The sequence below is a fragment of the Spartinivicinus poritis genome (assembly GCF_028858535.1).
GTDB classification, from domain to species: Bacteria; Pseudomonadota; Gammaproteobacteria; order Pseudomonadales; family Zooshikellaceae; genus Spartinivicinus; species Spartinivicinus poritis.
Genome location: NZ_JAPMOU010000002.1, coordinates 57,672 through 288,357, shown reverse-complemented (window position 1 = coordinate 288,357; position 230,686 = coordinate 57,672). Strand labels below are relative to the sequence as shown.

General features: G+C 41.4%; 179 protein-coding genes and 1 pseudogene (2 of these 180 only partly in view). 92 read left to right on the top strand and 88 right to left on the bottom strand.

Annotation, left to right across the window (positions count from 1 at the left end; all coding sequences use genetic code 11):
* The 6 genes from ORQ98_RS02755 to ORQ98_RS02730 form a co-directional block, all read left to right on the top strand.
* Positions 1-264: the 3' portion of a hypothetical protein gene (locus ORQ98_RS02755; protein ID WP_274687250.1), read on the top strand. 159 nt of this gene lie to the left of the window's left edge; 264 of the gene's 423 nt are visible here — the last part of the coding sequence; its start codon lies off the left edge, out of view; its stop codon occupies positions 262-264.
* 266 nt (positions 265-530) lie between these two features.
* Positions 531-1,787 (top strand): TolC family protein, encoded by a 1,257-nt coding sequence (locus ORQ98_RS02750; RefSeq protein WP_274687249.1) that lies wholly within the window; start codon positions 531-533, stop codon positions 1,785-1,787.
* 146 nt (positions 1,788-1,933) lie between these two features.
* Positions 1,934-3,244 carry an efflux RND transporter periplasmic adaptor subunit gene (locus tag ORQ98_RS02745; RefSeq protein ID WP_274687248.1) on the top strand — a complete coding sequence of 437 codons (1,311 nt, stop codon included), beginning with the start codon at positions 1,934-1,936 and terminating at the stop codon, positions 3,242-3,244.
* A gap of 18 nt (positions 3,245-3,262) precedes the next feature.
* A complete protein-coding gene (locus ORQ98_RS02740; RefSeq protein WP_274687247.1) occupies positions 3,263-6,388 on the top strand; it encodes an efflux RND transporter permease subunit in 3,126 nt (1,041 codons plus the stop codon).
* Between the two features lie 204 nt (positions 6,389-6,592).
* Positions 6,593-7,153 carry a cupredoxin domain-containing protein gene (locus ORQ98_RS02735; protein ID WP_274687246.1) on the top strand — a complete coding sequence of 187 codons (561 nt, stop codon included), beginning with the start codon at positions 6,593-6,595 and terminating at the stop codon, positions 7,151-7,153.
* 127 nt (positions 7,154-7,280) lie between these two features.
* Entirely contained in the window at positions 7,281-8,651 is a 1,371-nt protein-coding gene (locus ORQ98_RS02730; protein ID WP_274687245.1) for an MFS transporter, read from the top strand.
* A gap of 68 nt (positions 8,652-8,719) precedes the next feature.
* Here ORQ98_RS02730 and ORQ98_RS02725 read toward each other — a convergent pair whose 3' ends face one another.
* The 4 genes from ORQ98_RS02725 to ORQ98_RS02710 all read right to left on the bottom strand — a co-directional run bounded on the left by ORQ98_RS02725 (position 8,720) and on the right by ORQ98_RS02710 (position 10,853).
* The gene (locus tag ORQ98_RS02725; RefSeq protein ID WP_274687244.1) at positions 8,720-9,061 is read right to left on the bottom strand and encodes a DUF6488 family protein; all 342 of its coding nucleotides are present in this window, start codon (positions 9,059-9,061) and stop codon (positions 8,720-8,722) included.
* A 46-nt stretch (positions 9,062-9,107) separates the two neighbouring features.
* On the bottom strand, positions 9,108-9,698 hold the full coding sequence (locus tag ORQ98_RS02720; RefSeq protein WP_274687243.1) for a hypothetical protein: 591 nt from the start codon (positions 9,696-9,698) through the stop codon (positions 9,108-9,110).
* Between the two features lie 10 nt (positions 9,699-9,708).
* Entirely contained in the window at positions 9,709-10,356 is a 648-nt protein-coding gene (locus ORQ98_RS02715) for a HupE/UreJ family protein (RefSeq protein ID WP_274687296.1), read from the bottom strand.
* A gap of 161 nt (positions 10,357-10,517) precedes the next feature.
* Positions 10,518-10,853 carry a hypothetical protein gene (locus ORQ98_RS02710; RefSeq protein ID WP_274687242.1) on the bottom strand — a complete coding sequence of 112 codons (336 nt, stop codon included), beginning with the start codon at positions 10,851-10,853 and terminating at the stop codon, positions 10,518-10,520.
* A gap of 396 nt (positions 10,854-11,249) precedes the next feature.
* Here ORQ98_RS02710 and chrA point away from each other — a divergent pair, with 396 nt between their 5' ends.
* A complete protein-coding gene (gene chrA / locus ORQ98_RS02705) occupies positions 11,250-12,455 on the top strand; it encodes a chromate efflux transporter (RefSeq protein WP_274687241.1) in 1,206 nt (401 codons plus the stop codon).
* Between the two features lie 71 nt (positions 12,456-12,526).
* Here chrA and ORQ98_RS02700 read toward each other — a convergent pair whose 3' ends face one another.
* Complete coding sequence (locus ORQ98_RS02700; RefSeq protein ID WP_274687240.1) at positions 12,527-13,048, bottom strand: ankyrin repeat domain-containing protein; 522 nt, start codon at positions 13,046-13,048, stop codon at positions 12,527-12,529.
* Positions 13,049-13,356: 308 nt separating this feature from the next.
* Complete coding sequence (locus ORQ98_RS02695; protein ID WP_274687239.1) at positions 13,357-14,853, bottom strand: catalase; 1,497 nt, start codon at positions 14,851-14,853, stop codon at positions 13,357-13,359.
* Positions 14,854-15,593: 740 nt separating this feature from the next.
* Here ORQ98_RS02695 and ORQ98_RS02690 point away from each other — a divergent pair.
* Positions 15,594-16,199, top strand: coding sequence for an acyl carrier protein phosphodiesterase (locus tag ORQ98_RS02690; RefSeq protein WP_425347660.1), 606 nt, complete (start codon positions 15,594-15,596; stop codon positions 16,197-16,199).
* Positions 16,200-16,331: 132 nt separating this feature from the next.
* Positions 16,332-16,853: a GNAT family N-acetyltransferase gene (locus ORQ98_RS02685; RefSeq protein ID WP_274687237.1), complete on the top strand. Its 522-nt coding sequence runs from the start codon at positions 16,332-16,334 to the stop codon at positions 16,851-16,853.
* An 87-nt stretch (positions 16,854-16,940) separates the two neighbouring features.
* Here ORQ98_RS02685 and ORQ98_RS02680 read toward each other — a convergent pair whose 3' ends face one another.
* Together ORQ98_RS02680 and ORQ98_RS02675 are read right to left on the bottom strand one after the other, a co-directional pair.
* On the bottom strand, positions 16,941-18,260 hold the full coding sequence (locus tag ORQ98_RS02680; RefSeq protein WP_274687236.1) for a diguanylate cyclase domain-containing protein: 1,320 nt from the start codon (positions 18,258-18,260) through the stop codon (positions 16,941-16,943).
* Positions 18,253-20,460, bottom strand: coding sequence for an ATP-binding protein (locus ORQ98_RS02675; RefSeq protein WP_274687235.1), 2,208 nt, complete (start codon positions 20,458-20,460; stop codon positions 18,253-18,255). The genes ORQ98_RS02680 and ORQ98_RS02675 overlap by 8 nt, the downstream gene beginning before the upstream one ends.
* A gap of 272 nt (positions 20,461-20,732) precedes the next feature.
* Between ORQ98_RS02675 and ORQ98_RS02670 the strand changes: the two genes are divergently transcribed.
* From ORQ98_RS02670 to ORQ98_RS02620, 11 genes are all read left to right on the top strand, one after another.
* Complete coding sequence (locus ORQ98_RS02670; RefSeq protein ID WP_274687234.1) at positions 20,733-22,172, top strand: aldehyde dehydrogenase; 1,440 nt, start codon at positions 20,733-20,735, stop codon at positions 22,170-22,172.
* Positions 22,173-22,293: 121 nt separating this feature from the next.
* On the top strand, positions 22,294-22,710 hold the full coding sequence (locus tag ORQ98_RS02665) for a RidA family protein (RefSeq protein ID WP_274687233.1): 417 nt from the start codon (positions 22,294-22,296) through the stop codon (positions 22,708-22,710).
* Positions 22,711-22,744: 34 nt separating this feature from the next.
* Positions 22,745-23,263 carry a 3-hydroxyanthranilate 3,4-dioxygenase gene (locus ORQ98_RS02660; protein ID WP_274687232.1) on the top strand — a complete coding sequence of 173 codons (519 nt, stop codon included), beginning with the start codon at positions 22,745-22,747 and terminating at the stop codon, positions 23,261-23,263.
* A 12-nt stretch (positions 23,264-23,275) separates the two neighbouring features.
* Positions 23,276-24,289, top strand: coding sequence for an amidohydrolase family protein (locus tag ORQ98_RS02655; protein WP_274687231.1), 1,014 nt, complete (start codon positions 23,276-23,278; stop codon positions 24,287-24,289).
* Positions 24,286-25,113 carry a cyclase family protein gene (locus ORQ98_RS02650; RefSeq protein ID WP_274687230.1) on the top strand — a complete coding sequence of 276 codons (828 nt, stop codon included), beginning with the start codon at positions 24,286-24,288 and terminating at the stop codon, positions 25,111-25,113. Before ORQ98_RS02655 ends, ORQ98_RS02650 begins: the two co-directional genes overlap by 4 nt.
* Before the next feature lie 183 nt (positions 25,114-25,296).
* Positions 25,297-26,655 carry a kynureninase gene (gene kynU / locus ORQ98_RS02645; protein ID WP_274687229.1) on the top strand — a complete coding sequence of 453 codons (1,359 nt, stop codon included), beginning with the start codon at positions 25,297-25,299 and terminating at the stop codon, positions 26,653-26,655.
* A gap of 69 nt (positions 26,656-26,724) precedes the next feature.
* The gene (locus tag ORQ98_RS02640; RefSeq protein WP_274687228.1) at positions 26,725-28,110 is read left to right on the top strand and encodes an FAD-dependent oxidoreductase; all 1,386 of its coding nucleotides are present in this window, start codon (positions 26,725-26,727) and stop codon (positions 28,108-28,110) included.
* Between the two features lie 214 nt (positions 28,111-28,324).
* Positions 28,325-29,500 (top strand): response regulator, encoded by a 1,176-nt coding sequence (locus tag ORQ98_RS02635; RefSeq protein ID WP_274687227.1) that lies wholly within the window; start codon positions 28,325-28,327, stop codon positions 29,498-29,500.
* A 291-nt stretch (positions 29,501-29,791) separates the two neighbouring features.
* Positions 29,792-30,742: a DMT family transporter gene (locus tag ORQ98_RS02630; protein WP_274687226.1), complete on the top strand. Its 951-nt coding sequence runs from the start codon at positions 29,792-29,794 to the stop codon at positions 30,740-30,742.
* Between the two features lie 211 nt (positions 30,743-30,953).
* Positions 30,954-31,712: a c-type heme family protein gene (locus ORQ98_RS02625; RefSeq protein ID WP_274687225.1), complete on the top strand. Its 759-nt coding sequence runs from the start codon at positions 30,954-30,956 to the stop codon at positions 31,710-31,712.
* A gap of 43 nt (positions 31,713-31,755) precedes the next feature.
* Positions 31,756-33,477: a methyl-accepting chemotaxis protein gene (locus ORQ98_RS02620; RefSeq protein ID WP_274687224.1), complete on the top strand. Its 1,722-nt coding sequence runs from the start codon at positions 31,756-31,758 to the stop codon at positions 33,475-33,477.
* A gap of 99 nt (positions 33,478-33,576) precedes the next feature.
* On the opposite strand, the gene aceA is transcribed toward ORQ98_RS02620, so the two are convergent.
* On the bottom strand, positions 33,577-34,884 hold the full coding sequence (aceA, locus tag ORQ98_RS02615; protein WP_274687223.1) for an isocitrate lyase: 1,308 nt from the start codon (positions 34,882-34,884) through the stop codon (positions 33,577-33,579).
* A 233-nt stretch (positions 34,885-35,117) separates the two neighbouring features.
* Here aceA and ORQ98_RS02610 point away from each other — a divergent pair, with 233 nt between their 5' ends.
* Positions 35,118-36,056 carry a LysR family transcriptional regulator gene (locus tag ORQ98_RS02610; RefSeq protein ID WP_274687222.1) on the top strand — a complete coding sequence of 313 codons (939 nt, stop codon included), beginning with the start codon at positions 35,118-35,120 and terminating at the stop codon, positions 36,054-36,056.
* A 91-nt stretch (positions 36,057-36,147) separates the two neighbouring features.
* Here ORQ98_RS02610 and aceB read toward each other — a convergent pair whose 3' ends face one another.
* Complete coding sequence (aceB, locus tag ORQ98_RS02605) at positions 36,148-37,752, bottom strand: malate synthase A (protein WP_274687221.1); 1,605 nt, start codon at positions 37,750-37,752, stop codon at positions 36,148-36,150.
* A gap of 406 nt (positions 37,753-38,158) precedes the next feature.
* On the opposite strand from aceB, the gene ORQ98_RS02600 reads away from it, so the two are divergent.
* Positions 38,159-38,446 (top strand): hypothetical protein, encoded by a 288-nt coding sequence (locus ORQ98_RS02600; protein WP_274687220.1) that lies wholly within the window; start codon positions 38,159-38,161, stop codon positions 38,444-38,446.
* A 160-nt stretch (positions 38,447-38,606) separates the two neighbouring features.
* Here ORQ98_RS02600 and ORQ98_RS02595 read toward each other — a convergent pair whose 3' ends face one another.
* Positions 38,607-39,299, bottom strand: coding sequence for a substrate-binding periplasmic protein (locus ORQ98_RS02595; RefSeq protein WP_274687219.1), 693 nt, complete (start codon positions 39,297-39,299; stop codon positions 38,607-38,609).
* Between the two features lie 205 nt (positions 39,300-39,504).
* Between ORQ98_RS02595 and ORQ98_RS02590 the strand changes: the two genes are divergently transcribed.
* Positions 39,505-40,374 (top strand): hypothetical protein, encoded by an 870-nt coding sequence (locus tag ORQ98_RS02590; protein ID WP_274687218.1) that lies wholly within the window; start codon positions 39,505-39,507, stop codon positions 40,372-40,374.
* 88 nt (positions 40,375-40,462) lie between these two features.
* Here the strand turns inward: ORQ98_RS02590 and ORQ98_RS02585 are convergent, their stop codons facing one another.
* The 3 genes from ORQ98_RS02585 to ORQ98_RS02575 all read right to left on the bottom strand — a co-directional run bounded on the left by ORQ98_RS02585 (position 40,463) and on the right by ORQ98_RS02575 (position 46,406).
* A complete protein-coding gene (locus ORQ98_RS02585) occupies positions 40,463-41,458 on the bottom strand; it encodes a porin (RefSeq protein ID WP_274687217.1) in 996 nt (331 codons plus the stop codon).
* A gap of 473 nt (positions 41,459-41,931) precedes the next feature.
* Positions 41,932-45,078 carry an efflux RND transporter permease subunit gene (locus ORQ98_RS02580; protein ID WP_274687216.1) on the bottom strand — a complete coding sequence of 1,049 codons (3,147 nt, stop codon included), beginning with the start codon at positions 45,076-45,078 and terminating at the stop codon, positions 41,932-41,934.
* 2 nt (positions 45,079-45,080) lie between these two features.
* Complete coding sequence (locus ORQ98_RS02575) at positions 45,081-46,406, bottom strand: efflux RND transporter periplasmic adaptor subunit (protein ID WP_274687215.1); 1,326 nt, start codon at positions 46,404-46,406, stop codon at positions 45,081-45,083.
* A gap of 367 nt (positions 46,407-46,773) precedes the next feature.
* On the opposite strand from ORQ98_RS02575, the gene ORQ98_RS02570 reads away from it, so the two are divergent.
* The 5 genes from ORQ98_RS02570 (at position 46,774) to ORQ98_RS02550 (ending at position 55,329) form a co-directional block, all read left to right on the top strand.
* A complete protein-coding gene (locus ORQ98_RS02570; RefSeq protein WP_274687214.1) occupies positions 46,774-48,018 on the top strand; it encodes a hypothetical protein in 1,245 nt (414 codons plus the stop codon).
* A 93-nt stretch (positions 48,019-48,111) separates the two neighbouring features.
* A complete protein-coding gene (locus ORQ98_RS02565; protein ID WP_274687213.1) occupies positions 48,112-48,441 on the top strand; it encodes an STAS domain-containing protein in 330 nt (109 codons plus the stop codon).
* 102 nt (positions 48,442-48,543) lie between these two features.
* Positions 48,544-50,094, top strand: a complete 1,551-nt coding sequence (locus tag ORQ98_RS02560; protein ID WP_274687212.1) for a hypothetical protein — start codon at positions 48,544-48,546, stop codon at positions 50,092-50,094.
* Positions 50,095-50,111: 17 nt separating this feature from the next.
* Positions 50,112-50,942 carry a hypothetical protein gene (locus ORQ98_RS02555; protein WP_274687211.1) on the top strand — a complete coding sequence of 277 codons (831 nt, stop codon included), beginning with the start codon at positions 50,112-50,114 and terminating at the stop codon, positions 50,940-50,942.
* Between the two features lies 1 nt (position 50,943).
* Positions 50,944-55,329 carry a coiled-coil domain-containing protein gene (locus tag ORQ98_RS02550; RefSeq protein ID WP_274687210.1) on the top strand — a complete coding sequence of 1,462 codons (4,386 nt, stop codon included), beginning with the start codon at positions 50,944-50,946 and terminating at the stop codon, positions 55,327-55,329.
* Here ORQ98_RS02550 and ORQ98_RS02545 read toward each other — a convergent pair.
* The gene (locus tag ORQ98_RS02545; RefSeq protein WP_274687209.1) at positions 55,326-55,469 is read right to left on the bottom strand and encodes a hypothetical protein; all 144 of its coding nucleotides are present in this window, start codon (positions 55,467-55,469) and stop codon (positions 55,326-55,328) included. The two genes, ORQ98_RS02550 and ORQ98_RS02545, sit on opposite strands and share 4 nt — an antisense overlap.
* A gap of 246 nt (positions 55,470-55,715) precedes the next feature.
* Here ORQ98_RS02545 and ORQ98_RS02540 point away from each other — a divergent pair, with 246 nt between their 5' ends.
* From ORQ98_RS02540 to ORQ98_RS02520, 5 genes are all read left to right on the top strand, one after another.
* Positions 55,716-56,090 carry a hypothetical protein gene (locus ORQ98_RS02540; protein WP_274687208.1) on the top strand — a complete coding sequence of 125 codons (375 nt, stop codon included), beginning with the start codon at positions 55,716-55,718 and terminating at the stop codon, positions 56,088-56,090.
* A gap of 605 nt (positions 56,091-56,695) precedes the next feature.
* Positions 56,696-58,384, top strand: a complete 1,689-nt coding sequence (locus ORQ98_RS02535; protein WP_274687207.1) for a pyridoxal-dependent decarboxylase — start codon at positions 56,696-56,698, stop codon at positions 58,382-58,384.
* Positions 58,385-58,436: 52 nt separating this feature from the next.
* Positions 58,437-59,816: a nucleotidyltransferase domain-containing protein gene (locus tag ORQ98_RS02530; RefSeq protein WP_274687206.1), complete on the top strand. Its 1,380-nt coding sequence runs from the start codon at positions 58,437-58,439 to the stop codon at positions 59,814-59,816.
* Positions 59,817-60,067: 251 nt separating this feature from the next.
* Positions 60,068-62,020 carry a LodA/GoxA family CTQ-dependent oxidase gene (locus ORQ98_RS02525; RefSeq protein WP_274687205.1) on the top strand — a complete coding sequence of 651 codons (1,953 nt, stop codon included), beginning with the start codon at positions 60,068-60,070 and terminating at the stop codon, positions 62,018-62,020.
* Positions 62,010-63,143, top strand: a complete 1,134-nt coding sequence (locus tag ORQ98_RS02520; RefSeq protein ID WP_274687295.1) for an NAD(P)/FAD-dependent oxidoreductase — start codon at positions 62,010-62,012, stop codon at positions 63,141-63,143. The genes ORQ98_RS02525 and ORQ98_RS02520 overlap by 11 nt, the downstream gene beginning before the upstream one ends.
* 96 nt (positions 63,144-63,239) lie before the next feature.
* Here ORQ98_RS02520 and ORQ98_RS02515 read toward each other — a convergent pair whose 3' ends face one another.
* From ORQ98_RS02515 to ORQ98_RS02485, 7 genes are all read right to left on the bottom strand, one after another.
* A complete protein-coding gene (locus ORQ98_RS02515) occupies positions 63,240-64,136 on the bottom strand; it encodes a DMT family transporter (RefSeq protein WP_274687204.1) in 897 nt (298 codons plus the stop codon).
* A gap of 148 nt (positions 64,137-64,284) precedes the next feature.
* Complete coding sequence (locus tag ORQ98_RS02510; RefSeq protein ID WP_274687203.1) at positions 64,285-66,489, bottom strand: TOMM precursor leader peptide-binding protein; 2,205 nt, start codon at positions 66,487-66,489, stop codon at positions 64,285-64,287.
* A 36-nt stretch (positions 66,490-66,525) separates the two neighbouring features.
* Positions 66,526-67,383, bottom strand: coding sequence for a hypothetical protein (locus tag ORQ98_RS02505; RefSeq protein WP_274687202.1), 858 nt, complete (start codon positions 67,381-67,383; stop codon positions 66,526-66,528).
* Complete coding sequence (locus ORQ98_RS02500; protein WP_274687201.1) at positions 67,361-71,569, bottom strand: TOMM system kinase/cyclase fusion protein; 4,209 nt, start codon at positions 71,567-71,569, stop codon at positions 67,361-67,363. The genes ORQ98_RS02505 and ORQ98_RS02500 overlap by 23 nt, the downstream gene beginning before the upstream one ends.
* A 115-nt stretch (positions 71,570-71,684) precedes the next feature.
* A complete protein-coding gene (locus ORQ98_RS02495; RefSeq protein WP_274687200.1) occupies positions 71,685-72,638 on the bottom strand; it encodes an FHA domain-containing protein in 954 nt (317 codons plus the stop codon).
* Positions 72,639-72,745: 107 nt separating this feature from the next.
* A complete protein-coding gene (locus ORQ98_RS02490) occupies positions 72,746-72,964 on the bottom strand; it encodes a hypothetical protein (RefSeq protein WP_274687199.1) in 219 nt (72 codons plus the stop codon).
* A gap of 116 nt (positions 72,965-73,080) precedes the next feature.
* A complete protein-coding gene (locus tag ORQ98_RS02485; RefSeq protein ID WP_274687198.1) occupies positions 73,081-73,419 on the bottom strand; it encodes a chorismate mutase in 339 nt (112 codons plus the stop codon).
* 339 nt (positions 73,420-73,758) lie between these two features.
* Here ORQ98_RS02485 and ORQ98_RS02480 point away from each other — a divergent pair, with 339 nt between their 5' ends.
* A complete protein-coding gene (locus ORQ98_RS02480; protein WP_274687197.1) occupies positions 73,759-74,514 on the top strand; it encodes a GGDEF domain-containing protein in 756 nt (251 codons plus the stop codon).
* Positions 74,515-74,594: 80 nt separating this feature from the next.
* On the opposite strand, the gene ORQ98_RS02475 is transcribed toward ORQ98_RS02480, so the two are convergent.
* Positions 74,595-75,281 (bottom strand): hypothetical protein, encoded by a 687-nt coding sequence (locus tag ORQ98_RS02475; RefSeq protein ID WP_274687196.1) that lies wholly within the window; start codon positions 75,279-75,281, stop codon positions 74,595-74,597.
* Between the two features lie 841 nt (positions 75,282-76,122).
* Positions 76,123-77,163, bottom strand: coding sequence for a LysM peptidoglycan-binding domain-containing protein (locus ORQ98_RS02470; RefSeq protein WP_274687195.1), 1,041 nt, complete (start codon positions 77,161-77,163; stop codon positions 76,123-76,125).
* 205 nt (positions 77,164-77,368) lie between these two features.
* On the opposite strand from ORQ98_RS02470, the gene ORQ98_RS02465 reads away from it, so the two are divergent.
* The 6 genes from ORQ98_RS02465 (at position 77,369) to hypD (ending at position 83,620) form a co-directional block, all read left to right on the top strand.
* Complete coding sequence (locus ORQ98_RS02465) at positions 77,369-77,857, top strand: hydrogenase maturation protease (protein ID WP_274687194.1); 489 nt, start codon at positions 77,369-77,371, stop codon at positions 77,855-77,857.
* Positions 77,854-80,289, top strand: a complete 2,436-nt coding sequence (gene hypF / locus ORQ98_RS02460) for a carbamoyltransferase HypF (RefSeq protein WP_274687193.1) — start codon at positions 77,854-77,856, stop codon at positions 80,287-80,289. The genes ORQ98_RS02465 and hypF overlap by 4 nt, the downstream gene beginning before the upstream one ends.
* A gap of 46 nt (positions 80,290-80,335) precedes the next feature.
* The gene (locus tag ORQ98_RS02455; RefSeq protein WP_274687192.1) at positions 80,336-80,764 is read left to right on the top strand and encodes a universal stress protein; all 429 of its coding nucleotides are present in this window, start codon (positions 80,336-80,338) and stop codon (positions 80,762-80,764) included.
* 2 nt (positions 80,765-80,766) lie between these two features.
* Complete coding sequence (locus tag ORQ98_RS02450; RefSeq protein WP_274687191.1) at positions 80,767-82,128, top strand: MBL fold metallo-hydrolase RNA specificity domain-containing protein; 1,362 nt, start codon at positions 80,767-80,769, stop codon at positions 82,126-82,128.
* Between the two features lie 125 nt (positions 82,129-82,253).
* The gene (locus ORQ98_RS02445; protein WP_274687190.1) at positions 82,254-82,502 is read left to right on the top strand and encodes a HypC/HybG/HupF family hydrogenase formation chaperone; all 249 of its coding nucleotides are present in this window, start codon (positions 82,254-82,256) and stop codon (positions 82,500-82,502) included.
* The gene (hypD, locus tag ORQ98_RS02440; protein WP_274687189.1) at positions 82,499-83,620 is read left to right on the top strand and encodes a hydrogenase formation protein HypD; all 1,122 of its coding nucleotides are present in this window, start codon (positions 82,499-82,501) and stop codon (positions 83,618-83,620) included. Before ORQ98_RS02445 ends, hypD begins: the two co-directional genes overlap by 4 nt.
* Before the next feature lie 114 nt (positions 83,621-83,734).
* Here the strand turns inward: hypD and ORQ98_RS02435 are convergent, their stop codons facing one another.
* Positions 83,735-83,962 (bottom strand): hypothetical protein, encoded by a 228-nt coding sequence (locus ORQ98_RS02435; RefSeq protein WP_274687188.1) that lies wholly within the window; start codon positions 83,960-83,962, stop codon positions 83,735-83,737.
* 277 nt (positions 83,963-84,239) lie between these two features.
* On the opposite strand from ORQ98_RS02435, the gene hypE reads away from it, so the two are divergent.
* The 7 genes from hypE to ORQ98_RS02400 are packed head-to-tail and all read left to right on the top strand — an operon-like array spanning position 84,240 to position 90,460.
* A complete protein-coding gene (gene hypE, locus ORQ98_RS02430) occupies positions 84,240-85,280 on the top strand; it encodes a hydrogenase expression/formation protein HypE (RefSeq protein WP_274687187.1) in 1,041 nt (346 codons plus the stop codon).
* 23 nt (positions 85,281-85,303) lie between these two features.
* Entirely contained in the window at positions 85,304-85,630 is a 327-nt protein-coding gene (locus ORQ98_RS02425; RefSeq protein ID WP_274687186.1) for a hydrogenase maturation nickel metallochaperone HypA/HybF, read from the top strand.
* Positions 85,631-85,683: 53 nt separating this feature from the next.
* Complete coding sequence (hypB, locus tag ORQ98_RS02420; RefSeq protein ID WP_274687185.1) at positions 85,684-86,409, top strand: hydrogenase nickel incorporation protein HypB; 726 nt, start codon at positions 85,684-85,686, stop codon at positions 86,407-86,409.
* Positions 86,402-87,505, top strand: coding sequence for a 4Fe-4S dicluster domain-containing protein (locus ORQ98_RS02415; RefSeq protein WP_274687184.1), 1,104 nt, complete (start codon positions 86,402-86,404; stop codon positions 87,503-87,505). Before hypB ends, ORQ98_RS02415 begins: the two co-directional genes overlap by 8 nt.
* The gene (locus ORQ98_RS02410; RefSeq protein ID WP_274687183.1) at positions 87,495-88,349 is read left to right on the top strand and encodes an FAD/NAD(P)-binding protein; all 855 of its coding nucleotides are present in this window, start codon (positions 87,495-87,497) and stop codon (positions 88,347-88,349) included. Before ORQ98_RS02415 ends, ORQ98_RS02410 begins: the two co-directional genes overlap by 11 nt.
* A gap of 3 nt (positions 88,350-88,352) precedes the next feature.
* Entirely contained in the window at positions 88,353-89,162 is an 810-nt protein-coding gene (locus tag ORQ98_RS02405) for an NADH-quinone oxidoreductase subunit B family protein (protein ID WP_274687182.1), read from the top strand.
* Entirely contained in the window at positions 89,162-90,460 is a 1,299-nt protein-coding gene (locus tag ORQ98_RS02400; RefSeq protein WP_274687181.1) for a Ni/Fe hydrogenase subunit alpha, read from the top strand. Before ORQ98_RS02405 ends, ORQ98_RS02400 begins: the two co-directional genes overlap by 1 nt.
* Positions 90,461-90,479: 19 nt before the next feature.
* Here ORQ98_RS02400 and ORQ98_RS02395 read toward each other — a convergent pair whose 3' ends face one another.
* Both ORQ98_RS02395 and ORQ98_RS02390 read right to left on the bottom strand, forming a co-directional pair.
* Positions 90,480-93,107 (bottom strand): ATP-binding protein, encoded by a 2,628-nt coding sequence (locus ORQ98_RS02395; protein ID WP_274687180.1) that lies wholly within the window; start codon positions 93,105-93,107, stop codon positions 90,480-90,482.
* A 114-nt stretch (positions 93,108-93,221) separates the two neighbouring features.
* Entirely contained in the window at positions 93,222-93,827 is a 606-nt protein-coding gene (locus tag ORQ98_RS02390; RefSeq protein WP_274687179.1) for a biliverdin-producing heme oxygenase, read from the bottom strand.
* A gap of 234 nt (positions 93,828-94,061) precedes the next feature.
* Here ORQ98_RS02390 and ORQ98_RS02385 point away from each other — a divergent pair, with 234 nt between their 5' ends.
* The gene (locus ORQ98_RS02385; RefSeq protein ID WP_274687178.1) at positions 94,062-95,030 is read left to right on the top strand and encodes a calcium/sodium antiporter; all 969 of its coding nucleotides are present in this window, start codon (positions 94,062-94,064) and stop codon (positions 95,028-95,030) included.
* Here ORQ98_RS02385 and ORQ98_RS02380 read toward each other — a convergent pair.
* The 5 genes from ORQ98_RS02380 to ORQ98_RS02360 form a co-directional block, all read right to left on the bottom strand.
* A complete protein-coding gene (locus tag ORQ98_RS02380) occupies positions 94,977-95,477 on the bottom strand; it encodes a phosphate-starvation-inducible PsiE family protein (RefSeq protein WP_274687177.1) in 501 nt (166 codons plus the stop codon). The two genes, ORQ98_RS02385 and ORQ98_RS02380, sit on opposite strands and share 54 nt — an antisense overlap.
* A 40-nt stretch (positions 95,478-95,517) precedes the next feature.
* Positions 95,518-96,471 (bottom strand): universal stress protein, encoded by a 954-nt coding sequence (locus ORQ98_RS02375; protein ID WP_274687176.1) that lies wholly within the window; start codon positions 96,469-96,471, stop codon positions 95,518-95,520.
* A gap of 400 nt (positions 96,472-96,871) precedes the next feature.
* Positions 96,872-97,228, bottom strand: a complete 357-nt coding sequence (locus ORQ98_RS02370) for a DUF7352 domain-containing protein (protein WP_274687175.1) — start codon at positions 97,226-97,228, stop codon at positions 96,872-96,874.
* A gap of 78 nt (positions 97,229-97,306) precedes the next feature.
* Positions 97,307-98,209, bottom strand: coding sequence for a transcriptional activator NhaR (gene nhaR / locus ORQ98_RS02365; protein WP_274687174.1), 903 nt, complete (start codon positions 98,207-98,209; stop codon positions 97,307-97,309).
* 206 nt (positions 98,210-98,415) lie between these two features.
* The gene (locus tag ORQ98_RS02360; RefSeq protein ID WP_274687173.1) at positions 98,416-99,351 is read right to left on the bottom strand and encodes a LysR family transcriptional regulator; all 936 of its coding nucleotides are present in this window, start codon (positions 99,349-99,351) and stop codon (positions 98,416-98,418) included.
* Positions 99,352-99,541: 190 nt separating this feature from the next.
* Here ORQ98_RS02360 and ORQ98_RS02355 point away from each other — a divergent pair, with 190 nt between their 5' ends.
* Genes ORQ98_RS02355 through ORQ98_RS02340 form a run of 4 tightly spaced genes read left to right on the top strand, consistent with a single transcriptional unit; the run spans position 99,542 to position 102,308 of the window.
* On the top strand, positions 99,542-99,784 hold the full coding sequence (locus ORQ98_RS02355) for a hypothetical protein (RefSeq protein ID WP_274687172.1): 243 nt from the start codon (positions 99,542-99,544) through the stop codon (positions 99,782-99,784).
* Between the two features lie 3 nt (positions 99,785-99,787).
* Positions 99,788-100,747, top strand: a complete 960-nt coding sequence (locus ORQ98_RS02350) for a sodium-dependent bicarbonate transport family permease (protein WP_274687171.1) — start codon at positions 99,788-99,790, stop codon at positions 100,745-100,747.
* Positions 100,748-100,752: 5 nt separating this feature from the next.
* Positions 100,753-101,232: a 5-(carboxyamino)imidazole ribonucleotide mutase gene (purE, locus tag ORQ98_RS02345; protein ID WP_274687170.1), complete on the top strand. Its 480-nt coding sequence runs from the start codon at positions 100,753-100,755 to the stop codon at positions 101,230-101,232.
* The gene (locus tag ORQ98_RS02340; protein ID WP_274687169.1) at positions 101,232-102,308 is read left to right on the top strand and encodes a 5-(carboxyamino)imidazole ribonucleotide synthase; all 1,077 of its coding nucleotides are present in this window, start codon (positions 101,232-101,234) and stop codon (positions 102,306-102,308) included. Before purE ends, ORQ98_RS02340 begins: the two co-directional genes overlap by 1 nt.
* A 72-nt stretch (positions 102,309-102,380) precedes the next feature.
* Here ORQ98_RS02340 and ORQ98_RS02335 read toward each other — a convergent pair whose 3' ends face one another.
* Together ORQ98_RS02335 and ORQ98_RS02330 are read right to left on the bottom strand one after the other, a co-directional pair.
* On the bottom strand, positions 102,381-103,043 hold the full coding sequence (locus ORQ98_RS02335) for a Bax inhibitor-1/YccA family protein (protein ID WP_274687168.1): 663 nt from the start codon (positions 103,041-103,043) through the stop codon (positions 102,381-102,383).
* Between the two features lie 53 nt (positions 103,044-103,096).
* Positions 103,097-103,456 carry an HPF/RaiA family ribosome-associated protein gene (locus tag ORQ98_RS02330; protein WP_274687167.1) on the bottom strand — a complete coding sequence of 120 codons (360 nt, stop codon included), beginning with the start codon at positions 103,454-103,456 and terminating at the stop codon, positions 103,097-103,099.
* A 232-nt stretch (positions 103,457-103,688) separates the two neighbouring features.
* Between ORQ98_RS02330 and nhaR (ORQ98_RS02325) the strand changes: the two genes are divergently transcribed.
* On the top strand, positions 103,689-104,600 hold the full coding sequence (nhaR, locus tag ORQ98_RS02325) for a transcriptional activator NhaR (protein ID WP_274687166.1): 912 nt from the start codon (positions 103,689-103,691) through the stop codon (positions 104,598-104,600).
* Positions 104,601-104,700: 100 nt separating this feature from the next.
* Here the strand turns inward: nhaR (ORQ98_RS02325) and arsJ are convergent, their stop codons facing one another.
* From arsJ to ORQ98_RS02305, 4 genes are all read right to left on the bottom strand, one after another.
* Positions 104,701-105,936: an organoarsenical effux MFS transporter ArsJ gene (gene arsJ / locus ORQ98_RS02320; protein WP_274687165.1), complete on the bottom strand. Its 1,236-nt coding sequence runs from the start codon at positions 105,934-105,936 to the stop codon at positions 104,701-104,703.
* A 7-nt stretch (positions 105,937-105,943) separates the two neighbouring features.
* A complete protein-coding gene (locus ORQ98_RS02315) occupies positions 105,944-106,945 on the bottom strand; it encodes an ArsJ-associated glyceraldehyde-3-phosphate dehydrogenase (protein WP_274687164.1) in 1,002 nt (333 codons plus the stop codon).
* A gap of 118 nt (positions 106,946-107,063) precedes the next feature.
* The gene (locus tag ORQ98_RS02310) at positions 107,064-107,408 is read right to left on the bottom strand and encodes a metalloregulator ArsR/SmtB family transcription factor (protein WP_274687163.1); all 345 of its coding nucleotides are present in this window, start codon (positions 107,406-107,408) and stop codon (positions 107,064-107,066) included.
* A gap of 156 nt (positions 107,409-107,564) precedes the next feature.
* On the bottom strand, positions 107,565-108,269 hold the full coding sequence (locus ORQ98_RS02305; RefSeq protein WP_274687162.1) for a type 2 periplasmic-binding domain-containing protein: 705 nt from the start codon (positions 108,267-108,269) through the stop codon (positions 107,565-107,567).
* A 659-nt stretch (positions 108,270-108,928) separates the two neighbouring features.
* Here ORQ98_RS02305 and ORQ98_RS02300 point away from each other — a divergent pair.
* The gene (locus tag ORQ98_RS02300) at positions 108,929-109,933 is read left to right on the top strand and encodes a DNA-binding protein (protein ID WP_274687161.1); all 1,005 of its coding nucleotides are present in this window, start codon (positions 108,929-108,931) and stop codon (positions 109,931-109,933) included.
* Between the two features lie 18 nt (positions 109,934-109,951).
* Here the strand turns inward: ORQ98_RS02300 and ORQ98_RS02295 are convergent, their stop codons facing one another.
* Positions 109,952-110,866 carry a cation diffusion facilitator family transporter gene (locus ORQ98_RS02295; protein ID WP_274687160.1) on the bottom strand — a complete coding sequence of 305 codons (915 nt, stop codon included), beginning with the start codon at positions 110,864-110,866 and terminating at the stop codon, positions 109,952-109,954.
* A gap of 129 nt (positions 110,867-110,995) precedes the next feature.
* Between ORQ98_RS02295 and ORQ98_RS02290 the strand changes: the two genes are divergently transcribed.
* The gene (locus ORQ98_RS02290; protein ID WP_274687159.1) at positions 110,996-112,327 is read left to right on the top strand and encodes an ArsB/NhaD family transporter; all 1,332 of its coding nucleotides are present in this window, start codon (positions 110,996-110,998) and stop codon (positions 112,325-112,327) included.
* 88 nt (positions 112,328-112,415) lie between these two features.
* Positions 112,416-114,887 carry a DUF1631 family protein gene (locus tag ORQ98_RS02285; protein ID WP_274687158.1) on the top strand — a complete coding sequence of 824 codons (2,472 nt, stop codon included), beginning with the start codon at positions 112,416-112,418 and terminating at the stop codon, positions 114,885-114,887.
* A 168-nt stretch (positions 114,888-115,055) separates the two neighbouring features.
* Here ORQ98_RS02285 and ORQ98_RS02280 read toward each other — a convergent pair whose 3' ends face one another.
* The 4 genes from ORQ98_RS02280 to metH all read right to left on the bottom strand — a co-directional run bounded on the left by ORQ98_RS02280 (position 115,056) and on the right by metH (position 122,094).
* Positions 115,056-115,817, bottom strand: coding sequence for a substrate-binding periplasmic protein (locus ORQ98_RS02280; protein WP_274687157.1), 762 nt, complete (start codon positions 115,815-115,817; stop codon positions 115,056-115,058).
* Between the two features lie 153 nt (positions 115,818-115,970).
* Positions 115,971-117,107 (bottom strand): aminopeptidase, encoded by a 1,137-nt coding sequence (locus tag ORQ98_RS02275; RefSeq protein ID WP_274687156.1) that lies wholly within the window; start codon positions 117,105-117,107, stop codon positions 115,971-115,973.
* Positions 117,061-118,383 (bottom strand): MATE family efflux transporter, encoded by a 1,323-nt coding sequence (locus ORQ98_RS02270; protein ID WP_274687155.1) that lies wholly within the window; start codon positions 118,381-118,383, stop codon positions 117,061-117,063. Before ORQ98_RS02270 ends, ORQ98_RS02275 begins: the two co-directional genes overlap by 47 nt.
* A 12-nt stretch (positions 118,384-118,395) precedes the next feature.
* Entirely contained in the window at positions 118,396-122,094 is a 3,699-nt protein-coding gene (metH, locus tag ORQ98_RS02265) for a methionine synthase (RefSeq protein WP_274687154.1), read from the bottom strand.
* A gap of 251 nt (positions 122,095-122,345) precedes the next feature.
* On the opposite strand from metH, the gene nfuA reads away from it, so the two are divergent.
* Positions 122,346-122,930 (top strand): Fe-S biogenesis protein NfuA, encoded by a 585-nt coding sequence (gene nfuA, locus ORQ98_RS02260; RefSeq protein WP_274687153.1) that lies wholly within the window; start codon positions 122,346-122,348, stop codon positions 122,928-122,930.
* Positions 122,931-123,074: 144 nt separating this feature from the next.
* Here nfuA and ORQ98_RS02255 read toward each other — a convergent pair whose 3' ends face one another.
* The 3 genes from ORQ98_RS02255 to ORQ98_RS02245 all read right to left on the bottom strand — a co-directional run bounded on the left by ORQ98_RS02255 (position 123,075) and on the right by ORQ98_RS02245 (position 126,334).
* A complete protein-coding gene (locus ORQ98_RS02255) occupies positions 123,075-123,425 on the bottom strand; it encodes an ArsR/SmtB family transcription factor (protein ID WP_425347659.1) in 351 nt (116 codons plus the stop codon).
* A 372-nt stretch (positions 123,426-123,797) separates the two neighbouring features.
* Positions 123,798-124,748: an esterase/lipase family protein gene (locus ORQ98_RS02250; RefSeq protein ID WP_274687152.1), complete on the bottom strand. Its 951-nt coding sequence runs from the start codon at positions 124,746-124,748 to the stop codon at positions 123,798-123,800.
* Positions 124,749-125,254: 506 nt separating this feature from the next.
* Positions 125,255-126,334, bottom strand: coding sequence for a lipase secretion chaperone (locus ORQ98_RS02245; RefSeq protein ID WP_274687151.1), 1,080 nt, complete (start codon positions 126,332-126,334; stop codon positions 125,255-125,257).
* A gap of 262 nt (positions 126,335-126,596) precedes the next feature.
* On the opposite strand from ORQ98_RS02245, the gene ORQ98_RS02240 reads away from it, so the two are divergent.
* Complete coding sequence (locus ORQ98_RS02240) at positions 126,597-126,908, top strand: hypothetical protein (RefSeq protein WP_274687150.1); 312 nt, start codon at positions 126,597-126,599, stop codon at positions 126,906-126,908.
* Positions 126,909-126,950: 42 nt separating this feature from the next.
* On the opposite strand, the gene ORQ98_RS02235 is transcribed toward ORQ98_RS02240, so the two are convergent.
* The 3 genes from ORQ98_RS02235 to ORQ98_RS02225 all read right to left on the bottom strand — a co-directional run bounded on the left by ORQ98_RS02235 (position 126,951) and on the right by ORQ98_RS02225 (position 133,481).
* Complete coding sequence (locus ORQ98_RS02235; RefSeq protein ID WP_274687149.1) at positions 126,951-128,072, bottom strand: HD domain-containing phosphohydrolase; 1,122 nt, start codon at positions 128,070-128,072, stop codon at positions 126,951-126,953.
* Between the two features lie 214 nt (positions 128,073-128,286).
* Entirely contained in the window at positions 128,287-130,638 is a 2,352-nt protein-coding gene (locus ORQ98_RS02230; RefSeq protein WP_274687148.1) for an immune inhibitor A domain-containing protein, read from the bottom strand.
* 512 nt (positions 130,639-131,150) lie between these two features.
* On the bottom strand, positions 131,151-133,481 hold the full coding sequence (locus tag ORQ98_RS02225; protein WP_274687147.1) for an immune inhibitor A domain-containing protein: 2,331 nt from the start codon (positions 133,479-133,481) through the stop codon (positions 131,151-131,153).
* 370 nt (positions 133,482-133,851) lie between these two features.
* On the opposite strand from ORQ98_RS02225, the pseudogene ORQ98_RS29535 reads away from it, so the two are divergent.
* The 4 genes and pseudogenes from ORQ98_RS29535 to ORQ98_RS02210 all read left to right on the top strand — a co-directional run.
* A pseudogene (locus tag ORQ98_RS29535) lies at positions 133,852-134,016 on the top strand (IS982 family transposase); the annotation flags it as partial.
* Between the two features lie 335 nt (positions 134,017-134,351).
* The gene (locus ORQ98_RS02220; RefSeq protein WP_274687146.1) at positions 134,352-134,846 is read left to right on the top strand and encodes an RICIN domain-containing protein; all 495 of its coding nucleotides are present in this window, start codon (positions 134,352-134,354) and stop codon (positions 134,844-134,846) included.
* A gap of 274 nt (positions 134,847-135,120) precedes the next feature.
* Positions 135,121-135,432, top strand: a complete 312-nt coding sequence (locus ORQ98_RS02215) for a hypothetical protein (protein WP_274687145.1) — start codon at positions 135,121-135,123, stop codon at positions 135,430-135,432.
* 481 nt (positions 135,433-135,913) lie between these two features.
* The gene (locus ORQ98_RS02210) at positions 135,914-136,690 is read left to right on the top strand and encodes a substrate-binding periplasmic protein (protein WP_274687144.1); all 777 of its coding nucleotides are present in this window, start codon (positions 135,914-135,916) and stop codon (positions 136,688-136,690) included.
* Positions 136,691-136,747: 57 nt separating this feature from the next.
* Here ORQ98_RS02210 and ORQ98_RS02205 read toward each other — a convergent pair whose 3' ends face one another.
* The 3 genes from ORQ98_RS02205 to ORQ98_RS02195 form a co-directional block, all read right to left on the bottom strand.
* Entirely contained in the window at positions 136,748-137,494 is a 747-nt protein-coding gene (locus ORQ98_RS02205) for a substrate-binding periplasmic protein (RefSeq protein WP_274687143.1), read from the bottom strand.
* A gap of 139 nt (positions 137,495-137,633) precedes the next feature.
* A complete protein-coding gene (locus ORQ98_RS02200) occupies positions 137,634-138,332 on the bottom strand; it encodes a substrate-binding periplasmic protein (RefSeq protein WP_274687142.1) in 699 nt (232 codons plus the stop codon).
* 224 nt (positions 138,333-138,556) lie between these two features.
* On the bottom strand, positions 138,557-139,237 hold the full coding sequence (locus tag ORQ98_RS02195; RefSeq protein ID WP_274687141.1) for a tail fiber domain-containing protein: 681 nt from the start codon (positions 139,235-139,237) through the stop codon (positions 138,557-138,559).
* Between the two features lie 182 nt (positions 139,238-139,419).
* On the opposite strand from ORQ98_RS02195, the gene ORQ98_RS02190 reads away from it, so the two are divergent.
* The gene (locus tag ORQ98_RS02190) at positions 139,420-139,614 is read left to right on the top strand and encodes a hypothetical protein (protein WP_274687140.1); all 195 of its coding nucleotides are present in this window, start codon (positions 139,420-139,422) and stop codon (positions 139,612-139,614) included.
* A 179-nt stretch (positions 139,615-139,793) separates the two neighbouring features.
* Here the strand turns inward: ORQ98_RS02190 and ORQ98_RS02185 are convergent, their stop codons facing one another.
* Positions 139,794-140,072 carry a hypothetical protein gene (locus ORQ98_RS02185; RefSeq protein WP_274687139.1) on the bottom strand — a complete coding sequence of 93 codons (279 nt, stop codon included), beginning with the start codon at positions 140,070-140,072 and terminating at the stop codon, positions 139,794-139,796.
* 202 nt (positions 140,073-140,274) lie between these two features.
* Positions 140,275-140,781, bottom strand: coding sequence for a transcription elongation factor GreB (gene greB, locus ORQ98_RS02180; protein WP_274687138.1), 507 nt, complete (start codon positions 140,779-140,781; stop codon positions 140,275-140,277).
* Positions 140,782-140,999: 218 nt separating this feature from the next.
* On the opposite strand from greB, the gene ORQ98_RS02175 reads away from it, so the two are divergent.
* On the top strand, positions 141,000-141,311 hold the full coding sequence (locus ORQ98_RS02175; protein WP_274687137.1) for a hypothetical protein: 312 nt from the start codon (positions 141,000-141,002) through the stop codon (positions 141,309-141,311).
* A gap of 110 nt (positions 141,312-141,421) precedes the next feature.
* On the opposite strand, the gene ORQ98_RS02170 is transcribed toward ORQ98_RS02175, so the two are convergent.
* On the bottom strand, positions 141,422-142,504 hold the full coding sequence (locus ORQ98_RS02170; protein WP_274687136.1) for a 3-deoxy-7-phosphoheptulonate synthase: 1,083 nt from the start codon (positions 142,502-142,504) through the stop codon (positions 141,422-141,424).
* 469 nt (positions 142,505-142,973) lie between these two features.
* Between ORQ98_RS02170 and ORQ98_RS02165 the strand changes: the two genes are divergently transcribed.
* Positions 142,974-144,341: a DegQ family serine endoprotease gene (locus ORQ98_RS02165; RefSeq protein WP_274687135.1), complete on the top strand. Its 1,368-nt coding sequence runs from the start codon at positions 142,974-142,976 to the stop codon at positions 144,339-144,341.
* A gap of 13 nt (positions 144,342-144,354) precedes the next feature.
* Here ORQ98_RS02165 and ORQ98_RS02160 read toward each other — a convergent pair whose 3' ends face one another.
* Complete coding sequence (locus ORQ98_RS02160) at positions 144,355-147,774, bottom strand: UvrD-helicase domain-containing protein (RefSeq protein ID WP_274687134.1); 3,420 nt, start codon at positions 147,772-147,774, stop codon at positions 144,355-144,357.
* Positions 147,767-150,493: a PD-(D/E)XK nuclease family protein gene (locus ORQ98_RS02155; protein WP_274687133.1), complete on the bottom strand. Its 2,727-nt coding sequence runs from the start codon at positions 150,491-150,493 to the stop codon at positions 147,767-147,769. Before ORQ98_RS02155 ends, ORQ98_RS02160 begins: the two co-directional genes overlap by 8 nt.
* 151 nt (positions 150,494-150,644) lie before the next feature.
* On the opposite strand from ORQ98_RS02155, the gene ORQ98_RS02150 reads away from it, so the two are divergent.
* Positions 150,645-151,169, top strand: a complete 525-nt coding sequence (locus ORQ98_RS02150; protein ID WP_274687132.1) for a metal-dependent hydrolase — start codon at positions 150,645-150,647, stop codon at positions 151,167-151,169.
* A 567-nt stretch (positions 151,170-151,736) separates the two neighbouring features.
* Positions 151,737-152,657 (top strand): 5'-nucleotidase, encoded by a 921-nt coding sequence (locus tag ORQ98_RS02145; protein WP_274687131.1) that lies wholly within the window; start codon positions 151,737-151,739, stop codon positions 152,655-152,657.
* On the opposite strand, the gene ORQ98_RS02140 is transcribed toward ORQ98_RS02145, so the two are convergent.
* On the bottom strand, positions 152,654-153,433 hold the full coding sequence (locus ORQ98_RS02140; RefSeq protein WP_274687130.1) for a sulfite exporter TauE/SafE family protein: 780 nt from the start codon (positions 153,431-153,433) through the stop codon (positions 152,654-152,656). The genes ORQ98_RS02145 and ORQ98_RS02140 overlap by 4 nt on opposite strands.
* Positions 153,434-153,589: 156 nt before the next feature.
* Between ORQ98_RS02140 and cysB the strand changes: the two genes are divergently transcribed.
* The gene (gene cysB / locus ORQ98_RS02135; protein ID WP_274687129.1) at positions 153,590-154,564 is read left to right on the top strand and encodes an HTH-type transcriptional regulator CysB; all 975 of its coding nucleotides are present in this window, start codon (positions 153,590-153,592) and stop codon (positions 154,562-154,564) included.
* A 108-nt stretch (positions 154,565-154,672) separates the two neighbouring features.
* Here the strand turns inward: cysB and ORQ98_RS02130 are convergent, their stop codons facing one another.
* The gene (locus ORQ98_RS02130) at positions 154,673-154,957 is read right to left on the bottom strand and encodes a hypothetical protein (protein WP_274687128.1); all 285 of its coding nucleotides are present in this window, start codon (positions 154,955-154,957) and stop codon (positions 154,673-154,675) included.
* A gap of 55 nt (positions 154,958-155,012) precedes the next feature.
* Positions 155,013-155,735 carry a phosphoadenylyl-sulfate reductase gene (locus tag ORQ98_RS02125; RefSeq protein WP_342455175.1) on the bottom strand — a complete coding sequence of 241 codons (723 nt, stop codon included), beginning with the start codon at positions 155,733-155,735 and terminating at the stop codon, positions 155,013-155,015.
* 299 nt (positions 155,736-156,034) lie between these two features.
* On the opposite strand from ORQ98_RS02125, the gene ORQ98_RS02120 reads away from it, so the two are divergent.
* The gene (locus ORQ98_RS02120; protein ID WP_274687127.1) at positions 156,035-156,778 is read left to right on the top strand and encodes a substrate-binding periplasmic protein; all 744 of its coding nucleotides are present in this window, start codon (positions 156,035-156,037) and stop codon (positions 156,776-156,778) included.
* 62 nt (positions 156,779-156,840) lie between these two features.
* Here ORQ98_RS02120 and pabB read toward each other — a convergent pair whose 3' ends face one another.
* Positions 156,841-158,205, bottom strand: coding sequence for an aminodeoxychorismate synthase component I (gene pabB, locus ORQ98_RS02115; RefSeq protein WP_274687126.1), 1,365 nt, complete (start codon positions 158,203-158,205; stop codon positions 156,841-156,843).
* A gap of 421 nt (positions 158,206-158,626) precedes the next feature.
* Here pabB and ORQ98_RS02110 point away from each other — a divergent pair, with 421 nt between their 5' ends.
* The 4 genes from ORQ98_RS02110 (at position 158,627) to ORQ98_RS02095 (ending at position 163,196) form a co-directional block, all read left to right on the top strand.
* Positions 158,627-159,070, top strand: a complete 444-nt coding sequence (locus tag ORQ98_RS02110; RefSeq protein WP_274687125.1) for a hypothetical protein — start codon at positions 158,627-158,629, stop codon at positions 159,068-159,070.
* A gap of 169 nt (positions 159,071-159,239) precedes the next feature.
* Entirely contained in the window at positions 159,240-159,887 is a 648-nt protein-coding gene (locus ORQ98_RS02105; protein ID WP_274687124.1) for a DUF2589 domain-containing protein, read from the top strand.
* 130 nt (positions 159,888-160,017) lie between these two features.
* The gene (locus ORQ98_RS02100; RefSeq protein ID WP_274687123.1) at positions 160,018-160,587 is read left to right on the top strand and encodes a DUF2589 domain-containing protein; all 570 of its coding nucleotides are present in this window, start codon (positions 160,018-160,020) and stop codon (positions 160,585-160,587) included.
* A gap of 674 nt (positions 160,588-161,261) precedes the next feature.
* The gene (locus ORQ98_RS02095; RefSeq protein ID WP_274687122.1) at positions 161,262-163,196 is read left to right on the top strand and encodes a carbohydrate binding domain-containing protein; all 1,935 of its coding nucleotides are present in this window, start codon (positions 161,262-161,264) and stop codon (positions 163,194-163,196) included.
* A gap of 119 nt (positions 163,197-163,315) precedes the next feature.
* Here the strand turns inward: ORQ98_RS02095 and ORQ98_RS02090 are convergent, their stop codons facing one another.
* Positions 163,316-163,777 (bottom strand): 3TM-type holin, encoded by a 462-nt coding sequence (locus tag ORQ98_RS02090; RefSeq protein WP_274687121.1) that lies wholly within the window; start codon positions 163,775-163,777, stop codon positions 163,316-163,318.
* Positions 163,778-164,272: 495 nt separating this feature from the next.
* Between ORQ98_RS02090 and ORQ98_RS02085 the strand changes: the two genes are divergently transcribed.
* From ORQ98_RS02085 to ORQ98_RS02070, 4 genes are all read left to right on the top strand, one after another.
* Positions 164,273-165,112 carry a hypothetical protein gene (locus ORQ98_RS02085; RefSeq protein WP_274687120.1) on the top strand — a complete coding sequence of 280 codons (840 nt, stop codon included), beginning with the start codon at positions 164,273-164,275 and terminating at the stop codon, positions 165,110-165,112.
* 149 nt (positions 165,113-165,261) lie between these two features.
* Complete coding sequence (locus tag ORQ98_RS02080; RefSeq protein ID WP_274687119.1) at positions 165,262-166,137, top strand: extracellular medium-chain-length polyhydroxyalkanoate depolymerase; 876 nt, start codon at positions 165,262-165,264, stop codon at positions 166,135-166,137.
* A 320-nt stretch (positions 166,138-166,457) separates the two neighbouring features.
* Positions 166,458-167,672 carry an acetyl-CoA C-acetyltransferase gene (locus ORQ98_RS02075; protein WP_274687118.1) on the top strand — a complete coding sequence of 405 codons (1,215 nt, stop codon included), beginning with the start codon at positions 166,458-166,460 and terminating at the stop codon, positions 167,670-167,672.
* Between the two features lie 7 nt (positions 167,673-167,679).
* The gene (locus ORQ98_RS02070; RefSeq protein WP_274687117.1) at positions 167,680-169,818 is read left to right on the top strand and encodes a 3-hydroxyacyl-CoA dehydrogenase NAD-binding domain-containing protein; all 2,139 of its coding nucleotides are present in this window, start codon (positions 167,680-167,682) and stop codon (positions 169,816-169,818) included.
* Between the two features lie 129 nt (positions 169,819-169,947).
* Here the strand turns inward: ORQ98_RS02070 and ORQ98_RS02065 are convergent, their stop codons facing one another.
* Positions 169,948-171,012 (bottom strand): SGNH/GDSL hydrolase family protein, encoded by a 1,065-nt coding sequence (locus tag ORQ98_RS02065; RefSeq protein WP_274687116.1) that lies wholly within the window; start codon positions 171,010-171,012, stop codon positions 169,948-169,950.
* Positions 171,013-171,228: 216 nt separating this feature from the next.
* Between ORQ98_RS02065 and ORQ98_RS02060 the strand changes: the two genes are divergently transcribed.
* On the top strand, positions 171,229-172,389 hold the full coding sequence (locus ORQ98_RS02060; RefSeq protein WP_274687115.1) for a CaiB/BaiF CoA transferase family protein: 1,161 nt from the start codon (positions 171,229-171,231) through the stop codon (positions 172,387-172,389).
* A gap of 8 nt (positions 172,390-172,397) precedes the next feature.
* Here the strand turns inward: ORQ98_RS02060 and ORQ98_RS02055 are convergent, their stop codons facing one another.
* Entirely contained in the window at positions 172,398-172,619 is a 222-nt protein-coding gene (locus ORQ98_RS02055) for an acetyltransferase (protein ID WP_274687114.1), read from the bottom strand.
* A gap of 179 nt (positions 172,620-172,798) precedes the next feature.
* Between ORQ98_RS02055 and ORQ98_RS02050 the strand changes: the two genes are divergently transcribed.
* Positions 172,799-173,014 carry a hypothetical protein gene (locus tag ORQ98_RS02050; RefSeq protein ID WP_274687113.1) on the top strand — a complete coding sequence of 72 codons (216 nt, stop codon included), beginning with the start codon at positions 172,799-172,801 and terminating at the stop codon, positions 173,012-173,014.
* Between the two features lie 287 nt (positions 173,015-173,301).
* On the top strand, positions 173,302-174,543 hold the full coding sequence (locus ORQ98_RS02045; protein WP_274687112.1) for a chitinase: 1,242 nt from the start codon (positions 173,302-173,304) through the stop codon (positions 174,541-174,543).
* Between the two features lie 2 nt (positions 174,544-174,545).
* Here the strand turns inward: ORQ98_RS02045 and ORQ98_RS02040 are convergent, their stop codons facing one another.
* Together ORQ98_RS02040 and ORQ98_RS02035 are read right to left on the bottom strand one after the other, a co-directional pair.
* On the bottom strand, positions 174,546-176,222 hold the full coding sequence (locus ORQ98_RS02040; protein WP_274687111.1) for a sensor domain-containing protein: 1,677 nt from the start codon (positions 176,220-176,222) through the stop codon (positions 174,546-174,548).
* A 151-nt stretch (positions 176,223-176,373) separates the two neighbouring features.
* A complete protein-coding gene (locus ORQ98_RS02035; RefSeq protein WP_274687110.1) occupies positions 176,374-177,468 on the bottom strand; it encodes a TerC/Alx family metal homeostasis membrane protein in 1,095 nt (364 codons plus the stop codon).
* Between the two features lie 410 nt (positions 177,469-177,878).
* Here ORQ98_RS02035 and ORQ98_RS02030 point away from each other — a divergent pair, with 410 nt between their 5' ends.
* Together ORQ98_RS02030 and ORQ98_RS02025 are read left to right on the top strand one after the other, a co-directional pair.
* Positions 177,879-179,906: an alkyl/aryl-sulfatase gene (locus tag ORQ98_RS02030; RefSeq protein WP_274687109.1), complete on the top strand. Its 2,028-nt coding sequence runs from the start codon at positions 177,879-177,881 to the stop codon at positions 179,904-179,906.
* 403 nt (positions 179,907-180,309) lie between these two features.
* The gene (locus ORQ98_RS02025; protein WP_274687108.1) at positions 180,310-180,780 is read left to right on the top strand and encodes a hypothetical protein; all 471 of its coding nucleotides are present in this window, start codon (positions 180,310-180,312) and stop codon (positions 180,778-180,780) included.
* A 16-nt stretch (positions 180,781-180,796) separates the two neighbouring features.
* Here the strand turns inward: ORQ98_RS02025 and ORQ98_RS02020 are convergent, their stop codons facing one another.
* Positions 180,797-182,863, bottom strand: a complete 2,067-nt coding sequence (locus ORQ98_RS02020) for a flagellin N-terminal helical domain-containing protein (protein ID WP_274687107.1) — start codon at positions 182,861-182,863, stop codon at positions 180,797-180,799.
* Positions 182,864-183,185: 322 nt separating this feature from the next.
* Between ORQ98_RS02020 and ORQ98_RS02015 the strand changes: the two genes are divergently transcribed.
* The 4 genes from ORQ98_RS02015 to ORQ98_RS02000 all read left to right on the top strand — a co-directional run bounded on the left by ORQ98_RS02015 (position 183,186) and on the right by ORQ98_RS02000 (position 188,886).
* Positions 183,186-183,989 (top strand): substrate-binding periplasmic protein, encoded by an 804-nt coding sequence (locus ORQ98_RS02015; protein ID WP_274687106.1) that lies wholly within the window; start codon positions 183,186-183,188, stop codon positions 183,987-183,989.
* Between the two features lie 30 nt (positions 183,990-184,019).
* Entirely contained in the window at positions 184,020-184,805 is a 786-nt protein-coding gene (locus tag ORQ98_RS02010; RefSeq protein WP_274687105.1) for a hypothetical protein, read from the top strand.
* Positions 184,806-185,267: 462 nt separating this feature from the next.
* Positions 185,268-187,760 (top strand): carbohydrate binding domain-containing protein, encoded by a 2,493-nt coding sequence (locus ORQ98_RS02005; protein ID WP_274687104.1) that lies wholly within the window; start codon positions 185,268-185,270, stop codon positions 187,758-187,760.
* Positions 187,761-188,049: 289 nt separating this feature from the next.
* On the top strand, positions 188,050-188,886 hold the full coding sequence (locus ORQ98_RS02000; RefSeq protein WP_274687103.1) for a substrate-binding periplasmic protein: 837 nt from the start codon (positions 188,050-188,052) through the stop codon (positions 188,884-188,886).
* A gap of 260 nt (positions 188,887-189,146) precedes the next feature.
* Here the strand turns inward: ORQ98_RS02000 and ORQ98_RS01995 are convergent, their stop codons facing one another.
* From ORQ98_RS01995 to ORQ98_RS01960, 8 genes are all read right to left on the bottom strand, one after another.
* Positions 189,147-190,472, bottom strand: a complete 1,326-nt coding sequence (locus ORQ98_RS01995) for a cytochrome-c peroxidase (protein ID WP_274687102.1) — start codon at positions 190,470-190,472, stop codon at positions 189,147-189,149.
* Entirely contained in the window at positions 190,459-191,412 is a 954-nt protein-coding gene (locus ORQ98_RS01990; RefSeq protein ID WP_274687101.1) for a FixH family protein, read from the bottom strand. Before ORQ98_RS01990 ends, ORQ98_RS01995 begins: the two co-directional genes overlap by 14 nt.
* A gap of 214 nt (positions 191,413-191,626) precedes the next feature.
* Positions 191,627-193,492 (bottom strand): choice-of-anchor B family protein, encoded by a 1,866-nt coding sequence (locus ORQ98_RS01985; protein WP_274687100.1) that lies wholly within the window; start codon positions 193,490-193,492, stop codon positions 191,627-191,629.
* A gap of 774 nt (positions 193,493-194,266) precedes the next feature.
* Entirely contained in the window at positions 194,267-196,189 is a 1,923-nt protein-coding gene (locus tag ORQ98_RS01980) for an EAL domain-containing protein (protein ID WP_274687099.1), read from the bottom strand.
* Between the two features lie 27 nt (positions 196,190-196,216).
* Positions 196,217-199,459, bottom strand: a complete 3,243-nt coding sequence (locus tag ORQ98_RS01975; protein WP_274687098.1) for a CHASE domain-containing protein — start codon at positions 199,457-199,459, stop codon at positions 196,217-196,219.
* Positions 199,460-200,002: 543 nt separating this feature from the next.
* Positions 200,003-201,007: a cytochrome-c peroxidase gene (locus ORQ98_RS01970; RefSeq protein WP_274687097.1), complete on the bottom strand. Its 1,005-nt coding sequence runs from the start codon at positions 201,005-201,007 to the stop codon at positions 200,003-200,005.
* 96 nt (positions 201,008-201,103) lie between these two features.
* Positions 201,104-202,843, bottom strand: a complete 1,740-nt coding sequence (locus ORQ98_RS01965; RefSeq protein WP_274687096.1) for a sodium:solute symporter family protein — start codon at positions 202,841-202,843, stop codon at positions 201,104-201,106.
* 8 nt (positions 202,844-202,851) lie between these two features.
* A complete protein-coding gene (locus ORQ98_RS01960; protein WP_274687095.1) occupies positions 202,852-203,118 on the bottom strand; it encodes a DUF4212 domain-containing protein in 267 nt (88 codons plus the stop codon).
* A gap of 148 nt (positions 203,119-203,266) precedes the next feature.
* Between ORQ98_RS01960 and ORQ98_RS01955 the strand changes: the two genes are divergently transcribed.
* Both ORQ98_RS01955 and ORQ98_RS01950 read left to right on the top strand, forming a co-directional pair.
* The gene (locus tag ORQ98_RS01955; RefSeq protein ID WP_274687094.1) at positions 203,267-204,244 is read left to right on the top strand and encodes a cytochrome P450; all 978 of its coding nucleotides are present in this window, start codon (positions 203,267-203,269) and stop codon (positions 204,242-204,244) included.
* On the top strand, positions 204,241-204,801 hold the full coding sequence (locus ORQ98_RS01950; RefSeq protein WP_274687093.1) for a cytochrome P450: 561 nt from the start codon (positions 204,241-204,243) through the stop codon (positions 204,799-204,801). Before ORQ98_RS01955 ends, ORQ98_RS01950 begins: the two co-directional genes overlap by 4 nt.
* 3 nt (positions 204,802-204,804) lie before the next feature.
* On the opposite strand, the gene ORQ98_RS01945 is transcribed toward ORQ98_RS01950, so the two are convergent.
* The 4 genes from ORQ98_RS01945 to ORQ98_RS01930 all read right to left on the bottom strand — a co-directional run bounded on the left by ORQ98_RS01945 (position 204,805) and on the right by ORQ98_RS01930 (position 212,024).
* Positions 204,805-206,928, bottom strand: coding sequence for a di-heme-cytochrome C peroxidase (locus ORQ98_RS01945; protein ID WP_274687092.1), 2,124 nt, complete (start codon positions 206,926-206,928; stop codon positions 204,805-204,807).
* 651 nt (positions 206,929-207,579) lie between these two features.
* Positions 207,580-208,662 carry a ribosome small subunit-dependent GTPase A gene (gene rsgA / locus ORQ98_RS01940; protein WP_274687091.1) on the bottom strand — a complete coding sequence of 361 codons (1,083 nt, stop codon included), beginning with the start codon at positions 208,660-208,662 and terminating at the stop codon, positions 207,580-207,582.
* 370 nt (positions 208,663-209,032) lie between these two features.
* Positions 209,033-211,105, bottom strand: coding sequence for a bifunctional diguanylate cyclase/phosphodiesterase (locus ORQ98_RS01935; RefSeq protein WP_274687090.1), 2,073 nt, complete (start codon positions 211,103-211,105; stop codon positions 209,033-209,035).
* A 49-nt stretch (positions 211,106-211,154) separates the two neighbouring features.
* Positions 211,155-212,024: a hypothetical protein gene (locus ORQ98_RS01930; protein WP_274687089.1), complete on the bottom strand. Its 870-nt coding sequence runs from the start codon at positions 212,022-212,024 to the stop codon at positions 211,155-211,157.
* Between the two features lie 826 nt (positions 212,025-212,850).
* Between ORQ98_RS01930 and ORQ98_RS01925 the strand changes: the two genes are divergently transcribed.
* Entirely contained in the window at positions 212,851-214,422 is a 1,572-nt protein-coding gene (locus tag ORQ98_RS01925; protein ID WP_274687088.1) for a BCCT family transporter, read from the top strand.
* Positions 214,423-214,494: 72 nt separating this feature from the next.
* On the opposite strand, the gene ORQ98_RS01920 is transcribed toward ORQ98_RS01925, so the two are convergent.
* The 3 genes from ORQ98_RS01920 to ORQ98_RS01910 form a co-directional block, all read right to left on the bottom strand.
* Positions 214,495-215,196, bottom strand: a complete 702-nt coding sequence (locus ORQ98_RS01920; protein ID WP_274687087.1) for a 3'-5' exonuclease — start codon at positions 215,194-215,196, stop codon at positions 214,495-214,497.
* Positions 215,197-215,208: 12 nt separating this feature from the next.
* Positions 215,209-217,098, bottom strand: coding sequence for a DUF294 nucleotidyltransferase-like domain-containing protein (locus ORQ98_RS01915; protein ID WP_274687086.1), 1,890 nt, complete (start codon positions 217,096-217,098; stop codon positions 215,209-215,211).
* Positions 217,099-217,220: 122 nt separating this feature from the next.
* The gene (locus ORQ98_RS01910; protein ID WP_274687085.1) at positions 217,221-220,502 is read right to left on the bottom strand and encodes a putative bifunctional diguanylate cyclase/phosphodiesterase; all 3,282 of its coding nucleotides are present in this window, start codon (positions 220,500-220,502) and stop codon (positions 217,221-217,223) included.
* Positions 220,503-220,633: 131 nt separating this feature from the next.
* Between ORQ98_RS01910 and ORQ98_RS01905 the strand changes: the two genes are divergently transcribed.
* Positions 220,634-220,774 (top strand): hypothetical protein, encoded by a 141-nt coding sequence (locus ORQ98_RS01905; RefSeq protein ID WP_274687084.1) that lies wholly within the window; start codon positions 220,634-220,636, stop codon positions 220,772-220,774.
* Positions 220,775-220,921: 147 nt separating this feature from the next.
* Here the strand turns inward: ORQ98_RS01905 and ORQ98_RS01900 are convergent, their stop codons facing one another.
* From ORQ98_RS01900 to ORQ98_RS01885, 4 genes are all read right to left on the bottom strand, one after another.
* Positions 220,922-222,226: a hypothetical protein gene (locus ORQ98_RS01900; RefSeq protein WP_274687083.1), complete on the bottom strand. Its 1,305-nt coding sequence runs from the start codon at positions 222,224-222,226 to the stop codon at positions 220,922-220,924.
* Positions 222,213-223,322, bottom strand: a complete 1,110-nt coding sequence (locus ORQ98_RS01895) for a cysteine synthase family protein (RefSeq protein ID WP_274687082.1) — start codon at positions 223,320-223,322, stop codon at positions 222,213-222,215. Before ORQ98_RS01895 ends, ORQ98_RS01900 begins: the two co-directional genes overlap by 14 nt.
* Positions 223,323-223,373: 51 nt before the next feature.
* A complete protein-coding gene (locus ORQ98_RS01890; RefSeq protein WP_274687081.1) occupies positions 223,374-224,384 on the bottom strand; it encodes a DUF1015 family protein in 1,011 nt (336 codons plus the stop codon).
* A gap of 223 nt (positions 224,385-224,607) precedes the next feature.
* Positions 224,608-225,012 (bottom strand): hypothetical protein, encoded by a 405-nt coding sequence (locus tag ORQ98_RS01885; protein ID WP_274687080.1) that lies wholly within the window; start codon positions 225,010-225,012, stop codon positions 224,608-224,610.
* Between the two features lie 358 nt (positions 225,013-225,370).
* On the opposite strand from ORQ98_RS01885, the gene ORQ98_RS01880 reads away from it, so the two are divergent.
* Complete coding sequence (locus tag ORQ98_RS01880) at positions 225,371-226,585, top strand: PilT/PilU family type 4a pilus ATPase (protein WP_274687079.1); 1,215 nt, start codon at positions 225,371-225,373, stop codon at positions 226,583-226,585.
* Between the two features lie 9 nt (positions 226,586-226,594).
* Here the strand turns inward: ORQ98_RS01880 and ORQ98_RS01875 are convergent, their stop codons facing one another.
* On the bottom strand, positions 226,595-228,928 hold the full coding sequence (locus ORQ98_RS01875; RefSeq protein ID WP_274687078.1) for a CHASE domain-containing protein: 2,334 nt from the start codon (positions 228,926-228,928) through the stop codon (positions 226,595-226,597).
* A gap of 53 nt (positions 228,929-228,981) precedes the next feature.
* Positions 228,982-229,434, bottom strand: a complete 453-nt coding sequence (locus ORQ98_RS01870; RefSeq protein ID WP_274687077.1) for a response regulator — start codon at positions 229,432-229,434, stop codon at positions 228,982-228,984.
* 388 nt (positions 229,435-229,822) lie between these two features.
* On the opposite strand from ORQ98_RS01870, the gene ORQ98_RS01865 reads away from it, so the two are divergent.
* Positions 229,823-230,686, top strand: partial view of a tetratricopeptide repeat-containing response regulator gene (locus ORQ98_RS01865; protein WP_274687076.1) — the 5' portion only. It continues 816 nt past the right edge of the window; only the first 864 of its 1,680 coding nucleotides appear in the window; it begins with the start codon at positions 229,823-229,825; its stop codon lies off the right edge, out of view.

Genomic DNA, 230,686 nt, shown 5'->3' with positions numbered 1-230,686 from the left:
ATGGCATTAGCAGTAAGTGGAGATGATATATCCTATACCGCTGATATGGCTTGCAGTGATACGAGTGACACCTGCCAGTCTATGAATAAATGGCAGTCGTTACTGCAATTACCCTTAGAGCCTTTGTTTGCACTTCTCCTTATTATTCCTTGTCTTCAACTGTTGATTGGCCCTCCCATTGGCTTAGCCATACGTCAACAACAGTTGCGGTATGTTCAAGCTAGCCCACCCATTAACCTTCGCCATTGCTGTTGGCTGAAATAGCCTTTCCCTAAAAGCGGTTTCATTACTGTTGCATCCGGTAAAACTGTATTTGCGAGTTATGAAGCCGCGTCCAAGTAATATCTCATTTTCTTTTAAATTTTTATTTAACCTATTACTAATTTATTTCGTTATAGCCAAAGTGAAAGGGTTTTAGGCAAGGCCATCGAGTGCCGAAGCCCCATGAGCCCATAAATAATAGGTGATTGGGGTGAGACACGAAGATAACAAAGCCTAAAAGGCATTCACGAAGGGTATAGGAGGGAATTATGCCTACGCGGTTATTGTGGTGCATTATATTTACCGTTTATGTACCCATGTTGCAGGCTCACTCAGGTCTACTGCTTGATCAGGCAGTTAAAGCAGCGTTAACCAATGAACCAGGGCTTGTAAGTCATCAACTAGAAGCCAATGCACTAAAAGAAGAGCAAGTGGCAGCGAATACATTACCTGATCCAATGGTGAGTATTGGCGCAATCAATGTACCCGATGATACCTTTGACTTTGATCAGGAAAATATGACGCAACTACGCTTTGGGGTGCGTCAGCAATTTCCACGAGGCAATACACTTGCCTTGCAAGGTGATGGTTTAGGGATTCAATCGGCAAATCAACAAGTGAGTGCTGCGCTACGGAAACTGGAAATTAAACGAGCAGTCCGGCTCGCCTGGTTTAGCAGTTGGGGAAGTCAACAAGCCGTTCAATTACTGAAAAATGACCGCTATTTGTTTAGTCAATTAATTGAGTTATCTGAGTCGCTTTACTCGGTTGGTAGAAAAACCCAACAGGATATTTACCAAGCAAAACTCGTCCTAAGTCGGCATGATAATCGGATTATTGAGCTAAAAAAACAGCAACAATCCTCATTGGCGATGCTTGCACGCTGGTTACCCAATCAAACGGTTCGCCGAGTTGCCAACAAACTACCTCACTGGTCTGCTGTAACAAGATCAATCGACCCCCTATTACTCAAACATCCCATGGTTGAAATGAGCAATAAGCAAATTGATTTAGCTGACAATAAAATTGCTTTAGCAAAAGAAGCTTACAAACCGCAATGGGGCGTTGAGTTGGGTTATGGCTTAAGACAAGGTGACGATGCTACGGGCAATGATAGAGCCAACTTTGTTTCCGCCATGGTGACGTTTGATTTACCATTATTTAATGAAAATAAACAGGATAAAACCCTGGCTGCTAATCAAATACGGCGTGAATCGGCTACTTATCAACGAGAAATGTTAATACGCAAGATGCGTTCTCGATACTTGTTGCTCCAATCACAGATAACAGGCATTAATGACAGTATTGCATTGTATCAACATCGATTAATTCCTGAGGCTAATTTACAAGCAAAAGCGGCGTTGGAGTCTTATCAAGCAGATCGCATTGATTTTGCCACGGTGATTCAAGCGTATATCAGTCGGCTTAATGTCAAATTAGAGATGCTGAAATTAAAAGAAAATAGGTTTAAGACATTAGCTCAATTACGATTTTTTACAGAAATACCCTTCGCGAATGGCTCTTAGGCTTTGTTATCTTCGTGCCTTACCTCAGTCACTTATTTTAATAAGCTCCTGGGGCTTCAGCACTCGATGGCCTCGCCTAAAATCCCTTCACTTTGGGTATTAGTACCAAAGAATACATCTTATGAAATATTACTGGTAAATAAATAATGAAAAAAACTTTTTTAGTTATTGTGCTGGTAGGCTTGGGCTTTACTGGTGGTTATTTTGCTCAACAATGGTTGCCCCACTTAATGGGTGATGGTGGGATGACTGATGATGGTATGAGTGAGCCATCAGCTGAGCGTAAGCCTTTATACTGGGTGGCACCAATGGACCCCAATTATAAACGGGATAAGCCTGGCTTGTCGCCAATGGGCATGGACTTAGTGCCTGTTTATCCTGAAGACGCCGCAGGTAAGGATGAGCCTGGGTTGGTTAAAATTGATGCGACGGTAGAAAATAACTTAGGGGTTAAGACCGCTAAAGTAATGAGACAAAAGGTGGCTAGTAACATCAATACCGTCGGCTATATCAGTCACAATGAAGACAAGCTGCATCATATTCATACCCGAGTCGAGGGCTGGATTGAAAAATTAAATCGTAAAGCCGTTGGTGACCCAGTAGAACAAGGTGACATTGTTTTCGAACTTTACTCTCCCACTTTAGTTAATGCCCAATATGAATTTTTAAGCTTATTAAAAACCAATAATAAAGGGTTAATCCAAGCCTCTAAAGAGCGGTTAATGGCATTAGGGTTAGATGGCCAAGCGATTAAACAACTCGTTAATACTCAACAAGTGAGTCAACGTATTCAAATTCGGGCCCCCATGTCCGGTTATGTGACCAAGTTGGGTGTGAGAGAAGGTATGTACGTTAAACCGATGACCCAAATTATGGAAATAGGCGATTTATCAGAGGTTTGGGTAATTGCGGAAGTATTCGCTCGTCAAGCCAGTTTAATTCAGCCGGGGCAACCTGCCACAATGAGTACTGATTTTTTACCCGGAAGAAGCTGGCAAGGTAAAGTGGATTATATTTACCCAGATTTAGACAGCACCACCCGTACGTTTAAAGTCCGGCTACGTTTCCCCAATCAAGCATTATCACTAAAACCGAATATGTTTGTTCATTTGGCTATTGATGCCAAAAGTACAAAGCCCACATTACTGATACCTAACGCTGCATTAATTCGCAGTGGCACCATGAACCGAGTGGTGAAAGCGTTAGGCGATGGTAAGTATCAATCTATAACTGTCACCACAGGAAAAGAAACCGGTCAACAGGTGGAAATTCTGTCTGGGTTAAAAGAAGGTGATCGCATAGTGACTTCAGCACAATTTTTAATTGATTCGGAGTCAAGTATTACCGCTGATTTTAATCGAATGGAAACAGCAGAAAAAATGCCTAAGACTGAAAGTGAAAAACCTGTAGACCATTCAACGATGGACCATTCCAACATGAATCACACCAATCAATGATGTAGAAGGCCTCTGAATATGATTAATAAAATAATTTATTGGTCGCTACATAATCGGTTTTTGATTCTCATTGCGACGTTATTTTTAATTGCTGCTGGGCTTTGGTCGGTGCGGCAAACTCCCATTGATGCAATACCTGACTTGTCGGATGTTCAGGTGATTATTAAAACCAGCTATCCAGGCCAAGCCCCCCAAGTGGTAGAGGATCAAATTACTTACCCATTAACAACAGCTATGTTAGCTGTGCCGGGGGCTGAAACTGTAAGGGGATATTCTTTTTTTGGTGATTCCTATGTCTATGTGATTTTTGACGACGATACCGATTTATATTGGGCACGCTCTAGAGTATTGGAATATTTAAATCAGGTAACCGCCAGTTTGCCTGAAGGCGCAAAACCTTCACTAGGGCCAGATGCCACAGGGGTTGGTTGGACCTATATGTATGCCTTGGTTGATAAAACCGGTAACCATGATTTAGCAGAGCTGACTAGCTTACAAAACTGGTTTTTAAAATATGAATTACAAACTGTACCTGGGGTGTCTGAAATAGCGACGATTGGCGGCATGATCAAGCAATATCAGGTGGTGGTTGACCCCAATAAATTAAGAGCCTATCAAATTCCATTGCACTTAATTCGAGTCGCCATTCAGCAAGCCAATCAGGAAACTGGTGCCTCGGTTGTTGAGTTAGCGGAAGCCGAATATATGGTGCGTTCAAATGGCTATTTAAGTAATCAACAGGATTTAGCCAGTGTTCCATTAGGGTTAAATGTTAATGGTACCCCTTTATTGCTTAAGGATGTGGCGGATATTCGCTTAGGCCCACAAATGCGCCGTGGTATTGGTGAGCTTAATGGTGAAGGTGAAGCGGTTGGCGGTGTAGTAGTCATGCGGTTTGGTGAGAATGCTAAATCAGTCATTGAAGGGGTGAAGCAAAAGCTTAAAGAGTTAGCAATTAGCCTGCCAGAGGGAGTGGAAGTGGTAACCACCTATGATCGTTCCCTATTAATTGATCGTGCGGTGGATAATTTATATGAAAAACTCATTGAAGAATTTTTAGTGGTGACAATTATTTGTGCCATTTTTCTATTTCATTTCCGCTCGGCATTAGTCGTTGTGATTAGTTTACCAGTGGGGATTTTAGGGGCTTATGTGATCATGCATATACAGGGACTGAATGCCAATATTATGTCCCTGGGTGGTATTGCGATTGCGATTGGGGCCATGGTGGATGGTGCCATTGTCATGATTGAAAATGTTCATAAGCACATGGAAAAAACACCACTGACGGATGAGAATCGCTGGGATGTTATTTATCAAGCGTCAAAGGAAGTGGGGGCACCATTATTTTTCTCATTATTAATTATTACCTTAAGCTTCTTACCCGTTTTTACCTTGGAAGCCCAGGAAGGTAAGTTATTTTCGCCACTGGCTTATACCAAAACCTATGCCATGGCGGTGGCTGCGGGTTTAGCTATTACCTTAGTGCCGGTATTAATGGGTTATTTTATTCGCGGTAAAGTGATTGCTGAGCATAAAAACCCGATAAACAGAGGCTTAATCGCCATTTACCAACCTTTGTTACAAGGTGTTTTGCAATTTCCTAAAACCACTTTATTGATGACAGTTGTGGTATTAGTGGCCGGTTTATGGCCTGCCACTAAGTTAGGCAGCGAGTTTATGCCCCCACTAGATGAAGGGGATTTAATGTATATGCCGACGACCTACCCAGGCGTATCCATTGGTAAAGCCAGGGAGTTATTGCAACAAACGGATAAACTCATTCGCACCATTCCTGAAGTAAAAACCGTTTACGGTAAAATTGGTCGAGCTGATACAGCCACTGACCCTGCACCATTAACCATGATCGAAACGGTCATCCAGCTTAAACCCCGTTCAGAATGGCGGCCTGGTATGACCACCGATACGCTGAAAAAAGAAATGGATGCTTTAGTACAGTTTCCCGGTTTAACCAATGCCTGGGTAATGCCGATTAAAACCCGTATCGATATGTTAGCCACCGGGATAAAAACCCCTGTGGGGATAAAAGTAGCTGGGCCACAACTGACGGAAATTGAAAAAATTGGTAAACAACTAGAACAAGTACTTAAAGACGTTAAGGGTACAGCTTCGGTTTATTCAGAGCGAGTGGCAGGTGGTCGCTATATTAAAGTGGATATTAACCGGTTAAAAGCGGCCCGCTATGGCTTAAATATCAGTGATATCCAAATGGTGATTCGTACCGCGATAGGGGGGATGAATATTACCCAAACCATTGAAGGTTTAGAGCGTTACCCGGTTAATATTCGTTACCCACAGGATTATCGTAATTCGCTGGAGCAGCTTAAACAGCTCGCTATTGTTACCCCTCGTAAAGAGCGGTTAGCGCTATCGGATGTAGCGAATGTGTTTATTGACGATGGGCCACCTGCGATTAAAAGTGAAAATGCCAGAATTAATGGCTGGACTTTTGTGGATATTGAAGGGCGTGACTTAGGCACTTATGTGGCTGAGGCACAACAAGTGGTTGCTGATCAATTAACTTTGCCAGCGGGTTATTCCCTTACCTGGTCAGGTCAATATGAATATATGGAGCGGGCTAAACAACGATTAATGGTCGTGGTGCCATTAACCTTGGTGATTATTGCACTACTGTTATATTTAAATTTCCGCAATTTAATTGAAGTGCTGATTATTATGGGCACCGTCCCCTTTGCGTTGATTGGTGGCTTATGGTTGATGTATTTAAGTGGCTATGTCATGTCAGTCGCCGTGGGTGTTGGGTTTATTGCTTTAGCGGGGGTTACTGTAGAAATTGGGGTGTTAATGCTGGTTTATTTGAACCAAGCCTGGCAACAACGACTGGCAGAAAATAATCAAACCTTAACTTTATCGGAATTACAGCAAGTGGTTATGGAAGGTGCTGCACAACGGGTGCGGCCTATTACTATGACGGTTGCAGCCATTATCGCTGGCCTTGTGCCTATTATGGTCGGCTCAGGTACTGGCTCGGAAGTGATGCAACGAATAGCAGGCCCAATGATTGGCGGGATGGTGAGTTCTGTCATATTAACCCTACTAGTGATACCCGTTATCTATTTTATATGGAAGTCGCGAGGACTATCGGAAGCAAAAAAAGTGTAAAAAATAAGTTTAGTGTCTGATATAGGATAACAGCGCATTCTTTCTCCGCTCTTGAAGGGCTTTCCCTAGCCCATCAAGCGCTAAAGCGACATCCCTGTCGCAGCTACAGAATACCCTGTTACCCCATATTCGCTAGCTTTTGCAACACTCTCAAAGGGAGTGGTAAGCAGCATTTACGACAATTTCTATAATGAGGAGAAAAACATGAAAAAATGTAATCAATTAGCAATTGGTGTGATGGTGAGTGCCTTGGGTTTTAGTACCTGGGTGAATGCAGGTAAAGGTGAGCCTGGGCATGGCCACAATGAACATAAAGCGCAAAAAGCAGGTCATCATGGCAAAGATCACCACGGTGATGGACACCATGGAAAAGGTATGCATCATGGGTCAGTCACAGGTAGTCCAGGTAAAGCGGATCAAGTGAATCAAACGGTTAAGGTGATTGCTGGTGATGATATGCGGTTTGTTTTTTCACCTAATCGATTTAAGTCAGGTGAAACAGTAAAATTTTTAATTACCAATACCGGCAAATTAGCCCATGAATTTTCAATTGGCACCCAGAAAGAGCATAAAGCTCATGGCAAAATGATGCGAGAAAACCCTGGTATGGTGCATGCGGGTGGTGGTAATTCCATTACCGTTGAACCTGGAAAAACTGGGGAATTAATCTGGCAGTTTTCTAAAGCAGATAATATTCAGGCCGCTTGTAATATTCCTGGTCATTATGAAGCAGGTATGCATAAGCCGATAGAAATCTCTCCGTAAAATGAAAGTAAGATGAAAATTTTTAAACAAGTTTATTGGCGCCAGTGGTTGTATACCTACTTATTTGGAGCAGTTTTACACTGCAATTGAGGTAACAGGTTAAATACGAATTTGGTTGAAGACATTTATGTTAATATCCCCACTGACTGATCGACGTTATCGACATCTCTTTTCTGCACAGGTTATTGCCCTGTTCGGTTCAGGCTTAACTACCGTTGCGTTGGCATTATTAGCTCATCAATTGGCTGGTGGAGAGGCTGGAAAAGTGCTGGGTTTCGCGCTGGCACTTAAAATGGTTGCTTATGTCGTCATCTCCCCTTTGATAAGCGCTTTCATTCAACACTTTCCTCGCCGTGCGATTTTGGTCACGTTAGATTTACTTCGAGCTGCTGTAGTGCTTGTGTTGCCATGGGTTACAGAAGTTTGGCAAATATATCTCTTAGTGTTTTTGCTCAATGTTTTTTCTGCTGGATTTACCCCCGTTTTTCAGGCAACCATTCCAGACATCATTAAAAATAAAGCCCAATACACGAAGGCTTTGTCACTCTCTCGCCTCGCTTATGACCTGGAAAACCTGCTTAGTCCTATGGCGGCGGCAGCACTAATTACATTGATGAGTTTTAATATGCTGTTTCTGCTAAACACAGTCGCATTTTTAATATCAGCAGCATTGGTCGTGACCATCAGCATACCGGACAAAGTACAACACAACGGAGACTTAAGCTTCTGGTCCCGAGCCAACCAAGGCATGAAAATATATTTTAAAACACCTCGGCTCAGAGGCTTACTTGCTTTATTTATGGCTGTCGCTGCTGCAGGCGCAATGCAAATAGTGAATACTGTCGTCTATGTTCGTACTGAGTTAGACCTCGGGGAATCTTGGGTAGCGCTAGCCTTTGCAGCAGTGGGTGGTGGCTCAATGCTGGCGGCATTTTCAATACCGTTTATTTTAAAGAAACTAAGTGAACGTCAAACGATGTTGATTGGTGGCAGCTTGATGGGTGTCAGTATGTTATTAGGGCTGACATTACCTGAAATCAACGTACTTTTGGTGCTTTGGTGGCTTATTGGTGTCGGAACCTCCATGATTTTAACGCCAGTGGGGCAACTATTAACCCTCTCCTGTCAAGAGTCTGATCGTCCTGCCGTCTTTGCTGCCCAGTTCTCTCTATCCCATGCTTGCTGGTTAATCGCTTATCCATTAGCTGGCTGGTTAGGGGCTCAATTTGGAATGACTGTCGCCTTTGGTGTACTTGGTCTTACAGCGCTGATTTCAGTGGGTGTGGCTGCTGGTATTTGGCCTAAGCATGATCAGTATGAACTTGAGCATACTCATGAAGCTAATGAGCACAATCATTGGCATGTTCACGATGAACATCATCAACATGATCATGAAGGTTGGGAGGGGCCTGAGTCTCATAGTCATCCACACCGGCATACAGCAGTCAAACACATTCATCCTTTTGTTATCGATGATCACCACTCAAGATGGCCTTAAAAAAACGGTGCATAACCTACCAGGCATGCACCGCTAAAATAATTTTTATTAATTATTTAAAAGTGTATTTACAGTTTGCCAGTGTAATTAGCAGTAATAATATTCCCAAGCTCATCAATGAAAACATACAATGATTTATTGGCAGGATCAGTTGCTTGAGGATTGTCATATTTAACAACCCATAACTTACCACCCTGTGCATCTTGCTGAGAAATAGAGCCATTTTTTACATTTTTCCACGACTCAGCTACTTGTTTGCTGCTAATAAGTTGCTGTTTAACGGCTTCGGCACGTTCAGATACTTGGGTTTCTGATATAGGTGCTGCAACGCCATGATTTGAGTGGGCATTGACAGGGCCAGCTAATACAACAGACAAAAGCGCTACACTCATTAAACGCACTATAAACATAAAATTTCTCCAAAGTGTTTCGTTAAAAAATTAATTGCTAAATGGTTTATTCAGGCTGATATAAGGTTTCGTAGAAGCCGCTGGTTTTCACAACAACAGTGACGGGCTCAGAGCCTTTATTTTGCCAATACCAGCCATGGGTACCATCAAACGGTGCTTCAAAAGCGCCACTGGCACTGGATTGATTTCGCCCAACCCAATAACTGGTGAATTCATCCCCAGCATTCAGGCGTTCACCATGCATATCAAAGCTGACTTCGCCGCCTTGTACTTCCCAATTGAAAACAAAGCGTTCGCCTGCAACCATTTTGGCTTTGATCTCAGCACCCTCATTAGGGCCTAGCGTAAGTGACATTGTGTCGTTGCGCAGAGCTTCTTTCCCCTTCCAGACAGAGCTAACAGTTGCTAGTAAGGTGGGAGCAGAAGAAGCAGGTTGACTATGGGAGTCATGGTCAGAACTTAATACAGTCAGTCCTAATTGCTTGCCAATACCTGTTGGGTCTAAGCCGTACTCTGCTGGCAGTATGGTGGTAACAAGTAGTAGAGCACCCACTAAAAAGGCAACGACTGTTGCTTTTAACAAGCTTTTATTAGAAGGCAATCCTTCTCGATTCATATTGGATATATCTTGTTGCACATGGAGCTCCTTAAGAAACAGTGAAAAAACCAGTCATTTGGTAACCCATCAACATAAAACCCGCTGCCATCAAAACAACGTTGGCTGCGAAAGCTTGTTTAAAAAAAGCATCCGTACGCCGCCAAAAATTCATGATGATGAGGATTGCGCTCAATGCGACAAGCTGGCCAATTTCAACACCTACATTAAATGCAAGAATGTTTGAAACCAATCCATCTTCAGACAGAGTAAAGTCCTGCAATTTTGTCGCTAGGCCAAAGCCATGGAAAAAACCAAAGATTAAAACAGCGGCTTTTGTATTCGGTTGGAAACCAAACCAACGACGAAATGCCCCTAGGTTATCCAAGGCTTTATAAACCACTGATAAACCAATAATGGCATCCACAATATAGGGATTGACATGGGTCTCACTGAGCACGCCATAAAGCAAAGTAACACTATGCCCAATAGCAAATAATGTTACGTAAATACCAACATCTTTCATTCGGTATAGGAAGAAAATGACCCCAACCAGAAACAAAAGGTGGTCATAACCCGTCACCATATGCTTGGCACCGAGATAAATAAACGGCAAGAGTTGAGCACCGGAAGCTTGCTCAATAAACATCGCATCGCCTTCCTCAACGCCATGGGCTGATGCTTGAGAAACAATACCCATGGTTAATATCAGTAAGGCAAGCAGCTTCCAATGAGAACCCACGCCTGAGCCCCATCGTAAAAAAGATGAAAACAAAGACATTCGGTCTTTCTCCAAAAACTGAAATATTAATAAGGGGTGTTAAACACCAACGTTAAGTGGTAACACCCAATCTTTTTGTGTCAGGCAGCAAGTAATGCTTTTGGTGGGCGATATAAGTAGAACGGATCACTTGGCAAGGGTGATGGCGGTTCACTCCAAATAGATGCTTCAGGCAATTCATCAACTAACAGCAAAGCGATCGGCAGTGAAGAGGGGTTATCGATGGAGTCCAATAAATGCAGTACAAGGTGGTTAGCATCAGAGATTTCAGCCGATCCATCATGATGCAGGTGATCAAGAATGGGGGTATGAGTGTGGTCATGACTATGGGTAAGCGAAAGCTTGAAGGGAGTTATACTTTTAGAGGTTTCATGAAAGCATTGGTCAGCAACCCATAAGCCACGACAAAAAATCATAACCACTACTGTGACTATGAGAAGCACCGAGCAACAACGTGATTGATGAAATGCATTAAGCGTCAACTAACAAACCTCTTTAAGCAAAGCCAGTTTAAAAGCTCCAGCCTCAAGTCATAAAGTCGTGCACATATTAACCAAGGTGTTGAGTAAACTCAATCATCAACTTCCATCCTTGATTTCATTATACATAGCAATTCTAACTTTTATTCGGTTAACTAAGAGAATGGATTATTGTGAATCTGTGATGGGGCATCAGCTTATGCCTCAAAAGAAGTATATTCGTTTAAGTATATAGCTTACTGATATCTTGATGAGTAGGTTTATGGAAAAAACGATAATGCTTACACTCTGTAACGGTAGCATACAACCTGATAGGTAAGACTAGGTCGAATAATGGAGCATAAAAAAACGACTAATCAATCGGCGTGGTCAGTTTTTCTGATATTTTTACGTTTGGGGTTAACTTCATTTGGTGGGCCAGTGGCACACCTTGGTTACTTTCGTGATGAGTTTGTAATACGCCGGCAATGGTTAACAGAAAAAAACTATGCTGATTTGGTTGCGCTTTGCCAGTTTTTACCCGGCCCTGCCAGTAGTCAAGTTGGTCTAGCGCTGGGCATTTCACAGGCAGGTTATTTAGGGGCTTTTGCTGCTTGGTTGGGGTTTACCCTACCGTCGGCTTTCATGTTAGTTGGGTTTGCTTTGGGTATTGCACACCATGGCGATATGATGCCGTTGGGTGTATTGCATGGTTTAAAAGTCGTGGCTGTTGCTGTGGTGGCTCAGGCAGTTTGGGGGATGGCTTGTAATCTTTGCCCTGATAGGCAACGAGTGTCTTTAATGGCATGTTCTGCTTGTGGCATGTTGTTTTTTACATCAGTTTGGGCACAGGTGGGGGTTATCATTTGTGCAGGCTTAGTGGGTATGTTAATGGTTAGACCAACGACCTGTGTTGTACATAACCCAATGTCTATCTCAATCAGCCGTCGTACCGGGGGGATTTGGATACTGCTGTTTATAGTGCTATTAGTTGTGCTTCCTACTTTGACCCAGTTATTATCTGAGCAGTGGCTGGCAATGGTTGATTCTTTTTATCGGGCGGGTGCTTTGGTGTTTGGTGGTGGCCATGTCGTATTACCATTATTGCAGGCAGAGGTTGTGCCATCCGGTTGGGTGACAAATGAAGCTTTTTTAGCAGGGTATGGGGCAGCTCAAGCAGTACCTGGGCCTTTATTTACATTTGCTGCTTATTTAGGTGCTTCAATGACTCAATCGCCAACGGGGTGGTTGGGGGGCATCCTCTGTTTGATAGCGATTTTTATCCCTTCATTTTTATTGGTTGCTGGCGCCTTGCCTTTTTGGGAGCAATTACGTGCAAATGCAAAAGTGCAAGCAGCGCTCACTGGTATTAATGCCAGTGTCGTAGGGTTACTACTAGCAGCCTTATATCAGCCAGTGTGGTCAAGTGCCATCCAGCAGCCACAAGATTTTGCTGTAGCACTAGTCGCTTTTATAGCTCTGATGTTTTGGAAATTACCTCCTTGGTTGGTGGTGTTGAGTTGTGGTTTAATTGGTTGGCTGTTAAATATAGCATTATAAAAATAAGTAAAATGAATAATGGTATTTTTTGCTGGGTTATCATCCGGCTCAATTGTTACCTGGGCCGTCATTTACTTTTCTTGCCGCTGTTTTAATAAGGTTGCAATTTCTTGTTGGCCAAATTGATTAGCAAACGTCAGGCTTCGGTTATCCAAATGCTGGTCATCACAATCGATCGTAAATAGTTTACGAGATATACTAAGCTCCCCTGATACTATAGCTGCCATAAGGGCAGTATTACCCCGTTCATCCACTAAACAGGCAGAAGCATCAGCCGCTAAAAGTTGATCGACAATTTCGGGCTGTCCACGAAAAGCGGCTACCATCAAACCGGTATAACCTTGATTGTTTTGGAAGTTTACATTAACACCAGAATCGATAAATAATTTCATTAACTCAGTATCGCCTGTGCGAGCAGCATGAAAGAAAGCCAGCTCGACCTCTTGCGCAGCTGAAAGGGGTTGTCCATTTTCTGGTGTTGTTTCTTGCTTAGCTTGTACAGTCGTATTATTTGGTTGATTTGGGTTAGGTTGCGTACATGAGGCTAATAGGGTAAATAACAATATAAGAAAATATCCAATATATTTTTGCATCTGTAAATTCCTATTGGTTTTTGAATAACAACTATTCACTGACAGGTTGTCTTAAAAGTGCTTGAAGCAGTCTTTGGGAGGGTGTTGCGAAAGCTAGCGGGTATGGAGTGACAGGGTGTTCTGTAGCTAAGGCATGGATGCCTTTTTAGCGCTTGATGGGCCAGGGACGGCACTTCAAGCGCGGCGGATGAATATCCTGTTATTCCATATCGAACACTAAATTTACTTCCTCCTTTTTTTGCGACCCTTTCAAAAGAATAGAGAGTCTAAAGTCTCCTTTCGCAACAGCTGTTAAGTGATTAATTAGGTTATTTATATTGATTAGGCTTTAGGCCTAATTTGTCGCCTAAACGCTGACCATACTCATGATCTGCCTTGTAAAAGTAGCTGACCATCTTGGTTTGAATGCCTTTATCTGTCACTTGGGCAAGGGCGCCAGACAAGTTACTAATCAAGTTAGTTCTTTCCTGAGGGCTAAACTTGCGATAAAGAATGCCTGCTTGGTAAAAGTTTTTGGGCTTGCTGATTTCTTCTCTCACCATATAACCCTGTAATATTGCAGAGTTGTCTTTTTCTGGGGTCACCTGGTCATTGACATGATGACTGGGGTAGTAGTTAACATCCCCTTGTTGATCAGAAAAGTTCATTGCTCCATCAATATTATAATTAGTGACTTTAATCAGTGGGCGGTTTGCCGGTAATAACTGATAGTTGGTGCCTAACCGATAAATTTGTGCGTCAGCATAGGAGAATAACCGACCTTGCAGCATTTTATCCGGCGAAGGTGCAATCCCAGGAATCATCCGAGAAGGGGCGTAAGCAGCCATTTCGGTAAACTGGAAGAAGTTGGGTGGTATTTTATCTAATACCAAGGTGCCGACTTTCACTTCAGGCACATCGAACCACTGCTTAGTATCATCGAAAATATTAAAGTTAAACTTATCCAGGTCTTTTGGATCAATGAGTTTTACCATTAAATCCCATTTTGGATAATTACCTTTTTTAATATTGTCGTAAAGATCACGGGTCATATGACTAAAGTCTTTGCCTTGAATTTTTTCTGCTTCTGCACTGGTTAAGTTTTTAATCCCTTGGTGTGATTTCCAGTGAAATTTAGCCCATTTAATATCACCCTTTTTATTAATCAACTTAAAGGCGTGAACCCCAAAACCATCCATTGTACGGTAAGAAGCGGGTATTCCATGGTCGGAGAATAACCAGGTGAGGGTTTGGGTAGCTTCTGGCGTTTTAGCAAAGAAATCAAAAAAGCGGTTTGGATCTTGTAAATTGGTGACTGGAGAAGGTTTATTGGCATGAGTAAAATCGGGGAATTTAATCGCATCACGAATAAAAAATGTTGGCAGATGATTGCCCACTAAATCCCAGTTGCCGGTTTTAGTATAAAATTTAACCGCAAACCCCCTTGGGTCGCGAGCTGTTTCGGGGGATCCTTTAGAATGAATAACGCTGGAAAAACGAACTAATACAGGCGTTTTTTGGCCTTTTTTAAATAATGAGGCCGTTGTATATTTTGAAAAGTCTTTCGATGCTAGGAAATAACCTTGAGCACCGGTACCGCGAGGATGCATCACGCGTTCAGGTATTCGTTCGCGACTAAAACGTTGGAGTTTTTCAATTAAATGAACATCTTGTAATAGCACAGAACCATTATTACCAACAGTTAATGAGTTTTTAGTATCAGTAATGGGGGCGCCGTTATCATCAGTCAGTACTTGGGCATTGACCATAGAGGCCAATACGACACTGACTGCTGTCGTGATTAATTTGGTTGGAAAATTTTTCATTGAGTAGCTCCTAAGTGACTAATCACACCTTCTGGTCTGAGTTTTTGATCATAAGAGCTGTTATTTAGGGAATAAAATGGAATGAATATATGACAGTTATAGACTATTTCTATTTATCCCCTTCGTGAATGACTTTTATGGCTTTAATTTTAATATTAGCCGACAATTAATTGATGATAAATGACACTATAAATATATAGAAGAGCAGGCTATATGTAAGATGATGGGTCACTATTTTTTATTCTGCTAACTTTGTTTTTCATTCTAGCAAATGAATATATTTTCCACGAATAATGTTATTTGGGTTTGATTTTTTCAAGTTATAAATACCTTCATCCAATTTGTAACTACTCTAACGACATTGATCGGTTAAAAATTAATCTGGAATTGGTCAGACTAAGTTCAAACAAAGATTCATAACGGGCTAGGAAAGCAGTACAACGACCTTTTTAATCAGCTAGCGGTAGATGTTTACCCATAGGCTTATTTAATCAGGTTTAAAACCAGCGTTTAGATAGTGATAAGTAATTCTTTATCACAGTGTTGCATTAATGGCTTTTTTACTCTCAAGCAAACAGCCTTGCTTGGCTGTTGGTGTTTGTGTAGCGAAAACGAGCATGGGTTGAACAGAATAGTAGGTAGTTGCGAGTAAATAGCTCTGTCCCGTTGGGTGTTGGGTTGTTTATTAATTGGAAGATCGAGTAAACTGTCACTAGTGATAGTAGCATGATTGTAAACACGTGAATTATCTGGCCCATTTATACTTATCTCAGCATGACCAAGGGTTGTCCTTATTGGGTAATCTGATGGGGGACTTTTGTAAGGGAGTTGATCTGAACCGATTACCAGAAGCTGTCAAGCTCGGTATTTATAATCATCGTGCTGTAGATCGATTTACTGATAATCATGTTGTTGTACAAGGGCTAAAACCCCTATTTGATCGGCGTTTCCGACGTTTTTCAGGTATTATTACCGATGTTATATTTGACCACTTTTTAATAAAGCACTGGTCAACATTTTCTGACACTCCACTGCACAGATTTATTGAGCACTCCTATAATGCTCTTTGGCTACATCGTCAGTGGATGCCTGCACCAATGACTGATACTGTAGGACGTATTATTGAGCACAATGGGTTAATGGCTTATGGATCGTTGGAAGGGGTGAGAATGACTTTGCTGCGTCTGTCACAGCGAATCCGTTTTGATAATCCGCTGGCTGAATCGCAAACAGAAATTCTGAAAAACTATACGAAACTTGATGACGGCTTTTTGCAATTTTTTCCAGAATTAATAGAGTATATTGATCACCTAGCCATTGAAGTTGAAAATGCCCAGTTGAACTAAAGAGTAGCTCTAGTCATTGTTATTGGCCTCTGTGTAATCGGAAGGGTTCTTCTATCAGATAGCTTGCGAAAGGTAAGTGCAGAGACAGCAAACAATTAGTTGAGAAACCCTAAAGAGTAGATGTAGATAATAATGCTAAAAACACCAAGGATAACCTTCTGTCCCATTACTGCAGCAGACTTTGATTTTTTGTTTGAACACCTTTCTGATGAAGAGCAGACACGTTATTTACCATTAGGTAAGCCTTATCCAAAAAACAAGGTAAAAGCCTACCTGAGTAACCGATTAAGCCATTGGCAACAGCATGGATTTGGTACCTTTGTCTTGAATTCGGCAGCAACAGGCAAGCCAATTGGTTACTGTGGCCTGGAATACGTACTGGAAACTGATTTTATCGATATCCGCTATGGCCTAATTAAACAGGTGTGGGGACAAGGTTTAGCATTTGAAGCGGCATCTGCTTGTGTCGCTTATGGTTTTGAGTTATTGCAACTCGATGAAATTTATGGAGCTGCTGTACCAGAAAATAAAGCCTCCATTGCAGTGTTAACAAAGCTGGGAATGACTCCTGCACCTCATTTTGACGCCTATGGAGGCGTCGTGGATAGCTTTTCAGTGAGTAAAGCGACTTTTCTTGAAATTAGACCATCCTAACATTACAAGTAAAACGATCTGCTAACTTGAATAAGACTTAGCAGATCGTAGTAAAAGCCAATATGGATTCTTGAAAGGGGATAGTGGTTATTCAAAGGGTTGAAACTGGATACTATTTCTGCCTGCATGTTTAGCCGAATAAAGTGCCAAATCTGCTGCTTTGATTAGCTGATCAGCCACCATAAGTTCAGTAGGAGTGGTTGAGGCAATCCCCATACTTACCGTAATCTGATCACTACAGAGAGAATCAGGGTGTTTAATGGCCAGTCGTTTAATGTTTTGGTTAATATGATTGGCAACTGATGTTGCCCCTTTGTCGTTGGTATTTGCCAGTATCACAATAAACTCTTCGCCACCATAGCGAGCGGCAAGATCGCTGGGGCGAGTAACAGACTGTTCTATGGCCCTCGCGACTTCTTGCAAACAGCTATCACCTGCTTGATGCCCTTGGTTATCGTTGTATCGTTTAAAATAGTCAATATCAATCATGATTAATGAAATAGGCGACTGTTCATGTTTGGCTTGCAACCACTCCCGCTGATAAACCACATCGAACCGCCGTCGATTAGCAATGTTGGTTAAACGGTCTAAGTTTGATACCCGTTGTAATTCATTAATAATATTTTTTTGCATCGATAAGTCATGCATCAGGCAAACATACAGTGATTGGGTAATACTTAAGCGCTTTATGGAAAGGTCTAGGGGAATGGTTGATTTATCATGTCGTATACCGATGACTTCAACTTGTAAACTGGTCTGGGTACTAGTATGGGTTAAGAACTGGTTGATTAAATAGGTACATTCTGGCAATAAAAAATCAGTTAACGGGCGGCCAATCAACTCACTGATGGTGTAATGAAATAAGTGTAAAGCAGCGGGGTTTACTGATTCAACCAAACCATTCTGAAAGATAGTAATAATAGGATCAGACACTTCGTTAATAATGCAGCGATTTCGGCTTTCATAATCATGCAGCATGGTGAGCATTTCTCTTCGCTGTTTTGCCAATAGCTGATTGGTAACGTGGGTTTTTATCCGTGCGCATACTTCCTCTCTTTGAATTGGCTTACTAATATAATCAATAGCACCCACATGAAAGCCTCGAACAATATCCGCCGTTTCATTTTTAGCTGTGATAAAAATAACGGGAATATCTTTCGTTGGTTGCAATTCCTTAAGCTTTTGGCAAGTGGTGAAGCCATCAATATCTGGCATCATTACATCCAATAAAATCAAATCTGGCTGAATCTGCGGAGCAATATTTAGCGCAACCACTCCGCTTGGGGCGGCGGCAACTTGATAGCCTTCATGAGTTAAAATATTGTAGAGTAAATCAAGATTGGCTGGTGTGTCGTCAACAATTAAAATTTCTGCCAGTGAAAGGTCTATTTCTGCACGATCAATCATGATGGACTCCCTGTAGTAATTGTACAAGGCCTTTCATATCGTATTGGCTGATGTAGTTATTGATCGCTGTAATTAGGGGCTGATATGTGTCATCTTGATTGGCAATTTCTTCTACACATAATTTAACTTCTGAAATGCGGTATAACTCTGCCGCTTTTATTAAACGTTGGTACAGGTGGGTAGGTAATGTTATATGTGATAGGTCTGAATGAATAGGTTTGTTAGTGACGTTATCCTGCTGAGGTTGATCATTTGTACTGTATTCAAATTCTACGCCCAGCAATTCATGTAAGGATTGATAGATTTCTGATACATGGAATGGTTTGGCAATGTATCGGTGAAATCCTTTGCCAAGGTAAAAATTTGGATCATGAGCTAAGCTTGCAGCAGAGACAGCAACCACTTTAATATGTTGGTAAGCTTCCGTTGTTTGAATACGATTAAGAGCTTCAATACCATTCATTACAGGCATATTAATATCTAAAAAAATAATATCAGGATGATATTGTTGCAGTTTATCCAGTGCCTCTAAGCCATTGGTTGCTTCCAAGGTTTGGGCGCCAATTTTAGTCAGTAATTTGACCAGCAGCATCCGGTTATCTGCAACATCATCTACCACTAAAGCATTAACAGTGTAGTTTGATTTCAAACATATCACTTGTTTTATAGGGAGTGGAGAGTCTTTTTGCTGAGTTGCTTTAGGCAATGGTAGCGTAAAAAAGAATCGTGTTGACAAGTGGGGAGTTGATGTAAATGTTAGATGTCCTCCCATAATTTCCACTTGTTTTTTCGCGAGGGTAAGTCCCAAGCCTGTACCACCTTTTTCAAGACCAGCGTTTCCTTGCTGAAAGATCTCAAAAATAGCTTCTTTAGAGTCATCTGCTATGCCAGGCCCTGTATCATTCACTTCGAAATAAACCAAGTTATTGTCCTGACAAACCACTTTAAGGGATACTTCTCCTTGATCAGTGAATTTGACTGCATTACCAATTAAATTAATTAATACCTGACGTATTTTCCCTTCATCTCCCATAACAACAAGACTGTTATCACCTTGAAAATCTAATCGCCAGTAAAGTCCTTTATTTTGGCACCTCAGTTTAAACATCATGGCTATGGTATTGATCAGATTATGTAATGAAAAAGAATCTATATTCAATTCTATGGCATTAGCTTCAATTTTAGATAAATCTAAAATGTCATTTATAATTTCCATTAAGTGATTGCCTGCTTTTAAAATACAAGCAATGGCTTCATGATGAGCATTGGTAAGTTGGTCATCTTGATCCAGAATTTGTGCATAACCCAGTACCGCATTCATTGGTGTTCTGATCTCATGAGACATATTAGCGACAAATAAGCTTTTTGCCCGACTGGCATCCAGTGCTTGATCTCTAGCGGTTGCTAATTCTGCGGTTCTTTCTTCGACTAATTGTTTTAAGTGGAGAGAGTTTGTTCTCAGTTTATTAATGACAAAACCAATAGCTAAAATACCTAAGATGCCAATGACTGTTAATAATAGGGTGATGCCTTTTAGGTTCTGAATAGAGGTTTCAATGGCTTTATCCACGGGTAAGGTAATTTCAAGAACACCTCTGACATCACCTAATTTCCAATCCTTTTTCGGTGAGTCGGGGTGAGTATTATGACAGTTGACGCAGCCTGCATGCATCACATCAGCTGTAGCATAGCGTAAAACTTCTCGGCTGTTTACTTGTTCAAAACGGTAAAATGGTTGCTCAGGGTTTTGAGTTAAAAACTGCCAGGCGAATTGGCTAAAACGACTGGATGTTTGTATATTGTTTTTTCGCCATGGAAAGGGGATGGGGCTATATAAACTCACTTTAGCACCATTTTCATGCCTGCCAATACGTTGGCCAAGTAAGATACTTAAGGTTGCTGGTAATGGAATTGCGTTTTTTTCCTCTTTATAGTTATGTGTGATTTTTAAGCCACTTTGGTGGGCAATGGTAACCACTTCTGAAGTATAGAGAGAGCGGAACTCTCTTAGTGCTTGCGAGTATAAAGATGCACTGTTAATAGCTGATGATTTTACCAGTTGGGACTGTAAGCTGGAGATATACCATGTAATAAGAATAACAGTAGTGATAAAAGCAATAATGAGCACAAAAACAAATTGCCAGTTTTTTAACTGAGACCACGCATAATAGTAAGGTGACTCATTCGCAGAGTTAAGCATGCCAGACTTGCAATACAACGGATGACAGGCATAGGTGCCACTAGCTTACATATTAGCTTATTGTAGCACCTGTGTAAGGGGGAAGCGGAATCGGCTAATCGTGTAGGGAAACGTATTTAGACCATCCTAACATTAAAAAATGATGCAGTTTTTACTCGTAAAACCACTGACATTACTATGTACTTGTGCTAAAACTGTTGTGCTTACTAGCAGAGGGAAACAATCAATAGCAGTTTAGCTAGCATGGAGTAACACTAAGGAAAGGTTTACCAATGGATACATTTGCTAATTACATTAATGGTCAGATAACCAATGAAAATACGGATAGTTATTTAAATAATATTAATCCTGCAACCGGTGAAGTCTATAGTTTATTACCAAATAGTAACCTCACCCAGTTAAATACGGCTATTACAGCTGCAACGGATGCTCAGCCAACTTGGGAGGATCTAGGTATTGAAGGCCGAAGTCACTATTTATACCGACTTGCGGATAAAATTGAAGCTAATCTAGACCAATTAGCCGCTGCCGAAACAGAAGACACTGGAAAGCCAATTGCGCTAGCAAAGTCATTGGATATTCCCCGCGCAGCCAGTAATTTTCGTTTTTTTGCTCAAGCCATTTCCCAGTTTGCTTCCGAAGCCCATAGCATGGGCAGCCAAGCTATTAACTACACATTACGAGACCCCATTGGTGTAGTAGGGTGTATTTCACCCTGGAATCTTCCACTTTATTTATTAACTTGGAAAATAGCACCAGCATTGGCTGCAGGTAACTGCGTTATTGCTAAACCATCAGAGTTAGCCCCTAAAACAGCTTATTTGCTCAGTCAATTATGTATTGAAATTGATTTGCCTAGTGGGGTCTTAAATATACTTCATGGTCAGGGTAATAAAATAGGTCAGGCTATAACAGAGCACTCTCAAATTAAAGCCATTTCATTTACTGGTGGTACCAAAACAGGCAGTATGATAGCTGCTTCAGCAGCACCACAATTTAAAAAACTTTCCTTAGAATTGGGGGGTAAAAACCCAGCATTAGTGTTTGCTGATTGTGATTTTGACAAGACCATAGACGGCATCATTCGTGCTAGCTTTGCCAATCAAGGTCAAGTGTGTATGTGTAGCTCCAGAATTTATATTGAGCAATCCATTTATCCATCATTTAAACAATCCCTGGTTGAAAAAATCCAAGCGTTGACAGTAGGTGATCCACTCACTGAAGTAAACCTTGGTGCATTAATTTCTAAGGAGCATCAAGAAAAAGTGCTTGCATATATCCAGTTAGCCCAACAGGAAGGGGGAACCATACTATGTGGTGGTACTCAGTATGTACCGGCTGGACGTTGTGAAGGAGGCTGTTTTATTCAACCTACGGTAATTGAGGGGTTATCTATTGGCGCGCGGGTTAATCAAGAAGAGATTTTTGGCCCGGTTATCACGCTTCAACCATTTAATTCTGAAGCAGAGGCGCTCGCTTTAGCAAATGGCACCGAATATGGTTTAGCTGCCACAATTTGGACTGAAAATTTAACCCGGTTGCATCGGCTAGCCAAACAGTTAGATGTGGGTATTGTTTGGGCGAATAGCTGGATGCTGAGAGATTTAAGAACACCACTAGGCGGTGTGAAAAACTCTGGATTAGGAAGAGAAGGGGGTTGGGAAGCACTCCGCTTTTTTACCGAGCCTAAAAATATTTGTATTCCATATTAGAGGTGTCCTTAAGTAACGGACTTTTTCAGTTTCCGTATGCATACTTATACCTGCCTCAATTCATTATTTTTAGGTAATCGTCAACATTCTCACAGCCAAGGGGTAAAAGAAAGGGAGTTTTATGTCAGTGATTATTCAAGCGGAACAAGCACCAGAACCTGTTGGGCTTTATCCTCACGCACGACGAGTGGGGAGTTTATTATTCTTATCTGGTGTAGGCCCTCGTCAAAAAGGTAGCCAAACGATCCCAGGTGTGACGTTGGATGAATACCAGAATGTGGTGCGTTATGATATAGCAAAGCAATGTCATAGTGTGTTTGCAAATGTGCGGACTATTTTAGAAGTAGCGGGTTCATCTTGGGAAAAACTGGTTGATGTAACTGTTTTTCTAACCAACATGAAAAGTGACTTTCCAATATTTAATCGTATTTATGGTGACTATTTTAAAACTAACCAACCTTGCCGTACTACCTGTGAAGTTAACTGTTTACCCACACCCATTGCTATTGAATTAAAATGCATTGCTACCCTTGATTAAAACCGTTAAATAATACGAAAAAAGGAATTATATCGTGAGCCTGCTAACCCCTCCAATTAACTTACAACAATGGATTGATGAACATCGAATATATTTGAAACCACCTGTCTGTAATAAATTAGTATTCGAAGAGCAAGGCTTTTTTATTATGGTGGTGGGAGGACCTAATAGTCGAAAAGATTATCATGTTGATGAGGGGCCTGAGTTTTTTTATCAGGTTGAGGGTGATATGTTATTGAAAACCATTCAGAAAGGAAAGGTGGTTGATATTCCTATCAAACAAGGTGAAGTTTTTTTGCTACCGCCTAAAGTACCCCATTCACCCCATCGATTTGCTGATACGGTTGGCCTGGTTATTGAGCGACGACGCACCCAAGAAGAAAAAGACGGCTTGCAGTGGTATTGTGATCATTGTAATCATTTGTTGTATGAAGAATTTTTTATTCTAAAAAACATAGAAGAAGATTTTCCCCCTGTTTTTGATCGATTCTTTGGTTCTAAACAGCACCGGACCTGTAGTCAATGTGGTGAAGTCATGCCAGCGCCAGCGTAAAAGGACATTCTAATGCTCACGATTGATATCCACACGCACATTTTGCCGAAAAACTGGCCTGATTTAAAAGAGCGCTATGGATATGGCGGCTTTATCCATTTAGACCACTATAAATGTGGTTGTGCGCGGATGATGCAAGAGGATAAATTTTTTCGGGAAATCACCAGTAATTGCTGGGATCCAGCCATACGACAAGACGAGTGTGGTCAATATGGAGTCCATGTCCAGGTGTTATCGACGGTGCCTGTTATGTTCAGCTATTGGGCAAAACCGCAAGACACATTAGACTTATCCATGCTACTTAATGATCACTTAGCTGCGGTAGTGGCGGATTACCCCCTGCGTTTTACTGGTTTAGCCACAGTACCTATGCAAGCGCCACACTTAGCAGTAAAAGAACTTGAACGGGCGACTAAACAGTTAGGCTTGGTGGGTATTCAAATTGGCTCTCACATTAATGACTGGAATTTAAATGCACGACAACTTGATCCTATTTGGGAAGCGGCCGAGGCGTTAGGTGCTGCTATTTTTGTTCACCCTTGGGATATGCTGGGCAAAGAAAAAATGCCTGATTATTGGCTACCCTGGCTGGTGGGAATGCCTGCAGAAACGTCCTTAGCTATTTGCTCTATGTTAATGGGGGGAGTATTTGAGCGTTATCCTGGGTTACGTGTAGCATTTGCCCATGGTGGTGGTGCTTTTCCTGCTACGATTGGCCGGATTGAACATGGCTTTAAGGTTCGACCAGATTTATGTGCTGTAGACAACCCTGCTAATCCACGACAATACCTGGATAAAATTTATGTCGACTCACTGGTGCATGATCCTTTGATGCTGGATTATTTGCTCAAGCTAATGGGGCCAGAACAAATCGCATTGGGATCTGATTATCCATTTCCCCTAGGGGAGTTAGAGCCAGGCCAATTAATTAGGCAAATGGATTTACCTGAAGAAACCCGAGCAAGACTGCTGCATGGTACCGCTTTAGAGTGGTTGAATATTCCGGCAGCGAGGTTTATTGGATGAAGCTCAATTTAACGCTGTCCAATAAAACCTATCAGGTGTTGTATGATCAAGCGGTGAGTATTGCTATTCCTTTAGATTTTACTGGCCCTCAGCCTAATCATTTTAATGCACCTTTGGCGAGCAGTCAGGCAGTTGAAGCTGCAGGATTTATCGGCGACACCCGGCGTGGTGGTAGTTGCAATGTTGAGCAGCTAAAGCTCAACCCCCACTGTAATGGCACTCATACGGAATGTATTGGCCATATTCTGGATGAGCGAGTGTCAGTGACCAATACACTGAAAGCATGCTTTATTCCCACTGTGGTTATTTCACTAACCCCAAAAAAAGCTGACCAGTGCCCTGACCGTTATCAGCCACCGCTGGATAATTCTGATTATATTATTGATCAGACTAGCCTGGCTGACAGGTTAGTGGGTATTCCTGATGAACAGTTAGCTGCCTTAGTTATTCGAACGTTACCTAATTCACTCGAAAAACAAACACGAGTGTATGGGCACAATGATCAGCCTCCTTTTTTTTCTATTGATGCGATGGCATATTTGCTGAAACGACAGGTACAGCACTTGCTGGTTGACTTTCCCAGTGTTGACAAAATGTATGATGAAGGCAAACTCACTTGTCATCATCTGTTTTGGCAAGTGCCAGAAGGTAAACATGTTGCTAATTCGCTTAGTCATTTTTACGACACTATCAGTGAGTTAGTGTTTGTACCTGACGAGGTGGTGGATGGATTTTATTTATTGAATTTACAATTACCAGCTTTTATCTCTGATGCAGCACCAAGCCGACCGATATTAATACCATTGGAGTCAGTAGGGGAATAGATAAGTCTAGTGTCCGATATGGAGTAACAAGATATTCTTCCGCCGCTCTTGAAGTGCCATCCTTGGCCCATCAAGAGATAAAAAAGGCATCTATGCCTTAGCTACAGAACACCCTGTTACCTCATATCCGCTAACTTTATTGCGACAGCCTGCAAAGAGCTGATATGAAGGATAAAATAAACAATGATTACGGAGGATCATGTGGGTGAAGTTCAGCAGCAACAATACCAACCAGGTGAAGCATTTGCTCACCAATTAGATCGTCAGGACCCTTTGCGGGAGTTGCGCCATCAGTTCAATATTCCCACCACCGTAGAGGGTAAGGAAGAATACTACTTCTGTGGTAACTCACTTGGCCTACAACCCAAACTTACCCAGCAATACTTGGATGATGTCTTAACTAATTGGGCGCAGCTAGGCGTGAAAGGGCACTTTCAAGGGAATTATCCGTGGCTGCCTTATCATGAATTTCTGACTGAGCAAATGGCTTCGTTAGTAGGTGCTAAGCCCTGTGAAGTGGTAATGATGAATTCACTGACAGTGAATTTACACTTAATGATGGTAAGTTTTTTTAACCCCACGGCACAGCGGTTTAAAATAGTAATCGAAGAACATGCATTTCCCTCTGACCATTATGCCGTTATCAGTCAGTTAGCGCATCATGGTATTTCAGAGGCAGAAGGTGTACAACTGCTGTCACCAAAACCAGGAGAGGAATTGCTTGATGAGGTGGATATACTCAACTTAATTGAAACAGAAGGTGACAGTATTGCGCTCATGTTGCTACCTGGAGTGCAATATTATACTGGGCAAGTGCTTGATATAAAGGTAATTACTCAACATGCCCATCGTAAAGGGATTATAGTGGGCGTTGATTTAGCCCATGCGGCAGGCAACATTGAATTACAACTGCATGATTGGAATGTGGATTTCGCCTGTTGGTGTTCCTATAAGTATCTAAATAGTGGACCAGGCTCTGTCGGTGGCTGTTTTATCCATCAACAACATGTGACAAATACTGAGTTAAAGCGATTCGCTGGCTGGTGGGGGCATGATAAAACCAGTCGATTTGAGATGACGAATCAGTTTAACCCCATTCCAACAGCTGAAGGCTGGCAATTGTCGAATCCTCCTATTTTATCGTTAGCAGCTATTCGTGCTTCTCTAGATACATTTACCATGGCAGGGGGTATCAAACCATTACGGGAAAAATCGATAAAATTAACGGGTTATTTAGCTTTTTTACTAGCAAGTGAACTAGCAGATGCTATTAGTATCATTACACCCAAACACCCCATAAGAAGAGGCTGTCAGTTATCACTAAAGTGTCATGTTAAGCAATTAACAGGAAAACAGCTTTTAGAGCAGCTTGAAGCAAAAGGGGTCACAACGGATTGGCGTGAGCCTGATGTTATTAGAGTGGCACCTGTGCCTTTATACAACAGTTTTGCTGATGTTTATCAGTTTGTTCAAATATTAAAAGCTATTGTGCAAGGTAGCACCAATACACATACCAGTCAGGACTTGCTTGTAGAAAGATAGCTTGTAGAAAAATAGGTGAGTAAAAGGTAATAGAAAGCAGGGTATAGGCCATTTTAAGGAAAGCAGGCCATGATGAATAACGATCAGGAAACAGTTGTTGTGATAGGTGGCGGGCCAGTTGGAGCCATGATGGCCACGTTTTTAGCTAACCAAGGTTTTACGGTGACACTTTATGAAAAACGAGCTGACTTACGTAAACATAACCTATCAGCTGGTCGCTCGATAAACCTGGCACTTGCCAACCGAGGTATTGATGCCTTAGCTAAGCTAGGCCTGATGAATCAGGTAAAGCAATTGATGATTCCAATGGCGGGCCGGATGGTTCACCACCCAAATGGTAACACCCAGTTTCAAGCTTATGGCCAACAACCCCATGAAGTGATTTATTCTATTTCTCGGGCTGAATTAAACCGGCTGCTATTAAATACAGCAGAAGCAACGGGCAAGGTTAGTTTGCATTTTAATTACCAATGCCAACAGGTAGACTGGGATAGCAATCAAATCGTTATCCGTTCTATGCAAACTAAAGCCGACCAGTGTATTAGGTTTGACCGTTTAATTGGGGCGGATGGAGCTGGCTCTGTTATACGACAAGCGTTGATTGATCGTTGTACGGGGCATGATGAATATCAACCGTTAGGACATAGTTACAAAGAGCTAACCATTCCAGCAGGCCCTGGTGGTCAGTTTCGATTGACAGCAGAGGCACTTCACATCTGGCCTAGAGGCGGTTATATGATGATTGCCTTACCTAACCAAGATGGTAGCTTTACTGTTACGTTGTTTTTACCAAATGAAGGGCCTAATAGCTTTGCTACATTAAATAGCTCAGAAAAAGTGCAGTGTTTTTTTGCTGAGCAATTTCCTGATGCGTTGCCTCTGTTACCTGCTCTATGTGAAGACTTTTTTTCTAACCCAACAGGACACTTAGGTACTGTTCGTTGTGCACCATGGCATTTTCAAGATAAAGGCGTACTCATTGGCGATGCTGCACATGCTATTGTGCCTTTTCATGGGCAGGGGATGAACTGTGGCTTTGAAGATTGTGCCGCACTGGCTAGTTGTGTTAACCAATTCAATAATTGGTCAGACTGTTTAATAGAATACAACGCTCGACGTTTTTTAAATGGTAATGCAATTGCTGACATGGCAATTGAAAACTATGTTGAAATGCGTGATTCCGTATTAGATCCACATTTTCTACTAAAGAAAGCCATTGGGTTTCGGTTGGAACAGGAGTATCCCAATCATTTCATCCCGCGTTATTCTATGGTGATGTTTCATCGAATACCCTATGTGAATGCTCAGCGGCGAGGAAGAATTAACGAAGCAATTCTTGATCAGTTGGCGCAAGGTATCAGTCATATTGATGAACTGGATTGGGTATTAGCGGATCACTTGGTGCGTAGTCAGCTTAATAAGATAGGCGATATAAATAGGACAACTGATGGATAAATTAGTTAGCAGTGGTTAACAAAATAGAATTTTTAATGACACTTTTCTGCCTATTATATATCTTAATGGCCCAATCAATGCCGATAAACTAGAATTACCGTTTTAAGGGTACCGCTAAAGTGGAGCTGTTTTATACTAATTGATGGTATTCACAGGATTGCTGCTTTGGTTAATCAGCACTTAAAGCGGAGGCCTCAACACCAGGGGGAAATACATGGCCATATCAAGTGCTCTTGTCGTTGATGATTCCAAGTCTGCTCGCTATTCGCTGCGCAAAATGCTAGAAAAAATGGATGTCTCCGTTGCATTTGCTGAATCTGGTGAGCAAGCCCTTGAGTCATTAGGTGACAGTCAACCCGATGTCATCTTTATGGACCACATGATGCCAGGCATGGATGGCTTAGAAGCAACTCAGGCAATTAAAAATAACCCAGAATGGGCTGGTATACCTGTCGTGATGTGTACTTCAAAAGATGGTGATGAGTATGCAGCAGAAGCTAAGTCTTATGGCGCTGTTGGGGTACTGCCCAAACCAGCAACACTGAAGCAAATTGCCGAAATTCTGGACTCGTTAGAGCAGTTAGTTGCATTAATGCCTGAGCCCTCGGCTGCAGAGGCTGAACCAGCTGCGGCTCCGTCGGGTGAGCCAACGCCAGTGGGAGTCGGGCAGATTGAAGCACTGGTACAAAATGCTGTGGAAGCTGCTGTAGCAAAAGCGATCCAAGCGACTATGACACCTTTGGTTCAAGAGCACGTTCAGTCACAATTACAAGCTCAGCTAACCACTCAATTAACAACTCAACTAGAAAAACAGTTGCCTGATTACATAAGCCGTGCAGGTTCAGAACTATTAAGCACGGCATTGGCAGAAACCAAAGTGGCCTGCCAACAATTAATAGATGAAGCGCTTGTAACAGAGCGATCCAACATTATGGCTGAGGTGCAGAGCTCTGTGGAGGCCCAGTTAGAACGCTTTTCTGGCCAGGAAGCGGAGGCTGAAGCTGAAGCCAAATTTCAACAACTACTTGCCCCCCTTTCTGCAGACATCACCCAGCTACAGGAAAAACTGGCAACAACTACTCCTGCGACACTAACCCCTGAACAATTAAACGAAATTAAACAAGCTGCTAAAGTGGAAGCCACTCAAGAATCAAGCAGAATCGCCCAGGAAGCTACTAACTCCGCTCAGCAATTAGCCAAAGAACAAGCTACTCAAGTGACTCAACAGCTATTGGATACCCGCTCAGCTTCTCAGGAGACCCAACGGGAACAAGTCACAGATGAAATCAATGCCAGTATGCAATCCCTTTCCAGCCGCCTGAATTTATTGTTTGGGTTAGCAGCAGGGATTGGCATTGCTGCCGCCGCAATTGTGTTTGTTATTAAATAAATAGTGGCAATAAGAGACAGTTGCTGATAACTCATTGCTTTTTAGTTTTGGCCTCGTTATATTGGCAATCATGTTTTAAGCAATAATCATTTTTTTCATATGTCTTTTGTTATTATTGATCAACAGGTACTCTGGCGACTCGGTTTCTACTAGCAGCCGAGTGCGACTTCAGTTAAAAACTAGTAAATTTTTCTCGGCTGCGGTTCATCGCGGCCTTGTTATTAAGCTCATTTTAATCGACTTTTAGCCCGATACACCGCAGCCAAAACTAATCTGAGTAAGGAGAAGTAAGTGGGTGTAGTAAAACGGGTGCAACCAAAAAAATCAGACAATCGTTTAGTTGCCAGTCATCAATTTATGGGTTTTGGCTTGGCCATTTTGGCTACCGTACTCTTTTCTATTAAGCCTATTTTTGTCAAGCTGGCTTATCAATATGGTGTTGATAGTGTTGTTTTAATGACATTAAGGATGTTGTTTTCCCTCCCTTTTTATTTAGTGATTGGCTGCTGGCTGCTAATGGCTAAACAAGTTCCGTTATCACCATTAAAAGCAGAACTATGGCCTTGTATCTTAGTGGGTTTACTAGGATATTATCTGGCCAGCTATTTAGATTTAGTGGGTTTAACGATGGTTTCAGCGCAATTGGAGCGGATCATTTTATTTATTTTTCCAACTATCGTTGTTATTTTGAGTCGAATTATTTATAAAAAGCCGATTAATAGTAAAACTATAGGGGTATTTATAGTTACCTATTTAGGCGTACTATTGATATTCAGTCATGACTTTAAGGTTTCCAAGCATGACACTTTAGCTGGGGGGATTTACATTTTTGCCAGTGCAATCGCATTTGCGTGTTACATATTGTTTAGCAGGCAGCGAGTATTGAATATAGGTAGCAGGATGTTTACCTGTATTGCCATGGGGGCTGCGAGCTTGGCAATAGTTATTCATTTTTTATTAACCCACCAATTATCTGATTTTTTGGTCAGTATGCCAGTGCTTAGTATTGCTGCGATGATTGCTTTCATTAGCACTGTATTGCCTTCATTTTTCGTTAGCGAAGCAATTGCACGTCTAGGTGCTGAGCAAACATCATTAGTTTCCACCTTGGGACCTGTTATTACAGCTTTTTTAGCAATAGTGATATTAAACGAATCTTTTACTTTTTATCATGCTATCGGTATGGCATTAGTGATGAGTGGCATCGCCTGGTTAGGCTTACAAAAAAGCGAAAATTCATGAGTTAGTTTGGTTGGTCAGAATGCTTTATCAGAAAATCGAAAAATAGAATTAGGCAGCTAATTATAACAGCTAAAAAATTTTAAATACCACAGATTTTAATAGGCTATATAGAGGTTTTCTGTGGTTTGATGAGATATTCAGGCTAGAATATAAAGTAGAATTAGCATTAGTGTCATTAGCTATTATCACTGTTGTCGTGAGGGTTTCCTGAATGAAATATTCAATTTCCGTGAGTTTAACTCATAATTTTTACTATTTACTTTGCTTGGCTATATTAGCCTCCACAGTTAGTACTAATATTCAAGCAAGTGAAGAAGAGGTCATGGTCAGTGGCGAATTAACTACCTTATTTCGTTCTGCTCGGAAAGTGATTTCTGTTAATCAAGCTTTAATTAATGATGCAGAAAAAGGTGATAAAGGATTATCTGGTACGGTGGTGATTGAAAAAGCCAAAGAAAACTACCAAGCAGCAGCTGGAAATGAACTTGATTTAAACCAAGATAAAAATGGTGCCAAACAAGCAATGTTGGATGCGGTCAATGAGGTAATGACAGAGTCTCAAGATTGGATTAATGAGAAAGGTGTTGGTTTTAAAGGATTTTTGCCTGCTATTTTTGCTCGTCAGGTTGCTGAAAAATTCAGTCATAAGATGGAAGGGAAATTAAAGATAAAGCTCACCGCACCAAAAAACTACGTACGTAATCGTGCTAATCGTCCTGATAAATGGGAACATCAGGTCATAGAGAAAAAGTTTCGTAGTACTGACTATGAAAAAGGTAAACCTTTTTTTGAAAAAGCATCAGTAAAAGGTAAATCTGCTTTTCGTTATATCTTACCTGAGTATTATTCAGAATCTTGCTTAGGCTGCCATGGTGAGCCTAAAGGTGAAAAAGACATTACTGGCGGGAAAAAAGAAGGAGGTAAGCTTGGAGAACTTGGTGGAGCAATCAGTTTAATTATTTATGAGTAAATGAAATGATGAGTAGCGACAAAAAAGCTAAATGGCTTTAACGATGAGAGGGTTCACTTTAACTATTGCCACTAAGATTATGCTGACCAGCGTTATCTTTGCAGTAACGGTGGCATTTGCTATCGCTTATCTATCGATAGTGATTGGCCATGATGCAGAAATTATCTCAAAACAAAGCGAAAGTGTTGATCAACAATTTCAATTTGTTGCAGAACAAAATAATCTGCTGGCTCAGCAAAAAACAAATATTGATGAGCTTAAGCTGGTGAATGGGGCAATGAAAAGTTTTGCTGATATGCGTTTTTGGCTTTATGACTTATCAGTGAGTTGGTTGAATGAGTCAGAGAGTAATGCTGAAGAGGCAAAGGAAAAATTGGCTGGACAGCTTCAACAAATAGGGGTTAAACACCCTGATGTCGTTAAAAATATTAACGCAGAAGTGGATAAACTTTATGAACAGATGATTGAGGCAGTGGATGCTTATGTTGATAACAACCGGGTATTGGGTAATTCCTTTGTTACTAAGGTACGAGAAAGCAGCGGCAAAGTAGATCAAATTCTGATTGGCTTACGACAGCAGGTTCAGCAAGAAACCAATGTAATTGGTGAAAAAGTTGAACAAGCGGGCGCTGCGGTCACCCAGTCGGGTGAAAGCGTAAGAGAAGCTGCAAATGAGGTAGTGAGTAGTAATGAGCAGCTGCAGAAGGTGTCAATAGGGATACTCGTGGGTGTCGTAATACTCTGTGCTATTTTTAGTGTGACTTTACGCCGCGCAATTTGTGCGCCTATAGAATCATTGCGTGGTGCAGTTGAGCATGTAGAAAGCGAGTCTGATCTGACTCATCGAGTGAATGTTAGCAGCAAAGATGAGCTGGGGTTAACAGGTCAGGCATTTAATAAAATGATGGCCCAATTTCAAAGTATTGTTTCAAAAGTCAGCACTGCTTGCCTGGATTTAAATAAAGCAATAGAAAAAACCACTACAATAATGCAGGAAACCAATACCAGTGTGTCCCAACAACAGTTAGCCACTGATCAGGTCGCTACGGCAATTAATCAAATGTCGATTACTGTGCAACAGGTTGCCTCTAATGCAGCCCATGCTGCAGATGCGGCATCTAATGCCAGTGATGCGGCTGCCAGTGGCCATGATGTAGTGGAGCAAACAATAAAAGTCATTGAATCCCTGTCAGAAAAAGTTGATAACGCGGGTGAGGCAATTAATCATGTGTCAAAAGAAAGCGCTAGCATTGGCACAGTGTTAGACGTTATTCGTGGTGTATCGGAACAAACCAATTTATTGGCATTAAATGCTGCTATTGAAGCAGCCCGTGCAGGTGAAGCAGGTCGGGGGTTTGCTGTCGTAGCAGACGAAGTAAGAACCTTGGCGCAGCGTACTCAAGAGTCCACCCAGGAAATTAGAACGACGATTGAGCGATTACAAGACGGTATTGAAAAAACCGTTCTTGTCATGCAAGAAGGAAAAGATAGAGCCACTGATGGAGTCGCTCAGGCTATGAAGGCAGGTGATTCGCTAGAAGTCATTACCCAGGCGGTGGAACAAATTAATAACCTTAACTCACAAATTGCAACAGCAGCTGAAGAACAAGCGGCCGTAACAGACGAAATTAACAAAAATATTACGAATATTCGTGACGTTTCAGCACAAACCTCACAAAATGCTCAACAGACAACGGATGCTTGTAATAAGCAACAAACACTGTCTAATCAACTGGCAAAATTAGTGAACCAGTTTCAGGTATGAGCCTAGTGGTTATGCACCACTAGGCGTTTTTTTATACCCATCACGAATCATTTTTACTCGTCAAAGTGGTATAAAAATCATTCGCGAGGAGTATTAGAATTAAAACTGTGCTTCTTCAGTAGACCCAGTTAATGCGGTAACGGAAGATTCCCCGCCTTGGATAACATTCGTCATGTCATCAAAATAGCCAGTACCGACTTCTTGCTGGTGGGCAACAAAGCTGTAACCCCGTTCAGCATCAGCAAATTCTTTTTCCTGTAATTTTACATAAGCGGCCATATCATTACGGGCATAATCATGGGCTAAATCAAACATACCATGCCACATCGAGTGGATACCCGCTAAGGTGATAAATTGGAATTTATAGCCCATGGCTGATAATTCCCGTTGGAATTTTGCAATAGTGGCGTCATCTAAATGTTTTTTCCAATTAAAACTGGGTGAGCAATTATAAGCCAGTAGTTGATCAGGATATTTATCGCGGATCGCTTCAGCAAATTGTTTGGCTTCTTTTAAGTCTGGCGTGGCCGTTTCACACCATAATAAGTCTGCATAAGGAGCGTAAGCTTGCCCTCTGGCAATGGCTTGATCAATACCGGCTTTGGTTTGATAGAAGCCTTCTTTAGTGCGCTCATTAATAATAAATGGCGCGTCATATTCATCTATATTGGAGGTGATAAGGTCAGCTGCGTTTGCATCTGTACGAGCAATAATTAAGGTGGGGGTACCAGCTACATCTGCTGCTAATCGAGCTGCCGTCAACTTTTGAATGGCTTCACGAGTGGGTACTAATACTTTCCCACCCATATGACCACATTTTTTAACAGCGGCTAACTGGTCCTCAAAATGTACACCAGACGCACCCGCTTTAATCATCGCCATTGTCAGTTCATAGGCATTTAATACACCACCAAACCCCGCTTCGGCATCAGCAACAATCGGCGCAAAATAATCAATATAAGCAGGGTCATCAGGAGAGATATTTTTTTGCCACTGAATTTGATCGGCCCGTAAAAAAGCGTTATTAATTCGCTCAATAACATGAGGAACAGAATTAACCGGATAAAGGGATTGATCTGGATACATGGTCAGTGCGGTATTATTATCAGCTGCCACTTGCCAGCCGGATAAATAAATCGCTCTGACTCCAGCCTTTACCTGCTGGACCGCCTGACCACCAGTTAAAGCCCCTAAACTGTTGACAAAACCTTTACCTGATTGATCATGAATTAGTTGCCATAATTTTTCAGCCCCTTGTTTAGCAAAGGTGTAATCTATTTTTAGTGAACCTCTTAAACGCACCACATCCGCTGCGGTATATTCTCGTTTTACCTGTTGCCAACGGGGATTATGCTGCCAATCTTGCTCGATATGGGCGATTGCTTCAGTACGGTTGTAGCTAGTCATTACCTTGACTCCTGTGGACTGGTTAGGATGTAGTTGCTACGCCAAGTTTATTTTTCAATCTTGTATTTATTGGGCTGGATTAGCCAAGTGTAGTGCATGCACAAGCGATAGCTTGAATATTTCACTGGATATCAAAGACGATGTAATCTGATGAAATATTTAGGCTAGAACAGATACTAGGAATTGTGAGATGATTTAGGAAGTTTATAGTTTTTATCTTCGGTATTTTTAAAATGAATATAGCGAGAGTGGATTTAAACTTATTAGTTTATCTCGATGTACTACTCAGAGAGCGTAATGTCACTAAAGCAGCAGCGCATTTGGGGATTACCCAGCCAGCGATGAGTAACGGCTTAAGACGGTTACGGGAGTTGTTTGATGACCCACTGCTGATTCGCACCAGCGAGGGTATGACTGCCACTGAAAGGGCTCAGGACTTACAGCCTATCGTACGGGATGTGTTGGCTAAAATAGAACAGGCTCTACAGCCACAAAAAGCCTTTGATGCTCAGCACAGTGATCGGGTTTTCCGAATTATGGCCAGTGACTATGCGGAGTCTACACTTATCCCTGCTGTATTAAAACGCTTGCGACATGAAGCACCCACGGTCATTTTAGATGTACTCACCCCCAGTGATGTGAGCTTTTTAGATGTAGAGCAGGGGCGAGTGGATATGGCAATCAATCGGTTTGATGACATGCCCCAATCTTTTCATCAAACCACGATTTGGCGAGATACCTTCTCTTGCTTGATCAGTGTCGAAAACCCTATCTTAGCAGACTTTACTTTAGCCAACTATTTACAGGCACAACATATCTGGGTGAGTAAAACGGGTATGGGGGTTGGGGTTGGTATTACCCCACAAGATGTACAACGATTGGGCTGGGTCGATGAAGCATTGGCTAAACTGGGTAAAAAACGCAATATCAGTGTGTTTACCCGGCACTATCAAGTTGCCACCTTATTAGCTCAGGAAAAAGATTTAGTGGCAACCTTACCGACACGAGCTGCATTGTTGCAGCAAAAAAATAATCAACTTGTCATTAAGCAGCCACCCTTTGATATTGCGCCCTTTGAACTAAAAATGGCTTGGAGTCCTTTATTACAACATAACTCGGCGCACCAGTGGTTACGGCGGTTAATTGTCGAAGTGGCGGGCAGGGTGAAGTAAAAGGTTTCTCAAATTTTATTTTATTCAGAACTGCGCCAAGCAATAGGGCTACATAAACGATATCGATTATGTAGCCCTTAAGCCTCAATAATTAAGGTAAATACCCATAAGCAGGTAATGTTAGAAACTCGACCAGCTCATCACTGGTGGTAATTTGATCCAAAATCGTTTTGGCTTCTTCAAACCGACCTTGTTGCCAGCGCACTTCACCCACCTCCTGTTGTACAACAGTGGCCTCCTGATCAAGCATTTCCCTAAATAACGCTTTAGTGACTATTTGGCCATTATCCAAGGCTTTTTCATGTTTAATCCATTGCCAAATCGAGGTTCGAGAAATTTCAGCGGTGGCAGCATCTTCCATTAGCCCATAAATAGGGACACAACCGTTACCGTTAATCCAGGCTTCAATATATTGTAATGACACTCGAATATTACTTCGCATGCCTTGTTCAGTACGCTCGCCAGGGCAGGGGGCCAGTAAGTCTGTTGCAGTTATTGGTGTATCTTCTTCTCGCATGACATGGAGCTGATTGGGTTTATCTGCTGGTATATGCTGACCAAAGACAGCCAGAGCCGTATCAGCAAGGCCAGGATGAGCTACCCAAGTGCCATCATGACCATTGCTGGCTTCCAGGGTTTTATCCGCAGTTACTTTTTCCATCACCTGTTCATTGGTTGCGGGGTCTTTGCTGGGTATAAAGGCCGCCATACCACCCATGGCCATTGCGCCACGTTTATGACAAGTTTTAATTAATAATCGCGAGTAAGCACTTAAGAAAGGTTGATTCATGGTGACTTGCTGGCGATCAGGTAATACCCGGTCTGAGTGGTTTTTCAGGGTCTTAATATAACTAAAAATATAATCCCAGCGACCACAGTTTAAGCCCACAATATGTTCTTTCAAGGCAAATAAAATTTCGTCCATTTCAAAGACGGCAGGTAAGGTTTCAATTAATACTGTGGCTTTGATCGTGCCTGAGTCAAGTTTGAATTTTTGTTCTGTAAACTTAAAGACTTGAGACCACCAAGCAGCTTCCTGATGACTTTGCAGTTTGGGAATATAGTAATAAACGCCAGAGCCTTTAGCTAAACGCGTCTTATAGTTATGATAAAAATACAAGCCAAAATCTAATAAACAGCCAGGAATGGGCGTATTTTGGTAAGTGATATGTTTTTCAGGTAAATGCAAGCCACGTACCCGGCAAATTAAAACAGCAGGGTTATCATTGAGTCGATATTCTTTACCTGTGGTAGGATGGGTGTATTCTATAGTACCAATATTGGCGTCACGCAGGTTAACCTGGCCTTGAGCAATCCCCTCCCAACTAGGAGACTGAGAATCTTCAAAGTCTGCCATAAACACTTTAACATTGGCATTCAGTGCATTGATAATCATTTTACGATCAACCGGCCCAGTGATTTCAACCCGGCGGTCTTGTAAATCAGCAGGTATGCCAGCAATTTTCCAGTCGCTGTTACGAATCTCAGCCGTATCCACTAAAAAATTGGGAAGTACCCCTTTATCAAAGCTCGATTGGTGTTGTTCCCGTTCAGCTAATAAATTATTGAGCTGAGGTTGAAACTCTTTAACCAGCTCAGTAATAAATGCCATGGCTTCATCAGTAAAAATCGTTTTATAAGCCGATGTCAGCTCAGCGTGAATAGACAATTCGGCAATTGAAGTGGGGGTTGTCATGAGTTACACCTTAACCTTTATTAAGCTTCCAATGCTGATTACATAGACACTACTAGATAATAAATAGATAGTAGGCTTTTTTGCTGTTATTTGATGCCAAAAAGTGTGCGGTCAACCAACAGTAAAGTCAATGAAAGGTTGGTTAAATCGAAGACTAAAAACAATATATTCGGTATTTTTCTGACTTATGAGTCGGTTATAGTAGACCAATGATCCCCCTTTGCGCTATTTAGCCTATCCAAAACCACTAATGATTTGACTGATTAAACAATATAGGAGTAAATCTGGAAATGATGGTTGAAAATATAATGATAAGCGAACAAACTGACCAAAGGGCCTGAACACTGTACTCTATCTATAGTATAAAAGTCCTTCAACTCAGTTTGGTCAATCAATAGCGAATTCTATGAAAAATAAGTCAGTTGTTGCCATTATTTTACTCATATCAGTCTTTCTTGCCAGTTGTTCTGCACGGCATAATGACCGTCAACAATGTGCCTCATTAGTTAACACTACTTGGGAACGAATGGATATAGCTAAAGCGGAGGGATTTGCAGGTACCTTAAGCTATTCTAAAGCAGTAGGGCTGCTTTCTTTAGCAAAAACGGCTCAGGCAGTTGAAAAGTTTCAGTCATGTATCAAGCATGCTAATAAAGCGCTGTATTATGTGGATCAGTCCAGGCAAGGACAGTAGTCGTAGAAAGTGTGGCTTGTCAGGCTATACGGTAGATTATGGTTAGTCTGATGGGCTTTGATTCATCAGGAGAAGGGAGGGCAGCTGGTCATTCCTGCTTACCATCCCATTGTTAATCCCGGTCTGGTGGTAAAAATGACTACTTTAGTTTTGAGTGTACTTACTGGGTTGCTTCTACAAAAAACTGATTAATCAATTTTTTGATTATCCCTTCCTGTTCCATTGCTTGTAACACCTGATTCAGTTTTGGCACGAGTGTATGATGCTTTTTATGTAGATAGTGATATAACGGCGTAACAGCAACAGGAGGCTCCAGTATTTTCAGCTTGCTTCGCTGCATCCGCTTCATTTCCATTAAGATATTAATGCGTGGTAATATGCCAATGTCTACTCGGTTTAAGTTAACTAACTGCATTAGCTGCTCATAAGAAGTGGCTCCAATAGTAGTCATGCCTTTGGTTCCATCCTCTACTATTTTCATCCCGATTAGAATGCCAATATTGTAAGGACGTAGGCTATTCCAGCCTTGAACAGGAAAGTCTTGTTGCTTACTAAAAACCATTTGCTCAATATAGTAAACAGGCGTAGGTACCATCAGTAAGTTAGGATACCGTGCTTGAATATTAGCGATTCTTATTAAATCGCCATCCACTATGCCTTGATTGGCTATCCACAATGCTCGTTCACCAGCGGGCATGAGTTCTATTGTGATACTCAAATTAAGCCGGCGATAGGCTTCCTGAAGCACATACTTAGGGCCTTCACCTAATGCAACAAATACTAATGTTTGATTTGAGTAGGCTGGGTGGCTTTTTAAAATGAGTAATAAAAATAAACCAGCGACATAACGCAAGAGCAGGCAGGCCTTTAGTCTTTTAATGTTAAATGTTTGAATGCAGGATGAATAAAATAAGTATAGCAGGTTAAAGGGTTAGTTATTTCCTCTCACACTATTTGGCAATTTAGTCTGGAATTTGGAATTTTTTGTCGTCTTGCACTAGGCTTAGTATGAAATTTTAGTGACCTTTCATCAAGCAGTAACAAGAAGAGAAGTAAAAATGAAACTCAAGTCTATTTTTATCCTTGCTCTGGCGTATCTGGTAGGCTCTTCCAGCGTATTTGCTGCAATTGATATTGTCCACCCGATATTACGAAAAGGCTCTGACTTAGATGCCTATGCCAGCCGGTTAATCGTCTTTTTAGTAGAAAAGTCTGGTGAAACTGCCAATATGAAACCCTATCGGTCAGTAGTGAATGCCCAGGACCGAAAAGTTGATTTACTTAAAAAAGGTGAGTTGAGTGTCGACTGGTTAGGTGCCAGTAAAGAAATAGAAGATAAACTGGTTCCCATTCGCTTTCCAGTCTTTCGTGGTTTACTCGGTCACCGTATATTTATTACGAATAAAACGACTGCAGCTACACTGGGTGATATCAAAACCAAGGCAGATTTAGATAAACTGACGATGGTTCAGGGTCAAGGTTGGGCTGATGTGGACGTGCTCAGGTCAGGTGGTTTTAAAGTAAAAGAGATCTCCAGCTTTGAAAGTATTTTTAAGCAAGTTAATGGTGGTCGTGCCCCATTATTTCCCCGTGCGGTTATTGAGCCATATAGCGAAGTAGCCAGTCGAGTAAATAAATTACCTGAGTTGATGGTAGACGATAAATTAATGGTGGTTTATAAGTTCCCTATGTTTTTCTTTGTGTCTCCTACAGATAAGCATAAACCATTAGTTGATGCTTTAAATAATGGCTTTAAAAAAGCGTATGATGACGGTTCATTTATTAAATACTTTGAGAGTGACCCACTTGTTAAAAGTACCTTTGAAAAAGTAAAAATGGATCAGCGCACGGTGTTTACTATTGATAACCCCCATTTAAGTGATGAAACTCGTGCTATAGATGACAAATACTGGATGAAAGCTAAATAAATATGACAATATAAAACGCTTTATTGGCAGCACTTAATCAACATACATTATGAGTGCTGCCAATGTTTAAGTAAGGGTTGTCAATACCTTACATTAAGGTTCTACTAATCTCTGCTGCAATCCCCACAGAGAAAACACTTCCACCAAAGCCTTCATCTTCAGCATCTTCATCATAATAGACATACTGAGCAAAAGTAGAAATGCCATGACCTAGTGCATAGTCGGCAAGGAAGAATAATGCTCTGCCTTCATCATCGCTGCCATCCGCTGCGCCAAAACGACCATCATCGTCAGAGTCGAAGCCATAGAGGGCGGTTTTAAAGGTCCAATCGTTCATAGTCAAGCCAATACCTACCCCATAGACCAGTGTATTGGTATGGTCTTCATCTTGCAGCGTGCCAAATACACTAAAATCACCAAATGAAGCTTTAGCCCCTAACGAAGTAACGTCTCTTTCTGCACCTATATAGTCATCATCTTCATCATAACGGGAAATACCAAAATAGAAGGTATCATCAGAGTAGTTGGCCCCCCATACAGTCGCATCTACATCATTTTCTTCTGGGTCAGCATCAGTAGCAACTTGTACATAACCATGAAACCCTCCCATATTAGGAGTTACATAAGTCATAGCATTCCCTAGCCGATCAGGGGCAAATAAAAATACACCTGAATCATTTTTAAAGGTATCTATAACTTTTGTATCGGCAAGAATATTATTTTGTCGGCCAAAAATAACTTCACCAAAGTCTCCTTGTAGCCCCACATTTGCTTTCCGTAACCCAACGTCACCGTCATCAGTAGAGTCATTCGCTGGATCATTATCAGATGGTAAATTGAATTCTATTTGCCACCGGCCTTTTACCCCGCTCATATTAAGTTTATGAGCACCTTTAAAGCCTATCCGGGCTTTATCGACAATAGTGTCAAGGTCTGTGGTTTCACGGTCGAGTGAACGAATTTCTATCTCGCCATAAAGCTCGATATCGTCATCTTTACCATGGCTGGCTGCAAAAATTGAGTTGGAAGCAACGCTTGCGACAACGGCAAAAGATACAAGCGATACTAGCTTGGTGGATTTCATCGATCCCTCCTGATGGTCTAATTCCCTTTATTTATACCCTTCGCGAATTATTTTTATGGTTTGTTGTCTTCACCCTAATCATTTATAAGTACATAAACTCATAGGGGTAAGTCTGCTACTGCAAGACTTACGACAGCATCCTTAATTAACAAAAGAATGCTGGCTGGATCTTATCACTCGACGGCATCCCCTAAAAACCCTACGCTTTGGCTATATTATTGATTGGACTAACCTATTCTGCGGTACTGCCTGACAGGATGTCACTCTATAGAATAGCAATGAAAAGCACAATCATAGTCAGTAAAAATTAAATTCCTGTTTCACCGACAGTTGCAGTCATTATAGATTTGGTAATTGAAAGGGTAAAGTACACTTTATCTTGGCTATCATAATTTTTATAAATTCGATGATAAACTACTGCTCCTCGTCATTAAATATGATTTAACTGATGAGGAGCATTTTTTTGGGCGTCGTTAAGTTATTGAGGGTTTTTGGTTAAGTAAGTCGTTACTTTTTTTGCTGAATTTGCTCAGCAGTTGTTGAATATCAATAAAAATGCCATATAAAGCAGGAATTAAAAATAAGGTGATTACCGTTGCAAACAAAATTCCAAAGCCCAGGGCCACTGCCATGGGTATCACAATTTGGGCTTGTAAACTTTGCTCTAAGATAATAGGCGCTAACCCTAAAAAGGTTGTAACTGAAGTCAACATAATCGCCCTGAAGCGAGATTTACCTGATTTTAAAATGGCCTCGGATACGGTTTCTCCCTGCTTGAGCGACTGGTTAATAAAGTCCACCAAAATTAAACTGTCGTTAACCAATACACCTGCTAACGCAATTAACCCATAAATTGACATCATGCTTAGGGATAAATCAAATAACCAGTGGCCAGCGACTGCGCCAATTAGACCAAATGGAATTATGGCCATTATTAACAGCGGCTGGCTATACGACTTAAGCGGTATGGCAATTAAGGCATAAATTAACAGCAAAGCAAATAAAGCTGCTGTAACCATCTTTTGCTTGGTTTGCTGTTCTTCCAGACTGGCTCCCTCTAGCTCAGTTGATAGCGAAGGGTAACGGGTTTTTAGTTGGGGAATATAACTTTCTTCCAGCGTCTTAATGACCGTTTGCGGTTCAATTTTGCCAGGGTCAATATCAGCACTAATTGTCACCACATTTTTACCATTTAAGCGCCGAATAGATGCAGGAGCTGCTTGCTCCGTCCAGTTAACCGCCTGATTAAGTGGCATGCTGTTGCTGCCATCAACCCGGGCCTTAAAGTTAGCCAAATCACCTAAATGAGAACGCTCTGCTTTAGGATAACGTAATACCACAGTGACTTCTGATGTACCACGCTGGAATTTTTGCACTTCTTCCCCATGCACCCCCTGTCGAAGCTGGCCACCAATATCCGCTAATTTCAACTGATAGGCTCTGGCCTCTGGTAGCAGATTTAACACATAATCAGGCTGCGGAGAGCTATAGCTGCTTTCAATATCAAATACACCATCATAATTGGTTAAATGCGCTTTAAATTCATTGACCGCACTGGTTAATTCAGTCTCATTTCGGCTGGCGAGTTGATAAAAAACAGGCGCACCACCACCGGCATTAGTGCTGGAATCAAAATTCAGCTGTTTGACGCCAGGTAATGTGCCAACCGCTTGTCGCCACTGTTCAGTGATGGCATTTGCATCTAACTGTCGTGTTTCTGATTTAGTCAGCTCTACAACGACATCGCCTTGCTGCTCATCGTCAGTATAGGTGAGCATGTGTTTGACCAGGTGCTGGCTTGAATTCGCTTGAGCATAGTCTTGATCAATGGTAGCTAGAGCCTGCTCAATCTGTTGTAGTGTTTTATTGCGCGCTTCATTGGAGGTGCCTTCGTTCATGGTTAAGGCTACTTCAATAAAATCGGAAGGAACATTGGGGAAAAATATAAAGCGAACAATCCCCCCTTGCAGCATACCCACAGTAATAATGAGCATGCCGATAAAAATGGCAATTGTTGTATATCGATGCGCTAAGGCTTTAGTTAACCAGGGCTGATAATAACGCTGGATAAACCCTTGTAGTTTGCCATCAAACCAGTCTTGTAAGCGAGTCAGCCACGTTTGATGACTAGGCGCATATTTCATATGCACTAAATGGGCAGGCAAAATCAGCTTAGATTCAACTAGCGAGAAAAATAAACAAAGCATTACAACGACGGCAATGGACTCAAAAAAAGGCGCAGCTGTACCACCTACGGTTAAAATGGGGGCAAAGGCTGCCATGGTAGTCAGTACTCCAAATGTGGCTGGTACCACTACCCGGTGAACACCTGCCACCACACTTTGATGGCTATGACCACTGTTGACTATTTCGCTATAAGCACTTTCGCCAATAATAATCGCATCATCAACTACCACTCCTAGCACTAGGATAAATGCAAACAAGCTAACAATATTAATAAAAACGGGAAATGGACCAATGGGCATCAGCCAGATTGCACCTAAAAAGCTGATAGGAATACCCAGCACGACCCAAAAGGCAACACGAATACGTAAAAACAGGGTGAGCACGAGAAAGACCAGCAGTGCACCAACGCCCATATTTTCCAGCATCATATTGAGGCGCCCTTGTAGATAGAATGAAGTATCTCCCCAGTAATCAATACGCAAGGTGTCGGGTAAAGATGCTTGTTTTTGGGTTATGTATTCTTTTACCGCAGCAGAAGAGGCGATTTCATTGTCGCCAGCCGCTTCTACAGATAGTCCAATCGACATCTTTTGGTTAAACCGAGAAAAAATCCCAGTATCTTCATAGTCATCAGTGACAGTCGCAATATCCCCTAAACGAAGTAGTGAGCCATCTTGGTTAGCACGAATGATAATGTTTCGAAATTCCACTTCAGTTTGTGCCTGGCCTTCAGCACGTAACTGAATTTTGCCATTTTTGGTTTTGATCGCACCGCCAGCAATATCCACTGAACTATTGCGAATGGCATCCGCTACTTCAGCAAAGGTTAAACCATAGGTTTGCAACTGGGTTTCAGTGATTTCAATCGCAATTTCAGCACTGCGAGCTCCAAAAATATTCGCTTTGCTCACTTCCGGTAACGCTTGAATTTCGTCTCTGACATCGAGGCTGATTTGATGCAAAGTGGAATAGCTAACATCACCATAGAGGGCCACCCAAATTACCCTATTTTTTGGGGTAACTTTACGAATAGCCGGTTTTTCAACGGCTTTGGGAAAACTGGTAATACTGTCTACTGCTGTCCGTACCTCATCAAGTTTTTCATTAATATCAAAGCCTTTTTCAATATCCAAAGTAACAACGGTATAACCTTGTTCGACCCGAGCGTCCATTTTTTTGATACCTGCAATGGTTCGAACAGCAGACTCCACTCTCAGGGTAACACTCTGGGCAACCTCGCTTGGAGATGCACCAGGGTAATTAATCGACACCACAACAGTGTCCAGCTTGATGTCAGGAAACATCTGCTTTTTGATAGTAAAGGCTGAGCCAATTCCCAATGCAATGAGAAATAACATTAACAAATTAGCTGCTACCGAATTCGCAGCAAACCAACCGATGATGCCTTTCTTATGGGGTGTATTTGACAGCATAATCACCCCTCACTTGGCGTATCATTAGCAGGTGGTGTTTGAGAGTCGGGTGATTTATCCGCACGAGAGGGTTGTTCATGAGAGGGTTGTTTAGCACTGGCTTGGATATTGTTTTTTTCATTGTATTGGGCAACGGCTTGTTTTTTAGCGGCTGACGACTCAACATTATTTTGTACAACAACTGCTGCGCCGTTTATAGGTGAGGGGATTGCTGTTAGACAAAGTTGATCACCGGTTTTTAAACCAGTTTGCAAGTACGCTAATGTCTCACCTTCTCTTACTACGGTTACCTTACGAAGTTGTAGTGTATTGTCCTTATCAACAACTAGTAGCTGCTGGTTTTTACGTAGCAAGTGTCGTGGTATTGGAGTTAGATTATTCATCGTCACTCCAGTAATTGCGGCTTTAACAAAGGTACCTAAATGCAACGGTGTTTGTTTACTGGTTTCACTATTTTTCTGTAGTCCATAGGGGTCTGCAATGCGAGCAACTAAGTAATGCATCCGGGTTTTTTCATCGATCACGCCTTCCTGGCGGGTGATTCGGGCTTGCCAGGTTGCGGGTGAGGGGGCATTCCAGACACTTAAAGTCACGGCTGGGCCAGTATCTTGAGAGTGACCAAACGCTGGCAATTGCAAAAAAGCTAAATCACTGCGCTTAATGGGTAAGCGAACTTCAGCATAATCAGTGGCAAAAATAACCCCTAAAGGATTGCTGGCGCTGACAAACTGTCCAACATCGACTTGCTTGGTTTTCACCATGCCATCATAGGGGGCATGAATAGTGGTTTGTGTCAGATAATGCTTCGCTTTTGTTAAGTCTGCTTGGGCTGCTTTAACCGCAGCCTGTGCTTCTATTATATAAGGCTTACGCAGTACTAAATCACTGGCTTGCTTTAAGTGCCTTCCTTCTCTTAACCAATCTTTTTTAGCGGTGGTAGCTTTGCCTTGTTCTTCTATTAATTTAGCTTTGGCTTGGGCTAATTGAGCTTTGGCCTGTTCAACAGCAACCTGGTAGTCAAGAGGATCAATTTTTAACAAGGTGTCACCAGCCTTGAAAGTACCACCACTGACAAATGCAGGGGCAATAGCAATCACTTTACCTGAGACCTGGGAAACTAAAGTGGTTTCTGTACGAGGTTGAACCGCTCCTTGACTGGTAATGGTAAATTGGATTTGGGTCGGGTTAACCGACTGGGTTTCTACTGGGAGCTTAGCAGTGGGTTTAGCCGCGCTCTTAGGTGCTTGCTCAGTGTTGCTGAGTTGCCAGTTGAGAATCAGGGCACCAGTTAATATGCCAATTGGGGTGAGGACCTTCAGCCAATTCATAACAAAATACTCCTAGTTGAAATTGCTGGCTGAAATGACTTGATTCAAATCCAAGTAGTATATTGAAAGAGCCTTTCTGCAAATGAGGTAAAGACACCGCTACTACTAATTGTCCTACAGCAATCTCGCTGGATAAATAGATGAATAAAAATGGGGACTACAATAACAGGAAATTGATAAGGTCGGCAAAACCTATTACAAACCCTATCCAACTGAATTATTAGCGTGGATGTCATTATTTGACGAACGTCCATAAAAATCATCCATCTTGGCTATATAACAGCGCACTTTTAAGTAAACGCTCACAGAGCTGAAAACACCAGCTATGCTTAATATGATGCATCTCTGTGAATAAATGGTTGATGTTATGTTGGAAGTAAGATGGAGGAAAAGACTGATATTAGTTGCACTTGGATTAATGGTCAGTAGTAGCAATAGTGCTCGTGATAGGGTTCAAGTGGAACTGCGCACCCATATTGCTCCTCCTTATCAGGTTAAAGTAGATAAGGTATTAACTGGTGAGGCAGTTGAATCTGTTAAGTGTGTCTTTAATTCACTCGATAAACGTTACAATATTAAGCTTATGCCTTGGAATCGTGCGATTAAAGAGGTTGAAACAGAGCAAGCTCATGGCTATTTTGCGGTTGCTGAAGACAGTAATATTAATTTATTTGCGACCTTATCAGCGCCATTAATTCTAGAAAAATGGTCGTGGTTTTTTCACCGGAAATTACACCCTAAACAACAACGAAATAGTTTTCGACATGCTTTAATTGGTGTGCTAAGTGATTCCAATGAGGCTATTTGGCTGGAGAGGCGCGGTTATAAAATTGCTTCAAAAGCACGCTCATTAGACCTGCTTATTAGTCAGCTAGAGCGGGGGAGAGTAGAGGTCGTGCTAGCGAATAGTCAAATTTTTCATCGAGAATTGATTAAATCAGGCATAGAAAGTAACTACCAATCAATTTTTACCAAATTTACGCCTTTAGGCATGTATTTTTCCAATGCATTCATTAAGAGAACCCCCGGTTTTCTCAAACGATTTAATCAAGCTGTAGGGCCGTGTACACTTCAACAAATTAAATTAACCAACCAAGATCGCTTATTATTATTGCAGCTAGCCAATAGCCGCTTAAGGGCTATTGCTAACCAATCAGTCGTATTAACGGCTTTAGCAGAGCAAAATGCTAAGCATCGAATGTTAACGTTGCAGCAGGAACTTACTTTAGACCAGCAGTGGCTTGATGAGCTGAAACAGAAAGAGCAGCCGCTTATAAACTCTGTGCTGGCTAATAAATTATCGCTTTATTTACAAGAGGTAAAAAAAACATCCAATGGCTTATTTGCTGAAATTTTTGTAATGGATATTAAAGGTCTTAACGTAGGGCAAAGTGATATTACCTCAGACTATTGGCAAGGCGATGAAAATAAATATAAAAATACGGTATTGATTGGTAAAGATGCTATTTTTATTGATGAAATCCAATTTGATGAGTCTAGTCAGCATTTTCAATCTCAAGTGAGTTTGTCGGTTGCAGACCCTAAGACTGGCCGGGTGAGTGGAGCCATTACGTTTGGTATTGATGTTGAAAAAGCATTACAGCAATACTAAATAGTATTAACATACTTAATTAACATCAGCCGCTGTACATTCTTCTATAATTTAATACAAGAGGAAAGTTATGGCAAAAGGATGGTCACTATCATGCCCTTACTGACTTATAACCATTTAAATGCACGGATTTTTAAAGCGCCCTCCAGTATTGACAATAGTACGATTCGTCTTTTAGGCCAAGATATAGCAGACAGCGCAGCTGATGTAGTATTAGATTGTCATTTAACGGACTATATTGATGTAACAGGTTTCCGCTGGCTAATGAATCTACAAGAAAAACAGCGGCAGAAAGGAAAAGATATGGCGTTGGTTAATGTAACTGGTGATTTTTTAAGGTTATTGTCAGTGCTTCATGCCAATCACTTATTACAAATCTATGATGATATTGAGTCATATATTACCCACCAACAGTGCTCATAAAGCACCTCTTATTAACTACCTGCCTATAAAAAAGTTGCCATTAGCCAGCAGCACACTAGAATAGACGACCCTGGTTGATTGAAAGGTTAAGGGCGTCGTAGTGTGACAGCATTTGAAACAATTCTTGAGGAAGGCACAAGCAGCCGTACCTTGGCAACGGATGTGACCAAAGCGGTTCGTTCCAGCCTGATAATGCGACCGATCTATGAGCTACCCGCCCGTATTTATCGGCAAGTAGGGCTGGATAATGAGCCCAACTTACTGGAGCATGTCGATTTAATGTGGCTTGCTTTTGCCACCCTAGACATCATTGCAGAGTTAACCGAGTATCAGGTGGGGGCCAGCCGCACTGAAATTTTACAGCACTTGTTTCCTTTAGCTGAAGCTCAACTCCAGGCACAACAGATTCAGGCGCAACCCCATGCACTGGAACACCTGCTAGGAAAAGTGTTTGACCACTTAGTTAATCGAGATAATCGCTATCTGCCGTTTTCTTATCGCTTTTATGATGGTGCACAACATCAGTTCCATACCCGCAAATTCTGGCTGATTAAAGCGGTTTATACGGGGCAGGGCAAGGAGTCGTTTTTTGCCCTCACTGATGAAGGCTATGTAGCTTACTTTGGGCTTCATGAAAGCAGTGCTTTAGATGCTGCAGCCATCGGCAACTTACGTATTAAGCTACTTATTGAACGGGGTAAGGTGGATGATGCCCTTACAGCGACGGAGCAAAACCGTAAGCAGTGTTTACGTAAGGCGAATGAAGTACGTGATGTTCGTCGGAGTATTGAGCGCAATATTCAAGCCGTGGATTTTCGGCATATTCATCAGCTCGCTGATGAAGGCGCTGATCAAGCTACTCAGATTCAGCAGGAAAGTGGCCGGTTACATCACTTAGTGTTGGATAACCTGGATAAAAACAGCGATGAGGAGGAGCTTCGTTATAAGCTTCAACAACTGGCAGAAAATCTGGAGCAATTAAATATCCAGCAAATGAAGCTGGTCAATCAACTACAAAAATTGCCAGATGACTTTAGTGATCATAGCCATAAACTGTTCCGGCGCCGTTCCATCGGAATCATGCCTGCTATGGATACTATTACCCGACGGCTGTTTGCTACTCCGGAAGCACAGGCAGCAGCTGTTGGGGTCGAGTTTATTGCCCGATTTGATCCTCCTCTACGTCAACCTTTATTTGATCCTGGGTCAATGATTGATGCTATTGATCGGGCGCTGGAGCGGCAAAATGCATCAGGTGACATCTATCAGCAAGTGGAAGAAGCAGCAGCTGAGCTAATTGAGTATTTCCAGCCAGAGCTGAACGATGCGCTAATGGGCGAAGCACTCAAGCTATTATTTAATACTGTGGCCGGTGAGCCAGTGTTATTAAGCCAACTACTCACCCAAGCCGCGGCACCACCTACTCCTTTAACAGATGAACTCCAGTCATTACTGCCAATTGCTATGGCTATGCAGGTTTTTCAATGTGTCGTCGATCACCGGCTGGCAGAAAAATACCACCTGCAAATAGAGCCTCAAGCTGATCAGCATGTAAGGCTGCTGTTGCCTGATGGTCGTTTATATCGTGGTCATGAGCTGTTGTTGAGCAGCACCCATCCTAGCTCTCTTGCAATCGCTACTGACCAGGCTTAAGTTTTTAGGACAGTTCCATGACATACTTTGACGAAGAAAGCTTTCATCAAGCCAACCGACTGATTTATTTAAGCCTGATTTACAGCAATGGCAATAGACGAGCATTGAGTCAATATATGGAAGAAATGACTGAATTGCTGCAGAAATTTCGCTCCAGTGAACCTTTTCAACAGTTGGTGGAAGCTGGCTTAAAAGCGATGGAATTGCAAATTTTAACCATTACCAATGATGGTTTACGCTTGTCAGCCCGCCATGCCAATAGTTTTTTTGCTACGACATTAACCGACTACGGCAAAATGCTAGCTCGTAGTGATAATAAAGCCGCTGATTTATTATGTGTGCACTGCGCCATTGCCACCGCGCTATTTCCTAACGAAACCGACCTGGATGCCCCTGTTGAAGATTTAGGGGTCGTGATGGTGGACGACATTATTCAAGTGCTCCGCCGGTTTGCTGACCAGGAACAAAAGCTACCTGCTGAAGATGATATTCTCGATCCGCAAGTGCGGACCGCTGCCCAGCGGATACGTGAATTACCTGAAGAAAACCCCGACAGTAAGCGTGCAGGGGCAGGGGCCAGCTGGCTGGCTTTGATTAATCGTGTGTTAGAACATTTGGTCAGTACCGATTATTTGCTGGCATTTGAGGATCATCAGGAAGAAGCCATTGAATATCGGCCCACCCCAGCTTATCAAGCGGCATTACGCCAAGCGGCTGTTTATGCATTTCATAGTTTTCGAAATGTAGCAACTGGGCAAGACCCACAGCTGAAAACATCAGCAACAGCGCCCGACGAAGAGCCTGAATCTCCACAATTAACTGAACAACCAGAGACAGAGGTGAACTAAGGTGTATCGGCTGTGTAAATTCTTTGTCAGTGATATTGTGGCAGGCAGTAATATTTTAAAAAATGGTTATTTCCCTATTTTTAAGGAAGGTGAGCGGCCTGACCACGGTGTGTTATTTGCCGCCAATGGTACCTGTAAAACGACGTTATTATCCTTTTTATTAGGGGTTTTTTGCCCGGAAAAACGTCGCTTTGTTCAGTATCTGCAATCCAGTGGTGATAAAACCATGGAGCAGTATTTAATTCCTGGTCGCCCTGCGGTGGTGGCAGTTGATTTGGTGACAACAGGTGAAAGTAATTTATTTGAAGCAGAGCCTGAAGAACACATTGTATTAGGGCAATTGTTATTTCGCCATAAAAGTGCGACAGATCGTGTCGATCGTTATTTTTTTATTGCCAATCAGCCAGATTTATTTGATCAACTTAAGCAACAATGGGATGAACTGCTGGCGCAAGATCAGCCTTATACAGCCGTACGGGAATTTTTAAGCCCACGGGTGCAACAAACCCAGTCACAAAAAGAGTGGGAAGAAAAATTAGAAAACCTGGGGCTAGACCCTTGGTTAATGAACCGTCAGGTGGATTTTGCCCGTAGTGAAGGGGGCATAAAGGATGCCTTTAAGTTTAAAACTGAAGCGGAATTTATCAGCTTTTTCTTGGGTTGTGTGGCAGATATGGAAGCAGCACAAGAGTTGCGAGCCAATACAGAGCAATCCATTACCAAAATGCAAGATCGCCCGGTTAAACAACGGCAATTAACTGCGGTTAGAAAAATTCAGCAACAGTTGCAGGATTTTGATCAAAAAGCGGCTGAGTGGCGTCAGGCTAAAAATGAAGCTGATACTAATCAGGCACAATTAGCGGAGGCGGCCTTTTTACTGAATAAAGCCTATGCAAAAAATGATGAAAAATGTCAACAAGCCTCTGAGCAGCTGAATACGCTCAAGCAAGAACAACAACAGGCATTGCATAAATCTGAAGTAGCAAGCGTAAATAAGCTGGTTGTTCAAGAGGCGCAGTTGCAGCAGAAATATGATGCGATTACCCAACAGTTGAAGGCTAAAGAACAGCAAAAAGCAACAGTGATTGGAGAAAGGGAAGCAATTAATGCAGCGGATTATATTGCCTCAATTCAGGCATTAACCAGTAAAGAGCAAACCAAACTCCAAGCATTGCGGCAAGCGGATAATCAGCTTTCACCGGTGAGGGAGGAAATCAACCGACGGGCTTGTCAATATCATTTGCGCATAACCCATGAGCGGGAGCAGCTGCAAACCGATTTACAAAACCTGAATAGCCGACAGCAGCAGTATAGTCAGCAGCTTGATAAGCAAAAACAACAGCAACACAGCACTCGCCAACAGCAGGATCAAAACAATGCAGCCATTACTCGGTTGATAACTCAACTGGAAAGTGCTCAAAATAGCCAGCAAACCTTACCACTTGAAAATAATGAAACACCTGCACAGGCGCAAGATCGCCTGGCAGAACTGGTCGCACAAACAGAAGAACAATTAGAAAATTATCGTTTAAAAATAGATCAGCTAGAGCAAACCCGACGCAAGCAGGATAACGAGCAGCTGCCGTTACAACAAAAACTGGCCGCAGCCGAGCAATTGCTTGCTCAATTAGAGCAGCAACAGCAGCAAGCAGAACAATTGCGAGAACAATTGTTAGCTAATGAGCAGCTTATTACGTTAACGGGTAACCATCACTTTGAACCGACTAGTGCTGAACTGACGGGCAAAGTGGAAGAGGTGATTAATCGACGTCACCAGTCTATAGATGAATTAAAGGAAGCGCGCTGGCGATTGGAAAGTGAGCTCAAACAATGGGAACAGTTAAAGTCGTTAGCGGTTGATTCACAAACGCAACAGCTTTTGCAGTATTTTTATGATGAACATGGATTTACGCCTGTTCAGTTAAAAGCATATCCAGACTATTTAACCAGTTATTACAAGGATGATCCAGACCAGGTAGCGGCGTTTTTACAGCGAGATCCTGGCCGGTTTACGGGTATTTTTGCAGCTAACCAGGACATTATCGATAAAATAAAACAGTTGGAAATTCCCGATTGGTTAAACCGCCCCATTATTATTTCACTACCTTGTACAGGGTTGTCAGAGGTTAAGGCGACAGAACACTATGTGGTTACCCCTAATGACCCGAATATTTACAGCGAACAATACATTAATCAGTTAAAAAGCCGACTAAATGAGCAACTGCAAACCAATATATCGGAAGCAGCCACAATTAATCAGCAATTAGTCCATTGGCAAGCCGCCCTGCAACAACTCAACCACTATCGTAGTCTATTTCCAGATACAGTAGCAGTAGCGGCAGCGCATGAGCGAGTGATAAGTCAAACCCAAACCGTTGAGCACTTACAGCAACAGTTAGAAGTGTTGAAGGAACAACGAGAAAAAACGATTACTGATCAAGAATCAACTGCCCAGCAAGCACAACAGTATCAACAACAGTTACATAAATACCAACAGTATTTGACCACCATTACTCAGTGGTTAACTCAATACAAAAATTTAGCTCAATGGCAACAGGCTTTACAGCAACATCAAGAACAGCAAATTGTTTTAAATAAAGAGTGGGATAAGCTGGGTGAAACCATTGAAACCATGCAACAGCAAGTGGTTGAATTAACCGGGCAGCAGTCGGTTAAGCAAACAGAGTTAAAGCGCCTGGATCAACTAGCAAATGATGTACCTATCAGTGAAGAACTCGCTTTATCCAAGCCAGATCAGCAAGAAGCATTACAACATGACATCAGTGTATTACGCCAATTGCATGATCAAGCTCAGGAAACTCAACGACAGTTAGTTACTGAGCTAGGTATTACGGCGTTAAATAACGAATTAAATGAATTAACTAAGGCGAAACAGGAAGCGAAAACAGACTTCGCAAACTATCAAGATAAGCATCAGTTTGATCAGCAATTAGCAGAGCAATGGGCGGCACAAAGTAAACTCAATCGTCATGACCAGTTAGAGCAGTTGGCAAAACAATTAGAAACATTGATTGAACAGGCAGCAGAACAAAAAGCGAATAAAGAGAAAAAAGAGGAAGACCTGAAACGTTGCCAAAAACAGTTAAGAGCTAAGGCAAAAAATAAAATAACCCCGAGTATTACTTCAGAAGAAATTTTGGCCGAAGATCTGGATGTATTGTTACATCGGTTCCGCCATGAAGAAGAAAGTAATCGAGAAAATTACGACATTTTAGGTGAACAAATACCACCGTTTGAAAAACGTTTGGCTGAAATACAACAGTTATCCAATACCTTATCTGTCGCTAAAGCGACGGTGAGTGCCTATGAGCCGTTATGGGATGAAGAGTCTCCTAGAGCGGAATGGCCAGATTTGATTTATGCAGAATCAGCTGCAGCTAATGCAGAAACCATGGCTGAGCTGGTTAAACAATTGGCTAAAAATCAAAAAAATCGTGAAGACTATGTCAAGCATTGTCGTGATAAGCTGGGTAATGCATTTGAGCAATTACAGACAAAATTACAGGATGAAAAGCTCAAACAACAGTTGCCGGCCATTGTTGATGAGTTAGCCCGTCATGACGCCAATTCTCTAGGCAATCAATGCGAAGAGCTGTTAGATAAAGCTGAGCAAATTGCCTTGAATATTGAAGGGGATTTATCTCGCTCAGAACAATTTGTTAAAGCGTTAGTGGGCACCTTGCTACAACATACTAAGGAATATCACCAAAAGTTACAGGCTGCGGCCAAGGTGATTATTCCTGAAGATGTGTATATTTATGGGGGTAAACCCATATTGAAAGCAGGTTCACGATTAGATTTCAACAAAAATTATGATGTATTCCATAGTAGTATTGAGCGGTGGTTTGAAGAGTTAATTGAACATGGCCGCCTACCTGAAGTCAATCCTACGGCGGGTAATGTATTAGGCGCTGAGTTACTTTATCGATTATTGCGTGCTTCTATGGCTAAAGATAAATTCGGTATCCATCTATTGAAATGTGATGATACTGGGCGCCATTATGAGCCGGTAGGTAAAGACTTAGGGTCAGGTGGTGAGGCTTTAACTACAGCGGTACTGTTGTATTCTTTATTAACAGCAATGCGGCAAAAGCGGCGTCATCGTGCTGATGAACGAATCCCTGCTTTCTTAATCGCTGATAATCCGCTAGGGGTATGTAACCGCTCAGATTTTTTGGATGCTCAGTTGAAAGTAGCACGCTCAATGGGGATTCAATGTGTGTATTTAACGGGAATTAATGACCGGGAGTCGTTAAGTATTTTCGAACACCGGGTTGCAATTAGAAAAACTGCCCGGCAGTTGCAGGTTGATAACACGCCTTATGTGTTGTTGGAAGTGATAGAGCAACATGTGGAAACAGCTTAAATATAAGGAAAAAGGAGCTGCATAAACGATACAGAACACGCAGGCAGTTGAATGCTCCTTGCATAAACTGCATTCCCATCATCCTTGATGGTCACTGCTCTAATCGGCATCCATGCCTCATAAGGTTCTGGATCGTTCATCCAACCCCAGCTGAACAGCGTAGGTGGAGAGGAATCCAACTTCCCCCTTTGAAAAAGGGGGATTGAGGGGGATTTTTGGAAACCTACTCAAAGTTAATATCTCCCCTTGAAAGGGTTGTGTAAATAAACCCAGTATCTGATATGGGAAACAGAAGATAGATCACCCTGTTACCCCATATCCACGAACTTTTACGACAACCTGAGAGCGAATTAAAAGATAATTTTTAAAAAGGAATGCGGTAACCAATGGATCAATCCGTCGAGCAGGCCATTAAACAACAAATACTGGCCATTTTCGCTGAATCGAAAAATAAAACTATTTACGTTGAAAAAGCACTCTACCAGCCTATTAAACAGTCCCGACAAAATCTAGGTGTATTTGGTGATGATATAAAATTAGCCAAGCAACTTTTTAATGTTTTAGCCTGTTTGGTTGAGGAAGAAAAATTAAAGCCACTACATAAACAGGGAAGTAAAAACTGGGACCCTACGTTAGGGTTGCCTAAGAAAGTGTATCTCATTCGAGATGATAGCAAACCGGCTAACCCAGAGTTGGAGCGCATTAAAAATGAAACTATCTTGAACATGCAGCAGCAAAACGTTGGCCGCAAGAGGCATTAACCGCAGCAGATATTATTTTTTTATTATCATGACTTTGAGTTTCGTATAGCCTTTGCTGTGAGTATGTACCTTTTATAATTTATGTCTTATTGATGCTATGAATTACATTTGAAATCAGTTCTTGCAAGTTAATACCAGAAAAATTACATACTCATAGTTAGGCATAATTTTTGGAAAACTGTTCTTCTCTCTCGAAAATTTAAATACACATTTGATTTTGATGTACTATAAATCACAAAGTGTATAAGTCATAGTTTGCACAAAGTAACCGTGCAAACCCATTGTAAGACCAATGATAAAGTTAAAAAAAATAGCCCGTATACAACAAATACTGGAATAACTTTTCTGATAGCATCAAGTGTGTAAGACATTACTAAGAGATGCTTAAGTTAATTCTTAAGTACTCCTAATTGTAGAATAAATGAAAATCATCTATTAGCCTGAAGCAAGGTAAATCAGCGTTCATATGCTTAAAAAGCAACTGTTTCATTAGTGTCATTGACCAGTCGTTCAGCTTATTTACTAAAAATTTACACATAACTATTTTGCTGATGAAATGTCATGACTAAACTGGTATACCCTTGCGAGTGAGTATTAGGTAAATCATGAATGTTAATTTAGAAGAAGTAACACTTGATAGTAATAAAAACCTGCCCAATAGTTTACAGAGCTCAGACCAACTGCTTCCTAAATCTGAGTTTTTCCACAATAGCGGCCGTTATGTTGATAATTTTTTTGAAAAATTAAAATACGGCTACCAGTGTATTCAAGCAAAGGAAGCTCAAGGACCGAAATTTCCAGTTAAAGCATTTTGTTATGAAGAGAAAATAGAAAAAAACTTGATTAGTGAGACAGGTAAAAATAGTGCACAGGTGCTGGAAAATTTAGCAAATATTGTTGATGGTAGTATCAGACCACAATCCCCCCATGCAGTATTTAATATGGTACCTAACCCCATGTTAGATAGCATTGTCGCTGCATCCCTGATGCAACTTTATAATGTGAATGCCATTATGGACACTTACGGTGGCAAAGCATTACTTTACGAGCAACAAGTAGCACGCAGTATTGGGAAATTGGTAGGGTGGGATCAGGCTACGGGCATATCTTGTAATGGGGGGAAAATTACCTTGTTCTATGCTATTAAGTCTGCTATCACTCGAATAGCGCCTGACGCTGACCAAAAGGGTATACCAAATGACTTAGTCATTTTAACTGCAGATGGGGCACACTATTCATTAGAACACACGTGCAGTCTAGTAGGGCTGGGAAGCCAACAATGTATTCGGGTTCCCATTCATTCATCTGATGGCATGCAGGCAAATGAATTGAAAGCGGCATTTGAGTCACAAATTGCTCAAGGGAAACGAGTGGCTGCGATAATAGCTTGTGGAGGTACTACATTGGATTTTCTTTGTGATAACACACAAGTGATCCATAATACAGTAACGGAAGTCGTTGATAGCCATCAACTGGATTATTTTCCTTATTTGCATCTGGATAGTGTCATTGGCTGGTTGTGGTTCAGTTTTATGCAAGCACCGACGAGTATCTATCAGGAGATGAATATTCATCTAGACATTCAGTTAAAAATTCAGTCGGTATTAGATAAATTACAAGGCATGCATAGGTTTGACTCGTTTGGAGTCGACTTTCATAAAAATGCGCTTTGTCCTTATGCTTCAAGTTTTTTTATTAGTAAAGCATTGGCTATAACGACCCGTACAGAAAATGATGGTTCTGTAACAGAACGACAGTATGGTGAACTCAGAGCATTTGATAATACACTTGAAAATTCTCGGCCTGCATCAGGAATAGCAAGTGCTTGGACTGCTTTACAGCGGTTAGGAAAACAAGGGCTTAGAGCTTATTTGGCACAGTTATTGGCGTCAGCAGAACAAATTAAAGCGAGTATACGGCGTTATCAACATGCTAAAGTATTAAACGACAATTCTTTAGGCTGGGAAGTGATTTTTAGCCTTAAGCCCTCAACTACACTTGTTCAACAGTATGAGCCACACCAGCTTCACGAAGATTTTTACCGCTATATCACTGAGCGAACTAACGCGGGTGATGATGTACCAAGCATTAGTATTATTAAAGACTTTCGAATGAATTATGGTGAAAATTTAGGTCATGGTTTTATTTGCTATAATATGAGACCTGGTTTAACAGCGTTACAAGCAGAGAAATTAACGGGAAAAATAATGACTGCTTTTGCACAATATGAACAGGCAGTTGAGACAGGTGTTCGTTGTATTTCTGGTCAAGAGTTAATAGCCCCTATTCGTTAATATAGTGATCGTCTATATAGTCACTCGCAAAATAATTAGAAAGGAAAATATTATGCCACTAGGTATTAACCGACAGGCCAGTTTTTCTTCGTTGCCTCAGCAAACAGAGATACAGATAACGAATAAAACCAAACAAATTCATCCACAACGGCAAATTAGTACTGAAAATATCAATCAATTAGTAAAACCTAACAACCCGTTAGAAAAACAACTGGGAGTAATGATGACTGGGTTAAGTCATTTGGTTGAAAAGCAGGGCAATTCGTTGATGGGCTCAACGAAGGAAGTTGAAGTGAAACAGGGGGATGAGCTGATAATTGATACGGCAGTTGCCTTACACTCAAGACGAGGCCCTAATCATGAACTATATGACCAAGTTGACAAAAAAAGCCAGCCTGATTACTTATGGTTTAAAGTATTAACATTAAACAAAGATGAGGTTGCATCAAAAGAGTTATTTGTTCGAGAACATACATTTTTAACCCAAGACCAAGAAATAGTCGATAGTCCTTCGGTTAAAAAAAGTGATGATTATCGACTTCGTGGAATGAAGCAGGAGACATATGATTACCCTTGTACGCTAGCCCATTTAGAGCATGCACCAGAAGCATTGCAAACAATAAAAAATACTATAGCTGAGATCAAAGCACGAGATACGGGTGAAACCCCTGATGTTAAAGGATTAATACAAGAATTTCGTGAAGCACTATCGACCCATTTAGGGGGGACATTTATTTCATGTTTATATGGGTCATATGCAACAGGAAGCCAAAAAAAAGGTTCCGATATTGATGTGATGTTCTCATGTGATAACCAAACGTATAAAGTGTATCGAAATGCGCTAGTCCCGATACTGACAGACTTCCTAAAAGTATTACACGATAAAGTAGGTGCCCGAGAAGATGATGAAGTGCCGCCAGAATCCAAACATCTAATCAGTGCCCAAGAGTTGATGGAAGCGGCCAGTGGTAGAATTTACTATCCTCAAGGGGAAACACAGCGGCCTAAAATCCACACATTATCTTATTTTTTGGATAAAGATGTCGCACTAGGAGAGATGAAGAAGTCAGAGAGTGGCCGATTTGGGGAAGATTTTTTAGCCAGTAAATACCTTAGATTACGTTTAATTTTTAATATTCTTACCACCCCTAATGATATATCAAGCAATAACACAGAAGCTGTCGCCCATATTCAACAGGTGATGCGTACTAACCTAATTAAGTTAAGTGATGACCTTCGAACGATGCAGGAAACGGCTAACCCTCAAAGCGTCGACCATTTATTACACGATAGTCAAGGCAATGCTGGTGAAATGTTTTTAGGCTACAAAGCAGATCGAAAAGGGGTAATTGAGCATTTGCAGCGGCTTATTCAACAAACAGAATCAAGTGACTCGCTCAAGATAAACCAATTATATGACAAGCTTGTTTGATACTCACTGCTAAATTTAACTCTCAGGGCTATCCTACAGACCTATAAATCTAACTCTTTTAGTGGCTTTCAAGTGACCATCAACTGTTGTAGGTCTTATTCTATTTTATACGCAAGGGTATTTCCGTCTATTCTGTGTATTTGTGGCTATGGATTTATAGATGCCTACCTTTTGCAGTGGTCGTTATTAGAGTAGCGCTACAAAGCCAGTAGCGAGCAAGCAATACATTCAGTCAATAAAAGGAACTTACTATGTCAGACAAGGAAGTTTGTTCGTATGCAGTTTATCCCGCTATTGGCATTGCGCGGGTAGGGAATTCACCGGATGAATACTTCATCGGTCCTGAAGCGCCAGGCGAAACTATCAATAAAAATAAATCATTTAAAGACGACAAAGGGCGAGTTAAGCGACAAGTGGCTCGGTTTCGGGTTTATGGTTTAAATGCTAAAGGAAAAGTGGTTCGTGAGATTGTAAATGAGGGGGATACCCAAATTGCCTGGCGAGTGGAGTTGGCCAACCGTAAAGCAATTGGTTATCAGTTTAACAATGCCATGGACCTGGGTGATATTGCCTTAGAAAGTCAGTTGCGTAATGCTTCTATTACTAATTGGGATGAAAGAAGGCAGGATTTGTTAATTGCACCTGGGCAACGGCATATAAAAGGTTGTAACAAAGGTAATCAAGCTGAATACCGTTTTGATAATGGTAAGTTCTTTGGTAAGAAAGTCTATTTAGGTGAGCTACGTACTGACAAGAAAGGTCGTTTATTAGTGTTGGGAGGGCGAGGGGAGTCAGCCAGCTATGATGGAGCTGAAGCAACGACTTTTGCTAATAATGATGGTTGGCACGATGATGTGAGTGATGGACCAGTGCGGGCTACTGTTACAATCAAGGGTAAAGAATTTGAAGCAAAACCCGCTATGGTCGCAGTGACACCGCCGAATTTTGGCCCTGGGCTACGGGGCGTAGTAACCATGTACGATGTGGTAGCTGATTTATTTTATCGTGAAAATGTATTGGAACTACCGAAACAGGTCGAATTTTGGCGGGATATTTATCCGATATTTCAGCGCCTGGTAGAAAATCAAGCGGTTAATGAGGGTATTTACTTTATGTTTGGCCAGAATTCACCGGGTGATTTTAATAACCCTCAATTGTTAGACAAGTTAATTAGCCCTGATCGGGAACAAGGTCCATTGCGGGAGTATATTTTTAAACAATTCCGTGACCCAAATAAAGATAAACGACAAGATGCCAAGCAACCGCCATTTTATGGTGACGCCTTTGGTGACTTTGATAGTGCGCCTGATGTAAATCTTTCTGTAACAAAAACTCAGTATCAGCAATTAAAGGAATGGGCTAAAGGTAATTTTAAGGTCGGTAATAAACAGGATGATCCAGAAAAACTACAGGATATTCCAATAGAAAAACAAGGCGCTGCATTAACAGCCACTAATTTACTAGAGTGTCTAGGTGGACCATTTCATCCCGGAATTGAATTAACCTGGTTTTTACGACGTCTTTCAATGTGGGATCTATCAAATAAACATGACCCATTTCGCCTGAATATCATGAAAGAAGGTGAAACAGTCAGAGATGATTATGGACCTATTTTACGACCGAAACATGCTTTAAAAGACATGTTTAATGAAAGCGGGCCAGGTACCTTAACGCGCTTTATGGGCATTCCCTGGCAAACAGATGAAGCCAGTTGTCGATCAGGTTATGATACGGCGACCTATTTACCCACACCCAGTTTCTGGTCAGCTCGTGTGCCTAACCAGGTACTGAGTACCAGGTCACTTGAGCGTATAGAAGATAAGCAATTACCTATCGGGCAGCGAATTAAGCATATGGATCACCGTCAAGATTGGCTGCGTTTTTTCCAGGGAGGCTATCAGCCTCAAATTAATGCGATGGTGCAACATTGGAGTGAAATAGGCATCATTCGTCGTCGCCAAGTAGAAAATACTGACCAGGATGCAGGTATACCCAATGTGTTGTGGGTAGAGTCTGAAGTGGCTAAGCGATTTACTGAAGATGATCCTAGCTATAAGCAGTTATTAATGATAGAGAACTTGGCAGGGGTTGAGCCCAAAGCGGAAGATATTATTAACGAACAATGCGGTATTGATAAACAGTTAGCAGATAAATCCGATCAAAATCCTCCCAGGCGTCGTGTTTACCGTCGTGATGAGATTTAACCGGTTTAGTCATACTGCACCCGATGTATTAGTGGTGGGTGCAGGTCCTGCGGGTTGCTGTACGGCCTTGGTGCTTTCTTTACAAGGCTATCAAGTCATTGTGATTGATCGAGCTAAGGATGAAAGCGTCAAAGCAAAAATAGGCGAGTGTTTACCACCTAGAGGTTTGGCATGCTTAAAAAAGCTGGGTTTGGCCCAACGTTTTCATAGTGATGACCATCTTAAAATGGTTGGCTATCGTGTCTCATGGGATGCGAAAGGTGGTTATGATCGAGATTTTTTAGCTAACCCCTCTGGTGGAGGCTGGATAGTTAATCGAGCACGATTTGATCATATGTTGGTGTCGGCTGCTGAGCAGCAGGGTGTTCAGTTTTATTGGAATACAAAATTAACTGCTTTATGTACAACCAGTGATGAATATCAAAGGCTGGGCTACTGGAAGGCATATTGTGAAATAAATGGTTGTGAACAGGAAATATTACCTAAAATATTGGTTGATGCCAGTGGACGCTCACGTGCTATTGCAAAACGTTTAGATAGGAAAACGCGAAGACTGGATGGATTAGTCGCCAGTATTATGCGAATAAAGCATACGAATAAATCCACTTTACCACCCCATACTGTATTAATAGAAAATACCTCGCAGGGCTGGTGGTATACGGCACCTGTTTCAGATAAATGTTCAGTACTGTGTTATTTCACTGATGGAGATTTACCCTTACCAAAAAGCACAGAGAAAATGCTGGCACTGGCTAAGCAAAACCCAGAATTATGTCAGCGTTTAAGCCATTGTGTAATAGATAGCAATCATACCCTGCAGCGGACAGCAGCGTATTCGTCGGCACTTGATCAATGTGCAGGTGAAGGCTGGCTTGCAGTCGGAGATGCCGCTTGTAGTTATGACCCATTATCATCGTTTGGTATTCTATCAGGCATTGGCAGTGGCTATTATGGTGCCTGTGCAATCAGTGCTGAAAGCAAGGGAAAAACAGGTCAGCTAGCGGCTTATCAGCAATTAATGCAGGAAAATTTTCTGTGTTTTATTGATATACACCAGGCGGAGTATAAAAAAGTGACTCAATTTCAATCAGATTTCTGGTTGAGACGACAGAATAGCGATTAAAGGATGGCTAGTAGGTAGCGCCACTGACACATGCCATTAAACAATTGAGTCTATTAAAATAGGTTTTTACCAGTCTATTCAGACTTAGAAAGCATTTTATACTTTTACTGCCACTTGCTGCTCGCGGTTTTCCCAGTGGGTAATAAATGCCACGGCTAAAATGATCATGGCAGCACCCAGCCATAAGCGCCCTGGTGGCATCCAGCCGAAAACCAAATAACCCGCTAAGACATTCACGGGTAGTTTAAGGTGATCCCACGGTTGCACAAATGCCGCATCAGCAACAGCATAAGCCCTTGCAATCGCCCACTGAGCAAAGGCAGTGAGTAATCCAATACACACTAAAAACAGCCAAGTGTTAAGGCTTGCTGGTTGAGTAAAGTCTGAAAAAGTCAGTAGGGCATTAAAAGGGGTCATGAGAAGCAATAAGTACATCACCATTGTACTGGATGTGTCGTCTCGACTTAAACGCTTAACCATTAAGGAGTAGCTTGCCCAAAAAAACGCGGCACCCAGTGGTAGCAATGCGGCCCAATTAAAGGATTCTGACCAAGGCTCTAAAATTAACATTGCTCCACAAAAGCCAACGAGTGTCGCCAACCAGCGGTATAAACCCACTTGTTCTTTCAGAAACAGGCCTGCACCTAACGTTGCCATTAAAGGGGAAGTCATTAATAACGCGATGCCTTGCCAAATGGGAATAGGGTAAGCTAACGCCCAAATCCAAAGCTGTATACCAACAACAGCCAGTACTACCCGCAATACATGAAGAGAAGGATAGGATGTACTTAAAGTGGCTTTAATGCCTGTTTTATATACCCAAGGGATAAACACAATTAATGCAATGGCGTATTGAATGAATGCCACTGAGGTTGAGTTCATTCCCATATGAATACTCAACACTTGAGTTAAGGTATTAATTAACGCAAAGGCCAACCCAGCACTGAGCATCCAGGTGGCACCTTTCAAAGGGTGGTGTGTCACTTCCATCATTATGCTTATAGTGTCTTTTGCTAGAATCAACGGTTGTTTAGGTGAGCTAGTATGCCATGTTGTATAGGAATAGCTAGGGACAGTTCATTATAGCCCCAGAAGAAAGTGAAGTGGGGCATGACCAAATATTTTCCTTAATAAAATAAAGCTAAATGACAATACTATATGGGTTTAGCTCATCTTCATTGTAAGCACTATCAAGCCACCCCATTTTAACTGGGACAGTATATAACCTGCCTGGTCCAGTTCTTCGCCAAAAATGCCTTAAGCCTGGTGCAATCGTTTTCACAACCGGCATACCAATATCAGGTTGAGTTAAATCTAACATGAATAAATCAATCTCAGCTTTTGCAAAGTGGTCAGTTATTTTGTTAACAGCTGATGAAATAGTTGTAGGGTGATCATCAGGGTAGTGGTTGAGAGGATTTATTTTATTAGAATTACTAGGGAGTAAATAAGGGTGATCATCAATACTTTGTAAGGTTAACCAGTCTTTTAGTTGGTGGTCCAATTGATCAAGCTTTTGATCCAGCAGTATAGGAAGTAGTTGGTTTAGCTCAATAATACTGCGCTCGACTGCAATTAAAGTGTTTAAATGACAACCAAAGCCATATATGATTTCTTTGTTATTGGATAGGTTGTATGAAACAGCAACAAAAGCTGGTATACCTAAGTCAGTGGTAATATCGAGAACAAATAAGCTCCGCTCTTTTGAGCGATAAAAATCAAGAAGAGTTGCAATGTAATCATTGCCTATATTATGTAAGTCAACTTCTGGTCTGAGTATTTTATTATACCACCAGATTGCAGCAGCATCACGTTCGATGAGTTCTAGTGAGCCTTGTAAGATAGCCTCAGCATAGGTATTTCCGGCAGCACAGCCGTTAGAATCTGGATAGGCGATCAATGCTGATTCATCTTCATGTGGATATTGAGCATAACAGTAGGCAGAGGGTAAGTATTTTATTTCTTTGTTGATTAGAGAGTAAACTGAAGCCCAATCAAGCTGCTGATGAGAATCAAATTTTATAGGAACTAATGAGTAAAATGATGAGGACTGTTGGTTAATCGATTCTCTGTTTGCAAACTGCTGTTCACTAAAATTCATACAGCTATTGGGATGTATAGCGCTATTGCCTAGTTCAACCAAACTGGCAACCTTACAAGGCTGTTGTCCATGGTACATCATTGAATAACGCTCTATAGCTTCGCATAATGCACCAGCTTTGGCTTGTTGAGCACTTTTTCCTTTTCCACCACTACAGGATCGAAGATGATTATTTAACCAAAATAAGTTTTTACTTTGTAAGGCTAAGTTGCGTCCTGATGAATAGTTAAAAAGAGGAGCAGTATTTGCATTGCTATAATTTCTAAGGGCTGGAATAATACCTGTGATTGGGTCAATTAAATATTGATACTTGTTGTATGTCAACTCTGGAGAAGTGCTGCGATAACCTCCGGAACAGTCGCTAATTGTGCTTTCATTATTTATTTGTAGATTGCTATAGTCAATCTTATAAGGCATTCCACATTCTGGGCATTGAGGACGTTTATAAGCATTATGACTCTCTAGTTTTCCTTCTACCAGGTTAAGGCACAATATTGATGATAAATGACTACCATCTTTTAAGTCTATTTCTGCTAGTACTTTTTTAAGTTGTCTGACAGCTATAGTTAATGACTCTTCTGTTGCTAAAGGTTTAGCTCGTTTTATAACCTTACTTGCATTATCAACTAAGTAAGCAAAAGGTTGGTGCATTTTTAGTCGATAAGCAAGGCATTGCCAGCATAGGGTATTATTACCTGGTACAAATAATGGACCTATCCTGACCTGGTTTCCAAAGGGTTTAAATAACAACCAAGGCGATTGATTTTTCAATTGGGTTTGGTTGATTTGAACCAGCTTTGGGTCAAGGTAATCATTAACTACTACAATCGAAAAATCAGTATTATTAGAAAGCTTAAAACCATGTTGTATCAGTAAAGGGTGGATAGTGCAGTTTTTCTCAAGCTCAATTAGTTTCACCTTATCTTTGAGGCTGGTTGGTGTATGATTCACTAAAAAAGTTATATCAGTATGAATAGGAATATTATGCTCCCTATTTAAGGATATAACTAGGCTTGAAGATACAAGTTTATTAAATGCACGTAGTATGAGAGCGGGTGGGTGTATATTTGACAATCGACTTACAATTTCTTCGATATTAAAGCTTACGTTAGCAAATTCAGTAAGTATGTCACAGAAAATTTCTCTCTCTAGTAGAAAACTATCTGACTCTGATAAAGCAATTAACTTGTTTGATGTTAGTTTAGCATAGAGGTAGCTAGTGTTGATTTTATATAAATTTGGCATAATCCTCTTTAAGGGGCAGCAGCCCCCACTTGTTCCCTAGGTAGTTGTTAAAACTATATCATTAGTCCCATCGAAATTAATTTCTGTTAGAATATCAAATGCAGGGCATGTATAGGGTAATACCAATAAAGCAGTATCTTTTTGAAACTCGTATTCATTTGCTTTGAATTTTACCTTTACTTTTGTTGCTCCTTGTTGAAGTTGATAAGAAACTTCATCAAATCTTTCCAAACAATTATTGTCTATACAATCTTTTGTTTGCCCTGAAATAAAAATCTCATCTTTTTGGGTTAATTTTGTAACTATATCAATTTCTTCATAGCTCCAGTTAATTTGATTTGTTGAGTTGCCAATTTTTATTTTATAAAGCTTGTCAGATGATTTTTGCTTAATTTGAGCTTCAAAAATTGGCCACACAATATCTGGATTAAGTCTAATACGTACTTTTTCAGGTAGAGCCATTCCACACCCAGGCCACTTTTCTACATTTTCAATATAAAGCCCATCTTTAAACTGGTACTGTTTTAGTTTATCTAATTTAGATTCTAAATCCTTATCTTTTACTAGAATTACCCGATCTACTGGCATAGTTTCTTGGTATTTATACTTATCTAGTATATTTGGTTTCTGGTTATATATATCAAAAATAGCAATCCCTGTTGTTAAAAAATACCTTGTATATTCGGTTGATTTTATCTGCCAAACTTTATTTTTTGCGTCATTTGGATCATCAATTAAGCTGTCTTCTGAGAAAAAGTTTGCTAATCTGCGAGACTCATTCAGCTTTACCATTAATGAAAACCATTGTCGAGAGATTTTAGAAATATCTATAAAGCCATTGTATGAGAATGTTTTTTTATGTGTAAAAAAATCACTGGATAGCACCTCTTTCATCTTTAAATCTCCTTAAAACTAAACTGTTTGCTTGAATAAAGTGGGCATTGTTATTTAGGTGTTTCTCATCATTCGTCTCTTTAAGCAATAGAATGATTTCTTTTAGTCGTAGATATAAACCTCTTCTATCGCTTGTTACCTCAGAGTATTTTAAATATTCATAAACTGCCATAAACTCTTGCCATATACTATGGCGCTGCTGTGCTTCACTAATAGCTTTTTGAAAACAGTCCTCACTTTTTTTATTAAGGTAGCCTGCTTGACAATAATAAGCAATTGCAAGGTGGCGATAAAGAATAGATAAAATGCAAATATCGCCAAAACCTTGTGATCTTTTTAATGAACTTTCAAGTATATTAACTGCTTCATTAAACATTCTATGCTCTATATAAGTTCTTGCCAATAATGGATCGTACCAATGTAAAAAGCCAACTTGACCGGATTCAATACAATCTTTAACTGTCTTTGCTGCCCGCTCATATTGATTTTGAGTCCAATCATAGTTCATATAAAAGTGATCAAGAATCCAGTTGTTTTGAAATTTTTTACCGTAACTTTTTATACCTTCTTCACACCACTGTCTCATACCTTCTCGATCATACATAATAAAATAATAAATAGTGCCCCAGGTGTAACCAGTGGCGATCGTTGATATATTATTGGTTTTAATCGCCTGTGCCAAACAGTTGTCTCGATACTGTAGGGCTTTTGTTATATTACCAGTAAGAGCCTCAATGGCCATGATATTTCCAGAAGAAAAGTGATAGGGATCAAATCCATATTCAATATTTAAGTTGATGTCTTTTTCATGATCATAGTTTTCTATTACCCATGCTAGAGTTTCTTTAGCTAATGAAAAGTCGCAATCAAAAAAATAAGCCTGGCCTAAAGTCGTCCTAACAATCAGCTCTTGTATTCTGTCTTTTTTTTGACGAGCTTTCTTCAGAAGCTCTTCACCTAGTTTTCTGGCTATTTTTCTATTACCTTGATAGTGATGATATATCAGCAGTACCCACTCTGCTTTATATTTTAGCTGACTTAATTCCTTATTAGACAAATTACTTTTATTTGAATCTTTGATATGATTAATTAGCTGAATATTCTCTTCAGCAAGCTGTTTGATACCTTTTGCCCCCCAACCTTGAATCTTTGTTCTAACAGGTAAAAGTGCTGAGTTTAATTGGAGTTGCAACTCATTTGTTATTCTTTTTTCTACAGATTGATTAGAATTAATTAAGGCAATCCATTGATTGACTTGTTTACTACGTTGTTCAGCTTCTTGATCTAAAGATCTTTGTGACAAGTTACTGACATCTTTAATGCCATATTGACTTGCAAGAATGAAATCATTGGCTTTATGATAGTGATCAGCAACTACACCAGGGTTGTTTTTGATAAAACCCTCGAAATGACTAACCAGTGTATCTGCTACATACTTATGAAAACCTTCAAGCTTGTCAGAGGGGATGCTTTCATAAGCTGCATCCCTAACCAAAGCATGCTTAAAGATATAAGTATCATCACCAATTTTGCGTTGTAAATATACCAGGTCTGCTTCTATTAACTCATTCAGGTCTATTTGAACTTGCTCTTCACTGCGGCTAGAAGCTGATACTAACAACTTATAATTAAACTCACGGCCAATGGTCGCAGCTAATTGAGCGGTTTCCTTGCCATAAACTAAACTATCCAGTTTTTGTTGGAGAGACTCCCTTAAGCTGGAAGGGACTTCATTGATTTTATCAGGACTACTAAAGTCAATAATGCCATTTAAATACTGGACTAATTGCTTTTGCTTAAGCATATTGACCATTTCTTCGATAAATAAGGGGATCCCATCAGTTCGAGTGGCAACAATATCCAACACTTGATCAGAAACATTTTGATGTTCAAAGCGGCTAATAATAAACTCGGCAGTATTATTATAATCTAGCTTTGATAACTCAACGATAGTAAAGGGATGTGCTGATAGGTGCTGGGGTATTATTTCACGTGAGGTGCTGACAAAAATTGCCTGATTTTTAGCAAACGCTTCACTAGCTAGCCAATAAGCAATAAACTCTAAGGTAGTTGGGTCTGCCCAGTGAATATCTTCGAAAATATACAAGTTATGTTGGTTGGAAGTTAAATTACTTTGCTGATTAAGTAGGCAGCTTAACGTGATAAATAAGATTTGTTTCTGGGAATCTGGTGAAAAAGCAACATCCGATAAATAATCTGGTAATGGTAAGCCTAACCAAGAACAAAGTATTGGAATAGATTGTTTTTCGTCTAATTGACCAGACTTATTAACTTGACTTTTTAGTACTTGAATTGCTTTTTCAGGTGATATTGAATCCAAAGCATACTGATATTTTAATAGGTTAAGTACTGGATATAGTGCATTATTTTTATGCTCTGGTAAACATTGGGCAATATAGTGGTTAAAGCTTGTAGCTTTCCTTCGAAATTCAAAGATAAGTCGGGATTTGCCAATTCCTGCTTCACCCCACACATGTGCAAATTGGGTATGATTCTGATCAGTGGAGTTTTTTATTTGATTGTTATTTAACAACTTAATAAGTTGATTTAGCTCATGCTGACGGGCAATAAAGCTTTGATTGGAGTGATTGGCTCGTAAAAAGCCAAAGGCTTCAACGGCACGCTCAGCCTTTAAGCTGTATAAAAGCAACTTACGTTGCTGATAACTAGTCACCTTAGCACTGGTTGGTTCAAATTCAATGTAACGTTCTAATTGATTTTTAGTGAACTCAGAGCAAAGTACTTGCATTGGCATAGCAAGGCGGGCTAGCTCCATGGCGAGATTGGGGGTTTCACCTTCTGGTGTAGCATCTGAATAGATAGTGACAGCACCCGTATGAATACCTATTTTAGGGTGTATTTCAACCCCTTGGGTTTTCTTTAACAAGGCATTGGTTTTGGTTAAGTTACTGAAAATTTCTAAGGCCGTACGGGCAGATAATCGGCAATCATTTTCACTGACTTTAGGATAACCAAAATAAAACAGTAGGGTGTCACCAAGTGTACCCACATGATAAGCACCAAAGCGTATGGCAGTATCAATACATTGTGCTTTCTGATCACGGTGCAGCGTATCCAGGATTTCAATATTCGGTGTTACTTCAACAACAGCTTTAATGTGTAAAGTCAGACATAAAACCGTCAGCTGTTTAACTTCCGTCAGGCTTGTGTAAAAGAACTGGGTATCATCTACTAATGTTTTGTCGTATGAAGCAGTGACAGCTTGGGTAGTTGTTGGCGGAGTAGATAAGCTGTTCTGTTCACTTAAGTCGCCTACAATGGTTGCTAAGTTAATTTGGCTAAATTCATGATACAGTTCAGCGGCATTGGCAGCCCGTTCATTCACTTTTTTATTCAACACCCGCCTCAGCAAAACCGTAACAGGATGGCCTGCAATGGCTGGTGGTATTGGAATATTGGAATGACTTAATTGCTTGTGAAAAATAGACGCCAGGTTTGAGCCTGATACTGCTGGTTTACCTGTTAAGCACTCTAAAAAAACTAATCCCCATACATAAATATCCGTTTGTGGGGTAGGGGGCTCGCCGCGTAATTGTTCTGGTGCACTGTAGGATGGGGTGCCCAGGGTTTCCTGGGTTAAGGTAATGGTTTTATAATCGAGTTGCCGTGCTTCATTCACCAAAGAGCCAATACCAAAATCTAAAATTTTAACATGGGTGGTTGCTCCAACCTGACTGAGCATAATATTGGCTGGTTTGATATCTCGGTGAATAACGCCTTGTTTGTGAGCGTGTGCTAGCGAATCCAACACCTGTGCCATAATTTGTCCTGTTTCCGCAGGCAATAATGGGCCTGATTGGGCTAAGCGCTCTTTGAGGGATAGACCTTCCACATATTCAAATACAGCATACAACAGATTGTTCTTTTCACGCCCTTTATCTAAAAGCCGGACAATATGAGGGTGATGTAAACGGCTGCATAAGAGGGTTTCACGCTCAAATCGTTCGATATAGCGTCTTTTTTTGTCAGCATCAAATGCTGGATTGAGAGTTAAAAACTTGATGGCAACCAGTTGCCCAGTGTTGGTCTGCTTGGCTTTGTATACCTGGCCAAAACCTCCTTCACCTATTTTTTCAATTAAGCTGTATTTATCTGAATGTAAGAGGACATCTTTATTTATTAGCAGTAGTTCGGGCGATTCCATTGCCTGCTTTTCCTAACAGTTTTCCCTAAGGATAGCTATACAACAGGTGACGTTATGGAATGTAAGGTTAGATCATAATTGTATAGTTGTATGCATAATAACCTGGATTGAACGACTAACCGACAACGGTGAGATTGTCAGTGGATGCCATCGTACCACCTTGGATATCAATATCTTCATAGCCAAAGCGAATTTCTCGTCTTCTTCGTTCTATCACTTGAGGAAAAGAGGTTGGTTTCGATGATATAGCACTGAGGAGTTGCTTTCGAAAGCGGTAAATTTGGATATTGATATGGTTTTCACTGAGTTTAAGCATATCACTAAGCAGCTCTTTATCGATCCAGCCTTGTTCTTTGGTTTGTAGTCCCGCTGCTTTATCTTCCTGTCGTTTGCGAGCCAACAAGAGTAATAAATAATGGTGGGTTCTTTGCCCTAGGTCGATTTCCTCGTGTGCAAGCTGAATTTTCAAGAAAACATGCTCTTCATTTTGACTGACATTAAAGTAAAATCTTGGTGAAGTCGGCTGATTTTCTACGACCATTTGGGTTTGAACACAAAGTGCTGCCTCAATAAACTGCCAGACTTTATCGACTACCCCTACACGGTCACCTGATTTAAGCAGTGTCGTACCTGATTGGCTTTCACATACCCAAGCGCCTTGAGCAGTCATATAAATGACAACATCAGGGTTTTGTTCTGAGGGCAGGGCGACTATATCTTCTAAAATAACATCTAAAAGGCCTGGACTTATTGCTTTTAGCATACTTTGTGGAGATACAGTATCCAGTAGTTGCCATTGATGTGTCGTATTTTTACCAAAAACGATTTGATCGCTAGTTTTTAAACAGACTTTCCCGCCAGGCTGCATTTGAGTATTGTTAATAATTGTGCCATTTGAACTGGAGTCCTGTAGCCACCAAAACTCACCATCCCATGTAATCACCGCATGAATGCGTGAGGCATCAGGATTAGGCAAAACGGTATGAGTTGAAGTGGGATGGCGTCCAAAAATATGTTGGGATTGAAGGTTAACGATCTTTCCTGAATGTTGATCTAATATCCTTGCCATGACTCGCTCCAGCTAAACTTGATGTATGAAATACTAGTACTGCTAGTGTTGTGTTGATAGCTATACAGTCAGTCTCTGTTATTCATGGTTTTGATTGTGAAAAACAATTAGGCCATTGATTGTTCATATACTGGTAGCTTGCTAGTACAGGGAGCACTATTGGCATATCGGTAGCTGTTGGCCTTGTTAGCTAACGTAGCAGGTGCTACTTTTTCTGTGTGTCCACAGGTTTGGCAACCAATCACTGCGTAAATTTTCTTCTTAATCACTGACTGACATTTTGGACAAACAGCTTCTAGATATTGATCGATCAGCTCAGTATTCATGGCCCTGTCCTTAGGTGTTGATAGTACTACTTGTCAGCTTAACCTTCTTCGCTTGGTTTGTTACTACACCTTATTACAACATTATTCTCAATGTTCCAATTATTTAACGAGAGTTGTTAAAAAGTAATGTCAATATTAATCGGATTTTTTCTTTTGAATATCAAAACATTGTCTTTATGACAATCCTGCTGTGTATTATAGGAGTCATTGATAATGTTTCTAAAAATACTTTCTACTAGGTCTCTAGGGATTCTTTTTTGATCACTTTGTTGATATAAACGCTTGAATAATTCAGTTTCACGGTTGGCAGTAAAGATTGGCATATCAACTTTCTTTTTTATTTTACCAATCTGATAAGTGATTTTTCTTCTTTGTTCAATAACGTATAGCAGAATAGAGTCTAACTCATCTACTAGGTCCCGTAGTTCTGCTATTTTCCATCTATTATATTCCATAATAATCACCTTATACTGTTAACCATAGGTGTTTTTTAACTTCTTTTTACCTAAACATGAATATTGGTAAATAAAAAACGTAGTTGAGATGATCAATATAAGCCTTGATTTTGGTTTGTTAACTTGCCTTTTTATTATAATTTTTGTTTGCTACATGCTCAATTACACTAAATTACGCCTTACTTTTTTACTGTATAAAAAGGCAACGTTATTAAGGGTATGCCAATATTTTAGTTGCTGGTTGGGGAGGGCTCTTGCTGTTGTTCTAACCATTACAGAATGACAGCTATATCTTATACTTTGGTATATCAATATGGTTAAAGCTATGAGTAGGGTAAGGTGGATGTCAAGTTAATAAGCTACAAACAGATTATAAGATCAGTACAAGGTTTGTTTCTTGCGTTAGCACCACCCGCTGGTTGGCTATTGATTCGATGGCTGCAAGGGCAAAATGTATGGTTTGAGGTTTACCAGAACCTTGGTTTGTACCTTTATATGTTAATTGGCTCAATGGTCGTATTTGGTTGTATTGGCTGGTATATTGGATATAACGAAACGGTTGTTGGGCAACTATCTGTAAAAGACTCGACCACAGGACTGTTTAATATACGTTACTTTCGTAGCCGCTTAGTTGAAGAGGTTTCAACGGCAAAACGTCATGAAATCTCATTTGCCTTAATTATGTTGGATGTTGATAGTTTTAAACTCATAAACCAACAGTATGGCCATACGATAGGTGATGAGTTTCTAGTAGCTATTGCTGAAACAGTTACCAAGACATTACGAAGTAATGAAGTGATTGCCAGGGTAGGAGGGGAAGAGTTTGCAATAATATTACCTTATTGCTCTATAGAAGGAGCAAAAGAAATCGCCGAGCGGCTACGGCAAGCGGTTAGCTTGATAAAGCTACCTGTAGATGAGCATACTTTTATTAGTAGAACCATATCACAGGGTGTTGCAGTATATAATAAGCTGGAGACCAGCGATTTGCTTTATCTGCGAGCTGAAAGGGCATTATTAGCGGCTAAACAACAAGGACAGGGTAAAATCGTATTAGATGAACAAGGTGAACAAGATAATATGAGTAATATATAAGTTATGTCAGTAGCCTGATTATCCTCAAAAAATGGTAGTAGATCATACTAACAACCCACTACCAGCATATCAGAGATAAGTCATTTTCTATTGGTTTTTTTACGATTGAGAGTAAGTCCTGCAAGACCTAATGCAAGCGATAAAATAGAAATGGGCGCTGGTATAGGTGTGGGCTCCTCATCGATGAAAAACTCATCCATCCCAAACCCTACTGCACTGGCCTCATAGGTAATAGAAAATGCAGAAATATTGTCAAACTCTGTACCCAGGTAGATTTCTGCATTAGGTCCATTAAAGCCCCAATCATCTGAAGGAAGCAACATAGAAAAAGAAATATTGACCCCATCTGCAAGCGCATTTAAGTAAACTTTCTCATTACCACTGGCAGGCCCTCCACCATTGCTGGTATTAGTGGTAATTTTAAAATAGTTTAAATCAAAAGCACTTCCATCAAGCATATTGACAACAATGGATTCCATATCACCATAAGGTCCTGCACTCCAATGCCCATGAATGACATCATTTTCAACACCATAATAGTTGCCTATATTGTAGCTAGAGGCTGTTCCTGAAGGACCAATAAAGTCAAACTTAACACCATCCTCTACATAATAATCAACTTCTTGATAGTTGGTTGATTTATCTGTGACAGCCGCTCCCCCATTAAAAAGATGCACAGTGCCACCTGTAAAATCAATAAGAGATGCATGAGAAAGGCTAGTGATACTACAAAACGCTACACAAGCAGACGCTTTAATTAGATTCATTCAATATCTTCCCTGATTTGATGTTATTTTCACGAGAAGATACGCAAGGTTTATACCTTAACTATAAAAAAATAATATAAATTAATAAGCTAAAGATCTTGTTTTATTTTGTATTTGCTATTTGTAAAATAGTTAGACATTGCTTATATATAGGATTTTTTATCTCATCTGACTGTAATGATAAATAGAGTCAGATAGGTTACATCTGATGCTATTTTATTAGCAGTTTATCAACTATATGACGACTTTTTGATGTTTTTACCGGTTTTAAGTGAATTAAATTTTTCAGGGAGGTCTCGTGCTTTTAGTTTTTATTTGGAGTGTTTAATTATTATTCAGGCTGCATTGCTAAAAAAATTGACAGATTATATCATTCATCAATGACGTATACCCAATGCGAAGGTTTTTTAGGTGAGGCCATCAAGTGACGAAGCCTCACGAGTCTATTGAAATAGGTGATTGAGGTGACAGTTAAATGCTCCTCGGCCATTGCTCCTGCATTGCCCTAATATGACATCCATGTCATAATGCATTCACTGCGTTCACACCATCCTTGGTGATTAGGAACGATGATATACCCAATACGAATGGTTTTTAGGTGCGGCCATCAAATGACGAGACCCCATGAGCCTATAAATAATAGGTGATTGGGGCGAGGAATGAAGATAACAAAACCTAGAAATCATTCGTGAAGGGTATAACAAAAACTAAAAATGATTCGCGACGGGTATACTTTAAGATGGAAAATATTTATGAATACTCTGTAAAGTGGCACTTCAAACAGCAGCCACTTTATATCAACGTTATTGTAATATTTTTATATAGTCAAAACGAATGAACTTTAGCTGCTTTTAGCCCAAACAAGATAGCCTTTTAAATTGACGTTAACTTTTGAGAAGTACTCTACAGCACTTTGGTACATATCAGCTTTCACAATACTGACAACAATTTCAGGTTTTGCCTCGGCGTATTGGCTCCACTGTACACCTTGACTAATAGCATAATCATTCTCTGTTTCATTACCTGTGGTATACAGCTGTGGGGAAAGTATATCAATATTATTACTATTAAAAAAACGCTGCATCAGTGTAGATGCATCTGAAATGCCATAGGGTGCGGAGTGACTGACAGTGACTAGCACTGAGAGGTTTTTCTTTTTAGCTGCTTGAAACGACTGCTCAAATGATGTTGCCAACCCTGAATCGCCAACTTCAATATCGTAAACAATACCATCATACTGGCTGAAGTCTGAATGATTGATTGCGCTGGTTACTTCACTCAGTGATGAACTTGTCCAGCTACCATTATCATTTCCCCCGCCTAAACTGATGTATTTTTTGCCAGCAAGATCACTATAAACATTGTTGCTGTCACTAAGCGCTTGCTGTGGATCAACCCAACCACTGAATGCTATACCCAAATTAGCATCAGCAGTAGCTGAGGTAGGTGACCAGGTCCAGTCATAATAACCAATCGTTGATGCCTTTGTTGTGGTGCTGGTTGATTGTTGTGTACTTGAAATCGTAGAAGCATCTGTGTTTGTCGCAGGAATATTAATGACTTGACCGACTCGAAGATCGGTAGCTGTAACTCCTGGATTGGCTTGTTCAAGATCTTTGACTGTTATGTTGGCTGTTTCAGCCAGCCTTTGCGCAATATTGTAATAAGTGTCACCACTTAAAATGGTATAGTGCAAAACGATTTTGTCACTTGTTGTTGCTGGTATGCTAATGACTTGCCCTGGTGTTAAATACTTAGGTGAAATGCCAGGGTTCGCTTGCTCTATTTTTTGCCAGGATACACCTGCACACTCATTGAAACTTTTTGCTAAGCGGTTGTAAGTGTTATTGGGTAAAATGGTATATTTCAATGCAATATTCATTTTCCATCTCCTTTGGATATTCAATCCAGCTCATGATTTTGCAACAACTGATTAATATGCTGCTTGGGTTGGCTAAAATATAACCCATTAAAGATAGATGATATGCAGGACCTTGTCTCAGCTAATCATTGTTTATTTCTAAAGCGGGGTATTTATTAGAGGTGCCCTATAATATTGATAATAAAATACAACAACGATAGTGATCTTGATTAGCATACGTATCATTGGAGCAGGTAATCCATTGCATGGTGATGATGCGATTGGTTACCATGCAGTCACAATGCTGAAACAGTTTCGTTGGCCAGACAGTGTCGAGTTAGTTGATGGCAACACTGGTGGCTTAACACTCATACCGAAATTTCGTCATTGCAAAAAAGTTATCTTAATTGACTGTTTTAACAGTCCAAGTCAGGTTGGACAAGATACTTATTTTTCTAGTGTTGAACTAAAGGCTGATCAAGGGGCTGATTTTTTACAAGAAGCCCAAAGTATTGAACATGGCGGGGGGATTAAAGAGTTATTGTCGTTAGTACCTTTATTAATTCATCCATTACCTGTCATTGATATAGTGGCTATAGGTGGTGCTAATTTTACTCCTTTTAGTGGCAAATTAAGTGAGCAAGTTGAGCAAACGTTATCTGATGTCTGTTATCGGTTACATCAAAAAATAATAAAAGAGTTATCGCAGGGGTGAGCTGGAAAATTCAAAAGCGTGCTTCATTACGGTTGGGTATTCTTTTATTGGTTAGCGGCTGTGTTCAGGGCATTGGGTTTCGTCCTTTTGTATACCAATTAGCCCAGAATATGGGGCTATCAGGCAGTGTTAAAAACACCTGCTGTGGTGTTGAAATCAAACTTTTTACCACCATTGAAATCGCTGAGCACTTTTGTCACCGGTTGAAAACAGAATGTCCTGCGTTAGCGTATATCGATCAAATTCAGTGGCAATCTTGTACTTTCCAAGAAAAAACTGGCCGTTTTCAAATACTGGTCAGTGATAACGATGAAAAAGCAATCAATAGAGTGACAAGCGCACAATGGCAAATAAGACAGGCTATTGCTATTCCTGCTGATTTAGCGCTTTGTCAAGCTTGCTTAGCCGAATTAACTGATTCTAACAACCGGCGTGGCGGTTATCCTTTTATCAACTGTACCCAGTGTGGCCCGCGCTTTTCAATTATTATGGCGATGCCTTACGGCAGAAGCCGTACCACTATGACCAACTTTCTTTTGTGTCAGCAATGCCAAGCAGAATATAAAAACCCAACTAACCGGCGTTTTCATGCAGAACCCATTGCTTGTGCGAAATGTGGCCCTAGTATTTGGCTAAAAGATAATAAAAATAATGTAATAACTGGCCAAACAAAGGCGTTAATCAACCAGTGTTGTAAGTGGTTAGCCGCAGGAAAAATACTGGCAGTCAAGGGAATCGGGGGCTTTCAACTAACCTGTGATGCCACCAATAGCAACGCTATTAATCGGTTAAGACAACGTAAACACCGGCCAGTTAAACCCCTGGCAATTATGATGCGCGACCTTAATCAAGCTACACAGTTCTTTAACCTGACTTTAGTGGAACAGCAGCATTTATCCGGCTCTTCTGCACCTATTGTATTATTAGCAAAAAAACAGTTAGTTTCTAAACAACCACTATTAGCTGATGAGTTAGCACCTGATCAAGCGTTTATTGGGGTAATGTTAGCTTATTCTCCTTTACACTGGCTGTTATTAAAGCAGTTTGGTCAGCCTTTAGTCATGACATCCGGTAATGTAAGCGGGGCGCCTATTTGCACTGATAATGATCAGGCTGAGAACGTATTATCCAATTTAGTTGATGGCTGGTTATTGCATAATCGGGCTATTGTGCATCGTTGCGATGACTCCGTGGTGAAGATCATTGTAGGTAAGCCTCGGTTAATCCGCCGGGCCAGGGGTTATGTGCCTAACATGATTAAACTACCCAGCACTTTGGGTACTCATAATGATGTAGTGTTAGCGTTAGGTGCTGATTTAAAAAATACTTTTTGCCTGACCACAGCAGGCAAAGCAGTACTGTCTACCCATAATGGCGACTTATCTCATCCTGATTGTTTTCACGCATTACATGCAGATATTGCCAATTTGCAAACATTGCTAGGGGTAAAACCCAAGGCAGTTGCTGTTGACTTACATCCAGATTATTTTTCCAGCCGGTTAGGCATACAAATAGCCAAAACAACACAACTGCCGTTGATTAAAATACAACACCATCATGGGCATTTAGCAGCATGTCTGGCTGAAAATAAAGTGATACCAAAGCAACCCATATTAGGCATTATTTTAGATGGGCTTGGCTATGGTGATGATGGCTCATTTTGGGGTGGGGAGCTGTTATTAGGGGATTATCATCAATATCAGCGAGTCGCCCACTTAAAACCTTTTCCATTATTAGGCGGCGATAAAGCTAACAGCCAGCCCTGGCGCAACTTGATTGCGCTGTTGGCCCAAGCAGGCTGTTGGCGAACGTTATCTAAAAGCGATTCAGCACTTTATGTATTAAAACAACTGAATACCGCTGAAACTCAATTGTTATTACAAATGACAGATATATTCCCCCAAACCAGTTCTGTGGGCCGGTTACTGGATGCAGTCGCTGCATTATTAGCAATCGCCCCTGGGCAATTGAGTTATGAGGGAGAGGCGGCTATGAAGCTGGAAGCCATGGCCTTGTCACATCATTCCCGTATTAATGATTACTACCCGTTTACTGTCTATCGTAATCAGGAATACTGGTTACTGGATACCACCACTATCTGGCCAAAAATGATGACAGAATTAAGCCAGGGTATCAGTAAGCCTGAGTTAGCGGCTAAGTTTCAGCTAAGCTTGGTGAAAGGGCTAAAGGCACTGGTGATCAAGCTATTAGAACAGGATCAGTTAAGATTTACAGAAGTGGCGCTAAGTGGCGGAGTATTCCAAAACCAACTGATCCTGAGTGAGCTAATAGCAGAGCTTAGCGCTTTAGGACTAATGGTTTATTCCCATAGCCAGGTACCCAGTAATGATGGTGGTATTGCTTTAGGACAAGCGGCTATCGCGTTAGCAAAAATTAGGGAAAAACCCTATAAAAGCGACTTCAATAAATAAAGGACTATTTAATGATTTTGAAGGTTAATCAGCAGAGGTACTCTGTATGAACTTACTACAAATCAACACAATTATTGTGCCTGTTGATTTCTCTGAAGAGTGCACAGATGCCGTTAAGTCAGCGTTAGAACTGGCAGAGTCTCCACAGAAAGTGACAGTAGTACATGTAAAATACCCTGTAAACTATGTTACGGCTGGTACAGCTTTTGTGCAAATGGATGAAGAAAGACACCAAAAAGAAGTAGAAGCTTATTTGCAACAATATATTCAAAAGCATAACTGGCAGGGAATTAACAGCGTTGTCTTATCGGGAGACCCTGGTAGTGAAATTGCTGAATATGCAAGAAACGTCAATGCCAGTTTAGTTGTTATCTCTTCTCATGGTTACCATGGTTTTAAAAGATTTATGCTAGGCTCAGTGGCTGAACGGGTTATTAGATTTACTACTTGCCCTACTTTAGTATTGAAACGATAACAATGAAATTACAATTTTTAGGAGGCACAGGAACAGTAACAGGCTCAAAGTATCTAATTACTTATCAAGATAAAAAGATACTTGTTGATTGTGGGCTTTATCAGGGGGTTAAAAATGTCAGATTACGTAACTGGCAGCAGTTCCCTGTTAATCCTGCTGCTATAACAGCCATTATATTAACCCATGCCCACTTAGACCATAGTGGCTATATTCCCGCCTTAATTAAGCATGGCTTTAGTGGCCCAATATATTGTACTAAAGCAACACTTGCGTTGTGTAATATTTTGCTACCAGATTCAGGCTTTCTCCAAGAAGAAGATGCTCGTTACGCCAATAAATTTAAGTTTTCAAAACATCATCCTGCTTTACCTTTATATACAGAAGCAGAGGCTAGAGATTCTCTCAAGTCATTCGTTACAAAACACTACCATACAACTTTCGAGTTAGTAACAGGCTTGCAGGTTAGTTTTAATCCCGTTGGACACATTTTGGGTTCTTCGGCACTGTTAATCAAAACAAAAAATTGCAAAATTCTATTTAGTGGGGATGTTGGCAGAAGTAATGATATTATTATGCAAGCACCAGAGCCAATCAAAGAACAGCCGGATTATGTAGTAGTAGAATCCACTTATGGTGATCGCCGCCATGAAAATTCTGATCCTTATCAGTTGTTAGAGGCTGTGATTAATAAAACGATCAAACGTGGTGGTATTGTTCTTATACCAGCTTTTGCTGTAGGGCGTACTCAAACAGTGTTGTATATTATTCAACAGCTAAAAGCCAAAAAAGCGATTCCAGATATTCCTGTTTATTTAAACAGCCCAATGGCAATCAGTGCTACCGAAGTATTCTGCCAGCATTATAAAGAGCATAAATTATCCAAAGAAGAGTGCCACCTTATTGATAAAGGTACTCATTTTATTCGTACCGCAGAAGAGTCTATTGCCTTAAATGAAAAGAAGTTTCCTGCCATCATTATTTCCGCAAGTGGGATGGCAAGCGGTGGCAGAGTATTACACCACTTAAAAACGTTAGTTTCTCATCATAAAAACAGTGTTGTATTTGTTGGTTTTCAAGCACCAGGCACCCGAGGTGATGCTATGACCCACGGGGCAACCCAGATTAAAATTCATGGGCAATACTACCCGATAAAAGCTTCTGTTTATCATCTCGATAGTTTATCAGCCCATGGAGACTATTACGAAATTCTTCATTGGTTAAATCAGCTTACCCAACCGCCCAAAATGACCTTTGTCACCCATGGTGAGCCGGTTGCAGCAGATGCTATGCGATTACATATTCAAGATGACCTTGGGTGGCCTGTTCGAGTACCTGATTATTTAGAATGTGTCAGCTTAAAATAAAGAAGGGGCTTTCAGGCATGTACCTGAAGCTTGCTGCTGTGACTAAAAAATTCCCAATCAAAATCAAAGTGCAAGGAGTGCAGTTTGATTATTCCCAATTTCCTGAGTGATCTATTTTACTCACCATGTGTTTAGGCATACCGGCAAAAATTGTTGCTATTACGGACTTGGCAAACAGCTTGGCTCTGGCAGAAACAGCTGGAGTGCAGCGACAGGTGAGTGTGGCGATGTTGACTTTACAGGGAAAAACGATTGAGTCGTTAGTGGGAGAGTGGGTATTACTTCATGTCGGTTTTGCCATGGCATTAATTGACCAGGAAGAAGCAGATCGAGCTTTGGGTTTATTGGCGCAAATGGACCCAGATAGCCAATGATGATGCTGACGAGTGCCTTCCGTGACAGTAGCCAGGTAACCAAACTGATTACGCTGATTCAGACTGTCGCGGACCCACTGGCTGATAAATGGGGGCGCCCATTACAGATTATGGAGGTTTGCGGTGGGCATACCCATGCTATTTTTAAATTTGGCTTAGATCAGTTAATTCCCAAATCTGTTGAATTTATCCATGGCCCCGGCTGCCCTGTTTGTGTTTTACCCATTGAAGCCATTGATCAAGCAGTGATTATTGCTGAACAACCAGAAGTGATTTTTACTAGTTTTGGCGACCCATTGCGGGTACCGGGTTCGAAAAAAAGTTTGTTGCAGGCCAAAGCGCAAGGTGCGGATATACGAGTGTTGTATTCTCCGTTAGATGCCATTGCCTTAGCGAAAAATAATCCAGAAAAACAGGTGGTTTTTTTCGCCATTGGCTTTGACACCACTATGCCTGGCATCGCTTTTTCTTTGCTTACAGCCGCTCAGCAAGGCATTAATAATTTACGTTTTTTGTGTCATCACATCCGGCTGATGCCAACCCTAATAGCATTATTAGCAGGGGAAAAAGTGCAGTTAGATGGCTTCGTTGGGCCTGGCCATGTCAGCATGGTTATTGGGGCCAATGCCTACCAGCCTATTACGGAACGTTACCGAAAGCCACTGGTGATTGCCGGATTTGAGCCAGTAGATTTTCTCCAGGCGCTCTATCAACTCATTTTGCAATTAGCGCAGGATCGTTGCGAAATCGAAAATGCTTATGCACGAGTGGTCACCGCTGAGGGAAATTTATCAGCGCAACGGGCTATTTCAACTGTGTTTGATGATGGTGTAGATAGTCAGTGGCGAGGACTAGAAATGGTCCTCGGTTCTGGCGTCAAAATTAAAGAGTGTTATCAGGCGTTTGACGCTAGGCAGCTGCTGAACAGCACAGTCTTGCCTCAATCTTCTGCTGAAATAAAAGACCCTGATTACTGTAATGCAGTGTTAATGGGAAAGCTTAAGCCTGACCAGTGCCCCTTATTTCGCAAACAATGTACACCAGAGAATCCTCGGGGAGCACTGATGGTGTCGGGAGAGGGAGCATGTGCAGCCTATTATTACTACAAAGGTACATAACAAAACTATTGCGCTTGCAAATACTGCGTTAAAAATCGACTCAAAGTGCTCATTTATTCAAATATAAACTCCGCCTTTTACTCGGAGCAAACTCCTCGCCCTACGGGCCAGCTTTCAGCTGTTCTTTTCGCTTTGCTTCAAGTCGTCGATTTTTGCCTTGTCTTTGCTTCGCTCATAACGTTTTGTAAGCACCTCAAGTATCAGAGGAATACTGAGTTTTGTGTCTGATATGGGATAGCAGGCTGTTGGAGAATAAATATGGAGCAACAGGGTATTTTTCCACCGCTCTACAAGGCCATCCATGGCCTTTAGAGCTTTAGCTGTTCCCGACAGCTGCTCCAAAACACCCTATCACTCCATATTTCTCAGCATTTGCAGTAGCCTATCCCATCCAGGAGGGTTCTCGCAAAAGCTAGCAGATATGGGGTAACAGAGTATTCTATCGCTGCGACATGGATGTCGCTTTAACTCTTGATGGGCCAAGGATGGCCCTTCAAGAGTGGCAGAAGAATAGTCTGTTATTCCATATTGGACACTAGACTTATTTTCACCCCCTTTCGAGACAGTCTTCAAAGGGAGAAGGAGCTAAATTGGGTGTCTGATAAGGAGAACTTGGATTTTGGTTAAAGCAGAGTCCCCCATTATTACTCTGGCTCACGGTGCGGGTGGCAGAGCTATGCAGCAGTTGATTGATGAGATTTTCCTCAGTGTCTTTGATGACATTCCCTTGCAAGGCCTGCCTAAAGAAGATCAAGCGCAACTGCCGTTAGCTGACTTCACAACCCATGGGGATCGACTGGCGTTTACCACCGATAGCTTTGTGGTGACACCATTGATTTTCCCCGGCGGTGACATTGGCAAACTAGCGGTCTGTGGCACTGTTAATGACCTCGCTGTTGGGGGCGCTAAGCCTTTGTATCTCAGTGCTGGGTTTATTATTGAAGAAGGGGTTGAGTTCAAACTGCTGGAATCCATTGCCAGCTCTATGGCCAAAACCGCTCAACAAGCTGGGGTGAGGATAGTCACTGGGGATACCAAGGTGGTACAACGAGGGATGGCTGATCAGCTGTTTATTAATACCTCTGGGGTGGGGGTTATACCCAGTGAAATTCAGGTAAAGGTTAGTGCAGCACAACCGGGGGACAAAATCCTGGTCAATGGCTTTATAGGCGACCATGGTGCCGCGGTGATGTTAGCCAGAGAAAACCTGGGGCTGTACAGTGACCTTCGCAGCGATTGCGCCCTGTTATCTTTATTGATTCAGCCCCTATTAGCCCAATGTCCACAAATTCGCTGTATCCGTGATGCCACCCGTGGTGGCTTGGGCGTGGTACTGAATGAAATTGCCAAAGCCTCCCAAGTGACCATTGAGCTGTCTGAGCCTGAACTACCCATTCGCCCCCAAACCCAAGCTATCTGTGAAATCCTTGGTTTAGAGCCTTTGTTTCTTGCCAATGAGGGGATGGCTGCCTTTATAGTGCCAGCTCAGCAGGCGGAGCAAGCCCTCCAGCTCATGCAGTCCCATTCCCTAGGACAACAAGCCAAAGTGGTTGGCCAAGTTACCGAGGCATCTCAAGGGATGGTTTATTTATCGACAGCCTATGGCGGAAAACGAATGTTGGAAACACCCCATGGCGTGCAGCTACCACGAATTTGTTAATCATTCGAGAAGCATAAGGAACTATGCACGAACTCTCCATTATCCAAGCACTACTCCAGCAAGTCAGACCCTATACCGATAAAAACATCCGCAGAATCTGTATTGAGGTAGGTGGGCTTAGTTGCGTGGACCCTGATCGGTTGCAGTTCTGTTTTGAGATGGTGAAAGAAGAAGCCGCTTTGTCCAAGGCTGAATTGGTCATCGACAACCCTTGTGGTCAGGCCAGGTGTAATAATTGCCAGAAATTGTTTGAACTAGTCAGGCTGGGCTTACCGTGCCCCTGTGGTAGTTATAACTATACTTTGATCTCAGGACAGCAATTAACTCTCACTGAAATCGAGTTCACCTAATGTGTAATCACTGTGGATGCTCAAGCGAAAAAGCCCTGTTAACAGAGCCGGGCATGGATAGCCAACACCATCACCTGCATTTTGATGCTCATAGCCTTCAATTACAGCAATCCTTGTTGGCAGGAAACGAAGCAATTGCTGAGCAAAACCGGCAGTGGTTAGCTAACCAAAATATCACCTGTATTAATCTGATGGGGACACCAGGCGCTGGCAAAACTCAATTACTAGAAGCCACCTTAGCTGACTTGGCTGAGGGATTACCTGAAGTTGCGGTGTTGGAAGGGGATCAGCAAACCCTCAATGATGCCAGACGTATCCAAGCGATGGGAGGCAAGGCTCTGCAAATTAACACGGGTACTGGCTGCCACCTAGATGCGGAAATGATCAAAGTGGGGTTAGCAGCCCTGTCACCAGTAGCAGGCAGTCTGGTGTTTATTGAGAATGTCGGTAACTTGGTCTGTCCAGCGTTGTTTGACCTGGGTGAGCAGCGCCGAGTAGCGATGATGGCTGTCACTGATGGTGATGATAAGCCGGAAAAATACCCTCATCTGTTTAGCAGTTGTGAGTTGGTCATTATCAATAAAGCGGATTTACTGCCTTACCTGGAGTTTGACCTGACCAAAGTCAAACAAGCAATTAGCCAGTTAAATCCCCAGGCAGAAATCTTTTTACTATCAGCGAAAACTGGAGAGGGATTCGTTGACTGGCAACACTGGTTAACCACCAGTAAACCGATTATCAAAACCTTATCGCTGCATACCCACCAGCCCCATGGATAAAGGCTTTTTATCAAGGCAGCAATTTCCAGCACTGTATCAGGTACTTAGCAAAGCGGGCTATGAAGTAATTGGGCCAACGGTAAAGGACGGTGCCATTGTGTTTGTGCCATTAGCGGGTTTTGAGCAGCTTCCAACGGGCTGGCAGGAGCAAGTATCGCCAGGGCACTATCAACTGGAACAGACCGCTGGCCAGCGTTGTTTTTACTGGAACACAGGCCCTCAAGCACTCAAACCCTGGCTGTTTAAGCCAGAGCAGCACCTATGGCAAGCAGAACAAACAGCAGCTGGTTTATGCTTTCGCCAAACGCCCGAGCAAGCTCAGCCAAGGGCATTTATTGGCCTACGAGGTTGTGATCTGGCAGCGCTGAACATTCATGATCAGCATTTTCTCAACGGGGTATTACCTGACCCATATTATCAAGCACAGCGACAGCAACTATTCATCGTTGCTGTCAATTGCGCCCGCAGTGCCGATACCTGTTTTTGTGTCTCCACCAGTGATGGCCCTGCTGCTACCGTTGGTTTTGATATTTTGCTGGATGAGCTGGAAACTGGCTTTTTGGTGGCGAGTGGCAGTGATCAAGGCGAGGTCATCATTCAGCAGTTACCGCTGGCCAAAGCCCAAACAAAGCAGCTATCCGAGGCAAAACAACAGCTTCAAGCGGCCACCTACCAGCAACGAGTCATGCCAGACGAACAGCAATTACTGAAACTGGTGGACAGGCTGGATCACCCTCAATGGCAGGATGTGGCTGAACGCTGCCTGGCTTGTGGCAATTGCACATTGGTCTGTCCCACTTGTTTTTGCTCCAAGCAGGAGTCACACAGTGATGTTAAAGGGCAGCAGGCTGAGCAAGTGCGGCTATGGGACTCCTGTTTCAGTGAGCAGCATAGTTATATTGTAGGGAAAGTTTTTCGCCCAGAAATCAGCCAGCGTTACCGCCAGTGGTTAACCCACAAGCTGGCTACCTGGCAACAGCAGTTTGAACGCAGTGGCTGCGTGGGGTGTGGTCGCTGTATTAGCTGGTGCCCAGTGGGAATTGATCTGATTGAGGAAGCTCAGGCTTTGTTACAGGGCGAGGCTGATGATGACTGATCTACTCTCTAAGTTACAAACACCGACTAAATTACAAACACCAATAGTGGCAACGCTGGCAGAAAAACAGCAGGAGTCACCGGGTATTTACACCTTGCACCTGGCACTGGAGACGAACTCATCGTTTGATTTTGCCTTTGGCCAGTTCAATATGCTGTATTTGTTTGGGTTAGGGGAAGTGCCTATCTCCATTATGGGCTGGCAGCACGATTTATTGCTGCACACTATCCGAGCTGTTGGTCGGGTTACTCAGCCACTGGTGGCTTTGGATATTGGTGCCCAACTAGGCTTGCGGGGACCATTTGGTCAAGGCTGGCCATTACGCCAGCTGGAAGGCCTGGATTTGGTGTTCATTACCGCTGGACTAGGTTGTGCGCCAGTGGTTGCAGCAATTCATTATGCGGTAGAAAACCGCAGCAAGTATGGCCGGATCGTGATACTGCAAGGGGTGAAGCACCATAACGATTTGTTGTGGCAGCCCCAGTATGAACGCTGGCGTGACTTAGGTGATTGCCAGGTATTACTGGCAGCCAGTGAAGAGAAAAAACGCAAATATCACTGGCGGCTGGGCATGGTGACTGAATTATTGGCATTGGCTCAGTTTGACTCTAGTCATTGTGCAGTGCTGATGTGCGGCCCGGAGATTATGATGCTAGCGGCCTTGAAGCAATTAGCTAAACATCAAGTCTCCGATAAATCTGTCTATTTAAGCCTAGAGCGGAATTTTCAGTGTGGTCATGGTTCCTGTGGCCACTGTCAGTTAGGGCCTTATTTTGTCTGCAAAGATGGCCCCGTGTTTCACTATCCGCAAATTAAGTCTTGGTTTGGCCTGGCAGGAGTTTAGGGAGTGAGCCAGCAAGTGAACCCAACCAAACTGACCGTGGCCCTTCATAAACTGACATCTTGTTCAGGCTGTCAGCTGGCTTTTCTGAACCAAGGGGCCACTTTGCTGGAACTAGTGGAGCTGGTTGATTTTAAGCACTTTATTGAAGCAGGCCTGAACCACCCTGATGAAAAAGTAGACCTGGCATTTGTGGAAGGCAGTGTCTCTACTCCCGAAGATTTAAAGCGTGCCCAACAGATTCGCCAAAACAGCAAACTAGTGGTCAGTATTGGTGCCTGTGCTACCAGTGGCGGGGTGCAGGCATTACGGAATATGGCTGATGGCAATGCCTGGATGCAAGCGGTGTATACTCGCCCTGATTTTATCGCCACCTTAGCGACCTCAACTGGGGTGGCTGAGCATATTAAAGTGGATTTTGAACTGTGGGGTTGCCCCATTACTGTCAGGCAGGTCAATCACTTTATTCGTCAGCTGTTATTTGGCGCAAGACCCCGGCCGGAGGCTGAAAAGCTCTGTATGGAATGTAAGCGTCGCCAGCTGGTTTGTGTCATGGTCACCCAGCAGGCGCCTTGTTTAGGGCCGGTGGTGCGCACAGGGTGTGGGGCGTTATGTCCGGCTTTTGGGCGAGCCTGTTATGGTTGTTTTGGTCCTTCAGAGCAGCCCAATTGCCATAGCCTGGCCAATCGATTTGCTGGGCTAGGCCTAGTCCCACGGGAAATTGCCCAGCGCTTTGCCTCAATCCACAGCCATAGCAAACCCTTTCGGAAAGAAAGCCACCATTGGCAGGCGATTGAGGTTAAGGAAATCGAATAATGGCTAAGCAGCGTAAGATTGCTTTAAAAGTCCCTTTTGTCACCCGCCTGGAGGGGGAGGGGGCATTAGAGTTATCCGCCAAGGGTGACACAATTGATAAGCTATACTTGAAAATTTTTGAGCCCCCCCGGTTATTTGAAAAGTTTCTGGAAGGTAAGTCCTATCAGGATGTGCCTGACCTGAATGCTCGCATCTGTGGGATTTGCCCTATGGCTTATCAGCTCACTTCAGTTCAAGCCATTGAAGACTTATTTAGTATTCAATTGCCTGATCATTTAATCCAGCTCAGACGACTAATGAATCTGGGAGAATGGATTCAAAGCCACTCTTTGCATATTCACTTTTTAGCTATTCCTGATTTTTTAGGGTTTGAGAGCGCCTTAAGCATGGCTAAGCAGCATCCGCAGGTCTTGCAACGGGGTATGCAAATCCAGGAAACCGGTAATGCCTTGATGACTTTGTTAGGGGGCCGTTCAGTACACCCAGTAGGTTTACAAGTGGGGGGCTTTGGTCGGTTGCCTGAGCTGGCAAACTGGGATGCAGCCAGACAACAAGTGGATCAAGCCTTACCAGCTGCAGTAGAGCTATTACGTTGGACAGCCAGTTTGCAATTACCGGACTACAGCCATGATTTTATTTGGGTCAGCCTGAAACACTCAGAGATTTATCCCATTAATGGTGGAGATATTACTACCAGTAATGGTTTAACGTTACATTACTGGCAATATCCTGATCATTTTAAAGAACATCAGGTGCGGCATTCGACCGCTTTTTATTCATTGCTGGACGGTAAGGATTATTTAGTTGGCCCATTAGCCCGATTAAATAATAATGTTGCTATTTTGCCTGATTCCATCAAACAGCTAGTTAATGATAATGGTCTGGTGTTTCCCAACCAAAATATGTTTACCAGCATTCAGGCCCGGGCAGTAGAGATTATTTTAGCGTTAACTGAAGCACAACAACTGCTGGCTGAGCCTTGCCCAACAGGAGATGCCCATCTGCCAGTGACACCACAAGCAGGGGAGTGCTGCTACTGTACAGAAGCCCCAAGAGGGATGATCTACCATCACTACCAGCTAGACGACGAGGGGCGAGTAATTAATTGTACAATTATCCCGCCCACCAGTCAGAACCAAGCCCGGATAGAGCAGGATTTAAAATATTCTGTCAAAAAATTTGGTTTAAATAACAGTGATGACGCGCTGAAGTTTTTCTGTGAAAGAGTCATCCGCAATTATGATCCCTGTATTTCCTGCTCGACCCATTTTTTGGAATTTAAAATAGTTAGAAAATAATCGATGCAGGCTATAAATTTCACATTTCTTTTTTAGGGATCGTAAAGTAAAAACAACTTCCTTTTCCGTACTCTGACTCGACCCATATTTTCCCATTATAACGCTCAAGAATACGAGAAACTAATGCTAACCCTATACCGGTACCATCATATTCACTCTTATTATAGAGGCGCTGAAAGAGCAAAAATATTTTATCAAAATACTCCTTTTCGATACCAATTCCATTATCTGAAACAGCAAACAGCCAATCAGTTTTGCTCTCTTGACAGCTGATGTTAATTACAGGTCGATTCTGTTTATCCTTGAACTTTAAAGCATTGCTGATTAAATTTTGCATTACACAAGAGAAATGTTCTAACTTCATGTATATATCAGGGATATTACCTTCAATAGTAATGGACGCATCCTGATTTGTATCGAGAATCTTAAACTGTTCTATCAGTCTAACAATCTCTCCTCGAGCATCAATAATTTCTGGTTCATATTCTTCATGCCCCATTCGAGAAAATTCTAATAAATCATTAATTAAAAAGCGCATTCGCTCAGCAGCATTTAAAGTAAAGTCTATATAGACTTTAGCATTATCATCCAGAATATCTTTGTATTCCTGCCCCAGTAGCCCGGTAAAATTAGATATAATACGGATAGGCTCTTGTAAATCATGCGACGCTATAAAGGCTAGCCTTTCAAGCTCTTTATTTGAACGACGTAACTCTTCTTGAGTATTGTGTAACATAGATACATCAGTTGAAATACTACATAGTGCATAAATATCATCATTAGTGTCGTATAAAGGAAACTTAACGGTAATTAAATGAAACTCCTTTTCATTTAAGAAGAAGTCAGCGTTAAATGTTGCTGATTTTTGTGAGGAAATTAGTGTTTCCTGTTGTTTATCCTCAAGCTCGACAAATTCGCCAGAAAACACTTCCCGATAATGGTAGCCGACAATATTTTCGCTATTTAGGCCAAAAGCTTCGATTGCACTTTCATTAATTCTAATAATGTTACCTGAAGTATCAGTGATATAAATAAAAGCGCTGGAATTATCAAGGATGGATTGCAGGTCATAGTTGGCCTGTCTCAATTTATCTTCATATTTTTTATTCAGCAATAGTTTAGTAATATGCTCAGCTGCCTCGATATTATCAGCTTCCCAGGCTTTGGCATAACCACGAAGGCCTTCTTTCCAGCGTGCGAATGATGCCCTCGGTGTTAGATGATAACCAACTTTATCTTTAGTTACTCTCTTTTCAGGCCGTCCAGCCCAGTCTATTTCTTCTACTAACTCTTGCCGAAACCACATGACATAGTCTGTCATCGATGAACTCACTGGAATGGCTAAAACCCCACTTGCCATTGATTGACCTCGAACCAACAGATTTGTATCCCTCGCAATTGAGTTGCTCGCAAATACTTTACCATCGCCGTTCATCTCTAACCAATCTATAAGATCGTTGGCAAACGACATTTCAGGTATTAGACCAAAAGCAAAGTTTTTATCATTCACATGCACTATCACACCATCGGCATCGACGGCTTGTAATAATAAAGCATGTTTTCTTTTCAACGTTTCCAGCATGCTTTTATCTGGCCTAAGTGAAATATTGAGTTCGCGAATATAACTTTGCTTTTTTTGTATTTCACTTTCCTGGTCTGCTTGCATAAAGTTTGATAAGAAAGCAGAAAAGGTATGAGTCATTAACTCTGCTGCCATTCGTACCGAAATGGGGGGATGTAAAGGACTATTATGATGACAGGCAATAAGCCCCCATAGCCGTTCATTCTGCATCACTGAAATCGACATGGATGCGCCAACCCCCATATTATTTAAGTACTCCATATGGACAGGTGAAACACTTCTTAGGCATGCATAACTTAAATCGATGGGCAGACCCTTCTCACAAAGGTCGTCGGGTACAATCTGAACTGACTCATAAGAGGTATCAGCAATGAGTCGTATGAAGTTCTGAGAATATAGCTTTCTAGCCTGCTTTGGGATATCTGACGCAGGAAAATGCAGCCCAAGATAAGAGGGCATAGGTATCTGCATATCTCGACTTTCGGCTACTACCTCACCATTCCAGTTCTGATCAAAGCGATACAACTTAACTCGCCCAAAGCCCGTTAACTGACGCATCTCATACACAACATAGTCATAGAGTGCTGTTTGTGTTGGTACTTGCTGTAACTGAATGGAAAATTGCATAACTTTTTGATAAAAATCATGCTCTTGAAATTCTATTTTTCCTGACTTATGGATTTCCAACTCTAATATTAGATAGTCTTTAGACTGGTGAAGCACCGCATCAAATTGCGGTAAGTCTTCTTTCTCTATGAATGAAAGTGTCGTATAACGAGTATGACAAAGCGCACCAACAGATAGCATGTCTTTCAGCGCTTTAATGATGTCTTCACCAAAATAGACTTTTAAATCTTGGCCAATAATAGCTTGTAACGGCTGATCAATTAAACTGCAAAAATTACGACTTACTTTAACTATTTCAAACTCTTGACTAAGCACTAACATATAGCCGTGAGGTTGAATTGAGCCGGGTATATGAATCTGCTCACTATCACAACCATCAATAGCCTTTTTTAATTCATCATCATTTAATGATTTTCTGGAAACTCCTCGTCTATTCATATAAAAGTGTTACTCCATCACACTTAATCAGTTTATAACCTATAAATAATAGCTCACGAGGGACAATTTTAAATAGAAACTAATATCAATATACTCTTTGTTAACAGTATTAAATTAAATGTATCGTTTGTAAACAAGCCATAACCACTGTTCAAGTATTTCAAATATTTGACAGGCACTGTTTATACAGTCGCTGTGATGTGTACAACGTGAATCCAACAACAGGAGAAACCGATGCCATTGCTCACCTGTTTGTTTACCATTTCCATAAAAAAAAGCAGTACCATTTTTTTCTGTATAGCCTAAGGTGTTTTTAATATTCTGAGCGATGAGTTGCCCCCCCAGTTTCGAACCTTCTAACACATAAAGCATACCTAATATTGCACTTTCTGACTTTTCAATAACAATGACTGGTTGTTCGTTAATGGGGTTAATTTGCGCACCTAAAGTAATAAGGTCATGGGTTATAGTATTACTATTAGGTTGAAAGTCGTCATATAAAGTGTTACTTGATGTACGCTTTTCGACTGACTGATAGAACCTTTCAAATGCTTGTAGTAATAAGATATAGTGCTGCTTTGTTAATGATTGCTGTACTAATGGTTGAAGTAAAGGGTGTTTATGTAATCGTTGATGTATATCATGAGTGGCTTGCCGGAGCAGTATCAGTATGGTTGGTTCTACATACGCGTTTTTAATCAATTCAGACTTAGCACTCATTTAACTTAATCTCCCTTATCCTTCTACTTCATATAGAAGCTATCCTGTTTGCAGTGCCGTTTAGTGTCCGTTTTATTAATTATTTATAACGTTTCATGTTGTTTAGTGGACTATGTTCAAAGCTGGCTTTGTTTAGCACAATGATTTTCTGGAGCGTACCACACACAAGAATGGTAATTACAAATAACTAATAGTAAACAACCTATGTCGTTTCATTGATAAGAAAATAACCTTATGACTGGTAATCTCCTTAGTAATACTCCTATCTGGCTCAATGCGTTAATTGTGTTGGTAACCATGTTGTTGATTGCCAAAGGTGCACAATGGGTGGTGGTTTCTGCCTCACAATTAGCAAAGTTACTGGGTCTATCAGAGCTGGTGATTGGTTTAACTGTAGTGGCTATGGGCACTTCTGCACCAGAATTTGCTGTGACCCTGATTGCTGGTCTGAAAGGCCATGGCAATATTTCCGTGGGCAATATTGTTGGCTCCAATATTTTTAATTTGGGTTTTATTTTGGGCGGTTGTGCACTGGTTAAAGCCATTCCTACCAGTAGCAAACTGGTGTGGCGGGATGGCATGGTGTTATTCGCCGCAACGGTATTTCTGACCATTGTCGTGGGGCTTGATCTACACTTGGGGCGCCTTGAAGGGGCTATAATGTTTACCGGGTTGGTTCTCTATATCATTTATTTGTTGTATCAGCGTGATGACTCCTTATCATCAGAGGCGGTGTTGTCAGTTGCTAATCATCCTCTTTTTAAACAATGCTTGATGCTGGGAGGAGGGTTGATATTGATTCTGGCTAGCTCTCATTTAATGGTGGATGCAGCTGCTTCCATTGCGGCTGATTTTGGTGTTAGCGAATGGGTCATTGCTGTCACCATTGTAGCAGCCGGCACCTCTGCACCGGAAATTGCTACTAGCCTGACTGGGGTTATCAAAGGGCATTATTCACTCAGTGCAGGCAACATTATTGGCAGTGACCTGTTCAATCTGCTTGGCGTGCTGGGTTTAGCGGGGATGTTACAACCCGTCACAACCGATCCAATGGCACGTATTTCACTATTAGCCGTTACAGCCATGGTGCTTGTGACTGTATTCTTTATGCGCACTGGCTGGCGCATATCCCGTTTAGAAGGTGCTTTACTAGTGTTTTTCGGTTTGATGCGCTGGGGATTCGACTTCACCGCCCGAGTGTAAAGCATTTTCCTCCAGGTGATTTTTTCTCGGTAGTGTATGGATTAACCAGTACCCTATGCTCATTGCCAAAACAACCACGCCCACTGCCAAAATATAATAGGGGTCGGATGATTCATGATCCATAATAATCACTTTTCGAGCAATCGCCATTAGTGCAGTTGCCATGACGATTTTAACATGAATAACATCTTCCCTTAGGTAAATAGTAATATTAATAAATATTTCGATCGCAATCAGAACGGCGAGAAATGCGCCAAATGTCGCCAGCATATCTGATATCGTCAGTATATAAAGCGGTGGTGTTACTAACTTCTGATATAGCGTCCAGCCTACATCAATAACACCCATCACAATGACGAACACCATTAATATGGCTAGTAACCTAACAGACCAATGAATAACAAAGTACAGTTTCTCAATCAGCTTTTCGTTAGCCTCATTCTTCACTACCTGCCTCCAAATAATACAATACTCTACAATGGTCTCTTTACTTTGTCTGCATAACAGGAGAGTTGAATGTTTTTGGTTTCAAAGTAATGACGGGACAGGTGAGTGAATCCAGAATACTTTCAGCTCTATTGCCGATTATAAAGCCGGCTATACCCGTACGGCATAGCGTACCCATGACTAATAAATCAATTGCATTATTTGTTATATAAGCAGGCAGTTGGGTTTCAGGTTCACCTTCAACTAATGCTATTTCTGGTGATAAATCTTGAACGGCCAGTCGATTGATCAGTGTTTGCATTGCTGCTTCTCTGTCTTTTAACTCAATATCCGCATATTTGTGGATGTCATTTTCTTGAAACCGCCCCCAACTGCGAAAATAAGATTCACCGGGCAGTTGCCAAGCATGAAAAATATGCAGCTTTGCATCGAGTGAACGCGCAAGAAAGGCAGCAAAACTTAGCACTAGGCTATTCAATTCAGTGCCTTCAGGGGTTGGGGCAGCTAAATCAACCGCAGCTACTATATGCCTTGCTTGTGGCTCAGCATTTCGTGCAGTTGTCCAAACCGGTACTGGTGATTTACGCATTAAATGTCTGGTTGTGCTGCCAGACTGGGCAGCATATTGTTTATGTCCACGATTAGCATCAATGGCAATTAAGTCATACTGATACTTAACCGAGAAGAGGATAATTTCTAGAAAGGCAGTACCTGATTTTACTTTAGCATCGAAGTTAATTTTGGGATAACGCGTTTCTAAGTTAGCCACATAGGATAATAGTTGTTGCTCTTGTTTTTCTAAAATACCATCCATTAATTCTTTGGCTAGCTCTAACGGTACATATTTAGCCATTCGGGTAGCGGTTATATCTTCCACAACTGAAAATAAAGTCACAGAAGCACTATTTTGGTTCGCTACTAGTAATATTTGGTGAAACTGCTCATTTAGCACTTGACTAGGCGCTAACGGTATTAATATTTTACTGATCTTCATAGCTAAGACCTCTTAATTTGCTTTTTCATACTGATTGATGTGCTTGGTATAACCATAGTAAACAGCTACCGTAACCCACCACTAAAAAGCATCCTGCAAAACGACCTAAACTATTTTTTGTTTAAAAAAACCTTGAATGACAAACAAAAATAATGGTGCTGAGTAATAAGACCAAGACAACCGTTGTATACTCTTTGCGAATGATTTTTATGCCCCGGCCTTGTTACCACCGTTGAATACCATCGATGGTGTGAATGCAGCTTATGAGGGAACATTCAACTGCTTTCACCCCAGTCATTTAGTTGACCTAAACGCCTGGGGCTTCATCGCTTGGTGACCTCGTCTAAAAAGTACACTATTCGTTAACTGCCTGATGACCTATTTATTAAGTAAAAAGCAATTAATACTGCCGTAACAAGGCTAATGCAGCCTGATTGATTTTTCGAGGTGGTTGAAACACTTCACTTAGTTGATATTGTTTTTCTTGAGCCGGGAGTTTGTAAACATGATACGCTTCTGGCCCTAAGGTATCTAATGCCGTATCAAGGTATTCATAAAGTTCAGGGATAGGCTCCCCAGTTTTGACGACTTTAAACTGGCAGCTACATTCAGGCGTCGCAACAGCTAACGGCTCTTCAATCCATAAATAAACGGCTTTTTCAATTAACAGGTATTCTGATCGGACAATGCGAAAACCTTGCTTCAGGCTTAGGGTGTTAATACCTTCTTGCAATGGATATTTATGTATCGTTTTCATTACTCGATCCTCCTATTGATGATGCTTAAGTTGAGTTTGGTTCAGTATTAGGATCGAGAAAAGCAGATTAAGTCGTCTTTATTGTTCGGTTTTTTCGATGTATTGCTTGCAAATGGCTTCTACTGCTGGGTGGCTGGAAAATCGGTTGCGGGTAATGGCGAATAATTTTTCTTGGATTGCGTCGATATTAGCCACCAGTTCAACTTGGTATTGCCGACAAACTTCATCAGTAATCACCGTTGGGGCAGCAAAAGCGCCCAAGCCGTGGGCACCAAATACTTTAATTAACGCACTATCATCCACCTCGGCTCGAATGATGGGGGTAACCCCTTGCTGTCCGAGCCATTGCATCAACTGTTGAAAATAAGGGGAGTTAAAGGTTGCCGCTAAAATGGGTTGTTTATCCAGGCTAAAAGGGAAGTTATCGCGTAACGTTTCAGCCAGTACTGACGCAGCAAAGATACTGATGGTTGACTGACCTAGCTCATACCAGTGCATTAACCTGTCTGATTTAGCTGGCGGTAATTGATCTCCTAGCACAACATCAAGATGATGACTTTCAAGTTGTTGCATCAAATAGTCCAGCGAGCCACTCTTACACGTCAGGGCTACTTCTTGGTCAAGCGATAGGGCAGGCTTCAGTAGTTGATAAGCCACCAGCTTATGAATAGAGGTGCATATCCCTACCGAAAGCTGAATTGAGCGCCGACTGGTAACCATTGCAGCGACTTGTTTAAGCTCTTCTGCTACCTGAAACATTTGGTCGGCATAACGTAAGACTGCTTTACCCAAATAGGTCAGCGTTAGTTGCCGGCCTTGTCGATTAAACAGTAACCCTCCTAGTGACTCTTCCAAGGTTGCCAATTGACCACTCAAGGTTTGGGGAGCGAGATTAAGCGTCTTGCTAGCGCTAGCCAGGGAACCCTCACGAGCAATCACCCAAAAATAATACAAATGTTTATAGTTAAGCGTGTTTGGCATTGACGGGGCACAACGTGTTTGTGATTCAAACTGACGACAAAACCGCCAATTCCCAGATAAAAAATGACTAAGGTCTTACTAACGTTAATGGCTGCAATAAATATTTTTCAATTTCACTAACGCTAAAAAATAGCAAGGTACTACTACTAATAATATGCTGCTAACTAATTAATGTTAGCCCATTGGAGGAAAAGATTGACTATTAGTTAGTTTCTAGAAAGTTCAGTGTGTAATATATTCCTACCTTCTTTTTCTACATACTGAAGAAACTTTTGGGCAATCAGCGTTTGACGTTTCGATTTAGACCAAACAAAAAACCAGTGAGAGTCAATGGGTAATTCATGCACTGGTAGCTTTATTAAACCTGATTGCCCACCGTAGGTTAGTGTATGAGCAGAAAGTATCGAAATACCTAGTTTCGACATAACCAAGTGTTTTATTGCTTCATTACTTTCAATCGTCATTTTAATGTTCAGCTGCATATTATGCTTTCGTAAAAATGCTTCGACGGCATGACGAGTCCCCGACCCCTGTTCGCGAATTAAAAATGCCTCGTCGCGGAAATCTTTTAGGGTTAAATGCTTCTTGTTCGCTAAAGGGTGGCCCTCATAAGCAATCGCAACCAACGGATTATCTAAAAACTCGATGCTTTCAGTATCAGTATCCTGAGGTGGGTGACTAAACACGTAGAAATCGTCAACCCCCCGCTTGAGACGCTCCATCGTTTGCTCTCGATTACCCACTTTGAGTTGTATTTCTACCCCTGGGTAATGCTCGCAAAAAGGACCTAGTAAGTGGGGAATAAAATACTGGGAAGTATTAACAACTGATAGGCGCAACGTGCCAGATTTAAGCTCGCGCATATTGCTCAACGACATATCTAACCGTGCAAAACTATCCAGTACTTCAACAGCCGTCTTAACCAGGGCGAGTCCTTCATCAGTGAACACCACTTTCCGATGCGAAATATTATAGAGCGGCACTCCAATGGCCTCCGACAGCTTTTTCATCTGCATCGAAACCGTCGGCTGAGTCAGATAAAGTGCCTTAGCTGCATCACTAATGCCGCCATGATCGTGCACAGCCAACAGAATTTCTAATTGTCGTAAAGTGCCCACGTGGACGTGAAGGCGCGATTTCATAGCACTTCCCCAATAGCGTTGTGCGCATAATGATGGCAGCAGAATGGTATGTTAGGCTGAATTATATAGATAAAAATCTATATTTAAATTAGATAATATCTATTTTTACCTATAAATCAACTGCGTCATAATTAGCCCAATCATCAACACAACTGAGTGAATTTAATCAACTATCTGTGGGGGTATAGTGATGACAAGTAAGCAATACCGTTTTAGTTTGGTTGTAGGCATCGCACTGTTAGTACTTGGTGTGGCTATTACAGGCCAAGCGGCTACTGGTATCAGCCTGATCGGACTGGGCCTGACGATTGTCACGCTGAGTTTTCTGACTAAGCATCGCAGACATAGGAGTCATCAGTCTGTACTGCTACCCATTGCTGCTACAAGCGCACGACAATCAAGTATTCCAACCGCAGCTCAACAGGTGAGATAAACCATGCAACTTGATGTCGGCATCGCATTTTTTATCCTCGGTGTATTTGCCACACTGGTTCGGTCAAATATCCAGTTCCCTAAAGGGCTATATCAATCACTGATTCTGTTTCTGATGATTGCAATTGGCCTGAAAGGCGGTGTTGCCTTGGCAGAGCATGCATCATGGCAATTGGTCAGTCAGTCGATTAGTGTGATTCTCTTTGGCTTATTACTACCCCTGATTGCCTTCCCGATACTCTATTACATTGGTGAACTCAAGCGTTATGACGCCGCCTCGATTGCTGCCCACTATGGTTCAGTCAGTGTTGGTACTTACGCCGTGGCTGTCGCCTTTTTGGAAGCACAGAACGTTGCTTATGAACCCTACTTACCCTTGTTTGTAGTGCTGCTGGAAATGCCCGCGATCGCGGTGGGGATTGTCCTCGCAAGACACAAAAAATCAGCAGCTGGCGGTGCCAATGACAGCGAATCACCAAGCACTCGGGTGCTGTTGCACGAGATGCTGTTTAACCAAGGCATGCTACTAATGGTGGGTGGTTTACTGATTGGCTTTATGGCCGGAGAGCGAGTTGAGCGAGTAACCCCTTTCTTCTTTGAGCTGTTTAACGGTGTGCTAGCCCTGTTTCTATTGCAAATGGGGATGACCGCTGCTAGCCGACTCGGCGAAATTAAGCGCCTTGGCAATTTTATGTTGGCCTTCGGTGTGGCAATGCCACTGGTTGGCGGGGTGCTTGGCTGTCTACTGGGGTTAGCTATTGGCTTGTCGACCGGTGGTACGGTTTTGTTAGCGGTGTTAGGTGCTAGTGCCTCATACATTGCCGTACCTGCTGCGATGCACGTGGCGCTGCCACAGGCAAACCAGAGTTTATCGATCAGTGCGTCGCTTGGGATTACCTTTCCATTCAATGTGCTAATCGGCATTCCCACTTTTATGGTCATTACCCAATGGATCACAGGATAAGCTGAATGAAACAGAAAAAAGTCGCCATTATCATGGGCTCGCAATCGGACTGGCCCGTAATGCAACATGCAACAACTCTGTTGAATGCATTTGATATTAACTACGACACCGCTGTGGTGTCAGCTCACCGAACCCCCAGTCGCCTCTATGCGTTTGCCAGTCAGGCAACCGAACACTATAGCGTGATCATTGCTGGCGCGGGTGGTGCAGCACATTTACCCGGTATGACTGCAGCCCTGACCTGCTTGCCAGTCATCGCTGTGCCTGTTACCAGTAAGGCTTTAAATGGTATCGACAGCTTATTATCCATTGTCCAGATGCCAAAAGGTGTTGCGGTGTCAACCCAGGCTATTGGTGAACCAGGTGCCTATAACGCTGGCTTAATGGCAGTTCAGATTCTGGCAACCAGTGATGCTGAGCTGCAGTCACGCCTCGAGGCCTGGCGTCAACAACAAACAGATACTGTACCTAACGAGGTCGAATAATGCATATTGCAATAGTCGGTTGTGGTCAGTTGTCACGGATGTTGGCGTTGGCTGGCATACCGATGGGACTTAAATTCAGCTTTATTGCCGATGCCGGGGAGGATAGTCGTTGTGTCGAGGGGCTTGGGACTATTGTCCGCTGGCAGCCCAGCGAGCCTGTGAGTGCCATTTATGATGGGCTGGGACAGCCTGACAGGATTACGGTTGAGAAAGAACAAGTTGATGTTTCCCTATTGAGTGCCCTGCAAGCATATTGCCCTGTGCACCCGAACCCACAAGCCTTTGCTACCTGTCAGCATCGTTATCAGGAAAAGCAGTTGCTCGATAAGCTAGGCATTGGCTGCGCAGCCTACCTATATGGTCAGCCAACCGAAGCCTCTGCAGCCAAAATACCATTACCGGTGGTAGTTAAATCCTGTCGCGAAGGCTATGACGGAAAAAATCAATGGGTGTTAAAGCATCAACAGGAGGTTGATGCCTTCAGCCAGCAGGCCAAAGAACAAAACTACATTGTTGAGCAGTGGATTCCTTTTGATAAAGAAATTTCACAAGTCTCAGTGCGTGGAGCCAATGGAGAGATGCGCCATTATCCGCTGGCCGAAAATCGTCATGAGCAGGGTATTCTAAAACAGTCTGTGGCACCTGCTGAGGCAATTTCTGAACAACTTTGCTTAGCAGCACAAGATTACATGTGCCGGATTATGCGTGCGTTGGACTATGTGGGTGTAATGGCGATGGAGTGCTTTGTGGTAAAAGATCAGTTATTGGTCAATGAGCTAGCACCACGGGTACATAACAGTGGCCACTGGACCCAGTCCGGTAGTAAGACCTGCCAGTTTACCAATCATTTACGCGCTATTGCGGGTTTACCACTCGGTAGTACGGATCCTCACGGAGTGACAGGTATGGTGAATCTGATTGGCACGATCAAGCCGCCACTGGCATCATTACCACCGAATGCTGCATTGCATTGGTATAATAAAGCGGTGCGACCGGGTCGCAAACTAGGTCATATCAATTTTACTGGTGCTAACCGTGAGAGTTTAATTCGCCAAATGGAAATGGTACTGCGCTAGCCTAAGCGCAGTATCCAATTTAGTGAAGTCTCTTATTGTGCAGCTTGAGAGAAATGATAGCCCCTCTGTGTATTACTCCGATTGGGCAAACCCCAGTAGGTGCATCAAGCTCATAAATAAGTTGAATATGGCGACGTATAGCGATACCGTCGCCATGATATAGTTGGTCTCACCACCTCGAACAATCTGGTTAGTCTCATACAAAATCATCCCTGACATCAGCAAAACAAACATCGCTGATACCGCGAGCGACAAAGCCGGTATTTCAAAAAGCAGTGCGCCAAGACCAGCCAGAAAAGCCACCAACACACCAATGAGCAGCGACTTGCCTAAAAAACTAAAGTCGCGCTTGGTATTTAATGCCAGTGCCGACAAACTGAAAAATACCACAGCTGTACCACCTAGGGCCTGCATTACGACCATCGGTGCCATTGACCAATAGGCTGCAATGATTGGCCCCAGGGTGTATCCCATAAAACCAGTCAGTGCAAATACACAATACAGACCGTAGAGGCTATTACGAAATTTAGTGGTCAAGAACAGTAAGCCAAAGTAGCCAGCTAAGGTTAATATCAGCCCCGGATGTGGCAGTTGCAAGGTGGCACTGAACATCGCGGTAATTGCGCTAAAACACAGGGTGGCCGACAACAGCAAGTAAGTGTTTTTTAGAACGCGATTGGTTGATTTACTCCTTACAATCGACTGGGGTTGTAACGTATGTTTTGTGGTTTCCATAGCTATTATCGCCTCGCTAGAAAGGTTGACGGTTTTGATCAGCAGAATAACGGTTAGGAGACCAATGATACGCTGTGCAGAGTCGCTTTTTGCTGCTGTTTTCTAAACAGTACTTGCTTGCGCTTCACCTTTCGATTGAGGCACTGGCTGGCTCTATGTAAACATTGATCGATCGCTTGACGCAGGCTTTCCTGCTTTTCAGAAACCACAATTTTCCGCATACCAATTGGCTTAAGAATGATCTGGCATTGTTTATCGATGCCACCCTTGGGCCCGTTGATGTTAGAGAGAGTAATTGAAGCATGTGCAATCTTGTCGAAAGTGCGGGCGAAGGCAAATGAAAGCCGGTGATCAATGTAGTTGATTATCTCGCCATTGTCGCTCAAGTTTCTAAGGGAAATATTAATGTTCATCAAGCATTCTCCTGTTAGAGATGAATAATACCAATCGCTCCTATTTATCATCGCTCTGCACATCGATAAGACAGGTAAATTTGGATGATGTGCTGAGCTAGCAGTCCAGTTGTTATTTGCTTTAACACTCAATATAGGAGTAGCCTTTAATCAATAAAAGTCGTATTTATTTGATATATTGTTCGAAAAAAACGTACTATTGAGTGTATTGTTTGGATGAGGGATACGACAGATGGCCCAGCAGCTGAATTACAACCATTTACGTTATTTTTACACAGTCGCCAATAAAGGTAGCATCGCAAAAGCGTCGGAACTATTACATATCTCTCCACAAACGATCAGTGGCCAGCTCACTGTTTTTGAGAACTATCTGGGTGTTAAATTATTTGACCGTAAGGGAAAACGCCTGGTGATGAATGATATGGGTAAACTGGTATACAGTTATGCAGAGGATATTTTTGCCCTGGGTAACGAACTGCAGCAAAGTCTAAAAGCTCAGGATGCTAGTCAGCAGGTTGTCTTTAATATTGGCGTCATTGACGTTATTCCAAAAATTCTGGCGGTCAATATTCTTGAAAACAGTTTTCAACTGGAGGACCCTACCAAATTGATTTGTCGCGAAGGCGACTTTAGCGCACTGTTATCTGAACTGGCGTTGAACAAGCTAGACCTTATTTTATCGGACCGTCCACTAACACCGGGTGTGCCAATACGTGCTTATAATCATTTCTTGGGTGAGTGCGGCTTAAGCTTTTATGCCAGTAATAAAGTGGCTAAAACACTAAAGAAAACATTTCCACAGTCATTACACCAACATCCTTTTCTTATTTGTGGTGACAAATCAAACCAAAAAATCAATTTGCAGTCGTGGTTCGATCAGGAGCAAATTTATCCCACGACAGTTGCTGAATTTGATGACAGTGCTATGATGAAGTATTTCGGGCAATCGGGTTATGGAGTATTTTGTACGCCCAGCATTATTGAGGCACATGTAACCCAGCAATATGGGGTATCAGTAATAGGCCGAACAACCCAGGTTACCGAGCGCTTTTACGCAATTTCCCCAGAACGTAAAGTCAAACATCCTGGGGTTAAGTTATTAGTCGAGGCCGCTCAGGAAATATTCACAAATGTGATGGACTAGAGTCCATTAATATGGATTCAAATTTTACACTAAAATTCAAACAGTGGCTGTTACCAAATTATTTTTCAGTAAATTAATTTATTGTTGATATTATTTTCTATTAATTAGTTGCTCTAGTTTTCCTGGGTGCATGGGTAGGCAGTGCAATCGAAATAGCGGCAGTCATACCAATAAACAGTGCTGATAACCATAAACAAGCTGTTAGTCCGGCGGTTTGGTAAATCCAGCCTGATAGTACAGTGCCAATAAGCCGTCCCATTGCATTTGCCATGTAATAGAAACCCACATCAAGGGATACGCCATCTTCACTGGCATAACTCACAATCAAATAACTGTGCAGAGATGAGTTAATGGCAAATAATCCTCCAAAGAGCAGTAGCCCTCCCAATAACCCTGCTAAAGGGTAAATGTTGAAGGTAAGCGACAGTGCGATCAATACAGGAGTAGTCGATAATATAGCAGCCCATAGCAACGCGGTTTTACCATCGGGCACATGCTGGGAATCTTTACCCGTCAGCTTGGGAGCAATAGACTGAACCACCCCATAGCCAATGATCCATAACGCCAAAAAGCCGCCCACATGCCAATGATCCCAGCCAAAAGTAACGGCTAAGTACACCGGTAGTGCAACGACAAACCAAACATCACGGGCACCAAATAAAAATAATCGTGCTGCTGACAGTGCATTAACCGCCCGGCTTTTTGAGAAAATATCGCTGAATTTAGGTTTGCTAGAAGCTTTCCCTAAGTCCTTCTTCAGCATGACCAGGCTAAACAACCAAACCAGCGCTAACAAGATAGCCATAACTAAAATAGCCTGTTGAAAACCCAGCAGGGTGAGTAAAGCGCCCCCTAAAAAGAAGCCTGCACCTTTGAGTGTGTTTTTAGAGCCGGTCAGAAGAGCGACCCATTTATAAAGCGTGCTTTGCGCATTGTTTGGTACTAACAGTTTAATGGCGCTTTTGGCGCTCATTTTGTTCAGGTCTTTTGCAATACCTGATAACGCTTGTGCAGCCATAACCCAAGGAACAGTCAGCCAACTGGTTGGCACCAGCAGCATACTTAAAGCAACGACTTGCATGGCCAAGCCAATATTCATGGTTTTATTTAAGCCAAGAAAGGCACCCAACCAGCCACCCACTAAATTGGTGACCACGCCAAAAAACTCGTAAAACAAAAACAGCAAGGCTATTTCAAGTGGGGTGTAACCTAGCCCATGAAAGTGGAGCACAACCAGCATTCGTAGTGCGCCATCGGTCAGGGTAAAAGCCCAGTAGTTGCTCGTAACCAGGAGATACTGGCGAACAGTAGGGGATAAGCTGGCTAATCCTCCCATTTGCGATCTACTCCTGGCCTACCATCTGCACCAGCTCTACTGTGCGGTTAACATAACCCCACTCGTTGTCATACCAGGCATAGATTTTCACTTGAGTATTATTTATGACCATTGTTGAGAGCGCATCAACAATGCTTGAACGAGGATCAGTTTTATAGTCAATTGAAACCAAGGGCCTCTCTTCAAACCCTAAAATTCCCTGTAACTCATTTTCAGCGGCTGACTTGAGTAACTGATTGACTTCGACTATGTCTGTCGCTTGCTCAACTTCGAAGACACAGTCCGTTAACGAGGCATTAGCCAAAGGAACACGCACAGCATGGCCGTTCAGCTTACCTGTTAATTCCGGAAAAATATGGGTGATTGCCGTGGCTGAGCCAGTTGTGGTTGGAATTAAACTCATACCGCAGGCTCGGGCACGCCGTAAGTCTTTATGGGGCGCATCGAGAATGGTTTGGGTATTGGTTAGGTCATGAATAGTGGTCATTGAGCCATGCTTGATACCTAGCTTTTCATGGATCACTTTAACCACTGGGGCTAAGCAGTTGGTGGTGCAGGAAGCTGCAGTCACAATTTGGTGCTGATTAGGATCGTATCGGTGGTGGTTAACCCCCATCACGATGTTTAAGACACCCGGCTCTTTAACTGGGGCTGTTACCACTACTCGTTTAACGCCTTGAGCTAAGAACGCTTCTAATTGGGCGGTTTGCTTCATTTTACCAGAAGCTTCAATGACCACATCACAGCCAGACCAGTCGGTATCACTGATAGCCTGGTTTTGAGTACAGGGGATACGCTGGTTACCCACTATAAGATCATTCCCTTCACTGGTTGCTTCATCATGCCAGCGGCCATGAACAGAATCGAAGTTCAGTAGGTGCGCTAACGTTGCTGCATCACCAGCAGGGTCATTGATATGCACAAACTCAATATCTTCCCTGTCAAACGCTGCTCTAAAAGACAGACGACCCATGCGGCCAAAGCCATTAATCCCCACTTTAATTGGCATACGTAACCTCTCTGTAATTAATAAGTAGCAGAAAACTGTTGTTTGGTACGGTTAGCGAAGCAGTAGATGAGCACAGCTATATATGAATTTTCATATATAGCTAGGTAAAATTTTTTAGTTAGCAACAGGCGCTAACACGCTCTGGTCGGCTCCCCATCTTACGTAAGTTCTGTAAGTTTGCTTTTAAGAAGCCCTGGTTAGCTTCAGTGGTTTGCTGCAGCACAACCTTTGCCCAACTAGGCAAGTCAGGGTTAATCCGATAAAACACCCAAAGCCCTTGGCGGCGATCAAGCAACAGGTTGCACTGGCGGAGTTGCGCCAGGTGACGAGATACCTTTGGCTGAATTTCCTGTAAGGCTTCTGTCAGCTCACAGACGCATAGTTCGCCTTCTTGCGCAATGAGCATTAAGCAGCGAAGGCGTGTTTCATCTGACAAACACTTATAAAACTGAACAGGATTCATAACACAGTGCTTTATTGGTTAACTTATGGCTGCAATAGTAAGGCTAAAACTATATACGGTAAATAGTATATATGAAAAATCATATATCAATGTTGTTGAGTTGAAGAAGTTTGCTGGTCTGGTGTAGGAAGGGCAGTAGCAAGAAGAACAAGTTACCTAATTTATATTAGATATTACTACATTGGCATCTTTGATGAGTTCAACTGTGCTATTATTTTTTTTGCATAGAATGCTGTCCTCGTGTACAGAAACGGGGTTAGTAATATCGTGAGGAAAAGGGCTCAACTCTAATTGGTCAAATATTTTATAGGCATCTGGTACATAGGCGATAAAAGCATCTAGCCTATTATTTAAAACCATTATAATACTGTTTTTAATTGTTGGTAAAAACGTAAAATTAATACCTGAATTTGCTATTTTTTTTCCATAGGGCATACCGCTTCTGGCGCCAACGCGTAATGTTTGTAATTCACTGAGTGTGCTTATGACGTTGGTATTTGGCTTAGTAAAAATATATATTTTAGCTATATTCATTGGCTGGCTCTGCAAATAATTGTCTCCTGTGTATTGATAAAAATCGGTATTTTTATTGACTGGAGAAACACAGCAAATTAAGCATTTATCAAATAGACTATAAACTCTTTTAGGTGGGTATACTTTCATCTCAAAAGGGATTTCAGTCTTTATTAGCGAAATAATCTTATCATATCGCCCATTCCCATCAGCCTGATGCAAACCATCAATCTGAACAGCAAAAATGTCTACTTTTTCAGCACCTAAGGCACTATAAGATAATACACAGTAAAGGAGTATCGTTAAGTAAATCTGTTTAGTGTTGTTGGCTATCATGAGCGTATTCATTAACCCGTATTCATCCAGCCCAGCTTGTACTTAACAGAGTAGATGACCAAGGGCTACTAAAGCCATTCAATCCTAATGACATGGATACCTGTCCTTTTCGCCATAACTTGGCAAAAACGGCCCCTATCGCCTGAAAAAATAAAAAAATGCTGTTCGTTATATCTATGGCTGATAGGCACTATCCAGCTTTAAGCGTGAAGTCATTCAGCTATTACCTGCTGCTCCCCAGCTCATTTAACCCATAACCCAATCCAAATATCTCCGATAACTAATGTTATCGGAGATATTTGGATTTCCTTCGTATTATAATATCAATTATAGTATTACGTATTATGGTATTTGATATTATCGTATTCTGTACAAAACACAAAAAATGATAGATAATTCACAAAATTTGGTGGCTATCGCTGTTCTAAGGCTCATCTACCAGCAATAACAAAGCACTTAGAAGGAAAGTAAATGAGGACTGAACAACAGCTGATGAATGACAGCTACCTGGATAGCTGCAAAAGATAGAGAGAGTTAAAAGTCATCTAAGCGGTGAAGAAGCCTCTGCAGCAGGCCTCAAGACTAGCGGCAGACAAGTGCTCAATAGACTTTAGGCATAACGTACTGAGATATTCAGGCTAAACTGACTTAAGAAATAAAGGTAAATATAAGTGGCCAGTGTTGTAACAAAAGAAGCGGTCTTTGCCGCCTGTCGTCAGCTACAGACTGAACAAGGTCAAGTGAGGCAAGCAGATGTTCAAGCCATCACCGGGGGCTCTTTCTCAAAAATAGGTCCGTGGATTCAGGAATGGCGAGTGCTCGATGGACGGCTCTCGGGTCTTGAGCATTTAGACCACGAACTCTTGGCGGGTCTCAATAACTGGTGTCAGCAGCTAAAGCATAAATATCAGCAAGCTGCTGAAAAGAAAGTTGATGATTATCAAGAAGAAATTGAGTCTCTAAAAAGCCAATTGCAAAGCATCGCTGATGAAAAAGATACATTACAACAACAGGTAGAAAAATTAACCAATCAACTCAGTGATTTACGTGATACGGTCGCTGAGCGGGAGCGACACATTGATCGCAAACGCACCGAACTAAGCCAGTTGCGCACAGAACGACTGGAACTTAAGCAGCAACTGGAACAAGAGCAAGACAAGCGCAATGTGTTGCGAGAAGAAGTCGGGCAGCTGGTTGAAAAACATGAAGGAGACTTAAAAGCCCAGGAAGAACGACTGAAGGGCGAAGTTACTCGAATCAGTCAGATTTATGAAGGCAACGAGAATAAGCTTTACCAGCAGCTGGATGATCAGCGCCTGGCTTATAAGCAACTAGAGAAAAAGTCGGGTGATGAGCAGACCAAACTGCGCACTGAAGTAGGGGAGTTAGCAAAACAACTTCAAGAAATGGGTAACCAATTAGTTCGAGCTCAAGCAGAGCTGGTGGTAGCTAAAGAAACCCTCGAAGCCTCACAACACCGTGAAGACCACTTATTTAATCAGCAGGAAAAGCTCAGCCAACAGGTGGCTAATGAAAGGGCAAAAGCCCAACAAGCCGAAATTGCTTATGCCCAAGTTAAAGGTCAGCTTCACTTTTTAGAAGAGCGATGCGAACACCTAGAGCAACGACTTGAAGAAAATATGCTAAAGCAGATGGCCAAGGGGCATGCGGACTAGGGCCTGCTAACAGGCCCCCTAGTGCGAGTGGCTTGGGTGAGGCTCACAATCAAACTGCTCGCACTGATCGTACTCCAGCTGAACGGTAGCATGTTGAATGCCAAACTGCTGGTAAAGCCAGCGATGGATCGAGGCAAGTAACTTATCATGAGACTGGCTGCCATCAGCATGCACATGTAAGGTCACAACTATTTGCTGGCTGCCCAGCTGCCAAGCATGAATATGATGAACATTAATGACCCCAGTGAGCTCCTTGGGCATTTGCTGAGCAATTTGCTCTGTATCTACACTATTGGGTACTCCCTCTAGTAGCTCATGGCTGGTTTCTTTTAATAGTGACCAAGCACCACGCAATACAAGCAAGGAGACAACAACAGATAAGATTGGATCAATGGGAGTCCAGTCGGTGAGAATGATAATAATGGCAGCAACAATGGCAGCTGCAGAGCCCAATAAGTCGCCAAGCACATGTAAAGTAGCAGCACGAATATTGATATTATCTTGCTGACCGCGGTGTAATAGCCAAAAGGCAAAGAGGTTGACAGCAAACCCTACAATAGCGATAACCAGCATAGTGGGGCCCATGACAGGCTCTGGCTCAATAAATCGTTGCACAGCTTCAATGAAAATCCAGCCCACAATCAGTAACAGGCTGGCTGCATTAATAAAAGCGGCTAACGTTGTAAAACGTTGATAACCAAAGCTCCGTTTATTATCAGGTGTTCGCTTCGCCAGGCGAATGGCAGCTAATGCCAGGGCTAAAGCAAAACTATCTGTTAGCATATGGCCCGCATCAGCAATCAACGCCAATGAGCCAGAAATTAAACCCCCAATGACCTCAACAACCATAAAGCTGGTGGTAATTAAAAACGCAACAAGCAATACCCGAAAACCTGACCCGCTGGCATGGTCGTGATGACAGTGATGACTCATTTCAATACCTACAAACACATTCACTCATTACTTTAACTGATATATTCAGTGTAAACCCTGGAGTGAACTCTAGAGTCAATGGTAAAATAATAAAAACAATGGAAGTCACTTAAGCGATGGATAGCTCTTATGATTGATCACTTGACTGAACCAATGCTGGTTTCAGGGTTTATTTTAATACTGACTTTTTTTGGGATTTTCACTGAAAACTTTCATGGTATTGAGCGAGCCAAGTTTGCGATGGCGGGCGCGGGGAGCATTATTATTGCTGGGCAATTTTATGGCTTTTACTCACCACAACTAGCCGTTCAAGCCATTGATTGGAATGTGGTGTTTTTGTTAGCCATCATGATGATTATTGTGGCAATCATGATCAGTACTGGCGGCTTTGAATATTTAGCACACTACTTGGCGCAACAAAGTAAAGGCTCCCAGTTTCGATTGGTAATTATGCTGGGTACCGCCGTTACCGTAATTTCACTATTATTGGATAATGTAACCACCGTTATTATTTTTGGCCCACTGATTATTCTTATCTCTCGTACAATGGATGTTTCTCCCATTCCGTACTTATTAGCCGCCGCCTTGTTATCCGATACCGGTGGTGTGGCTACACTTGTCGGTGATCCTCCTAATTTAATGATTGGCTCCGCTGCGGGGATTAGCTTTAACACCTTTATTATCCATATGGGGCCTCCTGTGTTATTGGCATGGGTGGGCATTTTAATCGCACTTCGCTATTTATTTGCCAAAGAGCTTTCGGCTAACGTTAAGCATCAGTTCGATCATGCAGTGAAATATAAAAATCAAGCTCTTTGGCAAAAATGTATTTTTGTCATGGGCGTGATGGTGGTGTTATTTATTCTTCACCACACCATCGGCTGGGAGCCTTGGTTGGTAGCCGCTGCCTGCTTAACACTGCTCTTGTTTTTAGCCAAACACATTGAGCTGGAGCAAGTAACCAATTATTTAGAAACCCCGTTACTGATCTTTTTTATTTCCCTTTTTATAGTGATTGGTGGCGTTGAAAAAAGTGGCTTACTGGAAGTGGTTGGACAAACCTTTAAGCCATTAATAATCGAATCTCCATTAGTGGCTGCCTTAATATTACTGTGGGTAGCGGCTATTTTGTCAGCATTAATCGATAACATTCCTTTTACGGCCGCAATGATTCCTGTCTTAGCTGGGTTACAAACCGAAGGAGTGAATGTCAGCGTTATGTGGTGGGCATTAGCCATGGGTGTTGGAATGGGGGGGAATGGCTCTCATATAGGCTCAACGGCTAATGTTTACATTGTCACTATTTCGGAACGACTGGCTCGGGAGACAGGCAATCCTGAGCTGGCTATCACGCCAGGATTATGGGTTCGTAAAGGCACCCCAGCCATGATTATCACTCTGTTATTGTGCAGTCTATTTTTAGTAGGTGGTTATGACTTTTTATATATTGACTTAACCTAAATACGTAAAATCCAACAAATAAACGATGTTAGCCCTGACAATCGACGGTCTATAATAAGGTATTAGTTAAATTAATTGTAAATCACCCATGAAGCATCCTTCTGAGGGCAGTACAGTACCTGCGTTGATTACAAAACTACTGAGTGCTGCCAAAAAAGAAATTTTCCGCCAATATAATACCGTATTGGATGCTGTGCAGGAGCAACTTGATCAGCTGGGGCAAGACTCCGACGACTATTTGCAACTAGCGGATGAACTCTGTAAAAAACGCCCGACGATGGTTAGTGCCTTTTCAGCCCGCTGGCAAGTCTTTGAAAAAGAGCTAATTCAACCAACGCAAGCGTACAGCCAGCCATTAAAAGGGAATAGCTTCAGTTTAGTCAGTGATGATGACCTAGAAGAGAAGCTGGTTGTGCAACGGCTGATTGCAAACAGCTTAAGTGCATTCAATTTTGTCATGATACCCATTACCAGTGGCTTTTCCCAAGCCATGCCTGATGCGGATATTACCCAAGCCCAAATCCCATTTTTCCCTCAATGTGTTGGAGAGTGTTTGCAAGAAAGCCTGACAAAAGCCAAATTAAGTAGCACTCTCGATCAAATCTTACGAAAACAGTTTCGTGATAAGCTATTACCTAACTTTAAGCATTTGTATATTGGTATTAGAAAACAGTTAGAAAATAGTGGTTTCATCCTTGAAGAAGCGCCTGCTCGAGAGCGCGAAGAATCACTATCAGGAGAGCAGGGGGCATCAACTGGAAGTCGACTGATAGAAGTACCAGAAGACTTTGACTTGAACATACTAGAACTACTCCAATCAACGGACATTACTTCATTGCTGGGGAGCGATAATTTTGAAAAGCCCAGTTTATCCAATGTACCGGCTGGCATAGGTGACGATAAATCAATTATTACCATCTCAAATAAAGACGTAGATAATATGCTGGAGGTGATTCAAAACACAACAAAACTCAAAGACAGTGCTGACATGCCAGATATCCATCAAACCTTGGCGGAAAATCTTCAACGTAGTTCATCTGACACCCAGTATAGTGTTATGAGTCACTCGGGTGAAAATATTATTAATCTGGCAGCATTAATGTTTGATTTTATTCAAAATGATCAAGGTATTCCTGCCATTGTGTCAGCACTGCTCATGCAGTTGCAAATTCCCTATATGCGTTTGGCTTTGTCAGATGCAGACTTATTTATTGATCAAGAGCATCCTGCTAAAACCTTGCTGAATAATTTAACTGAAATCAGTTATCGAGTAACATCCCCTGACTCAGAGGCATTCAATATTATCAATGATTGTGTTAATGAGCTCACTCATAATTTTACTACCAATAAAGAACAGATGACATCATTAGCCAGTAAAACATCTGACTTTCTTACACATTTGGTTGAATCAGCAAGCGCTCAGGAATTATCCCTTACTGAGCAAGCGCGTATAGAGACTGAGCAAGAAGAGCGCGTCAGAGAAGCAGAAGCAGCGGTTAAGGAGCTTGTTGCTACCCCTATCAGTAAAATGAAAAAGCCAATGTTTTTTCACTTATTGCTAGAAAAAGTATGGTCGAAAGTTTTATATACCTCTTTTATAAAATACTTACCGTTGAGTGATGAAAGAGCAGAAGTTGTTGAGATCTTTAATAAAATTCTTTGGTCAACGGGAGCAGGTGAAAGCACGCTACAAAAAAGTGAACTAATGCGTGCGTTGCCAAAGATTGTTAAGGGGATTGAAAAAGTCTTCACTGACTGCCAAATTGATGAGCTGATTCAAAGCCATTTTATGGAGCAACTTAAAGATATTCACTTATCATTTATTAAAAAAGCAGATGGGCAGTTTATTAGCTCATCGAATAAAACAACAGAAGAAACGGATGTTTCTGAAAGTAATGTGCAAGCAAAAGAAATTATTACTCAACTTGCTGAAGAGCAAGCCGCTCAGGAAAAGCTGAAGCAGCAGCAAAAACGAGCAAAACTAGCAGAGAAAATACAACAAGCCGTTGGACATGATTATCAACAACTCAATCAAGCTACAAATGTAGTACAAACAAGCAATGAAGCCTTAGAGGCTATAGAGGAGAGCCTTTCTTCCATTGAGGCAGAATCAGTTGTTGCTACTGAAGAACCTAAAGTTGATGAAGAAGAGAAAACAACAGAAACAAGTTCTGATGAGCCTCTTGAGTTTTCATTTACCCCAACCCAGTCAGTAAACAGCCAAAAGCCTGACGTTGCCGCATCGCCTGTCACTGAAGAAACGCCTGATCGTTTGTCAATGGCAGAAAGCATTAGTCTGGTTAATAAAGTGCGTACGGGCACTCGGATGAATTACATGATCAAAGGGGAGTTTACTCGCTGTAAGGTCGCTTTCCATTCAGCCAGTCTTGAAAAATATATTTTTACTGATAATCATGGCTTTAAATTATTTGAGCGGTCTAGGGCTGATTTATTGGTGGACATTCAAAATGGGTTTGCCAAAATACTGGATAATCAACCAACGTTTGATCGTGCTTTAGAGTCAGTTGTTGCTAATATTCGACAACATCGCAGCAGCTGAAAAAAGAGATAGACACCATTAAGGAAGTGCGTCGCTCACAGAAGTATTTAACCAAGGCTTTCAAAAAACAAAAGAAAATGGCAGATATCAAGAAATTATTGCTGCTTATAACTTAAACGATCAATAGTTGTTACGCTACCAGCTTTCACCTTAACTCAATAGCCATTGTTATAGAGGAATATTATATTTTTGTAATATTTCTGTGTAGCGAGGAGTTTGTTTAAACTCTGACAGAGCTTGATTAAAATCATCCAGCATTTCTTTACCGCGATGATCATTTTTATTGATTAATAAATGAAGTTTGCGAGAGGATAAAGGTTTCTTCAACGATGCAAATTTATCAACATCGCTGGGAAATTCACTTTTAATCAGATCCCATGTCACCAGCTCCGCTAACGGGAGGAAATCATAATTGCCTTTTTTTATTTCACGAACAGCCTCTTTTTCATCTTTTGCTAGTTTGACATTTAAGCCTGCATTACGCAGGGTTTTTTCATCCGCATAGCCATTGGGGATAATAAATGTATATTGACTTAAGTCAGATAGCTTTTGCCACTGGTGAGGGGGTTGCTTCTGCTTACTCCTAAGGTAAAAGAAAACATTTTTAGATTCTGCGACAGGATCAGAATAGGTATAGTATCGATCACGCTTTTTAGTATGCCCATAGGGAAAAATCGCTTTAACTTTACTATAGCGCAACAGAGCCTCACAACGACGCCAGGGCATAAATTTATATATGGGCCTAATGCCAATTTTAGATAAGGTTTCTGTAATGATTTCAGTAACGTAGCCTTTACCTTCGACAGTGTTTGTTACATAGGGCTTCCATTCACCGGTCGCTATAGTGATGGCATTACGGTCAATTGCGAAGCTGAAGCAGGAAAACAGAATACAGCTTAGGTAGAGAACGTGCTTCAGAGGTGATGGCATTATAATTATCCTCTATCGCTCTTAAATTATGTTTATGTGATAAGTTTTATTGATTTATTAATGAAATTAATAGTTATTGTTTTATCATCATAAAAGTAGAGCTTTTAAATGACCAGTAATCCTTTAGAAAGATTTAGCATAATAAAAGTGTAATTATTCGATTGGGTTGTTTGATGATGAAGCAGAAGGGGCTAAAGCCAGTAGTTTATTTTGCCGCTGCTGGTAGGATTGTTGGGCCAGTTGCTGACAGGCTGACATAAATGCCCCAAGATCACGTTGGTGCTGTTCATACAATGAGAGTAAAGCAGGCACCCAACGGTAATAGGTGGCAACTGTTGCCAGTTTGGCATTATTTAACTGACTGCTTATCCAATGGTCATAATAAGGTTGGTTATGCCATTGTTGTTGCCTTTTTTGCTGATAATCTGCTTTTAACTTAGCCAACAGTTGCTGCTTTTTATTTGTCATTACCGAAGCAGACAACGGCTGTTGATACAATTGCTCAAGTTGGTCACGGTATTTCAATAACCAGCGGCTAAACTCAAGATCAAACCGATAACGTTGTCTTAAGCGGTCTACAGCTTGCGGCTGACGATCCATAAACCACCGCTCAACACCGACAATAGCCATGGTGGTTGCTAGGCTTTCATTAAAATCCACATCATCCTTAACATACAACCAGCGATGGGTAAGCTCATGGAAAATCAAGTTAGCCAGCTCTAGCTCTGGATAATAAATGAAAGTATTGAGTAAAGGATCATCAAACAAGCCTAACGTAGAATAGGCTTTAATCCCTGCGACATACGTATCATAGCCTTCTGTATCAAGCTGCTTGGCTTCTTGTTGGGCGGCTTGCTCAGAAAAATAGCCGCGATAACTCAGACAACCTAACCAGGGATAACACCATTGATAAGGTTGCGTAGAAAATGATGGGGCAGCAAATACATTCCACACCACAAAAGGACGCTGAGTATCGGTATATGTTTGAAAATTACCATTAACTGGGAGCTTCAGGTTATTTTTGGCAAATGAGGTTAACTGTTGTGCTAACTGCAACTGTCGTTTGAGCACTAGGGGCGTCTGTTCATTATCAACCAGCTCAGCCACTGGCTCACGGTGGTTAATCAGTTGCCACTGGCCTTGCCAGGCCTGTTGGTAATAGCGAAACTCGCTACATCCGGTCAGCAATAACAATAAAGGTAACGATAGGCCAGTGATTGCACTTAATAGCCAGCGTTGCTTGCTAAAGCCTGATTTTTTGCCACTTCCGCTGATACCAAATCCAGCCATAAATTGATGAGTTCATTAACCGTTGGAACGCTTGTAAACACCAAATACCCACTAAACCATAGCCAAGAAAAGGGCCTATGATGGCCGCCAGGGGTAGAAATATTAACCACTGACTGGACAGGTTAACCGCCATGACTGTTTTGTTGGCGCCCGCTCCAATTAATGCCTGGGATAAAACCAAGGCAGCGGCATCAACAACCATCATGATTCCGGTAATTTGTAATGGGGTTACTCCCATTGCAATAACTTCAGGGGCTTTAAGAAAAATACGTAAAATAAGCTCAGGCCAAATAATAAAGGGGGCACCTAATAAAATTAAGATGCCAGCTGATACTTTGACCACATCCCACCCCCATTGATAGGCATCCTCTTTTGCTTTGCGACCAATGGCCTGGCTGACCAATGAAGTAGCCGCCATTCCCAAGCCTACTCCCGGTAAAATTAAAAACAGCGCCAGACTGATTAATACATGGGCTACAGCAAGCTGATGGGTACCCACCAAACTAATAATCCAAAATAAGACCGTTACACCTAAAGCAAACAACACTTGTTGTAGTGAGTGGGGCCAAGATAAGCTAATTATTTGGCGAATGGCGACTGGATCAGGCCAGCGCAGTTGCCAGTGGTAACCTTGTCGGCCTCGCCAACACAGCCAGGCATAAATAGCACTGCCAATATAGAGGGATAGCGTAGTGCCAAGCCCAGCACCAGTCACCCCCATAGCGGGTAAGCCTGCTACCCCAAAAATCAGGCAATAGCTAATGACAACATTCAGTACATGCATCACCAGTAAGGCTTGCAAATACACCATGGACTGACTGATGCCATTCCAAAAGCCTCGAAAGCAGAAATTTAAGGCAACCCCAAACATCCCCAATACCCTGGCTTGAAAATAGGGGGTAGCTGCTTCGGCTACAGTGGTATCTGCATTTAACCAGTGAATAAAAAATGGGCCTAATAGAAATAGCAGCAAGCTCACTGGAAGAGCTACCAGCAGTGACAACCATAAGCCTGCCATTACAGGGCTTGGGGTGCTTTTTACCGCGCCTTCTCCAACCCGACGCGCTACCAGGGTTTGCACCCCTGAAGATAAGCCGATTAAGCAAGCGACACAGATAAAGTTGACATAACTGCCAAAGCCAACACCAGCCAGGGCAACCTCACCCAGTGAGCCCACCATGGCAGCATCCACTAGGTTCAGAAGGCTTTGTGACATCATTGCCCCCATAATGGGTAGGCCCAGCGCCAGCAATGCCTTCAATCGAGATGGACTCATAGGCTAAAACCCTTATTTAGGGTCATAGCTCAGATTGGGGGCTAACCAGCGTTCCACTTCAGAAATGGTCATGCCTTTACGTTCGGCGTAACTGGCCACTTGGTCCTGGTCAATTTTACCCACCGCAAAATATTTTGAGTCTGGATGGGAGAAATACCAGCCACTGACGGCAGCAGCAGGGAACATGGCATAATGCTCTGTTAACCTCACATCAATGTTGGCTTCTGCGTCTAACAGCTTGAATAGCGTAGCTTTTTCAGTGTGGTCAGGGCAGGCAGGATAGCCAGGGGCAGGGCGAATACCTTGATAGCGTTCTTTTATCAGCTCTTCATTAGAAAAACGTTCGGCTGAGCTATAGCCCCAAAATTCCTCCCGAACCCGTTGGTGCATATGCTCAGCAAAGGCTTCTGCCAGCCGGTCAGCGAGGATTTTCACCATAATACTGTTGTAGTCGTCATGCTTTTCTTCATAGGACTTGGCTAGCTCTTCTGCACCAATCCCTGCCGTAACCACAAAACCACCCACATAATCAGTGACTCCACTGTCTGCTGGGGCAACGTAATCCGCTAAACACATGTTGGGCTTGCCAGGGATTTTATCTACCTGCTGACGTAAGTGGTGGAGGGAAGCCAACTGATCTTGCTTATTGATATCCGTGTAGAGTGCAACATCATCATGATTAACCTGATTAGCTGGCCAAAAGCCTATAACGGCCCTAGCTTTAATTAATTTTTGCTCAATGATTTGCTTAAGCATTTTCTGTGCATCATTAAATAAATTGGTTGCTGCTTCGCCCACTACTTCGTCACTGAGGATTTTTGGGTATTTACCTGCGAGATCCCAACCAATAAAAAATGGGGTCCAATCAATAAAGTCCACCAGCTTTTCCAGCGGATAATCATCAAAGATTTTAGCGCCCGTAAAACTAGGGGTAGGGGGCGTATAGTTTTGCCAGTCTAATGTTAACTTTCGTTCTGGTAATTGCGCATAGGGAACCGGGCCTGCTTTTGGCTTGCGATTAGCATTACGCTCTCTAATGGTGGTGTATTCTTCGCGCCGTGCTTGGACAAAGGCTGGATTTAACTCATTGCTCAGTAGATGAGTGGCTACATTGACACAACGGGAAGCATCCGGCACATACACCGTTGCCCCTTCATATTGAGGTTCAATTTTAACAGCGGTATGAGCTTTGGAAGTAGTAGCACCACCAATCAATAATGGAATGGTAAAGCCTTGGCGCTGCATTTCCTTGGCAACATGGACCATTTCATCCAAGGAAGGGGTAATCAGACCACTTAACCCAATCATGTCTACTTGTTCTTGTTGAGCTGTTTGGAGGATTTTTTCACAGGGCACCATTACTCCTAAGTCGATGACATCGTAGTTATTACACTGCAGCACTACACCGACAATATTTTTGCCGATATCATGAACATCGCCTTTAACCGTAGCCATTAACACTTTGCCTTTAGACTTGGCTGTATCGCCTTTTTCCGCTTCAATAAATGGCACTAGGTGGGCAACCGCTTGCTTCATGACACGAGCACTTTTTACTACTTGAGGCAGGAACATTTTTCCTTCACCAAACAGGTCTCCCACCACGCCCATACCATCCATTAAGGGGCCTTCAATCACTTCAATGGGGCGACTAGCTGCTTGGCGGGCTTCTTCAGTGTCTTCAACAATAAACTGGTTGATGCCTTTTACCAGAGCATGTTCTAACCGTTTAGCCACTGGCCAACTGCGCCAGGCTAAATTTTCTTCTTGCTTAGCAGCTCCATCGCCCTTGAATTGCTCAGCAACAGTTAATAAGGCTTCTGTCGCATCAGGGTGCTTATTAAGTACCACATCTTCTACTTTTGCTTTTAGCTCAGTAGGAATATCTTCATAAATCGCCAGCTGACCTGCATTTACAATCCCCATGGTTAAGCCGGCTTTAATCGCATGGTAAAGAAAGACTGCATGGATAGCTTCCCGCACCGGATTGTTACCCCGGAATGAGAATGACACATTACTAACACCACCAGAAATCATGGCATGGGGCAGGTTCTGTTTGATGTATTGAGTGGCTTCAAAAAAGTCGACGGCGTAGTTATTGTGTTCTTCTATGCCAGTCGCGATGGCAAAAATATTCGGGTCAAAAATAATATCCTGGGGAGGGAAGCCCACTTTATCCACCAGCACATCGTATGAGCGCTTACAGATTTCTTTTTTTCGCTCAGCGGTATCTGCCTGGCCAGTTTCATCAAAAGCCATCACGACCACGGCGGCACCATAGCGCCGACAGAGAGTGGCTTTTTCGATAAAGTCAGCTTCGCCTTCTTTTAAACTGATCGAGTTAACCACGGGTTTGCCCTGAATACATTTCAGGCCTGCTTCAATGACTTCCCACTTAGAGGAATCCACCATGATCGGCACCCGGCTGATATCTGGCTCAGAGGCAATTAAATTCATGAAGGTAATCATCGCCTGCTTAGAATCCAGCATCCCTTCATCCATGTTGACATCAATGATTTGCGCACCATTTTCAACCTGCTGACGAGCCACTTCTAATGCCGTTTCATAGTCTTCTTCGCGAATTAACCGGGCAAACCGGGCTGAGCCGGTAATATTGGTTCGCTCTCCCACATTCACAAACAGTGACTCAGAGCTGATGGTTAATGGTTCCAAACCACTTAATCGGCAGGCCACAGGTAGGTCGGGAATACGGCGAGGAGGGTACTTGGCCATGGTATCAGCAATGGCCTTGATGTGAGCCGGTGTGGTGCCACAGCAACCACCGATAATATTCAGAAAACCACTTTGCGCAAACTCCTCAACAATCTGGCTCATATCTTCAGGAGTTTCATCATATTCGCCAAACTCGTTAGGCAGCCCTGCATTGGGATGAGCACTAACATAGGTATTGGCTTTATTGGCTAGCTCTTCGACATAGGGGCGTAACTCTTTGGCACCTAACGCACAGTTTAAGCCGACGCTGATTGGATTGGCATGGGCGATGGAGTTCCAGAATGCCTCGGTGGTTTGGCCAGATAAGGTTCTTCCTGAAGCGTCGGTGATGGTGCCTGAAATCATAATAGGCAGCTCAAGACCCAGCTGATCAAAGGTCTGCTGCACTGCAAAGATAGCTGCTTTACAGTTGAGGGTATCAAATACAGTTTCGATCAAAATGATATCAGCTCCACCTCTGATCAAGGCTTCGGTGGCTTCACAATAATTTTCGACTAACTGATCAAAGGTGACATTACGAAAGCCTGGGTTGTTAACATCAGGGGAAATTGTCGCTGTCCGGCTGGTTGGGCCTAAGACGCCAGCAACAAATCGTGGTTTATCCGGTGTTTTGGTCGTCATTTCATCGGCCGCTTGGCGGGCCAACCTGGCAGAGCTTTCATTAATTTCTTGGACTAACGGCTCCAGCTGGTAATCAGCTTGGGAAACCTGAGTAGCATTAAAGGTGTTGGTTTCTATGATATCAGCACCAGCTTCCAAATAAGCGAGGTGAATAGACTTGATAATTTCAGGCTGGGTGATGGATAACAGGTCGTTATTACCTTTTACTTCCTGAGTTAAGTCAGCAAACCTGTCTCCACGATAATCAGCTTCTTCCAGTTGGTGAGACTGAATCATCGTGCCCATTGCACCATCAAGAATTAAAATTCGATCAGCCAGGGCTTGTTTGAGTTGTGCTATACGTGGATTTTCCAAAGCCATGCAGGTTTCCTGAAGCGATTAGTCATTACGAAAATAAGTTGCTGGGCAATCATAGCAGAAATAAGTTGTTGATTGATAACAGCTTAAGATATTAGTCCTGGCTTGAAGAGGGGCAGCTACTTTATAAATGACAGCCAATACTTGATTATTTTGGTAGGGATTTATATCAAGCGAGACTTGGCGTACAATCAAAACAGTTAATGTAACCTAGGTTCGCTCAGCAGAACCTCATAACAAGGTGATAGCCTACCATGAGTTTAACGGTAACTGATGAAGCACAAGTTTACTTAGCCGATCTGTTGGCTAAGCAAAATGTGGATGGAATTGGCATTCGCATTTTTATTACTCAACCAGGTACTCCTTATGCGGAAACCTGTATTGCTTATTGCAAACCAGGTGAGTCACAAGACGACGATATTGAGATGCCTTTGAATGGTTTTTCTGCTTATATCGAAGCAGTCAGTGAAAGTTATTTAGAAAATGCGTTAGTCGATTACGCCAAAGACCAAATGGGTGGTCAACTCACCATCAAAGCCCCCAATGCGAAAGTACCGCAGATTGGTGAAGACAGCCCATTAGATGCCAAGATTAATTATTATCTGCAAGCAGAAATTAACCCAGGTCTAGCATCACATGGAGGACAGGTTTCGTTAGTTGAAATTACTGAAAACAATATCGCAATACTACAATTTGGTGGCGGTTGCCAAGGCTGTGGCATGGTAGATGTAACATTAAAAGATGGAATTGAGCGAACACTGATGGAAAAAATCCCTGAGCTTAGCGGGGTAAAAGACGTCACTGACCATAGTTTCAGAGATAATGCTTATTACCGCTAGCATGGTTTGAAAATAATTACGTTCATACCATGTTATTGGGTTAACTATTCATGGCCTTTTGCCCAGCTTTGTTAGGCAGCCTCCTTACAATAAGGCCATGAATAATTATTGAGAGTGCTTGTTTTCTACAAAAAAACGTCGTTATTAATGAGCAGGCTGCTGTTGATCTCCATATAATTCGTGAAGCAAACTTAACACCTGCCGGGTATTATCGCAGGTGAGAGAATAGTAAACAGTTTGTGCCTGCTTGCGGGTTTTTACCAGGCCATCTTTGCGTAATACCGCCAGATGTTGGGAAAGGGCAGACTGGCTTAAATCCAGGACATCATTTAACGCCCCTACAGACATTTCGCCATCTGTTACTAAGTGGTACAGAATCAGCAACCGATTTTCATTACTGATTGCTTTGAGTAGCGTTGCTGCTTGGCATACTTTCAGCTTCATTGTTTGTATATTCATAGGAAAGGATTGTAGTTCTGGTGTTATAGACTGCATATTACATTTTCTTATTATTGATATGCGCTTATCGTAATCTAAATGAACACCAAATGACAAATAGTAAACAAAACTTTTTTAAAGAATATCTCAAACAGCTGTTTTAAGCTGCACTGACTTACCAACAGAAAAACCATTAAACCCGCGATGTCTAGGCCCCTGCACGGATAGGCTTTCCTGTAAGAACTTGCTTGAGTTGATAAGTAATGTCTCAAGACGAAAAAGGCCAAACCCAAGCTGTCATAGATGTAAAAACAATGTAAGCTTTATTACTGAACAGTGTATAAAATTTTGAGTACCCCATACGCAAAATAAGATAATAACTTTGCGCATAGCAGGGGCCTAGACCTGGAAGAATATTCAGGTTAAATATTATAAGCCCTCATTTTTTAAGCGGTTAGCGTGTTGACGGAATAGGGTAATAGGGTCAGTTTCCAGCAAATGATGTAAACCAAATAAGTGGTTTATCTGGTCAACATGGTTCATTTGATAATTATCGCGAATAACTTGCCCAAAATGGGAGCTGCAACGACCAACTAAGCCATCATTTTTTTCCTTAAATGCTTTTGCTAATAATGAAAGTCCCCAATCGGTTGGGTCTAAAACATTAGTAGTAACCTGTGTACCTGACCAAGAGTAAAACCGCACACCATCAACAGTATATTGACCTTCGCCACAGCCTGAGCTTGGCAGACCCGCTGGATAATATTGATTAAATTGCCGCATTTTAGGTGTACTGGAAGCACTTATACTCCGGGTGAAACTTTGTATATGCTGCTGCGGGTTACTGGAAAACTTATCAATAATGCTTGCCAAACCATTCATGACACTCGTAAACACCTTGTGTGCGGTATCGCCAACAGGTTTACTGAGAATAACATCCGCTACTGGGCTGCCTTTATGAGGGGAGCCAATGGTCGTTACTGATTTAATTAATGGCTGTTTACGATCATAATTAAGATGGTACATAGCATAACGGCTGGTAGGGCCGCCTTGTGAATGGGCAATTAAATTAAATCCCTTTGCGTTGTATAATGCTTGCCAATATTCCAGCTGTTCAATTAACTGTTCACCTCTTGCCTCATTACTATCCAAGGCCGTTAGTTTGGCGACATGCACTCTAGCTCCATCTTTACGCAGTGCTTCTGCAACCCCATACCAATAATCGATGCCCAACGTTTTATCAAAACCTAACATGCCGTGTACTAATACAATGGGATAGTGTGTTGCTGTATAACCCGTATTTTTTTTTGCCATCACGTTGCTGGTAGGGGCAAGTGACAAAATAGCAGCGCAACTCAACAGAGGAATTATTTTTTTCATTATCATTCCTTATTATTTTTTTCTTATAATTTTTAACCCAAAAATACCAATAACTTTTCTGCAAAACAGGCTGCAAAAAAATAACCAGTACCGGGTTTTAGTGCACTAAATAAACCAAGCACTTTGTAGGTGTAACACTTAACCCACAAATATTAACTTGTTAGTCTTTGTCAATTGTTTAACCAAAAACAATTAATAGTCTATTCAGTTTGACAGTGATAAATGGCACGCCGAAATAAGCAGGAGGTCAAATACAAGAGGTGAGAAAAGCAGCCGTGAGTATCAATATTATTCATAGTTATTATTATATATTTTTTATGTATCACCAAAGATTTTATTTTTTAGTGGTGACAGTATTGTTAGTGTTATAATAGCAACTTGATACTAGTCCATCATAAGCTAGTTGACTAGCTAAATTTTTAATACTTTTGGATAAATCGAATATTTCACTATTTAGTGAATAAATATAGTCAACAATTTATTTTATATAAAAACGGTGACTAATTTTAATCACTTAACGGATTTCTTGAGTTAGTTGGTGTAGTAAATAGTGTATCAGGTAGTTTCTCAAGGGTTTTTATGCGTAGCTGTTCTTGAGGTGAGAACTGTTGATTTAATAAATTTTTAACAGCGAGTTGAATGTCTGCCTGAGAATGTTGCTGGGTTGCAATCGTTTGGTAAGCTTGTCGAAATTGCTGTAGTCGTTGTTGCCAGTGCATTTTTGTTTGATCCAGTCTAGCTAACCGAGCAGCAGCGGCTTCGCCCATTATTTCGGCTCTTGCGGTATAAATTATATCAGCAGTCGCTCCTTGCTGGCGTAATTCGTCAGTTATTGACTGTAGCTGGGTTTCTTGTAAATCTGGGGTAAATATCACCTGAGAGTCTGTTGCAAGTGATGTATTCAGCTGTTCCAACGCCACTGCTTTTTCTCGTGTTGACAGCGTGGTATCACTATTAATGGATAGCCGTTGATAAACCCAATCACTGTATTGCTGGTCAAAACCAAAAAATGCATCAACTGTTGCAGGTGAAAAAAATTGCTGTCTAAGGGAGTTGAGCATTGCTTGATGCTCTTGAAACAGTTGCAGTATTGGCCGTTGGTCTACCAAATTACTGGTTAATAACTGCTCATAATCTGCTAGAGCCGTTTTATAATCCAGGTAACGACTCAGTAAATGCAAAGCCTCTTCCTTAGCAGGTGATACCAACTGTTGAGTTATATCAGCTTTAATCCTATTGATTACTTGATCAAATCCTTCCTCCCCAAGTATTGATAAAAAATAATCAAACCGCTCTTTCACTGCTTGAGTAGCGATTAAATGCCCCTTTTCATCCACAGGGAAATAGCCATCAATAGCAGTATGCTGCAAAGAGCGGGGAAGATTCGCTTCAGCAAACAAAGTCAGAGTAGATGGATGCTTGAAAGCTGCTGCTTTAGTGTGAGGAATAGTGTCTGAAGGATCAGGTACTACTGCCTGTGGAGCACGAGATGGTTGTTGAGAAATTAGGAGTTGCCAAATGGCAGCAAGCGCAATAATAAGCACTCCCCAGCCATAACCACGGTTAAGTAGATAAAGTCTTTTCATTGGTTATTATTTTTATTGAAGACGATGGTTTAGCCTAGCCAATACAGAGGCTGTTTTTATTGTTCAGAGAATATAGCATCAGCCTTGCCAATAAAACAATATGTAATAACTAACAGGCCCTAGTCACTTATATTTCACAAACGCAATCTGACTATATGGACAACTTTCGGGGCATCTGTTATATAATGGTCGCTGCTTGTGAATAGTTAAAAACACGATAACAACATAGTTGTATCAATTTTGTCAGTTACAGAGGTTGAGAATGCCATCATTTATCTTAGAAATAGCTGGATGGTTACCCGCAATAGTTTTCCCGGTCGCGACTTTTTTACAGCTTTGGGTTGTGTTGAAAAACCGTAGTGGGGAAGGGGTAAGCAAGACCACCTGGCTACTATTTGGCATTGCTAATATTGGACTTTACATTTACGCAGAGAAATACGACTCGATACAAAGTATTATTGGCATGTTGTTAACCGCAGGGCTTGACTTCTTAATTGTTCTATTCGCCTGGCTGTTTGGTAAACAATCAACCGTAGAAGAGCAACAAGAGCTGACACCTGAACTCGGCCGCTAATCCAATTGACCTATTTCCACGCTGGCAACAATGATAAATTGTTTAAGCGACATAACGCTGTCTAACGACCACATTAAAGGCTTCGACAACTTTAGGATCAAATAACGAGCCGCTGTTGCTATTTATTTCTGTCACGGCTCGCAATAAAGTACGCCTGAAGCTTTTATCGTCACGATGCTCATTAATGACGGTTTCGTAAGTATCTACAACAAATATAATTCGAGCACCAGGGCAAATATCTTCCCCTGATAAGCCTACTGGGTGTCCCGTACCATCAAAGTGGCAGTGATGTTGCTCTACCATATTAGCCGCTTGCTCCCAGTTAGGCACTCGGCTTAGCACTTCTGCACCAATTCTCACATGATCAAGAAATTGTGCTTGTTCCACTTTAGTATATACGCCTTGTTTGTGAAGAATTTGTTTAGGCACAAAGGCCATACCCAAGTCATGTAAATACACTGCAGCAGTTAATTGTTTACTATCAACAGGGCTGTTTAATTCCTGGTTTATTTGCTCGCACAGTTTAGCGACTTCAGCGACTCGATCCCGATTAAATAAATTTAAAGCATCTAATTTCACTGCCAAACTATAGAAAAAATCAAGGTCACTCAATTTAGTTGGCTGTGGTGGAGGAGCTTCGGCTACAACTGATGTTTCAGCTGCTGCTCCACCAGGTTCTTCGCTTGGTCCTTCAACTTGGGCACCAGCCAGTTTATTCAAAATTGAATTAACTATGTCAATACGCTCAGTGGTTTCTGCCTCTTTCACTTGAATAATGTAGTCTTCCACATTATCCAGTAATTCTTGGTCTGCTTCTCCTTGATTGAGTAACTGCTGAATTAATAGGTCTATTTTTCCAACAATAACAAGAATAAACTCACCAAACAGGGGTTCATAGGGGTAAAGGTCATCACGAATATCAGAAACAATTTCTTCTAGCTTATGGGTAGCATCAACCAGTGGATCCAAAAACACCATCCGGCAATTCCCTTTCAATGAGTGCATGGACCGGAATAAATCATGAACATCGGAAGAGTCATTATCAGTGTCTAAGCGACCACAGCAAGCTTCTATTTCTTCTATAGTTTCACGAAAGCAGGTGTAGAAGTCATCAATAACTTCTTGGTCAAGTGAGGTAAAGCTATCACAAGTAAAACTGCTCATGGTAGTAATGCTTATTGACGGTTCATTGGCGGTTGTGACTATTTGACTCTAGCTTAACTGTAGTTACCGAAGCCGCCCTATGCAACCAATCACCTCATAATAAAACAGGTCATTTTTTCAATATAAAAGCATCTTTTTTATAAAACATGACAATCTAATTTCCTTTTTCCATTAAAAAACCACCCGTAGGTGGTTTTTTAATTACCATGGAAGGTTAATCTGAGAACTGTTCTAACCAGCCTTTTCCTAACCACTGAAAAGGATCTTGTCCAGCCCCTCTAAAGGGAGTAGACACTAATACTCGACCGACAGTCATATCTTCACTTTGTCCATTCACTTCAATTAATAACCCATGCTTTGGCAGTTTCCGGCCTGCATCAGGAATATCATCGTGTACATAGTTAAATAAATCAAAGAAAGTACTGACATTATATAACTGACTATCAGTAAGCACCCGGTCATCAATTTCAATTTTTAGCGGCGTTTGATACCAGTTCATACTGAATGCAGCGTCTCTGACTTGATAGCGGGTTTCGGCGATTTCATTGTCATCCCAACGCACGGGAGTTTGGTCAGAGTCTACTACTCCCAGGAAACCTTCACCGGGGTGAATACCTACCCAGTTATCCGTATAACTATCATCGACATACCAAACGATCAAACCAGGATCAAATACCATCAGATTATCTTTACGGTTAATGTGTTTTAAACCAACATCAACACCTGCATGGTTACGCCACTCTAATAAGTAATAGTGGTCAGCCATTAGATAACCTGGGTCGACAGTAAAGCCTGCTAAAGTAAAGGGTACATCACCTTCAGCATTGTCACTGAATAATAATCTACCCCCATCTTTAACGTCGATTTGGTCAATATAAAAACCAGCTTCAGTTGTGCCTGCATCCGTTAGATAGTTGAAGCTAAGACTAATGGTTTGACCGGCAAATTCACGCAAGTCAAATTTAGCATTTACCCAGCCATCAGACTGCCCTGTAATTCCATGGCCATGACCAATTTCGTTAGGGTCTTCAAACGTGGTTAGATTACCAGGAATTGGCTTACCATTAACCAATACCCGACCATAGTCGTAATCTTCTTCAATTTGATACCAGGTTTTAAATAATAAAACAGGTGCTTTGGTTTTGGTTAGATCCAACTCAACTGTCATTAGATTATTCAGATCATCTGCTTTACCACCAAAGTATTCATACTGACCTTCAGCCGGTTTGTTCACCAGCACCTTTTTTTGCGGAAGATTAATTCGCACCACATCATTATTGGAGCCTTTATCATTAGCCTGATCTAAATAATAGGCATTTCCCCAAACAGATATATCATCCAAATCAACCTTTTTACCATGCAACCAATTGCTCATGGGCATGTTAGCTTGTAAAAACTGTTTTGCCCATGCACTGAAACCAGTAGGCTCTGTACCGGGAATTAATCCTGCCCAACTGCCACTGGACATAACTGACCAATAAGACACAGGTTCTCCTTTACCGGTATAGCGAGTGTCGTATTCATCAGGTAAGCCCAAGTCATGGCCATATTCATGGGCACATACACCAGCAGCAGCATCAATCGGCTGAATGGTGTAATCATAAGCAGCCATCATTCCTTCAAATCGGTCTACGTCACTAGAGGTACCTGGAATTTTAAAAATCTTACCTAAATTCCAGCGATGTGACCAAATAGCATCTTCGCCTAAATCACCACCGCCAGCTTCTTCACCCACACTGGAATGGAAAATCATTAAATGATCTACGACTCCATCAGGCTCCCGATAATTACCATCATTATCGTAATCGTAACGGTCTTCTTGGTCGAACTCACTCAGATCAATATTAGGGTCTTTTGCTGCCGCTTCTAATGCTTCTCTCACTAGCTCTCGCACTAGTGGCTCGTTTTCATTATCCCCATAATAACGGGCTGACTCTTTCGCCATATACCAGCCAGCTACATTACCTTTAACACTATAACTGCCACCTGATTGCTGCTCATAAAACTGGCGCATGGAAATTAAATTTTTACCATTAGGGCCTGTATAACCAGTACCAGAAAACAGTAACTGCTGATAATGCTCACCAGTGTAGTCCTCATAATACATATCCGTATCTTCTGGGCCTACGGCATTATGTTTATAGTCAGGAAACTCTACCAGAACCGCTAATACTTTATCAGTGCGAGTGCCCCCTTTATATTGTTCCAGCTGAATAGAGTGTAAATTTTTGCTTGGGAAATGTTGGTGAAAATCCTTAAAGTCAAACACCTGCAGATGATGTTTTTGCTGTTGCTGTAATTGTGCCGCCTGTTGAGCCAGTTCTCCCGATTGAGTAGTATGCTGCGCTTGTCGTTGTTGTAAATAGTTTTTTAAAACAGCTTTTGCTTCTTGGTTAGTGGCTGTTTGATCGATTTTACCTGATTTTTTTAACATGCTAATGAGCTTTTCCTCATTAGCCAGCGGCATATCAAATGGTTGACCATTGTCAAAGGGCGCGGCAAAACTCAACGAGCTAGCCAATAGCGTGCCTACTGCCGAAGCAGCAAATACTCGCTTATAAGACACGTTAAAACCTCCTAATGTGTTTTTTATTGTATATCGGTAGGGTAGAAACTACGTGTGGTATACAGTAGGAAACAGGTACTCACCCATTTAGGTTGATATTTTTATGGTGCTATACCCTTTACTGTTGGTTATACCACAGTTTAAACAGTCGCTTTGACCGACCTGTTAGGTTATAGCAAAATAAAGCAATAAAACTCAAGCAAAAAGTAACATGAACTTACACTAAGTAACTATTGTCGGGCAATCGTAACGAATTATTTCTGAATATTTATACTCTTTATGCTAACGGTAAGGAGATACTTAAATTAATTAAAAGTAGCCTCAGTCAATTAACCTAAAGTAGTAAAGTATGCTACAAAAAATATGTGCTCTTTTTAAAATCGCTTAAAAAGAAAACTATTATGACTATTTGGTCGCACTTTATTTTAGATATTTAAAATTTAGAAAAAACAAAGCAGCCTATTAGGCTGCTTTGTTTTACTACTGGCTTTTAAACTCTCAAATTAGTTGCTTTATAGTGATAATTGTTGTTGGGTTTCTTGCTGATTTTGTTGGGCTGTATTATCGTCTAATCCATAACTGACTCTAATAGCGGCTGCACTCATATCTTCTGCTTGATCAATGACTTCTATCAATAACCCATATTTCGGTAAAATACGACCAGCATCAGGTATTTCTTTATTCATATAATCAAATAAGTCAAAGAAGGTAGCCGTGTTATAAAGCTGATGGTCTTGTAATGTATAACCATCACTTGAGGTAAGATTAAGTGGTGACTGCTGCCAGGTTAAACTAAGGGCAGCGTCTCTCATTTGAAAACGAGTAGAAGCCACTTGCGCATCAGACTCTTTTTCCCAGCGCAATACAGACTGGTCAGCATCAACGACACCTAAAAAGCCTTCACCAGGATGTACACCCACCCAATTATTCGTGTATTTATCATTGGCAAACCAAACCACTAGTCCAGGATCGTAAGTCATTAATTCATTATTGAAACTAATATGCTTTAAACCTTGGTCAACGCCTTCATGGTTACGCCACTCTAATAAATAGTATTGATCAGCCATAAAATATCCAGGATCTACTGCAAATCCCTGCATAGTAAAGACACTGTCACCCTCAGCATTATCCTCCAATAACAGTTGGTCATTATCAATGATGGTAATATTATCTACGTAAAAACCAGCTTCAGATGTGCCTACATCGGTCAAATAGTTAAAGCTTAAGGTTATTTTATGGCCTCTGAATTTGGATAAATCAAAACTGACATCCACCCAGCCATCAGAATGTCCAGTAATGCCCCAACCATGACCAATCTCATGAGGGTCTTCATGAGTCGTTAAATTACCAGGAATAGGGGTGCCATTAACCAAGATCCTTGCATAGTCATAATCCTGCTCGATTTGATACCAGGCTTTAAACTCCAGTACAGGGGCCTGAGCTGTAGTTAAATCCAATTCAATACTCATTAGCTGATTTAATTCATCACCACGACCACTGAAGTATTCTTTTTCCCCTTGATAGGGTTGATTAACCACGACTTTTTCAGGGGGGAGATTTACCCTTACGACATCAAGATACTCCGCTTTTTCATTAGCCTGGTCTAATAAAAAGGTTAAACCACGACTATTGAGTTCATCCATGTTAACACTAGTACCAGATAGCCAATTACCTCCTAAATTCGCTTGTAAATACTGCCGTGCCCAGGGACTAAACCCAGTAGGCTCTGTACCTCTGATTTTACCACCATGGCTACCACTGGACATAATTGACCAATAAGCAATGGGCTCACCCTTACTATCACGATGGGTGTCGTATTCATCGGGTAAACCTAAGTCATGGGCGTATTCATGGGCACATACTCCAGCAGCAGCATCAATGGGTTGAATAGTGTAATCATAGGCAGACATTTCAGAGCCAGGGATTTTATAAACCTGACGTAAATTCGAACGATGTGACCAAATAGCATTTTCCCCTAAATCACCACCGCCACTTTCTTGCCCCACACTGGAGTGAAAGACCATCAAATGATCAATAATGCCATCGGGCTCACGTAAATCGCCATCATTGTCATAGTCATAGCGATCTTCTTGGTCAAACTGAGTTAAATCAATGCTAGGGTCTAGAGCAGCCGCAGCAAGCGCTTCCCTAACCAAGTCAGGTACTTTCGGGTCAGGGCGACCTTCACCATAGTATTTAGCGGGATTTTTGGCCATATACCAACCAACGACTTGGCCATCAACGCTATAACTGTTGCCTGATTGCTGCTCATAATATTGACGCATGGAAATCAGTTTTTCTTGGTTTGGTCCAGAATAACCTGAATCAGAAAATAACAGTCGGGTGTAATGGGGAATATTATAATCAGGATAATAGCGCTCAGTATCCTCAGGCCCCACTTCATTATGTTTATAATCTGGAAACTCAATTAATAATGCCAACACTTTATCTTGAGTTTTTTTACCTTGATATTGTTGGGTTTGTTGTTGGTTATTTAATTGTCCAGGGTAAGTAGGCAATTGCCCGGCTTGTTGATACTGAAATTGCTGAGCTTGTTTTAACCGTTGCTTATGACGTGTTAATGCTTGTCGATCCAATTCGCCAGGTATCATTTGCAAGGTTTTTGATTCTGTTTCTTTTAAATAAGCTAATACGGCTTTTGACGCTTCTGAAGGGCTTGCATCCTGATGTAAACGCCCGGTTTTTTTTAATAGTTTAGTGATACCCACTTCGTCAGCAATAGCTAAATCGGCAGTTGAGTGGGGTAAAGTAGGGCTGGCAGCACAAGTAGCCCCCACCATTAGACTACTCGCTAATAGCGAAATAGACGACAGTCTGAACATTCAAGCTCCTTATTTATTTATTGTTATTCATTATTAGGAATTTATACCCTTCAATGGGTTTTTTATCGGAAGGGAACAACACACAACACCCTGTTGCTTACAACTGTTTTGTTATTCTTTAGTGCACCTCTAATCATTGTTTACTTCATGACCATAAGCAGCGTTTTGCTGAGCGTGTCATTACATTGTTTTAAATAAGCTGACGCTAAAAGTAAATAAAAAGGAATCGTTAAATACGACTATGTAGTCTGAATGGATACTGCTAGCTAGAAATTTACGCGATGCTCGACTTTTATTAACTTGAAATGACAAGCCCTAACCCCATCCTAAGTTTTGCGAAAACAGGGATAGCTAGAAACACCGTTTTAGAGATAACATGATTGATCAGCTAGTAGAAAGGTTTACTATTCAGCGAACCAAAGGCAGAACACTATGGAGCTTGACTAATCGAATGACCCACAAGCTATTATCGCACAGCTTATGTGTATTATTTAATAGGAGCCAAGGCAATGTTCCACGTCAGTTAGCTAAATTAAAATGTATAAATGCAGTCTCACATTGTTATCTTACTGCTAAAGCGAAACATAGGCCATTAATATATCACAAACAGTTTTATATTCTTTACAAGAGCTTGCACTATTCAATGCCCTGAAATTCATTACAGAAGAAGATGTAATTATCTCTTACCACAAGCTATGGGTAAATGGCTTACAGTTCTTAGGAAACATATACCCTGACTTGAATAGCTGTTTATCGATGATCCAATATCAAGTTAATAAAAACTAGTGGCGCTTTTTTATTAGGATAATTGATTTGAATTCTTGTACACTTGGCTTCTTTTTGGAACTATAAATATATTAAGGAGTAAGAGTGAATTTAAAACGCTTAACAACCATTTCTACTTTTGTAGCGATACTGGTAGCTCCCTCTGCCTACTCAGAGCTATATCAAATTAAGTCAAAGCACCGGAATCTTTGTTTGGAGTACCGTGGGTCTGGCTCTGGTGTTATAGGGAAAAATACTTGTTCTTTTAATTCGATATCAAATTTTACATGGGATATTCAGCCAACGGGAGATGTTACACCTGACAATAAAGAGGTTGTAAATATTTACTCAAGCGTGAACTATGGATGCTTAGTTGATGCAGAGTCAAGTAAATATGCTCCTTTGGAAATTAATTGTCCTCACACAGTACCAAAGTATCAGTGGGTATTAAGGGAGCACTCACAGCATAATGGACGTCAGATGTATGTTATTCAATCGATGGCAGGCCAGTGTCTAAATATTGGTAGAAATAGTGGTAAAATTTATGCACTAAATTGTCATGGGCGATTTGATCAACTTTGGTACTTAGAAAAGATGTAGAAATTGTTAATTAATAAATAGTCCTACAATGTTGGGGCTATTTATATCCCTGAATATATAATTGGCATCTTGGTTGTCATATTTATATATACATTCTAAGTCGTATAATCCGCGCTCCTTACATCAAAACAAAAGAAGCAATTATGAAAAAACTGTTAGCCACCGCGTTTTGATTCTTTAGTAAATGAAAGAGCATATAGTTGACATTGACAATCATATATCTCAAAATGTAGTGGAGCAATTGCTCAAAAAATAATGTACGGAGTAACAAAACATGCTGAAAAAGGTTTTACTTGCCTTAGCTATAACAACAGTAACTACTGTAAATGCAGATTGCTTGGACAGAATAACGAGTTGTGGTGGAACACTTGACTTGAAGATTAAAGAGTTAGATAGCTTTGCTAACATTGCAGTGGGTCGCGGTAACGGTCGGCCTGGTATAGTTTCTCAACCAATTAAGATTGCCTCTGAAAAGTTTTGCCCTAGCTTGACATGTGATAATGATCCTACAAGACCTGGTATTCTATCTAATAATGGTGGGATTTGTCCTACACTTATATGCTCTGATGGCAAGCGTCCTGCCTAATGTAGCTTATTGATAAATTTACAAAAGACAACTCTTTCAGTTATAAATAATCACTACTTAAGCCCCTCTTTAGGGGCTTTTTATATACCTAAAAAATCATGAAAATAACAAAACTTGTCGTCCATTGCTCAGATACGCCAGACGACCATGACATGACAGCTGCTGGTATACACCTACGGAACTGGTCGGGGATCGGCTACCACAAGGTTATACGGCGATCGAGAATGGCTGTCCAGAGTTCTGACCAGGTGGGCATAACAGCCATAGCTTAGGTGTTTACTTGGTTGGTCGTGAAGCGTTTACACCGGATCAACTACACATATTAACCAAATGGAAAAACAAGCTCCCGCTGGCCGAGATATGCAGGCATCGAGACTTAGACTCTAAGAAAACCTGTCCTAATTTTGACGTTGGAGGGTGGTCAGATAGGTAAAAGTGGAAGACTGTCATCTAATCTACTATAGATAAACCTAGGTAACTAATGCTGGTTAAGTCAGTAATGAAGTTTTTTTACATAGTATTAACTATGCTTTCTATCCAAGCTAATGCTGAACTAAACATCACTTTGTCTGGTGGTGAGTGGCCACCTTATGTTTCTGAGAAACTAAAATATAATGGAGTAACACCTAGGTTAATCACCGATGTGTTTGCCTCAGTTGGAGTAAAAGTCAATTACAGGTTTCAAGTTTGGGCTAGGTCTATAGAGGATGCTAAGAAGGGCAGAGTGCATGGAACTTTTCTATGGTTTAAAACGGCAGAAAGAGAAAAGGAGTTTTTATTCAGCAATCAACCTATAGGCTATATAACATTTGTATTTTTTCACTTGAAAAATCGTCAGTTTGATTGGAACAGCTTTAATGATTTACATGGGTTGAGAATAGGCGCTACGATTGGCTATAACTATGGTCAGGAATTCATGGATGCTGAATCTAATGGTAGCTTGCAAGTGGTTAGAGTAAAGTCTGACCTGCAAAACTTAAAAATGTTACTAAAAAATAGGATCGATATTTTCCCTCATGACTTAAGTGTGGGATATTTTGAGATAAATAAATTTTTTCCAAAGACAATGGTTCAGTTATTTACTAATCATAATCAACCATTAAAAAAACAAGGAGCATATTTGTTGCTGTCTAATAAAATAGAAAAAAATAAAGAGATAATGAGTTTGTTTAATAAAGGGCTTAGTAAGTTTATAGATTCAGGGAAATATGAAAAATACTACTTCGATGACCTAGTTAATAATGTGTATGCAAAATAAAGGAATTGTTACCCATCAGCTAGCACATGGGGCCTTCAAACTCTAATGAAAAGTAAATCAAGGACTAAAACCATACTTAAGCATGATAGCTTTATCTAAACCTTGCTTTTTCATAATAGCAAAACCAGCTTCGAACTCTTGGTGAAGTTGTTCAACGTTGGGAATAGCCTTAGAGATCGCAAGATGTACAGTTATGCTCTTAAGCATCAGAGGATGCTCTTTATATTTATTAACTAATTCGTGGTATTTAGTAGAAACATAGTATTTCATTACGCGTCTATCTGCGGCGATTAATTCTAGTCTACCTAATAATAGAAGTTTAATGACTTTCTTTGTGCTGACTTCTTCATGCTTGCTTAGATAATCAGCTTTATCAAACTCATCAGAGTAGTGATATCCTCTTACTATACCTATTCTATAAGGGCTTAGGTCTTGTAATGTTTTAAAGCTAATATTGCTTGATATTTTGCTGAATAGATATTGCTTACTATGTGTTATTGCGGATGAGTAAAGGAAGTACTTTTCTCTTTCAGGCAGATAGTAAATGCCAAGAATACCTTCATACTTACCCTGCTTAGTGAGTTCAAATGCGCGCTTCCATGATGTATATAAAATCCTCACTTTTTTGCCTTGTATACGATAGGCCTCTTTAACAATGACAGAAAAAAAGCCTCCATCTTTAAGTGTTGCACCGTAATAGGGAGGCCATGAGTCAGTGGCAAATAAATAATCGAATTCTTTATTTATTGCATATGATGCAAGGGGGAGGAGGCTAATACAGATAGCTAGCAGGAAAGTTCTCATAACCAACTTATAACTATATGATTACAACAATTATTAATACACTATCTAGTGTAGTCCAGTCTTACGTTGTTGTTAGGCAGCGTCAAGCTTATCAATAGTAAACTTGATAAGGTGCTAGAGAGATTAACTAAATAGTAGGTTAGGGTTTCTCATAGTAACCTTCTATTAATTGATCATAGTATTTTTCAAAGGAGCCATCTTCTTTCATAGACTTTAAAGCATCGTTGAATATCTCAAGTAGCCTGATTGAACTAGCTTTATTTTTAGGGAATAGCAAATGTTGTGTATTAGAAACTAGAGGTTTCGAATTATAGGTAATTTGTTTAGAAAATGAAGTGGGGAACTTCTTGTGAAGAAGAGAATAACCAGCCACTGAGCCTGTAACAAATATATCTAAACGATTTCTCAACAGCATATTAAAGCTAATTTCATCAGTATTGTTAACAATGATATTTAAACGTCCTGTCTTTTCTGCATCCCAAAAGGCTTCAGTGTAAGTGTAACCTCGAGTAGCACCAATTCTGTATTGGCCAAGGCTGCTTAATGTTTTCCAGCTGGTAAATTCTGTTGATTTAAGATGGAAGAATACATAGTCCTCTTCATAAAGGGGGTCGCTACAGTAAAAATGCTTTTTTCGTTTGGCAACACACATCCAATAAGCTGTTGCATGAACATGGCCTAACAAGCCTTCTTTGTAGCTTCTAGCCCATTTATGGTAGATGAAAGCAACCTTGTACCCTTTACGTTTAAATGCTTCTGAAATGATGTGGTGTACAAACCCACCATGTTTAAAGTCTTTTGATGACCAAGGTGGATATTCGCCTGTTGAAATTTTCAAAACTTGTTCTTCAGACGCAGATAAGGTACATACCACTAACAAAACTAGAGCGATTAGCTGTCGCATTAGAAAACACTTTCATCGGTCCTTACTTACAAGAAAGTTTAGCAGTATTCCTTATGAATCATTAGGCGGTTAGCGCTAATAATAACAAGCTCGACAGGCTGCTTGAAAGTCGTATTAAGCAGTAAATACAGCAGAGTCCTTTCCGCTGTATAGGGCTACTAGTGTATAGCTTCTAGAGCTTCAACTCGTGCTTTGAGCGCTTTGATAGACTCAAGTAGAACGGGAACTAAACCACGGTAATCAACGCGCAAATAGCCTTGAGCATCTTGCTTTACTAACGCTGGAAATTCAGCTTGAATTTCTTGTGCAATAACACCATATTCATACTGGCCAGCCAAATGGCCTTGAATACTGTCAGGACGCCATGAATAGCTATAGCCATGTAGACGACTGACTTTATCTAAGTTGTCTTGTAAAGGCTGAATGTTTTGCTTTAGGCGGATATCGCTTGGATTAAAAGGCCACATTAGACTCTCTCTGCCTGATGCATAGAAAAAATCATCATTAACAGAACCTGTTATGTTAACTTTAAATCGATGCCATGCACTTAATGAGTGCCAGCCTGGATGAGCATAGTAACCTGATTTACATTGGCTTTGAAAACCTATGTATTCATCAAACTCTATAGTGAGATAGTGCTTTTCTGCAAATGCAGAGACTTTATCAATATGCCACTCACCAGTAACGGTCTGATGACTACCGTCTTCATTATATAACCAGTACCAATCACTACCATCAACTTTGCCACAGTAGACTTTGCTTGTAGAGGTTTTAGCATCAGCAGTAGAAATAGTGCTTAGCGTTATAGCGCTGGTTAATAACAATTTAGATAATTTCATTTATTTAATCTTATTTAGTACTGACGTAAGGACTTATAAGTCTAGTGTCGTATTTAAATTTATATGTTGGCTTTTCGTGTTTATTTGTGATTATTTGCAAACAATAAAGTACAATGGTTTCAGTGGTATCATACGCACTGACTAATAATCCACCATAACCAGGACGCTTGGATGTATCTGTCGTGCTGGAACTAGACTCAGACTGGCTGTTATCAGCCATATTCGTATCACCATGGAAAGGTAAGGGAGTTGATGCTGTTCATCCTGTTGTAACAGCTATTGTCAGTCATCAAGGGTTATCCGCTATTTTAAAGCAATGTATTGACTATACGGGGGATGTAGATACCGTAGCCACCATTGCGTTAGCTGCGGTATGAAGTGCTGTCTAAACGATTAGAAAATGGCCGGTTCGGCTTAAATTACCTGAAAAAGCTAGGTTAGAAGTTATCAATAGCAATGGTTAATGGGTAAAAACCTGGGACTAGGTCTTATTACGACACACCTAAAATACGAAAGGACAAGCAGCCAAATAAGACCTGATCTATTAACCGCCATCCTATGGTGAATTTTTAGGCGGTTTATTTTTTCTAGCTTGATTTAATTTAGCTCTTTTTTCTAAGTACTGGTGTACCGCTTGTTGTATTTCTTCCTTGGTGGCATCGGGAGATATTTTGCCGGATTTTTTTAACATTTCGACTATCCGGTCATCTTGAGCCACAACCGGGGAAGAGCCTGCAGGACTGGTTTTAGCAGCTGCCGCTGGTACAGACGGTTCACCCGCATAACTGGTTGCAGTGAAACTGATCAAGATAATACTGGTTAAAATAGTTTTCATACTTCGCTCTTTTTATTATACCCTCACCCCAACCCGCTCCCAGAGGGAGAGGGGGCTAAAAGCAGCTTTTACGACAACTTTCCGCAGGGGTATTTCTGTTCTAATTAGAGTTTCGCAAAAAGCTTACTCCATATCAGACACTTCACTGAATATTTTATTTGACCCAAACAACACTACACAAGTTTCTTACTTTACTGAAAGTTTATTCTTGCTGAGGATACCAAACATTAATGATCCAGTAAGTTTGTTCACCTTCGGGTGTGTTCACGACCACTTCGTCATCCAATTGTTTACCTAACAAAGCACGTGCTAAAGGCGCATCCATACTAATTAACCCTTGTTTTAAATCAAATTCATCAGGACCAACGATTCGATAGGTGAATGCCTCACCAGCTTCATTTTCTAATTGTATCCAAGCACCAAAATAGACTTTATTGATATCGCTGGGTAATTGATCAACCACCACCAGTTTATCGAGCCGTTTTCTTAAATAGCGTACCCGGCGATCAATTTCACGTAGCTGCTTTTTACCATAGATGTATTCCGCATTTTCAGAGCGATCACCTAAGGCTGCGGCCTCACTCACTGTTTGCGTGACTTGAGGGCGTTTAACTCGCCATAAATAGTCCAATTCCTCCTTTAATCGAGCATGACCACTAGGTGTAATATAATGATTGCTTGGCGGCTGAGGAGGGCGGTAACGACTCATAATGTATATCCTGTAGCCAAACCTATCTGTTGTATTTATACCCTTCAAGGCTGATGTTAAGGTTTATAGGAGTTTGTCATTCGATCATCTTCCCTAAAAACCCTACACTTTGGGTATTGTATTCGTTTAAAGCCATTGACGCTGGTTAAAAAAATGTATTCAACGAAACCTAATTAGTGTATCTTACAGACCTTTTTTGCAGGATCGAAGTAGCCACTGTGAAACGCTATAAACAATCCATTTTATCCGATTACTTTATAGTGCAGGATTTAACCAATAACGTGAAGCATCTCATGGAGGCTAACTATGATATAGAAGCCTCGATGGATCGCACCCTGTGCACTGAAGTATTACAACATTCACATTATGTGGATGTGCTCACTGGTGCTCAGATCGGGAAGGTTTGCCCCATTTGTAAGGCAATATTAGATCGCCGAATTAGTAATATGCCACGCAGTAAATCAGCCTCTAGTCGAAAAGCCGACCTGGAAGAGGCTTTAGAGCCACAACAGCTGGCATTTGACTTTTAAACTATTTCCTTTGGCCTGCTCACTTTTTATCAACTGCACTAGACAAACGACTTAACTGGCTAGCCCAAGTATTTAATCAAATAGCTGGGCTAGCTACTTTGGCTGTAGTCTTACTCTGCACTGGCTGGTAAGGTACCGCGCTTTTCTAACACACCTTTTAGCTTATTTCTCATTTCAAGAATAATGTTTTCGGTGGTTGACCAATCAATACAGGCATCAGTCACTGAGACACCGTATTGCATGTCATCAGAAATTTTTTGATTACCCCAGCCAATATTACTCTCAACCATCAAGCCAATAATGGATTTATTGCCTTCGATAATCTGATTGGCCACATTATCCAGTACCAACGGCTGTAATGCAGGATCCTTATTAGAGTTAGCATGACTACAGTCGATCATAATATTGGCTGGTAATTTATGGCTCAGTAACTCTTGCTCACAAAGTGCTACATTGACTGAGTCATAGTTAGGCCGACCATTTCCACCCCGAAGCACGACATGCCCATAAGGGTTACCTTTAGTATGAATAATAGCCACCTGCCCCTGGCGATTAATTCCCAGAAAACGGTGCGGGCTGGAGACAGATTCCAGTGCATTAATTGCCACGGTTAAGCTGCCATCAGTACCATTTTTAAAACCAACAGACGAAGACAATCCACTGGCCATTTCCCGGTGGGTTTGCGACTCTGTGGTTCGTGCCCCGATGGCTGACCAGCTAATCAAATCTTGTAAGTACTGTGGTGAAATAGGGTCTAATGCTTCTGTTGCAGTTGGCAAGCCGATTTCTGCAATATCTAACAACAGTTGCCGACCAATTCGAAGGCCATCTTGAATTTTAAACGAGTCATTTAAATAAGGGTCGTTAATGAGTCCTTTCCAACCCGTTGTTGTTCTTGGTTTTTCAAAATACACACGCATCACAATATAAAGGGTATCTTGTACAGCTTCTGCCAGTTTTTTCAGGCGAGCAGCATAGTCCTTAGCTGCGTCTACATCATGAATAGAGCAGGGGCCCACGACAATAAATAGTCGGTGATCCTTGCGATCCAAAATATTTTGGATGGTTTCACGGCCTGTGGAGACAACATGAGCGGCCTGCTCAGACAGTGCTATTGACTGTTTGAGCTCTTCCGGGGTAACCAGTAGATCTTGAGATTCTACATTCAGGTTATCAATGATAATGTCCGACATTTTAATTCCTACTAAATACAAACTACCCGATCAACGGGTAACAAGAACCTTAGGAACGTGCACGAAATAACTTACGGTTTTGGAACAAAAATCTAGCAAGTTATTTCGTGCACGTCCCTTATTTGTGATTGCGTGTGTTGATGCAGTTTTATAATTCACTCCTCAACAGTTTCTATTGTAAGAGAAGTTGCAAGAAAATCAGCTGTTTGACAAAAATATTTTGTTATGAGACAGATAAATTCTATTTATGAGCACATTTGTTAGCCAATTTTGACTGTGTTTATGACTACCTGCTGCATTTGCTAGCTGTTTATAGGAAGGATCTTAAGAAAAGTTCGCCATCAGTTGTTGAAAACGACTTTCTAAAGCACTATGTAAATAAACACAATGGAATGTTCATAGAAATTTTCATTGCAAGTTCATCTGATTATTTTGTATCGATTCTTTATTGCTATTTGGAAAACTGCTTATGAGAATACTGGCTATTTTAAGTGTCAATATTTTACTCACTATTATCTACAGCCCATTAGCCTTGGGAGCTATTCCTAGTGTAGATGCTTCAGGGAAGCCTTATCCCTCTCTGGCACCGATGCTAAAACAAGTGAATCCGGCAGTCGTCAACATAGCAACTTATTCTACTCTGCAGTACCGGTATAATCCGCTATTAAATGATCCTTTTTTCCGACATTTTTTTAATATTCCTGATCAAAAGCGGTATCGTCAACAGCCCAAAAAACAACAGCAGAGTGCTGGCTCTGGGGTGATTGTCAACGCCAAAAAAGGGGTTGTATTAACCAACTACCATGTGGTTAAAGATGCTGATGAAGTGCAAGTAGCCTTAATTGATGGCCGTAGCTATCAAGCGAAAGTCATTGGCTCAGATCCTGATTTGGATATAGCCGTACTAAAAATAGACGCTCGTAATTTAACCGAAGTGGTAATGACAGACTCCAATAACCTGGAAGTGGGCGATTTTGTTGTGGCGATTGGAAACCCTTTTGGTTTAGGACAAACCGTGACGACAGGTGTGGTCAGTGCACTAGGGCGAAGCGGTTTAGGGATCGAAGGCTATGAAAACTTTATTCAAACCGATGCATCCATTAATCCAGGTAACTCTGGCGGTGCCTTGGTTAACTTAAAAGGAGAATTAGTCGGAATAAATACCGCCATCATTGCGCCAGCTGGTGGTAATGTAGGTATTGGTTTTGCTATCCCTATTAACATGGCAAAAGCCAGTATGATGCAAATTATTAAACATGGAGAAGTGAGACGAGGCCAAATTGGAGTAGGTATACAGGATATAACCCCAGGTTTGCGGGAAGCATTTAATTTAGCCAATGGTCAGTTGGGCGTATTAATCACCCATGTGGCACAAGGCTCACCTGCTGAAACAGCGGGGCTCAAGTCTGGCGATGTTATTTTAGCGGTGGATGGTAAAACCACCTCATCCACGGGGCAACTCCGTAGCCAGTTAGGGATTAAACCCATTGGCGATCAAGTAAAGCTTGCCATTTTACGCGAAGGTAAGCAAAAGAATGTAGCCGTTACTGTAGCCAGTCCAGAAGGTCTTGCTGTCAGCAGTGACCAACTACATCCATTACTTGCAGGTGCTCAGTTTAAAAACAATCCAGATGGTGAAGGTATTCTTGTGGCGTCTTTAATGCCTAACTCAGCAGCTGCCTATAGTGGATTAAGGCCGGGTGATATTATTATTGGGGCTAACAAGCAACGCATTTTTAGTCTGGAATCTTTTCATCGGGCACTGCAAAAAAGTCAGTCTTCAGTATTGCTATATATCAATCGAAACGGGGCAGCCTTGTATTTGGTGATTCGTTAGCAGTACGCTATAGTCAGTCATTCAGGACACTAACCGCTTCCAAGTGTTGGATATCCGTAAAGTAAAGAGCTGCGCGAATAGGTTCATTACCCAGCACTTGGAAGGTTTGCACATACCCTTTTAATTGCGCACGATACTGTTGTACTTCTGCTGCAATCTTTTCTTCAATCGAATTAACGGTCGTTTGCGCTAACTGCACTGTTTTATAATCAATAATCCAGCGGATTTTAGTATCAGTGTCAATAAAAGTCCGGTCTACTACATAGTGGATGGTTTTATCACGCATTTGCAGAGTTAACGGATATTCGCACTGGCTGGCTGGGTGTTGATGATTTAAAAACCATTGCGCTTTAGGATCAGCCAAGGTGTTTTCTATAGCATGTTTTACCTGATGGCAGGCACTAGTGAGCTCATCTTGAGCAATCCCTAACTGACGTAATTGGTTGCGCCAAATGGTATAGCGCTGCTGACAATATTGCTGGGGCTGGCTGGCAACCTGCTCAATACCTAATAAGGTAATGTGGTATAACGCTCGATGCACAACCGTACCTACGTGGCGGGGCACTTCATCCCACACCATATCGGGTAAATTTTCTTCATCATTAAACTCTTCACCCCGGTAGGCTTTTAATAATTGCCCATAGGGTTGTGCGGGTGGTTGATAATGGCTGGGTAATCGCCAGCCGGTCGATAAATCCATACCGGGCCCTGTTGGTTGTGAGGGAAGGGTAACGGGTGTCGTTTGCCAACTGACCTGATCTTTGATCGCCGGCCAGATGGTTGCTAACAACGATGAAGCCACTGGGGCTTTAACCTCACCAGACGTTTCTTGTTGCTTGCCATTAAATAATAAATATAATTTTTTGATTGCTCGGGTAGCCGCTACATATAATAGCCGGGTATTTTCCAGTCGCTGTTTTTGCTGTTGCTGATGTCGAATAAAATCATAAATCGCATCACTTTGTGCTTCGTAAGCATGCACAGGGCTTAACAATAAATGGTCATCACCAGTTGTGCTTAAAAATTGCTGCCAAACCAACAGGGATTTATCATCCGCTCGCGGCTGTTTATCCAGGCCAGGTAAAATCACCACATCAAACTCTAACCCTTTGGCTTTATGAACTGTCATAATCTGCACTTGCGGATTAGCATCCAGGTCAGGCTGAGCGTATAAACGATTCAGCTTATTTTCAAAAGCCGCTAGATCAAGCCCAGCAAAAGGTGTGGCATATTCTCGAAGGGTTGCGAAAAATACCTCTGCTTCTTGTCGGCTCAGCTCATGATCAAGAGACGCCTCACCCCCTATTTGCTGCCAGCAACCTGCTAACACTTGAGCAAAGGGCTTTCGCTGCCGCTGATTAGCCACTTGCTGAAAAGTGGGGGTTAATAACGACAATCGCTGTTGACCATGGGGAGATAATTGGGCTAAGACAGTCTCATCTTGTATGCGACTTAAGACAGTTGATGCTGACTGGGTTTGCGCCAGTATTTCCAGGTCATCATTACTTAAACCACACCAAGGAGCACGCAAGGTTGCCAGCCAGGCTAGCTTATCTGCTGGATTTAGCAGCGCTTTGGTCAGGGATAATAAGTCTTGAATCACCGCTCGGCTGACCAGCGGATCAATTTCAGTCGCCTGCCATTTAATGCCTGCAGCCTGTAACGCAGCAATAATGTCACGTAAATGACCGCGGCTACGTACCAGGATAGCAATGGTATCCGTGGCTGACATGGCTAAATGCTGGTTTACTAAATCAACGGTTTTTGCAGCCTCCAACTGTCGACCTGTTTCATCATGAAAGCCAATACACTCAACTGCAGTACCAGCCAGCGCTGAATTAAAGGCCGTTGATTGAGCATAACTGACGGCCCCTAAGGGAATATTTTCTTGTTGGGGAAAGCTCTGTTGAAAGGTATTATTCACCCAGTCAATCACCTTAGCCTGGGAACGAAAATTAACGGTTAATGCAAGCGGTGTCAGGGCAACCGAACCAATTCCATGCTGGCGGGCATTCAGGAAAATCCCTACATTAGCATCTCGGAACCCATAACAGGATTGCATACCATCTCCAACAATAAATAGGCTACGGCCATCGTCTGTTTGCCAGCCTGCTGTCAGCTTTTCTAATAAGGCTAATTGGGGCTTAGCGGTATCCTGAAACTCATCCACCAGAATATGGTTAATTCGATAGTCCAAAACCAGCGCCAAATCCGTAGGGGCATCCTCTGAGCCAAGTGCAGCCAGTGCTGCTCGGTTAATTTCAGTATGGTCCACCTTGCCTTGCTCAGTAAAGGTCACCATTAGCTGGGCCACTAGCAATGGCAGCAGCTGACAAAGGGCAATGAGTAACTCACCTTGTTTGGTTTGATAATGTACGGGTGGTAATAACCGTAAATACGCCAGTTGCTGAGCTAAACCGGGCTGGGTTGCCAGGACATCAATTAACCCCAGCATCCGTTGCTTCATTTCTTTAAAATAGAGCTTTTCTGCTTTGGTTTTACCGGTTGGGAAGCCAATCGTTTTTGTCACCGATTTACGCCAACTGCCGTCTTTCGTGACCAATAATTCAACCAATGCTAACCATTGGGGGAAGGCATCAGGAGTGGTATTGGGTAAACCCGTTAAGCCAATACAATGATTTAAGGGGTGATCAGGATTTTCCTCGGCGAGCTGTTGTCCAGCAAAGTCCGCCAGCTGAACCAACTCACTGCCATGATAATGAATGGCACGAGCAGCCGTAGTTAAACTGTCAACTATTACCGCAACCAGACCTTGTTCAATATGCTGCAATAGTTGTTGAGTATCAGCGGCAACCACATAAGGTAACCACTGGTCACGACGACTCAACAGCCCTTCCAGTAATAACGATAGTTTATTTAAATCATTATCCAGATGCAGTAGCAGCTTACTCAATAAGTCAGCTTCAGGAGACGACTGGCGGAGTAACCCAAGAAACTTTCTTACCGCTTGTTGATAGCATTCACTGGCATCATCCAGAATATCTGGCATCCCACCAAAGCCAGTTTGGAGTGGAAAGTGGCGCACTAAATATGCACATAAACTGTCGATGGTTTGAATTCGTAACCGGTTAGGGTTAACCAATAGCTGCCAATCATAGTGCGTATCTTGGGCTAACACCTGTTTTGCTAATAACCAGGTTTGCCGTTCATATTCATTAGCGGGCTCGCTTTCTGTTTGGGCACGACGAATGGCGTTTAAAATTCGGCTATGCATTTCTGCCGCCGCTTTACGGGTAAACGTAATACAGAGTATTTCCTCTGGCCGCTTTACTGTTGCTAATAGAGTCAATACTCGCTGGGTCAGCAGGCCGGTTTTTCCAGAGCCCGCAGGAGCGGTTACAGCAAACGAACCTGTTGGATCCAGCGCCTGCTGGCGGGCTTGCCAATCAGCTGGTCGACTAATCTCACTCATAGCGGCCACCCTGGTGGTTGATTCGACATAAACTGGCTAAATCACAATAACGGCAGCTTTGCGTTGACTTAGGATCAATACGACTATCGCCTTCTAAAAATGCAGTAGCTAACTGGCCTAGCTGCTGTTGCCATTGAGCTAAAGTCGCTTCCCACTCATTGGGTAATTCCCGCTTATTTTTTTCAATCGGTATAATTTGTGGAATGCCCGTATCCGTTTCACTTAAACCACGAAAACCACGACCTTTGGGTGATAAATTGGCAAAGCAAATCGCACCAATATGGCTGTTGGCTACGGTGCAATACAACGGTAGCTGGGGATCATCCAATCGCTCCGAGGCCCAAGCGGCATCGGTGGCCGGTGTCATCTTGTAATCAATTAATAAATAGGAGCCATCAGCAAGCTGGTCGATTCGGTCAACCCGCAGGCTTAAAGGTAACCCGGCAATCGTACAACGCTTGCCTTGTTCAATAGCTACCACTTGAAAAGGTGGCCGCTCCTTTTCAATGCCTAGCCAGGCAGTTAACCATTGTTTTAATCGAAGCTGTTCCAATTGCTGATAACGGATCGATAGCACATTGGGGAACTGTGGCAGTAGTCGTTTTAACCCATGGGTTGTAGCACGCTGAATGAGTGCTTGTAATGCATCATCTGATGTATTGATCAGCGTGTCATGATTTTTTAATTCACGCCAAATGACTTCTAAACCATGATGTAAACACTGGCCCCGTGCCCACGCTGGCAAACCAATCAGTGGTAAGGGTAGGGCACTGACCTCCAAACGATGTTTTGCAAAAGCTTGAAATGGGCAGTTGGCTTGGCTTTTTAAAATCTGACTGCCGCCTTTGATTGTTGTAGTCTCTGCGTTAACTGGTTGAGACTGCTGGGTTGAATAAGTTTCCAAGGCAACGGTCGCTGATGATATCTGGGTCTGTGAAGCTAACCACGGGCTAGCTTCAACAGTTGGCAAATCATCTAGTAGTGGGCATAAGTGCTGCTCTTTATCCCCACTCATCCGAGCATAACTAAAAATAATTTGCTCAGCATTATGTTTATAGGTGTCGATAATTTCTTTGGTAAAAGCCAACTCCCGCTCAACTGAAGCATGGGGCATCATATTAGCCACTTGAATATCAATGGGAATAAACGGGTTAGGCTTGGGAATAGCTGGCCAGGTACTGTCATCAAAGCCCATTAACCAGCAATGGGAAAACCGCAACCCTGCCCCTTCTAATGAGCCCAGAATCTGAATCGGGGAGTCTTTAGTCTGGGCCTGAAACGTCACCTGTTGTAATTGTTTATAGAGTAACCGGCTGGCTTCAATTAAAGGAATTTGCCCAACAATTTCATCTAGCCCAGCAAAGGCTTTAATTTCTTCATAAAATCGGGTCACTTGCTGGTATTCCACACTATCCAACCGGCGCTCACCTGGCCAGCCTAAACACTGCCACTGCTGATAAAACAGTTTTATCCAATGGCTTGGATAATGACGACGATTTTGGTAACCCGCCTGCGCTTTGATTTTTAGTTGTTCAATTGATTGTAATGCCTGAGTAAAAGGGCAGCTGGCCTGATTAAATAAATCCTGCTGCAAGTCAGTAGACAACTCTTGTTGCTGTTTATCAAATAGCTGCTGACTCATCTGTCGTAGTCGACTAGGGGAAATCATCAACTGCTGACTACGAATGATCTGCTCACTAAGCAGCGCAGAAAAATCTAGAGGTAAGGCATCAAGGTGATAAAAGGGAGATGTCAGCCACTGACAAAGTTGTTCAACCTCCAGCTCTGGCTTGTTTAATTCAATCATTGCCAGGGCAGTGGCGATGATGGGTTGTTGCGACAAGGGCTGTCCGGCTGAAAAGTTAAAGGGCAGGGTATAACGTGGGCATTCTGGCAAATTGACTTGGGGCTCAAAGACTTGTTGAAACGTAGTTTCGACTTGTTGCCGGTGTAAGTGCAAGTCGGGCACGATAATCCCAATCATAGCCTCTGCATTGTTTGCTAACACACCATGGGCCCAGTTGGCTGCTGCCTGCAGCTCATCTGCAAAGTTATTGAGTTCTGTACGCTGACAATAAGGCTGGTCGACCCGTGGTCGATAGTGATGGGCTTGTTCTGCCAACCCCTCAATAATGGCTTGATGTAACGGACTCAAATTATCAAACCCCACCAAATGAATATGGGGGTATTGAGTAAGCCAGCTTCTTTCACAAGCTTTTAAAATAAAGTGGGCGGTGTGGGTTTTGGTTAAATAATGTTTAACCTGACAAGTGGCTAAAAACTGCTTTAGCCACTGCTGAAAACACTCACTGTCATGGGTTGTTGCTAAAGCCGACTCTCGCCAATCCAGTTGCCATAGTAACAATAAATCAAATGCCTTCTTGGCAGTTTGTGCTGCTGAAGCAGTTTTAACTAAGTGATCGCCGCTGTGTTGCTGGATAATTTGTTCCCACAACAGTTGTTCCCTTAACTCTGATAACACAATATGATCAGCCGCTGGCTGAAAATTGCTGTCAGCCAATCGCTGCCACAAGCTTTGCAGCCAGTGCTCGATGGCCATGACTCTGGGAGTAGGCCAAGCCTGGTGATGAGCAGCCGTTTGCTGTGCGGCATAAGCCGCCTGAATTTTCGCCGTCATCCGCCGGTTGGGGGTAAGAATCAACTCCCCTTGTTTTAAGGCGCTTTCTAAACCAGAAATATCAAACAGTGCTTTTGTCACAGGACAATCGTTGGCTAATTAAATTAAGGGGTATTGTAAGAGGATGAAATGCATTTGCCTACATTTGCCATAATCAACCCCGCTGATTGCCACCGTTCTATGGCTAAATCAGTAACAAACCAAACTACACTTAAGAGGTTGTTACTGATTTATGTTTATTGCCCACCTACCAGCTGGCTATTTGGTAACACAATTACTCATCAAGCATAGGCTTCGCCCTGATACTAAAAAGCACAGCTCTTGGTTAATTGGCATAGGTCTGTTTGCTAGTGTATTACCAGATTTTGATCTGTTGTACTTCTACTGGTTTGATCAGCGACAGCATAACCACCATAGCTATTGGACCCACACCCCAGCTTTTTGGCTAGCTATTTTTCTCTTGCCTTGTGTTGTCGCTTTGCTGTTTAAGCAACGAATGCTGCTGACAACAATAGTCGTGTTATTAATGAATGTTATGCTACATCTGTTACTAGACAGCATCGCCGCTGAAATATTGTGGCTATACCCTGTTGTTAAGCAAAGCTTCGGTTTAGTAGAAGTGCCTGCTCAGTTTGCCTGGTGGCCACTTAACTTCCTTTTGCATTGGAGCTTTTTGATTGAAGTGTTGATAGTAGGGGTTGCACTTTATCAGGCTAAAAAGCAGTTTTTACTTAAATATCATATAGTTAATGAATAATCTTAAACTTGTTTATTAGTTATATCGTGGAATATTTTTTTAACTTAATGTAAATTCTAGATTTTTAATATTTTTTGATAATAGTCAACTAGTTATAGTGTTTAGTTAAAGTGGATTTCTAATAATAGAAAGCATTGTGTATGAATAAAGGAGGGGAATAAAGCTATGGCGCAACCCAACTTCCCCCTTTGGAAGCCGTCGCAAAAGTTATATTTAGCTCCCTCTCCCTCTGGGAGAGTGCTGGGGTGAGGGTGAAGTACCCCTACGCGGCACAGCCAGCTTTTTTTATTTCTAATTAGTGCTGCTGTCACTAGTCTTGCGTAGCAGACTAGCCCCCCTTCATCAAAGGGGGGAACTAGAACGGCGGAAGAATATTCTGCTATTCCACATCAAACACTAAGCAGCTTTGAATGAAGAGATAATTTTTGTCAATTAGAGTTGCTATCACTAGTCTTGCCATAGCAGACTAGCCCCCTCATCCTAACCTTTTCCCCAGAGTGGAGAAAGAACTTAAGTTAGGAGTACTTGTGCAACAACTTTTAATACTCCATCCATTCTGGAGGTTTTATGCCAGCGCAGTTAACTGACAAATTAGTCATTGCCATTTCATCGAGAGCGTTATTTGACCTGGAAGAAAGTCACCGTATTTATGAAGAAGAGGGCCTAGATGCTTACCAGGAGTACCAGATTGCCCATGAAAATGAAATATTAGCGCCTGGTGATGCCTTTCCTTTAGTCGCTAAATTATTGAAACTAAATGAACGGCTTGGGCAAGATAGGGTGGAAGTGATTCTATTATCACGCAACTCAGCAGACACTGGGTTGCGTATTTTTAATTCCATTGAACATTATGGTTTAAATATTGTTCGAGCGGCTTTTTGTGGAGGGCAGAGCCCTTACCGCTATATTGCTTCATTTAATTGCCATTTATTTTTATCTACTCATATAGAAGATGTAACCAATGCCCTCAGTTCAGGCTTTGCTGCTGCCATGATTATGCCTTCAGCCAAGTCCGCTGATGAGCCCAGTGATGATACATTACGGTTTGCATTTGATGGGGATGCGGTGGTGTTTTCTGATGAAGCAGAACAGATTTACCAGGCTGAAGGGTTGGAAGCATTTGCAGCCAGTGAGCGCGCTGCAGCCAAATTACCCTTATCAGGTGGCCCATTTAAACCGTTTTTAGCTGCATTACATAAGCTGCAAAGTGAACTCCCAACCAAGCAAAGCCCTATTCGAACGGCGCTCGTCACTGCTCGATCAGCGCCTGCCCATGAGCGAGTCATTCGCACGTTAAGAGAGTGGGGGATTCGCTTAGATGAGTCACTATTCTTAGGCGGGTTGGCCAAAGGGCCTTTTTTAAAGTCTTTTGGCGCAGATGTCTTCTTTGATGATCAAGTCGGGCACTGTGATTCAGCCAGGGAGCATGTAGCAACAGGGCATGTCCCTCATGGCGTGACCAATAATCAAGAAGAACTCAAAAACTAAAAGAAAGCATACTTAACGCCTAGTGCAAAGAGGGTACTGGCAAGTACTGGGTGCATGACTTTTTCTGGAAGCCGAGCGCCCAGCCGAGAACCAATATAAATAGCAGGCAGTGAGCCAACCAGCAGGCTAGCCAAAAGTCCAAAATCCACATTACCTAACCAGATATGTCCTACACCCGCAATAAAGGTGAGTGGCACGGCATGAGCCAGATCAGTCCCTACTACTTTTACTCCAGTGAGCTTCGGATAAAGCACCATCAGTAACGCCGTGCCAATTGCTCCAGCCCCCACAGATGAAAGCGTTACCAGAGCGCCTAATAAAGCACCCATGACAAGCGTAATAGTCGCGATGTGTCGGGTAATAAACTGTTGTATAACAGAAGGGTGACTACTGTCTAATGCAAGGCGAGACCTTGCTAACAATACAACAGCTGTCATGATCAGCATAAAACCTAAACTGCTTGTTAGTAGGTGGCTATATTCTGAACTATCTTTGAAGTAGTAGTTAAGAAGCAACACCGTTAAGCCCGCTGCTGGTAAGCTACCGGCTCCAAGCAGTCCTACTAAACGCCAGTTAATTGTCCGGCGCTTGTGGTGTAACGAAACACCACTGGCTTTGGTAATGGATGCATATATCAGGTCAGTGCCAATGGCAATATGTGGGGGAAAACCAAACAACAACAATAGAGGAGTCATCAGTGACCCTCCACCTACCCCTGTTAACCCAACGGCAAGTCCAACTGTGGCGCCTGCCAAAATATAAAGCAAAACTTCCATCAAATATGGTCTAAAGTTATAAATGGTGATAGAAAAGCTATGAATTAGAGAATATAACCATAATGCTTGGAAATTTAGCGGTTTCCATCTATTCTTGAAAAGAATATTTATTTATATTTTTATGCTTTATGCATATAAATGCCGAATGGAGGGGTTATGAAGTTGCAACAGTTGCGCTATATCTGGGAAGTAGCGCATCACGATTTAAATGTTTCGGCTACCGCACAAAGCCTTTATACATCACAGCCTGGTATTAGCAAGCAAATCCGCTTATTAGAGGATGAGCTTGGGGTTGAAGTTTTTGCTCGCAGTGGCAAGCATTTAACTCGGGTGACACCAGCCGGTGAAGCAATAATCAAAACCGCTGGAGAAATTCTACGTAAAGTAGAAAGTATTAAACAGGTGGCGCAGGAGTTCAGTAATGAACAAAAAGGTAGCTTATCTATTGCCACCACTCACACGCAGGCACGCTATGCGCTGCCCACTGTCATTAAAAAATTCATACAGCAGTATCCAGAGGTCTCTTTGCACATGCACCAGGGCACGCCTATGCAAATTGCAGAGATGGCTGCGGATGGCACCGTCGATTTTGCTATCGCCACAGAAGCAATGGAGCACTTTAACGATTTAATTATGATGCCATGCTATCGCTGGAATCGTTGTGTGTTAGTGCCTAAGGATCATGCGTTAGCACAAAATAGCCGATTAGAGCTGGAAGATGTAGCTAAATACCCGATCGTCACTTATGTATTTGGCTTTACAGGTCGCTCAAAATTGGATGAGTCTTTTATGAGTAAAGGACTGACCCCTAAGGTTGTATTTACCGCCGCTGACGCCGATGTTATTAAAACCTATGTCAGGCTTGGCTTGGGGGTAGGTATTGTAGCCAAAATGGCCTATAACCAAGACTTGGATCAAGACTTAGTCGCACTGGATGCCAGCCATCTGTTTGAATCCAGTATTACGAAAATAGGCTTTAGGAAAGGTACATTTTTACGCGGCTTTATGTACGAATTTATTGAGCAATTTGCACCTCACCTCAATAAAGATATCGTAAATGATGCCTCACAACGGCATAACCGAGCTGAACTGGAAGAATTATTTGACACAGTACAACTACCCATCTACTGAAGTGTATAACCAGGGCTGACTTGAAGCATATTAGTCAGCCTGTTTCACTGTAGCCACTCACCACAAAGCAGCTTACAGCGTTTCAACTTTATTCTTATAGGCTTCTTCTTACGAGAGGTGCTTAAGCACTTCCTGCACTAACTTGAAGTAAACGGTATACACTACCTGCTGGCCATCAGAGTGATCGACAATAAAGAAGGGCGCTTTATCCACCTGTAAACTTTGGGCTAACTGCATACCTTCACTATTTGGATCATTCTCATGCGCTTCAACAATACGCTCAATGTGCTTTATATGCCCCGACTTTTCCAGCCGATGCAACACATCGGCACACTTTTTACAGGGTGAGCCATCAGCCAATACTTTCTTTACCAACGTTATTTTTACAGTCATGATTTCTTCTTTAAGTCATTGATGGACACTTAAAAATAATTACTTTTAAGTGTCCTTATTTGGAGTTGCTTGCATGTAGCCCACACTCTTTCTGCGTTGCTTCTTCCCACCACCAGCGACCTGCCCGCTCATGTTGATTAGGTAACACTGGACGGGTACAAGGTTCACAACCAATACTGACAAAGCCTTTACGATGTAATTCATTAAAAGGCACATCATATTCATGGATGGTTTCCCATACTTGTGCAGAACGCCAGTTAGCGAGGGGGTTAAATTTATATAGCGGGTTTTCCTGACTACCAAAGCTTAGGTCTTGCTCAATCACTGGAATATGGGCACGAGTATTAGGGCTTTGATCTTTTCGCTGTCCGGTAATCCAGGCATCCAATTGACTCAACTTACGTCGTAGGGGAGCTACTTTACGAATACCACAACATTCCTGATGACCATCTTGATAAAAGCTAAAAAAACCTTTGGTTTTTACAAAAGGTTCTAGCTCAGCAGGATCAGGGGCTAACACCTCTATCTCAATGCCATAATGTTCCCGAACTTGATCAATAAAACGGTAGGTTTCAGGGTGCAGACGCCCGGTATCCAGGGTAAATACAGAAATATTATCAGTGACACGAGTAGCCAGCTCGATAAGTACTACGTCTTCGGCACCACTAAATGAGATAGCAATATTTTCAAAGGTATTAAAGGCCAGCTCGAGAATCGCTTCAGGATCCCGCTCACTGTATTCCAGCTGCAATTGGAGGGTGTTGAGCGGCTTAGTCACAATCGTTACCTATCCTCACACTGTCAGGTTGCCTGCATAATATTTGCGACAGCCTGTTTTCACTTATTATCACGGTTAGGACATGTAGTGTTAACAAGTCCAGGTATTAAAATTATCAGTTATAAAACTTACTTATAATAACAAGCTATAGCTATAAGGGATAAATAAAATCTTTATCTAATTATATGTAGAGAGGGTATAACAACTCACCTTATTAAGGATGAGCCAATACTCAGCGGTTATCTATACTAAGGTCTATGCTAAAACGTTACACCTTACTTTGCCTTGGTATGTCGGGTATGTTCATTTGCCCATTAATAGCCAAGGAAATCAAAATAGCTTATAACAGCGACTGGCCTCCCTATTCATATACCGATAAAACAGATGGAATAGTCAAAGGTATTTTAGTTGACTTACTGGATCACCTATTTATTGAGCAACTAGGTATTAAAACGATCAACTATGGTTATCCTTGGAAGCGGGTGCAATCTGAAGCCAAAGCAGGGTTGATGGATGCTTTTATTACGGTTCCCACCAAGCCACGGCTGGAATATGCACTACGTTCTCGTAATATTGTTTATACCCTTAAAATGCAGGGAATAACTCGGCAAAACAAGGTTTTTATTGACCAGATAAACCGAGTGAAAACCGTTTATGGATTAAATACATTTAAGGTTTGCGAAATTATTGGTAATGGCTGGGGGTATCGTTTTTGGCAACAGCATAATGTGAGTTTTCAAGCAGTACCCAAGGTCAGCAATTGTTTATTGTTGATTGCCAAAGGGCGTGCTGACTTGATGATTCAGCCTTTAGCTGTGGGTTCTGCTGAGCTGTCTCGATTAAAGCTGACAAAAAAGCTGATCATTTTGCCGAAAGTCTATGGTGAAATGAAATTCACTTTGCTACTGTCCAAACAGTCCAACCTTTATGACCGAGTATTAGTAGATGAGTTTGATCAGGTGATCGATAAGTTGAAACAGGAGCAAGCTTACCAGCCCTTATTAGACGCCATTATGGCCAAAATGACCGCTGCTACTTGGTAACTTGCCCCTATACTCTATAGGTGATAAAAGCGTATCAGCGGCTAAAATAAGGCAGCTGATACTTATTTTAGTTGATTGAGGGCATTCATTAAGTTGCTAACTTTTGCCCATGCTTCTTGATACTCATCCTCACACTTAGAATCAGCGACAATACCGCCGCCGCCCCAGCAATAAAGCCCTTGACCTTTAGCAACCAGGGTACGAATCGCAATATTAGTATCCATTTGTTGATTAAAACTGATGTAGCCAATAGCACCACAATAAACACTGCGAGAGACAGGCTCCAGTTGCTGAATAATTTCCATCGCTCGAATTTTAGGTGCACCAGTAATTGAGCCCCCAGGAAATGCCCCCGTTAATAAATCAAAATAGTTAGCACTGCTGTGTAACTGGCCTGTCACCGTCGTCACCAGATGATGGACATTAGCAAAACTTTCCAGCTCAAACAGGTGTGGTACTTTTACCTGGCTACAGTGCTTGCTCAAGTCATTTCGTAATAAATCCACAATCATTAAGTTTTCTGCCCGGTCTTTTTCACTATTTAACAGGGCTTCTGCTTGTAAACGGTCTATTTCAGGGTCAGTACTGCGTGCTCGAGTACCCTTAATAGGCTTAGTTTCGACGAAATATTGATCAGCTTTAATAAAGCGCTCTGGCGAATGACTTAATACAGTGATCTCTCCAAATCCAAGATAGGCCGAAAAAGGAGCAGGGCTGGTCTTACGCAAATGGCTATAGGCCGTTAGCAAATCTCCGCAAAACTGGCTGTCAAACCGTTGGGTAAAATTAACCTGATAACAATCACCCGCTTGGATATAGTGCTGTATTTGCTTAAAAGCTGCTTGATATTGGGCTTGGGAAAGCACTGGCTGAAACGGTTTAGTCAGCTTAAATGATTGAGGAGGTTGCGCGGGTGCCAATTTGGTTAGGCATTCTTGTAATTGTTGATATTCCTCACGGGAAAGAGACGGGTGAGCCACTAAAACCGCCTGCTGTTGCTGATGATCAACCACAACCGCCCATAAATAAAGCCCAGCCATTAAGCAAGGCCATTCATCATCCTGATGATTGAAGCGCTGGGGTTCGGTAACGGCTTTTAAATCGTAACCCCAATAGCCCAGCCAACCACCTACAAAAGGCCAATGACAGGCAATCGGTTCAAACTGCTCAAATAATTGTTGCTGTAAAACAAAGGGATTTTCTTGAAGTAGCTTGGATTCTCCTGAAAGCAGGTTTTGTAGGGTACAGCTCCCTTTCTGATAGTGTAAAAAATAGCGTGGGTTGGCGGTAATAATATCAAAGCGACCATCAACGTGCTTTCCATTAGTACTATCCAGCCAGGCAGGGAAGGGCATATGGCGCAATGCAAGAAAATAATCCAGGCTATTGGGCGAGTAACTAACTGCTGTGACGGTAGCTTGCTTCATAACATCTAATACTAGGGGGCTATCAACGTTTCCAAAAAGACCGCGGCATTGTAACGGGCTAGCCCGAGTATTTCATCAAACCACATGAAATTTCCATGTAGTCTAGTGAAATCAAGCACCATCAAGCTTTTACAGGTACCTGAGTTCGTTGTAAAAAAGCACAACAGTTGCTCTTTTACAGAATGATTACAGTGTTTGAAATATAACCCAGCATAGCAATAAGTCTACTGTTGTTTAGCGCTTGTAGTTACAACAGCCCACTCATATATGCTTTTTATCGCCCTTCTTTATAGATGTGTTCACTTATTTATTACCTCATATAATAAACATCACTTGTTGGGTACTGGCTTGCTAATTGCTTTGATAATTCCAATCACACTCCACTTATAAAACAGCCTCGATCAATATAAAGGAGAATGTAATGGAATCTAGCACTTTATTGATGAGTCAGCTCACTGGTGAGTGGGGGACAATCAAATGGCTATTAGTGACTCTTATTTTCTTATGGTTGGCTAGTGCGACTGTGCTAGCAATGTTGGTCATCAAAGCTAAGCGCTGGCTAGTTCATATTGACGCAGTCCAAAAGCGTAAACTGTTTAGAGAACAAGCTGACGAGTTTCTAGAACAAAATAAGCTGGATCAACTACAAAAAATCAGTGAGCAGCGAGTAGAAAACTACCCTAACGATACATGGTGTCATTGGTATTTGGCTTTAGCGTTTTATCACAAAGGGCGCTGGCATGATGCGAAACGTACCTTCCAAACCATTCTCCAGTTAAACCCCAGCTGGCGTGAAACCGTTAATCCTTATGTTGAAGATTTAATGACCAAAATATCCAATAGCCGGCCTGGACTGGTGAAATAAATACTTGCTGATTGGCTACTCCTTAACTATGTTTTTTGGCACAGTCCGTTATTAGCCTGGTTATCAGGCTATTATTGTTTTTCTAAAAACTGACTGTATTCATAAGGTGCAGTCATCTTACCCTGCACCAGACCCTACTCTATAAGAAAACACTCAAGGAAGAAAAACTATGGCAATCGACACTGGACTGATAGGCTCAGTCATTAATGCCTTACCCTTGGATCGCATGATCTCTGCTCCTTTAAATGCAATGATCAAAGCCCAAGTACAAGCAAGTAAAGCTTATGCAGACTTCTTGTTAACCGTCTGTATTAAAGATGGTAAAGCTATTGCGGTTGAGTTTGAATACGATGAGACCTTGGTAAACTCTGAAGGTAGATATCAAGGTACCTTAACCAAAACCATGCGGATACCTTTATTAGCAGCGATTAGCCATCCTAATATTACTGTTGATGAAGGTAAAATTGATTTCGAACTAGAAGTCAGCCAGTCTGAAGAAACCCACTCATCTACTGAAGCCGAAGCATCATTGGAAGCCAAAGTAGGTTGGGGACCTTTCAGCGTCACTATCAATGGTCGTGTTTCTCATAAGTCAGAACAAACTCGCAAAACAGACACTCGGGCTAAGTACAGTATTTCTACCACTGTTAAACGTCAAAATCCTCCAGAAGCGCTAATGCGGGTGATTGACTATCTTACTGATGCAGCCACCAAACCGGTTGTATTACCAAATGCTAAGCCAGAAAACACTGATGCATTACCTAAAGATGATGTATTGCCTGCACCTCAGGCAGATGAAAAGAAAACTGGCTCTTAATACTTAAGCAGTGATTATTTGCCCCTATCCTCTGAGTAAAGCGGGTAGGGGCGCTTATTTATGGGTGATAACCGTCACAAAAGCGTCTTATGTCTTACTTACTTGTGGCTGTCATTGAGGGGGAATAAAAATGGTATTCAAAAAAAATAAAGAACCCATTAATAGTGTTACTTTAACGAATATAACTCGCGGCATGCACCATGCAGCCATGACCACAACCAGTATGGTGGCGCAGCAGTATGTCAGATTATTTGAACAGTTTTTTGACCGAGAAGACCCTAAAGATCCTGACTCTCCCCTGAAAGCTAAAATGGTTGAAATAAAACTAGGGGATAACCACTCAATGTATGTGCCGTTAATTTCAATGGTAGCTCCCAAAGGCATTGTGATGGACCGAATGAAAGTCGCAATGTCAGTTAAAATGGAAGAAATTGAGCTGAAAAAAGCCACGTCTGCCGATAATGCGGAGCAAATGCGAAGAGGTGGATTCACCGTCTCTTTTCAGTCCAACAAACGAGGCAAAGGCGATGGGCGTTATGCTGATGAAATTGAAATTGATATGGAGTTTCAAGCGATCGAACCACCTGAAGGCATTATGCGGGTAATTGAAGAGTATACCAATCTAATTGGGCCTGTATCAGCTACCCCTGAGCCACCTAAGCAGGACGAGAAGCAAACAGAGCCCGCTACGGAAGACTAGTTAGCATAATAAAATAATTAGGATTAAATAAATATAAAATTGATTATGGATTATTTGCTTACAGACCCTCAATAACTACTGATTCCCCCTTTTAAAGGGCTGTTTATCAAAGACAGTTTAGGCACCAACACTACGTATTTAAAGCTGCTAGCAGGATTAGCAGCTTTATGCCATTCACTAATAATGCCTAGATTTTTTATCAATCTTTCCAATTTAAATAGTATTCAACCAAGAGAGAGTATTTTAATATTATTCCTCAATAATAGTGTATTTTTCATCTCAACTGGTACAAACCTTCAACAAATATTAATTTCACTGCGATCAATAATTTATTATAAATAATCACGTCTCTTCCTTACTTATTTAACTAGTGGCTCGTGAAAAAAACTTCATCTATAAGAAAAAACATTTTTTGAACGAATGAATGTGCAATATATCGCTTTATTTTATCGTCAGAGACATTAACTTTATTGCAGCACTTGTTTTTATCTGGGCTTTATCGCTGACTGAGTGAATAGACACACTTGTTTTATCAGTCATTTTTAAAATTATTAGTAAGTGAAGCATCTTCAATTTTTAGTAGAAGACTCGCCCAATAATATTTTTCACGAAGCCCACTATTTAACAAAACAACAAATGTTGAACTATACCTGAAGCAATCAAGAGCTGATTCTATGCGCAGTCATTTTTTTAAGATTTCCAGTTTAAGCTTGGCAATTGCCGCTTACAGCACCTCAGCACTTGCCAACTCAATGTTAGATGTATTAGTGGTTTATCCCCAAGGCAAAAGTGGTAGCCAAGATGTCAAAGCGCTGGCTGCCTCTTATGTTAACTGGGCTAACCAGGCTTATAAAAATAGCCTGGCCAAAGTGCAGTTAAGGCTGGTAGGGGTTGTGCCAATCAATACCTTTCATGGCAATACCAATGGTACCGCATTAGATCGAGTGACCAATGATAGAAGCATTGCCAGACTCAGACAACAATATGGGGCTGATTTTGTCAGCTATTTTGCGCCGCGCTCTGGTGGCACCTGTGGTGTTGCTTGGGTACCCCAAGGCCGTGTCCAAAGCAGCCAAGCGTACAGCGTGGTTGCCACCAATTGTGGAAACGTGGCATTTGCACATGAATTAGGCCACAACATGGCCCTGGGGCACTCGGCTGCCCAGAATAGTAAAGGGGGGATTTGGTCTTGGGCACGAGGCCATGGTGAGCGCGGTTTATTTGCAACCGTAATGGCTTATGGTTCTGCTTATGGTGCACGCAATGTGCAGTATTTTTCAAACCCGAATGTAAACCAGTGTAAAAACCGCCCCTGTGGAAAAGCTAATTACACTGATAGTGTTAGAAATATCAATGCAGTGGCTTCCCAATTAGAAGCCTTTATGCCTTCAAAGCAGCCAGATAACCCAAAACCTAACCCCAATCCTAATCCAAAACCGAATCCAGACCCAGGTGATGATGGTCCGGATTGGCCCGATAAGCCGAATCCCAACCCGAATCCGAACCCAGATCCCGGTGATGATGGCCCAGATTGGCCCGATAAGCCGAATCCAAACCCCAATCCAGACCCAGGTGATGATGATGGTCCAGACTGGCCAGACAAGCCAAATCCGAATCCAAACCCTGATCCGGGTGATGTCTGTAAAAAACCACACATGTCGAAGAACATGATTCAGTCCGGTGATTTTAATAGTTTAAGTGGTTGGAATAGCTTTTATAATAATGTGGTAACTATTAACACAGAGTCAAAAACAACCAAGTGTGGTCGAGATAATATTTTAAAAGTCACTAATCGAATGGCCTATTATGATGGGGTGGCGCAAGATATCACGAATAAAGTGATTAATATATCTGACCTCAAAAACACTGAGCTTGAAGTCAGCGCTAAAATGCAACTGGCGACTAAAGAGCAAAAGCGGGATAACGCGCGTATTGCCCTACAAATTACCGATGACTTAGGCGTTCATTATCAGTATGTAGCCCATAGCTCGATTACTAATAATGAAATGTCAACGGTAACAGGCCAATTTAAAATTGACCATTTTGGTAAAATTCGCAAAGTGCAGTTATTAATCTTTGGTCCAGAAAAGAATGCTGCTTTCTATGCAGATGAAGTGATCTTACGAAAAGCTGGCGAAAAACCAGATCTTGGTCCATTAATTGATCATAGCTTCGAAGGAGACAACCACGGCTGGATACCATTCTTTGGTATTGATAAAGTCGAACGCACCAATAAAATGGCGAAAGACGGCAAATATAGTCTAATGGCCATGGGGCGTGATCATTGGTACTCTGGCCCAGCATTAGATGTAAAAGGGCTGGTGGAAAGCGGTAAAAATTATCAGTTTAGCTTTGATGCCCGCTTAGCCGATAAAGTTAGCAAACCACAATATATTGATATGCAACTGTTTTATGTGGATGACGAGGGTTATCACTGGAAACGGATAAAAACAGAAACAGTGCCTGCCAATAAACAATGGATGTCAATTAGTGGTGAGTTTAACTACCAAGCCAAAGGCAACGTAAAGTTTGCTCAACTTTATATCTTTGGTCCAGAACCTGGCAATGATTTTTATCTGGATAATATCAAACTAGATAAAAAGAAATAGCTTAGCAGGTAAAACCTATCTACTATAAAGCCTAAAGAAAACCCCTGCAATTTCTCAACTGCAGGGGTTTTTCATTACTACGCTGATTAGTAAAGAGCTCACTATAAATCCAAAAGCGATTATTGTTTACCCGCAGCTGCTTGCGAAAACTTGTTACTGACCCTACCTTTTTCAAAGCTCCTGCCTACACTCCAAGTACTTACGACACCTCCCCACGCCACCCAAAACTCTGTTGGTAATGTTATTGTTTGCATTTGTATGCCCAGTAGCTGAGTTGCTAATGGAACAATCAAATAATTACACCCAATCATCAACAATCCAAAATAAACAACTGTAGGCCGAGCCCGTTTGGTATAGGTATCTCCCTGGTTTAGCTCGGCGACTAATATTTTTTCTCTGGAAGACAACTCTTGTCGAATCGTTTTTTCAGTTTCAGAAAACTTATCCTGGATTATTTTTTCCATTGCTAATTGAAACTGGTGTTTTTCCTCCTTACTTAAGTGAAACTGATCAACGGTGTTGGTAATAGAAGAGAGAATGCTCGTGATATTATTTGTAAAAAACTGGCTAAACCAACTCATGTGTTACCTGCCATGTATTATTTAATTCATTATTTATAAAGGTACTTTATATTTAATGTAACCCAATTATACGAGACTAATAAATACTATGAAGCAAAATTAATACACAGCTAGTGAAACTTCGGTGTTTTATTGTTAAAGACCAAGCTTACTAATTTCGAGTTGCTACTTTACACAGTAATGAATAATCTAAATTAAATATCAATTAACAAACCAGCTGCTAAAAATTATATCAATGCAAGCTATTTTAGAGTTTTAATGTAGACCAGGAAGTACAGGCGTAATTTCTGATTATGCAGAAGCCAAGTACATTAGTTGTTGTGAGTTGAAGGTTTGTCTTTTAGCATTTGTCATGGTTAGCATGATAAAATGTCATAAAAATACAACATCAAATTTGATCATTTTTCACCCTTTGCTTTGGCTATAACATTAGTTGACCAGAGTCTATTCTTCACCTAGTTCACTATCCATTATTTTATCGTAGGTTACTAGTTTATGAATAAGATGCCTGTTCAGCTCATTTTATTATCACTGCTTGCCAGCTTACACTTGGGACAAACCAGTATGGCTCGCGACTTGGTAAGTAGTGTCAGCCGTAGTCCTATCGAATATATCTATCCTAGCCATAAGCTTTATATACATGGCACCTGTAAAGTAAATTTAAACCCTGATAAAGCTTTGATTGTCGGCGGTATAAGTACTCATAGCTTTAATATTGTTGATGCAAGCAAGCAACTAGACACGATTATTAATGATGTGCAGGTTATGGTAGAAAAACAAAAAGGTAAATATCTTCCTCTTGAACGCTTACGCTCAGTTGAGCAACGGAAGTGTAAGCAACCAAACTGTAATGAAAAGGATAAACTGTTCCATGTCATGCAGCGTATGGAACTAGAGTTTCCAATTAAGACTAATGTCGACAATATATTAGAGCAACTTATCGAGGTTGGTATGAACCAGTTTGGCCGTCACTACAGTCTTTACTCTGGCTCAAAGCAACGACAAATTTTGGTACGTTACCGTTTCTCGGATAACCAAATACAGCCAACAATAATTAAAAACAATTGTGTAAAACAAAGTATTGACCAATGGTGTGCTGATACCGGATTACCTCAAGGCCATCGTTGGTGTGAAGCGAAGGAAAGAGCAAGTTATTTCCAAATCCAGAATATAAGCCTTAAATCTCAGCCAGTTATCCAAGAAAGTGGAAGCAGTCGAGCAATACAGTTGTATTTCTCAAATGGAGCCCTTGTTGTACCCGATATAGAGCTGATGGGGAATGTAAACCTGCTATTTAAAGGCAGTGTCAAACTAAAAGCATGGCCAAACAGGTAAGTAAAAAAATGTAACGACTATTTATTCGTACCCATTGTAACTAATCGATATTTTGAGGTTTTTGGCTAACATTTTCTTTGGGATAAAGAAAATAATAGCGTTTTAGGAAGTATCCGATTAAAAAAATTAATAAAAGGAAAAGGATAACCATGCACCTCAAACAAAAAGTGACTTTTTTAGCTGCGTTATGCTTAGTGTTCTTATTGCTAGAGAACAGAGTGTTGGCTAACTCAATGGCTTATACTGAAAATAATAATCTTACCCGCCGCTGCGATTTTGACTATTCCGTTTTAAACGAGGTCAGGGCAGTGAGTTGTAGTTACCACTCGCTGTATATTGAAGCTAATGCAGGTATTAAGCGAGAAGTAAAATATCAACTGCCAATAGGGGAGCCACCTGCCCAAGGCTGGCCAGTGGTGATCATTTACCAGGGGAGCTTTTTTCCAGTGGAATTTCGCCGTTTAAAAGACGATCCATTTGGTGGCTTTAATGAGGCTGTGTTAATCAAGCAGCTATTAGAAGCGGGCTATGCAGTGCTTGCTCCCAGAGCCGCTATCAACTTAGCCTGGCAAACGAATCTATTAGCCAATGCGACCCCTTATTACTTATCGACTGACTATCAATTTATCAATCGGTTATTAACCAGCATTAAACAAGGTTTGTTTGGGCCATTAGATGATCAACGCCAATTTGCTACCGGAATTTCCAGTGGGGGATACAACACTAGTCGGATGGCAGTGTCATTTCCGGGTGAATTTCGTGCCTTAGCCATTCAATCAGCTTCGTACGCCACCTGCCTTGGCCCTGTTTGTCATGTTCCCCTGAATTTACCGATTGATCATCCACCGACTTTATTTCTTCATGGACAGTTGGATATAACAGTACCGCTATGGACCATGAAACGTTATTACCGCCGTTTAACTCATCAAGGAATTGAGACGGAGCAATGGATTAAACTAACAAAAGGGCATAGCTGGTTTGAGGAGTCGCCATCTAAAATTGTTGAGTGGTTTAATCGATATTAACTTGTCGGGCGGGTGGTGCAAAAGACTGTTCTACTCGCCCTGGTGCTATAATCAGCGTGTCAAATCCATATTTAGTCAGTAATTTTTTATAGCTACTGTCTTGAACTTGATATGTTTTCTACAGCTTTTAAATACAACCCCCGCGAATAACAACCTCGCCCGATAAGTCAAAGTTTAGTCTTTTACTTCAGTATTATATCCTTTTACTCTTACATTTGTGATTAGTATACACCAGTTACCGTTCATTATTATGTGTTAAAAATAAACAATAATGCCCACAGAATAAAGGGTAATAATTACACAACCGCTAGAAGGATCTTATGACACAACAGGCTTATATTTTCGATGCCATTCGCACGCCTCGGGGCAAAGGTAAGCCCAGTGGTGCTTTATATTCTGTTAAGCCCGTACGATTAGTTAGCAATCTACTGTCAGCACTACAACAGCGGCATCATTTAGATACCGCTCAGGTTGATGATGTGGTTTTAGGTTGTGTCACTCCCATTGGTGACCAAGGAGGCAATATTGCAAAAACAGCAACCAGCCTGGCTGACTGGGATATTTCCGTTGCAGGTGTACAAATTAACCGGTTTTGTGCCTCTGGGTTGGAAGCAGTCAATATGGCAGCGATGAAAGTGGCTTCTGGTTGGGAGCAATTAGTGGTTTGTGGTGGTGTAGAGTCTATGTCTCGGGTACCCATGGGGTCTGATGGTGGCGCTTGGGCACTGGATCCAGAAACCAATATTCATACGGCATTTGTTCCCCAGGGGATCAGTGCTGACCTGATTGCCTCATTGGAAGGATTTAGTCGTACCCAGCTTGACGAATATGCTGTCAGCTCCCAACAAAAAGCAATCTACGCGTGGGAGCAAGGTTATTTTCATCAATCGGTTATTCCTGTCACTGATCAAAATGGTTTACTGCTGCTGGAAAAAGATGAACATATTAAACCAGATACAACACTTGATGTATTAGCAGGACTAAAGCCTGCGTTTGCCCAACTTGGCGAGCTGGGCTTTGATGAAGTGGCTTTGAATGTTTATTCCCAACTTGAAAGAATTCATCATCTACACACCGCTGGTAGTGCTTCGGGTATTGTGGATGGTGCAGCTGTCGTATTGATAGGAAGCGAAGCCATTGCAAATCAAATTGGTTTACCCCCAAGAGGTCGTATTGTTTCAACCGCTGTTACCAGCACCGACCCTACCTTAATGTTAACTGGACCTGCCCCTGCCACTCAAAAAGCCCTTGCCAAAGCGGGTTTATCGATTGCTGACATTGATTTATTTGAAGTGAATGAAGCCTTTGCTGCGGTGGTTTTAAAGTTTGCCCAGGATCTAGCGATACCCTTGGAAAAAATTAATGTTAATGGTGGAGCCATTGCTATGGGGCACCCATTAGGTGCGACAGGGGCGATGCTATTAGGTACCTTGCTTGATGAGTTAGAACGCCGACAGTTGCGTTATGGTGTTATCACATTGTGTGTGGGTGGTGGAATGGGAATAGCAACAGTAATAGAAAGAGTACAGGGGTAGTTACTATATGAATCATGTTATTCACTACCAACAGGATGCAGATAAGATAGTTACCCTTACTCTTGATATACCTGGTCAAGCCACTAATACAATGAATGCTGCCTATCGAGAGGCAATGAAAAATACAATTATTCGATTGGAAAATAATCTTGATAATATTGCAGGTATCATTATTACCTCAGCCAAAGAGACCTTTTGCGCAGGAGGAGATCTTAACGAACTGAGTGAGCAGGTAGCGGCCAGTACTTTTTATCAGATGGTTAATGATATCAAACAGCCGCTGCGACAGCTGGAAACCCTAGGAAAACCTGTGGTAGCAGCTATTAATGGTGCTGCCCTGGGAGGGGGATTTGAGCTGGCACTAAGCGCCCATTATCGAATATGCCTTAACCAACCCAGTATCCAACTAGGGTTGCCAGAGGTCACGTTGGGGTTATTACCCGCCGCAGGTGGTATTACCAGAATGGTAAGACTTTTAGGTATTGAAGCTGCTCTGCCTTATATCCAACAAGGAAAAAAATTTAATCCGCAGCAAGGTCAACAAATAGGGGTCATTCATGAACTAGCCGACTCACCAGTAGCACTCGTCAATCAAGCTAAGTCCTGGATAAAAGCTAACCCTGAAGCAACTCAACCTTGGGATAAACCAGGCTATAAAATACCAGGGGGTATTCCCAGCTCACCGCAGTTGGCCCAAAAGCTCATGATTGCACCCGCAATGTTAATAGCAAAAACCAAAGGCTGCTTGCCCGCACCAGAAAAAATTCTCTGTGCCGCGGTAGAAGGTGCTCAAGTAGATTTTGATACTGCTTACGATATTGAAAGTCGCCATTTTGTCTCTTTAGCTACAGGGTCAGTGGCTAAAAACATGATCACAGCTTTATGGCATCAGTTGAATCACATCAATAGTGGTCAGTCTCGCCCTCAGTCAATTGCAACCACGAAGACTGAAAAGGTCGGTATTATTGGTGCAGGTATGATGGGGGCTGGTATTGCTTATGTGACCGCCAAAGCAGGTATTCCTGTCGTATTAAAAGATATCTCCATTGATAAAGCAGAACAGGGTAAAGACTACAGTCGTCGACTATTGAAAAAGCAGGTACAACAAGGGCGATTAAGCGCTGAGGTTGCAGCAAACATTCTTGAAAAAATTCAGTGTACAACTGTTAACACGGATTTTCACGGTTGTGACTTAGTCATTGAAGCAGTATTTGAAGATCGACAGTTAAAAGCTCAGGTCACTCAAGCAGCCGCTCAGCAATTAGCAACAACAGCCGTGATTGCTTCTAATACATCAACACTACCAATCACTGGACTTGCTCAAGTAATCAAACAACAACAGCAATTTATCGGGTTACACTTTTTCTCGCCAGTTGACAAAATGCCATTAGTCGAAATTATTCGAGGCAAGCAAACCAGTGAAACGACTTTAGCCAAAGCATTTGATTTTGTTAAGCAACTTCGCAAAACCCCCATTGTTGTTAATGATAGCCGTGGTTTTTTTACCTCCCGGGTATTTGGTCGCTATTGTTTAGAAGGACTTGCATTACTCCAAGAAGGGGTTGCGCCTGCGTTGCTTGAAAGAGAAGCGGTTAAAGCAGGCATGCCCGTAGGACCATTAGCAGTAATTGATGAGGTTAGTTTACGTTTAATAGCCCGTATTCGTGATCAGGAAAAAGCTGACTGTGAACAAGCAGGCATCCCGTTTACCCCTGCAACAGGCTATGACGTGCTCGATAAACTACTCATTGAGTATGATCGAAAAGGTCGAGCAGCGGGGAAGGGCTTTTATGATTATCCACAACAGGGGAAGAAACAGTTATGGCCAAACTTAGTCCAACTATTTCCAAACACAACCACTGTTGCTAAGGCAGATATTGCAGAAAGACTATTGTTTATCCAGTCAATCGAGTCACTTCGTTGTCTAGAAGAAAGTGTGCTTGAAAGTGTGGCCGATGCCAATATTGGTTCTTTATTTGGTCTTGGCTTCCCTGTTTGGACTGGTGGAGTACTGCAGTATATAAATTATTATGGGCTTCAGGCATTGATTAATAGAGCAACAGAATTGGCAGAAAAATACGGGGAGCGATTCCAACCACCAGCACTATTATTAGATACCTATAAAACTGGAAATTTCTTTTTTTAATGAAAGGGTTGAAGCAGTTTAGGGCACCTCTACTAATTGTTTATGGCCTCTGCGCAAGCCAACACAGTGCAAGATCCCGTCATGAAGAACCATTAAAGGTTCTTCAGTCTTTACAGCACATAAGATAAGCTATTTTGCGATACCTGCTGGAATGATTCCATGTTGTTCCAATAACTGTTCTGCGTGATAAGCAAGCAGACGATGTACAGCTGCTGTTGGATGTAAACCATCCCAAAAAATATACTGGTTAGGTTTGTCTACCACTTCGTTTGATACCCAATTCCAAGCTGAGTCATTCACATTACTCAAACGAGTAGCCGTTGGGTGGTGATAATACTCGCCTTTAGTTTGAATTTGTTTAACCACCTTAGCGAGGAAGGCATCGGCATCCATTAAATAAATATTAGTGGATGACTGCGGTTGTATTAGTTGGCCTAGCTCATTTGCTAACGTTTGGTTAAATTCATCAACAAAATCTTTGGCCTGATCATGGAACGGGCTTAACCAAGCACCAAGATATAATGGAGGGATATTCATCACTAAAATATGCTGAGCACCATGCTGTTGCAACTGTTTTATATGCTCAACCAGCTTGAGTGCTGTTGAGGTACCCGTATCACCTTGGTTAGCAAACAAAGTAAACCACAAGTTGTTGGTACCGCCTTGAATAAGAACCAAATCGGTTGGTGTAAACTGTTTATGCTGCGCCAAGTAGTCACTTATCTGTTGACCAACATTGGGCAGGACTTTTGTGCCTGATATAACCGTTGAACCATCTGCAACTGTTTCATCTGCTAAATAGCCATCCCCCGTCATAGCTCCCCCCACTGACCAATTACTGCCAGTTAAAGGGTTAACCTGTAATTGAAAAGATTGATTTTCTCCAGCCTTCTCGATCACCATTGTTGAATTAATAGCTTTCAATGCAGGAACAGAGGGTTGCCGCCAAAAGCTTATATGTAACTGATCAACCCAGGTAAATCCATTACTAAAACGCCCACTCACATTGGGTGGCAGAGCCCGAACACTAATTAAATTGTTTGATGACTGGTTCATATATAAACTAATCAGGTGCTTATTATTCGCATCTGATAAACTATCACCAAAACTGATTATTTGGTGAATATTTACTTGTTTTCCAGCAAAAGCAACTAGCGGAAATATTCCTAAAAAAAATACAATGGCTCTTATCATTATTTTTCACTACCTTGATAAATGTTTACGTTAACACTCGAAACTCTAAGACAATAACCGTCTATTTACAAGAACCAATCTTTTTAGGAAACTAAAGATATTCAGTACGTATGAATAATAACAAGTGATGGTCTTAAATGGCTTAAACTACTGACATGGAAAGCTATTATTGGATAACTTGAGTTGTTATCCAATAATCCGGAAGGAATAACTGACATGCCCGAAACCGCTCCTATTTTACCACTACAATCATTGAAAATATTGGATTTTTCGACTTTATTACCCGGCCCCTATGGATCCATGTTACTTGCTGATTTAGGGGCAGAAGTACTGCATATCGAATCGCCAGACCGGCCAGATTTAGCACGAATAATGCCTCCTTTTACTGGAGAGGTATCTGCTTTACATGCCTATATTAATCGCAATAAAAAATCAGTTACCTTAGATTTAAAACTACCTGATGCCATTAAAACAATTAAGCAATTAATTATGGATTACGATATTTTAATTGAACAGTTTCGACCAGGTGTCATGGCCCGGTTAGGGCTTGATTATGAGCAATTAACAATGGTTAACCCACAACTGATTTATTGCTCTATTACAGGTTATGGTCAATCCAGTCCTTATCAGCAAAGGGCAGGGCATGACATTAACTATTTAGCACTGGCCGGCATTGCCGACGCTTCTCGCCGTAAAGATCAACCACCAACACCAGCTAGTGTGCAAATTGCAGATGTTGCAGGAGGCTCATTACATAGCATAATTGGTATTTTGGCCGCAGTAGTGGCGCGACAAACCACAGGGTTGGGCCAACACATTGATATCAGTATGGCCGACTGTGCTTTTGCCTTGAATGCTTTAGCCGGCTCAGGCTTTTTAGGCGCAGGTATTGAACCTAAACCTGAGCAACAAGTGCTTAATGGTGGAAGTTTTTATGACTATTACCAAACCCGTGATGGACGATTTTTAGCATTAGGTTGTTTAGAACCTAAATTCTTACAATCCTTTTGCCAGCTTATTGACAAGCCAGAATTAATGAGTCTTGCCAGTAACCCTCAACCTGCCGCCCAACAGCAAGTGAAAGCAATGTTGACTGGATTATTTCTAACGGAGGATTTAGCTTATTGGCAGCAGCGATTTGCGGCAGCCGATATCTGTATTGATCCGGTGTTAACCTACGCTGAAGCTTGTGAGCATCCACATTTTGTATCTCGACAAATGATTGTCGACGTTGGTGCTGATCAAGGTAAACAACGTCAAATAGCTTGTCCTATTAAGTTTTCTAATGCTAAAGCCCATTATCAACATATTGGCCGTACACTGGGGGCAGATAACCAGTGGCTAACTGATCGACTCAACTCACCCACCCATGAGTAACTTTTCTTCTATCGTTTTAACTCGGCTTCTCTATAATGAGGATCAATCCAACAACGGGGGAGGGGTTCACCTGATTGAAAAATTAAATTTTGCTTACTGAATTTTTCTGGGTCTTGAATTTCTTCGCCATAGTGATATCGGCCAACCACTTCTTGTTGATATAAATCAAATAGCTCAGTTAAGCTCAAAATTTCAACCAGGTGACCATTATTTTTTTCTTTTAAGAACATGTTAAAAAACCTCATTTGATACTATTGGTTTTCTATTTCCTTTTATCATAGTCTATTCGCGAGTTTTGTTAGTGATTTAATTTATATTGCGCTTTTACGTCAAAAAACTGTAAGAGAAATCCTTAACGGAAAGGTATTATAATAAACGTGTGTGACAGCAGTTAATGAGGATTACTTATATGGTAAAAGCAACCGTTTATTTAATGCTTGACCAAAAGGATGTGTGTATCCCTTATAGCTTTACTCAATTACCTACAATAGGTGATGTTATTCCTGCCAGACAAGCTAACAATGGTAGTAGTAATGTTGCTTCCATCACTGATTCTATCCACGAAAAATGGCTAGTTAAAAATGTCGACCCAGAAACAGGCTACGTTATTTGTGAGCCCTGTTAAGTAGCCACCTTTTACAACTCAACTCATGCGCCTTGCTATTAAAAAGGGATCTTATTGCCAGGCGCTCACCTATTACTTTAGTTTATTTACTCATTTAATTTATTCGCACCTATTTTGTTAGCCGATAAATATTAGCTGCTACAGTTAATTTAAGGGTACCTCTACTAATTAGAGGTATTACAAAGGTTGCTCACCATCAAACCAAACAACACCCATTTACAAGCCAGCTTTCACGACAACCAATACAAAAGAGCATAATGAATTAACGTTATCATAAGGAGATGATAATGAAAACTCGCCTCTTATTTTCCTTATATTGTATTCCACTGAGTTCATCATTAGCAGTCAGTGCACCTACAGGACTTGATCAACAGGGGAGATTTCCATATAACCAGTCTTATACCATACCACTAAGCCAGCTTAAAAAGACAGAAGCGAAACTCACTAACTCTGAACTTATGCGGCAGGTTAAGTATTCAATTAGTACGTTAGATAACCAAACTGTTGAGAATATTGCCCCTAAGCGTAAAACAAATCCTACTAATGTAAAAAGAGTTGAATCTATTATTAGCAATGAAAACTGGGCATTTTTATTTCCAAAGCGAAACCCAGTTTATACCTATAACAACTTTTTAAAAGCGATCGGAAAATTTCCAGCTTTTTGTGGGGATTATTCAGATAAACGTGATGCTAATGGCATTTGCCGTAAATCATTAGCCACTATGTTTGCCCACTTTACTCAGGAAACTGGTGGACATAATCCCTATGAAGACGTTCCAGAATGGCGTCAGGGATTATTTTGGGTAAGGGAAATGGGTTGGAATGAAACCATGCGGGGAGGGTATAACAGCGAATGTAATCCGGATACCTGGCAGGGTCAAACCTGGCCTTGTGGTAAATTTAACGATGGTGCATTTAAGAGTTATTTTGGCCGTGGTGCAAAACAATTGAGTTATAACTACAATTATGGCCCATTTTCTGATGCGATGTTTGGTACTATTCGCACATTGCTAGACCATCCAGAAAAAGTAGCTGATACTTGGTTAAATCTGGCCAGTGCGGTATTTTTCTTTGTGTACCCACAGCCACCTAAGCCCAGTATGCTACATGTGGTAGAAGGCACCTGGCAACCTAATCAACATGATCAGGCCAAAGGGTTATTACCTGGCTTTGGTGTCACCACCCACATTATCAATGGTGGGGTAGAGTGTGGGGCAGCGCAAGAACATAAACAGTCATTAAACAGAATCAGTTATTATAAGCATTTTACTCAGTACTTAAATCTGTCAATTGCTGATAGTGAAGTGTTAGGCTGTGCCAATATGCAACGATTTGATAACCAAGGTAGTGGTGCGCTTGCAATTTATTGGGAACAAGACTGGCGTTGGGATCCCAATACTCCCACAGGAAAAAGCTATGCGTGTAAACTCGTTAATTATCAAACCCCATATACGGCCTTAAAACCAGGGGATTATATTAATTGTGTGGTGCATCATTTTAAGGATGTGATTATAGATCCTGACAACTAACATCAAGCTACTTTTATGTAGCCTGTTTTTAATAGAGACTCAAATTCATTAGCGGGGAGTGGCCGACTGTAGTAAAAACCTTGGACGGCATCACAATGATGAGCACGTAAGAAATCAATGTGATGAACATTCTCCGCACCTTCTGCAATGACTTCTAGGTTAAGTCCTTGAGATAAACCGATAATGGCTTTGGCTACTTCGGCAGTATTTTCATTCACTTCAATATCATGAATAAACGCACGATCAATTTTTAAGGCAGTGATCGGATAACGTGTAAGATAACTTAAACTGGAATACCCTGTGCCAAAGTCATCAATTGATAAATAGCACCCAAGTTCTCGAATCTTCTGTAATTTATTAATGGTTTGCTCAATATTATGCGCCAACATGCTTTCAGTAATTTCCAGTTCTAAAAACTCTGGGTTTATATGAACACGGTTAATCACATCTTGTACATGCTGAACAAAGTCAGGGTTATTCAATTGCCGACCAGATACATTAATTGAAAACTTAACTGGCCCTAAACCTTGCTGTTGCCACTGTTTATTTTGTCTGCAGGCTTCCTCTAACACCCACATGCCTATTGGCTCAATCAGCCCTGTTTCTTCTGCAACGGGAATAAACTCACCAGGCGACACCATAGCGGTTCCATTTTCAAACCAGCGAATTAAGCCTTCCATGCCAACGATACGCCCATCATCCGCTCGGACTTTCGGCTGGTAAAACAGTTGAAACTCATTTTTTGCGATACCATGGCGTAAACGGGCTTCCATTTCAATACGCGCTTTCGCTCGACGATTCATCTCGGTAGAAAAATAGTCGTAACAATTTCCCCCCTCTTGCCTGGCATGATTCAGTGCACTAAATGCCAGCTCAATCAAGCCTTCCGGGGTTTCGCTATCACTTGGGTACAAGCTGATACCAACAGAGGCGCGAATATGCACCGTTTGTTGGTCAATAGCAAAAGCAGCCTCTGTTGAGTGCAGTAATTTTCGTGAAACAATTGAGCTATCATCTGAAGCGGTAACTTGTAAAACAAAGGCAAATGTATCTTCCATTAATCGGGCAATCGTGTCACTTTTACGGATACAGTTATGCAGGCGACCAGTGACTTGGCAAATAAGTTCATCACTAAACCGTTGACCAAAACCTGCTTTTATATCGGAGAAACGATCGATTGAAAACAGTAATACAGCAACCGATTTACCCGCTCGTTTTGCATTGATCATACTTTGTTGAATCCGGTCTTTTAGTAGGACCTGATTCGGTAGCCCAGTGAGCTCATCAATATTGGTTTTGTTATTCCCTTTAGTAGTTGTCGTATATTGATCATCGGAAATAATTTTTAACAACCACAATTTGGGTTGATGCTTATTAGTAAAAATAGGAGAAATCTCTACCGACTTGGGTACCCGGTGACCACTGGTTCCTACTAAGAGTCGACCGCTCCAGGAAGCGTTGTTTTTAAAGACTTGCTTCAAAGGGTCAATATTATTTTCTAACTCTGACTGCGAAATAAACTGTGATAATGGATGGTCAATAATGGCTTGTTCACTTGTACCACATTGCTTGCAAAATGCACGGCTGGCAGAGTGAATACAGGATTTAGCATCACAAATGATTAAAGAATCATCAATAGAAACTAAGAGTTGGCCTAATACTGACTGCTTTGGTTTCATGAATATATCTTTAATAACTAAATAACAATTGACTTAAAAAAAACGAAACTCACTAATTTTAGCCTAGGTCAGAAATAGCCAATCAGCAATTGACTACCCATCACGAATCATTTTAAGTGCTCCAAATTTCACGATGGGTATAGCTAGCACCTTATGACGAAGAGGAAGGAGGGGGCTCATCATCAGCGCGCGCTTGTGCCGAAGCCGGTTGTTCCTTAATGTCAGACGATCCAGATTCAGCGACAGGAAACAATATACTCGCAATCACACCTGCCAAAATAAGTCCAAGTACCACATACAGACTGACATCATGAGGAATATGAAACGTTTCTATACCAAAGGTTTTCTCCACTGCTGAAGCCCCTAGCTTAATCGCAATAAACACCAGCACAAATGCTACTGCTCGCTCTAAGTGGCAGAGATACTTTGCTGCGACCGCTAGCAGAAAATACAAGTTACGCAAGCCTAAAATAGCAAATATAACCGCAGCATATACCAGTAAGGGTTCCCGCGTTACCGCAATGATTGCAGGCACTGAATCGAAGCTAAAGACAATATCAGACACCTCAATACAAATCAGGCATAGAAACATTGGTGTCGCAAACCAGGCACCATGTCTTGCTGTATCGCTAAACGTGAGGCTAGGGTCTTCTCGTTTCATTTGTTCAACTTGCTCACGCCGAACAAAAAATGCTTTTCCTACCAGGCGCGGCAACACTGGCATATATTTTTTAGTGAGGTTAACACTCCAATGCTGGGAATAATCATCAATGTCATCATCATCACCACTGCCATGCCAAAGCGCCCATCCAGACCAAGCAACTATCAACGCAAATAGCAGTTCTACCCAAGAAGCAATACCAAACAGAGTCGTTCCCGCCGCTACAAATATCGCTCTAAAAATAAGTGCACCAGCAATCCCGTAATACAAAATACGGTGCTGGGCAATGCCTTTAATTCCAAAGCTAGAGAAAATCGCCACAAATACCATCATATTGTCGATACTAAGTGCCTTTTCCAAAGCGTAACCAGCCATAAATAAACTGGCGTATTCAGGGTTAAAGCGCACTTTTAAGTAGTAATAAAACGCAATTGCTAATGCAATCCAAAATATCGACCAACCAGCCGCATCCTTGAAAGTAACTTCTTCCTTATTACGATGACTAAATAAATCCATCGATACAGAAACAAAAACAACAGTAAAGAGGATAACTATTGTCTCGATGGGAAAACCAAAATGTTCCATTTGGGCATACCTTCCTATTCAGGTTGCGATGTATATATATGAGTCGCGAGTTTAAGCCTAGCTGGTTAGACGCTGTAAGTCGAAGAAATCTTATTAGAAATAAGTGGAGTGACGTAAAAGGTTAATACAGAATTCAATAATATCGATATACAGTAAGGATAGTGAAATAATAACTTAATCAATATAATAACTGGGCTGTTTTTATATTTTCAGATTCTTCGAAAATATTTTTTATGGGGTGGTATTTAATTTATCAAATACTGTTTAACCTGGATGCGTTCAAGCGTTATTGTTTTCTTAATCATATGAATTTTAGTAATTTTTAATGCAATTATTTGACTTAAGGGCTTAACTATTTTCTCTTATCTTCCGAAAGGATAAAACAACCATAAGACAGGTGAGGGAAACCATTGAATACATCGCGTAAGGACGCCACTCAACATACTATAGATGCCAACCAGTTAATGGCAGAAGCATTAAATTTTTCTGACACGGAGTCATTCGATAATGCCTATCGAGGTCAAATGGCTACTTGGCCAAACCTTACCATTGCTAGCGGCGACAGTGGAGATCATGATCGACGAATCGTCTGGACACTTCGCCCTTATATCAATCAAACGGTTGGCTCCTCTCCACCGGATACAGTGAATCCTAGTCTTTGGCGGCAAACCAGACTCAATAATATCACTGGTTTATTCGAAGTAATGCCAGGAATCTATCAGCTTCGTGGTTTCGATATGTCAAACATGACTATTGTTGAGGGGCCTGATGGGCTCATTATCATTGACCCGATGATTTCCTGTGAGTGTGCTCAAGCAGGCTTACAACTTTATCGAGAAAATAAACCTGAGTTGGCCGAGGCACCTGTACGAGCGGTTATTTATACCCATAGTCATATTGATCATTTTGGTGGGGTGCGTGGTGTTGTAGATGAATCTAGTTATAACAATGGCGATGTGAAAATTGTTGCTCCAGCAGGTTTTCTGGAACATGCTGCCAGTGAGAATATTTATGCCGGTATGGCAATGGCCAGACGAAGTATGTACATGTATGGCGCCTATCTGGAGCCCGATGACAAAGGACATGTTGATTGTGGGCTGGGTAAAGCACAATCGACAGGCACAGTTTCGCTGCTTCCACCAACCCATACGGTGCACAAAAATCACCAAATATTGGAGCTTGCAGGTCTTAAGGTAGAATTCCATATGACACCAGGTGCAGAGGCACCTGCAGAGTTTGACTTTTATTTTCCTGACCTCAAAGCCTTCTGTGCTTCTGAAAATGCCAGCATGAATATGCATAACATTCAGACTTTACGGGGTGCTATGGTTCGCGATGCACTGCAATGGTCCAAGTACCTTAATGAAGTCCTCGATATGTTTGGTGATGCTGATGTTATGTTTGCATCACATCATTGGCCTATTTGGGGTAATGAAAAGGTGAAGGAGTTTTTAAGCAGTCAACGGGATATGTACCGCTACTTAAACGATCAAACATTACGGATGCTTAACAAAGGGTATACTGGTGCAGAGATCGCTGAAGTATTTGAAATGCCTCCCAGCCTTCAACAGAACTGGGCATGCCGTGGCTATTATGGGACAGTTAATCATAATACAAAAGCTGTATATGACCGTTATTTAGGCTGGTTTGATGGAAACCCTAGCAATTTACATGCGTTGCCACCAAAAGAAAGTGCTGAAAAATATGTTGCTCTTATTGGTGCGGATATTCTGTTGGAAGAAGCAACCAGTGCTTACAACAATGGAGATTACCGCTGGGCAGCAGAACTATTAGGCAAGCTAGTATACGCGCAGCCAGATAATAGTGATGCAAAACAAATGCAGGCGGATGTCTTTGAACAGTTAGGGTATCAAGCAGAAGCGGGCACCTGGCGAAACTGTTATCTCATGGCTGCTCTGGAATTACGTGAAGGTATTCCTCCCCTTAACCCAGGTGGTGGTTCTGCCGATATTATTGATGCTATGACAGCACCGATGGTATTTGATACTTTGGGTGTACAACTTAATGGTCCAAGAGCTGAGAAGCAAAATCTACTCATTGAATGGAATTTCATTGATACCAAAGAAACATTCCTCATGAGAGTCAGTAATGGTGCACTGAGTTACTCTGATAAACAAAAGGTGCCACTATCTGAAGAGCGTGTAGCGGCCACGCTGACCCTGGAGGTGCTAAAAAACATCACTAATGGTGTTATAAGTGTGGAAGAAGCCATTTCAGCTGGCAAAGTGAAAGTTGATGGTGATGAAGAAATACTCTTTTTATTCTTTGCTCTGCTTGATGAAGGGTCACGTGACTTTCCCATTGTTACCCCAAGACCGGATGCAAGCTTGGCGTGGACCGGTGCCGAACCCAAAGATCGTCGAGGTGATGCAAAACGTCGACGCCAACTAATTCCTCCATTTGTGGCAGGCTGTTAATCAAGGTGCCCGACGATTGCACCTTTTATCTTTATTAGACTGCAATTGTCGGACGTGCATGTTCCAACTGAAAGAGCATGCACGAGGGAGAAGAGGGTATTACTTTGATCCTTCTCGTTCAATTAGGCGAATTTGATTGATAGCTATGTTGATTTGTTGGTGAAGATTAACCGGGTAGTCAAGCTACAGGCGGAACCGCCTACACTTTGGAATGGTTAACTTCGCATAATGTATATTATGTTAAATTAAGACTATCTGAACTATCATCCAACAGCCCTAAAACTAAGTGATTACCAAGCCCTGCTGTCAGCTTTCTCTTTCTTAAAGCATAATAACTACTCGCGTCTCATTTTATTTGGTTGTACTATAACTTATGTATAAATCAATGGTCAGGACAACCACATTGACAAGCTACAAACTCAAAGCAGCCAGTTTGGCTATGGCCCTTTCAACCACAATGCTAATTGGCTGTGACTCTGGTCATCAGGCAACTCAAACAACGACTAAAAAAGTAACCACTGTCACGGCGACAGCAACTAAATCGACGCTACCATCAGATGCTGTTCAACGAACCCTAGCAAAGCCCAACTCATCAGTAACAAGCAACCCAAAAAATACTCTGGCAAGCCCGTCAGTTAATGAAACCGCTGCAAGAAAGCCGCTTGTCCTTAAAGTTGATCAAACCATGCTGACTGATGACACAATTAAGCAGCCGCCCCTAGCAAGATCCAATGTTTTGCCAGATCTATTTGAAGATGATGGCAGCAAAGAGAAAAAAGTTATTTCTGGTGGTTTATTAGTCGATAAAGAAAGCTCCAAACTGAATGACGCTATAGATGGCGCTGAAATTTCATTAGAATTACAAACAAATTAACTAATTTATTACTTAATTAAATCTGCAATAGTGCTAATACTTGTTGAGGTTTGGCGTTCGCTTGGGCTAATACTGAGATACCCGCCTGCTGAAGTACCTGAGCACGGGAAAAAGCAGCTGTTTCAGCAGCAAAGTCCGCATCAACAATGCGCGATTTTGCTGATGTAAGGTTTTCGTTATTAATTTGCAAGTTATTGATGGCTGATAAAAAACGGTTCTGAATCGCCCCTAGTTTTGATTGTTGAAACGCTATTTGCTCAATCGCATTATCAACGGCCTTAATTGCTAAATTAGCCCCTTCAACGCTAGTCACATCAATATTTTGCAATAACTGCCCTTGCTCCAGGTTCCCATAAGTACCGACTCTAAAACCAACTCGATCAATGGATAAAAATGGATTGTTAGTGCTAATTTCAATTTTTCCAGCTGATAGCAACTGAATTGAAGCACCCGTATTAGCACCAATAGAAGGCACATTAAAGCCAGCATCAGTCGCATTGGCTGTTTCATTTGCCAAATTAACATTGCGACCATCTGGAGCTATTAAACGAAAAGAATCACCAAATACGGCAGCTGATACACCCGTTTGACCGGACTTCCTATTGACAGCAGTCACTACTTTATCAATGATTTGGCTTTCTGAGTCTGCCGCCGCAAAAACAAGGCCAATGGTTACGCCATTAATCTCAACTGACTCACTACGATCATTACCTGGATTCACCGAACGAGCATAGACGACCGTTGGTAACGCTGTGGCGGTAACCCCCGTTTGCTCTTTAATTAAATTGATAGCAACTGCTTTGGCAATAGCTGAACCACTGTTATTAATGGAAGAAGCCGTATCAAAACCGGTTAATGAAGGCCCTACTGCTACTCCATTAATCACCAAGTCTCCTGTACTAAGCGCAGAGGTGCTTACTCGCCTTCCTACCACTCCACTATTACCACCACTATAAGTACCAAACGCTAAGCCTGTAAAACGACCGATATCTGATCGTCCAAAATCAATGCTAATTGGCTGTTGGTTTTTAGCTACTAACGTATAACTACCTACATAGGTTTGGGTAGCAGCGGCTGCAATGGCTACTGCTGCCGATAAGCCAGAGCCATTATCGTCGTATCGAATATTACGCCCGTCATCTGCAATCAAGGTAATCCCGGTACTGATACTACCAGTGTTAATAGCACGGACACCTGTTTGGCCAGTGGCATTATTAATGGTTGAAACAACAGATTCACGATTAACATCTGCATCTAAATTGACATTGGTTGATACATTGATGGATATATTGTTAATAACAATTGCACCATTTACTGTCGCATTAGTGGCGGCTAAAAAACCCGAATAACCAACTACATTTGGGTTGGCTCTGGCTGTTACCTCAGTTAAACCTGTAGATTGATTGATAGCCGCTGCAATGGCAATGGCACTTCGCTCATTTTCATGGGTTGAAGCATTATCATCAATCCCTGTTGGGGCTGCGATAGGAACTTGGTTAATGACTAAGTCTCCATTAGCAAGTGTTGTTAACGACCCAGGACGTGTTGATGAAATACCATCAGCTAAAGCACTACCCAAGCTATCTGTCGTTACTTTCGCAATGGAGAGAGGGATTACTTCACCTAGGTTGCCTCCAGTCTGAAATAACGTATTGGTCAATGAGCCATCCAACAATTTTTTGCTATTAAAGTTGGTATTTTCTGCGACCGATTGAATTTCATCTATCAATTGAAGTATTTCTTCATTGAGAGCGACTCTATCTACTTCTGTATTACTGTTATTAGCCGACTGTAATGCGAGTTCCCTAATTCGCTGTAAATTATTAATGACTGAGGTAAAAGCACCTTCTGCTGTTTGTGCTAGTGATATACCATCATTAGCATTACGAATGGCAATAGCAGATCCTCTAATATGTGAGTCAAACCGAATTGAGATAGCAAAGCCTGCTGCATCATCTTTCGTACTATTGACGCGTAATCCTGACGCTAGCCTTGATAATGCATTATCTTCCGCTTGCTGAGTGGTATTCAACGTACGTTGTGCAATCAGAGCAGTAACATTGGTATTGATGATTTGTGGCATAAAGTCACTAACTCTATCTCTATCAGATTAAGCAATAACTAATATCATTTATATCGGAGATTATTTTAAAAAACCCTTTTTAAATATTTAATATTATTTCAAACTTGCCGTTAACTGTTCTTACTACCGACATCAGATTTACATAACATTGTAGCAGTTAACATGATTGTTGCCGGCTTGCCCATGCTACTTACACTGGCAAAAAATTGTTTTTATTGCTATTTAAACGCCTTTCGTTCTGACACATTTTTGCTATTTTGAATGCTAAAGCTTACAAAGCAAGTCTCTATAGATAAACCAATGCTGTATTGAGAGATATACAATGAAAAGGGTTATCGCTTGGTGTTGGGCAGTCATCGCTGCCGCTAGCGCCCACGCAGAACAACCTGTGACTGTCTTTGCCGATGACTCATACCCTCCCTATTCTTATTTTCATGAAGGAAAAATGAAAGGCATTTATACTGATATTTTAAAAGAAGCTTTTAAAGAAATGTCAGACTATAAAGTGCAAATTCGACCAACCCCATGGAAACGGGGGCTAAAGTTTCTTGAACAGGGGGTGGGCTTCGCACTGTATCCACCCTATTTAAGAAAAAAAGCCCGGCCTTTTATTGGCCCCTACTCTGTTCCTATCTTAGCTGAGCAGTTAGTAGTGGTTTGTCGAGAAGAAGTATTTTCAAATGGCCCTCGCGCTGACTGGCCCTATGATTATATAGGCTTAACCATTGGCAGAAATAGTGGGTTTGAAACTTTCAGTGTTGATTTTTGGCGCTTGGTTGCTAGCGATAAGATTAAAGTAGAAAGCGCAGGTGGTACCAGGCTCAACTTACTTAAAGTCGCTAAAAACCGTATTCCTTGCTATGCCAATGATAAACTATCGATTTTCTGGGAACTTAAGCAAATGGAAAAGAATGGCGAGTACAAACCTGCTGAACACGGCCGCATCGTCGAAGGCGTAGTAATTAGTGCTGAATGGGGCCATGTAGGTTACACTAATCAAGGGGGTGGACGTTTCCCATTTAAAGATGACTTTGTTATGCAGCTTGATATCATTTTAAAAAAAATGAAATCATCAGGTCGAATTAATAACATTGTTGAACGTTATGCTGGCACTCAAGCCAATTAATAAAGATTATATTTACAAGGGTGGCTTTATATGAAATACATCCATTGTAGTTACTTTATTTTGGCTTGGTTATTAATATTTATTGGAATTAGGGTTTTATCTGTCGAAGCGACCGCTGCTGAAAAGACAGATTGTAAAAAAGTCAATATCTTACTCTACAATGAATACCCTCCCCTTTATTGGAAGTCTGGAAATGGTTATAAAGGTGCTGCCATTAAAATTGCAGCACAGTTCTTTAGCGCAATGTCTATTCAGGTTAACTTTATCGTACAACATTCTTACTTTAAAGTGATTAAATCCATTAAAAGCGAGCAAGCCAACCTGATACCTATTTCTAATATTAATGCTCCTAAGTTATTGTCCCTGGTTGAGCCAAGCTACTATAAATCAGATATCGGCATTTATGCGCTTAACACAAATGTACTTTCACTTGATCAATTCCTAAAAGATTCTTTTTATAAGGTCAGTGCAATTAACTTAGATATTAACCAAATTGAGTTAACGAATATACCTGCCCATCATTTTAACTACCGTTACGGTGATATCAATACTTACTTTAGGCGCCTAAAAAAAGGTATTTTCCGCTACTTGATTGCAGACAAAACCTATTTTGGCCTACTTAACAATCAACCTGATCTACAAAGTATTAAGCTCTCTGACTATTCACTGGGCAAAATGAATATCCATTATGCCTTCTCAAATTCATATCCATGCAAAAAAATTCGCCACGATTTTACCGCCTTTCTCGGCTCTTTAGTGAAAAGTAAAGAAGCTGAAGAGATCATAAATAATGCTTATCTGGAGTATTATTACTAAGACTACTAATAACACAAGGATTACTTATGTATAAAACCCAAGCTCAAGCCTAACAGGCGGATGCCAACAACAGTTTAGGAGCCGAGGCAGGCTAAGTCTTACACAGTATTGATAAACGACTGTTCATTCAGCTAGTTTGTAATATGGCAACAAACCAATTTCTAGATAAAAATCAATTAATTTACATTGTTATTGCATAACTACTAAAAATTTATCTTACTAAAAACCCAGTTTTAAAAAAAAGGATTTGTATTACCTTCTTTGTTTTGTTTGGTTTGAAAGATTACACACAAAGCCTGCTTATTTAATGACAGAATCCCCTCCCATACCAGGCTTATAAAACAGTACAAACTTATTTATGGGTCATACTCTACCCTTCATGCATATTTTTTAATAGGTTCTTATAAATGAGTTTGTCAGCCTTCCTTACTGTACTCAGTATAATTAAGTGTTTTAGTTATCATGAAAAATAAATCAAAGTTCACGCTCAACACGCTATCAAAGCGCATTCTCTCATTAAGCGCACTATGCTTAACTGGCAGCGTATTATCAAGTTACCCTGTTTTTGCCAGTAATAGTGATACAGATAGTGCTATAGCAGCTCAAACCACACCGTTCGAAGAAAATCATCTTATTTATACACCCGATGAGATGTTAGCGTTTGATGTTTATGAATATATCAATCAGCATGCGCCTCACTTAAAAAAATTTGCTGAAGCTATATCTCACTGGAGTGGCTATTCAAGTATCAACCCCAAAATATTAATTGCATTAATAGAGCACCAAACCGGTATTATTAATACCCCACCTGATTCAAAAGTATTACTACGCAAGCCTTTTGGTGAACTATCTAAAAAAATTGGCTTTTCTAATCAAGTAAAAGATATTGCTGAGCAACTTGCCCGTGATCATTATCAATTTATTGATCAAGCGATAAAACAAGCAAAAGCGTCAGCGAATATAGAGCAAAATATCGACCAATCGTCATATAATGATCAAACTAAAAACCAGTCATTATTTGAAGCTAGTTTAACGATAGGCAAATTATTATCTAAAAATAATCAAGCAAATAGTCAACAACCTTCTGCTTATACAACAAGTCAATTAGCTGACACTGATAAAAATCTAGATGATTTTTATCAGACCTATTATCAATTATTCCCAAAAAAAAAGCACACGCAAGCCAGCACCAGTGAAAGCTATTACTCTAGCTATTATGACGCGGCTCCACCTGACAATATGCTCCAGCTGCCCTTCCCTGTTGGCGAAAACTGGTGGATAGGTGGCAGTCATGTCACGACTGGCCAAGGTAAATACCCACAATCTTCCTTAGATTTAAATAATGGTGGGCGTTGGGGCTCTAACACTTCAAATATATGGGTGGTATCTTCTGCTGCAGGTACAGTCAAAGTACATTCATCCTGTAATATTGAAGTTATTCATGAAAATGGCTGGTCAACCACCTATTACCATTTAAGTAACCCTCAAGTAAAAACTGGCCAGCAAGTTAAGCAGAATCAGCGGCTATCCAATTACGCTAATAACAAAAGCCAGGCCCTTTGCCAAGGCGGCATGTCTACCGGCCCCCACCAACATTTCAGTTTGAAAAGAAATGGTCGTTACATCCACCTAAATAAAGTGAAGTTATCTGGTTATGCTGTCAATACGGGCCGGCATAGTTACGACGACCATTGTAGTTATTTCTGGTTCACACGAAACGGTGACAAACACTGCTCTGGGCGTATTTACAACCATGGAGTAGATAATAAGCCGGATCCAAAACCCGATCCTAAGCCGGATCCAAAACCTGACCCTAAGCCGGACCCAAAACCCGATCCTAAGCCGGATCCAAAACCTGATCCTAAGCCGGATCCAAAACCCGATCCTAAGCCGGATCCAAAACCTGACCCTAAGCCGGACCCAAAACCTGATCCTAAGCCGGATCCAAAACCCGATCCTAAGCCGGACCCAAAACCCGATCCAATATGTAAAAAGCCTGACTTAGTTAAAGACAATTTGATCAGAGAACCAGATTTTAATGATCTAAAACCCTGGAAGCGCTTTTACACTAAAGATATCAAGCATGCTATCGAAAAAATGCAGCGGGATTGTGGCCAGGACAATTGGCTGCAAGTCACCGAGCGGAAGCAGTATTATGATGGTGTACTGCAAAAACTCGCTAAGCCATTAGAGGAAAACAAAGCGTATCAGTTTACCGCTAAAGTCAAACTACCCAAGGGAGCGAAAAAAGACTTAGCAATGGCCACCCTATTATTGAAAAATGAATTGGGTGCTTATTACTACCAATATTTAGCAATTAACCAAGTAGACGAAAATGTGAAGGAGCTGAAAAAGCAATTTAAAGTCAATGCCCTTGGTAAAGTCACAGCTGCTTATATTGTCTTGTTTGGACCTAAAGCCGATAAGACTCTACTAATTGATGAAGTAAAAGTTGTACCTGTTAATGACAAACCAGGTCCTGATCCCAAACCTGATGACAATGTGATCTTCGATCATGGTTTTGAAAATGACCTGCAAGGCTGGAAAGCTTCTTTTAAAATGGGCAAGCTTGAACATACCAATAAGATGAGTCACCAGGGTCAATGGAGTGTTAAATCTACTGAACGGAATCACTGGTATGCCGGGCTTTCCCTACCCGTAAAAGATAAGCTGGAAGTTGATCAAACCTATCAACTGTCTTTAGCCGCCAGCTTAGGTGAAGCCGCAAAATCAAACCAGATGCTGGATGTTCAACTGTTTTATGTTGATGATGACGGCTATCACTGGCAGCGAATTGATTCCATGAAATTGCCTAAAGGCAACAAATGGTATGACTTAGCTGCTGAGTTTACACTAAAGCCCAAAGGTACCATTAAATCAGCTGATATTTATATAATTGGCCCAGAACCTAAGGTGGATTTCTATATTGATAGTGTTAAGTTAGAGAAAAAATAACACATAACCCTTCTTTTCTTAACTAGTACTACACGCGGCTAGCTGTATAACCAACAGCTAGCCGCTTTTTTTGTTTTAACTTCTTTGACTCACTTATATGCTTGAAATGTAAACCATGAAAGCATTTTTACTGATAAAGTAGCATTGTATTTGAATATTATAGCTTTATTGTTAGGATGGTCTAAATACCAGTCTATGAGCAAGAAGGTTTGCATTGAGTTTTATATAGTGAGCTATGCTAAACAACAGCAAGCCCTAAATATTTATTTGCAAACGGCTGTACGTATAAGTGAATAGTTGCTACCGAATATTATTTGTATATGCTCTTATTTTATTCAGTGTAAAAGTTGCATCAGCAACCCCTATTCAAGTTACTATTCTGGCGGATGATAACTACTACCCTTATAGCTTTGTAGAAAATGGGTCTCTAACAGGTGCTTACACCAAGATAGTCATGCGAGTCATCAAGGATATGCCACACTATCAAGTGAACCTACTACCCATACCATGGAAACGAGGTTTAAAGTTATTGAAAGAAGGAAAAGCGTTTGCTTTATATCCACCTTATCTAAAAAGAGATGTTCGCCCCTATATCTGGCCTGTGTCAAAACCAATGTTAGATGAAGTGACCTCCGTATTTTGCCGAAATGATATATTAGTTAAGCCCCGCCCTAAATGGCCTGATGATTATGTTGGGTTAACTATTGGTAATAACCACGGTTTTCAAATAGGTGGGCTTCGTTTTTGGAAACTGGTTAAAAATGGGAGCATCGTAGTTAGAGAATACAAAAATAATCATATCAATTTAACCAAAATGCTTATTGCAAAAGAAACTGATTGCTATATGAATGATCGCCAAGCAGTTTTACTGTCATGGCACAATTTAATTAAACAGTCAAAATGGAAAACAGCTGTTACTGCTATGGAAGAAGGTACAGTTATTTCTAAAGAGCAAGGTCACCTTGGTTTCACAAACCAAGACAAAGGTGCCTATTATTATAAGCAAGATTTTTTAAACCGTTTTAATACAGTTCTGGAAAAAATCAAACGTTCAGGAGAGCTTAATGACCTTGTGAATCAATACTGGAATTCTTTAAAAGAGGTTTCACCTAAAAATTTAGACTAAAAAACACACACCCTTTTCTTATTATTCTATATATTTGCTAATAATTTAATTTCACCAGAGTCTTTACACTCCTTAAAGTGCTTCTTGGTTAGGTTAACAATGCTATCAGGGGTTGTATTGCTGAAAGCAAAATATGTACTGGGTAAGCCACACTAACAATGGCATTTTATCATCTGACTTGAGGATATTTATAGACATTATAGCTTAATGTTAGGATGGTCTAATTTGATAATATAAGATTAAATGGTTGTATACCCTGTTCATTGTTTAGGCGTTTGCCACCACTGGTCGGCCTTGCCTAAATCACCAGTCAATGCTGTCAAAAACTGCTTGATTTGTTGTATTTCCTCTGGGTTTAAGCCTAAAGGTAAAATATCAAAGTGAGGCCGAAATGGGTGTTGGTTACGATCATAATAGGGAGGAACAGGTTTATTGTAATGGGCCAATACTTCTTCCAGGGTATTAAATTGGCCACTTTGCATATAAGGGGCTGTTGCCGCTATATTCCGTAGTGAAGGTGTTTTAAAAGCCCCCACTAACTCTTGGCCTTGTTTTTTTAAATACAACATTTCCTGACAATATTGTTTATTTGCATCACTCCATTCAGATAAACAAGTAAACTCATCTTGTAATAAATCCCCTACTCCTTGATAACGGCCCATATCCACTTGAGCAACATCAGGCTCAGGGGCACCAATATTATGAAACTCATAATTTGTAAATAACGGACCATTATGGCAGCTAGCACAATTGGCTTTACCCATAAATAATCTGAGCCCACCGACCTCCCCTTCCTTTAACTGGGCTTTGAGTTGACTAATATTAGTTGGATCTTGCTGCAGTTGTGCCACAAATCGATCAAATCGACTGGGTAATGGCTGAAGTTGACGTTGATAAGCCATCAATAATTTACCCACATCTGAAAAAACTTTATTGACTAATATTTGCTCATCACTCGTCAGTTGTTGCCAATTCGCTTTAGCTGTTTCACTGCCAATAGGACTGGCAGGCCCTTTTAACTCAAACAGATAATTAGCATTGACTTTATTGCCAGTGACACCCTGGTAGCTTTTTTGATAAAAACACATCAATAACTGAACTACCTCTAATCGGCTCAGGCCATGTTCAACATCAGACTCTAATGGAGCCAATGCCTGAGACCAAAGGCTATCCTTACGCCCATCCCAAAATTGCCAGGGACTATAAGCAGCCCCCAGAATGGAAGGCGCATTCCGTCGTGTTGCAGCAATCCCCTTAGAGGTTACTAAACCATCAGTGAAATATTGGCTGGGATCATGACAGCTAGCACAGGCAACTTCCTGATTAGCACTAAAACGTTTATCAAAAAAAATCTGTTTACCCAACTCCGCTGCTGCAATGGAATCTGCATACTGGTTATCTTTTGAATCCGGCAATGGCGGTAGGCTAGCCAAGCGAAATTGAGCTAAGAATTGAATATCATCATCAGTAAAATAATAGGGTGAGTTATTTGCCTGTGCTGGCCAGGCCGATATCCACAATATCAATGCACTAATGAACGATAGCTTATACAGCCACTGACTTATGAGGGTGTTACAAAACCACATTAAATTTAATCGTATCCACTCCCCCTTGATGAGGGATATCAAACTCAATTACCCACCAGCCAATCATTTGAAACTTCATCCCTTCAACCAGATAAACCCCTGGCTCAACTTCCTTGGTCACTTTGGGTTGGGTGGGTAAGCCATGAACATGGCCTGGCATATGACCACGTACATTAATGTTTTTCCCTGAAATGGGCTGTGCAGTTAAATCTGACAACATTAAACGCCATTGATGAATCTGATTTAACGGCACCATCGGCTGCTGTTGGCTGGTATCAGCTACCGGCTCCACATGAGAAAAAAAATTAATATCTCTGGAAAGTTGAAAACTATCTGTATCCAATGGGGTAGGTATTGACTGAGCACTCAACGAGGGTACCGAAAGCGTCATTCCACTTGCAGGCGAACCAGTATCCTGCATAGTTTTTGGCATACTTGGGTGAACACTGCGGATTTGTGTATTATGGGCTATTAACGGCTGGGTTGCTGGCATTAAGGCTATTTCACCATCCAGTTTAATCTTGGCTTGCCACTGCTCCTTGAATGCTTTGGTTAATAATTGTCGACCATAAGTAAAATAGTCACTACTTTTTTGGCGGTTATCAGCGCCCTGCTGCTGCCATAGGGCAATTTGTTCTGCCAGGGTATCTGCTGCTGTCGTCAACTGTTGTTTAATCGTTTTTTCGGTTAATGTTCGGGCCGTTGCTCTTAGGCTATTCACCTGTTTACGTATTTGATTCGCGCGACTAATAATCTGCATAGATGCCAGTTCTTGCTTTCTCGCATCGATGATTAACTCGTTCGCTATCTTGATAATTTCACTGTTTTTTATCAGATCACTTGCTCTGCCTTCAATACTAAAGCAAAGCAAGCTATAACTGACCATTAAAACCGCTGATTTATTAAAGTTGGATATCTTCTTTATTATTTTTTTATCCATATCACCTGTTCTAGAGAGTATACTCAAAGCGTAGGGTTTTTAGGGACGGCCGTCGAGCAACGAGTTCCAGTAGCACTTTTTGTATAAATTAAAGTAGCTACCGCAAGTCTCACAGCAGTAGACTTGCCCCCATGAGCCTATAAATAATAGGTGATTGGGGTGAAGCGCGACGACAACAAACCCTAAAAATCATTCGCGAAGAGTATAACGAATTTTACCGTTTATTGGGCATTCCAAGGTTAGCAAAATACTGTTCTTGCAACTGTTGTGCAATTACATTGATCTCCTGTTCATTTTTTTCGCTTGTGACAGTGCCGCTTATATTGTTAGCCAATGCCATATCTGCGGTGATATTCACAGTATAATCTTCTACTTCACCATAATTAAACGTGCCACAAGCATCAGGAATTGCATTATAACGCATCACCACCCGTAGCCGTGTCTTACCCAGAGAGGCACTTGCAGGAATCGCCAAGTGTCCATTGACAGTTGATGACGTTGCATAATTAGAACTAAATACCTCTTCTCCACCGTCTTCAAAATCACCATCTTTATTTAAATCAACCCAGATTTTCCAATACTCATTATATTTTATGCCACTAAATGCGGGTTTTAACTGAATATTAGTTTTCCCTTTGGCAAGATTAATCACCTTGGCCGTAAAGTCAGAGTAACGTTTAGCGGCAGAGCCATTAGTAAAATTACCCATTTTTACTGAGCTAACCCATTCATCACTGGCATTATTACTGCTCGCCTCACAATACTCTACCGTTGGATCAGGATTACTGATGGCATCCCAGTCAGGTTTAACTACAAATAGGCCATAACCAATATCACTCATGATAATATTGCCACTGGCAAAATAAATATAATTACTCCAGGTGCCAGAAAACTGCGCGCTATTTGAGCCAGGGATAGTATCAAAATAAGCCACCTCAGCCAGTTTACCCGCCGCAATATCTTTAGCGCTGAGAATACGTAAACCTGCCCGATAATTGGTTTCAAATACATAGTTATTGTATGTATACAGATTATGATCGATAGCCGAGGTGGGCCCCACATAACGACCTATCTCCACTGGATTATCTAAAACACTTACGTCGTATATATAGGAAGTGGTATTAATGCCATCACGCTTCTCATCTAACTCATCGTTCATTATTAAGATATTATGACTATCATTCAGAAACCAGCCCTGATGAGTATATTGAGCGCCTTGATAAGGGGTTCTAGACAATTGTTTAGGGTTGGATTTATTGGTTACATCCACAATGGTAATGGTATCTTCATTGTAACCAACACAAATTTCTCGACCAAAGTAGCGTGCATCCTGCCCCTTATAAATCACACACTGAGTATCATGGGTATAGCCATCTGCGGAAAAACAACCCGCATAGCGCGGTTTAACCGGGTTAGAAATATTAACCATATATAAGCCACCACTACACTGATTACTGCCAACGATATAGGCGTAACCGGTATCTTCATTAATGGCAATATTATGCGCATTACCAAAGCCACCTAAATGCGCTGTTTCTTTAAGGGTTTGGCCTGGTGAAGGTAGGTACCGTAAGGTACTTAGATCAAATACTTGTAAACCATGGGTCTTATTGCCACTGCCATCCGCAACAATAAAAGCATGATCATTGTAGGTTTTAACATCACGCCAAGAGTCTGAACCATTATCATGGGAAGGTAAAAAGCCAAGAAAAACAGGATTTACAGGGTCGGTAATATCCACAAATGAGGTACCATTGGTTCTCCCCACAATCGCAATTTCAGCACCCGTTACCGGGTCAGTATAACCCCATATATCATTTAAATTGGCAGTGCCACCGCCCATATTTTCTTTAGCTAAAAAGGCATGTAAATCTATATTTTTACAGGGGTATCCACTGGCGCTACCATCAACACAGCGAGTTGTTGCTTGATCTAGCAATAGCTGGGTTTTTTCTCCTTCATTGCTATCGTCGAATTTAAATCCATCTGGAAACATTGCACTATGGCCAAAACTAAGCAAAGGAAAACTTAGTCCCGCCATCAGTAATGCATACCTACCGATATACCTCGTCCTTTTCATTGCAACTCTCCTTGTCGCCATAATATACACACTGCAAAATACTTTTGTAAATTAGCGTTTTCAAATAGACTAAGAGATAATTTCCCCTACTGCACTAGCAATGACCTTCCATCGTCACTTATAGCTACTTTTAAAAAACACAGCCACTTTAAAAAAACAGTCCCACCCGTTATTTGGATAAATCAAAAGGGACTAACAATATATGATACTAGCAAAGTAAAATATGAAAGTCCTCATAACATTTGTCAATTACCCTTTCAGCAACCATCGCAAATGTTATGTAACAAAAAGAAGTTATATTATTTAAACTAATATTGCATTATACATTAACAAAACCTAATACAGTTAACGGCTTACACTCTCGTATAAGGTATATAAAGCATATTTTATTTACCGTTTAAGGTGACTGGATGATCTGACCATCATCTGAGACTTTCTTATTATTTTTACATTTTAAGAGATGTATACCCAATACGAATGGTTTTTAGGTGCGGCCATCGAGTGACGAGTTCCAGTAGCACTTTTTATATAAATTAAAGTCGCTACCGCAAGTCTCACAGCAGTAGACTTGCCCCCATGAGCCTATAAATAATAAGTGATTGGGGCGAGGAATAAAGATAATAAAACCTAGAAATCATTAAAAAATACTAACAGGCTTTTCATGTTGCTTGTATGTTTTTTATAAATTGATAATGTATGAATTGGCTGTGGTAGGACACTAATAATTGTTTATGGGTGATCCTTAAAATTTATCTTATCTAACCTGTTCATTTTTTATTGCAATGCTTTGGGTAAAGCCACTGCCCCCTTCCAAAGCAATTTTTCACACTCCAAAGCGGTTAACGGTTTACTAAAATAAAACCCCTGTACCAGGTCGCAACCTTGTTCCGCAAGAGTCACAACCTGGTCTTCGGTTTCAGTCATTTCAGCAATAACTGATAAACCCAGTGCCTGCCCCATAGTGATAATAGCACTGACAATTGCATGGCTACACTTATCTGTAGTCACCTCCTGAACAAATGAGCCATCTAATTTAAGTTTATCGACAGGAAAACTTTTTAAATAATACATATTGGAGTAGCCCGTACCAAAGTCATCAATAGATAGTTTTACACCAAGCGCTTTGAGTAAGTGCATCAGTGGAATCGTAAAATCAGGGTTCTCCATTGCGGAGCTTTCTGTTATTTCAAGCTCTAATCGTTCTGGGTCAAAGCCAGTGGCAGACAAGCACCGAGAGACCAGTGAAGGGAAAGCAACATCGTTGATTTGCTTTGCAGAAATATTCACAGCAATTTGCAGCATTTCAATGCCTGACTCTTGCCAGGTTTTACCTTGCTTACATGCTTCTTGTAAAACCCACTCAGTGACTTGCCTGATTAACCCGGTATCCTCAGCAATAGGAATAAAACGGTTAGGCAAAATGGTACCAAGCTCTGGATGCTGCCAGCGAAGTAAAGCCTCAACGCCGGTAACACACCCCCGATGCAAATCCACTTGAGGTTGGTAATACAGTTGTAATTGATTACGTTTAATGGCTTGTCGCAGTTCAGTTTCGATACGAATGCGCTCTTCAATATTTGCTCGTAGTGAGGCGTTATACAGTTGAATGATGTTGCATCCATGTGCTTTAGCACTATACATTGCAGCATCAGCAAACTTCAGTAAGGAGGTAACATCATCGCCATCTTCTGGGTAGGTGCTACAACCAATACTACAGGTCACTTCAACTTCAGTACCTGCTACTTGTAGTGGCTTAGAAATACAACCAATGAGTCGCTGAAGGCCATGCATTGCCGTTTCAGTTCGATCATAGTCGGAAATAACCAGAACAAACTCATCCCCCCCTATTCGTGCCAGGGTATCTGATTTACGCACAATAGCAGTCATCCTTTCCGCTATCGTGCACAGTAGCTGGTCACCCACATCATGGCCAAAGTGATCATTGATATACTTGAAGCGATCAAGGTCAATAAAGCACACCATTAACCGAGTATGATAACGCTTAGCTTTAGTTAATGCTTGATTCAGACGGTCTAATAACAGGGTGCGATTTGGCAAGTCAGTCAAGTCATCATGGGTTACCTTATGCTGAAGTTGGTGCTCAAATCGTTCACGCTCTTGTAATGCTTTCTGTAAATGCTGGGTACGTTCAGCAATACAATGCTCTAATTGAGTAAGCTGACTTTCCCGCTCATGTAATAAATTCCATTTGTTTAATAGCGCACTGGCTATTTGCAAAATTTCAATGCGCTCAAATGGCTTACGTAAAATCAATAACTGGTCAGTCTGACCAATCCTCGCTGAAATGTCTTCCCATGAGTTATCAGCATAGGCACTACAAATAACTACTTGAATATTAGGGTCGATCAGCCATAAGGTTTCAATGGTTTGTAAACCATCCATCTTGCCTGGCATTCGCATATCAACAAAAGCCACAGCAACACGTAAATTATCATGTAACAACTGTTTTACTTTTTCACAACCTGCCTGACCACTACTAGCAAACTCCACAATAAACTGCTGCGAATCACTATGACTTGCTTGTGCACTTTTACCAAACAAGGACTGCTCCAATGCATTAAGCGCTGCTGTACTTTTATCAGTTGGGGTAGTTAAAATTTTTCGATAACTATCCAATACCTGGGGATTGTCATCAACGACCAAGATTGCTGGTTCTTCTCTCATCAGCTCTTCCATGCGATTGCATCCTCCAGCGGTAACCTATTATCCTTTAGCTTTATGCGAGATCGCTTCTTGAAAGCTAGTATCCTGAGCGGCTTGATTGGCATGCCAAGGATAAACTAGAGTAAAAGTTGCGCCATGGCCAAGACCATCACTTTCAGCAATGAGTTCACACCCCATTTGCCTGGCCCAGATAGCGCTTGTATGCAAGCCCACCCCCCGACCGCTAAACTTGGTTGTAAAGCCCTGATCAAACACCTGGTTCAGGTGTTTGGGATCAATCCCGATACCATTATCAGTAATACTTAAATAAACCTGCTCTCCCTTCTGCGAGGAGCGAATCTGAATACAAGGGGCTTGAGGCTCTTGTTCTAAGATAGCTTGGTGCGCATTGATTAAAAGGTTGATTAATATTTGTAACATTAGATTTCGATCGACACATACAGCGCCCTGATAATAATAATGGTGCTGTATTTTAATCTTACTCAAGTCATGGGCATTTTTTGCTAACGCTAAAGCCCCTTCTAGCAGGCTTTCGACAGCTACATTTTCAATCATAAGGCGGGTGCTGTTAATATCAAAATCATAATGTCGGTTGACGGTTTGCACTGCATGATTAGTCGTATTTTTTAAGTTATCTAGCTCTTGCAGGATAGCTGCTTGTTGAATCTCAATATGACTTGCAAGCTGAGTTAAATACTCAGGTAACTTTTCAGCCTTAGAGGACAAATGTTGTCTGTCGTTTTCAAGTAGCTTTGCCACTTCATGCAAATTACCTAAATGCAACTGGCACAGCTTATCAGCAATAATTGAAGCAGATACAGTAATCCCATTGAGCACGTTTCCCAGGTTATGAAGCAAAGTCGTTGCTATCATAGCAATCCCAGCATTGCGCTCTGCCTGACGTAGCGAACGTTGGACATCAGCCATCCGCAATGCCGCCTTAACGCGGGCCAGTAACTCTTCTGGAGAGAAAGGCTTGGCAATGTAGTCATCAGCCCCAGCGTCTAATCCATCAGCTGAGGCCTGGTCACCCCCACGGGCTGTTACAAGAATGACGGGAAGGTGAGCTAACTGGGGAGACTGTTTGATTCGGGCAGTGAGACCAAACCCATCTAAATTGGGCATCATGACATCTGATACCACTAGGTTAACAGCCTTTCGCTCCAATAAAGCCCAAGCCTCTAATCCATCCGCAGCGGTCACTACCTGATAAAGACCCGCCAGCAGCTCAGCGATATAGGTGCGCATGTCTCTATTGTCGTCTGTTACCAGAATCGTTACCGATTGGTCGGTAGCCGCTACACCTGATGTATCATGGTTATGTGAAACGTCACCATCTTCCTGAAAACGTACCTGACGCAGCATAGTATCCCATTCATGATGCGCCTCCGAAGGCTCATGGTTGATGATAGGAGCGTGTTGTTTATTACCAAGCGGCAGGCGCACATAGAATGTTGCCCCTTGGCCAACATCGCTGATAACACCAACCTCTCCTCCCATTAATTCCGCTAATTGTTTAACTAAGGCCAGGCCAATGCCAGTCCCACTATGATGACGTGTTGAGGAGTTATCTAATTGTTGAAAACGCTGAAACAATAAGGATTGTTGATTTTTGGGAATGCCAATACCGGAATCTGACACACTAAATTCAAAGCGAGCGTCATCCAGTCGTTTTGTCTTAATCTGTATATAGCCTCCTGTTGGGGTAAACTTCAGCGCGTTACTGACATAATTCAAAACAATTTTTTCAAAGTGTCTCTGATCGATATAAGCATGGTCTATTGCTGGATCCAGCTGCCAGGTCAATGTGCAGCCTTTATCGTTGGCTGCCGCTAACGCATCTTGCACCAGGGTTTGAATGAATTTGGTAAGGTCTACCTCTTCCAGTCGTAACTCAAATTTGCCTGCCTCTGCTTTGGAAAAATCAAGGACATCATTGACCCGGTTGAGTAGCCGCAAGGCATTGCGTCGGATGCGTCTAATTTGCATAGCCCAATCAGTGACGGGGTGCTTATGATCTGTTAACTGTTGTAGTGGCGCCAGAATCAATGTCAGTGGCGTGCGTAACTCATGGCTAACATTGGTTAAAAATTCACTTTTCGCCTGATTTGCCTTTTCAGCAGCCTCTTTAGCCTCAACCAAGCTGGCTTGTAAACGGGTACGCTCAGCAATTTCTGTGTGCAAGCCACGGTTAGCTTCAGCCAACGCGATTGCGCGCTGACGGTTTAGCGACAAAAACCAGAACACAGCAGTAAATAACAAGCTAAGCAACGTGCCACTTAATAGCACCAAAGTAGACTCCTGGTTGTTAATATTCCCCTCAAATACAGGTAGTGAGCTAAAGTGCAGCAACCACCGCCGTCCATTAAAATCAAAAGGTCGGTTAACCTCGAATAAAGGAGCTGTCGTTGATGTTATTTGCTCCGCCTTCACGCTGTCGTACATTAACTTGTCCGGTGTTAACTGCCCATTATCATAGATTTGCAGACGAATATTGGGCAGCTTCTCGTGACCTAACGTACCTTCGATCAGGTCATTCATACGAAATGGGGCATAAACATAACCAAGCAATGCTACCTGCCGTTCAGCAATGGTCTGAGGGGTACTGCCAGGTTGATAGAGTGGTAAGTACATTAAAAAACCATGTTGAACGCCTTGGTTGGTTTCCTGCACCAGCGTTACTCTTCCTGATACCGCCGGTTGACCACTATCTCGGGCCCGTATCATCGCTGCACGACGTGTCGACTCTGAAAACATGTCATAACCAAATGCCCGTTGATTCCGCCAGTCAAAGGGCTCAAGAAACACAATAGCAGTATAGGTTTCCCGCAGTCCCACAGGATGTACTTGGTAATTGGGAAAACCTTCGGCTCGAATCGCTTGGGTATGGACTTCAAGCTGATCAGGAGAAATCACCTGCGCAAACCCCACGCCTCGAATACCAGGATAATGTCGATTAATCTGCAATGTTTCGACATAGCTGCGCCATTCATGTCGCTCAACGAGCTTACTGGCAGCAAACAAACCTAGACCACCAAGCAATATCTGCTCATAAGCATATAAACGCTGGCGAATGGCAAATTCAGCCTCAATGACTTTAAACTCAAAGCGTTCTGCAGCATTAAACATGACTTGCTGACGAGAAGCATACCAACCCCAAAGTGTCCCCCCCAACATCGAGAGCAGTATGATAAGTGCTACAACGTTACTGCGATAACCATTTGGAAATGTTAGTCGAGTGACCACCGAGTTAAGTATTGATGAGCAAATTCCTTTTTTCATGACGGCCTTTCTTCTTTTATGCAGAATAGAAATCATCCTGAAACCACTACCTGGCGAACCATGATTAGAGGCTATTCATTTGAAGCGCCTAGCCACACTATCCAATAACTGTTCTAATTTTGTAGTGGTGAAATGCCCTATTTGGTTTTAGACAAACATTCTTCAACGCTTTAAATCAAGAATACGACAAAAAAAGACTTTCAGTTGATAAACCAAAGTGCGATCGTCAAATTAAATAGCTTTTAGACATTAGTTTTTAGTTATTACCTTGAAAAGAAGTCTTCCTAAAAGGCAAATATTAGATAATTTTATTCTTCATTTTTACTGCATTATTTTCTTAGTTTACCTATAAAAACTACAGCGCCAATACAACCAAAACGTAATACTGACCAACAAAGATATTATAACGAATTAAAGAATTAACTAAAATAAAAAATAAAAACGACAGCCAGCTTATAAACAAAAGGCCAGCTACTCATTTATAGGCTCATGGGGGCAAGTCTACTGCTGTGAGACTTGCGGTAGCGACTTTAATTTATATATTTAACTTCTATTGGGTTTGGGGGTTTCAGGACTTTCTGGCGGCAATACGGGATAGGTTATTCGCGGTTGTTTGCCCGTTAAGGTTTTCAAAAAAGCCACTATTTTTTCTGTTTCAGGCGTTGATAGTTTTACGCCTAACTGGTATTCAGCCATCACATTTACTGCTTCATGTAAACTCCAGACACTACCATCATGAAAATAAGGGGCTGTTAACTCGATATTTCTTAGTAATGGCACTTTAAAAACATATTTATCTGCTTCTTTTTTTGTAACATTATATCTTCCTAAATTCTCTACATCCTTCGGATACGTTTTGACTAGACCAAATTTCTGATAGGTATTTCCTCCCACCCCAACGCCATTATGGCAACTGACACACCCTTTTGCTTTAAATAGCTCATACCCTTCTTTTTCCAGCTGGGTTATTGCTTTTTCATTACCCAATAACCACTTATCAAAACGAGAATCAGGCGTAACCAGGGTTTCTTCAAATTTAGCAATGGCATCCGTTACTTCATTAATGGTTATTTTTGTTACACCATAAGCTTGCTCAAATAGGCTCCGATAATTTGGGATAGACTGTAATGTTGCTACCGCCAATTGATGACTAGAAGCCATCTCACCAGGGTTAGCAATAGGGCCAGCCGCCTGTTCTTGTAAGTCTTTTGCTCGTCCATCCCAAAACTGAGCAAGGTTGAATTTAGCATTCAGTACCGTGGGCGAATTAATTGGGCCAAGCTGCCATTGATGACCAATGGAACTAGGTAAGTTATCATCACCTCCCATCGCTAAATTATGGCATGAATTGCAACTCAACCAGCCCGACTTCGAAAGCCTTGGATCAAAAAACAATTTCTTCCCTAACTCAACTTTCTGTTTGTCATACTCCTTATCAATTGGTATAGGTTTAATCGGCTCATTATATCGCTTAGAGGCTGATACATAGGCTGTGTTGGTAAATGTTAAAACAACGGATATCATTGTTAAAAAGCCAGTGTTTATCATCAGGCAATTCCTTTCCTTTTTTATAGTAAGGCTGTTTTAACCAGCCATTTATTTTTTTATTATTGTAACGATCACAAATAAAATTGCTAAAAGCCCTTATATCCCTGGACTATATGGATTTTCTCTGTGATTTGATGAAATAGCTGGGCTAACCGCCTTAGGAAAACGAATACTTTCAACCATATCTTGAACATATTTTGGCGAATCGTGAGTCAGTCGATTAACGATTAAAGCCACTGAAAAGTTCAGTAACATCCCTAGGGTGCCTATTCCTTCAGGTGAAATACCCAATAACCAATGGTCAGCCGTATTCGCTGCAGGGTTTAAAAACTTAAAATAAACAATGTAAACTGCCGTAAATATTACCCCTGTCAACATACCACAGATAGCACCTTCTTTATTCATCTTCTTAAAAAAGATTCCCATAACAATCGCTGGGAAAAAAGAGGAAGCAGCTAACCCAAAAGCAAACGCAACAACTTGAGCAACAAAGCCAGGGGGATTAATACCTAAATAACCAGCAATTCCTATAGCTATAGCAGCCGCTATCCTTGCGTAGCGCAATTCTTGTTTATCACTAATCCCTGGCATTAAATTTCTTTTCAATAAATCATGGGAAACTGATGTCGATATCACCAATAACAAACCTGCTGATGTGGATAGTGCTGCTGCTATTGCACCCGCGGCTACTAGTGCAATGACCCACGCAGGTAAATTAGCAATTTCAGGATTCGCCAGAACCATAATATCACGGTCAATTGACATTTCATTACGTTCGTCACCTGAGTAGAACATACGACCATCTGCATTCTTATCGGTCCAAGTGATTAAACCAGTTTGCTGCCAATTTTCAACCCAGCTTGGGGAATCTTCGTATAAAGTACCCTGCCCATCAGGCCCATTAATGGTACTAATCATATTCACTCTGGCAAAGGTCGCAACAGCAGGTGCAGTGGTATACAAAAGAGCGATAAATAATAACGCCCAGCCGGCAGATTTTCTCGCATCACGTACTTTAGGTACCGTAAAAAAGCGAACAATAACATGTGGTAAGCCAGCCGTACCGACCATGAGTGCAGCGGTAATAAAAAACACATCAATCATGCTTTTATTACCCTGGGTATATTCTGAGAATCCAAGTTCCATAGACAACCCATCGAGCTTATCGAGTAAATAAACACCAGAGCCGTCAGCCAACATACCACCAAAACCCAGTTGAGGAATAGGATTATTCGTCATTAAAATCGATATAAATACAGCAGGCACCAGATAAGCAAATATCAGCACACAATATTGGGCCACTTGTGTATAGGTAATACCTTTCATGCCGCCTAAAATAGCATAGAAAAATACCACAGCCATACCAATAAACACACCACTGACAATATCGACTTCTAAAAAGCGAGAAAATACAACACCTACCCCACGCATTTGGCCTGCAATATAGGTAAAGGAAATAAATATTGCACAGATAACAGCCACTGTTCGTGCTGCTTGAGAATAGTAACGGTCACCAATAAAGTCGGGAACAGTAAATTTACTGAATTTGCGTAAGTAAGGTGCTAAACACAAAGCTAGCAGTACATATCCCCCCGTCCACCCCATTAAATAAACCGTACCATCATACCCCATAAACGAAATAAGCCCTGCCATCGAAATAAATGAAGCGGCTGACATCCAATCAGCTGCAGTAGCCATTCCATTTGCAACAGGATGAACACCCCCGCCAGCAATATAAAAATCACTTGTTGATCCAGCCTTGGCCCAAATGGCAATGCCAATATAAAGTGCAAAGGAAATACCCACAAACAAAAAGGTTAGCGTTTGAATATCCATAGCCATCTCTAGTCTTCTTGTACATTATATTTACGATCAAGTTTGTTCATTTTTCCTACATAAACAAAAATTAACCCAATGAAGACGTAGATTGCTCCCTGCTGAGAAAACCAAAAGCCCAATTTAAATCCACCTATTTGAATCGCGTTCAACGCCTCTACAAATAAAATACCGCAACCAAAAGACACCCCAAACCATACCGTCAACAATATCAGCATTAAGTGAATATTCTCTTTCCAGTATGCCTTGGCTTTTTCTTTATTTTCAAAGGCCATTATTTTATCTCCTTAGCCACCAAATACAGTTAGTTATCACTCATTATTTTTAATATAAAGCTATTTCAAGCAGACTATATATCATAATGCCTGGTAACCTTGCTAAGGTATAGAGTCGCAATGTAAATTAAAAGGAGTCAATAACTAAATGGCCACTCAATGCTATGAGCAAAGAAAGTTTGATTTGCACTCTTATGATTTTATCTGTAACCCTTATCCAACGTATCAAGAACTACTCGCAACTCAACCTATTTATCAATGCCCTAAATATGGGTTTTATTATGTTTTTCAACATAAGGATATTAAAACACTATTTAAACACCCTCATGCTTCGTCTGACCGGTCAGCGGCCTTAGTTGCCAACTTATCAGCTGAAGAGCAGGCACAGATATCACCCTTAACCCGATCTTTTTCATTAATGGCCATCTTTAATGATCCCCCTCAACACACACCTATACGCAAACTAATGGTTCGTTCATTATCCAATAAAGTCATGAATGAAATGACGACAACCATCGAGACCGTTGCTAATCAATTAATTGACTTATTTATTGAAAAAAAACAGTGTGATCTGATCAAAGACTTTGCTTACCCATTACCGGCAATCATTATTTCAAAGCTATTAGGCGTACCCGTTACTGATATTGATAAAATTAAAGCCTGGTCTGATGACCTTGCCTTATTCTTAAGTGATAGTACCAAGATAAATATTGTGGCAAAAGCTTCCGATACAGTGCTTGCGATGAATGATTATTTTAGTCACTTATTGCACTACTACCGGCATCATCCAGCCGATAATTTCATGAGTAAATTAATAGAAGTTCAACAGTCACAAAGCACACTTGATGATGCTAGCCTTATCGCCAATGCTATATTATTGGTATTTGGAGGACATGAAACCACAACGAACTTAATTGGTAATGGCTGGTTGACACTAAAGCAGCACCCAGAACAGCTTGATAAACTGGATAATCATTTAAGCACTGCTGTTGAAGAGTGTTTACGTTTTGAAAGCCCTTTTCAACGAATTGGTCGAGTATCAACTCAACCCATCACGCTAGGAGATATTCAAATTTTAGTCACTTATTGCACTACTACCGGCATCATCCAGCCGATAATTTCATGAGTAAATTAATAGAAGTTCAACAGTCACAAAGCACACTTGATGATGCTAGCCTTATCGCCAATGCTATATTATTGGTATTTGGAGGACATGAAACCACAACGAACTTAATTGGTAATGGCTGGTTGACACTAAAGCAGCACCCAGAACAGCTTGATAAACTGGATAATCATTTAAGCACTGCTGTTGAAGAGTGTTTACGTTTTGAAAGCCCTTTTCAACGAATTGGTCGAGTATCAACTCAACCCATCACGCTAGGAGATATTCAAATTAGAGCGAACCATCGCATTTTACTCATACTCAGTGCAGCCAATCGCGATCCCGCTATTTTTCAGCATCCTAACCAGTTTACTATTACTCGATCAGACAATGCCCATATTGCCTTTGGGCATGGAATCCACCTTTGTCCTGGCGCCGCCTTATCACGACTTGAAGCTAAGATCGCCTTTTCACTGCTAAAGAAAAGGCTACACCATTGGCAACTGGTAGATACGACTCCTGCATGGCAACCCAACTTAGGTTTACGGGGGATGTTGACTTGCCCATTACAAGCGATATAACCTTTATAAGCTCTTAAGATATTCGACTAGCTGCCACCGTTGTTCCTCAGTTAATGGAGGTAATTCCGTTCCATCCATCTGAGGAGTTCTCCCAGCCGCATATTCATGACCACTATTATTGTTTCCTGCTATAAACGTTTTAAACTCAGTGCCTGGATATCCAGTGTATTTAAAGCCGACTTTTTTCGGGTCAAACTCTCGACTACCTACCATGAAAGTATCGGGTCGATATTTCCCATCTTCAGGGTCACCCTGTTGTTTTTTTGGTAATAATAAATCATACAGGCTAGGAACCGAGCCATTATGTAAATAAGGGGCTGTTGCCCAAATACCATTCAATGAGCGCGCTTTATACGATAATAGTGACTGATAAGGTTTCGCTGTTGTATCTGGCTGATAGTTACCTGCTTTAACACTCGCTTTTATAGTATTATCAAAAAATGACATACCCAGTGTATATAGCCAGTCTAGCCAGCGCCGCAAGAAAATCTTATCTGGGTCTGGTGTTGCAACCACACCCGTGGTGACGGCTGTTAGAATTTGCACAACAGGTGCCGTTTGGGCAACGATCACATCCCCGACATCTGTACCCTGATAGATATGTTTAAAATTACCCGCATTGCCAACATAATTAACACTGTTACTCGCCATCGCGATGTCAGTACCAACCAAATCAATACTGGACATTTTAGCCACCATTAAGCGATCCCAGGCAGCTCGATCAATGATTTCATGGCAACTTTGACAATACTGAGCATAAATCAACCGTCCTTTTTCCACTTTTTGTGGATCAAGCTTGCCGAATATAGGTTCTGGCCACTTAGGAGATTGCAAACTTCTTAACTGGTTTTCTAATCGTTTCAAGTTGGTTAAATCAATGGATGAGTTAAATTCGACTTGTTTCTTTTTATTACTTTGCCCAGAAAGCCACGCAGCCAAACTAAAACTAGGCTCTTTTTCCTGCCAGTCTAAAATCCCAAAAACCCCTATTACTTCACCAGCATTACGGCCTAATGGACCTAACCCCACATTACTTGCCAAACCATTCCATTGAACAAAATCAGACTGGGGAATATCCCATAAAAAAGGATAACTCACTGGTGCATTTGGCTCATTAAAAAGTGCATTACGTACACGCAACAAATCTCTGAAACTCAAAGCAGGATAACCCGGTTCTTTTGACGCTAGTCGACGAATAATGGTTGCAAACTGTTCATCATCAATAATGGTTTCGTTAATGCCATCTAATACTTTATCTATTTCTTCTTTGGTCAGAAATTGCCGATGAGAAGGCCGTTTTAACAGGGTTAGTACATCCCTAACCTGGGATTTATTCTGTACATGCTGTAACACCCGGTTATAAATTCGTCCAAAAGCATCTAACCGAGCATAACCATACTTAACATGGCTATAATTTAAAACATTATATAGTTGAATATTGTCGTTCCACCTGTGTAAGTCTTGCTTAACCTGTTGTCTATTAGTGTAATTATTATTCAGGTCAATGACATTGCTGGCAAAGCGTTCAAATTTATTCGGATCATCCAACGTTGCTTCCATTGCTTTTTGCAGTGCAGTAAGAAACCCCACCATATCAGCCATTGCAGGGCCGCCATCAATCCGAATGGCCTTACCCTGATAATTCACCTGACCCGTATGGCAAGCAGCGCACGTAAATCCCATATAGTCGTGGCCTTGATAAGTATCTTTAACAAAACCAACAGGCAGTCCGTCTGGGTTAAAAAAGGTAGATTTTTGTGGTAAATAACGAAACTTATCAATATTACTGGTATCACGAAATAATGCCGGTGAGTCAACCTGCTCTAACTTTAAAAAGAAATCATAAGGCAATAAGCCTGAGCCTTGAGTCGTATTATAAAACCACAGGCTATCTGCTTCTGACCACCCCTGCTCAAGGTAAGTAGGTGTTGTATAATTTTCACCAAATGCGCCATTACCAACAGCAACGGCTCCCCGCTCAGGATCATCATCCCAGTGCTGATAAGTTTTTCCAATAATTAATGCTACCACCATAGTAACAGCGACTACCACTATCATTTTACTAGCAAGATGTAGCTTTCCCTTAATAAACCTCCCTAGAGGTAATAGCAAGTGACGTATGAGCATGTTATTATTTTCCAAGCATCAAGCTTAACAGAGGCTGGAAAATCCAACCCCTGCTGTCATTTAATAATTGTGGTTTTTTGACATTACAAAGACACTACTTATTTTTAGTTTCAATAAAGCCACTATTACCATAGACGAGTTCCTTATACTTTGCCTCATTCCCATTCAATGGAATTTTATATTTAACTAATGATTGAAAATTAAAGCGTTGTACATAGTTATTTACAACATAACCAGCAGAAACCCGCGCATTTAAATATCAAATATAAGTGCCTGTCATTAAACCTTCAAAATCAAGCTTGATTAGCACCACAATAAAGCATTATATTGCCGAAACACTATGGAAGGTTGCATGAAAGCTTGTGCAAGGTTGTGGTATTTTATTGATAACCCTCAAATGTAGCTGTAAAATGCCACCATAAAATAGACACAAGAAAGTCATTAAAATAAAGGGAAAATAGTAAAAACTAGAAAACGATGCTACTGACATGCCTTTTATGAATAAAATCGGAATGACCAAAACAGAAAGCGAGTTAATTGCTCGCTGGATTGCCCAAGGATCACCTACCAGCTAACAACACAGCCAGTATTCCTCAGCTTTAGGGCATCTCTAATTGGTAGAGGAATACTGGTGGTTTCATACCCTACTTTTTAACGCACCTTCACTTTTCCATTTTTAAACTGCTGCTTTTCTGTTTGGCTGGATTTCACCATTTTTGCAAACGTCTTAACATACTGCCGCTGTGCTGCAATACCCTGCGCTTGTCTTAAATGATGCGCTTCCTCCTTTTGTAATTTCAAATAATGCTGCCAACGATCAAGACTTAGCAGGCCAGTCTCAAGCGCAGACTGTATTTTACATCCTGGTTCTTCTCCATGCTGACAATTTCTGAAATAACACTGATCAGCCAGTTGTAAAATATCGTCAAACACTTCGGCTAACTGTCCTTCCTCTAACCATAATTGAACTTCCCGCATTCCAGGCGTATCAATAATATTCACACCAGTTTCAGTATGCAGTAGATATCGACCTGTTGTTGTATGACGTCCTTTAGCATCATTCTCACGAATGCCCCCAGTATCAAGCACCTGTTGACCTAAAGTTGCATTAATCAGGGTGGATTTACCAACTCCTGAAGAACCTATTAATACCAATGTTTCACCAGGTACTAACCAAGGAGCCAATTTACTACTCACGTCTTGCGAATCCAGGCCATTCACTGCCACAGCATTTAGCTTCAATTCATGGCCAACATCAGCCACCCAGTTTTCAGGGTTGTCAACTAAGTCTGCCTTGGTAAACACAGCCACTGGCTCAAGCCCTGCATCATGCGCAACCATAATATATCGCTGTAAACGATGCAGGTTATAGTCTTGATTAAGCGAAGTCACTAACAACATGGTGTCAACATTCGCCGCTAATAACTGTTCCCTGGTTTGTTGCCCTGCAGCCTGTCGACGTAATAAACTACTCCTGTCTAACAAGCGCGTTAGCCAAAGACAATCCTCTTTTTCTTCAGCAATAACCCAGTCACCAACCGCTAACCAGGCACTCATTGGGCAGTCCTGCTTGCCTACTCGCAACAGCTGTTTGCCCCGCTCAGTTTCAACGAAAATACGGTCACGTTGAATATTGGATATTCGAGCGGGAATAAAATTATCCCACTCTACCAGCGATAACTGCTGCATGAAGAATGATTTCCAACCAAAACGACGTAATCTGTCCAATTGCACGACACTTTCTCCTGTCGCAAAAAAACACTGCATCGATGCATTAACAGCATACAATGCCACGAAATTAAGAAGCCGTTTTTGAACAGGAAAAACACCAGAATAGCGAAGTACTCGTATAAGAGCTATATGCCTAAAGAACTATACAAGTAGTAAAGAAAGGGGACAGAAAAGTATTATTACTGCTTGCTTACCGTCAGTTTAAACAGTATTCATCTACAAACTATAAAGACCAATCCCCTAGCGCAATAGTGTTTTTCCTTGTTAACACAATATCAGTAATCAAACTCATAACCATCATGTCACCTCCTCCTGTTTAGCAGTATGTATCTGTTTAGTGTGCAACTGTTTTGCTTTGCTGTAAAGCGTTAGTTTACACATTGATCTGTTTAGCCGGCTGAAGGGTGTCAACATCAAAGCCAACGGTACCATTGCACTGATCCATCCAATGCTCAAAATCCTGGATACTCATCGGTTTTGCAATAAAAAAACCTTGAACAATATCACACCCTTCCCGCTCAAGAAATCGATACTGTTCTTCTGTTTCAACACCTTCCGCTATTACCTCAAACCCTAAACTATGTGCCAAATGAATAATAGCCGATGAGAGTGCTGCACTTTTTCTGTCATGAGGTACTTTCTTCAAAAAAGAGCGATCCAGCTTTAACGTACTAAACGGGTATTTTTGTAAATAGCTTAAAGATGAGTAGCCTGTGCCGAAATCATCCAATGACAGTCTAATACCAAACGATGATAATTTTAATAAGTTTTCTACCGATTTATCGCTTTTATCCAGTAGCAAACGCTCTGTTACTTCTATTTCAATTGATGACTTTCTAATATTATATTTTTTTATTTGCTTGGAAATACGGTCTACAAAGTTAGCCTCTCGTAATTCCCGAGCAGAGACATTGATTGCCATTCGAAATGAGTTACCCCAGGTCATTTCCCATTTAACCGCTGTAGCAAGCACTAACTCTGCTACTTGATCACCAATCGCTACAATAAGACCATTTTCCTCCGATAAGGGTATAAAGTTATCAGGGGGGGTTACTCCATCTTCCTTATTAAACCATCTGATAAGTGCCTCAGCCCCCACCACTTTTCCGGTTTTAATGTTTAATAACGGTTGGCAATAAATGGTAAACTCATTTTCAGATATTGCTTTACGTAATCTGGAGCTAATTTCCAAGCGTTTTTCAGCCCACTTGTTCATTTGTGGCTCAAAATACCGGTGGCAATTTCTTCCTGCTTTTTTTGCACTGTACAAAGCAGTATCCGCATTCTTTATAAGCTGCCCCATCGTTTCTCCATCAGCTGGAAAAATAGAAATACCAATACTGAGTGTCACATAAAGGTTGTGTTTTAATATGTGCATCGATTTAGAAAAACTGTTTTCTAGCTTTTCAATAACAATTTCGACTGAATTCGGTGTATTTAAATTTGTTAAAATCAGCAGAAACTCATCCCCCCCTAATCGACAGGCAATATCACCTTTTCTCACTGTATTGCGTAGGCGTTCTGCTGATACCTTCAGTAGCTCATCACCCGCATCATGGCCGAGTGAGTCATTGATATCCTTAAAGTGGTCTATGTCTAAATAGATAACAGCTAACGCTTGATCATATCGTTTAGCATGTATTAATAGCAGTTCCAACCGATCGAAGGCACATTTTCGATTAACCAGCCTGGTTAGCGAGTCATAATTAGCTTGCTCAAATAGCTTTTGCTGATCTCTTTCTCTTTTCATTATTTCTTCCTTGAGCTGCTTTTTCATCTTTTCCATCGCTCTAAGTAATTGAGACAGCTCATCATTACTTTTGATGTCTTTACTATCAAATTCAGGTTCTTCATCCGTATCAAGGTTATCTAATGAAAAAGCATCAGCAAAGTCTTTTGCTTTATTTATTCTCGATACTATTAATCTATAAATAAAATACAAAATAAACACAGACACTAAAAAGGTTTTTATTGCTTGAGAAAAAGCAATAAGGATAGACTTATCAATTAGCCGTTCATACACATTAGCTAACTCGACCACTACTGTTAACTGACCAACCTTGACAGGACGATCACCGGCCATATAATTAACGGGATAAACTCGTTCACGAGGGTACTTTATATCTTCCCGTTTATTTGTAACAAATGCTTTATTTTCAATATTAACAAAGCTAACAGATGCCACATCTGGCAATTTACCAATGCCATCAATGGTGACGGAAAGGGCTTCAAAATTATAATCCCATGCTTGTTTGGCAATGGGAGTTAAATAACTTCTTTCTATATTATTCAATCGTTCATCAATTACGCTCAAATCAGCGTGATAGTCAGAGTAAATTTGTGTGCAAACAATAACCAGAGTAATTATTGAACTTATCAATAATATGTGAGTTAACGTACTTTTTGCTAACGACCGATGAGTGCTTTTATGCTTAGATGCCAACATAATATTATCTGACTTAATAACTGGCTGACTTAATATCCCTATCTAACCATTAGTTTTCCTTAAATGGATCATAAAAATACTGACGATATTCATCTGATTCCAACCCTTTTAAGTTAGGGTTTTCAATCCAGTAAATTTGTCGTTTACTCAGTTCAACGAAATCAATACTTTGTTTATAGGACTTTAACCAAAGCAATTTTAAAGAACCATCTTTATAGGCCATCCTAAGTCCTTTATAGACACGCTCAATGGCAGCTGTATTTGATTTATGGGTATAAAAAAAACGCGGCAGCGGATAAGCAATCGACATAGAAGTATCATAAGAAAGATTCTTAATATGTTTGTATGCATTATATTCTTCATATAATTCATTGGCTCCGCGACAAAAAAGATCAAACCGATTAGCAGCAACCAAGTGAAACAGACTCTCATAATTATGCACACTGGTCACTTTCATGCCGCTATTTTCAAGAATTCTGGTATCTGCCCAACCGACCCCCTGGCCATGAGTAAATTGGCTTAACTCAGCAAAAGACTTTGCACTCGCTACCCTTTCTTTTATTTTTTTAGAGAGAAAGCAGACTCGATACCCCACTATTCCAAGGTCAATCGGAAAGGGAACATAAACAAGTTCTTTTTGTTCCAAGGCGCTATCGTATGACTGTTTGAAAAAGAAGTTTTCATACTGATTTTGCTCTGCCGAACGAATCGCCCTCGCAAAGTTCATTACTGGACTAGGTTTTAGAACATAATCACCATATGCTTCACGGGTTTTTTTCAGTGCCAACTCCAGTACAGATGTATCATAGTTATATCGTGCATCTTTACCACTTTCTGGAGCCCTGTAAGTAAATGTGGTAGCTGCCATCGACTGTACAGATAACAGACATAGCAGGAACGCCGGAAGTATACATCTCATTGGAAAAATTCCTGTCTGATAACGTCATATGTATAGCAAGTATAACCACTCAGTGCTGTTCTCGCCGGTATTTTCCAGAGAATACCGAGTGAAGCTTGGCCCAGCTGAAGCCTTGTTTGTCTAAGCATAGACATACTTAGAGAGTTTATTTCTTAACAACAAATTTAATCTTAATCTGGACAATTCATGTAACGTTTCAGGCGTATAGTTTTTTTGAAGGCTTAGTTTATTTAAAAGCTTAAAATGCTGTTCCTAATTAACTTCTGAAAATACCCTTCATCAATAACCCCCATCAACAACAAATCAATTATAAATGTTCCTCTCACGTCTCAAAGTGAATAACATTATTTAATAAAGCCTGGCACATTAGTAGGATTCTATGGATAATAGGTTTTCATAGTATTAAGCAACACCTATAGTGTTTAATGCTAATAATGCTTACTATTAATAAACAAAAGTAAAAGCAAAAAAAGAAAAGAGAATGTCGCATTTAGCAATGCATAGTGAAAAGCAAGGCAAAACTACATTAAATGGAATTTCAATGTGTACAATGACAAGGCTTAATAAATACGTTATTCATCCGGCGTCGCTGGGGGTGATTAAAAAATGCACCAAGCAGGTTTACGCGTATGTCACATCGTTTTTTGCCTTACTACCACCAAAACACTGTATTTGCCACTAAAATAATAATGCGACAGCCTCGACTTAACATGGCATACAACGAATATTTTCCAGCATATGCTAAATAGGTAAGAATTGCAGGATTTTATTCTTTGAGTTCAAAATGTTAGAGTTATAAAGGTTTATACTCAAATCGGGGAGCTGTATGGAAAAACATCACGATAAATATAGTATAGAAAATACTGACTACACCGTTGGTCAGGATAATGTCCAGAAGTGGGGATTTGATGTCCACAACCCGGTTTTTGGTATCAGTGCAGGGTTGATTCTGATATTCCTGGTTGCAGTATTACTCGTAGAACCAGCCACCGCCAAGTCAGCATTGGATGGGCTAAAGTGGGATATTATAGGAACCTTTGACGCTCTCTTTATCTGGTCTGGCAATATTTTTGTTATTTTCTGCCTGATCTTACTTTTATCACCTTATGGCAAAATCCGAATAGGTGGCGCCAATGCCAAGCCTCAATACTCGACTCTGTCCTGGCTAGCCATGCTGTTTGCTGCAGGAATGGGTATTGGCCTGATGTTCTGGAGTGTTGCAGAACCAGTCGCGTACTACACAGGCTGGTATAAGACTCCGCTTGGTGTCGAAGCTAACACCCCTGAAGCAGCTGAGCTCGCAATGGGTGCCACCATGTATCACTGGGGCTTACACCCCTGGGCTATTTATGGTGTTGTTGCCTTGTCGCTCGCCTTCTTTGCCTACAATAAAGGCTTACCCCTTTCTATTCGTTCAATTTTTTATCCGCTATTGGGTGACCGAGCCTGGGGCTGGCCAGGTCACATCATTGATATACTGGCGGTACTGGCCACCTTGTTTGGCTTAGCAACATCACTGGGCTTAGGTGCCCAGCAAGCCGCCAGTGGTATCAACCATGTATTTGGTATCGATGGCGGTATTGGCATGCAAATTATAGTGATTGCCGTAGTTACCGCACTAGCGATTCTCTCTGTTATGCGTGGTATTGAAGGCGGGGTTAAGCTACTCAGTAACATCAATATGGTGATTGCTTTTGCTCTATTGATCTTGGTGACTTTTTTAGCGCTTGCTGTTGCCATGGGAAATATCCCAACCACCATTGCTGCTTACCTGAAAAATATTATTCCTCTGAGTAACCCCCACGGACGTGAAGATGAAGCCTGGTTCCAAGGTTGGACTGTGTTCTATTGGGCTTGGTGGATTTCCTGGTCACCATTTGTAGGGATGTTTATTGCTCGTGTATCAAAAGGTCGTACCATTCGTGAGTTTATTGCAGCGGTATTACTCGTACCAACAGCTGTTACAGTACTTTGGATGTCGGTGTACGGTGGTATTGCTCTTGACCAAGTGATGGCAGGTGTCGGTGCACTAGGCGAAAAAGGTTTGACTGAAGTACCGCTAGCCATGTTCCAAATGTTTGAGCAATTGCCCATGGGTACGCTACTTTCAGTAACAGCTATTATATTGGTGCTAGTGTTTTTTATTACCTCCTCCGACTCAGGCTCATTGGTAATTGATAGCATCACGGCAGGCGGAAAAATTGATGCCCCCGTGCCTCAGCGAGTTTTCTGGGCTTCTATTGAAGGGGCAATCGCTGCTGCCTTGCTCTGGATTGGTGGTACAGAAGCCATTCAGGCCTTACAGGCAGGGGCCATATCTACCGGCTTACCGTTCACTATTGTATTACTGTTGATGTGCGTCAGCTTAGTCATCGGGTTGCGAACAGAAAAGCATTAACGCTTATCATCCATCACTAAAAAAACCGGCAAATGCCGGTTTTTTTAGTGATGGCCTCTGTCTCTATTCAAACTAATTCCAAAGCTGCGCTACTGGTGTATCAGATCGATAATGATGCGCTACTTGTGCTTGCAGTAACTCCGCCGTTGCTAAAGCATCAGTCATAGCATGGTGAGGATGATAGTAAGGTAAAGAATAGCGTTTCCGACAGTCAGCCAACCTTACAGAGCCCATTGGTTTTTGTAACAAACGCCCCACTAACCCTTGCCGCGCCCTTAGTGCTCGCTGCTCCAATTCTAATGTATCAATGACAGGAAACTGGATGCTTTCCCCAATACGTCGTAACAGGGCTTTAGAAAAAAAATTACACTCTATCTGTCGATAGTGCACCACCACGACTTTACCAGCCAATGCCAACAGTACTTGCTCAAGAAAATGCTGTAAGTCAGGTGCAGAGTTAACTTCAGAATGAGTGATACCATGGATAATGACAGACTCTTCTGCCAAAGGCTGCACCGGTTTAACAATCCATTCAGCAGCATCCCGACAAAAAATCCGCTGCAAGGTGAAAGGTACCAGCCCAATACTAACAATATCATCCTGCTCAGCATCCAACCCGGTGGTTTCAAAGTCCAACGCCACCAGTGGCACACTATTGATGGGTGTATTACCAGCAACCATGCCTGCCGCATAAAAACGCTGCAACCGCTCATCCTGACTGCTGGCCTGTAGCTGAGCGTATCGCTCCTGCCAAGCAGATGTTAAATCAGCCACTCAACACCCCCTCTACCTCAATGCTTTCGATGCATGATAGCGATACTTCAAAAAGCTTTGGGCCTTATCCAGCACCTGAAAGGCCTCTTTAAGATTACGTCGCTCAAAGGTAGATAACATTTCTGGCTCAATATTGTTATCTGGCTCATCCCCTCGCTCAATATCCGCGGCTTGGTGGCGAATCCGCACCATAGCGATATACTCCAACGCATCGCTTAAATCCTGACCTTTTCCAGGGGGGAGAATACTGGCCTCAATAATATCCTCAAGCCGCTCAAACGAATTTTGCGCTCGGGAGCCGACTGCCAGAGCATGAACACGGATCACATCTGATAAGGGTGCAGTGCCTCGGCGCTTTAGGTTAATTGACTTTTTATGCTGACCATCCTGTTCCATCACAAAGCCTTTAAAAAAACCTAAGGGGGGTGTTCGATTCAGCGCATTCCGCGCCAGGCAGGCAAGAAATTTCTGATTCTGGCGAGATTTCCTGGCAATAAAGGTTTGTAACTGCTTGGCCCAGCTAGTTTTTCCCCATACCCCATCTAAATCAAAAAAAATCGAGCTGTGTAACAGCGCTTCAGGGACAGGGTTTTCAATCCAGTTGGCAAACTGCTCTTTCCACTGGCTTAAGGTCATTCGCCATTGAGGATTAGATGCCATGATTTCGCCACTGCAGTAAGCATAGCCACACGCTGCCAACCCATCACAGACAAAGTTAGCCAGCTGCTCAAAATAACCATTGTGCTGTTCAAGGTCATAGCCATTATCCAGAATGATCGCATTATCCTGGTCAGTCACTATCAGCTGTTCATCACGAGCCATTGAGCCCAGTGCCAAAAAACAATAAGGCACTGGGGGTGGCCCTAACTTTTCTTCCGCAAGCTCCAGTAGCCGCTGTTTAAAACTACGACCAATCCAAGCCATGGCACTACCAATCATATGTGAGTTAGCATCTTCATTGACCATTCTTACAAATACCGCAGGTAGCTGCTGAGCGTAGCTTTTCAGGTCATCCACGGTTTGCTGGGCGAAAATCCCCCGCACTAATAACAGACTGCTTTGGGATTCATGACGCACAATATCAGACATTGCCACAACTCCAATGGGATGATGGCGGCGCATCACTGGCAGGTGATGGACATTACCTCGCAGCATCGCCAGCATGGCTTCAAACACATAAGCATTGTCATCAATCACTGCTACATCAGTGGTCATTACGTCTCCCACCGGGGTATCACGGGAAATATCAGCCGCCAATACTCGCTCGCGTAAATCCCGATCGGTAATAATTCCAATTAGCTGGCCACTGTCTTCATCTTCATTAACCGTCATTTCTGGATCGGTAATTAATAACGATGACACCCCCTCTTCCGTCATGGTCAATGCTGCTTCACGAACAGAGGTTTGCCGAGGGGCAGTCACCGCTTCGCGGGTTAGCAGCGATTTTATTTTTACTGTAGTCAGATCATTGTTATCTGCCTGGCTGGACAGAGTACGACGCAATAGCTCACCGCCCTCTGCTTCAAAAAAATCAGCAAAGGTTTCAAAGCGGTCGTTATATTCACTGAACTGCTCAGCAGGGATGCAATAAACCAAGGTATCTTCGAGGGCTTTGGCAGGAAAGCGAACTCGACGATTCATCATCAACCCCATCTGGCCGAACACATCCCCCTCTGCCAAACGGTTATATAGCTCTCCAGTACGCCGATAAATTTCCACTGCACCACTGCGAATAACAAATAAATCCTGGATCGAGTCACCATAAACCAGAATGTCAGTGCCCGCCCGGTAATAGGCAATTTCCGTTTGTTGAGCCAGCTGCTTAAGCGCCTCACTCGGTAGCTCATCAAATGGTGGATGCTTAGCCAAAAAATTAACGATTTCCAGTTGTTCTACTTGCATGAGAAGCCCTCTAAACAGCGCGCCCCTGTTTGTAACAAGGCGATAACCTAAAACATAAGCAGATCTGTCAGGCTAGCACTCAAGCCTGTACAAGAAAACACCTCTCACCTTGATTTGCTGAATTAGGATGACGACTGTCGTTTACGATCAGTTAGCAACTGCTCAAATGACGCTGATGACAGTGGTTTGCTAAACAAGTAGCCCTGAGCGGCATCACAATTAGCCTGCTGTAAATACTCACGCTGCGCTGTAGTTTCTACACCTTCCGCTAAGATTTTGACTTTTAAAGTTTTTGCCATGCTGATAATTGCATCAACAATGGCATTATCATCTGGCGACCCTAGCCCTTTAATAAAACTTCTGTCTACTTTAATCACATCCAAATGTAAGGCTCTAATACGCTCAAAAGAGGAGTAACCTGTGCCAAAGTCGTCAATAGAAATAGCGACCCCTATATCCCTCAACTGTTTTAAAATTACATTAATTGCAGGGGTATCATTCATTAAAATAGACTCAGTTAATTCCAACTCTAACTGTTGTGGATTGAGCTGAGTGGTGGCTAACACCTCATTAACATGCTCTACAAAGCGCTGATCAATTTGATAACCTGATACATTCACTGACACCTGCAAGCTTGCAATTCCTTGTTGATGCCAGTAGTTGGTTTGGCGACATGCTTCTGCCAATACCCAAGCCCCCAACTCAATAATTTGCCCAGTATGCTCAGCAATTTCGATAAACTCCGAAGGGGGTAATAAGCCACGCTCCGGGTGCTGCCAGCGAACCAGTGCTTCCATGCCAAAGATTGCATCTGTTTGTAAATTCACTTTGGGTTGGTAATACACCCTGAGTTCATTTTGTTGAATCGCTTGATTCAGCTCTGCCTCAATTTTTTGATGATGAAGTACCCGCTCATGCATGGCTGGAGTAAAGAACCGATAACAATTCCCCCCTCCACTGTGCTTTGCTTGGTACATGGCCATATCAGCAAAATGAATTAACTTATCCTGATTTTTGGCATCAGCAGGATAACAGGCAATCCCGATGCTCCCTCCGGCTCGCAGACAATGGCCATCAAGACAGGCTTTGGTTAACAGTTTTTTCAATAGCCGCTCAGCCACATCCACTAACACATCATGGCTGGCAATTCCCCCTGCAATAATGGCAAACTCATCTCCCCCAAGCCGAGCCACAGTGTCTCCTTCTCGAACAGCACTTTCTAAACAGCGGGCGACATGCTTCAGCAATAAATCACCGACTTCATGCCCTAACGAATCATTCACTTCTTTAAAGCCATCTAAATCAATAAATAATAAAGCCAACGCTTCATTAGTCACTGACGACAGTTGTATCGCTTGTTTTAGACGCTCACCAAACAGCACCCGATTCGCCAGCCCAGTTAAGTGATCATAACGAGCCAAATGTTCAATTTGTCGTTGCGCTTTTTTTCGCTCTTTATTTTCTTTTTTCAGTTGCTCATTACTCATACGGAGTTCTATGGTACGCTCTTCAACCCGGTGCTCCAGCTCATTTTTAGCTTGTGCCAGTTTGGCTTCAGCGGTTTTTCGCTGATGGATTTCACCATTTAAACTTTTTACATTTTGCTCAATGGTATTGGCCAGTTCATTAAAGGTGTCAATTAACTCACCTACCTCATCTTCTGTTGTTGTAGCCAGTCGATGGGTCAGATCACCTGAAGTAAAGGTATTCATTCCAGTGATAATTTGTTTCAGCCGATTGGTGAGATAAGAAGCCATCCAAATAGCAATTAAAATGACCAACAACACCATCACAGCCGTTGAAGCCGTTAACTGAACCGTGATTTTCTGTAGCGTGGTGTTAATCCCAGCAATTAATGAGTTACGCTTATTTTCCAGCTGCTGGTTAGCTTGTTGAATCAGCCCCGTCATTTCATCTTTTGTGGACATAGCCGCTGCATGAAACTGATCAACATTAGCGCCAATAGTGACAAAGCCAAAACCACGTGCGCTGTTTGCATAACGCCCAGTATAATAGGGAATAACTGCTGCCGTCGTAATTTTCCAGAGCCCACTCCAAAAAATAACAAACGAGCCAGCCCCTCCTTCCTCAGTAAGATTCCACCAACCAGAACACTGAGGCGCAAAATGTAAATAGCGACAATCTAAAGCTATTTGACCTTTACCCACTTGTGCTAAAGCAGGCTTGCGCTTTAATGACTGTGCGTTATAAGGTGGTTGTTGAGTAATAAATTGCTGAAAAGATAAACCGCTATCCTGCCATTGCTGCCAGGTGACTTGATCTAACCAGCTAGGTACCTGTTCACCGGTGGTTGGATCGTACCCCACAATAAAATAATCGCGCGGGTGGGAAATATTCCGTCCTAAATAGTCCCACATAAACGCATAGTTTCCTGAGCTGGCATCAGAGATAGGCGTAAAGCGCTGTTGAGTAGGCACCAGATGATCTGTAAATTCCATAATATGGGTATGATCTAGCGCCAATGATAAATACCCTATTTTTTTACCTGCTTGAAAAACGGGGGTTATCCACCGCACAATCCCTTCAAATCGTTTCCCTACTGGGTTTTCCTTACCTGCATAACCCGCATTTTCTGGTAAAAAAGAAATGCCTTTTTGTGTTGCTTTGGCACGCGTATAAGCACCAATAATCGGTGATGGCACATAAGCACCAATCACATCCGAGACATAAATATCACCTTTTTTCAGTGAGTTGAGCTTGGCAAAATAGTGCTCTGCCTTATACCAGGTATTTTCAGCACGAGACACATCCAATAACGGAGCAGCTTGGTTTGGGTCTGATAAAATACGAATCTGTTGCTGGCCATTTACATTCAAAAAACTGACTTCTCGATAAAGCGGCCTATTTTCATTAATACCTAAATGATCCGGTGGACGATAATGAAAGGCGGTACGATTGTCCTCTACACGAGGGATTATTTGCTGATATTTAATACTCACAGGCCGAACAGGCTGCCATTGTTTTCCCGCTTCATCCATTTGCCAGGGCTGATGTAACGTCACTACAGCTGTTCGATGCGTGATAAATTGTCGATAGGTATCCGGATGGGGGGGCTGCTCAGCTAAAAAAAGTAAATCCTTATCTCGCTCATAAAGAAACTGTGCTACCTGCTCAGCAGTGTCTACCGTTAAACGCTCAATAGCTGCTTGCGCTTGTGCATCCAACGCTTTCACTGACTGAGCTGTGGTCACTTCCCCTACTGTGGCCACTGTATGTAACATTCTGTCAGCCATTTGCTGACTTTCATCAACCACCTTATGGCCAAGGTTAACGCTATGATCCCAGGCAATCCAAGCCAGCAACAACAACGGAAGGACTTTAATCAGGCTGAAAATCGAAATGAGTTTTCCGCGAATTCCCAGGTGCAAACGGCTTTTTGGCATACTGGTATCACTTGAGGATGATGCTATTTTTTCTTGTGACTACTGTAATGACAGTGTAGGTGATTTGAGGTTACTTATAATTACAAGATACCAAACTGATCAACATGAACGCAGGTAGCAGGGATATTGATGTGAAACACCATATACAGGCAATGTTAACAGCCCAGTGCTTAACTTCCTTTTTCGCGGTCTGGACTGTTCATCACCACTGCGAAGAACAGGGTTTGGTCGCACGAACCATTCGTAACCAGGTTAACGCTATTCTAACGTAGAATATGTTTGATCATGTAGAACATCACCTGTTTCCTGCAGTGCCTACCTGTAAACTACAGCAACGGTCTAAACGACTAGATGCCGTGGCTTCAGAGTTAAGCATTAAAAAAGTTTATTAAATATAAGCATGATTAGATACCTCTAAATCACGAAGGGTTGATTGACTTATGTGTAAAAAATCGCTTGCCAGACTGACTCTGCTCATTGCTTTTTAAATAGAAGGCTAATAAACACACTTCCACCGTCGTAGCCATACTCACTATCAATGCTATCCAATAAGGAGGATAACCTTGTTGAGTGAATAATAAGGCACCCAGTACCATCAGGCCATTTGCTATCAGAGCTGAACGCCCTATCTCCTTCGTTAAGGATTTAACCATTAATAATCCCTGTAAATAGTTTTGCAATGACATCAGCAATGGTAATAAACAAGCCGCTAATATGACGTTACTTATATTATCTCCTAGCAGCTGAGAGCCTCCATAATAACGACAAAAAGCTTTCCCCCAGGGCGTTACAGCCATACAAAACAGTATAAAACTAAATGCGCCCCCTACTCCAAGGGAAAAATAACACAACGATTCTCGTGCTATATGATTAATATTACGAATCACTAGCTGTTGAACCATCCTTACCCCATTACTCACACTGATCACCAATGCCCAGCCTGCCGCCCACACAGCAATAAATAATTCACCGGTTGTGGCAATGAAAAAAGGTAACAATAAGCGTGCGCCCCATAATGAAAGCATGGATTGTGCTAGTGGCCAATAATAATGCCCCATCTCACTTAAATTGATAGGTAACGAGCTTTTAGGCGTCTCTTCAACCAAAGCGATTTTAATAGCCTGATATCGAATAAATAATAACTCACCAAAAACACCTGTCAGTAATGCTCCCGCTGCTATCCACTCACCACGATCCGTCACTGCCGCCATAATAAAAGCGGTAGCAGCTAACAATAAACAACGTAACAATGAGCCTTTAGCAATAAGCCCAGAAAATCCAGCGCGAATAATCTGTCCTTGCCAAAACCGGCGCAATGCAATAGCTAATGGCCAGGGACAAAGTAACAAAATAAGTAATAAAGCAGCCTCCCAAACTGATTGATTAATTTGAAATAACGCCGGTATATTGATCAAACTTCCCGTTAGTAACATAGCAGCTGTTAACCCACTACCTAGCAACAGTACAAAGCGCAATAATAACTGTCGTGTTTTAGCTTGACCTGCCATAGCGTTTGAAGTAGGTAAAATAGAAATAATTGGACTTTCAAAAAAGACAGCAACACCTTTACCCAAAGCAAACGCGGCTAAATATAATGTGCCATTTGGTAAGCTTGCCAACACAAAAACAATTATTGGATCCCCTAATGCCATTACCATATCACTGGCTGACATAGGCAAAAACTGTTTAAGGAGTGGAAAGTATTTCTGTTTAAAGCTTTTCACTGACAATTCCTTTGGTTTTCTCTGGAAATACCACAGGTTGCATGTTATTGATTGCTTGCATTAACTCACAACGATTTAACAAAGCAAGATCATGCTGCTCTAACCACTTAACATCATAAACAGTATCTAAATAACGATCTCCCCGGTCGGGATTAATTAAAACGATCGTTACTGCCCGTGACTGAGCTTGTAAATAAGCAAGTCCTGCACTCACAATCGCACCAGTTGATGCCCCTAGTAATAAGCCTTCTTTAGAGGCCAGCTGATGACACATCGAAAATGCGATTTGATCTGTCACATTATATCCGTAATCTAAATAACGTCTTTCAAATACGGGTGGTACAAAGGATAACCCTAAACCAATCATTTTATATGCATGCCGCGGCATGCCTAGTACAGCAGACCCAGCCACATCAACACAAATAATTTTAGTACTTGGCGAGTAATCTCTAAAATAGCGGGCAATACCAGCTAATTGACCTGCAGTACTCACTCCAACCACAACAGCATCAGGAGGTGTTGAAAAAGCTTCAGCAATTTCCTTGGCAGTATATTCCTGATGAGCTGCAGGGTTATCTGGATTTAAATGTTGACAAGGATAAAAGGAATTAACTATTTCTTTAGCAAGCTTATGTGCATGGGCCATTCTAGCTTTTTGCATTGATCCTGCACTATCCGCTAGTGTTAATGGTACCTCAACTAACTCAGCGCCATAAGCACGGAGCATTTTAACAACAGGTGGTGGTGTTTTTGCATCAATAACAATAATGACTTTATAACCTTTTGAGGCACCAATACTTGCTAAAGCCAAACCAAAATTTCCTGAACTTGACTCAATGATGGTACCACCCGGTTTTAATAAACCTTGTAGCTCAGCCTGTTTTATTAAATAAACTGCGTTCTTATCTTTAATACTGCCAGAAGGGTTACAAGAATCTAACTTCACATACACTTTATGTTTTTCACATAAAGTGTGTAATTGGTTTAACCGAACAATAGGGACTTTACCAATCGCATCGTATAAATCATTGGCACAATATTGCTTAGGCAATAATAATGATTGAGTATCATTAGCAAGTGATTTTGATAAAAGCATACAATTACCTTCTTTTTTTAATAGGGTTAATGGCATTACTATGGCTTCTCACTAAGAAGCCATCTTAAAAAGTTGCTGTAAATGACTCATAATCCCCTCATAAGGTTTGAAGAGAAAACATGTGGACTTCTTAGGAAGTAAGTGGCCTTGTAAGGCACTTTGGTAAATCAAATCAATACTGGGTGAAGGGGTTTGTATGAATAAGTAATGAGAGCTTAGGCTGATATCAGACAAATAGCTTTCATTCTGTAATGCGAATGCCTCACTTAAAATAGCCTCTATTCCATTAAGACTACTGAGGTTTTCTAATATAAAATTATGATTATAGCTTGATTGATTAATACCCTCCCTATCATGCAGCGAATTAAAAGCAAGTGCCAACTTATTATTTTGATATTGGATCAAGTAACCAGCCTGTGCTTCATTACAAACTTGCAGTCCTAGCTGGTTACAATGATCAATAAGTTGTTGCCAATCAAAATGCTCATTGAGTCGGCATACCAAGTCAAAACTCCTTACTTTGGCTTCAGATGTATGTGTAATAAATACCGGGAGTGGAACAATGCTATCAATACCACTATTAATTTGTTGATAGGCTGTAAAACGGTGGTGGCCATCAGCAATAAGAAAATGTTCGATACGATTAATTGCTAACATGACCTCTAAACAATCAATAGACTCATGAATATAAAAAACTGAATGAGTTAATGCATTATCTTTAAAAGTCACCATTGGCTGCTTTGATTGTATTAACCTTGATAATGCATAATGAGGAAAAAACTTACTATTTGTCACTAAGTAACAAGGAGTGCTCATACCCTGCTGTTGTATTATTTCTTGCCGAAGAGTAACCAGCCGCTGATGATCAATCTCTTCATGAGGATAAATGGTTGACTTTCCTTTATTTCTATACTGGCTCAAAACACCTGTCACTTCATGAATTTCACCATTAAACAAACCACTAATACGATATATAAAAAGCCCTTCATTACAATCTTGAAATAAGAGGCTATTAAACGCATTACAGTCAACCACTTTCATTTTTTGTTCTATAAGGCTCATTTGAAAATTCCTTTGCAGCCAGGCAGTAGATACCCTCTGCATTTAATATTGATAAAAGCAGGTTCTTCCTTTCGCTATTAAGCATAAAGGATATGTTTTTTCGGAAGATTAATTGTCAGCAGTAAAATATACAGAGCCGATGCTAACCGCATTAGCTATAGCTTTTTCAAATCATTAATTGGTTATAATGATTTAAATAAAATATGCTGACAACGTATTAGAGTTAGACTATAGGAGGGCGAAAATGAGGATCAATAAATAGCTTTAACCCAGCTAGTTTTATAGCAGGATAATGAATAGTGGGTAGTGTTAATAGCAAGTGATTACTGGAGGAATTAGCTAGTGAAGAACAGTTCCCAAAGCAGCAGTGGCAGTCTCCGCTAGCACCTTCGGTTACACTATGATCCAGAGAAGTATGAACAGATTGATCATGAATATAGTGAAGCTTTATTTTATATTCGGATGTGACTTTACAGGCCTTATCATTAAAAGCAGCTAAGTTAGTTATCCATTTACTTGTCGTATGCATGTTACTGACGCCTATGTGATTTTCTGCTGCTGAAAATCCTGTAGGCCCAGCCAAGAGAAAGGTTAAACATAACAAGTGTTTTATAAATTTATTAATCATTTCTATATGATTCCATAACACTCTCTTAGACAGACTCTTATTCTCAAAGAACTTTACTCCCAGTCCACATCCTCAACCCACGTGCTGTCGTTTATTCCTCTGGCAAATTTCTAAAATGATAAACACTCAAGTAGAATCAATTTATTGGCTCGTATAAATACTATATGAGTCGAATGCTATTTGCTAGTGACAAATCAGACTAAGTCAGTAATGAATAGTTCCCTATTTATTTTAAGCTATCACTGGTATCGCAATGGTGCGCAAACCCATTCAAACCCAAAACCACTTGCTATACTGTCATAGGATTCAACTAGCGTACTTTAATTATGACACTTTAATGACTAGCTAGGTATTTGCAATGGAATGGCTTGATTATCTCCGTTATTTTGCTGAACAGGATGGCTCTGATCTGTTCTTAACAACCGGTGCCCCACCCAGTGCTAAAATTCATGGGAACTTACAGCCGATTACTGATAGACCATTACCTCCCGGTAGAGTAGAAGACATTGCCTATACCATCATGGATGAAGAACAACGGACCGCTTTCGAGCATAAACCTGAAATGAACCTCGCGGTTGCTGAGCAAGGCATTGGTCGCTTTAGAGTCAATATCTTTAAACAAAGAAATCAAGTGTCGATGGTTGTTCGCGCGATTAAAACAGAAATTCCTCATTATAAGGACTTAGGTCTACCCAACATTCTGCCTAAGCTTATTATGCAAAAGCGAGGGCTGATTTTATTCGTTGGCGGCACCGGGTCTGGCAAGTCAACATCACTTGCCGCCTTAATTGATTATCGAAATAGTCATTCAGCCGGTCATATCATAACCATTGAAGATCCCGTTGAATTTGTTCACCGACACAAACAGTCTATCGTTAACCAACGGGAAGTGGGGGTTGACACTAACTGCTATGAAGATGCACTGGAAAACACCTTAAGACAGGCCCCTGATGTTATTTTAATTGGTGAAATACGCACCCAAGAACAAATGGAACAGGCTATTACCTTTGCTGAAACAGGTCATTTATGTATTTCCACTTTACATGCAAATAATGCTAACCAAGCCTTAGATCGAATCATTAACTTTTTTCCAGAAGAACGTCATAAACAGCTTTTTTTAGATTTATCTTTAAATTTACGAGGTATTATTTCACAACGGTTAGTCCCTACCATTGATAACAAACGTTGTGCTGCAATTGAAATTTTGTTAGGTACACCACGCCTATGCGATTTAATTAAGCAAGGTAAAGTAGATGAGATTAAAGAAGTGATGATGAAGTCTGAGGCACAGGGCATGCAAACGTTTGACACAGCATTATATAACCTTTACAAAGAAAACAAAATATCATTAGAAGAAGCATTGAAAAATGCCGACTCAAAAAATAACCTTAGACTGCGTATTAATTTAGAGTCCAAATCAACAGACAGTGTTGATCAAACCATATTGAAACGAGCACAGTCTAATAAAGCTAAACCGACACCTGAAGCAGAAAAAAAAGAGTCTTCTTCAATAACCTCTAACTTGACACTAGAACCTCTGGAAGAAGAAAAAGAGGAGGAAGATGAGTTCTGAAGTCCTAATTTAGCTATTGGCTGCGCTGTTAACTGCTTTCGACATTGCTAATGGTAAAGTAAAGCAAAAAGTACTACCAGCTCCTGGTTTTGAATTAACCCATATAGAGCCGCGATACCCTTCTATAATTTTTTTAACAATACTCAGTCCAGCACCTGTCCCCCCACCATACTCATCTTCTGTATGTAAACGCTGAAAAATTTTGAATACCTTATGTTGTAAATGTTCAGGAATACCAATACCATTATCTTGAACATAAAAAACAGCTGGCACTTTGCTTAGATCACAGCCAATCACTATTTGAATCTGCTCGCTGTTATTATACTTAATTGCATTGGTGATTAAGTTAGTAAACAGCTCTTCAACTTTTGTTTTATTACAATATATTATGGGCAGAGGCTCTTTCACTAATATATCAACATTTGCCTTTTGGATTAAATGAAACAACCCTTCTTTAACATCAGATAGCAATTCCATTAAATTGGTTTCAATTCGCACACCTTCAATATGATCTACCCGTGAATACTTAAGCAAATCATTAATAAAACATTCCATTTTTCTGGTTAGTTTGCGAATATTATCCAGCATTGCACCACCGTGTTGATCCAATTTATCTTTATAATCATCATTGATAAATTGACAATAATTACTGACTCCTCGTAATGGTTCCTTTAAATCATGCGATGCAATATAAGCAAACTCTTCCAATGCCTGATTGGATTTTGATAATGCTTGTGCTTGTTCGCTGAGTGCTTGTTTACTCGCTTCCAATTCAACTGTGCGTCGTTGAATTTTTCGTTCAGTAGATTCTGCTTGCCCTGTAATGATTAATAGTACATAACTCAGCATACCAATAATAAAAAAACCACCTACAATCAGTAGCCATATTGACCAAAATCTATGCTCTAAATTAATATTGGTTTTAAATTGAATATCCAAGCGCCACTCTCTGTCAGCTATTGACAGTACTTGACTTAAATTAAATAGGTTAGTTAGGGGTTTAAGCTTCTCCTGTTGCTTTAACATTGGAGCTGATTCATATATCACTTCATTTTTTTTATCATAAATACTAAAAACAGCATTTAAATTACCCAAATGAGACTGAAGCTTATCCATGAGTGGTTTAATTTTAAATACGCCTAAAACAAAACCAAGCACTGTATTATTTTTATTGACTGGCATTAATACTAAAAAAGCTGGTTCAGGCTCAATAGTCTGAACCAACGTAATCTTTTCAGTGGCTACCGGCTGAAGTGTTGTTAGCGCTTTTTGGATAGCTTTTAAACGACGGTAATTAGATCCTATGTCATAGCCTAAAGCAGCCTCATTAGTTGTCATAGGTTCAATATAAAAAACCGGATAGTAAGTATCACGGGGCTTTACTCTTTCCATTTTTTTTAAACGTGGATTGTACTCAACTATATCAAAATTTTTCAATCCTTCTGCATGGGCAGATTTAATAAGTTGTTCTCTTTTACTTGCTGGTACGATGGGCACCCATTCCAATGCCTGAATTCCTGGATATTTATTGATGAAGCCATTTGCAAAACGCTTAAAATTATCACGACTGACAGTATGGGATGCATGAAAAAGTCGCTCTAATGCATAAAGAGATATTAGATAACCATCAAGGTAGTCTTGCATATACTCTACCGATCGCTCCATCTCTTTAATGGCTTGACTATTTTGTTGCTCCTGTTCCCAACGTTGAGCAGAAAAGAATAAATAAATGACTGTGATTAAAAGAGCCATTAATGGCGTAGTCACAACCGTTTTTCTTACCGTCGTAATAGAGCTGGTAAATAACGCCAGTAATATAGGTGCACACGCCATAACCCCGATACTATCGCCTATCCACCAAGTTAGCCAGGCGGGTAACCAAGCATCAGTTTGAATGACACCATTTAACAATAATACCGTGTTTCCGACAGATGCAGAAACAATACAACAAATGGGCCCTCCTACTACGACAATCGCTGTAATTTGCTTGACTTCTTCCAGTTCCCAGGGTGGTTGAGTCACTTTTTCAATCAACCACTTTGATATAACCGCTTGCAGTGATGCACCTAACGCTATACCAAGCCCATTAGCTAAAGCAATAATATTGGTATATGCCTCTTGAGAAACCCAAATATTGATTGTCATCGAACCAAGCAATATACCAGGCCAATATCGATAGCCCCACAGCAGCACTAGCCCAAGCGCCACACCAGCAGGTGGCCAAACAGGAGAAGCAAATCCTGGAGGAATGGCTAATAAGATTGATAATTTACCAATAACCGCATAACTAACAGCCAATACCAATATTTTTAAGAAGTACTCTTTTATCGTTTGTAGATACATTACGAGGTCAATATATTTGGCGGTTACTTAACATATTTTATAATGGTTATTGTTTAAGGTAAGTAAACGGTTTTCAACCAATACTCTGATATTGTAGCGATAGCATGATTGAATGCCGCTAAGTCCATAGGCTTTGTCACATAGGAGTTAACTCCTGACTGATAGCAGGTTTTTATATCTTGAGGGTTCTGAGAAGTAGTAAAAACAATGATAGGTATCTGTTTTAGCGTATTATCTGTCTTAATTGATTGTAAAACTTGGATACCATCAATACCTGGTAAGTTTAAATCCAACAAGATAAAGCAAGGTAGGCAGCTGTTGCTTTTTTCTTTTTCTCTATCTGCTTTTGCTTGCTCCAAATAACCAAGGGCCGTTTCTCCTTTTTGACAGTGCTCTACATGCCCCTCAAATCCAGCCTTCCTAAAGGCTCGTTGAATAGCAGTAAAGTCATGCATGCTATCTTCAATCAAAAGTACGAGTGGTTGCTGTCTAAATGGTATTTTCACAACTTGATTGCTCTATTATCTACTTCGCTTTTAATAATAACTAGTATTTCCAACAATCACCTGTACTTTTCAATCCAATCAACATTGGTTTAAAAAGAAGTATAGCTATGCTTCACAGTTGTAGGTTGATACTCTAAAACCATTCGAGATTTAGTGCTTATTTATTATGTATTTTTTTAATAACAACCTACTAAGGGCACCTCCATCCAATGATGGCAAACAAGGATTAAAGGCACACTGAAGTTACTTTTGTGAAGCATTTATAGCACTATTCTGACACTGTAGTACATCATCGAATACTACGACTTTAGCTATACTTTGACGAGAACAGCTTAACTATCAAAAGTACTAAAAATAATGATGGGCAAATAGAGCGCTCGCCAAAGAAATGGACGTTTTTAACAGCATACAATATACAAGCTCAAGCGAGTTTAACATCTTTAGTAAGAAAAAAGTTCTTATTGTCGATGATTTTGAAAACTTTCGGCTATCGTTAAAAAAAATGTTACAAGAAATTGGTATTAGTTCTATTGATATGGTCCAAAATGCTAAGCTTGCCTTAACTGCTTGTGGTCAACAAAGTTACGATATTATTATTTGTGATCTTAACTTAGGTGAAGGCAAGAATGGTCAACAGCTCTTGGAAGAGTTAAAGCATCTTAACCTATTAAGTCTAACTTGTATCTTCATTATTATAACGGCCGAAACAGCTAAAGATTTAGTCATGGGTGCACTTGAGTGCCAACCTGATGCTTATCTTTCAAAGCCTATTAATCAGGCTCTACTGAAAAAACGCTTAGAAAAGCTGGTTAAACAAGGCAATGCACTCTCCCCCATTAAAAAGCTGATTAGCAAAAAGCAATTCACTCAGGCAATCGAAAATTGTCAGGAAGCACTCACCAATGAAAATCGGCTCACCCCGTGGTATCAGAAACAGTTATGTGAGTTGTTGATTATAACTAAACAATATGAAGAAGCTAAAGAACTATGTAACTCTGTTTTATCTGAACGCAATGTAGACTGGCCCCACCAAATGCTAGGTAAAATTGCATTCCAACAGGGAGATAAAAATCAATCAATAAAACACTATGAGCAATTACTGAAAGTTAATCCAAATTCAATGGCAGGATATGATGAAATGGCTCAAGTATTTCTTGCCCATGGCAGTACTGAAGAAGCACAGAAAATATTACAACAAGCTATTGACATATCTCCTCATACTATTTTACGTCAACAAAAACTTGGCCAGGTC

Bases quoted from the DNA above. Each gene is read 5' to 3' on its own strand.
- ORQ98_RS01990 (WP_274687101.1), bottom strand. From the start codon at position 191,412: ATGGATAAAAAAATAATAAAGAAGATATCCAACTTTAATAAATCAGCG.
- ORQ98_RS01975 (WP_274687098.1), bottom strand. From the start codon at position 199,459: ATGAAAAAAGGAATTTGCTCATCAATACTTAACTCGGTGGTCACTCGA.
- ORQ98_RS02010 (WP_274687105.1), top strand. From the start codon at position 184,020: ATGAAATACATCCATTGTAGTTACTTTATTTTGGCTTGGTTATTAATA.
- ORQ98_RS01960 (WP_274687095.1), bottom strand. From the start codon at position 203,118: ATGGCCTTTGAAAATAAAGAAAAAGCCAAGGCATACTGGAAAGAGAAT.
- ORQ98_RS02505 (WP_274687202.1), bottom strand. From the start codon at position 67,383: ATGAAAGAGGTGCTATCCAGTGATTTTTTTACACATAAAAAAACATTC.
- ORQ98_RS01955 (WP_274687094.1), top strand. From the start codon at position 203,267: ATGGCCACTCAATGCTATGAGCAAAGAAAGTTTGATTTGCACTCTTAT.
- ORQ98_RS02640 (WP_274687228.1), top strand. From the start codon at position 26,725: ATGATGAATAACGATCAGGAAACAGTTGTTGTGATAGGTGGCGGGCCA.
- ORQ98_RS02280 (WP_274687157.1), bottom strand. From the start codon at position 115,817: ATGCCATCACCTCTGAAGCACGTTCTCTACCTAAGCTGTATTCTGTTT.
- ORQ98_RS02100 (WP_274687123.1), top strand. From the start codon at position 160,018: ATGGTATTCAAAAAAAATAAAGAACCCATTAATAGTGTTACTTTAACG.
- ORQ98_RS02070 (WP_274687117.1), top strand. From the start codon at position 167,680: ATGAATCATGTTATTCACTACCAACAGGATGCAGATAAGATAGTTACC.
- ORQ98_RS02525 (WP_274687205.1), top strand. From the start codon at position 60,068: ATGTCAGACAAGGAAGTTTGTTCGTATGCAGTTTATCCCGCTATTGGC.
- greB (WP_274687138.1), bottom strand. From the start codon at position 140,781: ATGAGTCGTTACCGCCCTCCTCAGCCGCCAAGCAATCATTATATTACA.
- ORQ98_RS02520 (WP_274687295.1), top strand. From the start codon at position 62,010: ATGAGATTTAACCGGTTTAGTCATACTGCACCCGATGTATTAGTGGTG.
- ORQ98_RS02375 (WP_274687176.1), bottom strand. From the start codon at position 96,471: ATGAAGATCAGTAAAATATTAATACCGTTAGCGCCTAGTCAAGTGCTA.
- nhaR (WP_274687174.1), bottom strand. From the start codon at position 98,209: ATGCCAAACACGCTTAACTATAAACATTTGTATTATTTTTGGGTGATT.
- ORQ98_RS02450 (WP_274687191.1), top strand. From the start codon at position 80,767: ATGAAATTACAATTTTTAGGAGGCACAGGAACAGTAACAGGCTCAAAG.
- ORQ98_RS02170 (WP_274687136.1), bottom strand. From the start codon at position 142,504: ATGTCGGACATTATCATTGATAACCTGAATGTAGAATCTCAAGATCTA.
- ORQ98_RS02495 (WP_274687200.1), bottom strand. From the start codon at position 72,638: ATGGCAAGGATATTAGATCAACATTCAGGAAAGATCGTTAACCTTCAA.
- ORQ98_RS01895 (WP_274687082.1), bottom strand. From the start codon at position 223,322: ATGCTTTTATCAAAATCACTTGCTAATGATACTCAATCATTATTATTG.
- ORQ98_RS02290 (WP_274687159.1), top strand. From the start codon at position 110,996: ATGATTGATCACTTGACTGAACCAATGCTGGTTTCAGGGTTTATTTTA.
- ORQ98_RS02565 (WP_274687213.1), top strand. From the start codon at position 48,112: ATGCCCTTACTGACTTATAACCATTTAAATGCACGGATTTTTAAAGCG.
- ORQ98_RS02225 (WP_274687147.1), bottom strand. From the start codon at position 133,481: ATGTTCAGACTGTCGTCTATTTCGCTATTAGCGAGTAGTCTAATGGTG.
- ORQ98_RS02400 (WP_274687181.1), top strand. From the start codon at position 89,162: ATGGCTAAGCAGCGTAAGATTGCTTTAAAAGTCCCTTTTGTCACCCGC.
- ORQ98_RS02020 (WP_274687107.1), bottom strand. From the start codon at position 182,863: ATGCCACAAATCATCAATACCAATGTTACTGCTCTGATTGCACAACGT.
- ORQ98_RS02255 (WP_425347659.1), bottom strand. From the start codon at position 123,425: ATGCAGTCTATAACACCAGAACTACAATCCTTTCCTATGAATATACAA.
- ORQ98_RS02075 (WP_274687118.1), top strand. From the start codon at position 166,458: ATGACACAACAGGCTTATATTTTCGATGCCATTCGCACGCCTCGGGGC.
- ORQ98_RS02150 (WP_274687132.1), top strand. From the start codon at position 150,645: ATGTTTATTGCCCACCTACCAGCTGGCTATTTGGTAACACAATTACTC.
- hypB (WP_274687185.1), top strand. From the start codon at position 85,684: ATGGATAGCCAACACCATCACCTGCATTTTGATGCTCATAGCCTTCAA.
- ORQ98_RS02350 (WP_274687171.1), top strand. From the start codon at position 99,788: ATGCAACTTGATGTCGGCATCGCATTTTTTATCCTCGGTGTATTTGCC.
- ORQ98_RS02490 (WP_274687199.1), bottom strand. From the start codon at position 72,964: ATGAATACTGAGCTGATCGATCAATATCTAGAAGCTGTTTGTCCAAAA.
- ORQ98_RS02215 (WP_274687145.1), top strand. From the start codon at position 135,121: ATGCTGAAAAAGGTTTTACTTGCCTTAGCTATAACAACAGTAACTACT.
- ORQ98_RS02210 (WP_274687144.1), top strand. From the start codon at position 135,914: ATGCTGGTTAAGTCAGTAATGAAGTTTTTTTACATAGTATTAACTATG.
- ORQ98_RS02285 (WP_274687158.1), top strand. From the start codon at position 112,416: ATGAAGCATCCTTCTGAGGGCAGTACAGTACCTGCGTTGATTACAAAA.
- ORQ98_RS02370 (WP_274687175.1), bottom strand. From the start codon at position 97,228: ATGAAAACGATACATAAATATCCATTGCAAGAAGGTATTAACACCCTA.
- ORQ98_RS02475 (WP_274687196.1), bottom strand. From the start codon at position 75,281: ATGAATCTAATTAAAGCGTCTGCTTGTGTAGCGTTTTGTAGTATCACT.
- ORQ98_RS02060 (WP_274687115.1), top strand. From the start codon at position 171,229: ATGCCCGAAACCGCTCCTATTTTACCACTACAATCATTGAAAATATTG.
- ORQ98_RS02650 (WP_274687230.1), top strand. From the start codon at position 24,286: ATGAAGCTCAATTTAACGCTGTCCAATAAAACCTATCAGGTGTTGTAT.
- ORQ98_RS02600 (WP_274687220.1), top strand. From the start codon at position 38,159: ATGAAAAATAAGTCAGTTGTTGCCATTATTTTACTCATATCAGTCTTT.
- ORQ98_RS01875 (WP_274687078.1), bottom strand. From the start codon at position 228,928: ATGTATCTACAAACGATAAAAGAGTACTTCTTAAAAATATTGGTATTG.
- ORQ98_RS02335 (WP_274687168.1), bottom strand. From the start codon at position 103,043: ATGGAAACCACAAAACATACGTTACAACCCCAGTCGATTGTAAGGAGT.
- arsJ (WP_274687165.1), bottom strand. From the start codon at position 105,936: ATGGGAGGATTAGCCAGCTTATCCCCTACTGTTCGCCAGTATCTCCTG.
- ORQ98_RS02250 (WP_274687152.1), bottom strand. From the start codon at position 124,748: ATGAAAAAAATAATTCCTCTGTTGAGTTGCGCTGCTATTTTGTCACTT.
- ORQ98_RS02410 (WP_274687183.1), top strand. From the start codon at position 87,495: ATGATGACTGATCTACTCTCTAAGTTACAAACACCGACTAAATTACAA.
- ORQ98_RS02620 (WP_274687224.1), top strand. From the start codon at position 31,756: ATGAGAGGGTTCACTTTAACTATTGCCACTAAGATTATGCTGACCAGC.
- ORQ98_RS02195 (WP_274687141.1), bottom strand. From the start codon at position 139,237: ATGAAATTATCTAAATTGTTATTAACCAGCGCTATAACGCTAAGCACT.
- ORQ98_RS02715 (WP_274687296.1), bottom strand. From the start codon at position 10,356: ATGGGTATTGTTTCTCAAGCATCAGCCCATGGCGTTGAGGAAGGCGAT.
- ORQ98_RS02635 (WP_274687227.1), top strand. From the start codon at position 28,325: ATGGCCATATCAAGTGCTCTTGTCGTTGATGATTCCAAGTCTGCTCGC.
- ORQ98_RS02385 (WP_274687178.1), top strand. From the start codon at position 94,062: ATGACTGGTAATCTCCTTAGTAATACTCCTATCTGGCTCAATGCGTTA.
- ORQ98_RS02390 (WP_274687179.1), bottom strand. From the start codon at position 93,827: ATGAGTGCTAAGTCTGAATTGATTAAAAACGCGTATGTAGAACCAACC.
- ORQ98_RS02165 (WP_274687135.1), top strand. From the start codon at position 142,974: ATGAGAATACTGGCTATTTTAAGTGTCAATATTTTACTCACTATTATC.
- ORQ98_RS02545 (WP_274687209.1), bottom strand. From the start codon at position 55,469: ATGAACGATCCAGAACCTTATGAGGCATGGATGCCGATTAGAGCAGTG.
- chrA (WP_274687241.1), top strand. From the start codon at position 11,250: ATGGAGCATAAAAAAACGACTAATCAATCGGCGTGGTCAGTTTTTCTG.
- nhaR (WP_274687166.1), top strand. From the start codon at position 103,689: ATGGCCCAGCAGCTGAATTACAACCATTTACGTTATTTTTACACAGTC.
- hypD (WP_274687189.1), top strand. From the start codon at position 82,499: ATGATGATGCTGACGAGTGCCTTCCGTGACAGTAGCCAGGTAACCAAA.
- ORQ98_RS02585 (WP_274687217.1), bottom strand. From the start codon at position 41,458: ATGAAATCCACCAAGCTAGTATCGCTTGTATCTTTTGCCGTTGTCGCA.
- ORQ98_RS02610 (WP_274687222.1), top strand. From the start codon at position 35,118: ATGAATATAGCGAGAGTGGATTTAAACTTATTAGTTTATCTCGATGTA.
- ORQ98_RS02425 (WP_274687186.1), top strand. From the start codon at position 85,304: ATGCACGAACTCTCCATTATCCAAGCACTACTCCAGCAAGTCAGACCC.
- ORQ98_RS02360 (WP_274687173.1), bottom strand. From the start codon at position 99,351: ATGAAATCGCGCCTTCACGTCCACGTGGGCACTTTACGACAATTAGAA.
- ORQ98_RS02725 (WP_274687244.1), bottom strand. From the start codon at position 9,061: ATGTTTATAGTGCGTTTAATGAGTGTAGCGCTTTTGTCTGTTGTATTA.
- ORQ98_RS02700 (WP_274687240.1), bottom strand. From the start codon at position 13,048: ATGCAAAAATATATTGGATATTTTCTTATATTGTTATTTACCCTATTA.
- ORQ98_RS02570 (WP_274687214.1), top strand. From the start codon at position 46,774: ATGTTGGAAGTAAGATGGAGGAAAAGACTGATATTAGTTGCACTTGGA.
- ORQ98_RS02675 (WP_274687235.1), bottom strand. From the start codon at position 20,460: ATGCTTAACTCTGCGAATGAGTCACCTTACTATTATGCGTGGTCTCAG.
- ORQ98_RS02305 (WP_274687162.1), bottom strand. From the start codon at position 108,269: ATGAATACGCTCATGATAGCCAACAACACTAAACAGATTTACTTAACG.
- aceA (WP_274687223.1), bottom strand. From the start codon at position 34,884: ATGACTAGCTACAACCGTACTGAAGCAATCGCCCATATCGAGCAAGAT.
- ORQ98_RS02340 (WP_274687169.1), top strand. From the start codon at position 101,232: ATGCATATTGCAATAGTCGGTTGTGGTCAGTTGTCACGGATGTTGGCG.
- kynU (WP_274687229.1), top strand. From the start codon at position 25,297: ATGATTACGGAGGATCATGTGGGTGAAGTTCAGCAGCAACAATACCAA.
- ORQ98_RS02415 (WP_274687184.1), top strand. From the start codon at position 86,402: ATGGATAAAGGCTTTTTATCAAGGCAGCAATTTCCAGCACTGTATCAG.
- ORQ98_RS02445 (WP_274687190.1), top strand. From the start codon at position 82,254: ATGTGTTTAGGCATACCGGCAAAAATTGTTGCTATTACGGACTTGGCA.
- ORQ98_RS01890 (WP_274687081.1), bottom strand. From the start codon at position 224,384: ATGAGCCTTATAGAACAAAAAATGAAAGTGGTTGACTGTAATGCGTTT.
- ORQ98_RS01985 (WP_274687100.1), bottom strand. From the start codon at position 193,492: ATGAAAAGGACGAGGTATATCGGTAGGTATGCATTACTGATGGCGGGA.
- ORQ98_RS02735 (WP_274687246.1), top strand. From the start codon at position 6,593: ATGAAAAAATGTAATCAATTAGCAATTGGTGTGATGGTGAGTGCCTTG.
- ORQ98_RS02685 (WP_274687237.1), top strand. From the start codon at position 16,332: ATGCTAAAAACACCAAGGATAACCTTCTGTCCCATTACTGCAGCAGAC.
- ORQ98_RS02085 (WP_274687120.1), top strand. From the start codon at position 164,273: ATGAATAAGATGCCTGTTCAGCTCATTTTATTATCACTGCTTGCCAGC.
- ORQ98_RS02240 (WP_274687150.1), top strand. From the start codon at position 126,597: ATGCCATCATTTATCTTAGAAATAGCTGGATGGTTACCCGCAATAGTT.
- ORQ98_RS02045 (WP_274687112.1), top strand. From the start codon at position 173,302: ATGAAAACTCGCCTCTTATTTTCCTTATATTGTATTCCACTGAGTTCA.
- ORQ98_RS02315 (WP_274687164.1), bottom strand. From the start codon at position 106,945: ATGCCAATTAAAGTGGGGATTAATGGCTTTGGCCGCATGGGTCGTCTG.
- ORQ98_RS01995 (WP_274687102.1), bottom strand. From the start codon at position 190,472: ATGTGGTTTTGTAACACCCTCATAAGTCAGTGGCTGTATAAGCTATCG.
- ORQ98_RS02205 (WP_274687143.1), bottom strand. From the start codon at position 137,494: ATGAGAACTTTCCTGCTAGCTATCTGTATTAGCCTCCTCCCCCTTGCA.
- ORQ98_RS02095 (WP_274687122.1), top strand. From the start codon at position 161,262: ATGCGCAGTCATTTTTTTAAGATTTCCAGTTTAAGCTTGGCAATTGCC.
- ORQ98_RS02130 (WP_274687128.1), bottom strand. From the start codon at position 154,957: ATGACTGTAAAAATAACGTTGGTAAAGAAAGTATTGGCTGATGGCTCA.
- ORQ98_RS02105 (WP_274687124.1), top strand. From the start codon at position 159,240: ATGGCAATCGACACTGGACTGATAGGCTCAGTCATTAATGCCTTACCC.
- ORQ98_RS02745 (WP_274687248.1), top strand. From the start codon at position 1,934: ATGAAAAAAACTTTTTTAGTTATTGTGCTGGTAGGCTTGGGCTTTACT.
- ORQ98_RS01980 (WP_274687099.1), bottom strand. From the start codon at position 196,189: ATGGAAGAGCTGATGAGAGAAGAACCAGCAATCTTGGTCGTTGATGAC.
- ORQ98_RS02455 (WP_274687192.1), top strand. From the start codon at position 80,336: ATGAACTTACTACAAATCAACACAATTATTGTGCCTGTTGATTTCTCT.
- nfuA (WP_274687153.1), top strand. From the start codon at position 122,346: ATGAGTTTAACGGTAACTGATGAAGCACAAGTTTACTTAGCCGATCTG.
- ORQ98_RS02015 (WP_274687106.1), top strand. From the start codon at position 183,186: ATGAAAAGGGTTATCGCTTGGTGTTGGGCAGTCATCGCTGCCGCTAGC.
- ORQ98_RS01915 (WP_274687086.1), bottom strand. From the start codon at position 217,098: ATGCAAGTAGAACAACTGGAAATCGTTAATTTTTTGGCTAAGCATCCA.
- metH (WP_274687154.1), bottom strand. From the start codon at position 122,094: ATGGCTTTGGAAAATCCACGTATAGCACAACTCAAACAAGCCCTGGCT.
- ORQ98_RS02310 (WP_274687163.1), bottom strand. From the start codon at position 107,408: ATGAATCCTGTTCAGTTTTATAAGTGTTTGTCAGATGAAACACGCCTT.
- ORQ98_RS02710 (WP_274687242.1), bottom strand. From the start codon at position 10,853: ATGATTTTTTGTCGTGGCTTATGGGTTGCTGACCAATGCTTTCATGAA.
- ORQ98_RS02655 (WP_274687231.1), top strand. From the start codon at position 23,276: ATGCTCACGATTGATATCCACACGCACATTTTGCCGAAAAACTGGCCT.
- ORQ98_RS02680 (WP_274687236.1), bottom strand. From the start codon at position 18,260: ATGATTGATCGTGCAGAAATAGACCTTTCACTGGCAGAAATTTTAATT.
- ORQ98_RS02590 (WP_274687218.1), top strand. From the start codon at position 39,505: ATGAAACTCAAGTCTATTTTTATCCTTGCTCTGGCGTATCTGGTAGGC.
- ORQ98_RS02235 (WP_274687149.1), bottom strand. From the start codon at position 128,072: ATGAGCAGTTTTACTTGTGATAGCTTTACCTCACTTGACCAAGAAGTT.
- ORQ98_RS02295 (WP_274687160.1), bottom strand. From the start codon at position 110,866: ATGAGTCATCACTGTCATCACGACCATGCCAGCGGGTCAGGTTTTCGG.
- ORQ98_RS01935 (WP_274687090.1), bottom strand. From the start codon at position 211,105: ATGTTGGCATCTAAGCATAAAAGCACTCATCGGTCGTTAGCAAAAAGT.
- ORQ98_RS01965 (WP_274687096.1), bottom strand. From the start codon at position 202,843: ATGGATATTCAAACGCTAACCTTTTTGTTTGTGGGTATTTCCTTTGCA.
- ORQ98_RS02485 (WP_274687198.1), bottom strand. From the start codon at position 73,419: ATGGAATATAATAGATGGAAAATAGCAGAACTACGGGACCTAGTAGAT.
- ORQ98_RS02665 (WP_274687233.1), top strand. From the start codon at position 22,294: ATGTCAGTGATTATTCAAGCGGAACAAGCACCAGAACCTGTTGGGCTT.
- ORQ98_RS02510 (WP_274687203.1), bottom strand. From the start codon at position 66,489: ATGCCAAATTTATATAAAATCAACACTAGCTACCTCTATGCTAAACTA.
- ORQ98_RS02145 (WP_274687131.1), top strand. From the start codon at position 151,737: ATGCCAGCGCAGTTAACTGACAAATTAGTCATTGCCATTTCATCGAGA.
- ORQ98_RS01880 (WP_274687079.1), top strand. From the start codon at position 225,371: ATGGAATGGCTTGATTATCTCCGTTATTTTGCTGAACAGGATGGCTCT.
- purE (WP_274687170.1), top strand. From the start codon at position 100,753: ATGAAACAGAAAAAAGTCGCCATTATCATGGGCTCGCAATCGGACTGG.
- ORQ98_RS02160 (WP_274687134.1), bottom strand. From the start codon at position 147,774: ATGAGTGAGATTAGTCGACCAGCTGATTGGCAAGCCCGCCAGCAGGCG.
- ORQ98_RS02330 (WP_274687167.1), bottom strand. From the start codon at position 103,456: ATGAACATTAATATTTCCCTTAGAAACTTGAGCGACAATGGCGAGATA.
- ORQ98_RS02555 (WP_274687211.1), top strand. From the start codon at position 50,112: ATGACATACTTTGACGAAGAAAGCTTTCATCAAGCCAACCGACTGATT.
- ORQ98_RS01925 (WP_274687088.1), top strand. From the start codon at position 212,851: ATGGAAAAACATCACGATAAATATAGTATAGAAAATACTGACTACACC.
- ORQ98_RS02110 (WP_274687125.1), top strand. From the start codon at position 158,627: ATGGAATCTAGCACTTTATTGATGAGTCAGCTCACTGGTGAGTGGGGG.
- ORQ98_RS02740 (WP_274687247.1), top strand. From the start codon at position 3,263: ATGATTAATAAAATAATTTATTGGTCGCTACATAATCGGTTTTTGATT.
- ORQ98_RS02080 (WP_274687119.1), top strand. From the start codon at position 165,262: ATGCACCTCAAACAAAAAGTGACTTTTTTAGCTGCGTTATGCTTAGTG.
- pabB (WP_274687126.1), bottom strand. From the start codon at position 158,205: ATGAAGCAAGCTACCGTCACAGCAGTTAGTTACTCGCCCAATAGCCTG.
- ORQ98_RS02275 (WP_274687156.1), bottom strand. From the start codon at position 117,107: ATGGCTGGATTTGGTATCAGCGGAAGTGGCAAAAAATCAGGCTTTAGC.
- ORQ98_RS02050 (WP_274687113.1), top strand. From the start codon at position 172,799: ATGGTAAAAGCAACCGTTTATTTAATGCTTGACCAAAAGGATGTGTGT.
- ORQ98_RS02395 (WP_274687180.1), bottom strand. From the start codon at position 93,107: ATGAATAGACGAGGAGTTTCCAGAAAATCATTAAATGATGATGAATTA.
- ORQ98_RS02540 (WP_274687208.1), top strand. From the start codon at position 55,716: ATGGATCAATCCGTCGAGCAGGCCATTAAACAACAAATACTGGCCATT.
- cysB (WP_274687129.1), top strand. From the start codon at position 153,590: ATGAAGTTGCAACAGTTGCGCTATATCTGGGAAGTAGCGCATCACGAT.
- ORQ98_RS01930 (WP_274687089.1), bottom strand. From the start codon at position 212,024: ATGAGATGTATACTTCCGGCGTTCCTGCTATGTCTGTTATCTGTACAG.
- ORQ98_RS01910 (WP_274687085.1), bottom strand. From the start codon at position 220,502: ATGCCAAAAAGCCGTTTGCACCTGGGAATTCGCGGAAAACTCATTTCG.
- ORQ98_RS02670 (WP_274687234.1), top strand. From the start codon at position 20,733: ATGGATACATTTGCTAATTACATTAATGGTCAGATAACCAATGAAAAT.
- ORQ98_RS02055 (WP_274687114.1), bottom strand. From the start codon at position 172,619: ATGTTCTTAAAAGAAAAAAATAATGGTCACCTGGTTGAAATTTTGAGC.
- ORQ98_RS02515 (WP_274687204.1), bottom strand. From the start codon at position 64,136: ATGATGGAAGTGACACACCACCCTTTGAAAGGTGCCACCTGGATGCTC.
- ORQ98_RS01970 (WP_274687097.1), bottom strand. From the start codon at position 201,007: ATGATAAACACTGGCTTTTTAACAATGATATCCGTTGTTTTAACATTT.
- ORQ98_RS02530 (WP_274687206.1), top strand. From the start codon at position 58,437: ATGCCACTAGGTATTAACCGACAGGCCAGTTTTTCTTCGTTGCCTCAG.
- ORQ98_RS02575 (WP_274687215.1), bottom strand. From the start codon at position 46,406: ATGAATTGGCTGAAGGTCCTCACCCCAATTGGCATATTAACTGGTGCC.
- ORQ98_RS02040 (WP_274687111.1), bottom strand. From the start codon at position 176,222: ATGAAACCAAAGCAGTCAGTATTAGGCCAACTCTTAGTTTCTATTGAT.
- aceB (WP_274687221.1), bottom strand. From the start codon at position 37,752: ATGACAACCCCCACTTCAATTGCCGAATTGTCTATTCACGCTGAGCTG.
- ORQ98_RS02185 (WP_274687139.1), bottom strand. From the start codon at position 140,072: ATGAAAACTATTTTAACCAGTATTATCTTGATCAGTTTCACTGCAACC.
- ORQ98_RS02580 (WP_274687216.1), bottom strand. From the start codon at position 45,078: ATGCTGTCAAATACACCCCATAAGAAAGGCATCATCGGTTGGTTTGCT.
- ORQ98_RS02090 (WP_274687121.1), bottom strand. From the start codon at position 163,777: ATGAGTTGGTTTAGCCAGTTTTTTACAAATAATATCACGAGCATTCTC.
- ORQ98_RS02500 (WP_274687201.1), bottom strand. From the start codon at position 71,569: ATGGAATCGCCCGAACTACTGCTAATAAATAAAGATGTCCTCTTACAT.
- ORQ98_RS02355 (WP_274687172.1), top strand. From the start codon at position 99,542: ATGACAAGTAAGCAATACCGTTTTAGTTTGGTTGTAGGCATCGCACTG.
- ORQ98_RS02035 (WP_274687110.1), bottom strand. From the start codon at position 177,468: ATGGAACATTTTGGTTTTCCCATCGAGACAATAGTTATCCTCTTTACT.
- ORQ98_RS02140 (WP_274687130.1), bottom strand. From the start codon at position 153,433: ATGGAAGTTTTGCTTTATATTTTGGCAGGCGCCACAGTTGGACTTGCC.
- ORQ98_RS02625 (WP_274687225.1), top strand. From the start codon at position 30,954: ATGAAATATTCAATTTCCGTGAGTTTAACTCATAATTTTTACTATTTA.
- ORQ98_RS02730 (WP_274687245.1), top strand. From the start codon at position 7,281: ATGTTAATATCCCCACTGACTGATCGACGTTATCGACATCTCTTTTCT.
- ORQ98_RS02695 (WP_274687239.1), bottom strand. From the start codon at position 14,853: ATGAAAAATTTTCCAACCAAATTAATCACGACAGCAGTCAGTGTCGTA.
- ORQ98_RS02535 (WP_274687207.1), top strand. From the start codon at position 56,696: ATGAATGTTAATTTAGAAGAAGTAACACTTGATAGTAATAAAAACCTG.
- ORQ98_RS02245 (WP_274687151.1), bottom strand. From the start codon at position 126,334: ATGAAAAGACTTTATCTACTTAACCGTGGTTATGGCTGGGGAGTGCTT.
- ORQ98_RS02005 (WP_274687104.1), top strand. From the start codon at position 185,268: ATGAAAAATAAATCAAAGTTCACGCTCAACACGCTATCAAAGCGCATT.
- ORQ98_RS02750 (WP_274687249.1), top strand. From the start codon at position 531: ATGCCTACGCGGTTATTGTGGTGCATTATATTTACCGTTTATGTACCC.
- ORQ98_RS01885 (WP_274687080.1), bottom strand. From the start codon at position 225,012: ATGATTAATAAATTTATAAAACACTTGTTATGTTTAACCTTTCTCTTG.
- ORQ98_RS02470 (WP_274687195.1), bottom strand. From the start codon at position 77,163: ATGAATATTGCATTGAAATATACCATTTTACCCAATAACACTTACAAC.
- ORQ98_RS02120 (WP_274687127.1), top strand. From the start codon at position 156,035: ATGTTCATTTGCCCATTAATAGCCAAGGAAATCAAAATAGCTTATAAC.
- ORQ98_RS02065 (WP_274687116.1), bottom strand. From the start codon at position 171,012: ATGATAAGAGCCATTGTATTTTTTTTAGGAATATTTCCGCTAGTTGCT.
- ORQ98_RS02270 (WP_274687155.1), bottom strand. From the start codon at position 118,383: ATGAGTCCATCTCGATTGAAGGCATTGCTGGCGCTGGGCCTACCCATT.
- ORQ98_RS01945 (WP_274687092.1), bottom strand. From the start codon at position 206,928: ATGCTCATACGTCACTTGCTATTACCTCTAGGGAGGTTTATTAAGGGA.
- ORQ98_RS01950 (WP_274687093.1), top strand. From the start codon at position 204,241: ATGAGTAAATTAATAGAAGTTCAACAGTCACAAAGCACACTTGATGAT.